The sequence below is a fragment of the Paenibacillus sp. FSL H3-0286 genome (assembly GCF_045040705.1).
Classification (GTDB): Bacteria; Bacillota; Bacilli; order Paenibacillales; family Paenibacillaceae; genus Paenibacillus_AQ; species Paenibacillus_AQ odorifer.
In genome coordinates this window covers 4,258,302-4,488,987 of record NZ_CP150285.1, presented here as the reverse complement: position 1 = coordinate 4,488,987, position 230,686 = coordinate 4,258,302, and the positions used below count along the sequence as shown (strand labels likewise).

The 230,686-nt window shown below is 43.4% G+C and carries 218 protein-coding genes, 1 pseudogene and 1 other annotated feature (1 of these 220 running past the window's edge); of the genes and pseudogenes, 185 read left to right on the top strand and 34 right to left on the bottom strand.

Annotated features, from left to right (window positions below; genetic code table 11):
- Positions 1-529: 529 nt before the first annotated feature.
- Positions 530-2,161 (top strand): alkaline phosphatase, encoded by a 1,632-nt coding sequence (locus MHB37_RS20185; protein ID WP_076306908.1) that lies wholly within the window; start codon positions 530-532, stop codon positions 2,159-2,161.
- Between the two features lie 131 nt (positions 2,162-2,292).
- Here the strand turns inward: MHB37_RS20185 and MHB37_RS20180 are convergent, their stop codons facing one another.
- On the bottom strand, positions 2,293-3,339 hold the full coding sequence (locus MHB37_RS20180; RefSeq protein WP_405168410.1) for a DUF418 domain-containing protein: 1,047 nt from the start codon (positions 3,337-3,339) through the stop codon (positions 2,293-2,295).
- A gap of 184 nt (positions 3,340-3,523) precedes the next feature.
- Here MHB37_RS20180 and MHB37_RS20175 point away from each other — a divergent pair, with 184 nt between their 5' ends.
- From MHB37_RS20175 to MHB37_RS20160, 4 genes are all read left to right on the top strand, one after another.
- Positions 3,524-4,672 (top strand): VanZ family protein, encoded by a 1,149-nt coding sequence (locus MHB37_RS20175; protein WP_405168409.1) that lies wholly within the window; start codon positions 3,524-3,526, stop codon positions 4,670-4,672.
- Positions 4,673-4,825: 153 nt separating this feature from the next.
- Complete coding sequence (locus MHB37_RS20170) at positions 4,826-5,593, top strand: ABC transporter ATP-binding protein (protein ID WP_405168408.1); 768 nt, start codon at positions 4,826-4,828, stop codon at positions 5,591-5,593.
- Positions 5,580-7,499 (top strand): FtsX-like permease family protein, encoded by a 1,920-nt coding sequence (locus MHB37_RS20165; RefSeq protein WP_405168407.1) that lies wholly within the window; start codon positions 5,580-5,582, stop codon positions 7,497-7,499. The genes MHB37_RS20170 and MHB37_RS20165 overlap by 14 nt, the downstream gene beginning before the upstream one ends.
- Before the next feature lie 5 nt (positions 7,500-7,504).
- A complete protein-coding gene (locus tag MHB37_RS20160) occupies positions 7,505-7,858 on the top strand; it encodes a YxeA family protein (RefSeq protein ID WP_036688737.1) in 354 nt (117 codons plus the stop codon).
- 82 nt (positions 7,859-7,940) lie between these two features.
- Here MHB37_RS20160 and MHB37_RS20155 read toward each other — a convergent pair whose 3' ends face one another.
- Positions 7,941-9,332, bottom strand: a complete 1,392-nt coding sequence (locus tag MHB37_RS20155) for a sensor histidine kinase (protein WP_405168406.1) — start codon at positions 9,330-9,332, stop codon at positions 7,941-7,943.
- Between the two features lie 6 nt (positions 9,333-9,338).
- A complete protein-coding gene (locus tag MHB37_RS20150; protein WP_076127196.1) occupies positions 9,339-10,040 on the bottom strand; it encodes a response regulator transcription factor in 702 nt (233 codons plus the stop codon).
- On the opposite strand from MHB37_RS20150, the gene MHB37_RS20145 reads away from it, so the two are divergent.
- From MHB37_RS20145 to MHB37_RS20085, 13 genes and pseudogenes are all read left to right on the top strand, one after another.
- Positions 10,012-10,437, top strand: a complete 426-nt coding sequence (locus MHB37_RS20145; RefSeq protein ID WP_081383224.1) for a hypothetical protein — start codon at positions 10,012-10,014, stop codon at positions 10,435-10,437. The two genes, MHB37_RS20150 and MHB37_RS20145, sit on opposite strands and share 29 nt — an antisense overlap.
- Positions 10,382-10,893, top strand: a pseudogene (locus tag MHB37_RS20140) (MMPL family transporter); the annotation flags it as partial. The gene MHB37_RS20145 and the pseudogene MHB37_RS20140, both read left to right, overlap by 56 nt.
- Positions 10,894-11,185: 292 nt before the next feature.
- Entirely contained in the window at positions 11,186-12,049 is an 864-nt protein-coding gene (locus tag MHB37_RS20135) for a MurR/RpiR family transcriptional regulator (RefSeq protein ID WP_042129113.1), read from the top strand.
- Between the two features lie 574 nt (positions 12,050-12,623).
- The gene (murQ, locus tag MHB37_RS20130) at positions 12,624-13,529 is read left to right on the top strand and encodes an N-acetylmuramic acid 6-phosphate etherase (RefSeq protein WP_076182833.1); all 906 of its coding nucleotides are present in this window, start codon (positions 12,624-12,626) and stop codon (positions 13,527-13,529) included.
- 57 nt (positions 13,530-13,586) lie between these two features.
- Positions 13,587-15,041 (top strand): ABC transporter substrate-binding protein, encoded by a 1,455-nt coding sequence (locus MHB37_RS20125; RefSeq protein WP_076190768.1) that lies wholly within the window; start codon positions 13,587-13,589, stop codon positions 15,039-15,041.
- Positions 15,042-15,145: 104 nt separating this feature from the next.
- On the top strand, positions 15,146-16,048 hold the full coding sequence (locus MHB37_RS20120; protein WP_060622964.1) for a carbohydrate ABC transporter permease: 903 nt from the start codon (positions 15,146-15,148) through the stop codon (positions 16,046-16,048).
- A gap of 18 nt (positions 16,049-16,066) precedes the next feature.
- A complete protein-coding gene (locus MHB37_RS20115; protein WP_076127188.1) occupies positions 16,067-16,927 on the top strand; it encodes a carbohydrate ABC transporter permease in 861 nt (286 codons plus the stop codon).
- Positions 16,927-18,147, top strand: coding sequence for an anhydro-N-acetylmuramic acid kinase (locus MHB37_RS20110; protein ID WP_339281154.1), 1,221 nt, complete (start codon positions 16,927-16,929; stop codon positions 18,145-18,147). Before MHB37_RS20115 ends, MHB37_RS20110 begins: the two co-directional genes overlap by 1 nt.
- Entirely contained in the window at positions 18,148-19,119 is a 972-nt protein-coding gene (locus MHB37_RS20105) for a GNAT family N-acetyltransferase (protein WP_405168405.1), read from the top strand.
- 2 nt (positions 19,120-19,121) lie between these two features.
- Positions 19,122-19,829: a PIG-L deacetylase family protein gene (locus tag MHB37_RS20100; protein WP_076106428.1), complete on the top strand. Its 708-nt coding sequence runs from the start codon at positions 19,122-19,124 to the stop codon at positions 19,827-19,829.
- Positions 19,830-19,927: 98 nt separating this feature from the next.
- Complete coding sequence (locus tag MHB37_RS20095) at positions 19,928-21,070, top strand: exo-beta-N-acetylmuramidase NamZ domain-containing protein (RefSeq protein WP_405168404.1); 1,143 nt, start codon at positions 19,928-19,930, stop codon at positions 21,068-21,070.
- 17 nt (positions 21,071-21,087) lie between these two features.
- Positions 21,088-22,650, top strand: a complete 1,563-nt coding sequence (locus tag MHB37_RS20090) for a glycoside hydrolase family 3 protein (RefSeq protein WP_076182817.1) — start codon at positions 21,088-21,090, stop codon at positions 22,648-22,650.
- A 128-nt stretch (positions 22,651-22,778) separates the two neighbouring features.
- Entirely contained in the window at positions 22,779-23,696 is a 918-nt protein-coding gene (locus tag MHB37_RS20085; protein ID WP_405168403.1) for an N-acetylglucosamine kinase, read from the top strand.
- Positions 23,697-23,792: 96 nt separating this feature from the next.
- On the opposite strand, the gene MHB37_RS20080 is transcribed toward MHB37_RS20085, so the two are convergent.
- Positions 23,793-25,001 carry a GNAT family N-acetyltransferase gene (locus tag MHB37_RS20080; RefSeq protein WP_405168402.1) on the bottom strand — a complete coding sequence of 403 codons (1,209 nt, stop codon included), beginning with the start codon at positions 24,999-25,001 and terminating at the stop codon, positions 23,793-23,795.
- A gap of 644 nt (positions 25,002-25,645) precedes the next feature.
- Between MHB37_RS20080 and MHB37_RS20075 the strand changes: the two genes are divergently transcribed.
- Positions 25,646-26,734 carry a DUF1648 domain-containing protein gene (locus tag MHB37_RS20075; protein ID WP_405168401.1) on the top strand — a complete coding sequence of 363 codons (1,089 nt, stop codon included), beginning with the start codon at positions 25,646-25,648 and terminating at the stop codon, positions 26,732-26,734.
- Positions 26,735-26,944: 210 nt separating this feature from the next.
- Positions 26,945-27,934: an aldo/keto reductase family protein gene (locus tag MHB37_RS20070; RefSeq protein ID WP_076127171.1), complete on the top strand. Its 990-nt coding sequence runs from the start codon at positions 26,945-26,947 to the stop codon at positions 27,932-27,934.
- 8 nt (positions 27,935-27,942) lie between these two features.
- Here MHB37_RS20070 and MHB37_RS20065 read toward each other — a convergent pair whose 3' ends face one another.
- Positions 27,943-28,842: a LysR family transcriptional regulator gene (locus MHB37_RS20065; RefSeq protein WP_076127169.1), complete on the bottom strand. Its 900-nt coding sequence runs from the start codon at positions 28,840-28,842 to the stop codon at positions 27,943-27,945.
- A gap of 205 nt (positions 28,843-29,047) precedes the next feature.
- Between MHB37_RS20065 and MHB37_RS20060 the strand changes: the two genes are divergently transcribed.
- The 3 genes from MHB37_RS20060 (at position 29,048) to MHB37_RS20050 (ending at position 34,313) form a co-directional block, all read left to right on the top strand.
- On the top strand, positions 29,048-30,055 hold the full coding sequence (locus MHB37_RS20060) for a zinc-binding alcohol dehydrogenase (RefSeq protein WP_076127168.1): 1,008 nt from the start codon (positions 29,048-29,050) through the stop codon (positions 30,053-30,055).
- A gap of 15 nt (positions 30,056-30,070) precedes the next feature.
- Positions 30,071-30,904, top strand: a complete 834-nt coding sequence (locus tag MHB37_RS20055) for a sugar phosphate isomerase/epimerase family protein (protein WP_405168400.1) — start codon at positions 30,071-30,073, stop codon at positions 30,902-30,904.
- A 292-nt stretch (positions 30,905-31,196) separates the two neighbouring features.
- Positions 31,197-34,313: an ATP-binding protein gene (locus tag MHB37_RS20050; protein ID WP_405168399.1), complete on the top strand. Its 3,117-nt coding sequence runs from the start codon at positions 31,197-31,199 to the stop codon at positions 34,311-34,313.
- Here the strand turns inward: MHB37_RS20050 and MHB37_RS20045 are convergent.
- The gene (locus MHB37_RS20045; protein WP_076127162.1) at positions 34,300-34,845 is read right to left on the bottom strand and encodes a CDP-alcohol phosphatidyltransferase family protein; all 546 of its coding nucleotides are present in this window, start codon (positions 34,843-34,845) and stop codon (positions 34,300-34,302) included. The two genes, MHB37_RS20050 and MHB37_RS20045, sit on opposite strands and share 14 nt — an antisense overlap.
- A 152-nt stretch (positions 34,846-34,997) precedes the next feature.
- Between MHB37_RS20045 and MHB37_RS20040 the strand changes: the two genes are divergently transcribed.
- Entirely contained in the window at positions 34,998-36,131 is a 1,134-nt protein-coding gene (locus tag MHB37_RS20040; RefSeq protein ID WP_405168398.1) for an SGNH/GDSL hydrolase family protein, read from the top strand.
- Between the two features lie 69 nt (positions 36,132-36,200).
- Here the strand turns inward: MHB37_RS20040 and MHB37_RS20035 are convergent, their stop codons facing one another.
- From MHB37_RS20035 to MHB37_RS20025, 3 genes are all read right to left on the bottom strand, one after another.
- The gene (locus tag MHB37_RS20035) at positions 36,201-37,886 is read right to left on the bottom strand and encodes an ABC transporter substrate-binding protein (protein ID WP_076190804.1); all 1,686 of its coding nucleotides are present in this window, start codon (positions 37,884-37,886) and stop codon (positions 36,201-36,203) included.
- A gap of 105 nt (positions 37,887-37,991) precedes the next feature.
- Entirely contained in the window at positions 37,992-39,602 is a 1,611-nt protein-coding gene (locus MHB37_RS20030; RefSeq protein WP_076278670.1) for a response regulator, read from the bottom strand.
- Positions 39,603-39,606: 4 nt separating this feature from the next.
- A complete protein-coding gene (locus MHB37_RS20025; protein WP_076278669.1) occupies positions 39,607-41,418 on the bottom strand; it encodes a sensor histidine kinase in 1,812 nt (603 codons plus the stop codon).
- Positions 41,419-41,562: 144 nt separating this feature from the next.
- Here MHB37_RS20025 and MHB37_RS20020 point away from each other — a divergent pair, with 144 nt between their 5' ends.
- The 18 genes from MHB37_RS20020 (at position 41,563) to MHB37_RS19935 (ending at position 62,579) form a co-directional block, all read left to right on the top strand.
- Positions 41,563-42,519, top strand: coding sequence for a sugar ABC transporter permease (locus MHB37_RS20020; protein ID WP_036688682.1), 957 nt, complete (start codon positions 41,563-41,565; stop codon positions 42,517-42,519).
- 15 nt (positions 42,520-42,534) lie between these two features.
- A complete protein-coding gene (locus tag MHB37_RS20015; protein WP_036688680.1) occupies positions 42,535-43,407 on the top strand; it encodes a carbohydrate ABC transporter permease in 873 nt (290 codons plus the stop codon).
- A 317-nt stretch (positions 43,408-43,724) separates the two neighbouring features.
- Positions 43,725-44,372, top strand: coding sequence for a FusB/FusC family EF-G-binding protein (locus tag MHB37_RS20010; RefSeq protein ID WP_076179940.1), 648 nt, complete (start codon positions 43,725-43,727; stop codon positions 44,370-44,372).
- A 250-nt stretch (positions 44,373-44,622) separates the two neighbouring features.
- Positions 44,623-45,975, top strand: coding sequence for a sodium-dependent transporter (locus MHB37_RS20005; RefSeq protein WP_076127152.1), 1,353 nt, complete (start codon positions 44,623-44,625; stop codon positions 45,973-45,975).
- Positions 45,976-46,236: 261 nt separating this feature from the next.
- Positions 46,237-46,908, top strand: coding sequence for a GntR family transcriptional regulator (locus MHB37_RS20000; RefSeq protein ID WP_052097124.1), 672 nt, complete (start codon positions 46,237-46,239; stop codon positions 46,906-46,908).
- Positions 46,909-46,928: 20 nt separating this feature from the next.
- Entirely contained in the window at positions 46,929-48,089 is a 1,161-nt protein-coding gene (locus tag MHB37_RS19995; protein WP_076278667.1) for an amidohydrolase, read from the top strand.
- 27 nt (positions 48,090-48,116) lie between these two features.
- Positions 48,117-49,160: a methionine ABC transporter ATP-binding protein gene (locus MHB37_RS19990; protein WP_036688670.1), complete on the top strand. Its 1,044-nt coding sequence runs from the start codon at positions 48,117-48,119 to the stop codon at positions 49,158-49,160.
- Positions 49,135-49,794, top strand: coding sequence for a methionine ABC transporter permease (locus MHB37_RS19985; protein WP_036688669.1), 660 nt, complete (start codon positions 49,135-49,137; stop codon positions 49,792-49,794). The genes MHB37_RS19990 and MHB37_RS19985 overlap by 26 nt, the downstream gene beginning before the upstream one ends.
- A 30-nt stretch (positions 49,795-49,824) precedes the next feature.
- Positions 49,825-50,844 carry a uroporphyrinogen decarboxylase family protein gene (locus tag MHB37_RS19980; RefSeq protein ID WP_076278666.1) on the top strand — a complete coding sequence of 340 codons (1,020 nt, stop codon included), beginning with the start codon at positions 49,825-49,827 and terminating at the stop codon, positions 50,842-50,844.
- 11 nt (positions 50,845-50,855) lie between these two features.
- On the top strand, positions 50,856-51,683 hold the full coding sequence (locus tag MHB37_RS19975) for a MetQ/NlpA family ABC transporter substrate-binding protein (protein ID WP_076141012.1): 828 nt from the start codon (positions 50,856-50,858) through the stop codon (positions 51,681-51,683).
- Positions 51,684-51,700: 17 nt separating this feature from the next.
- The gene (proC, locus tag MHB37_RS19970; RefSeq protein WP_076281585.1) at positions 51,701-52,507 is read left to right on the top strand and encodes a pyrroline-5-carboxylate reductase; all 807 of its coding nucleotides are present in this window, start codon (positions 51,701-51,703) and stop codon (positions 52,505-52,507) included.
- A gap of 2 nt (positions 52,508-52,509) precedes the next feature.
- Positions 52,510-53,274 (top strand): VOC family protein, encoded by a 765-nt coding sequence (locus MHB37_RS19965; RefSeq protein WP_076218733.1) that lies wholly within the window; start codon positions 52,510-52,512, stop codon positions 53,272-53,274.
- Between the two features lie 377 nt (positions 53,275-53,651).
- Positions 53,652-54,296, top strand: a complete 645-nt coding sequence (locus tag MHB37_RS19960; RefSeq protein ID WP_076309703.1) for a Type 1 glutamine amidotransferase-like domain-containing protein — start codon at positions 53,652-53,654, stop codon at positions 54,294-54,296.
- 310 nt (positions 54,297-54,606) lie between these two features.
- The gene (locus MHB37_RS19955; RefSeq protein WP_076309704.1) at positions 54,607-55,755 is read left to right on the top strand and encodes a DUF3626 domain-containing protein; all 1,149 of its coding nucleotides are present in this window, start codon (positions 54,607-54,609) and stop codon (positions 55,753-55,755) included.
- Positions 55,756-55,940: 185 nt separating this feature from the next.
- Complete coding sequence (locus tag MHB37_RS19950; protein ID WP_405168397.1) at positions 55,941-58,517, top strand: glycosyl hydrolase; 2,577 nt, start codon at positions 55,941-55,943, stop codon at positions 58,515-58,517.
- A 404-nt stretch (positions 58,518-58,921) separates the two neighbouring features.
- Positions 58,922-59,971, top strand: a complete 1,050-nt coding sequence (locus MHB37_RS19945) for an ABC transporter substrate-binding protein (protein ID WP_076309706.1) — start codon at positions 58,922-58,924, stop codon at positions 59,969-59,971.
- Position 59,972: 1 nt separating this feature from the next.
- A complete protein-coding gene (locus MHB37_RS19940) occupies positions 59,973-60,749 on the top strand; it encodes an IucA/IucC family C-terminal-domain containing protein (protein ID WP_076218242.1) in 777 nt (258 codons plus the stop codon).
- Positions 60,750-60,857: 108 nt separating this feature from the next.
- On the top strand, positions 60,858-62,579 hold the full coding sequence (locus MHB37_RS19935) for a helix-turn-helix domain-containing protein (RefSeq protein ID WP_076309707.1): 1,722 nt from the start codon (positions 60,858-60,860) through the stop codon (positions 62,577-62,579).
- A 93-nt stretch (positions 62,580-62,672) separates the two neighbouring features.
- Here the strand turns inward: MHB37_RS19935 and MHB37_RS19930 are convergent, their stop codons facing one another.
- Together MHB37_RS19930 and MHB37_RS19925 are read right to left on the bottom strand one after the other, a co-directional pair.
- Positions 62,673-62,894, bottom strand: a complete 222-nt coding sequence (locus MHB37_RS19930) for a helix-turn-helix domain-containing protein (RefSeq protein ID WP_076127127.1) — start codon at positions 62,892-62,894, stop codon at positions 62,673-62,675.
- A gap of 60 nt (positions 62,895-62,954) precedes the next feature.
- The gene (locus MHB37_RS19925; protein ID WP_076100339.1) at positions 62,955-63,173 is read right to left on the bottom strand and encodes a helix-turn-helix domain-containing protein; all 219 of its coding nucleotides are present in this window, start codon (positions 63,171-63,173) and stop codon (positions 62,955-62,957) included.
- A gap of 105 nt (positions 63,174-63,278) precedes the next feature.
- Here MHB37_RS19925 and MHB37_RS19920 point away from each other — a divergent pair, with 105 nt between their 5' ends.
- From MHB37_RS19920 to MHB37_RS19910, 3 genes are all read left to right on the top strand, one after another.
- Entirely contained in the window at positions 63,279-63,581 is a 303-nt protein-coding gene (locus tag MHB37_RS19920; RefSeq protein ID WP_076309708.1) for a DUF6809 family protein, read from the top strand.
- A gap of 1,010 nt (positions 63,582-64,591) precedes the next feature.
- The gene (locus MHB37_RS19915; RefSeq protein ID WP_339168474.1) at positions 64,592-65,584 is read left to right on the top strand and encodes a hypothetical protein; all 993 of its coding nucleotides are present in this window, start codon (positions 64,592-64,594) and stop codon (positions 65,582-65,584) included.
- A gap of 15 nt (positions 65,585-65,599) precedes the next feature.
- Entirely contained in the window at positions 65,600-65,860 is a 261-nt protein-coding gene (locus MHB37_RS19910) for a helix-turn-helix domain-containing protein (RefSeq protein WP_036688642.1), read from the top strand.
- Positions 65,861-65,884: 24 nt separating this feature from the next.
- Here MHB37_RS19910 and MHB37_RS19905 read toward each other — a convergent pair whose 3' ends face one another.
- Positions 65,885-66,718, bottom strand: coding sequence for a MurR/RpiR family transcriptional regulator (locus MHB37_RS19905; protein ID WP_405168396.1), 834 nt, complete (start codon positions 66,716-66,718; stop codon positions 65,885-65,887).
- Positions 66,719-66,899: 181 nt separating this feature from the next.
- Here MHB37_RS19905 and MHB37_RS19900 point away from each other — a divergent pair, with 181 nt between their 5' ends.
- From MHB37_RS19900 to MHB37_RS19885, 4 genes are read left to right on the top strand one after another with little or no spacing between them, the layout of a single operon-like run.
- Entirely contained in the window at positions 66,900-67,778 is an 879-nt protein-coding gene (locus MHB37_RS19900) for a cell division protein FtsQ (protein ID WP_076127114.1), read from the top strand.
- On the top strand, positions 67,771-69,513 hold the full coding sequence (locus tag MHB37_RS19895; protein ID WP_405168395.1) for an ABC transporter ATP-binding protein: 1,743 nt from the start codon (positions 67,771-67,773) through the stop codon (positions 69,511-69,513). The genes MHB37_RS19900 and MHB37_RS19895 overlap by 8 nt, the downstream gene beginning before the upstream one ends.
- The gene (locus tag MHB37_RS19890) at positions 69,500-70,333 is read left to right on the top strand and encodes an energy-coupling factor transporter transmembrane protein EcfT (RefSeq protein ID WP_076100351.1); all 834 of its coding nucleotides are present in this window, start codon (positions 69,500-69,502) and stop codon (positions 70,331-70,333) included. Before MHB37_RS19895 ends, MHB37_RS19890 begins: the two co-directional genes overlap by 14 nt.
- Before the next feature lie 34 nt (positions 70,334-70,367).
- Complete coding sequence (locus MHB37_RS19885; RefSeq protein WP_305953529.1) at positions 70,368-71,165, top strand: PHP domain-containing protein; 798 nt, start codon at positions 70,368-70,370, stop codon at positions 71,163-71,165.
- A gap of 308 nt (positions 71,166-71,473) precedes the next feature.
- Here the strand turns inward: MHB37_RS19885 and MHB37_RS19880 are convergent, their stop codons facing one another.
- Complete coding sequence (locus MHB37_RS19880) at positions 71,474-71,698, bottom strand: hypothetical protein (RefSeq protein ID WP_076190853.1); 225 nt, start codon at positions 71,696-71,698, stop codon at positions 71,474-71,476.
- Positions 71,699-71,868: 170 nt separating this feature from the next.
- On the opposite strand from MHB37_RS19880, the gene MHB37_RS19875 reads away from it, so the two are divergent.
- From MHB37_RS19875 to MHB37_RS19845, 7 genes are all read left to right on the top strand, one after another.
- Positions 71,869-72,708, top strand: a complete 840-nt coding sequence (locus tag MHB37_RS19875; protein ID WP_036688632.1) for a DegV family protein — start codon at positions 71,869-71,871, stop codon at positions 72,706-72,708.
- Positions 72,709-72,863: 155 nt separating this feature from the next.
- Positions 72,864-73,571: a response regulator transcription factor gene (locus tag MHB37_RS19870; protein ID WP_170914177.1), complete on the top strand. Its 708-nt coding sequence runs from the start codon at positions 72,864-72,866 to the stop codon at positions 73,569-73,571.
- A complete protein-coding gene (locus tag MHB37_RS19865; RefSeq protein ID WP_340033272.1) occupies positions 73,549-74,967 on the top strand; it encodes a HAMP domain-containing sensor histidine kinase in 1,419 nt (472 codons plus the stop codon). Before MHB37_RS19870 ends, MHB37_RS19865 begins: the two co-directional genes overlap by 23 nt.
- 41 nt (positions 74,968-75,008) lie before the next feature.
- The gene (locus MHB37_RS19860) at positions 75,009-76,115 is read left to right on the top strand and encodes an AI-2E family transporter (protein WP_076306638.1); all 1,107 of its coding nucleotides are present in this window, start codon (positions 75,009-75,011) and stop codon (positions 76,113-76,115) included.
- A gap of 28 nt (positions 76,116-76,143) precedes the next feature.
- The gene (locus MHB37_RS19855; RefSeq protein ID WP_076127105.1) at positions 76,144-76,494 is read left to right on the top strand and encodes an Asp23/Gls24 family envelope stress response protein; all 351 of its coding nucleotides are present in this window, start codon (positions 76,144-76,146) and stop codon (positions 76,492-76,494) included.
- Positions 76,495-76,574: 80 nt separating this feature from the next.
- Positions 76,575-76,952, top strand: a complete 378-nt coding sequence (locus MHB37_RS19850) for a hypothetical protein (RefSeq protein WP_036688624.1) — start codon at positions 76,575-76,577, stop codon at positions 76,950-76,952.
- 160 nt (positions 76,953-77,112) lie between these two features.
- The gene (locus tag MHB37_RS19845) at positions 77,113-78,129 is read left to right on the top strand and encodes a S66 peptidase family protein (RefSeq protein WP_405168394.1); all 1,017 of its coding nucleotides are present in this window, start codon (positions 77,113-77,115) and stop codon (positions 78,127-78,129) included.
- Between the two features lie 48 nt (positions 78,130-78,177).
- Here MHB37_RS19845 and MHB37_RS19840 read toward each other — a convergent pair whose 3' ends face one another.
- From MHB37_RS19840 to MHB37_RS19825, 4 genes are all read right to left on the bottom strand, one after another.
- Complete coding sequence (locus tag MHB37_RS19840; RefSeq protein WP_036689115.1) at positions 78,178-78,462, bottom strand: YxcD family protein; 285 nt, start codon at positions 78,460-78,462, stop codon at positions 78,178-78,180.
- An 8-nt stretch (positions 78,463-78,470) separates the two neighbouring features.
- A complete protein-coding gene (locus tag MHB37_RS19835) occupies positions 78,471-78,902 on the bottom strand; it encodes a hypothetical protein (RefSeq protein ID WP_081383222.1) in 432 nt (143 codons plus the stop codon).
- A gap of 174 nt (positions 78,903-79,076) precedes the next feature.
- Positions 79,077-79,637: a carbonic anhydrase gene (locus MHB37_RS19830; protein ID WP_036688619.1), complete on the bottom strand. Its 561-nt coding sequence runs from the start codon at positions 79,635-79,637 to the stop codon at positions 79,077-79,079.
- A 14-nt stretch (positions 79,638-79,651) separates the two neighbouring features.
- The gene (locus MHB37_RS19825) at positions 79,652-79,993 is read right to left on the bottom strand and encodes an iron-sulfur cluster biosynthesis family protein (protein WP_341143246.1); all 342 of its coding nucleotides are present in this window, start codon (positions 79,991-79,993) and stop codon (positions 79,652-79,654) included.
- A gap of 162 nt (positions 79,994-80,155) precedes the next feature.
- Here MHB37_RS19825 and MHB37_RS19820 point away from each other — a divergent pair, with 162 nt between their 5' ends.
- From MHB37_RS19820 to trmD, 8 genes are all read left to right on the top strand, one after another.
- The gene (locus MHB37_RS19820) at positions 80,156-81,673 is read left to right on the top strand and encodes a carboxypeptidase M32 (protein ID WP_036688614.1); all 1,518 of its coding nucleotides are present in this window, start codon (positions 80,156-80,158) and stop codon (positions 81,671-81,673) included.
- Positions 81,674-81,729: 56 nt separating this feature from the next.
- Positions 81,730-82,377, top strand: coding sequence for a hemolysin III family protein (locus tag MHB37_RS19815; protein ID WP_036688612.1), 648 nt, complete (start codon positions 81,730-81,732; stop codon positions 82,375-82,377).
- A 149-nt stretch (positions 82,378-82,526) separates the two neighbouring features.
- A complete protein-coding gene (gene ylxM, locus MHB37_RS19810; RefSeq protein ID WP_036688609.1) occupies positions 82,527-82,883 on the top strand; it encodes a YlxM family DNA-binding protein in 357 nt (118 codons plus the stop codon).
- Between the two features lie 21 nt (positions 82,884-82,904).
- Positions 82,905-84,293, top strand: coding sequence for a signal recognition particle protein (ffh, locus tag MHB37_RS19805; RefSeq protein WP_036688607.1), 1,389 nt, complete (start codon positions 82,905-82,907; stop codon positions 84,291-84,293).
- A 54-nt stretch (positions 84,294-84,347) separates the two neighbouring features.
- Complete coding sequence (gene rpsP, locus MHB37_RS19800) at positions 84,348-84,620, top strand: 30S ribosomal protein S16 (RefSeq protein WP_036688604.1); 273 nt, start codon at positions 84,348-84,350, stop codon at positions 84,618-84,620.
- A gap of 22 nt (positions 84,621-84,642) precedes the next feature.
- Positions 84,643-84,873, top strand: coding sequence for a KH domain-containing protein (locus MHB37_RS19795; RefSeq protein WP_036688600.1), 231 nt, complete (start codon positions 84,643-84,645; stop codon positions 84,871-84,873).
- 89 nt (positions 84,874-84,962) lie between these two features.
- A complete protein-coding gene (gene rimM, locus MHB37_RS19790) occupies positions 84,963-85,487 on the top strand; it encodes a ribosome maturation factor RimM (RefSeq protein ID WP_036688599.1) in 525 nt (174 codons plus the stop codon).
- The gene (trmD, locus tag MHB37_RS19785; protein WP_036689109.1) at positions 85,487-86,278 is read left to right on the top strand and encodes a tRNA (guanosine(37)-N1)-methyltransferase TrmD; all 792 of its coding nucleotides are present in this window, start codon (positions 85,487-85,489) and stop codon (positions 86,276-86,278) included. Before rimM ends, trmD begins: the two co-directional genes overlap by 1 nt.
- Positions 86,279-86,880: 602 nt before the next feature.
- On the opposite strand, the gene MHB37_RS19780 is transcribed toward trmD, so the two are convergent.
- Positions 86,881-87,057, bottom strand: coding sequence for a hypothetical protein (locus MHB37_RS19780; protein WP_155288145.1), 177 nt, complete (start codon positions 87,055-87,057; stop codon positions 86,881-86,883).
- Positions 87,058-87,262: 205 nt separating this feature from the next.
- Here MHB37_RS19780 and MHB37_RS19775 point away from each other — a divergent pair, with 205 nt between their 5' ends.
- A complete protein-coding gene (locus tag MHB37_RS19775) occupies positions 87,263-87,493 on the top strand; it encodes a hypothetical protein (protein ID WP_036688596.1) in 231 nt (76 codons plus the stop codon).
- A gap of 58 nt (positions 87,494-87,551) precedes the next feature.
- Here MHB37_RS19775 and MHB37_RS19770 read toward each other — a convergent pair whose 3' ends face one another.
- Positions 87,552-88,502 carry a hypothetical protein gene (locus MHB37_RS19770; RefSeq protein ID WP_036688593.1) on the bottom strand — a complete coding sequence of 317 codons (951 nt, stop codon included), beginning with the start codon at positions 88,500-88,502 and terminating at the stop codon, positions 87,552-87,554.
- A 412-nt stretch (positions 88,503-88,914) separates the two neighbouring features.
- On the opposite strand from MHB37_RS19770, the gene MHB37_RS19765 reads away from it, so the two are divergent.
- The 11 genes from MHB37_RS19765 to MHB37_RS19715 all read left to right on the top strand — a co-directional run bounded on the left by MHB37_RS19765 (position 88,915) and on the right by MHB37_RS19715 (position 98,414).
- A complete protein-coding gene (locus tag MHB37_RS19765; RefSeq protein ID WP_051491579.1) occupies positions 88,915-89,205 on the top strand; it encodes a hypothetical protein in 291 nt (96 codons plus the stop codon).
- Between the two features lie 147 nt (positions 89,206-89,352).
- The gene (gene rplS / locus MHB37_RS19760; protein ID WP_036688590.1) at positions 89,353-89,697 is read left to right on the top strand and encodes a 50S ribosomal protein L19; all 345 of its coding nucleotides are present in this window, start codon (positions 89,353-89,355) and stop codon (positions 89,695-89,697) included.
- A gap of 298 nt (positions 89,698-89,995) precedes the next feature.
- Positions 89,996-90,604, top strand: coding sequence for a signal peptidase I (gene lepB / locus MHB37_RS19755; protein WP_036688589.1), 609 nt, complete (start codon positions 89,996-89,998; stop codon positions 90,602-90,604).
- A 29-nt stretch (positions 90,605-90,633) separates the two neighbouring features.
- Entirely contained in the window at positions 90,634-91,494 is an 861-nt protein-coding gene (gene ylqF, locus MHB37_RS19750; RefSeq protein WP_036688587.1) for a ribosome biogenesis GTPase YlqF, read from the top strand.
- A gap of 176 nt (positions 91,495-91,670) precedes the next feature.
- Positions 91,671-92,282: a ribonuclease HII gene (locus tag MHB37_RS19745; RefSeq protein ID WP_076179938.1), complete on the top strand. Its 612-nt coding sequence runs from the start codon at positions 91,671-91,673 to the stop codon at positions 92,280-92,282.
- Between the two features lie 118 nt (positions 92,283-92,400).
- A complete protein-coding gene (locus tag MHB37_RS19740; RefSeq protein WP_405168393.1) occupies positions 92,401-94,590 on the top strand; it encodes a DNA ligase in 2,190 nt (729 codons plus the stop codon).
- A complete protein-coding gene (locus MHB37_RS19735) occupies positions 94,587-94,889 on the top strand; it encodes an EscU/YscU/HrcU family type III secretion system export apparatus switch protein (protein WP_038571992.1) in 303 nt (100 codons plus the stop codon). The genes MHB37_RS19740 and MHB37_RS19735 overlap by 4 nt, the downstream gene beginning before the upstream one ends.
- A complete protein-coding gene (locus MHB37_RS19730; RefSeq protein WP_076127091.1) occupies positions 94,886-95,272 on the top strand; it encodes a YraN family protein in 387 nt (128 codons plus the stop codon). Before MHB37_RS19735 ends, MHB37_RS19730 begins: the two co-directional genes overlap by 4 nt.
- A 154-nt stretch (positions 95,273-95,426) precedes the next feature.
- Complete coding sequence (locus MHB37_RS19725) at positions 95,427-95,843, top strand: hypothetical protein (RefSeq protein WP_051491578.1); 417 nt, start codon at positions 95,427-95,429, stop codon at positions 95,841-95,843.
- A gap of 174 nt (positions 95,844-96,017) precedes the next feature.
- Positions 96,018-96,527, top strand: a complete 510-nt coding sequence (locus tag MHB37_RS19720; RefSeq protein WP_076307719.1) for a metallophosphoesterase — start codon at positions 96,018-96,020, stop codon at positions 96,525-96,527.
- A gap of 207 nt (positions 96,528-96,734) precedes the next feature.
- On the top strand, positions 96,735-98,414 hold the full coding sequence (locus MHB37_RS19715) for a YifB family Mg chelatase-like AAA ATPase (RefSeq protein WP_405168392.1): 1,680 nt from the start codon (positions 96,735-96,737) through the stop codon (positions 98,412-98,414).
- A 369-nt stretch (positions 98,415-98,783) separates the two neighbouring features.
- Here MHB37_RS19715 and MHB37_RS19710 read toward each other — a convergent pair whose 3' ends face one another.
- Positions 98,784-99,212: an organic hydroperoxide resistance protein gene (locus MHB37_RS19710; protein ID WP_036688575.1), complete on the bottom strand. Its 429-nt coding sequence runs from the start codon at positions 99,210-99,212 to the stop codon at positions 98,784-98,786.
- 142 nt (positions 99,213-99,354) lie between these two features.
- Here MHB37_RS19710 and MHB37_RS19705 point away from each other — a divergent pair, with 142 nt between their 5' ends.
- The 77 genes from MHB37_RS19705 (at position 99,355) to MHB37_RS19325 (ending at position 179,287) form a co-directional block, all read left to right on the top strand.
- Entirely contained in the window at positions 99,355-99,843 is a 489-nt protein-coding gene (locus MHB37_RS19705; RefSeq protein ID WP_235219564.1) for a MarR family winged helix-turn-helix transcriptional regulator, read from the top strand.
- 352 nt (positions 99,844-100,195) lie between these two features.
- A complete protein-coding gene (sucC, locus tag MHB37_RS19700) occupies positions 100,196-101,356 on the top strand; it encodes an ADP-forming succinate--CoA ligase subunit beta (RefSeq protein ID WP_038571984.1) in 1,161 nt (386 codons plus the stop codon).
- 62 nt (positions 101,357-101,418) lie between these two features.
- Positions 101,419-102,348 carry a succinate--CoA ligase subunit alpha gene (gene sucD, locus MHB37_RS19695; RefSeq protein WP_036688571.1) on the top strand — a complete coding sequence of 310 codons (930 nt, stop codon included), beginning with the start codon at positions 101,419-101,421 and terminating at the stop codon, positions 102,346-102,348.
- Positions 102,349-102,573: 225 nt separating this feature from the next.
- Entirely contained in the window at positions 102,574-103,692 is a 1,119-nt protein-coding gene (gene dprA, locus MHB37_RS19690; protein ID WP_312148496.1) for a DNA-processing protein DprA, read from the top strand.
- 36 nt (positions 103,693-103,728) lie between these two features.
- Positions 103,729-105,828, top strand: a complete 2,100-nt coding sequence (gene topA / locus MHB37_RS19685) for a type I DNA topoisomerase (RefSeq protein WP_036688567.1) — start codon at positions 103,729-103,731, stop codon at positions 105,826-105,828.
- Between the two features lie 8 nt (positions 105,829-105,836).
- Positions 105,837-107,219: an FADH(2)-oxidizing methylenetetrahydrofolate--tRNA-(uracil(54)-C(5))-methyltransferase TrmFO gene (gene trmFO / locus MHB37_RS19680; RefSeq protein ID WP_076100371.1), complete on the top strand. Its 1,383-nt coding sequence runs from the start codon at positions 105,837-105,839 to the stop codon at positions 107,217-107,219.
- 17 nt (positions 107,220-107,236) lie between these two features.
- Positions 107,237-107,779 carry an ATP-dependent protease subunit HslV gene (gene hslV, locus MHB37_RS19675; RefSeq protein WP_036688562.1) on the top strand — a complete coding sequence of 181 codons (543 nt, stop codon included), beginning with the start codon at positions 107,237-107,239 and terminating at the stop codon, positions 107,777-107,779.
- Between the two features lie 33 nt (positions 107,780-107,812).
- On the top strand, positions 107,813-109,213 hold the full coding sequence (gene hslU / locus MHB37_RS19670; RefSeq protein ID WP_036688559.1) for an ATP-dependent protease ATPase subunit HslU: 1,401 nt from the start codon (positions 107,813-107,815) through the stop codon (positions 109,211-109,213).
- Between the two features lie 388 nt (positions 109,214-109,601).
- Complete coding sequence (gene flgB / locus MHB37_RS19665) at positions 109,602-110,009, top strand: flagellar basal body rod protein FlgB (RefSeq protein WP_036688558.1); 408 nt, start codon at positions 109,602-109,604, stop codon at positions 110,007-110,009.
- Between the two features lie 6 nt (positions 110,010-110,015).
- A complete protein-coding gene (flgC, locus tag MHB37_RS19660) occupies positions 110,016-110,462 on the top strand; it encodes a flagellar basal body rod protein FlgC (RefSeq protein ID WP_036688555.1) in 447 nt (148 codons plus the stop codon).
- A gap of 33 nt (positions 110,463-110,495) precedes the next feature.
- On the top strand, positions 110,496-110,807 hold the full coding sequence (fliE, locus tag MHB37_RS19655; RefSeq protein WP_036688553.1) for a flagellar hook-basal body complex protein FliE: 312 nt from the start codon (positions 110,496-110,498) through the stop codon (positions 110,805-110,807).
- A 34-nt stretch (positions 110,808-110,841) separates the two neighbouring features.
- Positions 110,842-112,428 carry a flagellar basal-body MS-ring/collar protein FliF gene (gene fliF, locus MHB37_RS19650; protein WP_405168391.1) on the top strand — a complete coding sequence of 529 codons (1,587 nt, stop codon included), beginning with the start codon at positions 110,842-110,844 and terminating at the stop codon, positions 112,426-112,428.
- A 4-nt stretch (positions 112,429-112,432) separates the two neighbouring features.
- The gene (fliG, locus tag MHB37_RS19645) at positions 112,433-113,449 is read left to right on the top strand and encodes a flagellar motor switch protein FliG (protein WP_036688550.1); all 1,017 of its coding nucleotides are present in this window, start codon (positions 112,433-112,435) and stop codon (positions 113,447-113,449) included.
- Positions 113,442-114,290: a FliH/SctL family protein gene (locus MHB37_RS19640; protein WP_036688548.1), complete on the top strand. Its 849-nt coding sequence runs from the start codon at positions 113,442-113,444 to the stop codon at positions 114,288-114,290. Before fliG ends, MHB37_RS19640 begins: the two co-directional genes overlap by 8 nt.
- Positions 114,283-115,596, top strand: a complete 1,314-nt coding sequence (gene fliI, locus MHB37_RS19635) for a flagellar protein export ATPase FliI (RefSeq protein WP_036688546.1) — start codon at positions 114,283-114,285, stop codon at positions 115,594-115,596. Before MHB37_RS19640 ends, fliI begins: the two co-directional genes overlap by 8 nt.
- A gap of 9 nt (positions 115,597-115,605) precedes the next feature.
- On the top strand, positions 115,606-116,049 hold the full coding sequence (gene fliJ, locus MHB37_RS19630) for a flagellar export protein FliJ (RefSeq protein ID WP_036688544.1): 444 nt from the start codon (positions 115,606-115,608) through the stop codon (positions 116,047-116,049).
- 39 nt (positions 116,050-116,088) lie between these two features.
- Positions 116,089-117,006, top strand: a complete 918-nt coding sequence (locus tag MHB37_RS19625; protein ID WP_076127908.1) for a MotE family protein — start codon at positions 116,089-116,091, stop codon at positions 117,004-117,006.
- A 24-nt stretch (positions 117,007-117,030) separates the two neighbouring features.
- Positions 117,031-118,512, top strand: a complete 1,482-nt coding sequence (locus tag MHB37_RS19620) for a flagellar hook-length control protein FliK (protein WP_076279612.1) — start codon at positions 117,031-117,033, stop codon at positions 118,510-118,512.
- 33 nt (positions 118,513-118,545) lie between these two features.
- Complete coding sequence (locus MHB37_RS19615) at positions 118,546-119,043, top strand: flagellar hook capping FlgD N-terminal domain-containing protein (protein WP_405168390.1); 498 nt, start codon at positions 118,546-118,548, stop codon at positions 119,041-119,043.
- Complete coding sequence (locus MHB37_RS19610; RefSeq protein WP_405168389.1) at positions 119,040-119,423, top strand: TIGR02530 family flagellar biosynthesis protein; 384 nt, start codon at positions 119,040-119,042, stop codon at positions 119,421-119,423. The genes MHB37_RS19615 and MHB37_RS19610 overlap by 4 nt, the downstream gene beginning before the upstream one ends.
- Before the next feature lie 104 nt (positions 119,424-119,527).
- Positions 119,528-120,346 carry a flagellar basal body rod protein FlgG gene (gene flgG, locus MHB37_RS19605; protein ID WP_076127808.1) on the top strand — a complete coding sequence of 273 codons (819 nt, stop codon included), beginning with the start codon at positions 119,528-119,530 and terminating at the stop codon, positions 120,344-120,346.
- 89 nt (positions 120,347-120,435) lie between these two features.
- Positions 120,436-120,660, top strand: coding sequence for a flagellar FlbD family protein (locus tag MHB37_RS19600; RefSeq protein ID WP_036688535.1), 225 nt, complete (start codon positions 120,436-120,438; stop codon positions 120,658-120,660).
- Positions 120,657-121,124 carry a flagellar basal body-associated FliL family protein gene (locus tag MHB37_RS19595; RefSeq protein WP_076100380.1) on the top strand — a complete coding sequence of 156 codons (468 nt, stop codon included), beginning with the start codon at positions 120,657-120,659 and terminating at the stop codon, positions 121,122-121,124. Before MHB37_RS19600 ends, MHB37_RS19595 begins: the two co-directional genes overlap by 4 nt.
- 39 nt (positions 121,125-121,163) lie before the next feature.
- Positions 121,164-122,162 carry a flagellar motor switch protein FliM gene (gene fliM / locus MHB37_RS19590; RefSeq protein WP_405168388.1) on the top strand — a complete coding sequence of 333 codons (999 nt, stop codon included), beginning with the start codon at positions 121,164-121,166 and terminating at the stop codon, positions 122,160-122,162.
- Entirely contained in the window at positions 122,152-123,456 is a 1,305-nt protein-coding gene (gene fliY, locus MHB37_RS19585) for a flagellar motor switch phosphatase FliY (protein ID WP_076182668.1), read from the top strand. The genes fliM and fliY overlap by 11 nt, the downstream gene beginning before the upstream one ends.
- 26 nt (positions 123,457-123,482) lie before the next feature.
- Complete coding sequence (locus MHB37_RS19580) at positions 123,483-123,848, top strand: response regulator (RefSeq protein WP_076127811.1); 366 nt, start codon at positions 123,483-123,485, stop codon at positions 123,846-123,848.
- Positions 123,849-123,857: 9 nt separating this feature from the next.
- Positions 123,858-124,382, top strand: coding sequence for a flagellar biosynthetic protein FliO (locus MHB37_RS19575; RefSeq protein ID WP_036688521.1), 525 nt, complete (start codon positions 123,858-123,860; stop codon positions 124,380-124,382).
- Positions 124,379-125,140 carry a flagellar type III secretion system pore protein FliP gene (gene fliP / locus MHB37_RS19570; RefSeq protein ID WP_076220247.1) on the top strand — a complete coding sequence of 254 codons (762 nt, stop codon included), beginning with the start codon at positions 124,379-124,381 and terminating at the stop codon, positions 125,138-125,140. The genes MHB37_RS19575 and fliP overlap by 4 nt, the downstream gene beginning before the upstream one ends.
- A 21-nt stretch (positions 125,141-125,161) precedes the next feature.
- Positions 125,162-125,431 carry a flagellar biosynthesis protein FliQ gene (gene fliQ, locus MHB37_RS19565; RefSeq protein WP_076220246.1) on the top strand — a complete coding sequence of 90 codons (270 nt, stop codon included), beginning with the start codon at positions 125,162-125,164 and terminating at the stop codon, positions 125,429-125,431.
- Positions 125,432-125,440: 9 nt separating this feature from the next.
- Positions 125,441-126,226 carry a flagellar biosynthetic protein FliR gene (gene fliR / locus MHB37_RS19560; RefSeq protein WP_076220245.1) on the top strand — a complete coding sequence of 262 codons (786 nt, stop codon included), beginning with the start codon at positions 125,441-125,443 and terminating at the stop codon, positions 126,224-126,226.
- A gap of 22 nt (positions 126,227-126,248) precedes the next feature.
- Entirely contained in the window at positions 126,249-127,343 is a 1,095-nt protein-coding gene (gene flhB, locus MHB37_RS19555; RefSeq protein ID WP_076281607.1) for a flagellar biosynthesis protein FlhB, read from the top strand.
- A 17-nt stretch (positions 127,344-127,360) separates the two neighbouring features.
- The gene (flhA, locus tag MHB37_RS19550; protein ID WP_036688509.1) at positions 127,361-129,394 is read left to right on the top strand and encodes a flagellar biosynthesis protein FlhA; all 2,034 of its coding nucleotides are present in this window, start codon (positions 127,361-127,363) and stop codon (positions 129,392-129,394) included.
- Positions 129,391-130,776 (top strand): flagellar biosynthesis protein FlhF, encoded by a 1,386-nt coding sequence (gene flhF / locus MHB37_RS19545; RefSeq protein ID WP_405168387.1) that lies wholly within the window; start codon positions 129,391-129,393, stop codon positions 130,774-130,776. The genes flhA and flhF overlap by 4 nt, the downstream gene beginning before the upstream one ends.
- Positions 130,773-131,654: a MinD/ParA family protein gene (locus MHB37_RS19540; RefSeq protein WP_076276206.1), complete on the top strand. Its 882-nt coding sequence runs from the start codon at positions 130,773-130,775 to the stop codon at positions 131,652-131,654. Before flhF ends, MHB37_RS19540 begins: the two co-directional genes overlap by 4 nt.
- A 33-nt stretch (positions 131,655-131,687) precedes the next feature.
- Complete coding sequence (locus MHB37_RS19535) at positions 131,688-133,019, top strand: chemotaxis response regulator protein-glutamate methylesterase (RefSeq protein WP_405168386.1); 1,332 nt, start codon at positions 131,688-131,690, stop codon at positions 133,017-133,019.
- A 34-nt stretch (positions 133,020-133,053) separates the two neighbouring features.
- Positions 133,054-135,126: a chemotaxis protein CheA gene (locus tag MHB37_RS19530; protein ID WP_076304473.1), complete on the top strand. Its 2,073-nt coding sequence runs from the start codon at positions 133,054-133,056 to the stop codon at positions 135,124-135,126.
- 27 nt (positions 135,127-135,153) lie between these two features.
- A complete protein-coding gene (locus tag MHB37_RS19525) occupies positions 135,154-135,615 on the top strand; it encodes a chemotaxis protein CheW (RefSeq protein ID WP_036688501.1) in 462 nt (153 codons plus the stop codon).
- Positions 135,616-135,651: 36 nt separating this feature from the next.
- Positions 135,652-136,245, top strand: a complete 594-nt coding sequence (locus tag MHB37_RS19520; RefSeq protein ID WP_370511156.1) for a chemotaxis protein CheC — start codon at positions 135,652-135,654, stop codon at positions 136,243-136,245.
- Entirely contained in the window at positions 136,238-136,735 is a 498-nt protein-coding gene (locus tag MHB37_RS19515; RefSeq protein WP_036688499.1) for a chemotaxis protein CheD, read from the top strand. Before MHB37_RS19520 ends, MHB37_RS19515 begins: the two co-directional genes overlap by 8 nt.
- Positions 136,736-136,737: 2 nt before the next feature.
- Complete coding sequence (locus tag MHB37_RS19510; protein ID WP_370510671.1) at positions 136,738-137,148, top strand: hypothetical protein; 411 nt, start codon at positions 136,738-136,740, stop codon at positions 137,146-137,148.
- 90 nt (positions 137,149-137,238) lie between these two features.
- On the top strand, positions 137,239-138,027 hold the full coding sequence (locus tag MHB37_RS19505; RefSeq protein WP_076127824.1) for a FliA/WhiG family RNA polymerase sigma factor: 789 nt from the start codon (positions 137,239-137,241) through the stop codon (positions 138,025-138,027).
- 29 nt (positions 138,028-138,056) lie between these two features.
- Positions 138,057-139,460 carry a DUF342 domain-containing protein gene (locus tag MHB37_RS19500; protein ID WP_036688497.1) on the top strand — a complete coding sequence of 468 codons (1,404 nt, stop codon included), beginning with the start codon at positions 138,057-138,059 and terminating at the stop codon, positions 139,458-139,460.
- 51 nt (positions 139,461-139,511) lie between these two features.
- Positions 139,512-139,826: a hypothetical protein gene (locus MHB37_RS19495; protein WP_076127826.1), complete on the top strand. Its 315-nt coding sequence runs from the start codon at positions 139,512-139,514 to the stop codon at positions 139,824-139,826.
- 49 nt (positions 139,827-139,875) lie between these two features.
- A complete protein-coding gene (locus MHB37_RS19490) occupies positions 139,876-140,454 on the top strand; it encodes a hypothetical protein (RefSeq protein ID WP_076279614.1) in 579 nt (192 codons plus the stop codon).
- Positions 140,451-141,107 carry an endolytic transglycosylase MltG gene (locus tag MHB37_RS19485; protein ID WP_405168385.1) on the top strand — a complete coding sequence of 219 codons (657 nt, stop codon included), beginning with the start codon at positions 140,451-140,453 and terminating at the stop codon, positions 141,105-141,107. Before MHB37_RS19490 ends, MHB37_RS19485 begins: the two co-directional genes overlap by 4 nt.
- A gap of 161 nt (positions 141,108-141,268) precedes the next feature.
- Complete coding sequence (gene rpsB, locus MHB37_RS19480; protein ID WP_036688493.1) at positions 141,269-141,970, top strand: 30S ribosomal protein S2; 702 nt, start codon at positions 141,269-141,271, stop codon at positions 141,968-141,970.
- Positions 141,971-142,102: 132 nt separating this feature from the next.
- Positions 142,103-142,753, top strand: a complete 651-nt coding sequence (gene tsf, locus MHB37_RS19475) for a translation elongation factor Ts (RefSeq protein ID WP_036688492.1) — start codon at positions 142,103-142,105, stop codon at positions 142,751-142,753.
- A 102-nt stretch (positions 142,754-142,855) separates the two neighbouring features.
- Positions 142,856-143,584, top strand: coding sequence for a UMP kinase (gene pyrH / locus MHB37_RS19470; protein ID WP_036688491.1), 729 nt, complete (start codon positions 142,856-142,858; stop codon positions 143,582-143,584).
- On the top strand, positions 143,584-144,138 hold the full coding sequence (gene frr / locus MHB37_RS19465; protein ID WP_076127832.1) for a ribosome recycling factor: 555 nt from the start codon (positions 143,584-143,586) through the stop codon (positions 144,136-144,138). Before pyrH ends, frr begins: the two co-directional genes overlap by 1 nt.
- A gap of 78 nt (positions 144,139-144,216) precedes the next feature.
- A complete protein-coding gene (locus tag MHB37_RS19460; protein WP_076127834.1) occupies positions 144,217-144,984 on the top strand; it encodes an isoprenyl transferase in 768 nt (255 codons plus the stop codon).
- Positions 144,985-145,004: 20 nt separating this feature from the next.
- Entirely contained in the window at positions 145,005-145,808 is an 804-nt protein-coding gene (locus tag MHB37_RS19455; protein WP_405168384.1) for a phosphatidate cytidylyltransferase, read from the top strand.
- A gap of 23 nt (positions 145,809-145,831) precedes the next feature.
- Positions 145,832-146,971 (top strand): 1-deoxy-D-xylulose-5-phosphate reductoisomerase, encoded by a 1,140-nt coding sequence (locus MHB37_RS19450; RefSeq protein ID WP_405168383.1) that lies wholly within the window; start codon positions 145,832-145,834, stop codon positions 146,969-146,971.
- A gap of 247 nt (positions 146,972-147,218) precedes the next feature.
- Positions 147,219-148,493, top strand: a complete 1,275-nt coding sequence (rseP, locus tag MHB37_RS19445; protein WP_076127839.1) for an RIP metalloprotease RseP — start codon at positions 147,219-147,221, stop codon at positions 148,491-148,493.
- A 25-nt stretch (positions 148,494-148,518) separates the two neighbouring features.
- Entirely contained in the window at positions 148,519-149,967 is a 1,449-nt protein-coding gene (gene proS, locus MHB37_RS19440) for a proline--tRNA ligase (RefSeq protein WP_076182631.1), read from the top strand.
- 266 nt (positions 149,968-150,233) lie between these two features.
- Entirely contained in the window at positions 150,234-154,562 is a 4,329-nt protein-coding gene (locus tag MHB37_RS19435) for a PolC-type DNA polymerase III (protein WP_405168382.1), read from the top strand.
- A 199-nt stretch (positions 154,563-154,761) separates the two neighbouring features.
- Positions 154,762-155,229, top strand: coding sequence for a ribosome maturation factor RimP (gene rimP, locus MHB37_RS19430; RefSeq protein WP_076127842.1), 468 nt, complete (start codon positions 154,762-154,764; stop codon positions 155,227-155,229).
- A gap of 26 nt (positions 155,230-155,255) precedes the next feature.
- Positions 155,256-156,353, top strand: coding sequence for a transcription termination factor NusA (gene nusA, locus MHB37_RS19425; protein ID WP_036688470.1), 1,098 nt, complete (start codon positions 155,256-155,258; stop codon positions 156,351-156,353).
- A gap of 28 nt (positions 156,354-156,381) precedes the next feature.
- The gene (gene rnpM, locus MHB37_RS19420) at positions 156,382-156,690 is read left to right on the top strand and encodes an RNase P modulator RnpM (protein WP_036688467.1); all 309 of its coding nucleotides are present in this window, start codon (positions 156,382-156,384) and stop codon (positions 156,688-156,690) included.
- The gene (locus tag MHB37_RS19415; RefSeq protein ID WP_036688466.1) at positions 156,683-157,006 is read left to right on the top strand and encodes a YlxQ family RNA-binding protein; all 324 of its coding nucleotides are present in this window, start codon (positions 156,683-156,685) and stop codon (positions 157,004-157,006) included. The genes rnpM and MHB37_RS19415 overlap by 8 nt, the downstream gene beginning before the upstream one ends.
- Positions 156,999-159,659, top strand: coding sequence for a translation initiation factor IF-2 (gene infB, locus MHB37_RS19410; protein WP_076127844.1), 2,661 nt, complete (start codon positions 156,999-157,001; stop codon positions 159,657-159,659). Before MHB37_RS19415 ends, infB begins: the two co-directional genes overlap by 8 nt.
- Positions 159,660-159,677: 18 nt before the next feature.
- Positions 159,678-160,025, top strand: coding sequence for a 30S ribosome-binding factor RbfA (gene rbfA, locus MHB37_RS19405; RefSeq protein ID WP_076127845.1), 348 nt, complete (start codon positions 159,678-159,680; stop codon positions 160,023-160,025).
- A 72-nt stretch (positions 160,026-160,097) separates the two neighbouring features.
- On the top strand, positions 160,098-161,075 hold the full coding sequence (locus MHB37_RS19400; RefSeq protein WP_405168381.1) for a bifunctional oligoribonuclease/PAP phosphatase NrnA: 978 nt from the start codon (positions 160,098-160,100) through the stop codon (positions 161,073-161,075).
- The gene (gene truB / locus MHB37_RS19395; RefSeq protein ID WP_076127847.1) at positions 161,072-161,986 is read left to right on the top strand and encodes a tRNA pseudouridine(55) synthase TruB; all 915 of its coding nucleotides are present in this window, start codon (positions 161,072-161,074) and stop codon (positions 161,984-161,986) included. Before MHB37_RS19400 ends, truB begins: the two co-directional genes overlap by 4 nt.
- A 37-nt stretch (positions 161,987-162,023) precedes the next feature.
- On the top strand, positions 162,024-162,971 hold the full coding sequence (locus MHB37_RS19390; RefSeq protein ID WP_076127848.1) for a bifunctional riboflavin kinase/FAD synthetase: 948 nt from the start codon (positions 162,024-162,026) through the stop codon (positions 162,969-162,971).
- A 148-nt stretch (positions 162,972-163,119) separates the two neighbouring features.
- Positions 163,120-163,389 carry a 30S ribosomal protein S15 gene (gene rpsO, locus MHB37_RS19385; RefSeq protein ID WP_036656390.1) on the top strand — a complete coding sequence of 90 codons (270 nt, stop codon included), beginning with the start codon at positions 163,120-163,122 and terminating at the stop codon, positions 163,387-163,389.
- 292 nt (positions 163,390-163,681) lie between these two features.
- Positions 163,682-165,784, top strand: a complete 2,103-nt coding sequence (pnp, locus tag MHB37_RS19380) for a polyribonucleotide nucleotidyltransferase (RefSeq protein ID WP_076127850.1) — start codon at positions 163,682-163,684, stop codon at positions 165,782-165,784.
- Between the two features lie 235 nt (positions 165,785-166,019).
- Positions 166,020-167,003 carry a polysaccharide deacetylase family protein gene (locus MHB37_RS19375; protein ID WP_076182607.1) on the top strand — a complete coding sequence of 328 codons (984 nt, stop codon included), beginning with the start codon at positions 166,020-166,022 and terminating at the stop codon, positions 167,001-167,003.
- Positions 167,004-167,081: 78 nt separating this feature from the next.
- A complete protein-coding gene (locus MHB37_RS19370; RefSeq protein ID WP_076190912.1) occupies positions 167,082-168,350 on the top strand; it encodes a pitrilysin family protein in 1,269 nt (422 codons plus the stop codon).
- Positions 168,325-168,771 carry a dUTP diphosphatase gene (dut, locus tag MHB37_RS19365; RefSeq protein WP_172628834.1) on the top strand — a complete coding sequence of 149 codons (447 nt, stop codon included), beginning with the start codon at positions 168,325-168,327 and terminating at the stop codon, positions 168,769-168,771. The genes MHB37_RS19370 and dut overlap by 26 nt, the downstream gene beginning before the upstream one ends.
- A 536-nt stretch (positions 168,772-169,307) precedes the next feature.
- Positions 169,308-170,204: a dipicolinate synthase subunit DpsA gene (gene dpsA, locus MHB37_RS19360; RefSeq protein WP_076127855.1), complete on the top strand. Its 897-nt coding sequence runs from the start codon at positions 169,308-169,310 to the stop codon at positions 170,202-170,204.
- 1 nt (position 170,205) lies between these two features.
- A complete protein-coding gene (locus tag MHB37_RS19355) occupies positions 170,206-170,802 on the top strand; it encodes a dipicolinate synthase subunit B (protein ID WP_036688443.1) in 597 nt (198 codons plus the stop codon).
- 260 nt (positions 170,803-171,062) lie between these two features.
- Complete coding sequence (gene dapG / locus MHB37_RS19350) at positions 171,063-172,286, top strand: aspartate kinase (RefSeq protein WP_036688442.1); 1,224 nt, start codon at positions 171,063-171,065, stop codon at positions 172,284-172,286.
- A gap of 16 nt (positions 172,287-172,302) precedes the next feature.
- A complete protein-coding gene (gene dapA / locus MHB37_RS19345) occupies positions 172,303-173,178 on the top strand; it encodes a 4-hydroxy-tetrahydrodipicolinate synthase (RefSeq protein WP_280753078.1) in 876 nt (291 codons plus the stop codon).
- Positions 173,179-173,688: 510 nt separating this feature from the next.
- Positions 173,689-175,368: a ribonuclease J gene (locus tag MHB37_RS19340; protein ID WP_076127859.1), complete on the top strand. Its 1,680-nt coding sequence runs from the start codon at positions 173,689-173,691 to the stop codon at positions 175,366-175,368.
- Positions 175,369-175,571: 203 nt separating this feature from the next.
- Entirely contained in the window at positions 175,572-176,339 is a 768-nt protein-coding gene (locus MHB37_RS19335; protein WP_076136428.1) for a ClpP family protease, read from the top strand.
- On the top strand, positions 176,336-176,548 hold the full coding sequence (locus MHB37_RS19330) for a YlzJ-like family protein (protein ID WP_076127863.1): 213 nt from the start codon (positions 176,336-176,338) through the stop codon (positions 176,546-176,548). Before MHB37_RS19335 ends, MHB37_RS19330 begins: the two co-directional genes overlap by 4 nt.
- Before the next feature lie 78 nt (positions 176,549-176,626).
- On the top strand, positions 176,627-179,287 hold the full coding sequence (locus MHB37_RS19325; RefSeq protein WP_076301620.1) for a DNA translocase FtsK: 2,661 nt from the start codon (positions 176,627-176,629) through the stop codon (positions 179,285-179,287).
- An 89-nt stretch (positions 179,288-179,376) separates the two neighbouring features.
- On the opposite strand, the gene MHB37_RS19320 is transcribed toward MHB37_RS19325, so the two are convergent.
- Positions 179,377-181,341, bottom strand: a complete 1,965-nt coding sequence (locus tag MHB37_RS19320; protein WP_405168380.1) for an ABC transporter substrate-binding protein — start codon at positions 181,339-181,341, stop codon at positions 179,377-179,379.
- A 172-nt stretch (positions 181,342-181,513) separates the two neighbouring features.
- Here MHB37_RS19320 and sleB point away from each other — a divergent pair, with 172 nt between their 5' ends.
- From sleB to MHB37_RS19220, 20 genes are all read left to right on the top strand, one after another.
- The gene (gene sleB / locus MHB37_RS19315) at positions 181,514-182,380 is read left to right on the top strand and encodes a spore cortex-lytic enzyme (RefSeq protein WP_076127869.1); all 867 of its coding nucleotides are present in this window, start codon (positions 181,514-181,516) and stop codon (positions 182,378-182,380) included.
- A 176-nt stretch (positions 182,381-182,556) separates the two neighbouring features.
- Positions 182,557-183,795 (top strand): EF-P 5-aminopentanol modification-associated protein YfmF, encoded by a 1,239-nt coding sequence (yfmF, locus tag MHB37_RS19310; RefSeq protein ID WP_254848801.1) that lies wholly within the window; start codon positions 182,557-182,559, stop codon positions 183,793-183,795.
- A gap of 2 nt (positions 183,796-183,797) precedes the next feature.
- Positions 183,798-185,078 carry an EF-P 5-aminopentanol modification-associated protein YfmH gene (gene yfmH, locus MHB37_RS19305; RefSeq protein WP_038571902.1) on the top strand — a complete coding sequence of 427 codons (1,281 nt, stop codon included), beginning with the start codon at positions 183,798-183,800 and terminating at the stop codon, positions 185,076-185,078.
- Positions 185,079-185,846 carry an elongation factor P 5-aminopentanone reductase gene (gene ymfI / locus MHB37_RS19300; RefSeq protein ID WP_036688412.1) on the top strand — a complete coding sequence of 256 codons (768 nt, stop codon included), beginning with the start codon at positions 185,079-185,081 and terminating at the stop codon, positions 185,844-185,846.
- Between the two features lie 137 nt (positions 185,847-185,983).
- Entirely contained in the window at positions 185,984-186,247 is a 264-nt protein-coding gene (locus MHB37_RS19295; protein WP_036688409.1) for a DUF3243 domain-containing protein, read from the top strand.
- 177 nt (positions 186,248-186,424) lie between these two features.
- On the top strand, positions 186,425-187,192 hold the full coding sequence (locus MHB37_RS19290; protein ID WP_036688406.1) for a DUF3388 domain-containing protein: 768 nt from the start codon (positions 186,425-186,427) through the stop codon (positions 187,190-187,192).
- Between the two features lie 93 nt (positions 187,193-187,285).
- Positions 187,286-188,218, top strand: a complete 933-nt coding sequence (locus MHB37_RS19285; protein WP_340392173.1) for a RodZ domain-containing protein — start codon at positions 187,286-187,288, stop codon at positions 188,216-188,218.
- A 79-nt stretch (positions 188,219-188,297) separates the two neighbouring features.
- Positions 188,298-188,459, top strand: a complete 162-nt coding sequence (locus MHB37_RS19280; RefSeq protein WP_169744781.1) for a hypothetical protein — start codon at positions 188,298-188,300, stop codon at positions 188,457-188,459.
- A 210-nt stretch (positions 188,460-188,669) separates the two neighbouring features.
- Positions 188,670-189,161, top strand: coding sequence for a YajQ family cyclic di-GMP-binding protein (locus tag MHB37_RS19275; protein WP_076127877.1), 492 nt, complete (start codon positions 188,670-188,672; stop codon positions 189,159-189,161).
- A 155-nt stretch (positions 189,162-189,316) separates the two neighbouring features.
- Complete coding sequence (gene pgsA, locus MHB37_RS19270; RefSeq protein WP_036688397.1) at positions 189,317-189,904, top strand: CDP-diacylglycerol--glycerol-3-phosphate 3-phosphatidyltransferase; 588 nt, start codon at positions 189,317-189,319, stop codon at positions 189,902-189,904.
- A 108-nt stretch (positions 189,905-190,012) separates the two neighbouring features.
- Positions 190,013-191,299 carry a competence/damage-inducible protein A gene (locus MHB37_RS19265; protein ID WP_036688393.1) on the top strand — a complete coding sequence of 429 codons (1,287 nt, stop codon included), beginning with the start codon at positions 190,013-190,015 and terminating at the stop codon, positions 191,297-191,299.
- 300 nt (positions 191,300-191,599) lie between these two features.
- Positions 191,600-192,664 carry a recombinase RecA gene (gene recA / locus MHB37_RS19260; RefSeq protein WP_076127879.1) on the top strand — a complete coding sequence of 355 codons (1,065 nt, stop codon included), beginning with the start codon at positions 191,600-191,602 and terminating at the stop codon, positions 192,662-192,664.
- A gap of 110 nt (positions 192,665-192,774) precedes the next feature.
- Positions 192,775-193,500: a regulatory protein RecX gene (locus MHB37_RS19255; RefSeq protein ID WP_248548830.1), complete on the top strand. Its 726-nt coding sequence runs from the start codon at positions 192,775-192,777 to the stop codon at positions 193,498-193,500.
- A gap of 316 nt (positions 193,501-193,816) precedes the next feature.
- Positions 193,817-195,361: a ribonuclease Y gene (gene rny / locus MHB37_RS19250; RefSeq protein WP_370510565.1), complete on the top strand. Its 1,545-nt coding sequence runs from the start codon at positions 193,817-193,819 to the stop codon at positions 195,359-195,361.
- Positions 195,362-195,572: 211 nt separating this feature from the next.
- Complete coding sequence (locus MHB37_RS19245) at positions 195,573-196,367, top strand: TIGR00282 family metallophosphoesterase (protein ID WP_076100408.1); 795 nt, start codon at positions 195,573-195,575, stop codon at positions 196,365-196,367.
- Between the two features lie 199 nt (positions 196,368-196,566).
- Positions 196,567-196,827 carry a stage V sporulation protein S gene (locus MHB37_RS19240; protein ID WP_019910496.1) on the top strand — a complete coding sequence of 87 codons (261 nt, stop codon included), beginning with the start codon at positions 196,567-196,569 and terminating at the stop codon, positions 196,825-196,827.
- Between the two features lie 121 nt (positions 196,828-196,948).
- Positions 196,949-197,914: a dipeptidase gene (locus tag MHB37_RS19235; protein WP_076182593.1), complete on the top strand. Its 966-nt coding sequence runs from the start codon at positions 196,949-196,951 to the stop codon at positions 197,912-197,914.
- Between the two features lie 138 nt (positions 197,915-198,052).
- Positions 198,053-198,625: a phosphate propanoyltransferase gene (gene pduL, locus MHB37_RS19230; RefSeq protein WP_076301617.1), complete on the top strand. Its 573-nt coding sequence runs from the start codon at positions 198,053-198,055 to the stop codon at positions 198,623-198,625.
- Between the two features lie 405 nt (positions 198,626-199,030).
- Complete coding sequence (locus MHB37_RS19225) at positions 199,031-199,201, top strand: hypothetical protein (RefSeq protein ID WP_405168379.1); 171 nt, start codon at positions 199,031-199,033, stop codon at positions 199,199-199,201.
- A 161-nt stretch (positions 199,202-199,362) separates the two neighbouring features.
- A complete protein-coding gene (locus MHB37_RS19220; RefSeq protein ID WP_081383205.1) occupies positions 199,363-200,751 on the top strand; it encodes a DEAD/DEAH box helicase in 1,389 nt (462 codons plus the stop codon).
- A gap of 149 nt (positions 200,752-200,900) precedes the next feature.
- On the opposite strand, the gene dapA (MHB37_RS19215) is transcribed toward MHB37_RS19220, so the two are convergent.
- The gene (dapA, locus tag MHB37_RS19215; protein WP_076179900.1) at positions 200,901-201,797 is read right to left on the bottom strand and encodes a 4-hydroxy-tetrahydrodipicolinate synthase; all 897 of its coding nucleotides are present in this window, start codon (positions 201,795-201,797) and stop codon (positions 200,901-200,903) included.
- A gap of 121 nt (positions 201,798-201,918) precedes the next feature.
- Here dapA (MHB37_RS19215) and MHB37_RS19210 point away from each other — a divergent pair, with 121 nt between their 5' ends.
- The gene (locus tag MHB37_RS19210) at positions 201,919-202,794 is read left to right on the top strand and encodes a LysR family transcriptional regulator (protein ID WP_076127886.1); all 876 of its coding nucleotides are present in this window, start codon (positions 201,919-201,921) and stop codon (positions 202,792-202,794) included.
- Here the strand turns inward: MHB37_RS19210 and MHB37_RS19205 are convergent.
- A complete protein-coding gene (locus tag MHB37_RS19205) occupies positions 202,765-203,187 on the bottom strand; it encodes a VOC family protein (RefSeq protein ID WP_076179899.1) in 423 nt (140 codons plus the stop codon). The two genes, MHB37_RS19210 and MHB37_RS19205, sit on opposite strands and share 30 nt — an antisense overlap.
- A 280-nt stretch (positions 203,188-203,467) precedes the next feature.
- Between MHB37_RS19205 and htpG the strand changes: the two genes are divergently transcribed.
- Entirely contained in the window at positions 203,468-205,348 is a 1,881-nt protein-coding gene (htpG, locus tag MHB37_RS19200) for a molecular chaperone HtpG (RefSeq protein ID WP_076190924.1), read from the top strand.
- 60 nt (positions 205,349-205,408) lie between these two features.
- On the opposite strand, the gene MHB37_RS19195 is transcribed toward htpG, so the two are convergent.
- The gene (locus tag MHB37_RS19195) at positions 205,409-205,873 is read right to left on the bottom strand and encodes a DUF4362 domain-containing protein (protein WP_076179897.1); all 465 of its coding nucleotides are present in this window, start codon (positions 205,871-205,873) and stop codon (positions 205,409-205,411) included.
- A gap of 125 nt (positions 205,874-205,998) precedes the next feature.
- Positions 205,999-206,260, top strand: a binding site (T-box leader).
- Between the two features lie 44 nt (positions 206,261-206,304).
- On the opposite strand from MHB37_RS19195, the gene metG reads away from it, so the two are divergent.
- A complete protein-coding gene (gene metG, locus MHB37_RS19190) occupies positions 206,305-207,951 on the top strand; it encodes a methionine--tRNA ligase (RefSeq protein ID WP_405168378.1) in 1,647 nt (548 codons plus the stop codon).
- A 9-nt stretch (positions 207,952-207,960) separates the two neighbouring features.
- Here the strand turns inward: metG and MHB37_RS19185 are convergent, their stop codons facing one another.
- The gene (locus MHB37_RS19185) at positions 207,961-208,830 is read right to left on the bottom strand and encodes a LysR family transcriptional regulator (RefSeq protein ID WP_405168377.1); all 870 of its coding nucleotides are present in this window, start codon (positions 208,828-208,830) and stop codon (positions 207,961-207,963) included.
- A gap of 150 nt (positions 208,831-208,980) precedes the next feature.
- Between MHB37_RS19185 and MHB37_RS19180 the strand changes: the two genes are divergently transcribed.
- From MHB37_RS19180 to MHB37_RS19165, 4 genes are all read left to right on the top strand, one after another.
- Complete coding sequence (locus MHB37_RS19180) at positions 208,981-210,717, top strand: ABC transporter ATP-binding protein (RefSeq protein ID WP_076183163.1); 1,737 nt, start codon at positions 208,981-208,983, stop codon at positions 210,715-210,717.
- On the top strand, positions 210,714-212,453 hold the full coding sequence (locus tag MHB37_RS19175) for an ABC transporter ATP-binding protein (RefSeq protein ID WP_405168376.1): 1,740 nt from the start codon (positions 210,714-210,716) through the stop codon (positions 212,451-212,453). Before MHB37_RS19180 ends, MHB37_RS19175 begins: the two co-directional genes overlap by 4 nt.
- A gap of 1,617 nt (positions 212,454-214,070) precedes the next feature.
- A complete protein-coding gene (locus tag MHB37_RS19170; protein ID WP_036688363.1) occupies positions 214,071-214,784 on the top strand; it encodes an ABC transporter ATP-binding protein in 714 nt (237 codons plus the stop codon).
- Positions 214,777-216,378, top strand: a complete 1,602-nt coding sequence (locus tag MHB37_RS19165; protein ID WP_076129810.1) for a hypothetical protein — start codon at positions 214,777-214,779, stop codon at positions 216,376-216,378. The genes MHB37_RS19170 and MHB37_RS19165 overlap by 8 nt, the downstream gene beginning before the upstream one ends.
- Before the next feature lie 85 nt (positions 216,379-216,463).
- Here the strand turns inward: MHB37_RS19165 and MHB37_RS19160 are convergent, their stop codons facing one another.
- Positions 216,464-217,168, bottom strand: a complete 705-nt coding sequence (locus MHB37_RS19160; RefSeq protein ID WP_076129811.1) for a TetR/AcrR family transcriptional regulator — start codon at positions 217,166-217,168, stop codon at positions 216,464-216,466.
- Between the two features lie 231 nt (positions 217,169-217,399).
- Between MHB37_RS19160 and MHB37_RS19155 the strand changes: the two genes are divergently transcribed.
- Together MHB37_RS19155 and MHB37_RS19150 are read left to right on the top strand one after the other, a co-directional pair.
- Entirely contained in the window at positions 217,400-218,833 is a 1,434-nt protein-coding gene (locus MHB37_RS19155; RefSeq protein WP_076129812.1) for an MDR family MFS transporter, read from the top strand.
- Between the two features lie 94 nt (positions 218,834-218,927).
- Positions 218,928-220,538 (top strand): S-layer homology domain-containing protein, encoded by a 1,611-nt coding sequence (locus MHB37_RS19150; RefSeq protein WP_081393685.1) that lies wholly within the window; start codon positions 218,928-218,930, stop codon positions 220,536-220,538.
- A gap of 100 nt (positions 220,539-220,638) precedes the next feature.
- Here MHB37_RS19150 and MHB37_RS19145 read toward each other — a convergent pair whose 3' ends face one another.
- The 5 genes from MHB37_RS19145 to MHB37_RS19125 all read right to left on the bottom strand — a co-directional run bounded on the left by MHB37_RS19145 (position 220,639) and on the right by MHB37_RS19125 (position 225,130).
- Positions 220,639-221,355 carry a glycosyltransferase family A protein gene (locus MHB37_RS19145; protein WP_076129813.1) on the bottom strand — a complete coding sequence of 239 codons (717 nt, stop codon included), beginning with the start codon at positions 221,353-221,355 and terminating at the stop codon, positions 220,639-220,641.
- A complete protein-coding gene (locus tag MHB37_RS19140; protein WP_076129814.1) occupies positions 221,352-222,089 on the bottom strand; it encodes a glycosyltransferase family 2 protein in 738 nt (245 codons plus the stop codon). Before MHB37_RS19140 ends, MHB37_RS19145 begins: the two co-directional genes overlap by 4 nt.
- A gap of 187 nt (positions 222,090-222,276) precedes the next feature.
- Entirely contained in the window at positions 222,277-223,263 is a 987-nt protein-coding gene (locus MHB37_RS19135; protein ID WP_340393917.1) for a phosphotransferase, read from the bottom strand.
- Between the two features lie 20 nt (positions 223,264-223,283).
- Positions 223,284-224,156, bottom strand: coding sequence for a glycoside hydrolase family 43 protein (locus MHB37_RS19130; protein WP_405168375.1), 873 nt, complete (start codon positions 224,154-224,156; stop codon positions 223,284-223,286).
- 68 nt (positions 224,157-224,224) lie between these two features.
- Positions 224,225-225,130 carry an AraC family transcriptional regulator gene (locus MHB37_RS19125; RefSeq protein ID WP_405168374.1) on the bottom strand — a complete coding sequence of 302 codons (906 nt, stop codon included), beginning with the start codon at positions 225,128-225,130 and terminating at the stop codon, positions 224,225-224,227.
- Positions 225,131-225,285: 155 nt separating this feature from the next.
- Here MHB37_RS19125 and MHB37_RS19120 point away from each other — a divergent pair, with 155 nt between their 5' ends.
- Positions 225,286-227,361: a beta-galactosidase gene (locus MHB37_RS19120; RefSeq protein ID WP_076277801.1), complete on the top strand. Its 2,076-nt coding sequence runs from the start codon at positions 225,286-225,288 to the stop codon at positions 227,359-227,361.
- 49 nt (positions 227,362-227,410) lie between these two features.
- Here the strand turns inward: MHB37_RS19120 and MHB37_RS19115 are convergent, their stop codons facing one another.
- Together MHB37_RS19115 and MHB37_RS19110 are read right to left on the bottom strand one after the other, a co-directional pair.
- On the bottom strand, positions 227,411-227,956 hold the full coding sequence (locus MHB37_RS19115; protein WP_076129818.1) for a GNAT family N-acetyltransferase: 546 nt from the start codon (positions 227,954-227,956) through the stop codon (positions 227,411-227,413).
- Entirely contained in the window at positions 227,953-228,603 is a 651-nt protein-coding gene (locus MHB37_RS19110; RefSeq protein ID WP_076301600.1) for an NUDIX domain-containing protein, read from the bottom strand. The genes MHB37_RS19115 and MHB37_RS19110 overlap by 4 nt, the downstream gene beginning before the upstream one ends.
- A gap of 142 nt (positions 228,604-228,745) precedes the next feature.
- Between MHB37_RS19110 and MHB37_RS19105 the strand changes: the two genes are divergently transcribed.
- Both MHB37_RS19105 and MHB37_RS19100 read left to right on the top strand, forming a co-directional pair.
- On the top strand, positions 228,746-229,270 hold the full coding sequence (locus MHB37_RS19105) for a hypothetical protein (RefSeq protein WP_076281630.1): 525 nt from the start codon (positions 228,746-228,748) through the stop codon (positions 229,268-229,270).
- Between the two features lie 2 nt (positions 229,271-229,272).
- Positions 229,273-229,713, top strand: coding sequence for a hypothetical protein (locus MHB37_RS19100; RefSeq protein WP_036688330.1), 441 nt, complete (start codon positions 229,273-229,275; stop codon positions 229,711-229,713).
- Between the two features lie 309 nt (positions 229,714-230,022).
- Here MHB37_RS19100 and kduD read toward each other — a convergent pair whose 3' ends face one another.
- Positions 230,023-230,686 carry the 3' portion of a 2-dehydro-3-deoxy-D-gluconate 5-dehydrogenase KduD gene (gene kduD / locus MHB37_RS19095; protein ID WP_036688326.1) on the bottom strand. The gene runs 92 nt beyond the window's last position, so 664 of the gene's 756 nt are visible here — the last part of the coding sequence; its start codon lies off the right edge, out of view; it ends in the stop codon at positions 230,023-230,025.

The following is a 230,686-nucleotide window of genomic DNA, read 5'->3' as shown; positions in this document are numbered from 1 at the left end:
CGTCTTACTCTTTGGTCGGGTACTAATTTTACCAATCGCCGGATTCGATTCAGACGTGGAGGAGTTGCGGTTCGTGATCTTGGAGCGTTTCAGTTTAACAACGTTCTCTCGAGTTTCCGTCTCAGAAATGTTGTGCAGAGCTCTCAAGTAACGCTTGTACTATTTTCGCGAATTAACTTTCAGGGATCGTTCCGTGTATTCCGTGGCAGCCAAAACGTAGCGAACTTGAATAATTTTAACTTTAACAATGTCACATCTTCGTTGATATTGGTAGACCGTATCCTTACAAGCTCCGAAATTTCCCAAATTCAAAGCACGGGTAGAGCGCCTCGAGATGTCCTCGTAATAAGACAATAATAATGCAAAGGGTGCCCCTAGGGCGCCCCTTTTTTACAAATATCAGTAGCACAGGTCAAGACAAAATATGCATAGAATTTAATATAAAATAAGAGAATAGGTGCTGCTCCCGCAAACAATCCTCCTTTAAACTAGTAACGTACTTAACAAAATCTGCTAGAGGAGGATTCAAATGCGCAAAAAGGTTATCGGGACAATTTGCAGTACAGTTATGGTTTGCAGTCTGCTTGCAGCAGGCAACGGAACATCCTACGCCAATAACTCTGATGCTCCTACCAACAAATCGGTCAAAAACGTAATCCTGTTTATTACGGATGGGATGAGCTTATCCGATGTGAACTTGGCCAGATGGTATCAGGGAGGTCAGGCGCTTGCGATGGATAAGTATTTCAGCGGGCTGGTGAGAACCTATTCTACGGATTCACTGACCACAGATTCCGCTGCGGGAGCTACGGCTTATGCCACAGGCCATAAGGTTAAGAGCGAGACGGTATCCATACTTCCAGACCGAATAACGATGCCTTTCGTAAGCGCAGTTAAACCAGAGGACATGAACAAACCTCTGCCTACCCTTATGGATGCAGCGAGAATGGCAGGGAAAAGTACAGGAACGGTATTCACTTGTGAATTAACGGATGCGACACCAGCTACATTTTTAAGTCATGCATACACGCGTGACAATGCGCAGTCTATTGCAGAACAGATGGTCTATAGTGGTGTAGATGTTCTACTTGGGGGCGGTTCCGGGTATTTGGTACCCGGCAAAGAAGACATTAACCGCAAGGACGGAGAAGATTTAACCAAAATCCTGAAATCAAATGGGTATGAATACGTAACGGATAAAGCAGGTTTAATGAATACTAAAACGAATAAAATCTGGGGACTATTCAACCCCGAAGCACTGGATGCTGATTTTGACCTGAACCCGCAAAAGCAACCGAGCCTTGCCGAAATGACCAATGTAGCGATAGAGAAGTTGTCACAGAACGAGAATGGTTTTATTCTGATGGTCGAAGCAAGCCAGATTGACTGGTATGGTCATGATAACGATCCAGTGGGGATTATGAGTGAGACCTTAGCGTTTGATAAAGCCTTCAAAGCCGCTGTTGATTTTGCAGAAAAAGACGGGAATACAGCAGTCTTATCGGTTTCGGATCATGCTACCGGCGGGCTCAATATGACGAACTATGATTCTACCAAAGACCTAATCTCCGTGCTGAAGAAAGCGAAGCACACCAGTTATTACATTGAAGGCAGTATTAATGAGAGCAATTTCAAAAAGGTCCTTGCGGATAATTATGGACTTAGTGATCTAACCAAAGAAGAAGCGGATCAAGTCAGATTGGGAATGCAGGACAACCTTTCGCCAGTCATCGGTAAAATTTTGGGGGATAAAATAGGAGTAACCTTCTCTACGGATGATCACACATCGGAAGAAGTTGGATTGTTCGCCTACCATCCGGCTAATTTTAAACCGACCGATTTCATGAACAGCGGTGTAATCCAGAATACGGATGTGAATAAGTATATTCAAGAAGTAACCGGACTCAATCTGGCGCAGCTTCAGGATACACTGTACGTATCCAGTGATAAATTCAAGGCCAAAGGAGCTACGATTACCCTAGATAAGACCGATAAGACTAATCCGGTGGTTGTAGTGAAAAAAGCAGGCCAAGTTCTCAAGCTGCCTATAGATAAAAATATCGCCATTCAGGATGGCAAAACAACGAAACTAAATGTGCTGACAGTAATGATTAAAGATAAAGTGTGGATTTCGCAGGATGCTTTGGACTTAATTCTCTAATTCTTAAAGTTCATGTTGTGATCTGTCGCCTAAAAGTTAAAGCGCTTAAACCCAAAAACCCCTTTTTAAAAGGGGTTTTTGGGTTTAGATAAGAAATTTCGACTTGAATTGAGGCGAGGAAAGCGAAGCTTTTATCGTTTTATTGCAGGCTTTGTTCCATAGGTCATCAAGCGCCAAACCTTTTCTAAAGGGCCCATGGAAAAAAACTTGAACCAAATGGTGCTAAAAATGATTTGAATCATATAAATCAGAACTGCGATGTAGAGAATATCTTTTGGTGAAACGACTTCGAGACCTATCATTGAAATGATTGCCGTCCCTATAATGCTTTGTGCTACATAATTTGTAAACGCCATTTGACCCACCCGTGATATGGGTTTCAGGAATTTCACCATTTGTTTATTTTCTAATAGTAGAAATAATGTTGTTAAGTAGAACAAAGTGGATGGGAGAGATCCTAAGCCCGTAACTGAATCTACATTGCTGTTCCCATTTTGAGAAGCGTTCCAAATCCATAGTGAAAAACCAATGAACAACAGAAATGATACCATTTGAATCCATCTAATGGGTCTTGTTAATTCTTGTATATGTGTCAGCCAACCTGACTTTGCGGTTAAAAAACCAGCTAAAAACATAATAAAGATTTGTATAGCGTCATTAGAAAAAATATCAAGAATAGATGAGATTGCCCCTTGAGAAGGCAGGAATATTTTTACCACTAAGGAAATGATGTAAATGGATGTCATACCCATAAGCCACTTTTTAAGTGTAGAAACCGTTGTGTGATAAAAAGGGATCAGAAACAATCCGATAATGGCATATGCGGGCAGAATGGTTCCCCAAAAGATAAATACATGAATGATTCCCAGCAGCAAAAGGATTAGTAAACGTCTAGCCATACGCCATCTGGGTTTATCTCCCCGGCTTTCGGCTCTTGAGGCGAAAATGTATAGACCTACACCAAATAGGAATGAAAAAATAGAAAAGAACTTTTTTTGTACGAAGATGATTATCAAGCTATGGATGATTCCATTAATGCCACTATAGTCTGGTAAGGGTTCTCCTTCCATAATAACTTTAAAGGCTCCAACATTTATAAGCAGAATGCCAAAAAGAGCAAGTCCGCGAATGATGTCGAGTGAAATGATTCTTTCTTTTTGCGAAATGGAGGGATTCATTAATAGTGCTCCTTTGAAAATATTTTTATTTGCCTAGGAGTCAGTATAAGTTGCGAACCTTACATTAAATTGATGCCAACATTACAGGATCCTTAAATTTGATAAAATGTTCCAACTCCAGTTGAATTAGAATCAGTTTTATGGTTAATATGAATACTAAATCATTTTGGGGTGTGAACTAGAAATGTCAGCATATACTCAACCGATCTTTGTGGCAGCGATCTTTTTTGTGGTTTTAGCATTTGCCTTATTTATCCCATGGCTCATTTATACCTATAGAAAATATAATTACCTTCCCTTTTCTACCACGTTAATTTCGTTTTCGTTTATCTTTTACTTTCTAGCAGCGTTATTTTTAGTATTGTTGCCGTTGCCGGAAATACGTAACACTTGTTCTCTTCAAAAACCGGGTACACAACATTATTCACTTATGCCATTTCAATTTATAGTGGGCACCTTTGGAAATAGTGGCATCGTGTTATCACAGCCTGCAACTTATAGGCTATTATTTAGCCAACCCTCATTCTATCAAGCGTTTTTTAATTTCTTACTATTATTACCTTTTGGTGTTTATCTGCGATACTTTTTTCAAGATAAGAAATATTGGAAGAAAGCTCTAGGCTTCACGTTCTTATTAACTTTATTTTATGAGATAACACAGGTAACCGGCATTTACGGGATTTATAATTGCCCTTATCGTATTTTTGATGTGGATGATTTATTGTTAAATACTACTGGCGGTGTACTGGGGTTCTTTATTGCTCCAGCTGTGTTGGCGTTATTCCCGTCAAAAAAGAAAATTAAGGAGAAAGCGGAAAGATTATTAGCGCTTGATGAAGTAAGAGGGATGTCTGTGTTACTGGCTGTTATTATTGATCTATTTATCAGCAACCTAGTAGTTAAAGTTGTGTTGAGTATGACCAACGTTAATATGGTTAGTGAATTTATTGCGAGCACCATTACACTTTCTGTAACCTTTTTTATTATTCCGATGATTTGGAATGGATCGACAATCGGTACGAAAATAATGCGTTATCGCTATGACAGTAAAATAAGTCGAGTGGAAACGAACAAGCGATTATTTAAACGCTTTGGTGCCATTTACGCGATGTACTTCATAACAGTCATTGCGAAAACGTTGAATAATGTGGAAATATCAATGGATTCTCCATTTTATAAGGCATCTATATTCTTAACCCTAGGTGCTGGATTGACCTCTCTCATTTTAACGATCGTATTGTTCGTTCATGTTATATTAGTCGTGTTTGGCGAACAAAAACGCCGCTTTTACTTTGATGAAGCTTCTGATTTATATACAACCAGAAAAAAATGAATGCTATTCAATAGCAAAGGGATACTCCGTAGTCTTAAATGGCTACAGGGTATCTTTTTTTTGTAGATTTAAGCTTGTTGTAAGGTTGGCATGAATTTGCTGTAAGGTTCGGTGCCTATAGTATAAGTATCAGCAAATTATGAGGTGAAATGAATGGAACCATTATTAAAAGTAGAAAACGTAAAAAAAGTGTACGGGAAGTTAAGTGCTGCTTACACAGCGTTGGAAAACGTGTCTTTTGACATTCATGAAGGTGAGTTTGTAGGGATTATGGGACCTTCCGGAGCGGGAAAATCAACCTTGCTAAATTTGTTAGCAACCATAGATTCTCCAACAGAAGGAAAGATATATATGAAGAACAAGAGTATTCATGATCTGAAGGAAGCAGCTTTGTCAGACTTCCGGCGTGAACATCTCGGGTTCATCTTTCAAGATTACAATTTACTCGATTCCTTGACGGTAAAGGAGAACATATTGCTTCCCCTGGCGATTGCTAAAATTCCAGCGAAGAAAATTAATCACCTTGTGACTCAGATCTCTAAAGTATTTGGGATTGAAGATTTACTGGGGAAATATCCTTACCAAATCTCTGGGGGTCAAAAGCAAAGAACCGCTGCGGCTAGAGCGCTCGTGACAGAGCCAGCACTGATTTTGGCTGATGAACCAACAGGTGCACTTGACTCTAAATCAGCAACAGATTTATTGGAAAGCTTAAGTACTTTAAATGAAAATAACAATTCGACCATTATGATGGTGACCCATGATGCCTTTGCCGCAAGCTTCTGCCGCCGGATCATTTTCATCAAGGATGGTTCATTTTCAACAGAAATCTATCGTCGTGATCAGACACGCAAAGCCTTCTTCCAAGAGATCTTAGAGGTTCATGCGGCCATTGGGGGTGAGGGAGATGACGTTATTTAGTCTAGCAAGAAAAAATATAGCCAGAAACTTCTCGCAATATTTTTTATACATCGCATCGATGGTGTTTAGTATCGTCATTTACTTTACATTTGTGACCTTAAAATATAGTGATACGATAGCAGAACAGACGGCTTCATCCCAAAAACTGGGTTCCCTAATGAGTGGAGCGGCAGTCATTCTTATCTTTTTCGTGTTCATATTTATAGCTTATTCCAATTCATTTTTTATGAAAAAACGTAAAAAAGAAGTCGCACTGTATGCGTTGCTGGGGGTACGTAATCGTCAAATCGGTTTTATGCTCTTTTTTGAAAATTTATTATTAGGATTATTCTCTTTAATAGTAGGGATTGTATTTGGCTTCCTTTGTTCAAAAGGATTTATGACGATTTTGATTCATTTAATGGGTTATGACGTTGTAGCACCCTTTACTTTTTCAATGGCGGCAGCGATGAACACGGCTATCGTATTTCTGGTTATTTTCTTAGTGACATCGTTTCAAGGCTACCGTTTGATCTATCAATTTAAGCTGATTGATTTATTTCATGCTTCCAAAAAGGGAGAAGTGGCGCCTAAACCATCTATGATAGTAGCTGTTCTTGGAGTGTTACTTATTGTCTTGGGCTATTGGCTTGCAATGCAGGACCTTTTCACTTCTAAGGTATGGGCAAAAATCGGATTTCTCATGACCGTATTAATTATTTTAACAACGGTAATTGTGGGTACATTTTTATTGTTCCACAGTGTGACTGGCTTTCTGTTAGCAATGATTAAGAAAAATGAAAAGTGGCTGTGGAAGGGCCTTCATGTAATAACCATTTCGCAGCTGCTCTATCGTATCCGTGGGAATGCACGTACATTAACTGTGATTGCTGTGTTGAGTGCTACAACAGTAACTGCCGGTGGAGCGGTCTATAGCCTGTATTACAATACGAACGACTCGGCAAAAACGGTTAATCCGAATACCTTTATGTATCAATTAACAGATGCAGAAATGGATAAACAAGTAAGTGCTGTACTGCCAGCTACAAAATACGATGAAAATATCGAAACGCTATCCATTACGTTTCATACGAAAGAATTAAACTCGCCATCCTCGTTCGATAGCTCTGATAAAAGAGGGTATACAGTTATCAATGAAAAAACATACAACAACTTAGCAAATGTACAGCATAAAGAAAAATTAAATGTAAAGGATGGCTACGCGGTTATTTTAGATATCGGATATAACAAAAGGTTCTCACCTATGTATACAGGAAAAACTATAACAACAGGCAACGGCCATCCACTCACATTCCAAAGCTTTAAAACACAAACCGTATTAAATGCAGGTACAGCAGGTATAACAGTTGTAGTCTCGGATGAACAGTATAAAGTATTACGGAATGATGGAGAAGTGCTACGCTATCGTGTTCTTGGGGTAGAGGATGCCTCTGTGGATTTATCTGCAAAAATTGCAAACCAATTACCTGAAGAAGCGCTATTTTCAAGCAGGCCTCAAGATTACCAAACAAGCTTGGAAAGTGTGGGTTCTCTACTTTTTATAGGAAGTTTCCTTGGACTCGTATTTCTGGCTGCAACAGGCAGTATCATTTACTTTAAAGTTTTAACTGAGGCAGAAGAAGATAAAGCACAGTACAATATGCTGCATAAAATGGGTGTCAGTGCAAAAGAAATGCGGAAATCCATTGCGTCACAGGTATTCGTTATCTTTGTTGTACCGCTTATAGTAGGGTTATTGCATAGTGTAGTGGCTTTAAAAGCATTCTCTAGTCTACTGATGATAGATTTAGCAAAGCCAGTGTTGCTCTGGATGATTGCTTATACCGTAATTTACGGGTTGTATTATTTCTTAACCGTAGCTTCATACAATCGTATTATCACACTAAATAATAGAACAGAAGGATGATTGAGATGAAAAAATTTCTAATTACAATGGGTATTTTGTTTGTTATTGGGGTTGTAGGTGTCTTTGCTCTAGCAAAGATTGATTTCAATCGCATGAATGCCGAAAATTATTATTTACAAATTACAGAGGATGGGGAACCCCATGAATATAAACTGAGTGATGGTACAGTGATGACTTCCTATTCCTATACACTAGAAGCTACAAATGCCAAAGGGAATACAATTCCACTGGAATTTAATGCACAAAAAAATCTTCGTAAAGGCGCCTACTTAAAAATGTATGTAAAAAAAGGTGATCAAGTCTCCTCATATGATGAAGTGAAGGTAGAGGATATTCCGCTAAAAGCAATAAAAAACTAATAAATTGAAGAAGGGCTGTCTCCAATAAAGGTAATGGAGCACAGCCCTTTTCTCTGCCTAATGAGTAAGTAAGGCATTTGTATTATAAAAGTATAGTAATGGTGGTTCCGGTATTCTCAATGCTCGTCATATCGAGTTTCCCCTCATGAGCCCAAATAATGTCTCTTGCGATGGCCATTCCTAAACCAGTACCATGCTTACTCGTTGTGTTTGTACCCAGATAGTAGCGTTCGAAAATCTGTTCCAGATCTTTAGCTGGAATTCCCTGGCCATTATCAGAAATTGTAATTTGGGTATGCGGACTAATGGTTTCCACTCGAATCTTCACCACAACATTTTCATCGTTATGCACCAGCGCGTTGTAGATAAAGTTAAGGATCGCTCGTTTTAGTAACTTCTTATCTACTTTATGCATTGCTTTAGCCATATTCGCCTCAAACTCTATCTGCCGTTCACCAAAGGTCGGGTCATTTAAAAGTTCAATCGTCATTTCTCGTAGAAACTGAACGAGATTCACCTCTTCAAATTGCAGGGATAGCTGGTGATTACGCAAACGTGTCGTTAAATTGAGGTCATCTAACAGATCTTTCATATACATCGATTTACTCTTGATAATTGACGTGTATTCCTGTAATTCTTGGGCTGTTAGATCTGTGGCACTGTCGTTAATAAATTCTGCATAACCTTGAATAGAAGCAAGTGGTGTCTTCATGTCATGTGAAACATTGCTAATCCATTCCTCACGCATTTGATCGAGACGTTTACGTTCCTCTTCATGTCGATCGAGCTTTTCAGATAGTTCATTCATATTACGAAAAACATCTTCATAAACACCTTTGGGAGTAGGCATCTTCTTAAAACGTCGTTCCCTGAGCTGTTGAATACCCTCTATTAATGTATGAAGGGGTGCAGTTAACTTTTTCCCAAATAGAAATCCAATGAGGATTACAATAAGCACATCAACGATTAAAAAAATGAAAAGAAAAACATTAACATCTTTGAAAATTTTAGCGTAGTCATAGGTCATTACGTAGCGGCCTATTTTAGGATTATTAATCCCTAAAAAGTAACTGAAATGTTGGGCTTCGCTGACAAAAACCGTCGTGCGTGCATCTAATTCTTTATATTTATACATTTGTACAATTTCAATAGGAGAATACTCTGTTTTCAATTCTTCAGGGGTATAAAAGGCGGCTGCTTGCTCCCCTTGGTCATTCAAGAATTGTACCCAGGCGCTCATTTCTTGCAGTTTTTTGAGACCTTCTTCGTTCACAACAGGTTTGCCAGCCTGTAATTCTACGTATTGTGAAAAGGTTCGGCTAAAGGTTTCTGCAGATGCTTCTTCAGTGCCAAAGTTATTATTATTTACCTTTATAACGAATAAGGAAAGGAACAAAATCGCGTTTACAATACCAACGATCACAACAATAGTCATAACCGATCTTAAAAAGCGGAGTGTCAATTTCCATTTCAACTAGTCTCACTCCTTGGTATTTAATTTATAACCTAACCCTTTAACCGTCAAAATAAAGGAAGGATTTGAAGGGTCTGCCTCAATTTTTTCGCGTAAGCGCCGAATATGTACCATCACTGTATTATCGGAACCAAAAAAGTCCTCACCCCACGCCTGTCCAAACAAGGTTTCTTTGCTTAGAATCTGATTGGGATGATGCATAAAACAGCTCATTAAACCGACTTCTTTGGCGGTTAGCACGAGGACCTCGCCATTCTTTTTTAATTCTGTCTCATTGGCACTAAGCTCAAAGGGGCCAGCTTGTAAGCTTTTCGGAGCTTTTTTTTCTTCTGTAAAGCCAGCTCTTCTCAGTTGTGCCTTTACCCGATAAGCGACTTCTTTCGGACTGAACGGTTTAGTAATATAATCATCGCCACCTATCGCCAGTCCTAACAGCTTATTAATTTCCTCGTCTTTTGCAGACATAAATAAGATGGGTGCATTTGATGTTTCCCGAATTTTTCTGCATAAGTCATATCCTTCTCCATCTGGGAGCATAATATCTAGCAATATAAGCTCAGGATTATACTCCTGGAACTTGTCCCAACCCTCTGCAACGGTCCCGGCAGTTACAACGTCTGGAACACCTTCTTTATGTAAAACAGCCTTCATCAGACGCGCTAAATCATCTTCATCGTCTATGATTAATACCCATTTACGACTTGCCATTTATTTCCCTCCAAATCCGTCTTTATGTACATTATTACATTATAAAGAACTCTTTATTTCTTGCGCAAAAAAATCGCAAAAGAAAGGCTTGCATGAAGATGGATATTACTTAGACGAACATAGCAAAGCAATATTCGGTCATTTATTAAAATTCATTCTAGATATAGTCAAATCAGGTAAGGAGGAGAAATTGTTACGCCCCCTGCCTTCCATGGCATTGATCTGCACTGTATATGGCCCTTTGAAGATGTTCGCTAAAATGATGGAAGAAGGTGAGTTACTGTATTCGCTTGAGCTCGAAGAAGAACTTGCAGACAGCTTTTGGAATGCCATTAGATTGCAGCGACTTGCAAGGAGTGCAAGCAGCCTTAACAGGAACAACTGCAACCAATGCTGATTTGCAGAATATTTCACAGGATGACTTTGTACGTACAGCCGTGATTATGCTGGTCGGAATCATAATTTTGCTAATAGTCATTACGCGCTCTGTTCATTATTGCTTCCTTGGTGCTAGTGTACTTACTTCTCTTGGAATCAGTGAAATCTTGAGCTGGATCGTTCCATTTTTCAGCTTCATTATGATTGCAGCCCTGGGCGTTGATTACAGCATATTCCTGATGATGCGGTATAACGAGCTTGAAGGGGATGTTGGATCACCTGCGCCGCGTTGATTCCTTCGGGCGTAATGACACTTATACAGGTAGCATTCGTATTAATCATTGCACTATTATTACTAAGTGTAGCGGCCATGCCGGTGTTCTTGACTGCATTAAAGCAGCTTGCTAGCAAATTAAATGGTTCAAGCAACGGTGCTACATCAAAGGATGTAGTTGACAAATTGAGTCATATTTAGACGGCAGTGAAAATTAAAAATACATGCGTATTACGTATGCTGAGAACAACAGAAAGAATCTTCGGGGACCTTTGTGGTCCCTTGTTTCACCATATCAGAAAGTATATAATTATCGACTATACCTTACAACTTTATTACGCTATAATCAACGTAAAGTCACCAGATGACCTAAGAGTAGGATGATTTTAATAGATTAATTAATATGCCGAAACGTATTTTGTTATTGAAATAGGTTGTTTATATTGTTTATGATATTATTAGAGGTGTTAATTAAATCTAGAGTAGGTAGATTATGAGTCTAAATGACAACGTATTAATTAAAATTCGTGATATGCGAGAGAGTTTTACACCAGTTGAACGATTGGTCGGAGATTACATTTTAGAAAATACGGAAGAGATCCCTCATTTGTCGATTAAGGAATTGGCTCAATCGAGTAAGACAAGCGATGCATCTGTCCTTCGTTTCTGTAAGACGATGGGTTACAGCGGATACCGCAATTTTATTGTGAGTATATCGGCATCTTTGGGTTCTCGTGATGAGGATTCAAAGGCTCAATATACAGATATTCAGCCAGGTGATGATCTCTCGACAATTATATCAAATATTTCATTGAATAATTGCAAGTCCATTGAGGATACGCTTAGTGTTATTGATCGAAAAGAAATTACAAGAGCTGTAGAATTACTATGTCATAGTAAGCGAATTGTTTTCTTTGGAATAGGTGCTTCGGGACTCGTTTGTATGGACGGGGAACAGAAGTTCTCGCGAATTAATAAGATGTGTCATGCCTATACAGATGGTCATAGTCAGCTCACGGCAGCAACTTTACTTGAGAAAGATGATGTTGCCATTTTCATTTCTAACTCTGGAGCAACTAGTGATATTATTGATGCACTGGAAATTGCCCAAAAGAATAGAGCGAAATGTATTGCGATTACGAAGTACAATAAAAGTGAGCTTGCGGAGCGGGCGGATATTGTACTGAGCATATCCACACCTGAAATAACAATCCGCAGTGGGGCTATGGGCTCACGTATTGCGATGCTTACGATCATCGACATATTATTTGCTGGTGTCGCAAGTGCAGAATATGAAGAAGTAAAAACCTACTTAACAAAAACGCATAATATATTAAAGAAAAAACTTAGAAATTAGGTTCTGATAGAATGAATGTGAAGGAAAGCATTGATCATGGATCAATGCTTTCCTTTTTTTTGTATTTCATTCGCTTATTCGTGTACTAAAATGTACTACTTATCAATCTATGTCAGATTATCTACATGATGAATACGTTGATCTAATGAATATAATAAGTAGTTTAATTCAATAATTAATAGCTTGGCACACAATAATGAGGAAGAAAATGAATGGAATCGAAGACGAAACATCATCCGGTTGAACGCGGATGATGTAACTTTATGTTTCGTTTGGAGCGATAATCAGCAAATAATGCATTTTTTAAAATCGCTTTAACCTTAGAGCCATAGCGATCAAAGCAATTGGTAAAAATTTAAATTGTATCTTGTAAGCGCTTTATAAATGTGGTATAACATAGTATGTAAGAAATGAAATAAAACATCAGAATTTAATTTCTTTATGAAATTATATTTCAAAATCTATTGACGAAGCGATGGTGTTGTATTAGTATAAGAGCATAATAATTGTAAGTTAATATAACACGTTTTGTTAACTAGGTGACAGATTGAGACTGGGAAGAAGGAGGATGGCTATGAATGACTACCTTGCGGGATTGACAACAGAGGCTGTGAATCCAGACACATTAATGATTGATGAATGTACTACGGAAGAAATGATCCAGTTAATGAATCAACAAGATGCACTGGTCCCCAGAGCTATAACTGAGGAGATTCCGCAGATTGCAAAGGCGGTAGATATTCTACATCATAGGTTGTCTAATGGTGGAAGAATGTTTTACATAGGAGCTGGCTCATCAGGAAGATTAGGTGTTCTGGATGCTTCCGAATGTCCTCCTACCTTTGGTACAGATCCTTCCTTGGTGCAGGGCTATATCGCTGGTGGTGATATTGCTTTGCGTACTGCGGTTGAAGGCTGTGAAGACGATATGGATGAAGGGATCGCATTAATCGAAAGCATTGGTGTAACAAACAAAGATGTACTAATTGGGATTTCGGCAAGCGGTAGTGCAAACTACGTTATTGCAGCTTTAGCGAAAGCAAAGGAACTTGGAGCAGCCACTATCGGTGTTTGTAACAACAGAGGCTCAAAGTTCGAACCCATTGTAGATGTTTGTATAACACCTGTTGTAGGACCTGAGGTCATTAGCGGTTCGACTCGATTAAAGGCAGGAACTGCTCAGAAGTTGGTGCTTAATATGCTGACAACATGCACAATGGTCAAGTTAGGAAAAACGTACAACAACTTGATGGTTGATCTGAAGGCTAGTAATTTTAAGCTCGTAGATCGCTCGATTCGTATCATCATGAACACGACTGGTGTAGATACATCAACCGCCGCAGAAACACTTGAAAAAGCATCTATGAACTGTAAGTTGGCAATTATGATGATTAAATCGGGTTTAGATGCAAAAGAAGCAGAACAAGTACTTAACGCAAACGGAGGACGCTTGAAACAGGCAATCGCATCATTGGTTTAGGTGTGAAAAGTGGAATAACAGGATGGATGCTATTAATAATTGAGGGGGCTGTTTTCGATGAAAAAAAGATCACGTGGATTAACTCTGTTTTTGTCAGGAATCATGATGGTATCACTCTTATCGGCTTGCGGAGGAAACGGAAATAACGCTACAACTTCTACAGATTCCGGTAATACAGGAACTAGTAACGGTGGTTCTGAGCCTAAAAAGGATACGATTACAGCACTTTTACCTCCGATATCAGCGAACTATCAAACACGTTTTGCTGATATGGAAAAAGAATTTAATACACTACATCCTAACTTGACTTTGAAAATCGAACCAGCGAGCTGGGAAGATATGACGCAAAAACTTGATACTCAAGTAAATGCAGGTTCTCCTCCAGATATTGCTTTTATCGGTGCTTCAGGAATTTCGAAATATGCAGCACTTAATGTACTAATCGACCTTAACGGTGCCCTTTCTGATGAAGCCAAGGCCGATTATGACGAAGTTCCATTGAAATATTTCCAACTAGGTGACGCTCAATACGGCCTACCAGCATATATGGAAATCCACACTATCGGTGGTAACAAACAATTCCTTGAAGAAGCCGGAATTGATTGGAAAAGCATTCAACAAAACGGTTGGACTTATGAAGAGTTCCGTAATGCAATTTCTAAAGGCGTAGTGAAAAATGATAAAGGTGAAACTACTCGTTATGGTTTCGTGTTCGCAACATCTGGTGTAGCATCTAAAGACTATCTAGCTATTCTTGCTAAAACTGCAGGTTTACCAGATTACTTCGATAAAGATCTTAAATATACGTATACAAGCAAAAACTTCTTGGGGCTACTTACATCTATTCGCGAAATGATCAACGATGGTTCTATGCCTAAAGAGCTAAGCTCTATCGATGCTGGCAAACGGTGGAACATGTTCCTAACGGGCCAAACGATGATCACAGGTAAAGGTTTATCTGCATTTGAAAACTCTGCTCGTCTAAACAATGAGAAGATTAAAGCGAACGATGGTTCAGCTGTTGCAGATTCTATTGAAGTTGATTATATTTCACTTCCAGTCCCAACATTCAACGGTGCCGATTATGTCCCTACTTCAATCGTTGATGGTTATATCGCACTTCGTGGTAAAAAAGCTCCATCTGAAGAGCACATCAAAAATATTGCCCTAGCAACGAATTTCTTGTCTTCTGGTTCAATTGCTGCTAACTACAGTAATGAGCTGTTCTTATCACCAATTACTGAATCTGCACGTAATGCAGAAGTACTTGAAAAATTCCCTCGTAACGAAGATAACGTTGCTGCAGGTAAAGCTATGATGGCCAAAGCGCTTCCGGCTCGTACAGATATTCCTACTGATCTGGCTGCTGAAGCATTAAAAATTGAAACAGAAGTTATTATTCCTAAACTACAAGCCTTACTTGCAAATGAGATTGCTCCACAAGAAATGTATGATGCAGTTAAAGCAGCTGCAATTAAATCTTTCGGTAAAGATGGTATTGTAGTTGACTAGTCTGTCGTAGGCTGACATGTGAAAGCTGTGCGTAGCTAGAACGTACAGCTTTCCTTCTAAATTAGCTAGAGCTTGTACTGTTTTTAGAAGAGAGGTGCGACCCAATGAATCAAACGTTGACTAAAAGAAAAAAATTGAAGCTCGAAAGTGACTCAGGTTGGGGATACGCGTTTATCGCAGTAGCACTTATTGCGTTTTCTTTATTTACCGCATATCCAGTCATCAATGCTTTTATTATCAGCTTACAAAAATATGGTCCATTAGGATCCACTTTTGTCGGCATGGATAACTTCGTTAACTCGTTTTCAGATGAACTTTTCTGGAAAGCGCTGAAAAACACGTTAGTATATACGCTATTAACTGTTCCGTTTAATATTCTTCTATCATTTTTAATTTCAATTTTGATTATTCCTTTCAAGAAAAAAACACAAACGATCTTTAAAGCACTATATTACTTGCCAGCCGTAGCATCTGGTGTAGCGCTTTCTGTTGTGTGGCTGTGGATCTTCGATCCTTTAAAATCAGGTATTGCCAATAAGCTCGTGAGTTTTTTAGGTATTGAAAATCAAAACTGGCTTGGTTCCAGTGCAACTGCAATGTTCTCACTTGTGTTAATGTCATGGTTATCAAGTCATGGTACAGCAATTATTATTTATATAGCCGCATTACTCGCTATTGATAACAGCTATTATGAAGCAGCTGAAATTGATGGCGCGTCTTTCCTGCAAAAGCTTTGGTTTATCGTTGTCCCTTTCCTTAAGCCAACAACGCTATTCCTACTTGTTACGGGTGTTATCGGTTCCTTCCAAGTATTCCAAAACGCTTATCTTATGACAGGCGGTGGACCAGACCATGCAACAACAATGGTAGGTTTGTTAATCTTTAACAATGCGTTCACATATTTTGAGTTTGGTGAGGCAGCGGCACAATCATTAGTTCTAGCAGCGATTATCGGATTTATCTCATTCCTTCAATTCAAGTTTATAGGTAAAGATGTAGAATACTAGGAAAAGGAGCAGAATACTATGGGTTTGTACAACAATAGCTTAAGAAGCAAAGGGTATCTGTTTATACGTAATGGTGCAAACATTACGTTCCTTATCCTATTCGCCGCAGCTACCATATTCCCGATATACTTTATGGTCATTTCCTCGTTCGGTGATCCGGTAGAAGCTGGTGCAATGAGCTATTCTATCCTACCAAAGAAGATTTCATTTGAATCTTATAAATTCTTTTTTAACTTTAGCCCACATACATGGGACTGGTTATTGAACTCTTTTATAGTGGCAGCGTGTATCACGGTATCTAACGTATTTTTTGCTACTCTTGCTGGATATGCTTTTGCAAAAATGAAATTTAAAGGGAAAAACATTTTGTTCGCTATTTTGCTGGGATCTATGATGATTCCTGTTCAAGTTACTCAGGTTCCACTATATATTTTGATCGTAAATATTTTTGAATTACAAAATACGTACACTGCGTTGATTATGCCGAGCATAGTAACGGTATACAATATCTTCTTGGTTAAGCAGTTCATGTCCTCCATTCCAGGTGAAATTATTGAATCTGCTAAAATCGAAGGTTGTTCCCAGCCTAAAATCTTCTGGTATATCATTATGCCTCTATCTAAAACAATTATGGCAGTACTAGCAATCCTAACGTTCATGGCGGCATGGAATGACTTTTTCTGGCCGTTCCTAGTAACGAATACGATGGATATGCAAACCATTCAGGTCGGCTTGAAAAACTTTCGCTTTGCGAATACAACTTACTTTGCACCGATGATGGCGGGGGCAACCATTTCAGCAGTTCCAATGTTTATTTTATTCTTCAGTTTACAAAAATACTTCCTTGAAGGGGTAACAGTTGGAGCGGTGAAAGGTTAATGGACAAACAATCAAAAGTGGATGCAACATACTTAGTTGGCTTGATGTCAGGTACATCAGTAGATGGTATTGATGCAGCAGTAGTTAAGCTTTTACCTTCAGCCGAAAAAGAGCATGGAGTAGAGATTGAATTACTGGCTTTTGAAAACACACCTTTTGAGGTGCAAGTTAGAAACTCCATATTTGAGCTTTTTGATCCCGCTAGCGCTACGATTGATAAGGTTGGCGCAATGAATATGTGGCTTGGCGAATTATACGCCCAAGCCACATTATCCGTTATAGGGAAATGCGGCCTTTCGCCTTCGCAAATATTCGCAGTAGGATCGCATGGTCAAACAATCTATCATGCTCCGGAAGAGAATGTTATGGGCGGCTATAATCTGCATTGTACCGTTCAGATTGGGGATGGTGCAGTTATCGCCAATCGCACAGGGATTCCTTGCGTATCAGACTTTCGAGTTGCTGACATGGCAATGGGTGGACAAGGAGCTCCGTTAGTACCATTTACCGAATACTTATTGTTTAACAATCCAGAGAAAACACTTCTGATGCAAAATATTGGCGGAATAGGCAATGTGACTGTTTTGCCTGTAAATGCCTCACCGGATGAGGTATTTGCTTTTGATACGGGTCCTGGAAATATGATTATCGATGGCCTTGTATCGCAATTATTTATACCAATGACAATGGATGTTAATGGCGAAATTGGTGCGGGCGGTCAAGTGATTGATGAGCTATTGAAATGGATGCAGCAGGATAAATATTATACGATGCCGTTACCAAAATCGACAGGCAGAGAACGGTTTGGCCAACAATACGTGGCACAAATTATTGAAATGATGAAGGTTAATCACTGGAAAGCAGAAGATGTTGTTACAACAGCTACGTACTTAACTGCCTGGAGCATCGTCGATAGCTATGAACGGTATATTGCACCGCAGCACCAGGCTGAGCAATTGTTAATTGGCGGCGGTGGAAGCTATAACAAGACGCTTTTGCGTGATTTGCAGCACTTATTTGCACCGCATAACGTGCAGGTGCTGACGCAGGAGGATATCGGTGGTAATAGTGATGCTAAGGAAGCAATTGCTTTTGCTCTGCTAGCGTATTACACGATGGAGCGCTTACCAAACAATATCCCGCTAGTAACTGGAGCTTCACAGCCAGTAGTAATGGGCAAAATTTCCTGGCCCTATATTGGACGTTCACAGGAGGCTTAAATGATGCAAATCAGACCCTTTTCAATTGAAGATCACTCTGCAGTTGTAGAGCTTTGGAATCGTGAGGCTACAAAATATGATTATAAGCCATTTACAGAGCGAGAGTTTCAAGATACATTCATCGACCATCCTTATTTTGACGCTGACTGTATATGGGTAGGCTGTAACGAAAAAGGGATTGTTGGTTTTGCAGCTGGCTGCTGCGGCTCTGATCTCCCTCTTGGAGATGTGGCCGGTTATATTACGAGTGTTATTATAGATACCCATGTGGCTTCTCTGGAGCTTTACGATGCTTTTCTATTGCGTTTAGAAAAAAGATTCCAAGAACTTGGGAAAAGACAAGCGGATGTATTGTTTTTCAACCCTGTTAAGCTGAAGTGGAGTATACCAAGTGCACCTCAGCATGAGCATAATAATGCCCCGGGCATCAGTAAGGATCAGCCATTATATGAAGCTTTAATGGCTAGAGGCTACGAAGATCGAGCGACGCAATGCGGCATGTATTTAAAACTCGGAAGCTTTATAGTTCCCGAAGATATTTTAGATAAGGAAACCAATGCAAATAGCAAGGACTATTACATTACGTCCTATGTCCCTGATTTACATACAGGGCTTGAAGCAACGCTTGCTGCCCTGCAAAATCCGCAGTGGAAGAAGGATGTTGTTACTTATGTGAAGGTTGACGCACCACTTGTAGTAGCTGTGTACGGAAACGAGGTTGTGGGCTTTGCAGGTCCAATTATTTCGCAGCCTGATGGAAGAGCATTTTTTTGCGGTATCGGAGTGCACCCAGAGCATGAGGGGCATGGCCTTGGCAGTGTATTGTTTTTCCGAATGGTTGAAGCTTTTCAAAATGTGGGCTGTCAATATATCTCTCTATTCACTGGAAATAATAATCCGGCTCTTCGAATCTATCAAAAAGCGGGCTTTACTATTGAAAAACAATTTTCTATATTGCGGAGGGAACTTTAAAGATGAGCGAAAAATTCACAGTATTAGCAATTGGAGCGCATGTTGGTGATGTGGAGCTAGCTTCTGGTGGTGTACTCGCTAGTCATAGTTTAAAGGGAGATCGCATTGTGACATTAGCGTTAACTGCGGGTGAACGAGGGGTCCCGGCAGGACAGGATATGAAGGAATATCGTCAGCAAAAAGTGAAAGAGGCACAGGTTTTTGCGGATATGCTAGGTGGTGAAGCCATTGTATTCGATGATTATTGTGACGGAGAGTTGCCTGACAATCAAGAAATTCGTATGGAGGTTTGTGATGTAATTCGTCGCGTGAAGCCTAACATTATTATTACACACTGGAAAAACAGTATGCATAAGGACCATGCGCTAACGCATCATATCGTAAATGATGCCCGTTTCTTCGCAAGTCTATCATCCTTTGAACGAGCGCTCCCCGCGCACTTTGCAGCAAGATTATATTACTCCGAAAACTGGGAGGATGCGGTTGATTATGTCCCTTACGTATATGTGGATTTCGATCAAGCGGCATTTGATCTATGGATAGATGCTTTAAGCAAGCATTGGTTTGTGACGAATAGCAAATCTTTCAAATACATGGATTACTATAAAGCACTAGCAGTTGTTCGCGGCTGTGAAGCAAGAAAGACATATGCAGAAGCATTTATGGTGCCTGCTGAAACGGTGAAGGTTAGGCAGTCTAGTCTTTGGTAACTATTCAACTAGCTAAGAGGGAGTGTTTCTATGTATTGCAGGAAACATTCCCTTGTTCTATCCATTTATGCGAAAAAGCAGCTAGGAGGCAGCTTCATATGGTGTTAAATGGGATTGATTCTATAACGAATTATCGTTATTTGTTCGAAGGTAAGCGCGTAGGATTGATTACAGCGCCGACAGGTCTTACGAAGGATTTTGCATCAACGATTACTATTTTACATGAAAATTTTAATCTTGCTGCGATGTTTTCACCTGAGCATGGCGTTCGCGGAGATTTGGATGCAGGGGCAGTAGTAGACACTTACATGGATCCTTTTACGAATGTTCCAGTCTATAGCTTGTACCGTAAAGACTCCAAGCGTTTAACAAAAGAAATGCTGAATGAAGTAGACATCATTGTATACGATATTCAAGATGTTGGTGTACGCTATTACACATTTATTTATACGATGCTGTATGCACTTGAAGATTGTGCAAATGCAGGTGTGGAATTTGTTGTTCTTGATCGTGTTAATCCGCTTAACGGGGTAACGGTAGAAGGGAATGTCTTGAAGCCTGGCTTCAAATCATTTGTTGGAAATTACGAGCTAGCCGTGCGATACGGCTTAACAGCAGGTGAGGTAGCAACGATGGCAAATGATCAAATGAATTGGAATGCATCGCTGCATGTCGTTCGTTTGGAAGGGTGGGAACGGAGCATGTCCTTCCCGGATACAGGATTAACTTGGGTTCATCCTTCACTTGGAATACCACGATATGAAACGGCGTTATTATATACAGGAACATGTTTATTTGAAGGCACAAACTGCTCCGAAGGACGTGGAACAACGTTCCCTTTTGAAATGATTGGTACTCCGTTCATTCAAGCGCAGCAATTGGCAGATGAGATGAATGCAAAAGGTATCCCGGGTGTGCTTTTTCGTCCAGTTCATTTCAAGCCAACGTCATCTAAACATTGTGGCGAGCTATGCGGCGGGGTACAAATTTACATTACAGATCTCCAAGTGCTGAGGCCTTTAGAAGTTGGGGTAACCTTATTATTTACGATAAGAGATTTGTACGAGCAATTTTCATTCCTGCCTCCTGTGAAGGAGGGCTCTCGTCCATTTATCGATTTGCTGGGGGGAGACAACATGTATCGTACGGACAATATTCAAGCCAAGCAGCTGCTTGAACAGTTTGCAGCGGAAAGCAAGCAATTTGCAGAAATAACACAGCAGTATCATTTATATCGCTAGAGGAAGGTGAATAATTGATGAGAACAATAGAACATATGAGCTTGCGCGAAAAGATTGGACAAATGTTCGTAACAGGCTTCCCTTCAACCGAGATCACTCCTGAGCTGAAGGAAGTTATTGAGCATTATAAAGTCGGCAATATTATTTTATTCTCACATAATATCGACAATAAATATCAATTAGGCGAGCTTGTTACTGAGCTGCAGCAATGGTACACGACACATACTGGTATCCCGGGCTTTATTACGATCGACCAAGAAGGCGGTCGAGTCACTCGTATGCCTAAAGACGCGACCAATGTTGCTGGAGCCATGGCAATTGCTTCTTCAGGACGACCTGAAAATGCGTATGCAGCAGGCAGAATGACTGCCAGAGAATTGAAAGCATTAGGTATTAATTTTAATCTAGCTCCAGTTATGGACGTTAACAATAATGCATTGAATCCAGTCATAAATGTTCGTTCCTATGGTGATTCTGTTGCAACAGTATCCCAGTATGGAATTCAAATGATGAAGGGATTGCTCGATGGAGGCGTCATGTCCTCACTTAAGCATTTTCCAGGTCATGGTGATACAAATGTCGATTCACATATTGGCTTGCCTACCATTGAAAAAACACTTGAGGAATTAGAGCAGCTTGAGCTGCTGCCGTTTAAGGCCGCAATTGAGCAAGGCGCTCAAGCGATTATGAGTGCACATATTTTATTTCCGAAAATTGAAAAATCCGGTGTGCCCGGAACTATGTCTCATACCATTATTACAGAGATATTAAAAGGAAAATTAGGATATAAAGGGTTAGTTGTATCAGATTGTTTAGAAATGGACGCGATCAAACGATACTATGGTACGGCAAAAGGAGCGTTAGGAGCTGTTAAAGCAGGTATTGATTTGGTATTCATTAGTCATACTCCTGAGACAGTGAAGGAAGCGATTCATTTGATCGAAGAAGCTGTAGCCACCGGTGATTTGGATGAAGCGCTGATTGATGCAGCTGTTACAAAAATTTTAGCTTATAAAGCACAATATGCGACGATTGAGGAGCTAGATTATGAACTAGTTGGCTGCGATGTACATCGCCGAGCAAATGAGCTAATGCGTACGGAAACGATCTGCCTCATGAAAGGTGAGCTCCAGCCCATTCATACCGGTGACGAGCAAGTGTTATTTATGGGTTCCTATTCATACCGCACCGATCTTGCGTCCAGCAGCTTGAATCAAGCTCTTAGCTTTCCGCAATATATGGGGGAGCATTTTAATACAGCTTATGAGATTATCGACATTGACCCGAGCGAGGAGCAAATCAACGCTGCGCTGCCAAAGGTACAAGGCTACAAGCATATTGTTATCGGCTTGTTCAATGCGCGTGAAAACAAAGGTCAGCTTGCGCTTGTTCAGAAGCTGCTGGCAGCAGGCTGCAAAGTAACGGCCATTACATTAGGTCGCCCGTATGATTTACCGTTAATCGAAGGCGAGTTCTGCGGAATTGCGGCATTTGAGTATACACTTGATGCATTCAAATCACTCCTTCCAATCCTAAATGGTGAGGTTGTACCCACCGCCAATATTACGATACAGATGTAGACAAGCATAAACGCCTTCGGCGTCCTTTCAAGGACGGCAAACGTTTGTGCGAGAAATATAAGGATAATATATCGCGTGAAACATATAAATTCTTATCTTTGAAAAAAGTACAACAAGGGGACATAGGTATGGCATTTATCGTTGGAATTGATGGGGGTGGCACGAAAACAGCTGTCACCATTACGCATGACCAGGAAGACTCTTTATTCACCTTTACTGTAGGGCCTATTAATTATAACGGTGGTGATGCTGATGCTATTGCCGCCTCCTTTGAGGAAATTTTTAGTCAAACGAAGCTCTACTGCGGTAATTTACAAGAAGTTGCTCATATATGTATAGGTGCGGCAGGAATAAGTAATCCGCTGGTCATCAATTTTTTGGAGCAGCATGTGAGAAATAACGGTTATATCGGGCCATTAACGATTACAGGCGATCAAGAAACTGCATTATACGGGGCACAAAATGCGATGCAAGGCATCATTCTCATTGCCGGTACAGGATCGATTTGCTTCGGGGTCAATGAAAAAGGAGAGCAGCATCGCACAGGAGGCTTTGGTCATCTGATTGATGACGAGGGAAGCGGTTATAGCATTGGGCGCGATCTATTATCTGTATTAGTTCAAGTGGAGGACGGAAGAATAACCGATACGGTCATCCCAGCGATGGTATATGATCAGCTTGGCTTAAGCACTGTGAAAGAGATTATTGGTTTTGTTTATGATAGAAATACGACGAAAAAAGATATTGCGCAGCTCGCACCGATTATGACGACCGCATGCGAGAAGGGCGATGCACATGCAATAGCGTTAGCGAAGAAATGTGCAGCCAATCTATATGAGCTTGTTGTGCCTGTTATTGAACGGCTTAAGCTATATGAAAGTCCGATTGCGATTGCAGGAAGTGTGCTGCAAAAGTCTCGCTTTGTGAAAGAAGCCTTGGAGCGAAAGCTCGCACAGAGCTACCCGCAAACAAAGCTGATTTTGCCGATTAAGGATGCAGCCTACGGTGCTGTCCTGTTAGGAAGATCAAAAATGAACAACGACTAGTTTTTATCGCTATGGAAAAATAAGGGTGTGTCATAAGTCCGAGCAGTTGGACTTGCGACACACCCTTATTTTAAAATTGTAGGAATCAAAAATGGCTTAAAATTTATCGGTCAAATAAAACACGGCTTGTTGTTTCGGAAATAGAGCTTGAAGGATGTTAGCGTCCTCCGTACTGTCCTTTGCTGCGCCTGCTTCATTATAGCCGAACATGATATAAGTCATTAGCTCGCGTTCATCTACTTCTATTGAAGTATAGGGATTGGTATGATTACTAGCATCCGAAACAGAAAGCTGCTTTTGCTTATAATCCAAGTAGATACAGTCCTCATTGCTGCGAAGTGCAATATGCAGCTCCTGGCCTGCAATTATGTTGCTACGGTTTAGGCGATCTTCTAATTCAGGCTGAAGCTTATGGAAAGTTGAACTGAGATTGATCATTTTCCACATCGCCGTATTGATTTGAATTGAATTTGCTTGATGCTGTTGGTAATAGGAATATAGCTTATGGTCCTCTGGGAGCATCGCTAATATTTGCTTTGCATTTTGGCGCAGCTGACATAAGGCATGAAACAAAGCTTCAACGCCGTTTTCGGCTTCGTTCAAATACAATAATTCATTAATAAATACTTGTTCAGTATCTTTCTTTTCAATGATGCCATAAGCGACGATTTTCCCATTTCTGCGAAGGAGCAAGCAGTCAACTTTCTTCCATTCCGGCCAGGTCAATAAATCATTCCAATACGTTTTACTTCGGATCACGGTGTAGGTACGATTCTTATTAAATTGTTCATAGATGAAACGGATATCATCGAGATAACAGGCTTCAAAAGGAATGATTTCATCACTGCTTTGCTGCTGCTCCAAACTTGCTGGTTTTTCAATTGCGAAAGCAGTCTCGGGAATAAGTCTCCAGCCAGCTTTTTCATAAAACGCATGCTTACTAGCCAAAAGCAAGCTTATATCATAATCGGTTTCTTTCATATAGTTGGTCTGCGCATGAAGAATTTTGTGTGCAAGCCCCAGCCCGCGGTAATTTAGATCTGTACCGACACTCCCCATTGCACCCGTTTTCAAGATCGCTTGACCGACTCTAATATGAAACGGAAAAATTTGTACATTAGATGCAATCTTATCGTCAACCATCGCAAACCATGTTGTATCTGGATCATATGTGGTGTCTAGGTCTAATCTTTCTTGGAAATAAGCTCGGCCTACGGAAAAGCATTCATCTAAAATATCGTAAATATTTTCAAGCTGCTCTCTAGTTGGATGGTTCATTACGATGATGTTTGGTGTCGTCGTCATCTTTCATTTCCTCCTGCGCCGTAATGTTGGGATAAATTTAATAAATGAAAAAAACGATTTTTTGGAATTTAATTTCTTATTTATAGTTTAATATTGAAAGAAAAATTCGTCAATAAAAGGAACGTGTGGAATCATAGAAGTGATACAAAATTTAGATTGCTCAATATAGTCAAATGAGTATTAGGAAAATAGCGACTTCGGCTGAGCAATTACAAGCACAAAGCGCACAAATGAAGGCGCAGCTTAAAAAGAAGAATGATAAACCGTTCAAGAACTTTTTGCGAAAAATCGGAAATATTTTCATACCAATGATTCCTGCATGGACGGACTTATTTATACTCTGACGCAGTGATCCGCACCATTGCAGATACGAGGCGAGTCCTTTACCTACTCAGAATTTCAAACAGATGTAATTTAATTGAGTTGTCAGAAGAGTAGCTTTACGCAGCAAAAAAACTGGATAAATTGTTAATTTCACCCCTATAGTCACTAAAATCGATTATAATAAAATTTATGTTCAAGTCGATCACCTATCTAAGTTAATAGGATCATCATACGCAAAAAGGCATAGCGCTGAATCGCCTATGCTATAAGGGTTATAGAGTTTTTAAATACACACTTATGTATAAGAGGAGGCGAATGATATGACGATAATGCCTGTTATAGTAATGATCTTTGTATTTGTACCTACCATTGTACTCATGGTAAGCATGCCTTATTTAACAAGAGAGACGATTAGTTTTGGGGTCACCGTCAGCCCTGTACAATTCCATAGTGAGCCTCTGCGCCAGATGCGGAAGTCATATGCTAGGATTAGTGCTACCGTGCATACCATCCTATTCATTGTTTGTATCCTCTGTCTAATATACGGTGATGAACATTCCAAGCAACAAAGTTGGATCATTGTCACTTATTCACTCGCCATGGTCGGAATCTCCCTAGTCATAAACATTAGCTATCATTTCAAAATGAAAAGTTTACTACCTATGCTGCCTATTGCTCTGGAACCATCGATCATGACAGTGGACACTGGATTTCGGAAAAGAAACATTGGCTTGTCTAATAATTGGTTCCTCATTCATGTTTTAATTACTGTTGTTAGTATTGTAACTGTGCTGCGCAACTACGATCTGATTCCTGATCAGATTCCGATCCATTACAACAGCAGTTGGAACGTAGACCGCTATGCAGCTAAATCTTTTAGTTCTGTGTTTATGCCTACGATCATGCAAGTTTTCATAACACTTTTGTTCATATTTGAGAATTGGAGTATTCGCAGAGTAAAGCAGCAGGTTCAACCCAATGATCCTAACCGTTCCATCAGACAAGACGCAGCTTACCGCCGTACTTGGTCATATTTTATGCTTACAGCAAGCTTCTTAATAGTTATCCTGTTTTCCGTCGTGCAACTAAACATGATATCTCTGCTTAACATGAGTTTCGCTATCCCTATTATCCTAATCATAATAGCCCTTGTCATCCTATACGCCTTGGCCTTAACGTTCTGGGCTGGTCAGGGCGAAAGCCGCTTGGAGCGATCTGCCGATTGCTCCAATGTCAGACCTGTCCATGACGATGATAAATGGCGATTAGGTATGATTTATTTCAATCGCAAAGATCCAAACCTAATCGTCAAGAAAAGGCTCGGAGTCGGCTGGGGATTAAATTTCGGTCACCCAGTAAGCTGGCTGTTTTGGCTCGGAATTATTGTACTGTTAGTTGTGGTGCGGTAACAAGGCTTGGAGGTTAATACTCACCGGAGTATAGGCGAAGTTAGAGTTTCGAAACAGAATATGTACCGAAAAAAACGCCTAAAGGGCGTTTTTTATTATCTTTAAGGATCTCAGTAATATCTTTTTTGAATTAAATCGCATCTTAAAGAGTATTTCTCGTATTAATATCTCTTTGTTACAATCAGATTGTTATCTAAAGGAGGGTATAAAATGAACTATCGTAAATTAGGAACGAGTGGCTTACATCTAAGTGAGATTGCTTATGGTAATTGGATTACACATGGTGCTCAAGTGGACAATGATACTGCCCATGCTTGTGTTCGCGCTGCATTGGATGTAGGGATCACAACATTTGATACTGCAGATGTATATTCCGATACGAAAGCTGAGATGGTGCTGGGCCAAGCATTAAAAGGAGTGCACAGAGCTGATATCGAATTGTGTACCAAGGTGTGCCATCCCACAGGGACGGGACGTAACGCAAGAGGTCTGTCCCGCAAGCATATTATGGAGGCGTGCCATGCTTCACTGAACAGATTACAGACCGATTATATTGATATCTATTATGCGCATCGCTTTGACGCATCAGTATCCCTTGAAGAGACCTTTTTGGCTTTTTCGGATTTGGTGCGTCAAGGTAAGGTTCTCTATGTCGGGATAAGTGAGTGGACGGCGGATCAGATAGCAGAAGGTGCTATTTTGGCGAGGGAATTGAAGGTGCCATTGGTGGCTAGTCAACCTCAATATTCGATGTTATGGCGTGTGATGGAGACGGAGGTAGTTCAAGCTTGTGAGCGGGAAGGGATTGGACAGGTGGTCTGGTCACCGCTTGCTCAAGGGATTCTTTCAGGCAAATATATGCCAGGTCAACCATTGCCAGAGGGTTCTCGTGCTTCAACAGCTGCGGGCTCACCATTTATGAATAAATTGGCGGGTCAGTGGCTTCGGACTGAGGTGCTTGAGGCGGTCTCGAATCTCTCTTCCATCGCCAGTGAAGTTGGGTTGACGCTTCCGCAGTTGGCTATAGCATGGGTGTTGCAAAATCCACAAGTCTCATCTGCAATTATTGGGGCATCCAAACCTGAGCAGGTTATAGAAAATGCCAAAGCTGCGGGAGTTCGTCTGGATAGGGAAGTGATGTTGGAAATCGATAGGGTGCTAGAAGGACTCGTTGAACGTGATCCTAGAAAAACGGGCTGAATATTATATCATTCACCATTAATAGCTTCTGAACTCATTTGTCCTATGATCTCTAGTAACGCGGATAAGGAGGCACGATCGCAATCGGTTCTCCAAGCGGCATAAAGGGGAATCGATGGTGTGCTTTCTTCAAAGGGACGAAATGCGACACCTTCACGCTGAAAAATAGCAACTGATGAGGGCACAATGGAAACTCCAAGATTAGCAGCTACCAAGTTTACAATGGTGTACATCTGAATGGCTTCCTGTACAACATTCGGATACATGTCGTGTTGGGCGCAGAAGCTCATAATGAGGTCATGAAAAGGAGCTCCTAAATGACGTGGGAACGATATAAATGGCTCTAAAGCTAAAGAGCGAATGGATAACACCGGTAAATGAGCTAGGTGATGCTGCTCTGGCAAAACGGCAATAAGCGATTCATTGACTAAGGGACGATGCTCGATATGTTTGCCCGACTCTGTATAACGTACAAATCCAATGTGAATCGTTCCTTCATGTAAAGCCTGCCACTGCTGAGCAGACGTCATCTCATGTAATGTGAGTTGGACTTGTGGATAACGTTCCCGAAACATTTTTAACATATCAACCAGTACTCCACCAGCTGCAGAATCTATAAATCCAATGTTCAAATGTCCGATAATTCCTTGATCGACTAATTGTGTTGTTTTAATAGAGCGTTCCAATTGAGATAGAATGGATTTAGCTTCCTCTAGAAATACCGCCCCTGCTGACGTGAGACGAACTTGTCTTTTGTTCCGTTCTAATAGTTTCACACCAATCTCATTCTCCAGAGCTTGAATTTGCTGGCTTAAGGGAGGCTGCGTCATATTTAGCTTCTCTGCTGCACGGTTAAAATGCAGTTCCTCTGCTACTGCGATAAAGTATTGTAATTTTTTTATGTCCATACTTTTCATTCTCCCTTGAAATGCTTCTCCAAGCAAGTATAAGGATCTTTGAAGAAAAATGAAAGGAATGACATGTCGTCTCCTCACTTAAACTCTACCTCCCATCTTACTTTTAGACAAAAAAACATTTTTGCAGTCAAAGACATGATGTGTAAAAACGCATACATTTAAATAGAAAGTTTGAGGATCATGGGAGGTAATGAGGATGAAAAATAGAAAGATAATGTTTATGAGCCCACACCATGTGGAAACGGTTGAAGAGGAGCTTGTACTTAAGGCTTTAGGTGACCATGAGGTACTCGTAAAATTGATTTATTCGCTGATTAGTCCGGGAACGGAGATGGCAATGTTATCTGGCAAAGAGGATTGGGCAAAACTCCCGCTGTGTCCAGGTTATGCAAGCGTCAGTCGTATCGTAGAATGTGGTAAAGGTGTTCAGGAATTTCAAGCGGGCGATGTGGTTTTTCATTACGGAACTCATTGCGAATATCAAGTGGTTGAAGCTAGGGATGTTTTCATTCGAGTGCCGGATGCGCTAGACTTGAAATGGGTACCGTTTACCCGGATGGCTACGGTAGCTTTTACATCGATACGTGTGTCGGATATCGAACTTGGAGACAAAGTGAGTGTGACAGGTCTTGGATTGGTAGGCAATCTTGCAGCTCAATTGGCGCGTTTGCAGGGGGCTACGGTAATTGGTATGGATTTGTCCAAAGAACGGCTGCGGACCGCGCGTCAATGCGGTGTGGATTACACCCTGGACAGTGGCGAAGGATTGGTAAAAGAGCAGATTATGACGTTAACTAAGGGCAAGGGTGTTTCCAGTCATATTGAGGCAACCGGTGTTTCCAAAGTTGGGGTTGATAGTCTTCAATACATCGGCTCACAGGGAGAAATCATCTTTTTGGGCAGCCCGCGTGGAGAATACAATACAGATATTACGGATGTGCTTAATTACTGTCATCTGTATAACCGGGGATGCATTACATTTAAAGGCGCTCACGAATGGCGTTATCCAACAGAGCCTAATTCGTTTGTGAAACATTCCTTGGTGCGTAATTCTGGCATTGTCTTCGAGCTTATGCAACAACAGAAGCTGCACATCGAACCTTTGATTAGCCATGTCATCAAGCCGGAGCAAGCTAGCGAAGCCTATGAGGGATTAAGAACCAACAAAGATCAGTACAATGGCGTACTGTTTGATTGGTCATAAAGGGGGAGAACGACGATGATAAGAGGATTAACAACAGCGGGTTTGGGAGAAATTGCTTCTAATGAAGAATATATCAGACTTGCGAGCCAATTCGGGTTTCAGGCCATAGACGTCAATCCATTAGAGTTGGTACAGCAGTATGGCAAGGATGGGGCTGTCCAATTACTGGAAAGTCATGGCATCATGCTAGGATCATTTGGTTTAGAGGTAGATTGGCGCACGACAGAGGAAAGCTTTAGGGAAAGTCTGAAATCGCTTACGCTGATGGCTAAGGCCGCTGCTGCATTAAATTGCACTACATGCTGTACCTATATTTTGCCTTCGACAGATCTTCCGGTCGCACCGTTCATGATTGCAGCCACTAGACGTTTAAGACTATGTGCAGAAATATTAGGCGCCTATGGTATTTCGCTAGCCTTAGAGTTCGTTGGTCCTCATCACTTACGTACACAATGGGCAAATCCGCTAATCTGGACGATGCAAGATACGTTGGACTGGATGGATTCAATTCAAGTGAGAAATATCGGTTTGTTACTGGATTCCTATCATTGGCATACGAATGGATTAACGAGGGAGGACCTGCTGAAATTACAACCGCATCAAATTGCGTATGTCCATATTAATGATGCTAAACCTCTGCCGATAGAGGAATTGCTAGATTCCGATCGATTGTATCCAGGGGAAGGATCCATTGATCTTACCGGATTCTTGGGAAGCTTGAAAAAGATCGGATACAAGGGCGTTATCGCTCAAGAAGTGCTAGCGCCAGCTTCATCACAAAGTTCATCTGAACTATTTTCTCGTTCCAAAGCAGGCTTCGATAAAGTATTCTCATCACTGGAAATCTAACCCCATCGAATCCCACATTGGAAGGAGCGTTAAGGATGAGTCTGTTCAGTCGGACGTTCAAAACAAATGTGGGAGTAATGCCTAGTAAGTTCGCCGCGATGCGATCTGCTTTAATCAATAAATCGCAATAAAAGAATCGACCATCTGCTCTATGGGATGGTTGATTTTTTTCCTCTGAACATAGGAATACATACGTCTATAGGCCTCTTAATATAGTATAATCATACTGTATTGCTCAAAGTTGGAGATAGGGATATAGCACTATTAAATACTATTGACGAATGAGGAGTCTATGAGAACTTCGGAGAATAAAATTAAGTTAAGTCATATGTTGTACATAGTAGTATTTATCTGCCTGCTGATTGCAATACGCTGGAGCTGGTACAATCATTTTAATCTGTCTAATCCTCCTGTAGTGGAGCAAGGTGTGCTCGATTTGCGGGGAGTAGACCTTGAATCACTAAGTTCTTTTCCATTGGATGGAGAATGGGAGTTTTATCCTCAACAATGGGTGAACGCTGCCAATATGGATAGTGTTTTAAAAGGCCAGATGCTTCAGGTGCCGGGTAACTGGAATTCTGTATTCAATTCTGCTGAGCAAAAGAAGGCGTATGGATACGGAACTTATCATTTGCGGATTCTGCTAGATCGTCCCTTGTCTGAGCCACTTAGCTTTTGGTTCCAATCCATCTATACTTCTTCTGAAGTGGAGATTAATGGAACAGTCCTCTCACGGTTTGGAGTGTTATCTGACGAGAAGGAAGAGCATGTTTATGTGACGAAAGCATTCTTAATCAGTTATACACCTACAGATCAGAAGCATCTGGATCTGTTTGTTCGGACGTCAAACTATGAGTCTCCACTAAAAGGGGGCATAATTCGGTCCGTGGAGTTTGGCATTCAACATGGGGTAGACACTATATATTGGAATTCCATTGGCTTGCAGCTAGTCGTAGGGGTCATGCTTCTTCTACATGGGTTGTATTTATTGATTATCTATCTGATGGATGTACGAAAAACAGAGCTGATTATTTTTTTCCTAATGATGGTCGCTGCGGCTGTATCCATTGGGGTTGAACATAATGGACTGTTGTTCAGGTTTCTTCATGTTGATTTTGCCTGGATGCTGAGGTTAAAGGTTCTTTCGTATATAGGGTTTTGTTTATTCCTTTTATTGATGGGAAGAGAACTATTGGGGAATCGACGGAAAGGCAAGGCGTTTTATAGTTACATCCTGTCAGTTCTCATTTTTACTTTATTTATTATTGTAGGTCCTGAAGAGGCAGTGTTATATATCATCGGAAAAGGGTATTACATGATCCTGTATTACGTTCCAGTGTGTTGGACGGTATATTATTTTTGGAAGATGGTAGCCTTACGAGCTGAAGGTGCTCTATTTTTATTGTTTTCAGTGTTAGCAGTACTAAATAATATGTTGTGGGGGGCTGTCTACTATGCCGGTAGCTCACAATTTATGTTTTATCCCGTAGATTTAATTGCTGCCCTTGCCGCATTTTCTGCCTATTGGTTTAGGAGATATTTTCATCAATCCCATCAAAATGTGTTACTGAACGCTCAATTGGCGGAATCCAATAAATTAAAGGACCGTTTTCTAGCCAATACGTCACATGAGCTGCGCACTCCACTGCATGGGATTATGAATATTGCCCAAAGTGTGTTAACAAGAAAAAAACATGTGCTGGATGAAGAGAGCCAACGTGACATGGAATTGCTAATTATGGTCAGTCGCCGGATGTCGCTTATGCTGAATGACTTGCTTGATGTTGTGCGATTGCAGGATAAGCGGATTGTGATGAATATAAAGGCGCTGCAAGTGAGGTCATTGGCTGAAGGTGTACTGGATATGTTACGTTTCTTAACCGGTGGGACGAAGGTGGAGCTTCGAATGTCTATAGATGAGAATCTGCCGCGTGTTTATGCTGATGAGGAGCGATTGGTGCAGATTCTGATTAATTTGGTTCATAACGCACTAAAGTACACCGAACAGGGAAGTGTTGAACTGGCCGCAGAACAAGTGGGTGGGGATGTATGGATACATGTTACGGATACAGGAGTAGGTATGGATGAAGCTTTGAAAAAGCGTGTTTTTATGCGCTATGAACAAGGGGCTTACGGTCAAGGCGGCATTGGGTTGGGGCTTAGTATCTGTAAGGAGCTGGTCGAACTGCATGGCAGTGAATTATTGCTGCAATCGCAGCCGGGTCAGGGAAGTAAGTTCAGCTTCAAATTACCTGTAGCTAAAGGGAGCCTGAAGTCATCTATTCCAGATGTTCATACAGAAAAAGATTCGGATCCATTGTCACCGTTCAGTACGTGGATAACTGCGGAGAAATCAGCTATGGTGGCTGCCACCTATAACACAAAGGAAGTAGAGGCACTCTCGAAGCTCGATACAGACTCTGACATCATACATGTGCTGGCGGTTGATGATGATTCGGTCAATTTAAAAGTTCTGCAAAATATTTTATCAGATGGAGCCTATCGGATTGATACAACGACTTCAGCCCGTGAGGCGCTGGATATGTTGCATCATGAGCTGTTCGATTTGGTTATCGCTGATGTGATGATGCCGGGCATGTCTGGATATGAATTGACAAGATTGATACGCGAGCGGTTCACGATGTATGAACTTCCTATTATTCTATTGACCGCTCGCAGTGAGCAGGAGGATGTCTATGCAGGTTTCTTGGCTGGCGCTAATGACTATGTAACCAAGCCAGTAGATGCCATGGAATTGAAGTATCGTGCTTCGTCGCTCACTTCTATGAAGCAAGCAGTCAATGATCGTTTGAGAATGGAGGCTGCTTATTTACAAGCGCAGATCCATCCACATTTTCTCTTTAATACATTAAATTCGATTATGTCCTTGAGTGATTTTGACACTGTCAAAATGAAAGATCTTTCAGATGCATTCACTACTTATTTGCGGATCAGCTTTGACTTCTTAAATGCAGGCAAACTTGTTTCGCTGTCGCAAGAGCTGGAGCTGGTCGAGAATTATGTATATATCCAGCAGCAGCGTTTTGAGGAGAGGCTGCAGGTTGAATGGGAGGTAGACGCGAATCTACAGCTTCTAATTCCTCCGCTGACCATTCAGCCACTGGTCGAGAACGCCGTCCGGCATGGGATTTTAAGTCGGGCAAAAGGTGGAACCTTGCGTATTCACATCGAGACACATGTGGAGGCTGTTCATTTTATCATTGCTGATACGGGGATTGGAATGGATGAAGCTCAAGTCAGTAAGTTATTGCAACCAAAAAGTCTTAAGGATCAAGGAATTGGGCTCCTTAATACAGATCGGAGATTAACACAATTATATGGACAAGGCTTGAAGATTCAAAGTATTCCTGGGGTGGGAACTACGGTGTCTTTCATTATTCCTGATTAGGAGGGTTGTAAAACCATCCTTTTCTGTCCAGCTGTAATTGAGTGGATGTGATTTGAATCATCAATTCTTCCACGGCGGATAAGGTTGCAACTATACAGACAATGGTTGTCCAAATGGTGGGGTTACTATGGGAAAGCCATATAGGAGTTACAAATAAGAGAAGCCCGGTGAGTTTATTGCCGTAGGTATGGATACTTGCGTAAGTTTTGAATCTGCGGAGGGCAATCCCTGTCGATGTTATGCGGATGGCCGCGATCAAGAAGATCCATAGGATGAATTCGAGGGTAAGACCCAGATACGGATACAAAGTAAATAAGCAGATCCCGATTAGTATCGTGTCGGCAGCAGAATCCAGCTTTGCTCCGAGATGACTTGTTGTGCCTGATTTTCGGGCAATTGGACCATCTATCAGATCGGTGACTCCGCAAAGGATATAAATTGCAAGAAAGGCCGAACTTAGCGGCTCGAAGAATAACAGCATTATTGCCAAAATAATTCTGCCAAGTGTAATACAGTTAGGTATAACTTTCAACTTCAATCCCACCTTTGTTCATGACCTCATTTAATTCTATTGTACCAGAGGAAGAGTATATGCTATTTGGAAAAGGATTATAAGATAGTATTGAAGAAGTAGTGAAGTAGAAGTATAGATTAGGATTCTAGCGGTAAATTAGGAGGGATTTTATGAAGCAGAATACAAACTTAAAGGTACATACATTAGCTGATATCGAACATCTGAAAATTCACGGCAGAACAACAGGGTCACTTTCTCCACTAACATTATTTTGGACAGGCAGTGCGCTCGAATTAAATGTTAAAAGTTCTGAGCTATGGCTTGAAGTAGAAGCAGATTATGATGTTTATGAACCCTGGATTAGCATCCTGATCAATTCCGTTCCTGTTAGCAGACAAATGTTAGTAGCAGGCAGGTATTGGATTTGTGTATTTAGAGGCATGAATGATCGTGTTGTCAACAATATTCGTATTGTAAAAGATGTGCAGGCAATGAGTGGAGACCCTGGCTGCTCTTTGCAGATACATGCGGTGAAGATGGATGGAAAATTCCTGCCGGTTGCGGACAAACCCCACAAGATAGAGTTCATAGGTGACAGCATCACATCCGGAGAAGGAAGTATAGGTGCCAAGGCTGAAGAAGATTGGATTCCAATGTGGTTTAGCGCCATCAACAACTATACCAGAATGACAGCAGATGCTTTAAATGCAGAATATAGAGTTATTTCTCAAAGTGGCTGGGGCGTCCTTACTAGCTGGGATAATAATCCGCACGGTAATATCCCTGATTGTTATGAGCAGGTTTGTGGTCTTCTAACTGGAGCAAAAAACGAAGCTTTAGGAGCTTTTCAAGAACATTCTTTTGAAACCTGGCAGCCAGATGTTGTGGTAGTTAATCTAGGAACAAATGATGGGGGCGCTTTTCAATCGCCAGAATGGAAAGATGAGGTAACAGGGGAGAGCCATAAACAACGTTTAAATGAAGACGGGACCTATCATGAGGATGATATACAAGCTTTTGTCGATGCCGCCGAGAAATTTCTGCTGAAGCTTAGAAAAAATAATCAACATGCACATCTCGTATGGGCATATGGGATGCTTGGTATCCCGATGATGCCAGCGATCTACCGGGCGGTCGATGTTTATAGCAAGAAAACAGGGGACAAGCAGGTTTCTGTATTGCAGCTTCCAAATATGACGGATGAGACCATAGGGGCAAGAAGTCATCCGGGAGCATTAGCTCATGAACAAGCGGCAAAAGAGTTGACGGGGTATTTGAAAGGGATTCTAGCGAGCGAAAATTAATGAGGAATTCATAAAAAAACAAGCCGGAGCGAAAGGATCACGCTCTGGCTTGTTTTTATTTACTTTAGTCTATTTGGTGGATACAGACTTGAACCATTCGTTAACTTCTTTGGTGATTTGATCACCACCATTTGCTTTCCAGTTGGAAACAAAGGAGTCAAAGGCATCTACAGGAAGCTTACCGTAAATGATTTTGTTGAAGGTTTCCATTTCGGATTGACGAAGCAGATTCCATTTGGATACCATCGTTGGTGTCGCAGCGCCAGTGAAATAGTTCTGTCTACGAATGTCTATTTGTGACATAACAACTTTTGCAGCGGCCCAGTTTTCCGGTTTACGGAACTCAGCCATTTGTTTTTCATAAGGAGTTACAGGGGTTTCACCATCAGCAAGTTTAACCAATGTTTTCATGAACAGATCAGGAATACGAGCCGGTCCAGTTAAGAAAGGAAACTCATTGGAGAAGTCTTTAATCTTCTCTTTATCACTAGTAGGTTTTCCATCAATCATGTCCCAATCGTAGCCTTTAGCAAAGCCGTATTCAAATTCACTACCAGCTGCTGGATTAGCTAGGTTATCAAGCAAGTAGTTGTAGTATAAGAAAATTGCTTCAGGGTGCTTAGCATCTTTGTTAATCATGATACTAGCGTTTACCCCAGAGTTCTGCCATTTGGTACCGATGAGTCCGTCTGGACCTGCTGGAACCGGATAAGCTTTGATCTTCGCTCCAGGTACATTTTTCATAAGATCGGGAGCCGGCCAGTCTGGAACCCAGTTTGCCCCTGGTAGAATACCTGCGGCGCCTTTTGTCCAGCTTTCAGCAGATTTACCTTCATCCCAAAGTGCAGAGTCTGTGTGAATATAACCTTTGTCCATCCACTCACTAAGCTTAGCAAGGGCTTGTTTAGCACCAGGGTTAATGGAACCGTATTCCAGATTGCCTTCGGCATCTTTATTCCATTGTTCCTCAATCGTACCGTAAGCACCGAATAACCAGTCGAGTTGACCCATCCAGGTGTTTGTATTATTTTTCAAAGAAATCGCAAGTGGGAAAACATCTTTAGGTGCTAGACCATCAGGGTTTTCGTTCTTAAATTTGTCCATGATATTCTCAAGATCGGCGATTGTTTTTGGAGCCTGAAGGTTCAGCTTTTCCATCCAATCTTCACGTAACCAGAGAAGAGTATCGTCATTATCAGTATATTCAAGGATCGGCATATTGTATTTCTTACCGTCTTTTGTGAATGGATACCAAAGTTCTGGGTGTGCTGCAGCATGATCTTTTAGAATTTTATTAGCATATTTGTCGAACAACTCATCGATAGCAATGAACTGACCGGAATCAATCAGTTGATTGGTCAATACTGCATTGGTTGGTACAGAAACGAAGTCAGGCAGCTTTTCGCCAGAAGCAATGGCAAGCTGAAGCTTTTGTCTGTATTGATCGTCATTGGCAGGATACCAAGTATCTTTATGCTTCATGCCCAGTGTTTCCAGCATCCAGCGATCGTGAACATTATTTTCTTTGGTATCACCTTGAACATATTTCTTCGGCATCAATACCGAACTGAACTCGATGGGTGGATCGTATTTACCTTTTTCAAAAGCAGCATCTGCTTCAGATAAACTAGTCTCAGACGATGTGGTATTGTTTTGTTTGGCGTTTTCATTATTTCCGCCGCCACTGCCACAGGCTGTGAGTGTGATAAGTGCTGTGACCGTTAACAACGACCACATTTTTTTGAACTTGATCATTCTTTAATTCCCCCTACTGTGTATGATCTTTACAAGTGTAACTTTAACAACTAGTCGGGGATGGCATCTATATGAGATTTTTAGTTTCGATAGGACTCTATCATGCTATTTATTATTGTCTCGATATTCCTGCGGCGTTACTCCGAACTGTCGTTTGAACACTTTTATAAAATAAGCAGGGTCCATATAGCCAATCTCCATGCTGATTTCATAGACTTTTTTAGAGGTAGTCTTCAGCTTATGGCAGGCGCGATCCATGCGCAGGCGCGAGATATAATCGCTTATTCCTTCACCCGTTTCAATCTTATAAATTTTTGATAAATGAGTCGGATGGAGGTTTACATGATCAGCCAGAACCCGTAATGAAACATCTAAATGCAGGTTTTTGTCTGTGAAATCTTGAATCTTTTTCACATATTCAGACCTGATGTCTTTAATTTCGTTAGACGTTCCTTCTTTCAATTTGCTCAGAATGCTGAGGGACCATTTTCTAAGTTTACCGATGGTCGAGAACGCTTCACCGCTTTGCAACCAACCGAGATCGTCTCCCGCTAAGTTAGCTAGAGTATGCCCATTTCGGTGTGCGAGATTCGTGAAGGATGCAGTGATTAAAAAACCGGCCTCCATGCAATGCTCCCACGATTCAGACCATTTCTCATCCAGCTCCGCGCAGACAGCGAGTAGTTTCTCTTCCGCAGCATCCCAATGCCCACTTTCAAGCAGGTGAATTAGTGTCGGCGGGGTGTAAAGGGCATCCAAAGGTCCTTGGGTAGTGGAAGGTTCAAATTCGCTGACCCGCATTACGAATTCGCGCTCGTCTCCCACGATCTGCCGGAAATAAGCTGTGGCCTGACGGAAACGGCTCGACACCTTCTCGGGAAACTGGAACCACTCGGTGATTACTATGGACAGGGAACCTTTCAGAAATTGCTTAACCTTATACTGAAGCTGTAAAGAAAGCTTTTCTAGGATGGTTTCTTTGCCGATGTCGGATCCTTTCTCTTTAAGCTGAAGCAGAAACACAAGATATCCATGTTCCTCTTTAACGCCCCAGACCTGCATAAACTCACCCATAATCTCTTCAGCCATATTGATGATGGCATATTCAATTAAGGTTTGATCATTATTGTTATAATGGCTAAATTCTTCTTCCATGCGTACAAGCATCAAAGCGCAATCGCCAGAATGGAAGGGCAAATCATAAGTTACGAGCTTCCGTTCCCATTCGCCAGCTTGAAATTGATGACCTTGCAAGGCATCAAGCAGCAGTTGACCACGTAAAAGCGGCAGATTCTCACGAAGGGTAAACTGGGTTCGTTTAAGCGAACTGATAAGTTCCCATTCTGTGTTCAATTGCTCGATGGCAGTTTTGACTGCACCGATAATTTCATCATCGGTAGGTGGCTTAAGCAAGTAATCGACGGCATTATGCTGAAGTGCTTTTTTGGCGAAATCGAACTCCGAATGGCCTGATAAAATAATACATTTGATCTTTTTATCACGTTTTCTTATCCGCTCTATTAATTCAATTCCCGTCATTTCGGGCATTTGGATATCCGAGATCACAATATCAATAGGGTTTGTATCGATAATTTGTAGCGCTTCACGTGCTGAATACGCTTTATGCACCTGTTCAATGCCTAGCGTATGCCAGGGTTTAGTCATGGCAAGATTATCTACCCAGTGTGCTTCATCGTCTACTATAATCATTTGCATGTTGTTATTCTCCTTGATGATTCTTAAATTTAGAATATTCATCCTCCGTAGGGATTTCCCAGATAATCTCTGTTCGGAAACCTCCAAGAGGGGATGGTTTAAAGGTTAGGCAGGATTGATTACCGAACAGGTGCATGATCCGCTGATTCGTATTCCAGAGCCCGCAGCCCATTTCTTCCTGCAATGGCTCCTGCATTTTACGATTCAAAGCTTCCAGCTGCTCCGGATTCAAGCCAGGTCCGTCGTCATCAATGTAGATCTTGCAGAAGCCGTTCGAAATCTCACCACTAATGCTGATCTCACCCGAAGAATACGATTTTGCCACTCCGTGAATGACTGAATTTTCCACAATAGGTTGTAGCATTAGACGTGGCACAGACTGGCTTAACATGTTCTCAGGGATTTCGATATGATAATCAATTCTGGCATTGCGCAGCTTTTGAATATCCAAATAGTTGACGAGCAGCTTGATTTCATCATCCAGTGACGCAGTTTCCCGTTCCATTCGGGTAGTATAACGGTAGTAAGCACTTAAATTATAAGCCATGGAGACGACAGCGTCCTCATCCTTCATTTGGGCCATATTGATAATATAACCAAGGCAGTTATAGAGAAAATGCGGATTGATTTGCGCCTGCAGTTGCTTAAGTGTAGCTTCGCGGGCACGGATTTTCTCATTGAACACATTCTCTATCAGGTCTTGAATTTGATGTGACATATCATTAAAGCGATGGAATAGAAACGAAAACTCGTTCCGGCCTTCATTATGAAGACGTACAGAATAATCTCCACGCTGCACGCGCCGTAAGCCTTTAATTAGCTTTTTGATAGGATATTGAACATTTCTATATAGTAATATGGAAGCGGAAATTCCCATAACAAACAGCAAAATCATCGAGATATAGAACAAATCCTGACTGAGCGAAATGGGTTTTAGGATTTGATATAGAGGGACAACATCTATTAAATTCCAATCCAAATAGGAGGACTTCACAGAGCTGACCAGGTAGTTCTTGCCATTGAGTTTGACTACATCCTGGGTAGTATTCTCAGGTGAGTGTTTATCCAGGTAACGAATGAGTTCTTCAGATAGCTGCTTGTCCGCACTGCGATTCAGAATTGGCGAGTTCCCTTTATGATAGAGAAAAGGATCACCTTGTCCACCTTCCTTGTACGTATCCAGCATGTTCTGAATATTCTCATAACTGAAGCTGGCCTCAATCACCAAGTTGCTTCCCGTCAACATCCCCGGCTGAGCTAAGGAATCTGTATAGAACCAGTAGAAGGATTTTAACTCGTCTTTAGATTCCAAGCTGTGATCGCCATACGTCCATTTTCCACTCATATTTCTTTTTAAGTAATCCTCATCATACCCAAATGCTCGATTGTAGTTGGAGATGACATCTTTATTTTGCTGTGAATGTACGGCATATCTGGCAGGCCAAATATCTGCAACCCCAGATTGAAGCACCATCTTTTCCTGAATGACATACCGGGTCTGCATCTGATCATATCGATCAGCCCAAATGTTTAATCCGTTGAAGGCTCTGACATTGGGATCTCTAGAAAGGATAAGGGTGAAGTCCATCATCTGATTAATACGCGAATCAATTTGACTGGACAGAAAAGTGAGCTGCTTCGTATTGGACACCTGCAGCTCTTTGCTTACAACATCGTATGTGACGTTATTTGAAAAGGTATACATGATAATGATGGGGATGAACAAGAGTATGATCAGGCAGTTTATTTTGGCAAACAAACTAAACCGGGATTGTGTTAATTCTCTCAGGGATGTAAAGCGCTTCCAAATATTCATAAATGTACCCTCCAGATGATGTCCTAATAAAACCATATCAAGCCTAACAATGTTATATAGTCAAACCTGAGAAACGCCTGATACTATTTATAGCAGAGATCCCCATCACACACAAAATATTTTTTTTGGGAACAGGAGAGAGCTATGGAGGCTAATTCAATACAGCAGGTAGGCCTGGAAAATAAACCAAGTATAAAAAGAAAAAGAAAAAAAGGCTATAAACAACCATGGGTGCTCCACTTCATGGTATTACCGGCGGCAATTATGGTTTTTATTTTTTCTTATATCCCCATGTCAGGAATACTCATGGCATTTCAGGATTATAAGCCTGCATTAGGATTTTTTGATTCCGAATGGGTCGGACTTAAGCATTTTAGGTACATGTGGGAGAACGATTATTTCCTGCAAATTACCTGGAACACACTGTTTTTTGCTTGCTCCAAAATTGTTTTGAACCTGATTATTCCTTTTATATTCGCCTTGTTGCTTAATGAGGTAAGGAATATGGGCCTTAAAAGATCGATTCAAACACTCGTCTATCTACCGCATTTCTTGTCATGGGTTACCCTTTCAGGAATTCTGATCGATATCCTAGCTCAAACAGGGATTGTGAATCAGTTTATTTCGTCCGTTTTCGGCATAAAACCGATATTTTTTCTAGGGGACGGCAACTGGTTCCGATTTACCATCATAGCCAGTGATGTTTGGAAAGAATTTGGTTTCAACACGATCATTTTCCTAGCTGCGCTATCCGGCATTAATCCATCACTTTATGAAGCTGCTGAAGTGGATGGGGCAGGTCGCTGGAAGCAAACGATGTATATTACCATACCAGCACTTATTCCAATTGCTATTGTAATTGCGACCTTGGCACTGGGCAATGTATTGAACGCCAACTTTGACCAGGTATTTAACCTATATAGTCCTTTGATCTATCAACAAGGGGATATCATTGATACCTTTGTGTATAGAGAAGGTCTTCTCAGCGGACAATTCAGCTTTGCGACCGCAGTTAATCTTTTTAAATCAGCAATTAGTTTAATTCTAATCGTTATTTCATACCGACTTGCCTATAGATTTGCAGGGTACAGAATTTTCTAGAAAGGATGACAACAAATGTACCATAAAACCCTTCCATATCGAATATTTAGCATATTCAATAATGTGCTCCTAACTATCCTTTCGGTGCTCTGCTTGCTGCCATTGTATCACTTACTCATGGTATCTCTTAGTGCGTCCGCCCCAGCCAATGCTGGGTTGGTCACCTTTTGGCCAATTGGCTTCACTTTGGAGGCCTATGCAAAAACTTTTAACAATACTAATTTTCTTACATCCCTGTGGGTGTCGGTAGAGCGGACAATACTAGGAACAGCACTTGCACTGGTAGTAAATACGGTTGCAGCCTATGCTCTTTCTAAGGAAACTAGAGTTTTCCGGGCGCGTAATATCTATCTTTGGTATTTTGTCGTAACCATGCTGTTCAGTGGGGGTCTGATTCCGGGATATATCCTGATTCTAAAGCTCGGGCTGATGAATTCTTTGATGGCACTTATCTTACCTGGATTGGTAGCCGTATTTAACATCATTTTGCTGCTGAACTTCTTCCGTGGTGTACCTAAGGACCTTGAGGAAGCAGCCTTTATTGATGGAGCAGGACATTTTAAGACCTTTTTGAAAATATATTTACCAGTCTCCTTACCAGTCATTGCAACGGTTTCCCTATTCATGATGGTGGGTCATTGGAACTCTTACTTTGACGGTATAATCTATATCAGAGATTCGGATAAGCTGCCGCTGGCGACGTTTATGCAGACCATTATCGTTCAGGCAGATATGTCCAAGCTTGATCCGTCAGCTGTAGCTAACTTGTCTCAACGAACCATACGGGCTTCACAGATTTTCATAAGTGCGCTACCGATACTGTTAGTTTATCCATTCCTGCAACGTTATTTTGTGACAGGGATCGTAGTCGGCGCTGTAAAAGAATAGTCAAAAAAGAGGGAGTTACTGGACTAGTCCATGTAGCTCCCTTTTTTTGTAGGTATGGCATGCAAATAAGCATTCCCAGATGAATTGCGCCTTCTAAAATACGGTGCTATACTTTTGGCATGAAATATGCTCGGAGGTGGTACAGTGCTAATGTTGAAATGCCCATTAGCTAGAAGTTCCTCACGCAAAGCCTAATATAGGGCGATACTTTGCGTGAGGTGCGATGGATGGATATATCGCCCAACTTAATTTTATCGTTTCTATAAATGGGCTTTGCACCTTATGAACTTTTAATATAAATAAGGGGCTGAAAAGCGATGTGTACACCATTTATTAGAAACCATCAATATAACTTAATTAAGAAACAAACGAAATTTGTTCTGCATACCCTGCGAACCGTTGCGGATCGTAGAGTCTTGGAGACTGTAAGATATAGTGCTGCTACGAACATTATTGAGGCATTTCCTTCTCTTACGGAGAATCACAAGCAGATGCTGGAACAAATATCGACCTTCGAAACTGCAGAAGATTTCCAGAGATATCTTAGTGAATTAGAACCATACCTAGAGTCATATCCGACGATTACGCTGAAGCAGATTCAGAAGCTATTCCCTAAGAATAAGAAACTGAAAGTACCTGATCTACAACTCATCGACTATCGCAACATAACGTATTTGAGTTGGATAGATATTGCCAGTAATAAATTATTCATTATCTATCCGTACGAAGGACAGTTCATTGGTATTGAGGGTAGAATCACACCAACGCACAAAAAGGGGTACTGCATGTTCTGCAATCGGCATCAAGAGCTTGCATTCTTTTATGTTAAGACCAAGAATGTGAACGTTTCGCCGGATAATATTTCTGCTGTGGGTCAATACGTATGTCTGGATAATCTGGAATGTAATCGGAGCATAACCGATACAGCTAAGCTTGAGAGGTTCATTCTCTCTGTCCGCAAATAATGTTTAGAAAAGGCTCCCTTAGTGGGAGCCTTTTTCGTTAAAAATATTGTCAGGATATAGACAATTCGTTTCATTGAAGCAATGGGGCACGACATTAGTGGATATAATGAGATTCAAGGGCCGAATGAATAATATAAGCGTTTACAAACAGAAAATTCGAGTGGTTATAAAAATAGTCAGAAAATTTCCATATGACGTGCTTTGTTACTTAAGCTATAATGAGGTCTAAAAAAGAAAACGGGGCGTTATAATGAATCAAATGAAGGGTAACAAAAATCTTCTCTCGGAGAAGGAGGAACGCTTCTCTTCCGCGGGCTTTATTTTTGCCGCCATCGGCAGCTCGGTTGGGCTAGGGAATATGTGGAAGTTTCCTTATATTACAGGAGAAAATGGGGGGGCAGCTTTTTTCCTGCTTTTCATCGTCTGTTTAGTGCTGATAGGGTTACCGGTGCTGTTGGCAGAACTGGCTATCGGACGCAGCGGGCGTGGTAGCGCGGCGACCTCTTTTATGCGGGCTGGAGGCGGGAAGAGTTGGTTTGCAGCTGGAATGTTGCAGGTACTTGCGCCGTTTCTAATTCTCTCCTTTTATATTATTGTTGCTGGCTGGACGCTGAACTATTCGATGATTGCTTTTAATGGACAACTATTCAGCACTACTGATTATGCAGGTGAATTCAATTCGTTTGTCTCCGGATATATGCCGATCGTTTGGCAGGGGATAGCCATTCTGATTACGGCAGGTGTAGTCATCCTTGGCGTATCAGGCGGGATTGAGAAATTTAACAAAGTATTAATTCCTGGTATGGTCGTACTCCTTGTAGTGTTAATGATTCGCGCAGTAACCTTACCGGGTGCATCCGCAGGGGTATCTTTTTTCCTAAAACCGGACTTTTCAGTGTTGACAGCGGAATCTGCGCTAGTTGCATTGGGACATGCTTTCTTTTCATTATCGCTCGGGATGGGGATTCTCCTGACTTACGGATCTTATGTTGATAAAAAACAATCGCTGGGTACCGCTGCAATCGCAATCGGTGCAGGAGATTTGTTATACGCGTTTATCGCAGGCTTGATTATTTTTCCGACGACCTTCTCATTTGGTATTGCTCCTGATCAGGGGCCTTCGCTGATTTTTATCGCTTTGCCAGCCGCTTTCTCGGCTATGCCTTTTGGTGCGCTCTTCGGCGGTTTGTTCTTTATCTTGCTGGCGATTGCTGCTCTAACTTCAGCTGTATCGCTGCTTGAAGTGCCTGTATCCTTCACAATGGAGCGCTGGAATTGGAGCCGGAAACGTTCGGTTTGGATTTTGACGCTGATCTGTTTCCTTCTTAGTATTCCTTTAGCGATGTCACTGGGGATGTTCCCGGAGCTAACGATTGGTGGCAAATCTCTATTTGATGGGCTGGATTTTATCACCTCTAACATTATGCTGCCGCTTGGAGGTCTGCTGATTACCATCTTCGCCGGTTATTTCTGGAAAGGTGCAGCGGAAGCCGCTGGACTACAGGCGCGCTGGTTCCGTGTTTGGCTGTTTATGCTCCGTTATGTGGCGCCGATCCTAGTGTTCCTAGTGTTACTCCATACCTCGGGGATTATTTCCTTCTAATTCTGAAATTTATTTATCCAAAAAAAACTCTACAACCCCTGAGGGTTGTAGAGTTTTTTTGTGTTGAAAAGAGGGGATTAAATTGATTTTTAATTCCTACTTGACTAGGTGGAATAATTGGAATATAGTATAAAAAAGCTTGAACGGTATGGAAGGGAATGTAACTAACCAATCCATTCTTAACTAATAATTGTATACAATTATACAAATATATTATTGGGATTCGGACCCCACAGATTATCGATGAGGAGCAGTATAGAAATGGCGATACGATCACGAAGGTTATCAAAGGATAATACCTACTATGAATTAAAACAAAAAATTATTGATAGCGAGTTTGAACCGAATCAACCTGTAAATGAAGAAAATTTGGCGGCCTTGCTCGGGGTCAGCCGCACACCTCTAAGAGAGGCGATACAGAGACTGGAGAACGAGGATTTTCTGGTTCGACAGCCAAATGGAAGACTGCGGGTAGCTTCAGTAACCCTTAAAGAGGTTGAAGAAATATTTCTTATTCGCAGCATGCTTGAAGGCTATATTGCAAGAAGTGCAGCTAAGCATGCCACAGAGAAAGATATTGTGAATTTAACGACGATGATTACAAAAATGAAACACTCGTTCCAGCTTGGTGATAATCAGAATTTTGTTACATATGGATTTGAGTTCCATGATTATTTGTCAGAAATCAGCGAACTAAAAACCTTCGAGAAGGTTCTGAATCAATTAAGAGATCATTCGCTTCGTTATTGTCGATTCGTCTCTATGCATGGGGATTGGAACACACAAGCGGATGAAGAACATGATCTTATTTTACAAATGATCGCTGCTAAAAATGAAGATGGTGCTGAAAAAGCCATGCAAGATCATATTTTAAGCAGTCTATCGACTGCGCTTGATCGCATCAAAGGGATTGAAGAAAAGCTGGAAGCATAACGAAAGGGGAGACATCACCTATGAAACCACTAAATGAGGTTGAGCAAGCTTTAGCTAATCAATTAATAGAGGTTCGCAGAAACCTGCATCGTGAGCCTGAATTAGCGTATGAAGAGTTTAAAACCACAACAAAATTACGGGAATGGCTGACCCAAGCCAATATTCACATCCTTGACTTACCTTTACAAACCGGACTCATCGCAGAGATCGGGCAGGGTCACGGACCCATAGTGGCCATTCGTTGTGATATTGATGCACTTCCCATAGAGGAACAAACTGAATTGTCCTTTGCCTCAGAGATCCCAGGAAAGATGCATGCCTGTGGTCACGATTTTCACACGGCTACTATTTTAGGTGCTGCATTATTATTAAAGGCTCGTGAAAATGAACTACCTGGAAAGGTTAGAGTATTGTTTCAACCCGCGGAAGAAACAGGGCATGGGGCGGAAAGTGTCTTAGCCTCGGGAGGACTCCAGGATGTGGCGGCTATATTTGGTCTCCATAATTCACCTGACTTGCCAACGGGAGCTTTTGGAACAAGAACAGGAGCTTTAACAGCCGGTGTTGACCGGTTTGAAATTACAATAAAAGGTGTCGGCGCTCATGCTGCTTATCCTGAAAAAGGTGTGGATACGATTGTAACTGCGGCTCAGATCATTACCGCACTACAAACCATCGTAAGTCGCCAAAACAGCACCACGGAACCAGTAGTGTTAAGTGTTACCCGAATTAATGGAGGCTTCACATGGAATGTATTGCCGGAAAAAGTCGAATTAGAAGGTACAGTAAGAACTTACAATGAAGAGATTCGCCGCAATATTCCAATACAAATGACTCGTCTTATCGAAGGGATTGCTGCGGGAGCTGGGGCAGAGGCCCAGTTACACTGGTATCCAGGTCCACCCGCAACGATAAATCATGGGGAATGGGCGGACTTTACCAAAGAGATCGCCTCAGATTTTGGCTATGAAGTACATGATATTCCTCCACAGATGGGTGGAGAAGATTTCTCTTTTTATTTACAACAGATACCGGGTGCTTTTGTGAATATAGGATCGGGTCCAGCCTATCCCTTACATCACCCTCGTTTCGATGTTGATGAAGCTGCGATATTGCCAGCTGCTAAGTACTTCGCTTTATTGGCAGAACAAGCGCTGGTGAAGCTGCAAGAGGAAGCTTAATCCTAAAGATGATTGAGGGGAATGGAAATGATTGAATTAAAGAATGTTTACAAATCGTTCACTCGGAAAGGGACCACTATTGATGCTCTTAAGGGGATCGATTTAAAGGTCGAAAAAGGCGATATATTTGGGGTTATCGGCTATAGCGGTGCTGGGAAAAGCACATTAATTCGTTTAGTCAATTATTTGGAAAGACCCACCAAAGGACAAGTTATGGTCGCTGGACGTGATTTGGGAACATACAACGATAAAGAGTTGCGTACCGCTAAGAAAAATATCGGAATGATTTTTCAACATTTTAATCTACTAGAATCTAAAAAAGTATTTGATAATGTGGCGATCCCTCTAGTTCTCCTAAAAAAGAATAAAAATGAAATCCGCCAGCGGGTAATGGAGCTGCTAGAGTTTGTTGGATTAAGTGACAAAGCGGGGAGTTACCCGAGTGAGCTATCAGGTGGTCAGAAGCAACGTGTCGGGATTGCCAGAGCGCTTGCCTCGAATCCGTCTATCCTTTTATGTGACGAAGCGACCTCTGCCTTAGATCCACAGACCACACATTCTATCTTACAGCTATTAAAAAAAATCAATGCTGAATACAACATTACCGTGATGATCATTACACATGAAATGTCCGTGATTCAAGAGATTTGTAACAAGGTAGCGGTCATGGAAGAAGGCCGGATTATTGAGCAAGGAAGTGTTCTGGATGTATTCGGAAGTCCAAAACATCTGACCACGCAAAATTTCGTGAAGACGGTTATTCAAAATAGCATGACCTCTAGCGTGCGGAAATCTATCAAAACAGAACCCGGAAGTCAGCTGTACAAGCTTAATTTTGTGGGAGCAAGTGCCTCTGAGCCTATCCTGTTTGAAATGATTCGCTCCTGCGATATAAAGGTCAATATTTTATTTGCGAATACGACGGAGATTCAAGAAACAACACTGGGAACAGTGATCATTCAATTCGATGGTGAGGCAGCAGAGATTAACAATGCATTATCTTTCTTAACAAGAAATGGAGTCGGTGTAGAGGAGGTAGAATCTAATGTTTTCGACCACAGTAACAGGTGATCAATTTCTGCAGGCGATTATAGAAACAATTCAAATGGTAGGGTTCTCCTTGTTTGTTGGTTCCCTGATTGGGATCCCATTTGGGATATTGCTTGTCATCACTCGTCCGGGTGGGGTTTTGGAGAACAAAGCGCTTTACGCCGTACTAAATCCAATTATCAACATCATTCGCTCATTGCCTTTTATTATTTTACTGGTTGCGATTGTGCCTTTCACACGATTGATTGTTCATACTTCAATTGGGACAAGCGCAGCGATCGTACCCTTGATTATCTATATCGCACCTTATATCGGGCGGTTGGTAGAGAACTCACTGCTTGAAGTGAATCCGGGAATCCTTGAAGCCGCTGAGGCGATGGGAGCCACTCCTTTTCAAGTCATTTGGTACTTTTTATTGCCAGAGGCGGTTGGATCCTTAATCCTGTCTCTTACTACAGCGACGATTGGTCTGATAGGTGCAACTGCAATGGCTGGAACGGTAGGGGGAGGCGGCGTGGGAGACTTGGCGATTGTATATGGATACCAACGCTTTGACACTGTTGTCGTAGTAGCCACCGTGATTATCCTGATTATTTTAGTGCAAGGTATTCAATCTTTAGGCAACACGCTAGCAAGAAAAATTCGCCGTTACTAGTTACTACATATTCTGGGAGGGACTCGACAGATGAGTGAATGGAGTAAGCAAGATCGTTTTAACGCATTATTATCTGGAGAACGGGCGGATCGTCCAATCGGAAGTGGTTGGCGCCATTTTATCGACAAAGAACAAACTGCAGATGATTTAGCAGAAACTACGATTTCTTTTACGAAAAAATATGATTGGGATTGGGTCAAGATTAATCCAAGAGCGACTTATCTGGCGGAAGCTTGGGGGAATCAATACGATTTTACGGATTATCAGACCGTATTTCCGAGACAGCAAACGACGGCTATTCCAACAGCGGCTAGTCTGTGGGATATCGACGTCAAAAAGGCAGTCCAGTCAGCCCCTTTGGCAGAGCATTTAGATGCGGTTAGAAAAATTCGTCAAGGGTTACCAGACACCCCGCTAATCCAAACTGTATTTTCACCATTAACAGTGTTGCTATTTATTGTAGGGCGTTCTGCTTACGTTACTAAAACGGTGTTTGGTATTGAGCACCCGGTAACTTTGGAATCCTTGTTTAAAGAACATCGAGCGGCAGCACATCATGCGCTACATGCGATTTCCTTAACCTTAGCCGATTATGTACAAGAGTTACAGCAAGCGGGTTCTGACGGTTTGTTCTACGCAGTGACGGGCACAGCTCACCCAGGATTATTTGATGAAGCAAGTTTTGATGAGTTCTCCAGACCTTATGATTCTATTGTGTTAGAAGCAGCAAGCTATGGAAAAAACATTCTTCATACTTGTGGAGCCTACGCCCAGCCTGAGAAGTTCAACGATTATCGGATTGACGGGATCAGTTGGGATACGATAGCCGAGGGGAATCCAGGGTTAGAGGCAAATCTCAAAGCTACTAAAGTGGGTGGAGTCGATCATGGGTTGTTTGCGGTAAACGATATTGCCCAAATCAAGCAGCAGGCTGAAGATGCATTAAAGTTAATGAAAGACCAGCCGTTTATTCTATCTCCAAATTGCGCAATCCCACTCAATGTGACGGATGAGGCGTTGGCACAATTTAAAAAATCTATATTGGAATAGGGGAAGTAAGTATGAAAAAGTTAATGTTAGTGATGATGATAGGTGTTCTTGCAGTGTTGACGGCTTGTGGCAATAAAGAGGCGGGGGATTCTGGAGATAAGAAAAAGCTTACCGTTGGATTTGGTGTTGGAACCTATGAGGAACAATTCCGCCAATCGATTCTACCGATTCTAGAGAAACAAGGGTATTCCGTTGACATTAAAACCTTCTCGCAAAACATGCAGGTCAATCCAGCAATGAAGGAAGGTTCCATTGACGCAAGCATATTCCAAAGTACAGCTTATATGGAGGCCATTAACGAAGAAATCAATGCAGATATGGTCGGAATTGCTTATGTTCCAGGTGCTCCACAAGGTCTTTATTCTGTAAATCATACCACGCTAGACGATGTTAAAGACGGTACAACCGTAGCTGTTCCGAACGATCCGGTAAACCAAGAGCGTGCACTGCGTATTCTGGAAGAATTGGGTTGGGTCAAAATTAAAGAAGGGGCAGGCGTAGCGGATTTTAATATTAATAGTATGGAACCGGATAAATATAATATTGATATTAAAATATTGGACCCCGCTCAAATCCTTGTCTCCCTTCAAGATGTTGATTATGGCGTTGTAAATGGTAATTATATTGCTAATTCGGACAGAAAGATTACGGATGCTTTGAAAATAGAAAACACACCTATGGAACACAGAATTATCGTATCGGTTAATAAAAAGGATGAAAATTCTCAGTGGGCTAAAGATTTGAAAGCTGCTTATGAATCCAAAGAGTTTGAAGAATATATTCTTGGATTAGAAAAATATGATGGTTTCATTCTACCTGAAGCTTGGGACAACAATTAATTAAGGAAGTGAACGGAGTGACCAAAGAAAAGATTCATTTTATTGGTGGCGGACAGATGGCGGAAGCGATCATCCGCGCATGTATAGCGAATAACACCTTGTCTGTAAATCAAATTAGTGTATCGGATATTAATGAAACGCGTCTGCAGTTTTTGAATACCAAATACGGTGTAGATACGGAGAGTTCGCAAGAGCATAACCTGTCTACAGCAGATGTGATTGTAGTGGCAGTTCGCCCACAGGATGATTTAACTACCCTTGGTCAAAACGTACAACAATTCGCTACAGCTTCTGCCGCAATCGTATCGATTGTGGCGGGTGTGACAAATGATCAGTTAGCTGGGTATTTTGGAGTTGAACGGTCCATTATCCGGGTTATCCCCAATACTTTAACCGATACAGGATATGGCTATAGTGGTGTAGCATTAAATGCTTATGCTACTCGTGATCAAGTGGAGCATTTCCTACTCGGCTTTGGAAAAGTACAATATCTGGATGAGGCGTTAATGGATGTTTTCACTGGATTTGGTGTGGCGGGTCCTAACTATATCTATTATTTCATTGAATCTCTCGTGGATGCAGGTGTACTTGCCGGACTGCCGCGTGAGCAAGCCTGGAAGGTTGCACTGGAGAATATGATGGGCTCGGTAGCAATGCTGCAACAGACAGGGCTGCATCCACGACAGCTGCTGGATATTAATAATTCACCTGGCGGTGTCGGCATGCATGGCTTGTACGAATTAAACAACAGTGATTTCGCAGCGGGTCTGCAAAGAAGTGTTCTGGCAGCCGTAAAACGTACTACTGAGCTGGGAGTGAAGTAATCATGGCAACGATGAAATGGGATCATTTAGTTCACTATGTCAATGATTTGGCCAAACCGGTTGAGATCTTTGGAGCTCATGGATTGGTTGCTTTTAAGGGAGGCTCTCATAAAGATTGGGGAACCTATAATGCCTTAAGTTACTTTGGGCTAACCTATCTCGAGTTTCTGGGCATTGAGAATCTTGAGCTTGCAAAGGCAACTGAACATAATTTAGTGGTGAAAGATGCAGTAAAACTTCTACCAGAACATGAAGTTCTAAGTAGAGTAGTCATCCGGACGGATGATATTGAAGAAGTAGCGGCTTCCCTGAAAGCAGCAGGCTTATCATTATCTCCAATTATCGATGGTAAGCGTCTAGATAACGAGGGCAGATTAATAGAGTGGCGGATGATGACCATTGCTGGTGACTTTGGGGGACTGGTCTATCCGTTCATCATTCAATGGAGCGGAACGGATACAGAGCGAGTGGAAAGATTAACATCATCTGGAGTCATTAAACCTCATCCTGCGGGAGAAGTAGAAATCGTGCGTGCTGTATTCCATGTCTCCGATCCTGAAGCTGCAGCCAACCACTGGGGAACGATATTCGGACTGCCTGTTACGAAGTCAGAGGATGATACCTTCAGCCTTAAGATTGGCGATAGATCATTTGCTTTCGTGCAAGAAGACGAGAACCAATTCAAGCAGGTGGTTTTTGAAACGGATTCGTTAGAGCTGAAAGGGAAGACGATTCGGATTGGTGATGGGGAGTATGTTTTCGTTTAAGGGACTAGTAACGTTATAACTTTAGAAATAAAGACTTACTTGAAGGGATCGATACCTCGAGTAAGTCTTTTTGCTATTCACCGAAGGTACTAATGATGCTGGCATTTTTTTGTTTTAATCAATTTGTAAATTTTATTGAATTCCATTATATGGTACGATGTCCATGATATAAAAGGAGGTGAAGATAATCGGTGCAGAACAAAAATACGTGGCCCATTTCCTCGCCGGATAAGCTTAATGTGGATCTAGCGCAGATAAAAAACTTTGATTATGCCTCTAAATTTATATTACTATAGACATTTTTCTCTTGCCTGGCGCTATGAATTTTGATAAACATAATGGATAAATTTAAATATTACATATGGAGGTAATTACGGATGAAAACTCACTATTACTTAGATTGGTTTTATGATAAGGGTTTTTCTGAGAAGCTAGTCAATGTGTTGCATGAGGATATAACAGACAGAAAATCGCTGGTTATGATTAGCGCTGAATCGTCTGATTTTAGTGATGAACAAGTTAATATTGATAGTGTTTTTGAAAGGACATGGTTTAATCAGGCTAACATTTTTTTTGATGAATATCATTTCATTGATGACCGCACGCAGAAGGAAGATGCCCAGCGATTAATTCAAAACGCCTCTGTCGTTTTTTTATGTGGTGGAACCGCTCGGGACCAAAAGCACCTTTTGACGGAATATGAATTATCGGATTTGATTAAAAAAAGCAATGCTGTTGTAATGGGAACAAGTGCTGGTGGGATGAACATGTCTGATGAATATGTGGATGAATGCACTGTTTGTGAAGGTATGGCTCTTAATCACTTTTCTTTTGAAGCTCATTTTGATCATGATAACACCGCAATGATTGAGGAGCGTTTCCCTTTATCAAATAAAATGGATATTTATGTGGCGGCAGACAAAGATGGTGCTGTACGTGTGAAGGGCAGCAAAATCGACATTATAGGCAATGTATATTTAATTTCCCACTCAAAGATTCAGAAATTGGCTGAGACGCTCTAATTATGGTTGAGTGGTTGTGACACTGACGATTAACTGAATGGTATTTGTTTTGAGTCCCTATTTGACAGCACCTTACGAGCAAATCGAGTTGATTACTCCTGCGAAAAAGGAAGATTACGCATAACGCGCATACGATGTTCAAGCCAGCAACATTCGATCTTGAATTTATATCATTCGAGATCCATGTAAAGTTATCGGAATCTGCGATGGTAAGGATATGAAGTTTTAAGTGAAGAAGCGTTTGATACAGTGAGAGGAGAAATCAAGTCTCTTTTCTTATGTACTGGGTCTAGAAAGGAGTGAATAAGCAATGGAGTGGAAAGGCGATGCAAATGCCAATAAACAAAGAGAGTCTCAGTTCACTGAGGAACTATCGGAGTCACAATTATCGGCTTTAGAATATGTTACGAATTACGCGCGAACTCGAAAAAGTGAAGCAGTTCAGACCATCCATGAAATTCTTCAAATGTCTAATGTGGATCGGGAAGAGTTTGAAGATGCTGTGGTCAAAATAAAGTCACATGCGAAGATTGCTCTACATTTCCATCCAGATCGACTAGATCCGGTAAAGAAAAGTGTTGCAGAGGCGCTATTGGAGCAAGGCGTGTACAAGAGCCAATTTGAGACCTTGTTATCCAGTGGTAGTGTATCAGCCTATTCTGGCGGTCCACGTGATTTGTGGGAGGAAAGACTATTTGGAGGGGCATACCAACAAGAGGGTGCTTCGAATAGCGAACGCCCTAAATATGGCGCTCTTGATTTGATGCGTCATTCGGATGGGCCAGCTCCGCGCTTTGGCTCCTGCTATTTCCTCCTATCCCCTGAGGTTTCTTATCGCAGTACATACACCTATATGGATTCGCATCAAAACCCTGTACAGAAAGGGACATATGCAGAATTTGATGATATGATGGCGGCATTACTAGAGGAGATTTTCTTAAGAGATTCCGCTCTAGGGGAAAAAGATCTTCAATCACAAAAATTAGTCGACCATCTTCGGGTCAACCTCACAATGCCGTTTACAGATCCTTCAAAGGGTGAAGCTAAACGTAATCTTAACCACTATATTGAAGCGCAAGTTCATGGAAACATCCGTCTAAAGGAAGATGTGGAAATCTTAGTAGCCGATCCTTCATTCAAGGGCACTCCAACAGGGCAAGACCTGGAGCAAATATGTTTACAGAATGCCATCCAACTCTATTGGCACATGGGATTCGCGATGTGGGTAGACGAAGTGCCTTCAGATTTTAGAGGGCCTACGATGCCTTCCTTGGCTAAGCGTATTGCTCATCACGGTTATATTGATGCGAGCATGATTGGATCTGCTGCTATGCACTTAAAGCATGATCCTGCAGCTTGGCGGGAGCGAGGAACCGAAAAAGAAGTACTTCAAGAATTAAAACTCTTATGGCATGTTTTGGTGCGGTACGGAAAGCCGCTCCGAAACTTTAAGTTGTAAGAAGCCAATGTTATTTAACTCCTCCTAATAAATATTGGTGGGAGTTTTTTTGCCTGTGGAAATTTTCTCGATTTGATAGATTTACAAAATATGGAATATATGCTATCTTATCTATGAAAGCGAATCCAAGAGATGGTATATTGAACTTTTATTTACCATATTTAACATAGGGAGGAAAGGTGGAAATGAAAAATTTGCTCAAGAAGGCAATCACAATGATGCTGGCATTTACTCTGCTACTTGGATTGATGACAGCGCCGCCCGTTCATGCAGACAACGCACTTTTCACAATTGAAAGCGAAAATGCTCAGCTCACCTCCGATCTTCAAGTGACAACCCAAATTTACGGACAGCCCAAACCCGGATACTCCGGAAGCGGATTTGTCTGGATGCAGAATTCCGGTACAATTACCTTCACAGTGACAGTTCCGGAAACCGGCATGTATACGATCTCCACACGTTATATGCAGGAGCTCAGTGCTGACGGCAGGCTTCAATCTTTGGCCGTTAACGGCGTTACGAAGGGGTCGTATATGCTGCCCTATACGACCACGTGGTCGAATTTCGATTTTGGCTATCACAAGCTGAATCAAGGCAGCAACACTATTCAACTGAAGGCTGGCTGGGGTTTCGCTTATTTTGATACCTTCACGGTGGATTATGCCGATCTTGATCCCCTGGATGTGCAACCTGTCCTCAGCGATACTCAAGCCACTCCGGAAACTCAGCTTCTGATGAATTATTTAACGGAGGTTTACGGCAATCATATGATCTCCGGCCAGCAGGAGATTTACGGAGGCGGAAATGACGGCAATTCCGAGCTGGAGTTTGATTGGATTCACAATTTAACGGGAAAGTATCCGGCGATCCGCGGATTTGATCTGATGAATTACAATCCGCTTTACGGCTGGGAGGATGGTACGACCGCCCGGATGATCGATTGGGTGAATAACCGGGGCGGGATCGCGACAAACAGCTGGCATATCACTGTGCCCCGAGATTTCACCGCCTATCAGCTCGGGGAATTTGTAGATTGGAAGAAAGCCACCTATAAGCCGACAGAAACCAATTTTAATACAGCCAATGCGGTAGTTCCAGGTACGAAAGAATACCAATATGTTCAACTGGCCATTGGGGATTTGGCGGAGCAACTGCAGATTCTGCAAAATAACAATGTGCCGGTAATCTTCAGACCCTTCCATGAGGCGGAGGGCAACGGTGGATTGAATGGAGAAGGTGCATGGTTCTGGTGGGCTTCGGCAGGCTCGGAGGTGTACAAGCAGTTGTGGGACCTGCTCTATACTGAACTTACAGAAACGTACGGTCTGCACAATTTGATCTGGACCTACAACAGCTATGTGTACAGCACTTCTCCCGCATGGTATCCCGGCGATGATCAGGTGGATATTGTAGGCTATGATAAATACAACACGATCTATAACCGCTATGACGGTTTGTCTGGTGTGCCCAATGAGGACGCGATTACCTCGATTTTCTATCAGCTTGTTGATTTAACCGGCGGTACGAAAATGGTAGCCATGACGGAGAACGACACCGTTCCAAGCGTTCAGAATCTGACAGAGGAAAAATCGGGCTGGCTCTATTTCTTACCGTGGTATGGTGAGCATCTCATGAGTTCCGCCTTTAATTATCCGGCCACCTTAACAACGCTGTACCAAAGCAATTATGTAATCACGCTCGATGAGCTGCCTGATTTGAAGGTTAACAATCCAATTCCAAGTGCGTCTATCACACCTGCAAACGTCGAATTTGATAAAAATGCCTCCAATCAGAATGACAAAGCCATCACCGTGAATCCAAACGGCAATACGTTAATCGCTCTCCGGGCAGGCGCCAATGCATTGACAGCGACTCAGGATTATACCTTGAGTGGAAATACGCTGCTGCTCAAAAAAGCATTTCTGGCGACACTGGCGGTTGGCGAGCATTCGATCATCTTTGATTTTAATAAAGGACAAGATCCTGTATTAAAAGTGAAAATTGTCGATTCCACGCCAAGCGCATCCATTGCGCCCGTGAGCGCTGCATTTGATAAAGCGGCGAATCTAGCCCAGGATATTTCCGTAGCCCTTACCTTAAATGGACACCAGCTTGCAAGTATCACAAATGGAAATTCCACACTTTTAGCGAGTCAGGATTATACGGCATCAAGCGCTGCTGTTGTTCTGAAAAAATCCTATCTTTCCACGCTGCCGCTGGGACAGAATACCCTAACCTTTCATTTTAATGGAGGAAATAATGCTGTTCTTACAGTGAACGTAGCGGATAGTAGTGTTCCAGTACCCACTGGAGATTTGACGGTCCAAGCTTTTAATGGCAACACAAGTGCCTCCACCAACGGGATTTCACCCAAAATCAAAGTAGTCAATACCGGTGATTCAGCGATTCAACTAAGTGATGTGAAGGTCCGGTATTACTATACGATTGATGGCGAGAAAGATCAGAGTTTCTGGATCGACTGGGCCAGCATCGGAAATGCGAATGTAACCGGCAATTTCGTTAAGCTGGCGACTCCTGTTGCCAGTGCAGATTATGTTTTGGAAATTGGTTTCACGAGTTCGGCTGGAACACTTAATCCAGGTCAGAGCGCAGAAATTCAAACCCGTTTCTCCAAAACCGACTGGTCCAATTTCAACCAGGCTAATGATTATTCGTTCAAGGCATCCAGTAGTCAGTTCATCAATAATGAACAGGTCACCGGGTATATGAATGGTCAGCTTGTGTGGGGGATTGAGCCGTAAGCTTTTAATGAAAAAAGGTATCTTTGTGTAATACAAAGATACCTTTTTTCATTTTGGGAAGAAGCAGGGAGTGCAATGGGAGAACCATTTCTGAAGTAGCCAGATTGCTCGATGATCAGTTTCTGGAGAAGGAAAAGCTTGAATTGAGCGAGATTACCATCGACTGTGTTGGCTATTTTCAGAACAGGAGCAAAGAAGTTTTTGTTGAAATTAGGGATTTAGGTGCTTCTGTGGAATTTTTGTAGTCAGTCGCGATTCTCCTGAGTCGTTCCTATGGTGTGCAATGTCGCATTAATCCGGCTGCAATGTCGCAAAAGTACATGGAAATAGAGTATGAAGATAGATTATACTCGCTTTATTGATCTGATAATGAAAATCATTATCATACATAAGGGGGAGTCAGCATGAAAAGAACAAAGAAGAGGCAAGCAACCGGTAGAAAGGTAGATGCTGCCCAAAAAGCAGGACTATTAATGATATGGATGATGGCACTGGTACTTGTGCTAACGGCTTGCGGTACTGGAGGTGGAGCAAATGCGGGCACTGCCGCACTGCCATCTGCTTCAGCCGAGCCGTCACCTACATCTGAGACACAGGCTCAGACTACAGCCTTCCCGGTTACCATCTCGCATATGAAGGGTGAATATACGCTGACTGAGAAGCCGAAGGTCATCGCCGCGCTTGATGTGAAATTCGTCGATCAATTGTTAGCGATAGGCGAGCATCCGGCAGGCAGCGTTGTGGCTGGAGCGAAAGATGCAAAGTTTCCAGAATATTTAAGTGAACAATTGGGTGATGTGAAGGTCCTGGGCACACGCGATGAGCCCAATCTTGAAGCTATTGTAGCGATGAATCCGGATCTTATATTGATGACCGACTTTCAGGAGCAGGTGTATGACAGCGTCAGTAAAATAGCGCCCACAATAGTACTCGACTTCTATGAAGATTGGCGGGATACATCGGCTACCATCGGTATGATAACGGGAAAGCAGGCGGAGGCGAAGGTAGTGCGTCAAGCCTACGAGGACAAAATCGTCGGACTGCGGGAGCAGCTGTCGGCGAAGCTGGGCGACGAAACGGTAGCTCTGATTCGCCCAAGACCGGAAGGTATTCGCGTACACGGTCCCGAACATCGGACCGGAAGCATTCTTTATGAGGATTTGGGATTGAATATCCCTACATTCGTTCAGGAGATCAAAGATGATACCTCCGTTGAAATTTCGATGGAGACCATCGCTGATATCGGAGCAGATCACTATTTCCTGTTATCGGATGAATTGTTTGCCAAAGAGGCAGAGGCAATGGCGAACAGTCCGGTCTGGAAATCTCATGATGCCGTTAAAAATAACCGCGTATACAATGTGAATTCAACGCTATGGATCGCTTATTATGGGCCAATTGCCCTCAACATTATTGTAGATCAAACCGCGGAAGCGCTGTTGGGATCGCATTAAAATGGACAACTATCTGTCGTCTGTCACCTGGAAGCAAATGGCGGAGGAATACCGTCTGTGGGTAGGTGAACCGCCTGAAGGCAACGTTCGGACAATTGCCCTTAGCCAGTTGCACGAAGAAGCTGCATGCCGCGAGTATGTAAGCTGGCTTAAGGGTTATATCGGTGCGCCTGATATGCAGGTTGCCGCTTCCATGCTGGCCAAGCGGATCGGTTATCTGTGGATCGCGCCGATGCTGACCGCTATGACCCTTCATAACCGGGAAGTCTCCATCCCGCTGGAGAACTGCTTCCTCTATCATCCTGCTTCCCCAGCTTTTAAAGGGGATACGCGTTTTCCTTTCCTTGCGCTGAACGGGCTTCGAGCGACGGCGGCACCGGAAGACAGGGAAGCGTGGCGAGAAGAGATCGTAGAGGAAATTTTCGCGGTACGTCTTGCGCCGCTGCTGCATACGCTTGCTGCAATTGGTCCCGTCTCCATGGCAGTACTTTGGGAGAATATTATGGTACGTATTGCTCCGCTGTATTCTCCTGGAACAGGTGAATTAGGGCAAGAAAGGCAACGAATACAAGCAGATTTTGCCTTCCTGACCCGGATAGCTCCCGGACAATTGTTCGGCGCAAGACGCAATCCATTTACCCGGTTCACAGAGAACAATGACCTAGCTCCGGTTGCAAAAAAGAAACGTATCACCTGCTGTTTTTATTACAGGATGTCGGCGGAATATTGCGGGAAATGTCCGAAAATTGACAATGAGAATGAATCTCAATTAAAATGACAACAGCAACGCACTCACTTATGTTGCGGACGCGCTTTCACTAAAGCATGTAATCCTATTCGAGTGCGCCCGTTTAACAGAGGATGCTATTGTCAGGAGATGAGAGAAATGCCGCTGAAAGAACAGGCAAGTTTATGGAGTGATACAACGATCAAGATGCTTGATGTGCGCAGCGGTACTTTGCCACCCGGCGGCGTTATGAGCGAAACCGGATTAACAGTCAATGTGTTGCTGCTGGCAGGCGGCGGGGAAGGTAGGCTTGTGATGAATGGCGAAATTTGCCATATCCAGGCCTATTTCGCTTGTCACGCAGTCAAGGGATCAGCATTTACTTTGACTGCTGGATCAGAAACCATTCATTATACCGTTATTATGTACAAGGCTTTTCCAATGTTGGGGGCTGCCCATGTTCTGTTTCCGCAGCGCAATCACCCGTTACGCACTTCATTTGTTCACCGTCCTGTGCTCCTGGCTGAACTGCATCAGACTGCGGAACAAATCGAAGCCAAATGGAGCCGGGGCGAAGGGCTGGAGCGTTTCCATGCGAATGCGCTACTGCAAGGAATGCTTTACGAGCTTATTATGGAGTATGAATGTGGTCAGAAAGGCACAGAGGCGGATATGGTGGATGTTGTCGCTGCCTATATAGCGGGGCATTATCGTCAGGAGCTGGAGCTTAAGGAGTTGGCAGCGCTTGCCGGATGCAGTACAAGACAGTTACAGCGGCGATTCAAACAGGAGAAGTTACTAGGACCGATGGAATATGTAATCCAGCTGCGGATGGAGAGTGCCGAGCGGATGTTGCGTCATACGGATGCTCCCATCGGCGAAATCGCAGAAAAAACGGGCTATCGCGACATGTATTACTTTAGCAGGGCATTTAAGAAATATCACGGAGTTCCCCCGCAGATCTACAGGCGCACTGCTGCTTCAGGGATCGGTGCTCTCTCAGCATATTCTGGGCTGCCGGATCGCCTGGCTTCATCGTACCAGTCGCTGCAAGGCCCGGTAATTTGTCATATGCGAGGCGAATATTGCGTCACCGCTTCTCCGAGGCGTATCGCCGTACTCGACGTTCAATATGCAGACCATTTGCTTGCGCTTGGGATATCTCCGGCAGGGAGTGTAGGAACGGGTAGTGCAGCGTTAAAATTCCCCCAATATATCAGGGAAAGGCTTAAGACAACGGAAATGCTCGGAACTTATGAGTACCCGGACCTGCAAGCTGTTGAACGGCTGCGGCCGGATTTGATTGTCTGTACTGAGGTGCATGCTCAGCATTATGAACGGTTAAGCCGGATTGCGCCAACCCTAATGTTTCAACGGAATGAGAGCTGGCAGACGATTCTGGGCCTGTTCGGTGAATTGACGGACAAGCGGACAGAGGTGGAGCGTATTATTGCGGATTACCTGCGCCGAACAGCATTGCTGTCTGAGCAGCTTGCAACGGCGCTGGCGGGTCAGAGCGTGGCCTTGATCCGTCCGCGTGAGTCGCTGGTACGGGTGCATACTGCCTCCCATCGCACAGGTGCCGTGCTGTACCGGGATCTTGGTCTGCCAGCTCCTCTATTTGTCGCAGACACTTCCGACACGGCTTATCATATTACAGTTGATAAACTGCCGGCTGTGCATGCCAGCCATTATTTTTTACTTAGTAACGAGATGATGCAGGAGGGGGTATCTGCGACAGAGCAAAGCGTCCGAGGGATGTTGGATTCCGATGAGCGGCCGTATATATACCCGGTAGATGCCGCTACATGGATCGGCTGCTACGGACCGACAGGTATCAATTACATTGTGGATCAGGTAGCCCGTACCTTGCTGGCCTGAGCGTATCTAAGAGCATCCCCTAATTTCAGGCTATTTTTAGCCTAAACGTGAACAGCTCCTGTGATTATCACAGGAGCTTGTTTGTGCTTCGGATTATTTTTTGTTGGGATAGCATTTAGAATTATCTGTCTGACCTAAAATATAGTCGATGCTTACTTTATAGAAATTAGCTAGCGTAATTAAAACGGCGCTCGGAACATCCAAATTTCCATTTTCATAGCGGGAGTAGGTGGCTTGTGTAATATGTAAAAGCTCCTCTATTTGTTGCTGTGTCAGATCTTTGTCTTCGCGTAAATCACGGATTCCTGTGTACAATGCTCATCAGCATAAGAATGAAATCCTTTGAAAACTGCGATATCTACTCATTCTTTAAATTTAACTTTTAGAGTAAGGAGTTTTTTGGTTCGTTCTGTTTAGTAAATAGTCAGTACTCGTCTTATGATAATCTGCTAGCTTAATCAGAATGGCCGTGGGAATATCAACATCACCGCGTTCATAATTACTATAAATCCTCTGGCTGCATTGCAAATACTCTGCCATTTGGGTTTGAGTTAAATCTTTATCTTCACGCAAATCTCGGATACGTTGATACATACTAAACACCTCCAAGGCAAGCATATCTTAGCGAATTATTCGCTATTGATTTTTAGCGATAAATTCGCTAAGATGATTGAAGAGATGATTTGGGAGGGATGACTGGTGAGTCTTTTGGAGGATTTATATTACGGGAAAATCTGTCCAAGTGAACTTTTGTGTTTACGTGATCTCGAGTATATACAGAACTCCAAGCTAATCTCAGAGTTTATGGACATCCTAAAAGCAAAGTTATCTATAGAAGACTTTACTATGATTGAACAAGCCTTGGATCTGAGTGGCATGCAGAACTCTATCTCATCCGCTTCCGCCTATACTCTCGGATTCAGAATGGGGGCTGCTATGATAATAGAAGTATTAGAACATAAGGATGAACTTATACACTCTAAGGGAGAAGCTATGTCTTGAAAAAATAAAGATAGAGCTATTAGAGGGTAGAAATCGAGAAGAGGAGAACAAAAATTGAACAATATTCCAAACCGCATATGTTGATAGACGAACTTCTTCAGGCAGAAAGTTGGGGCATTATTCAAGCGAAGTTGGTTCCTGCTATTAAGGAAGCTATCGCTATGGGAGAGGTTGAAAAACTCTCTAAACTTAGGACTAAGATTCCATATTCTTTCGAAAATTCATTAAAGCATTTGAAAAAAGCGGAGCGGGAATTCATTCGAAACGGATGACGGAAGTGGGGGAACCTCTTAACATGCGCTGGTTATATGAAAAAGATAATTTGACGATCAGTTTTACCGTAGTGAGAAACTAAGCCAGTCGGAGGCGTAGTTGATATACCGATTAGCTCTCTTTCTTCGCTTAGGACGGATAAAAATATCGGTATCAGAAGCAGTGAAAAGGATATCATTGCGGCTATCCCTGAGGCATCCCGCAGCGAAAAGAAAGTAGATGGTGTTGTTAACTATTGGGTGAACGTTACCAAGCTTGACGAAGGATTCTATCATCCTTCCCTTGCCTTTGTCGTCAAAGAAGACAAGGTTGAAAATCTAGAGTTAACCAAATTACTTATTGATCTGAGTGAATAAAGAAGGCAGGCTCACATGGCCAGCCTTCTTTATTTAGCTTTACAAGGCGACTTCTTTTTTGTGACCAGCCGGATGCTCCAATTGCTTCATTGGCTACATAAATTCCCGTTAGAACTGATCCTCCTATTTCTAAGATACCCTGGTTGATTACCGGAAGCAGCTTATAACCTAGGGTCTTTTTTTTTGGTGCCTGTAAAATCGGAGCTTGACCATTAAGGGCAGGGCCTTCTTTACGTTATTCCAGACCATTGACAATTATTGTAAAGATGGTGTATTGTAAGTGATAAGTAGTAAGTAGTAAGTAGTAAGTAAATCAAACGCTCACCATACGGAATAAATATCATCCTGTAAATAGGAATTAATAGATAGGGGTGGATGGTTATGATGGATCTTAAATTAGCACCAAGTTTTTCATTGATCGCGCTTAATGCACAGAGAAGTCTTCAGATGACTACTGTTAAGAAAGTGTCTTTGCGCTGCATGGCAGCAGCGGTTATATTGGAGCTTTACTTAGAGGGATGTTTTACACAATCTGAGAACAAGTTAACTTTGCACAAGGAAGCACTTGATCAATCTCATTCAACACTCTATAGAGAAACTGTTCTACAACCCTTACTTCAAAATAGTGCTGAGGTAACGGGTGACCTAAATTGGTGGTTAAAGAAGGCTTCGAGGAAGTCTAACCATCAATTAAAAAAGTTCGAAACCGCGATTTCAGATTATCTTCAAGCAATGAATTTGCTTGAAGATATACCAAGCCTGATAGGGAGCGACATGTATTTTGATTCTGCTGAAGTTGAAATTAGAGCCTATCGCAGTAATATGGAGGCGTACACGAGCATTACAGAGAATATGCGGGCAGAGATTTTGGAAGAGGGCCCAGTAACAGATCAGGTCATTTGTATGCTATGGCTACTTCGTGAATGTGGATGTATGCATGATTTCTTCTCGCTGAACGAATTAGAAGAGGTGAATATCAAATTACATGATCTATACCAAAGTAACTTATGGGCAAAGGCGCTGTTTCCTATACAAATTCGCCAGGGAGTTGAGTTAGGTATCAAACGTTTTTTAGCATTGAAGACAAAGTTTGCGAAGACCTTTATCGGCAGCAGTCTCAATCTTATCTTCCCTGCCCTAGAGCGATCACGAGCTGTCTTTATAGAAACAGAGTCCTGGTTTGATAATTCTAATCAAAGGTTAGACGCAGTTATTACAAGATTAATGTCCTATGGACATGAAGTTAAGGTGCTGGAGAGAGGATCGATTGCGACTCTTAAAATTGATAATTTGCTCTACGATGCGATCCCACATTTTGTAATGATGAAAGTGCCAATTCAAGGTGTGCGTCTTATTCCGAAGCGCCCGCTGTAAAGGAGTTGGTTATCAATGTCTAGACAACGATCCATGGAGAATATTATGGCGTCAGAATATGTATCGATAGGGGAATTAGTAAGAATCACAAATGCTCGTTATAGTACACTCAAACATTATACAGAAGAAGGCATGCTGCCCTTTGAACAGGCAGAGGAGAATTTAACACGCAGATATAAAAGAGAAGAAACCGTCGCGCGCATTCTTTGGATCAAAGAAATGAAAGCAAACGGTTTATCTATCCCACAAATTAAAGAAGCTTTAGGAATGAATTAAATTCCCCTTATCCTTGCAGTCAACCTAACTCCGTGGGAGCTTCCCCCCATACTGCGCGCGCAATTGCTGCAATTTATCCAGCTTGCTTAGACTACTGTCCCTGTTCGCTAATCCCACTCCAAGGATCAGATTCTCAATAATATAGGTGGGGCCAACCATGGAATGGAACTCCCAAACCTCACCTCTCCCCGCATAAAGCACGATATCTGCATCTTGGGATCGCGGGTAGACAAGTCTATCTGTGATCAGGATGACCTGGTAATTTGCTTCACGTGCATGGTTCAGTATGACTTCAATCTCAGGCAGTATTTGCACAAATCCAAAGACAAGCAAGACATCTTGTTTGTCAGCATGCATTAAGGTCTCTAGCAGCTCATGGCCGCTGGGGGCCATTTTTTTCATTTGAAGACCAAAACGCGCCATTCGATAGATCATTAGCTCTGCTAATCCGGCGCAAGGTCCAGGGCTGTATACATAAATAATCCGAGCAGTAGATATTACATCTACTGCACGCTTTAGTACATCGTCGCTTAAATAGCGGCGTGTTTCTTGCAAATGATGTGAACAATTGTCCAGCAGCAGTTGAGGGAGTGAGGTATCGTCTGATCGCTGCATGGCATCACGCATTTTTACAGAAGGTGTGGATTCAAAGCGGAAACGGAGCCGGTTTTTAAAATCTTTGGCATGTTTGTATCCCGCAGCTTTCCAGAACCGTGAAACGGAGGCGATGCTCAAATGCAGCTCGTCTGCCATTTCTTGTTCGGTCATGTAGACCACACGTTGCTCATTTTTTTGAATAAAGTCGGCAATTATCCGTTGATTAGGCGAAAAAGCGCGGTGGTTCCAATCTTTATACAATCTCTCAATCCTCCTATGATGATGCGATAGATAGAATATAACGTGTGAATATGTTGTAAATATTTTTACAACGTTAAAAATATTGAAAAAAATATTACTCTCATTTAACAAATGAAAAAAGCTGTGATGACATGGCCTTCTTATAATGAAGATAAATTCTTATTGGGAGGCCAAATATTTCATGAGCACGATAAAAACGCGTTACACACTGACTCAGTCACAAAAAATGATGATTTTTGTACTGTCGATGTCGCTTTACGGGTTGTCCAATATGTTTACCGAGCTAGTGCCTGGGATCAAACTGGGCCCGATTGAATTATCCATTGAATATTTCGCCTTCATTCCTTTGACATTATGTATGTTGTTTCACCCCTTATATGCGGCGGTCGGAGCAGCTGTTGGTGAGGTAATCTTCGGGGAATTGATGTTAGGCCAATTTGGAGGTTTAGGGGAGCTGGAGAAATTCATTACCTTCTCACTGGCGATGTATACCGCAGGCCGTATGGTGTCTGATCCGAAAAATCGAAGACAAGTTGGAGTGGCTGCGATTACCGGCGTGGCGATTCACCAGTTTTTTAGCTCCGTTATAGATATTGTGAAGGTATGGGTAGGGGTAGAAGAGCTAGAGGCTGTTAAAGGGCTGGCAGAAAGTATCGTTGTAATTGAGGGAGTAGGGTTCCTGAATGATGTCCTTTTCTCCGGCATTTTGTTCGCGCTGATTCCTACCATGTATCTGGTTCCGCGTTTATATGGAAAAATTGAACCATTGCTCGGCATGAAGCCACGTGAGCGGAATATGAAATATGCAACAGGAGCGTGGCTATCTCCTAAGCTGGTCATTGCCGGAACCTTTCTAGTGATGGTAGCGGTGGGTTCGGAATTGTTATCTGAATCGGGCTGGAACTTCGGTGATTTTGAGCTTGCAGGGGCGGAATCGAATGAAAAGACCTTGATTTGGCTCAGTATGTTGGTGGCGGCTGTAGTGGCGGCAACGGCGATTATTGCACTGCTTCGGCGTTCGGCACGAAAAAGACAGGAAGCGGGTCAAGCAGATGCGTAATACAATTCTTGAATTGAACAAAATTAACTTTACGTATCCGGGAGCTGAACAACCAGTACTGCAAGACGTAGACTTACGACTGGGAGAAGGGGATTTTATTGCGATCATCGGCAGTAATGGCTCCGGGAAATCTACTCTCTGCAAATGCTTTAACGGCTTAATTCCTCATTATTACACTGGTGATTTCAGTGGAGAGGTGACAGTTTGCGGCCAATCTGCGGATGGAAAAAGTGTAGCAGAGCTGTCCAAACGTATCGGTTATGTTTATCAGGATTTCGAGAATCAATTGGTACGACCGACTGTGCTTGATGATGTGTCTTTTACACCTCTGAATTATGGATTTACGGATTACAAGGAACGGGGAGAGCGTGCGCTGGCGTTAACCGGACTTAGTGACTTGAGGCACGAATTTATTTGGCAGTTAAGTGGTGGGCAAAAACATCTGCTCGCTCTGGCCGGAGCCCTAGCTATGGATCCGGAAATTCTGGTGATCGACGAACCCGTAGCCCAGCTGGATCCGGAGCATGCCCGTCATATCTATGATATTTTGCAGCGTTTGAATGAGGAGCATGGAAAGACCATTGTAGTGATTGAGCATCATGCGGAATTTATTGCGGATTATTGCAAAAATGTTGTCCTGATGGATCAGGGTAAAATGTGCTGGCAGAAGCCTGTGCGTGAAGCTTTGTCATCTGTACAAGAATTGCTAGAGCTGGGCATATACCCACCGGATGTGACCCGGGCGGCTTGGCTGCTACAGCCTGATGATCAGAAGTCAAAGCTGCTTCCCTTAAATGCTGAGGAAGGCAGTACCCGCATGACGCTTCGTCAGGATGCCAAGGAGACACTTCCAATCGGACGTATGCAAGAGCAGCTCCCCATAGCTGCAAAAGAAGGAAATTCTATCGTTCAGCTGGAGAATGTTCACCTCTCTTACCGTACGATTCATAAGGTGCTGCATCCTGTACTGAATGGAATTCAGCTAGAACTGCGGCAGGGAGAGTCCATTGCTCTTATTGGCAACAACGGAGCAGGTAAGTCTTCATTAATGAAGCTGATTGCAGGTATTGTCAGACCTACAGCTGGAACCGTAAAGGTTAAAGATATGACGGTGAACGGGCTGCCGCCTGAACGTCTCTCCGGTACGGTAGCTTACGTATTCCAGAATCCGGAGGAAATGTTTATCGAGGATTCTGTGCGTAAGGAAATTGCTTATTATCTGAAGGCGCGGAAACTACCAGATACGGATGGAAGAGTGGATGAGATGCTAAAGGTATTTCGCTTAAGCGAGCTGGCTGAACGGGATGCCCGACTGCTAAGTGGAGGGCAGCAGCGCCGGGTATCCTTGGCGATTGGTGCCGCGGTTAGGCCTGCTATCATGTTGCTTGATGAACCGACAGCTAATCTGGACATTTCGACCAAACAAGAAATGGTACATGTGCTGGAGACGCTTCGTAATCATGTGAAGACGGTCGTCATCGCAACTCATGATATGCAGCTTGTCTCTGAATGGGCCAGCAGAATAATTGTAATGCATCAAGGGCGGATAATTGCGGATGGGACGAAGGATGAAATTTTCGCTGACGGCCTTCTTTTACGGCGTGCGGGTCTGGCCCAGACTCAATTGATGGAGCTAAGTCGTATGCTCGGTCTCCCTAGAATTTGCAGTAGCTTAGAAGAGTTTGTGAGTTTAGTGGAAAAGAAGGAGGTAGCTGCAATCCATGGAAGCCGTTAAACGGGCACTTGACCGTATATCTGTAGAACAAATCAAATTGGAGTTACTCGGGACCGCATATAACAGCAGCAGCACTTTTCTGGGCAGGCTGGACCCGCGAACCCTGCTGCTCTGGTATCTCTTTTTTGCCATCGTGCCTTGGTTTGTACATAACCGGACAATCCTGTTAGGGATGTTCGTGCTTATGGTTTTAACAACCGTCCTCTCCCGGGTCAGCCCCTATATTATTTTTATATTATGTCTCGGCTTAATCAGCCAGATTGGCTGGATGTTTATATTGTCGCTTTTTTTCGGCGGGGGGATTGAATCCTTGCTGCCTATGCTGACACTGACGCTTAAGCTTTCGGTGATTTCGCTGGCGAGTATTACGGTTTTCTCTAGTCTTGATCCGGAACGACTTAGTGACGGCTTACTGTCCTTAGGAATCCCTGATACTTTTGCATTCAGCTTATCTTATGGCTATCGTATTTTGCCTACTTTACTGGAGGAATTCCATCAGATCCTACTTTCCTTTAGATTGAGAGGGCAACGACCGCTTCAACATGGAATTTTCTATTGGCGAACAATAACGTATTATTTGCGAATCGTCATTCTGGCATTTTACCCGCTCATGTTGAACACAGCTAAACGTTCTCGAACTACGATTGAAGCACTTGAGACTCGGGGATTTAGCTACGGGCTTAATAATAAGAAAGTGAAGAAGATCAAGTTATCTTATTTGAAAATGAAGCGGTCCGACTGGTACTTTTTATCCGGATCCACTGCTTATGTCATCTTGATATTCTGTATTGGTTATCTCTACCCTGAACTGGTGTATTAACATAACTTACAAGCTCAAAGGAGACGAATTAGACATGATGAATATTGATCTGCATACCCATGGTAAATTATCTAAGAAATCTACGTTTTCCCCCGAATATTTTGCGGAGATGATGTTCGAAGCCAAGGCAAATGGATTACAGGCTGTAGCATTGACCGAGCATTTTAATACTTCTAATTTCTTTGCGATGTATGATGCGCTGGATCAGACTTATCCCTATAACGGGCATTATTACGATGTGAACGGACTTAAACTGTTTCCAGGCATGGAAGTGGATATCGCGGAGACAGGTCATATCCTATTGATCGGACTGAAGGAGAATGTTCTAGCTGTCCGCGCTTTACTAGATGAGCATACGCAGGAGGGGAATTTCATACCGTTTAAGCAGTTGCTTGATATGGCCGATGAACATAATCTTTGGAAAATCGGAGCCCACCCCTTCCGAACTTCTACGCCTTTACATCAACTGGATCCGGCATTGCTTCAGCGATTAGACGCTTTTGATTTCAACGCTAAGGATATTTACATGCAGGGGGTGGAGACTTATAAGAACCTGATCACGCCCTTTGCTGAGAAGCTGGGTGTGCCTGTGATTGCTGGCAGTGACAGTCATCAGTGTTTGCAGTATGGCAGTGTTGTGAATCGTCTGCAAGACTCCTGCTCAACTGTGGAAGAATTGAAGGAAGCTATCAAACAAGGGAACTATGAAATAGAGGTTTCTCCGTGTCTTCATACCAAAGTAAAGGCTTCGGTAATGATGAAAAAACTATTGAAGCAGTTAATTGGCGAAGCCCCCTCCAGAGATGAAGCGGAGTTAGGATATATGGCGTAGAAAATAGAAGAGGGTTGTTCCATAAGCCATGAAATGATGAAATGGCTACTGGGACAACCCTTTTTGTTGTTCGCTGGATTTCATTACTTTTGCATGTACAAAGATAACTATCGGACACAGATGACCTTAAACGCAGTTTTACTCCGCATTTGGGATGCTAACGGACTCCATAGCCACTATTGGCACGGAAAACACCATATATGAACCTCATTCTACGGAATAACGGCTCTGGAGTCCGAAACTCTGCTCAAAAGGCTGGAAATTTGCCAATAACGTCATCTGGGTCCTCAAATCTTAGAATGTATGAATTATCGTTTGTCTTTCGAATCTTTATTGCTGACACGGGTGGGTCTGGTCACCCAATTCGTGCGATTCATCGGTTTTACGGTATCAATTCTTGAATTGGAAGGTTCATTCGAAGGTTCTGTGGATTCAGTTTCAGTAGAAGCTGCACCCTCTTGATCTACGGTTTTTTTCCTCGATAGTCCTGTACCATCATGTTTGCCTCTGTTCCATACTCTACCCTTACTCATACATACACTCCATTTCTATACGCTTATTCATAAACCATATCATATAAGGACAAGTTAAGGAAGAAAGACATAACACAGATCGAAGAATTTTTCAAGTTATAAAGGTTACTGGAGATTTCATTTTATGGTGGCTATAATAGTACTGATATTGAAAGGAGAGTACTTATATTATGGCAATCAAGATCATAACAGACAGCGGTTCAGACCTACCCCTTGACTACATGGAGAAGTATAATGTTTCCGTGATCCACCTACCGGTTCATTTTGGGCATGAGTTAATGCCGGCAGATACGGACACGAAAAGCTTTTATGCTCAAATGCGCGAATCCAAGGAGCTGCCTACCACAGCTAGTCCAAGTCCCAACGAATTCCTTGAGAAGTTCAAGCAAGTGGAGGAGGGAACTGACATTATGGTCATTTGTATGTCCTCTAATATTAGTAGCACTTATCAGACGGCTATGATTGCTATGGAAATGTATAAGGATGAAGGACATACCAATGCAATAGAGGTTATAGATTCCAAAAACTTCTCAGGCGGGCTGTCATTGATTGTCGGCCTGGCGGCGCAGTGGTCCTTAACTTGTTCAAGCTTGCAAGAGCTCAAGGAAAAGGTACTTCAGCAGATAGAGGAAGTTAACGCTTATTTTACGCTGGACACTCTGGAGAATGTAATGAAAGGCGGACGTCTAAGTCGGCTCTCGGGAGCCGTAGCGTCTGTACTCAATATAAAGTTGCTGCTCAAAATCAGCGAAGAAGGCACTGTCGAAGTAGTGGAGAAGACCCGGGGTCTTCCAAAAGCACTGAATCGTCTGCTAGCGCATTTGGATGAGAAGCAGCATGATTACGAGAAAGCGGTTATCGCTATTGTACACAGTAATTGTGAGAAGCTGGCACTCGAGATTAAAGAACGCATTTTACTAAAGCATCCCTTCAAAGAAGTCTTACTCTCAAGCATGGGGCCGGTTATGGGAACCTATGCTGGGGAAGGCGGAATTGGCGTAGCTTTTTAAAGTAGTGATCCTCACAATCCAGACAAATTACGATCGTACATGGGACGGTTTCCCGTGTGCGATTTTTATTTTATTACTATGTGATAATTTAGCTATTCTTTAGATTGTGTTTAGGCTCTGTTTATAATCACAGAATATAGTTAGATGGGGGGATTATCATGTATACAATATTGATCGCTGATGATGAAGCAGAAATTGTGGAATTGCTAAGATTATATTTAGAGAAAGAGTACAACATTTTGGAAGCAAACAGTGGTACTGAAGCCTTAACGCAGGTACAGAACCATAAAGTTGATTTGGCAATTCTGGATATTATGATGCCGGGTCTGGATGGACTGCAATTATTGAAAAAGATCCGCGAGGTGCATCATTTTCCAGTGTTATTTTTATCCGCCAAAAGCGAACATCATGACAAAATTCTGGGTCTTGAACTAGGAGCCGACGATTATATTTCCAAACCGTTTAATCCATTAGAAATAGTAGCCCGTGTTGGAGCACTGCTGCGGCGTGTACATCATTTCGATGCGCAAGTCGTTGAGGAAAAAGAAGCTGAACAGATTGTATTAGGTGAATTAATGCTGGATCAAAGCCAGTGTCTGCTTTATCGTTCAGGTGAACCTGTGGTGCTTACTTCTACCGAGTATAAAATTTTGGAACTAATGATGAAGCAGCCTGGACGAGTCTTCACACGCAAAAAAATATATGAGGCCGTGTGGGAAGATTTCTATGTGTACGAAGATAATAGTATCATGGTACATATCAGCAATATCCGGGAAAAAATTGAGGAAGACTCCAAAAAGCCAGTATATTTAAAGACTATTAGAGGGCTGGGATACAAAATTGAAGCGCCTATGGAGCAATAGAGATCAACGACCTTTACAATCATCGCTGACGCTGGATTTTTTGTTGTTTATCTGTATTTTGTTTTTTCTCGTGATTGTATATTATTTGTTTATTAATCTTGATGTGACCCATATTTTTGAAAAAAATAAAATCGCTGATCCTGATTTGAAGGTGGAAGCTAGTGCTTATCGAGATAATCTGGAGCATGGGATAGAAACCAAACGTCTTCTGCGTAGCGGGGGATGGATCGAGGTCTTGGATCAAGACATGAAGGTCACCAAGGTTGTTGGAGAAAAAAAAGACGGTGTAACCCAATATACCAGTAACCAGCTTTTAAAAAGTTTGGAAAATGGAGAAGAACAAGCTTACTTTTACTCGTTGACCACGCTAAATGCTCAGAGCGAATCGGAGTGGCTGCTGCTGAAGCTGCCGCGGGAAGCTATCACCATCACCATTAATAGTGATCCCTTCGTGGCCTACTTTAATCATTCGCTTTCATACTACGTCTTTTTGGGTGTGGGAATGATTCTTTTGCTAATTATCGTGTACAGCTATTGGGTGGCGCGGCGAATCAGGAAACCACTGCGTATCATCACGCTTGGATTGAAGCAGATGATTCAGGGGAATTATGATACTCGAATCGCTTTATATGCAGAGAAGGAATTTTCGCAAATTGGAGAGACTTTTAATTATATGGCAGACGTAATTGAAAAGACGACCAAAGAAAAACGCCAGGCAGAGGAAAGTAAGAAACGGATGATGGTTGATCTGTCCCACGATCTGAAGACGCCGATAACGAGTATACAGGGCTTTGCCCAGGCGCTTGTAGAGGGTAGAGGCGAGGATGAAGAACGCCAAAAAAGATATTTAAGCTATATTTATAATAAATCCTCACAAGTTACTAAGCTGATTCAGAACATGCTGGAGCTGTTAAAAATAGATTCACCGGATTTCTTGCTACGAATGGAGCATCAAGAACTGGGCGAATTTATTCGTGAAATCATTGCAGATACCTACGGAGAGATTGAACAAAAGAATTTTGTTTTGCATCTAAATGTTCCCGAAGAGGATGTGTTCTTGAACTTTGATGCGGAGCTGCTCTCGAGTGTGGTTCATAATTTGATCTCCAATGCACTGATCTATAATCCTCCAGGTACACATTTGCGTGTGGAGGTGATTCCTTTGGAGAAAGAAGTCACGATTGAAATCGCTGATACTGGAGTGGGTATTCCAGAAGAGCTGTGGTCCACAATGTTTGATCCGTTTGTTCGGGGAGATAAAGCGCGGACAGCTTCGGGAGGGACAGGGCTAGGTCTCTCGATAGCTATGAAAAATACAGAGAAAATGGGGGGGACGCTTCATCTCAGTCGCCGAAAGAAGGAACCTACGGTATTCACCATCCGGATTCCGAAATAACGAGCTGGAAGACATCCAAATCAGAAGACGGGAGAGAAAGTATGGCTAAACTGAACAATTTCATCAAAGTTTGTCTAGCGATTCTTTTAGTGTTAGGCATTGTATTTTTAGGCTCACGCGTAGATTTTTTATTCACACCGATCCTGTCTTTGTTCAGTGTCATTATAGTGCCTTTAATGCTGGCGGGTTTCTTTTATTACTTGCTGCGGCCACTGATCGATACCTTGGAGAAATATAAGCTGAATCGTTCTTTGGCGATTATCATCGTATATGTAGTTATTTTAGTGCTTCTGTTTGCTTTTATTATCGGCGTTTGGCCTTCACTTCGCACACAATTAGTTAATTTCGTCGATAATATGCCGAATCTCATTGCCTCCTTGAATCAACAGCTATTGAAACTAGAAGATAATGAATTTCTGTCTGCGTTGATCCCTGCTGATGCGAATCCAGCCTCCACATTGACGGATTATTTGAATAAAGGGTTTACGCTGTTAACGAATTACGTATCAGGATTGTTCTCTTTTGTTTCGAATTTCGCGATCATTTTATTCACCTTTCCGATTATGTTATTCTACATGCTTAAGGAAGGTGGGAAATTCGGACGTAAGATTGTAAGTTTCTTTCCAAAGAAGTATCGTGAAGAAGGAACTACAATGATGACTGAAATCGACAGTGCGCTTAGTGGCTTTATCGTGGGCCGGGTGCTTGTTAATTTAGCCTTAGGCGTTCTGATGTATATTGGTTTCCTTATTATCGGCCTGCAATATGCATTGCTGTTGACTGTAATCGCAGTTGTGATGAACTTCGTGCCTTTTATTGGTGCGATACTGTCTAGTATCCCTATTTTCATCATCGGATTCATTCAATCGCCGTCTATAGCCGTCTGGTCCATCATCATTGTTCTGGTAGCGCAGCAGATACAGGATAATTTAATCGCTCCCTACATCTTTGGGAAAAAGCTCGATATTCATCCACTGACAACGATTATCCTGGTATTAGTTGGCGGTGATTTAGGCGGGATCATTGCGATATTGCTGATTATTCCGCTGTATATGATTGTTAAAATCGTCTTGACCAAGGCCTATTATTTGTTTGTCAAGCAACGCCGGGTAGAGATAGAGGTAGAGGAGAGTCCTGATATCTCTTAAGTTAATAAAACATTATGGAGGGATTTCTATGAATGAAGGAACGGAGCAAGGACTAATTCATATTTCAGATGATGTGGTGACTTCGATCGTCGGGCAAGTGGTTCTGGACACACCGGGTATTGCCGGCATGTCAGGAAGCAGTATCTCGGACAACTGGGCTAAACGTCTAAGCGGTAAAAATGTAAAAAAAGGAATGTCCGTTGAAGTAAAAGAAGTGGATGTTGCTATCGATCTTCAGGTCATAGTTAATTACGGATGTGTGATTCAAGAGGTCTGCTATATACTGCAGCAAAATGTAAGAAATGCTGTTGAGAATATGATGGGACTGTCTCTAGTTTCCGTAAATGTTAAGGTTGAGAAGGTCGCTCTGCCATTCTAAGAATAGCCCATTTAATAGGCACCGTAATCTAGGCTTCTGCATAGAATGGAGCAAATCCATTTACGGAGGTCAGAACATCCATGTCGACATTTAACACTGGGCAGCAACAGAATGTGATTTATCAGGCCGATCCTGCTGTGATCCGGCACCTGCACGGTGTCCGCGATTCCCTACATCAATCTTGCAAGCCATACCTTAACCATAAGGTGAACGTACAGACAATAGATGGCTTTGTACATGAAGGCGTTATAGCCGGAGTAGATAATAAACACTTGTATCTGAACGTTGCAGCTAATGGGCAAATGCCCCGCGGGTTTTACAACCCTCATCAGCCGTATCATCCTCATCCGGGCCCGGGACCGGGCCCATATCCAGGACCTTATCCAGGTCCCCCATACAATAATAATGTGATTTTACCGCTTGTGTTGTTTGAACTGCTTGCTATCTCTTTAATCTAGTGTTTGGGTTTAATTGAAGAAGGACATGTGCAGGATTTGCGGTCATACGTTGACGCATCCCGCCAGGTCCTTTTTTTGTAGGCGTAAAGTATGTGTTAGAAGAAGGTGTTCTCATTATCACTTTAGGGATATAATGGGTACAAACTCTGGGAGGTGGCATATGATTAGATACCCTTTTTTGAAAAAGAATGCGACGATAGGCGTTACAGCACCTTCATCTGGAGTAGGCATTCAAAATGCAGAACTACTAACACTGGCCTCCAGCCGGTTGAAGTCGCAAGGATTTAATGTCATTATCGGCGAAACGGCATGGAAGCAAGATAAGGCTAAATCAGCACCAGCCAATGTTCGTGGTCATGAGTTTAATGAGATGATCAAAGATGATGGAATCGATGTCCTTATTCCGCCTTGGGGCGGGGAATTGTTAATTGAAGCTCTGGAATTTATTGATTTTGATGCTTTGCAGGACAAATGGATCGTGGGATATTCAGATATAAGCGTCTTGCTGCTTGCGGTCACGCTGACAACCGGGTTGGCTACTGCCCACGGAGCGAATCTCATTGATTTACGGGGAGAGTATTCGGATGATACTACAACCCTCTGGCAGGCGGTTCTAGAGACACCAGTGGGTGGGTCCATTGTGCAGCATTCATCTCTTAAATATCAGCGGGAATGGCAACATGATGTGCCTTCGCCATGCGTTTTTCATTTGACAGAGGAGACTTATTGGAAGTCTCTAACTACAGATGCTGTAACGATGAAAGGACGTCTGTTGGGTGGTTGTATAGATGTAATTAGGCATTTGATCGGCACACCTTATGGAAAGCTCCAGCATTTTCAGCAAGAAATGATTCATGACGAACCTATTGTTTGGTATTTGGAAAATTGTGAATTGAACACAGCGGATTTACGCAGATCTTTAGTGCAGATGAAGCTGGCAGGGTGGTTTGAGAATTGTTCGGGGATTATGTTTGGCAGAAGTCCAGCTAATCGGCCTGTGGATAACTATACTGCCGAGGATATCTATGCTGAACTATTTGAAGAGCTTAAGGTACCGATCGTTTATGATATCGATTGTGGTCATGTCCCGCCGCAGGTTACTTTTATTAATGGAGCTTATGCAGAAATTGAAGTGGCAGACGGAGTAGGGACGGTAAAGCAATATTTCTATGAATAGCGTTATATCAAAAAAGGACAACCCCTCGGGTTGTCCCTTTTACTATCATTAGTTCCCTGTATTTACAATCGCTGTGATTTCCTCATCCAGGTCCAGTCTTACATCTTCACGATAGGCGCGAACACCATATTCGCTGAGCATGTAACGCAAGATCGCTTCAATCATATTGGACTCCACTAGAAATTGACTGCGGCCCTGTACCCAAACCTCTGCAGAGTAACCGGTATCTTCTTCCCAGCTCAGTTCTACCTGAACATCCTCTGGACGAACAGCCTTTCGTTCCGCCATGTGCAGACAGAGGGCATTGATGATCTCATCCATGCTTAGAACAATTGTAGACATTAGTAACGACCATCCTGTTCTTCTAAGCGGCGACGTTCTTTTCTACGACGGAAGAAGGACATCACGAGCATAACCAATACATAGATAGCTAGCATATTAACGGCAAAGCCTAGGAAGTCACCAAAAGCTCCCATTCCACCAAACATTCCACCGAATAATAATCCGGCCAAACCACCGATCATCATGCCTTTCATTAAGCTGCCGCCGCTGAAGAAGCCACGTTTTGTATTTGCAGCAGATCCTGCTGTGGAACTTTTAGTGCTGTCACTTTTTTTGATGTTATTTGTTGTTGTTGATTTTTTTGGAGTTGTTGAATAGCTGCGAGTGCCGGATTTGAATCCGCCGCCACCTCGACGTGCATCGGCAAAGTCTGGAGCAACCACTGCAAAAAACAGAGTGAAGGCCATTAGAATCATCATTACGCGTTTCATTGGTTTCATTTAGTACGAAAACCCTCCTGTGAGCATGAATTTTTGTGTATGGTCGGTAATACGCAGACATGCCCCACAAGGTTTCAATTTTATTTATCATAATTTATACTTTTATACACAAAAAAAGCGTGGATCCAGGATCCACGCAAACAGCAGTTAGAGAGTCGTCATTCGTTACTTATACCCATCAGCGACAAGCTCAAGCGCTCCGGTTGCCGGATCGATGATCATGCCATGGATAGGTACATTAGGGGGAAGCAGTGGATGACGTTTAATCAGGTCCACAGTCTGAATTACCCCTTCTTCGACATTGTCAAACCCACGCAGCCATTTTGTAAGTTTGATTCCGGAATTCTCCAGTGTAGACAGCACTTCTTCAGATACTCCACGTTCTTTAATGGAATTGATCATATGGTCCGCATTGAGGGAGGCCATACCGCATTCATAGTGTCCAACCACGATTACTTCTTCAGCATCTAGTTCGTATAGAGCTACCATTACACTACGCATAACACTACCAAAAGGCTGAGAAATAACCGCACCAGCATTTTTGATGATTTTGACATCACCATTTTTGAAATTCATGGCTTTCGGCAATAATTCAACGAGTCTAGTGTCCATACAGGTGATGATCAGCATTTTTTTGTCAGGATAACGACTGGTTAAATAAGCTTCATAGTCCTTATTCTCTACAAAACTTTTATTAAAGTTAATAATTTCTGATACGTGGCTCATATTAGCTTCCTCCCTTAAATTCCTTGAATTGTACTTACGTTGCGCATATCTCTTACCATGATATTGTTGCCATAAATCTGAGAATCACTGACCAGCTTATAGGAAGAGAAACGTTCCTCTGCATCGAGTCGCAGCTTGTCTTCATAAAAGATTTCCTGTTGCCGGCTTACGATAAAGGGAAGAGAATTCGTCTCTATCCTAGAATCGCCTTGCTCCACTTCTGAAACAATCAGTAACACATTAATTCCGTCACACCCGCAGCCTACCGTATCATAAAAGAGCTTGAAAAATCCTGGCTGATCTCCAAGCCTTTCCTTCAACTTCCTTTCTGCGAGAGGTGTAACTTGAATCATCATAGCCCTGTTCACGCTCCTTGATTTTTGTTCGAAGCATGCTCTGCTTCTTATGTAACTCATTAAATATTTAAAATTAGAGATGTATCTCTGAAGTTGATTATACTCATTCAAAAAAGTATCATCAAGAGGAGTCTGTAAAACAGAGAAAGCAGGTGGAGTAGAATGGAACAACAAGTAAAGGAACGATGGGAACAATTCAGCGAGTTATTAGCAAAAATTAGTGGATATTCAGAGGCCATAGAATTAATGCACTGGGATTTGCGCACAGGTGCACCACGTAAGGGAGTAGAAGTTCGTTCCGGTACGATTGGGATGCTGAGTGGAGAATTGTTCAGACTTGAGATTTCACAGGAGATGGGTGACTTTACAGCATTTTTCAGCCGTCCAGAAGTGTTGAGCCAGCTTACAGCTAATCAACAAAAGATCGTCAACGATTGCCGCAAAGAGTATGAGCGCAGTAAGAGTATTCCTTCCAAAAGATTTGAAGAGTACGCTGTCCTGTCTGCTCATTCCCAAACGATCTGGGAAGAAGCTAAGGAGAACAATGACTTTGCTACATTTGAACCTTATTTGAGTAAAATCGTAGCTCTGAAACAAGAGTTCATCGATTATTGGGGTGTAAATGGCACACGTTACGATACGCTACTAGATATGTATGAGCCTGATCTCACGGTAGAAAAGGTGGATGAAGTGTTCAGTCGCCTCCGCAGCCGCTTGGTTCCGTTAGTGGAAGCTATCGCTGCTTCACCTAATAAACCAGATACCAGCTTCTTGCAGCAGATTTTCCCTAAAGAGCAGCAACAAAAGTTTGGTAACTTTATTCTGAAGCAAATGGGCTATGACTTCGACGCAGGCCGCTTGGATGAGAGTGTGCATCCTTTTGCTACAGGGCTGAATCCAGGTGACGTTCGTATTACGACCGCTTATTTACTTGATAACGTGACTAGCGCCGTCTTCAGCTCACTGCATGAAGGTGGACATGCGCTTTACGAACAAAATATCAGCCAAGATTTAGTGGGAACACCACTGGCTCAAGGCGCTTCGATGGGGATTCATGAATCTCAGTCGAGACTATGGGAGAATATGATCGGCCGCAGCCGTGCGTTCTGGCAACGTTATTACGGTGATCTGCAGCAGCATTTCCCAGAGCAGCTTGCTAATGTAGATGTAGAGGATTTCTACCGGGCTATTAACAGTGTGGAAAATTCATTCATCCGAATTGAAGCAGATGAGCTTACATACAATCTGCACATTATTGTGCGTTACGAGATCGAAAAGCTTATTTTTAATGAAGGACTATCTGTCAAAGATCTGCCTCAGGTATGGAATGCTAAATATCAAGAATATTTAGGTATTACACCGCCTAATGATGCGCTTGGTGTATTGCAGGACGTGCACTGGTCCGGTGGAGACTTCGGATATTTTGCATCCTACTCTCTGGGAAATATGTATGCTGCCCAAATCTTGAATACACTCCGCAAGGAGCTGCCGAACTACGATGAATTGATTGCTGCGGGAAATCTTTTGCCAATTAAAGAATGGTTAACAGAAAAAATCTACCGTTTCGGAAAAAGCCTGACCCCTTCGCAAATTATCGAACAAGTAACAGGTGAGCCGCTCAGTCCAGATTATCTGGCTGATTATTTGGAGGAGAAATACACGGAGATTTACAAACTGTAATCCAGTGAGGTCCGCGTGGTATAATAGAAAGAAAGCTTAGACGGAAGGATATGGATATGGCAAATACTCACACCTACACTCGGAGAGAAGAAGTCGCGAATGCGATTACGCACGGGATCGGAGCTGTATTAAGCGTCGCTGCACTTGTCCTGCTTGTTGTTTTTGCAAGTCTGAAAGGAACGGCATGGCATGTAGTCAGCTTCTCCATTTATGGAACGACAATGCTGCTTCTGTATCTCAATTCAACACTTGTGCATAGTCTCAAAGAGGGCAAGGCGAAGGATTTGTTCGAATTTTTCGATCACTCCTCTATTTATCTGTTTATCGCAGGCACGTATACACCCTTTTTGCTAGTAGCTATTCGGGGAACACTTGGCTGGAGTTTATTTGGTGTTATATGGGGAATCGCAGTATTTGGCGTTTTCTTCAAAGCGTTTTTTGTTAAAAAGTTCTTGTTCATGTCTACGGTGTTCTACATTGCTATGGGTTGGCTGATTGTTATCGCCTGGAATCCTCTTTCAGCAGTGGTAGCGGATGGTGGCATGATTCTGTTGATGGCTGGAGGAGTGCTTTATACTCTAGGTACAGTTTTTTATGTATGGAGAGGGTTTCCGTTCCATCACGCGATCTGGCATGTTTTTGTTCTTGCGGGCAGTGTCACACATTTCTTCGCCATATTGATTTATGTACTGCCAATCCAATAATTTCAAGCGGATTTATCGCGGAAAATATGGATTTTTAATAAAGAAAGAGATGACAAGCAAAAGTGCTTGACATCTCTCTTTCTTTTAGGTATCATAAGGGACGTTGTGAAGGTGTAAAGTGTTTTTCCTTGACGAAGGGGTTGTCCTTAATGAGTCAGGAGAATAGGCTCGAGAAAACGAATCGTATCAATTTGCTTTTTGCCTTCTATGAACGACTGCTTACAGATAAGCAGCAAACGTTTCTTAAATATTATTTTCACGATGATTTTTCCTTGGGAGAGATTGCCGCTGAATTTGAAATCAGCCGCCAAGCTGTTTATGAGCATATTAAGCGCGCTGAGCAAGTCCTTGAGAATTATGAAGAAAAACTTGGACTATTAGTAAAACATGAGAGTCGTACTAAATATTTAGAAGAGCTGCGCAGACTGCCGGAGAATGGGATGCTGCCTGAGCAATATAAACTTCGGTTCGCGGAGATCGTGGATCGCTTGCAGAGGTTAGAGTAGCATGAAGGGAGAAATCTGCATATGGCGTTTGAAGGTTTAACCGGAAGATTGCAGAATGTGTTCAGCAAGCTACGCGGTAAAGGTAAAGTATCCGAAGAAGACGTAAACGAAGCTATGCGTGAAGTGCGGTTAGCCCTTCTGGAAGCCGATGTTAACTTCAAGGTAGTTAAAGAATTCGTGGCTAAGGTGAAAGAAAAGTCCATCGGCAAGGAAGTCATGGACAGCTTTACGCCTGGCATGGTAATTATCGACATCGTCAACAAGGAACTAACCGAGCTGATGGGCGGAAGCCAAGCGAAGCTGGCCAAGTCGAACAAGCCACCGACCGTCATTATGATGGCGGGTCTACAAGGGGCTGGTAAGACAACCACTTCGGGTAAGCTAGCTAAGCTGTTACAGAAGGGCAATCATCGTCCGCTCCTGGTTGCGGGAGATATTTACCGGCCTGCTGCTATCAAGCAGCTGCAAGTGCTGGGAGAACAGATTAAGGTTCCTGTATTCTCGCTTGGTGATCAGACTAGTCCGGTAGAAATTGCCAGACAAGCTGTACAACATGCGAAGGATAACGGACTTGATTATGTTATTATCGATACTGCAGGCCGCCTGCATATTGATGAAGAACTAATGGAAGAACTCAAGCAGATTCACAATGTTGTAAATCCTGATGAAGTACTTCTTGTAGTAGATGCTATGACGGGTCAAGACGCCGTGAATGTAGCCGAGAGCTTTAATAAGCAGCTTGAGCTTACAGGGGTCGTATTGACGAAACTCGACGGCGACAGCCGTGGTGGTGCTGCACTGTCAGTAAAAGCTGTTACCGGTTGCCCGATCAAATTCGCCGCTTTAGGGGAGAAGATCGACGCGCTGGAGCCGTTCCATCCGGAACGTATGGCTTCGCGGATTCTGGGTATGGGCGACATGCTGTCGCTGATTGAGAAAGCCCAGGCGAACATTGATACTGACAAGGCTAAAGAAATGGAACGTAAGATGCGTAATGCAGAGTTTACGTTCGATGATTTCCTTGAGCAAATGGATCAGGTGAAGAAGCTAGGCCCTATCGATCAAATTCTTGATATGCTTCCGGGTATGAACAAAGCCAAGGGCATTAAAGATTTAAAGGTCGACGATAAGCAAATGGGACGCGTTGAAGCCATAGTTCATTCTATGACTAAGGCGGAGAAGCAACAGCCTGAGATCATTAACCATAACCGCCGCAAGCGTATTGCAACCGGCAGCGGAACCTCAGTCGCTGAGGTCAACCGCCTCATCAAACAATTTGATGAGATGCGTAAGATGATGAAGCAATTCTCCGGCATGATGGGCGGAGGCGGCAAAGCCTCCAAGAAAAATGCCATGAAGCAGCTTAAAGGTCTTGGTGGTGGAAAAGGGCTGAAATTCCCTTTTAAATGATCTTGAATGTCTGACCAACTAATGTTGGAAACTATTATAAGGAGGTGATTTTTCGTGGCAGTACGTATTCGTCTAAAAAGAATGGGAGCGCATAAAGCGCCTTTCTATCGTGTAGTGGTTTCCGATTCCCGGTCCCCTCGTGACGGTCGTTTTATCGAGGAAATCGGTTATTATAATCCGATTGAACAACCGGCAGTAGTTAAGATCGATGAGGAAAAAGCTCTTAAATGGCTTCAAACAGGTGCGCAAGCATCTGATACCGTCCGCAACTTGCTTTCCAAAGCAGGCGTGATGAAGAAGTTTCATGAGCTTAAGCAACAGAAATAATGACTGATTGCGAGGGTCCTCTATGGAAGAATTAGTTGGAGTAATTGCTAAGGCTTTAGTGGATCATCCAGAAGATGTGACGGTACGGGCTGTGGAGAAAGAGCATTTGATTGTCTATGAGCTGTCCGTACATCCAGATGATGTAGGAAAGGTCATCGGCAAGCAAGGCAGGATCGCCAAGGCGCTCCGTACAGTAGTCACATCTGCAGCAGTCAAGAGCGATAAACGCGTAACTGTAGATATTTTATCTTAAATAATGCGTACAATGAGGGGCTAGGGATAGTATATCCCGGCTCCTTTTTGTTCAAATATATAGATGAAGCTTGTAGAGGAGAGGGTTATATGACGGAAGAATTAACCGTAGGCCGGCTTGTGAATACACATGGAATTCGCGGGGAGATTAAAGTATTATCCCATACCGATTTTCCTGAGGTTCGTTTCGCTAAAGACAAGAAGCTGTTCGTCATTCCTGCGGATGGCAGTGCAAAATTCGAAGTGACTGTAGAATCCGCTCGAGAGCATAAGGGTATGTTTATCGTTAAGCTTAAGGGATATACCAATATTAACGAAGTGGAAAAGTATAAGGGAAGTTTGCTTAAGGTGCCAAGTAATGATCTGGTTGATCTGCCAGAGAATGAATATTACTTCCACCAAATCGTTGGCTGTGAAGTTTATACGGATGATGCTGGAAGTGAACCGCTTGGCACAATTACGGAAATTTTACAGCCAGGTGCAAATGACGTGTGGGTTGTTAAGCCTGCTAAAGGTCAAGACATCCTTATCCCTGTAATTAACGATGTAGTGCTGAACGTGGACATTGAGGCCAAACGAATTACGGTTCACTTAATGGAAGGACTATTGCCATGATCAGAATTGATGTGCTAACGCTCTTTCCGGAGATGTGCGAAGGCGTATTTAGCACAAGTATTCTTGGTAAGGCACGCGAAAAAGGGATTGTATCTTTGAATGCTGTGAACTTTCGTGATTTCTCAGGAAATAAGCACAACAGTGTGGATGATACACCGTATGGCGGGGGCGGGGGTATGGTACTAAAGCCTGACCCGATCTTTGCAGCGGTAGAACATGTATTGGGGATCGAGGCTAGTCCTTTGGAGAATGGTTCTGAATCTGCAGTCCCGTCGCCTTCCTCTGTGAAGCCACGCATCATTCTTATGTGCCCACAAGGAAAGACCTATAATCAGAAGATTGCTGAGGAACTGGCACAAGAGCAGCATCTAATCTTTATATGTGGTCATTATGAGGGCTACGATGAGCGGATACGGGAGCATCTGGTTACAGATGAACTGTCGATTGGCGATTATGTGCTAACGGGTGGAGAACTACCAGCACTGACGGTTATTGATTCAGTAGTTCGGCTACAGCCAGGGGCGCTTGGAAATGAAACCTCTGCGATCACGGATTCGTTCAGTACAGGGCTGTTGGAATATCCTCACTACACTCGACCCGCTGAATTTCGCGGCTGGAAGGTACCAGATATGTTGTTGAGTGGCCATCACGCCAACATCGAAGTATGGCGGAGAGAGCAAGCGTTACAGCGTACACTTGAACGTAGACCTGATTTGCTCGAAAGTGCAGAACTAACATTGAAAGACAAGAAAACACTGGAACGTCTGAAAAATGAAATCAAGCCGGAGTAAAATTTTAATAAAACAGGCATATTTTACGTCTTTTTAACGTATCTTACGTTAAGGAGGCGTTTTTGTTATGTTTACTTAAGTATAAGAAGGGCTATAATCTCGTATTTTTTTGCGTAATTTCCAAAACAAATGAGCATAGGTGCGTTGAACTCTTCTATTTGGGGTAATAGATAGAGGTGGCGTAATACTATATGCAGCTTACGATGCAGCAAGCTTAACTATTGAAAGGAATGAACTGAAGTGACTACGAAGACGCGTGAAGAATTCAAGCCTAGCGTGGACACGATCCACAAAGATGCGGAGCCGCTCCGCACCGTGAATGATATTATCGATTATTATACAAATCGCAAATCGTAATTCCCATTCGCCCTTTAAAGCTTGAACATATAAGATTAATAATTAAGTATGAATAAGCAAGTCCAATAAAACCATTAGAGTATAGCGAACGAAAGTTCACTACATCTAATGGTTTTATTGTGCTCTACAAAGAGGTCAAACCCTGTGATTCTGGTCAGAATGTAAACGCCCCCTCTTCAAGGAGAATTAAAAACTCTTTGGAAAGGGGGCGTTTGGTTAACTATAAAAATTCGTGGAGGCGCATTCTACTCTTTGCGAAAGAGGCGATATACTCCTGTAAGTAGAGCGTAAAGCGCAAAACATACGAGAACAGTAACTGCCCATGCATAGTTGCGAACGGTATAGGTAAGCGATGATAAAATAATAAAGATGGTAATACGCAGTACGCCTTCCTTAATAAACTGTTTACGTGCTACATTCATTCGATTGGCCTCCTTGAATGGATAGGATGGTACGGATAACAAGCCGAGAATATGTCTTTCCTTATATATAACCTTTGGGAATACAAAAAATGCAGAGAACGGAAAGTAAATATCGATCCAAACAAATGACCTATGTAACTTAGCCGTTACCGACCTGTACTCCTCACCATAGAGTATATCATTACGAATGAGGAGGAGTACACTAGTGGAGGCTTATTATAATTGCTTACGTTGTAAGAATAGAAGGGTACGTATCCTGACTACTGATGGCAGACAGCATGAAGGTGTGATTACAGATGTGGACAGATATAATGTTTACTTAAGAACAGGATCCAATGGACCTGTGCAGACTTCTGCATTTTTTGGTTACCCTTATGCTGCTGACAATATTTTAACTCTCAGCTTGTTCACGCTGTTGGCTATTGCATTAATCTGATATGATGATGCAAAAACAGACCGTCCGCTAATCCGGACGGTCTGTTTTTAGTGGTTGGTTACTCTACTGTAATTGCACCTATATCAGAGCTTAAGGACAACAAAGGACCTCCTCCGTTAACATCACGTTTGCCACCCTCAACCCCGGTGATCTGGCCTAGATCACTTTTAGCCACCAAGCTACATTTCACGCCATCGGCTAGAACAGCATTGAGGCTACCTACATTTGTTGTCGCTTTAAGACGGCTATCACTCTTCATTCCGGCTATATCCATGCGTATGCTTCCTGTATTAGACTCTAGAGTGGACTTACCGGTGATGTTAGCTCCTTCGATATCAATAGCTCCAACGTTGCTGACGACGCGGTAATTTCCGTCCAGATTGCGGAGACGAATTTGCCCGACATTATTGGTGATTTGATATTCATCCATACGGGTGGGGATCTCAATGGTATAGTTAATGCTAAAATCTGAATAACCGTATTTGTCTTGAGCCCAAGTCCATAAGTCCTTCTTCGGATTTGATTTGGAATTTGTAGATACCTTCAGAGTATCGCCACTAACGTCTATTGAAATCTCAGCGTCATCCAAGATTTTCTGGCGGTCAGCTTTATGAGCGGAGCCGTTATGGGCTAAGATTGTCGCACTCACATTAATTTGATCACCCGTAGTTGATGTAACTTCTATTTCTCCCACTGCATTGTTCATGCTAAGCACTGAAGCAGAGCCGATCTCTTTAGATAAGGATAGTTCTTTGCTAATGCTGTTTGCTTTAACTTCGTCGACCACCTTGGTAGCTGTATCCTGAACGGCCTGTTCCACGCTTGCAGCGGCTTTACCTAGCTCTTGCTTCACAGCCTCACCAATATTTTGCTGCACATCTTCAGTAATATTCTTTCCTAGTTCATTATTAGCGGATTGCCTACCCGGTAACTCTGTGCATCCTGCCAGAAGTACGACGGACAAGACGGCTACAGCTGCCATTACGCTAGTTGTATTACTCTTTTTCATTGAATAAAATCCTCCTTATTTTTGGGTATATGTGTTCTTCCCTAAGCGCTACGTTATGTACGTACTTCTGTAAGTATAGCCTATGGGGATTTATTGTAAAAACGGCTGTAGGCGGGTTAATATACTGGACCAAAGACTAGGTATTTAAAAAGTGTTCACTACACTTCAAATTTCAATTGTGCTAAAATGAAATATAGATCTTACGCTCACATTAAAATGGGTAAGAGTACATATAAAAAGAGCGAAGATGCTCTCATATATAATCTTCAGCAGCTACTGAAAAGCGCTTTTTATAGTGAGATGTGCTAAGGCTAGTTTGCGAATACGATATAGACCGTTGCCTTACTTGCATCACAGGGCGGTCTTTTTATTTTCTTACCTCAAGTAAATCATGAAGAGCGGAGGGAGCCAGATGAAATATGTAGTTATTTTGCTTGTCTTGCTAGCGCTGGGTGTTGGGTATTATATCGTTCAGAAAAAGAAAACAAGCAGCTCAAGCGATCCTTTGCGCACGACTAGCAGTAATGTGATCTCAATGGATAGTCATCGCAAAGCCAAACAGAGTCCAGGGGAGCAACCTTGCTCTTCTTGCAAGAAGAAGAATGGGAAGTTGATCTTCTATGCTCAAGACAATGGAACCGTGGTCGGCTTGTGTAAAGACTGCCAGTCTAAGGCAAAAAAAAGAGATATGTTACCGTTATAAAATAGAAAAATAAGTTGTATTAGCCCGTCCTTTATGATATTATTAACTCTGTTGTGTGGAATACGGTGGTCCGCTGCGGATAATGAGGGAGAGCTCAGATCTCTCCGGAAGAGGCAAGAACACCTGTACGGAAGGAGGAAGTCCTTAATGAATATCCTACAAGCTATTACGCAAGAGCAACTTCGTAAAGATATCCCTAGTTTTCGTCCGGGTGACACTTTGAAGGTGCATGTAAAAGTTATCGAGGGAACTCGTGAGCGTATCCAGTTGTTCGAAGGCGTTGTAATCAAACGTCGTGGCGGTGGAATCAGTGAGACTTTTACGGTTCGTAAAATTTCTTACGGTGTTGGTGTGGAAAGAACATTCCCAATCAACTCGCCTAAACTCGAAAAAATCGAAGTGGCTCGTCGTGGTAAAGTGCGTCGTGCTAAGCTTTATTACCTTCGTGAACTACGTGGTAAAGCAGCGAGAATTAAAGAAATTCGTCGCTAGAATAGTGACAGAGGAGAGGGGCTTGAGTTCAAGCCCCTTTCGCTTTATTTTTTTTTGAAAATATAAGAAAAGCATAAGTTTTACGTTATACAGTATTCTTATATTTCTCGCATAAACGCATACCGTCCTTAAAAGGACGCTGAGGGCGTTTTAGCTTGGTATACAATGCGTGTGACATATACGCTTGGGGATAAGCTTCTCCGAAAAGGCCTCCTGAAGGAGTATCTGTGGAGGGGTTTTTGGCAGGAGTTTTTTTGTGTTGTATAGTAAGAGTAGTATTAAGAGAGGACGGTGAACTATGCAGCAGGAACAAAGCGAAACTTTGGAATCAAGCGAGCAGAACCCACGTAAACAGAAAAATGAAGTGCTGGAATGGGTCAAGGCCATTGCGATTGCTTTAGTTCTGGTTATACTGATTCGCTGGCTTTTATTCAAGCCTTTTATTGTAGATGGACCTTCCATGCAGCCTAATTTCCATACGGGAGAACGTGTTATCGTTAATGAAATTTTATACGATATAAGATCTCCGCAGCGGGGTGAGGTTATTGTATTCCACGTGCCATCTGAAGGCAGAGATTTTATTAAACGTGTAATTGGTGTGGCTGGAGATACTGTGAAAGTAGAAGGAGATGTAGTTACAGTTAACGGTGAGGTTGTTAACGAGACTTACATCCAAGGCGCTATTGATGCTGCGCATAGTAACAACGCTCTGTATAATAATAAAGATTTCCCAAATGAAAAATTCACGGATGGTACTGTACCAGAAGGACATATTTTCGTTATGGGGGATAATCGCTCGGATAGTACAGACAGCCGGATGATTGGCTATGTGCCGCTGGGTGATATTGTGGGTCGTGCAGATTTAATCTTCTGGCCGATAAAAGATATTACACTGATTAACCATTAAGTTGACAGAAGTCAAAGGAGGTGACGGCAATGGCCATTCATTGGTTTCCTGGTCATATGACGAAGGCTAGGCGGCAAATCGAGGATAAGCTGAAGCTGATTGATGTTGTTATAGAGTTGCTCGATTCCCGTCTGCCGCTTTCCAGCCGCAATCCGATGATTGACGATATTTTGCGGGACAAGCCGAGATTAATTATTTTGAACAAAGCGGATCTGGCGGATCCGGAAATTACTCGGAAGTGGCTGGCGTACTTTAAGGAACAAGGGCATGTTGCCCATCCTGTGGACGCATCTACTGGAACAGGCGTTAAGGAGATTCCGGAGCAGGTCAAGTTGCTGTTGAAGGAAAAGATTGATCGGCAGATCGCAAGGGGAATGAACCCACGGGCTATGCGCGCATTGATCGTCGGTATTCCTAACGTCGGTAAATCAACGCTGATTAATCGAATGGCTGGTAAGAGTATCGCTGCTACGGGTGATCGCCCGGGGGTTACTAAGGGCCAGCAGTGGATTAAAACAGGAGGTAATCTGGAGCTTCTGGATACTCCTGGTATCTTATGGCCGAAGTTTGAGGATCAAGACGTGGGTTACCGCTTGGCCGTGACGGGTGCGATCAAAGAAGAAATCCTGAACATTGAGGACATTGCTTTTTATGCAGTGAAGTATTTGGTCAAGGATTATGGTTCCAGATTTCAAGAGCGTTTTGGTATTGAGAAGCTTCCTGAGGATCTTGAGAACCCTGATGAGATCGTTGCAGTTATGGAAGCCGTGGGTCGCAAACGCGGTTGTCTGATTAGCGGTGGACGTGTTGATCTGGAAAAAGCTTCACGTGCTTTGCTGCATGAGCTGCGGGCAGGTAAGCTTGGTCGTTTTACGCTGGAAACACCTTAAAGGCGTTTAAATGAATGGGTATGGAAGAGCCATCCGGAAATTTTCGGGGGCTCTTTTTTTGCTGATTTGGATGGTTATTTGTACATGACCATGTGGGCTTTACTATGGTAAGCTGACTTATGTAGTTTATAGAATAATTTATAATTGGCGGTGACAGATTCGTGAGTACGATAGATATGTTGAGTTATGAAAAAGAGGGCTGGGAACAGTCTTATCGCCGTATAGCCGGCGTAGATGAAGTAGGCAGAGGTTGTTTGTTTGGGGATGTTGTTGCAGCAGCGGTGATTTTGCCGGAAGGGCTTATTATTGATGGCGTCAACGACTCTAAAAAGCTTACAGCGAAAAAAAGAGATGCCTTATTCGAGATTATTATGGAGCAGGCGATAGCTATTGGTGTAGGTTATGTGGATTCCCACATGATTGATGAAATTAATATTAAACAGGCTTCTCGTCTGGCGATGAAAAAAGCGGTAGAAGGTCTTAGTCATACTCCGGACTATATGTTAATCGATGCTGAAAAAGTTGATCTTCCGTTGCCGCAGCAGGCGATCATAAAAGGGGATGCTAACAGCCAGTCTATTGCGGCAGCTTCGATTATAGCTAAAGTAACAAGAGATAGACTGTGTGAAGGGGTGTGGGAGGAATTATACCCTGATTATGGGATTGCGATACATAAAGGTTATGCGACCAAGCTTCACAGGGAACAAATTACGGCGTTAGGTCCGACACCTATGCATCGGCGCAGCTTTATTGGGAAGATTCTTGCTGAACAGCAAACCCTTTTTTAGAAATATCAGAATATAAAAGACGCCAAAGGCGTTTAAGCTTGGATAAATTCACCGCTCAAAAAAGTCGGATTAATACCGATATAGTAAGAAGAGAGTAAATGGAGGGAGGAGAAACGGTATGAATATCGGAACATTGATCCGTGGATTGCTCGGGGATAATAAACCGGGAGCAGCCAAGTCTTTGGAATTGAAGGAAGGGCAGGTTGTACGTGGTGTTGTATTGTCTGTATCGGATTCGGGAAAAGAAGCCGTTGTGCAGATTCAAGGTACACCTGTTCGTGCGGAGTTGGAAACACCACTACTGCCAGGAGAGACCCTGAACTTACAGGTTGGAGCACCCGGAGAAGGCGGATTGCCCGTATTGAAGCCGGTCTCCCTCGGCGAAACGGTATTAGCCACCCCGCAAAACATGGGCGAGGCATTGGAATCGCTTGGGCTTACTGACTCCAAAGCGGGTCGGGAAATTGTGTTGGCGATGCAGTCGGGTGGTATTCCGCTTACCAAAGAGACAGCGGCGATTCTGGATGCTGTAATGAGTGCGAAACCTGCGGGCGTGCCGACCTCAGAATGGCTTGATGCAGCTGTCATTTCTGTAAAGCGGGGCTTGCCGGTTACCCCTGAAAGTGTGAAAGGATTGCAGCAGGCGGTTTTTGGTCCGCAGCTTCATCAGCTTTTGTCAGCGCTCGAAGAACAGATTACGATTTGGGCAGGTCAAGTCGCCGGTGAAGAAACAACAACAGCCGAAGCTAAACCTGGAATGGGTACCCCGACCGGAAAGCTGAATGCTCCTGTAACGACAGGTACGGGCGCTGTGATTAACGGGGAAGTGGTATCAGCAGGTGATGCTGATGCGGAAATGGACCAGGTATCGATTAAAGGAACTGGACAACCTGTAAGTAAACCTGCTGAAGGTAGTGCTGGTGTTACTACTACAAGCGGAAGTGCTGCTGCAACAGGAGGGGCAACGGGAGCCGGAGTTATTTCTGATGAACCAATAATTCCTTTGAATTTAGTGAAATCAGAAATATCAGGAAGTGCAGCTGCAAGTACAGCTGAAACTCCTGAGAATGAAACCGGTATTGTAACTGCCAAGCCAGTGGTCCCCGAAGAGGCTGGTGAGGTAGTTCAGCTCTCGAAGAGTGGAAATACTGGTGAACCTTTGACTGGGAAAATAACTTCTACGCTTGCTTCAGGAACTCAGAGTAGTGCTGCTAACACGCAAGGGGACGGAATTGTAAGCAATCAAAATAGTTCTAATCAGAGCGAAACTCATGGCAATGAAATGAGTCTAAATAAAGATAGAGCGCAGGGTAGTATCAGTGGCGCGAATACAAGCGCCACTGGATCAGCTGGTGCAGATAGCCAAGCTGCTGCGGGAAGCCAAGCTGGTGCAGCAAGCCAAGCTGCTGCGCCTAGCGGGGCTGCCCTGCTCGCGAAGCTGCAGGGCGTGCTCACCGAGTTGCGCGGCAGCATGCCGCAGCTCGCGAACGTCCCGCCCGCTGACGCGGCGGGACAAGATCCTGCCCCCGCGCCGGCAGCGCCGCGCGGGGAGACCACGGCTGCTGCGGCTTCGCCGGTGCAGCCAGACACCGCCCCACCCGCGGATGCGGAGTCGTGGGTGGGGCGGGTGTTGAAGCTGCTCGGTGCGGAGCACGAGCAGCAGGCCGTGCGCGGCGGCGCTTTGCCGGCCGCGGAGACGGCGCGAGCGGCAGCGGGGACAGCTGCAGCCGCGCTAGGCAGTGTCGGCGGGGAGCAAGCTGCCGACACGTTGAAGGGCGTGCTGCTGCAGCTTATGAGCAGCAGCGAGGTGCCGCCCGCGGTAAAAGATGCCGCGAGCGGGCTAGTGCAGCAGCTGACAGGCCAACAGCTGCTGCTGAATACAGATCGGACTGCTCCCTTCGCGCAGGTTACATTGTTCTTGCCGCTGCAAGGTCCAGATGGGCAGGAAACTGCATCGGTTCATATCCAGTCCAGGCGGGGCCGCAAAGGGGAGTTGGATGCAGCTAACTGTCGATTATGGTTCGATTTGGACATGAAGCAGCTAGGGCAGACATTGGTAGATGTGCAGGTTGTCGATCGAATCGTTAGTCTTAAGCTTCATAATGATCATCCGTGGGTGCTTGAGCTGCTGGAGACGCGGCGTGAAGAAATAAAAACTGCAGTAGAATCCATCGGTTATCAATTATCAGGTTTAAGAACCGAACCCTTGCCAGAATTGAATTTGCCTAAAGAGCTTGCTGGCTCCAATACTAATAAGTTTGTTGATTATGTTCCTGAGGCTTACAAAGGAGTGGATTACCGTATATGAATGAGCCTGTACAGCCAATTTCACAAGGGCTCAAAAAAGCGGTCGCTCTCAAATATAGTCCCGGACAAAACGAGGCTCCTGTCGTAGTAGCCAAGGGACAAGGCGCGATAGCAGACCTTATTCTGCAAAAGGCTAAGGAGAGCGGGGTTGCTGTTCAGGAAGATGCAGCCCTCGTGGAGGTTCTTTCAAAGCTTGATCTGGACCAACAGATTCCGTCTGAGCTCTATCAGCTGGTGGCGGAAATCCTCAGCTTTGTGTATCAGAGCGATCGTTCCGCTGGTGAACGGGGACAAGAATGAAAGAGCCCTATGTAAGAAAGCACTATAACCGCAAAGAGAAAGGAACTGCTGCAGAGAACGGAGCTGTGCAGTACCTATCTTCTAGCGGGTATATGATATTGGAACGGAATTGGCGTTGTCGTACTGGAGAGCTTGATATCATTGCGGAGCGTGAAGACTGTATTGTTGTTGTCGAAGTTCGTAGCCGCAGTGGAGAGCTGCTTCAGGGAACTCCAGAAGAATCGGTGAATGCTCGCAAAATAAACCAGGTTCGGAGTACAACACAGGTTTATTTGCATATGAAGGGTTATGAGGAACGGCGGGTTTCTTTTGATGTAATTAGCGTCTTGTTAAATGACGATCTTAGCCTAGCTTCACTTAGTCATATTCGCGAGGCGTTTTAAGAGTAACTCTATTTTCTCATGCGATTCTTTATGAATTTGCTGCTGTTCTGATAAAAAAGTCTTTACATACCTTCCGCACTGTGGGTCATTTCTCAAAAGAAATGGGTAAACATTAGGAGTAACTTTTTAATGTCATCATGAGGAGGGCTGTCTAGTGAAGAATAAACCTTCTGAAATGCAGGTTAGTTTTACATGCCAATATTGCCAGCAGAAGATTGAAGTGAAATTTAAAGCAGAGCCAATATCTGTCGTCTGTTGCGATAATTGCAATAAGACCTTCACGGTAATGCGGCCCACTATAGCGGAGGAAATATTAATAGATTGGGAAAATGAAGCGTTATTTCAAAAAATCCGGGCTGAAAAGTCGCAAAACAGCAATAGCAGTCTCTTAGCGCTTGTAATTAGAGTTATTGAACTGCTTACATGGCGTGACAAAGGCAATGGACAGGTGGAAGCGATCAAGGAGATGCGTGGCTGGCTCATTGACAATGAGGAGGCGCCTCCTTTAGCTGAACTGATTCAGAGTGATGTTAATAAACGTTCGAGTAAGCGGCGCGACTGGGAAAAGTAACATTAACAATAAAGAGGTATTCCGTCATCGCCTCATGACATAGAATGATACGTATAATTTCGTGAGAAATTAGGCGGAAAAGTCCTCGGGGCTCCGAATTTCCTAGGGTTTATGGGTAGTCGGAGCTTTTTTCATACATACTGTCATTAGAATAGGAACAAAAGGAGGGTGCACATGGCTAAGGTTTTTTTCACATCAGATCATCATTTTGGGCATAAGTTGATCATTGATTTTGAATCCAGACCCTTCAACGATGTAGAGCAAATGAATGAAGTTATGATTGAAAGTTGGAATTCGGTAGTGAATCCGGAAGACAAAGTATTTCATTTGGGAGACTTTTCTTTTCTGAATAAGGAGGCAACTCGTGCGATTGTGGCCAGGCTACATGGATACAAAATCCTGATTCTTGGCAATCATGATCGCGGCCGCAGCCAAAGTTGGTGGCTTGATGCAGGTTTTGATGAGGTTAGTGAATATCCTTTGATTTATAAGGATTTCTTTTTCCTCTCACATGAGCCTATGTACATGAATAAACATATGCCTTACGTAAATGTGCACGGCCATATTCATGGGCAAAAATATGAGGGAAACAATCATTTTAACATTTGTGTAGAGCATTGGAACTATAAACCGTTGACTTTTGAGCAGATTAGGGACTCGGTCGTAGTTAAAGAAGGAGATTGATGTAGGTCTTTAGAGATGTGCTTTCGCTTTTATGTAAAACTTGAATTTCTTATTCTAAAGATAAATTGCTCACAGATTGCGTTAGGACACAACTTCTATAATGTACTTAACAGCTAATATATATTTGGAAAATAAGGAAGCACCTTTTTTCTTGAAGCTATGACACCCCAAATTAGGGTGTAATTCAGGAGATGAGGTGTTTTTATTATGTATGGGAAAATGTTTAGCGCGTGTCTGTATGGGATTGAAGGGGTAATGATTGGTGTGGAAATCGATCTTGCAAATGGACTGCCGCAGACGAATATCATTGGCTTACCAGATTCAGCGATTCGCGAGGCTGTTGAACGAGTTAGGGCTGCCGTTAAAAATTGCGGTTACCGCTATCCACAGCAGCGTATTACGATCAATCTTGCTCCAGCTGACCTGCGTAAAGAAGGTTCCGCTTTTGATCTAGCGATTGCTTTAGGGATACTGATAACTAGTGGCCAGTTGATTATGCCTTCAGCTCAAGAGATGCTTTTGATTGGAGAGCTTGCGCTCGACGGCAGTCTGCGTCCGGTTTCGGGTGTGTTGCCGATGGTTGAAGCAGCGCGTAAAAGCGGGTTTAAAGCCGTTCTGCTCCCGCAAGGCAATGCGGCAGAAGCCGCTTTAATCAGTGGCATAAATGTTTATACCATCGACCATTTGCAAGCGTTAGCGAATGCTGCTGAATCTGTGGCTAGCTTTGGTCCGATTATAGATAAGCTAGTTCCTCTAGAAGAATCTGAAGGATCACTACTTCCTTTTCCTGTATCCGTGAGTATGGGGACGGGGGCAAAAGAACAACCTCCGGTGCTTGTTCTTTCTGTAGAGCATCTCAAATATAACCCTAAATATTCTGATTCTGAGGCTGCTTCTTCCGAAGCGAATGAAATAATGGATGATTACAGTGATGTGCTTGGACAGCAACATGTGAAAAGAGCACTAACTATCGCGGCTGCAGGGATGCATAATATTATGCTCATCGGTCCACCTGGCACAGGCAAAACGATGCTGATCAAACGCCTTCCCAGTATCCTTCCGCAATTGTCGGACAGTGAGGCACTTGAGGTAACCAAAATTTTTAGTGCGGCTGGAAATTTGAAGGATGCACACAACGGTTTGCTGCGAAGTCGTCCATTTCGTTCTCCACACCACACGATATCTTCTGCCGGATTAATTGGAGGGGGCGGTATTCCCAAGCCAGGTGAGGTAAGTCTTGCGCATCGAGGTATTCTGTTTCTGGATGAATTGCCTGAATTCTCCCGGAATGTGCTTGAAGTGTTGCGACAGCCCCTCGAAGATGGGGTGGTTACTATAAGTCGTGCCCGGGCTTCCTTTACTTTTCCTGCCAAATTCATGCTCGCTGCATCGATGAATCCGTGCAGCTGCGGCTTTTTTGGAAGCGGTATCTCCCAGCAAAATTGTACCTGTAGTCCATCAAGGATTGCCCAATATCGAGCCAAAATATCCGGTCCATTATTGGATCGGATCGACTTACAGGTTGATGTTCCCCGCCCGAAGGAATGGAATCGGCAGGGGCATGTTTTATCGTCAGCAGATATGCGTGCGGAGGTGTTGGCTGCTCAGGCCATCCAAGCTAAACGTTACAAACGACTGGCGATTTCATGGAACAGTGAACTTTCCGGTGCTTCCCTTCGGAAATATGCAAGCCTAAACCGAGAGAGTGCTCAAATGCTGTATGATATTTTGGAGAATTTAGGTCTAAGCATGCGAGCGCATGATCGGATTATTAAGCTATCCCGTACCATAGCTGATCTGGAGGGTGCACAGGATATTTCTTCTGCACATCTCGCGGAAGCTGTGCAATACCGTAATCTGGATCGACAGGTATTAGCGGAGGAATAAAGATAAAAGAGCAGCGATTCCCGTTAATGAGAATCGCTGCTCTATACTATGGACCGGTAGTGACGAGCATCGCCGAACCATTATTATGCTCTGATGCTTACGGAACGGACCTTGAGGACGTTGTTTGCAAGTTTTTAGCCCTTGGAGCGTAGATTCGGACTCTGGAGACGCTATTCCTTCGGAAGAAGGTTATATTGAGTGGTTTTCATTCCAATAGCTGCTATGAGGTCCGATAGCATCCCAAATATGGGATTAAGTTGCGTTTAAGATCAACTGTGTCCGTTAGCGACTTCGAATGTGAAATGCCACGTATTCAAACGAAGGTTAGATCGTTTAGCAAATTTCACATACATTTTTCTCTATAATTTCTTACAGTACATTCAGTTCTACTTCGATATTGCCACGAGTGGCACGGGAGTAAGGACATGCGCCATGGGCAGCTTCTACCAAAGATGCTGCGGTTTCTCTGTCAACGCCTTTAACCAGCACGTCAAGCTTAACCGCAATGCCGAATCCGCCATCTTCAACTTTACCAAAGCTTACAGTAGCCGTAACTTCACTGCCTTCAATCTTCACTTTTCCAAGACGAGCAACCATGTTCAGAGCACTGTCAAAACAAGCGGAGTAGCCAGCTGCGAATAATTGTTCAGGATTAGTGCCTTCACCACCGGCACCACCCATTTCGCGTGGTGTACTGATCGTAAGGTTGAGTTTAGGGCTTTCTGATTCTATATAACCGTTTCTTCCCCCAACGGCTTTAACTGTGGTTTCATACATCTTTTGTTGAATTGTCATCATAATAAATCTCTCCTATTCACTAATTAGTTTGTGTACAATCTAATTTATCACAATTAATATAAAAGTCAAATTAATTTTTTGCTATTATTATGATATATGAGGGAATTATGATAAAATAAAGAGATAAGGCGGGTGAATAAATATGAAAATGAGTGAAGAAGATATGCAGAAAATGACTACAACCCCAGAGCTGCTGATCGAGAATCAGCTCTGTTTTACCATTTATGCTTGCTCGCGTGAGATTACAAAGCTGTACCAACCGTATTTGGATAAGATCGGTTTAACTTACTCCCAATACTTAGTAATGCTTGTGTTATGGGAACGGCAGCAATGTACAGTGAAAGAGATTGGTGAGGCGTTATTTTTGGATTCAGGAACGCTGACTCCGTTATTGAAACGCTTGCAAGCTGCAGGCCTAATTATACGTGAACGCTCGATGCAGGATGAGCGAAAAGTATTAATCTCACTAACGAAACAAGGCTGGGCACTCCAAAGTGATGCCGTGTGTATTCCCGGCAAAATGATGGAAGAAACGACACTGACAAATAATGAATCCATAGAGCTACTTGATCAGTTTAAAGACTTACTGAATCGTGTTCACGAAGCTAATATCCAAGATAGTAAAAAGTAAGCGTAGTAAGGAGTCAATGCGATCGTTCGCATTCCGGCATGAAATCAAGCGAAAAAATGTGTACAAATCATGAATATATTTAAGGTAAGCGTTTTAAAAACATGTTACACTATTCTGGGTTCCTTTGTATGGCATATAGGTAAATATAAGCTTAGTCTTATAGATTTACACAATGTCTCTTGCAGAAATAATGCCATTCTTTTTACGAGTGGTAGATCAGTTTCTGCTGGTTCCGGAATAGTGCTGCATGTATAACATCAGCCTATCCCTAACCCCGCGGCAATCAAAACGGAAAGCGAGATGACAACAGGCTGCCTGTTTAGTCACCACGCTACTTTAGGAGGCTACCGCTATGAATATCCACGAGTATCAGGGAAAAGAAGTGCTTAAGAAGTACGGTGTAGCCGTACCGAATGGAAAAGTAGCTTATACAGTGGAGGAAGCGGTAGAAGCCGCAGAGTCACTGAGCACACCAGTTGTTGTAGTTAAAGCTCAGATTCACGCAGGTGGACGCGGTAAAGCTGGAGGAGTAAAGGTTGCTAAGAATATCGATGAGGTGCGTAGTTACGCAACTGAGATTCTGGGCAAGACTCTAGTAACTCACCAGACTGGACCGGAGGGTAAGGTAGTAAAAAGACTGCTCATTGAAGAGGGTTGTCAAATTGTTAAGGAGTATTACATTGGTATCGTAGTTGACAGAGGTACTGGCCGAGTGGTCATGATGGCTTCTGAAGAAGGCGGTACTGAGATTGAAGAAGTAGCTGCAACACATCCGGAGAAAATTTTTAAAGAGATCATTGATCCGGCAGTGGGTTTGCAGACTTTCCAGGCGCGTAAGCTGGCTTATAGTATCTCTATTCCTAATGAGCTGGTAGGCAAAACTGTGAAATTCATGCAAGCGCTATATTTAGCTTTCGTGGATAAAGATTGCTCTATTGCCGAAATTAACCCATTGGTAGTGACTGCGGATGGGAATGTGATGGCACTGGATGCCAAACTGAATTTTGATTCCAACGCCTTGTTCCGTCATAAAGATATTCTAGAGCTGCGGGATTTGGATGAAGAGGATTTAAAGGAAATCGAAGCCTCGAAGTATGACCTTAGTTACATTGCACTTGATGGCAATATTGGGTGCATGGTAAACGGCGCAGGTCTCGCGATGGCCACTATGGATATTATTAAGTATTATGGAGGCGAACCCGCCAACTTCCTGGATGTAGGGGGCGGTGCAACGACCGAGAAAGTAACAGAAGCCTTTAAAATCATTTTATCCGATGAAAAAGTGAACGGAATTTTTGTTAACATTTTCGGTGGTATTATGCGCTGTGATGTTATCGCTAACGGTGTTGTAGAAGCGGCTAGTCAACTGGGTTTGACCAAACCGCTGGTTGTGCGTCTTGAGGGAACAAATGTTGGATTGGGCAAGCAGATTTTGGCCGGATCGGGACTGAATATTGTTGCTGCTGATTCTATGGCGGACGGTGCCCGTAAGATTGTGTCTCTTGTGCAATAATGGCCTGATTTAGGAAGCCAGTTATCGTATTTGACAATATAAGTAGGGATGTGACTTAAGGCATGAGCATTCTTGTAGATAAAAATACGAAAGTTATCACGCAGGGAATTACAGGATCAACGGGTTTGTTCCATACTAAAGGTGCGCTGGATTATGGAACACAGATGGTTGGAGGGGTAACACCGGGTAAAGGTGGAACATCTGTCAACATCACGCTTGAAAATGGCAGTGAGGTTAGCCTTCCGGTATTCGATACTGTTGTAGCTGCTAAGGCGGCTACAGGCGCAACCGCTAGTGTAATCTATGTACCGCCAGCATTTGCAGCAGACTCCATAATGGAAGCCGTGGACGCAGAACTCGACCTGGTGATTTGTATTACCGAAGGGATTCCAGTACTTGATATGGTAAAAGTGTCCCGTTATATGGAGGGGCGCTCTACTGTATTGATCGGACCTAACTGTCCGGGAGTTATCACTCCTGGTGAGTGCAAAATAGGAATTATGCCGGGTTATATTCATATGCCAGGGTACGTAGGTGTTGTCTCGCGCAGCGGAACTCTAACCTATGAGGCTGTTCATCAGCTGACCACGCGTGGAATCGGGCAATCTTCAGCTGTAGGTATTGGCGGAGACCCTGTTAAAGGCTCAGAGTTTATTGATATTCTGAAGCTTTTTAATGAGGATCCGGGTACAAAGGCAGTCATCATGATTGGTGAAATTGGCGGAACCGCAGAGGAAGAAGCAGCAGAGTGGATTCGTGAGCATATGACTAAGCCGGTAGTAGGGTTTATTGGCGGCGCTACTGCACCTCCTGGCAAACGTATGGGGCATGCGGGTGCTATTATTTCCGGAGGCAAAGGCACAGCGAGTGAGAAAATTGCCGTACTTGAATCGTGCGGAATCAAGGTTGCTCCTACACCTGCCGAAATGGGCTCAACGCTAGTAAGTGTGCTTGAAGAACGCGGTATTCTTAGCGCTTTTACAACGCATTAATTATTTTATTTACTTGAAGGAATTCACTCTACGCGAGTGGGCTTCTTTCGTGTATAATTATTTCAGAGGTAAGCAACCTTTTGTTCCTATCCAAGGGATAAAAGGTTGCTTTTTTTGTTTTTTTAACATAGAAAAATATTGAATTACAAGAAAATATTGCATTCCTCTAATTCATGTTACAAAATAGGGAAGGCTAACCCTTCCATTAAAGGAGAGTAAGCTTATATGGAAGAAAAAGATCTGCTGTTTGGTTTTAATGAAGTGGAGGGGATTGGCTGGAAGAGTATCGATAAGATTCGCAGAGCCGGCTTAATGTCAGAACGAGCATTTTCCTGTAGTGCAAAAGATTGGGAAACGATCGGATTGAACGGAAAGCTGTCGAATTATCTTGCTTCCATATATACATTAGAATGGATCACCAAAAGGCGCTTATTAATGGAAGAATGTGCAGTGAAGATGGTCACTGTGTTTGATGCGGCTTATCCTGTTTTGTTGAAGGAGACGTCACAGCCACCGTGGATCCTTTATTATCGAGGGCGTTTGGAACTGTTATCAACTCCTAGTGTGGCGATGGTTGGCACTCGTGTGCCAACAGCTTATGGACGAAAGGTAGGGGAGATTCTCGCGGAGGAGCTTAGTGCAGCAGGTCTAACGGTGGTTAGCGGACTTGCGAGGGGGATCGATAGCATTTGTCATGAAGCGGCGCTAAGAAGCGGTGGAGGGACCATAGCGGTAGTGGCAACAGGGTTGGACAAAGTCTATCCAACTGAGAATATTGAACTGGAGCGGCGTATCTCTCAGGATGGGCTTGTCATTACAGAGTATCCTCTTGGAACTAAAAGTCATCCTGGATTATTTCCACAGCGTAATCGGATCATAGCAGGTTTATCACGGGGGACAGTGGTAGTGGAGGCTGACAGTCGCAGTGGATCACTTATTACAGCCGATGCTGCCTTGGAAGCTGGAAGGGATGTCTTCGCAGTTCCCGGACCTATTACATCACCTAAGAGCAGAGGGGCGTTAGAGCTTATCAAACAGGGGGCAAAGCTGGTAACCAGTGGATTAGATATTATAGAAGAATACACTTCTTATTTGCCGACAAACGTAATAAAAACAGGGAATAATAGCACTACCGAACAGACAGCAGACGACTTTATGATTGAAAAGAAATTGACAAATGAGGAGTCTCACCTATACCATATACTGCATCAAGGCCCTTTTATATTGGACGATCTGCTTGTAAGAACAGGATGGGATTTTGGACATTTGCATTCAGTTCTGTTATCTTTAATCATAAAAAAAGCGGTAACACAATTACCAGGAGCTATTTATAAGGTAATTTAATATAGAGGTGCGAGTGTTAACGAGGAGGAAGAGTCTATGGCAGATGCATTAGTTATTGTCGAGTCGCCTGCAAAAGCGAAGACAATTGGCAAATATCTAGGTAGTAAATATATTGTAAAGGCATCAATGGGACATATTAGAGATCTACCGAAGAGTCAAATTGGTGTTGAGGTGGAGAATGATTTCAGTCCCAAATATATTACTATCCGCGGTAAGGGATCTATATTGAAGGAATTGAAAGACGCTAGTAAAAAAGTTAAAAAAGTTTATCTCGCAGCTGACCCCGACCGCGAAGGGGAAGCAATTGCTTGGCATTTGGCGCATGCGCTGGATTTAGATAATACACAAGAATGCAGAGTTGTTTTTAATGAGATCACCAAACAAGCGGTAAAAGATGCTTTTAAGACACCGCGTAAGATTAATATGGATCTCGTGAATGCACAGCAGGCTAGACGTATTCTGGATCGACTGGTAGGGTACAAGATTAGCCCTCTATTATGGAAGAAAGTCAAAAAAGGTTTATCTGCTGGACGTGTACAATCCGTTGCCGTGAAGATCATTATGGATCGTGAGAATGAAATCTCCGCTTTTGTACCCACCGAATATTGGAGCATAACAGCGAAGCTTGGAATCCGGGATTCCGTCTTTGAAGCTAAGTTTCATAAGCTGAATGGTGTGAAAAAAGAACTGAACCAGGAAAGTGATGTTCAGGAAGTTCTTGAAGCCATTAAGAACGCATCTTTTAAGGTGAGTGATGTGAAGGAGAAGGAAAGACAACGTCATCCTTCGGCTCCTTTTACCACCAGCTCCCTACAACAGGAAGCAGCCCGTAAGCTTGGATTCCGTGCCGCTAAGACAATGTCTGTTGCACAGCAGCTATACGAAGGTGTGGAACTCGGTAAAGAAGGTACCGTAGGTTTGATCACTTATATGCGTACTGACTCCACGCGTCTCTCTGTCACCGCTCAGGATGAAGCTAAAGAGCTTATAACAGCTAAGTATGGTGAGAAGTTCTTGCCAGAATCCCCACGGCAGTATTCTAAAAAGGCAGCTGGAGCACAGGAAGCGCATGAAGCGATTCGTCCTACTTCGGCATTACGCGAACCTGAAATGGTCAAAGAGTTCTTGAGTCGTGATCAATTCCGTCTCTACAAGCTAGTGTGGGAGCGATTCGTATCAAGTCAGATGTCTTCTGCCCTGCTGGATACGCTTTCGGTCGATATTGCTGCAGGTACTGCTACATTCAGAGCTGTTGGTTCGAAGGTTTCATTCCCCGGGTTCATGAAGGTTTACGTAGAAGGCAACGATGACGGAACTACAGATGAAGACAAGTATTTGCCGCCGCTTCAAGCGGGAGATGCTTTAAATAAGCAGGAGATCGAGCCTAAGCAGCACTTTACACAACCGCCTCCACGATATACGGAAGCAAGACTTGTAAAGACGCTTGAGGAGCTGGGTATAGGCCGTCCAAGTACATATGCCCCAACGCTGGAAACCATCCAGAAGCGTGGTTATGTGGCTATTGAAGAGAAAAAATTCATGCCAACCGAACTTGGCGAGCTTGTAATAGAGCAGATGGAGCAATTTTTCCCCGAAATCCTAAACGTTGAATTCACCGCGAACATGGAAGGGGATCTTGACCATGTGGAAGAGGGATCAGAAGACTGGGTAAAGGTTCTTGCAGAGTTTTACGAATCGTTTGAGAAGCGTTTGGTGTTTGCGGAAGAAGAGATGAAAGAAATTGAGATTGAAGATGAAGTCTCTGATGAGATCTGTGAGAAATGCGGCAAACCTCTCGTGTATAAGCTGGGTCGCTTTGGGAAATTCCTAGCATGCTCTGGCTTTCCGGATTGCCGAAACACGAAACCGATTATCAAGGATATTGGCGTAACTTGCCCTAAATGTCATGAAGGTAAGGTTGTGGAGCGACGCAGCAAAAAAGGGCGAGTTTTCTATGGCTGCGATCAGTACCCTGGTTGTGATTTCGTTTCATGGGATAGACCTTCTATAAAACCATGTCCATCATGTGGATCTTGGATGATTGAGAAACGTAATAAGCAAGGAACCAAGCTACAATGTACATCTTGTGATCATACAGAGGCGGTTCTAGACAACGAAGAAGAATTAGCAGATTAATAGTCTCTATGGGAGGAAAAAAGACAGTGTCAGATACAGCAAAAGTAACAGTAATTGGAGCGGGTCTCGCAGGAAGCGAAGCCGCTTGGCAAATAGCATCACTAGGAGTACCGGTAAGATTATATGAGATGAGACCCGTAGTAAAGACACCAGCCCATCACACGAATCAATTTGCTGAACTGGTATGCAGCAACTCCTTGCGTGCGAATGGATTAGGAAATGCTGTAGGTGTATTGAAGGAAGAAATGCGGCGTTTGAACTCTCTTGTATTAGGTGCTGCTGACCGACACGCGGTACCCGCAGGAGGAGCACTTGCCGTAGATCGGGACGGATTCTCAGGTGAGATCACCCATACTTTGCATAATCATCCGCTCGTTGAAGTCATAAATGAAGAACTTACGCATATACCGGAGGAAGGGATTGTTGTTATTGCAACGGGCCCACTAACTTCACCGGCATTATCTGCTGAAATAAAAGGGCTCCTGGGTGAAGAGTATTTCTACTTCTATGATGCAGCAGCACCGATTGTTGAGAAAGACACCATTGATATGAACAAGGTGTATTTGGCTTCCCGTTATGATAAGGGAGAAGCGGCTTATCTGAATTGTCCGATGACAGAAGAGGAGTTCGACGTGTTTTATGATGCGTTGATTTCTGCTGAGACAGCAGCACTCAAGGATTTTGAGAAAGAGATATACTTTGAGGGCTGTATGCCTATTGAAATCATGATGAAACGCGGCAAGCAAACAGCGTTATTTGGCCCAATGAAGCCAGTAGGACTTATCAATCCGCATACAGGTAAACTTCCTTACGCGGTTGTGCAACTCCGTCAGGATAACGCTGCTGGCACACTTTACAATCTTGTTGGTTTTCAGACCCATTTGAAATGGGGCGAGCAGAAGCGTGTATTCTCGCTGATCCCTGGTCTTGAGAATGCTGAATATGTTCGTTATGGTGTGATGCACAGAAATACATTTATTAATTCTCCTAAGCTTCTGCACCCAACCTATCAGATGAAAGGCAAGGAAAGACTCTTTTTTGCTGGACAGATGACAGGTGTAGAAGGTTATGTGGAATCAGCTGCTTCCGGGCTCATTGCTGGCATTAATGCTGCACGGGCAGCACTCGGACAGGAAGGACTGATCTTCCCGCAGGATACTGTTCTAGGCAGCATGCCAGCTTATATTACTTCTGCCGATCCAGAGCATTTTCAGCCTATGAATGCCAATTTCGGTTTGTTGCCGAAGGTAGAGAAGAAGATCCGCAATAAGAAGGAAAAGAATGAAATGTTAGCTCATCGCGCTCTGGACAGTCTTGCCGAGTATGCCAACCGTACAGGACTCGCTTATTCGGAGCCGGAGGTTGTCGATAGCGAACAAAGCCCATCTTAAGGAGGTAACTTACAATCATGGTACCCAGCTTTCATGCGACTACAATTTGTGCTGTAAGACATAACGGACAGGCAGCTATAGCAGGTGATGGACAGGTTACATTCGGAGAGAGTGTTATTATGAAGACGACGGCCAGAAAAGTCCGTCGCCTGTACAGAGGACAAGTAATAGCAGGCTTTGCGGGGTCCGTTGCGGATGCTATTACCCTATTCGAAAAATTCGAGGGCAAGCTGGAGGAGCATCATGGGAACCTGCAGCGGGCTGCAGTTGAATTAGCGAAGGATTGGCGTCAAGATCGTATTCTTCGGAAGCTTGAAGCTTTGATGATTGTTATGGATAAGGAAGGAATGCTCCTGATCTCCGGAAATGGTGAAATTATCGAACCGGATGATGACGTTCTTGCGATTGGTTCCGGTGGTAATTTTGCGCTGGCTTCAGGTCGAGCACTCAAACGTCATGCACCCAATCTCTCCGCTGCGGATATTGCTAGAGAATCGCTTCAGGTAGCATCTGAAATTTGTGTGTACACTAATTCCAACATTATTGTTGAACAATTATAGACTCAGTGCCATAGAGACAAGGAGGAATTCACGATGGTGAATCAATCGCTTACACCCCGTCAAATTGTAGCCGAATTGGATAAATATATCGTAGGTCAGAAGCAAGCCAAGAAATCGGTAGCCGTTGCGCTTCGTAACCGGTATCGGCGCAGTCTGCTAGCAGAGGAACTGCGTGATGAAGTCGTTCCTAAGAACATCTTGATGATCGGACCTACAGGTGTGGGAAAGACAGAAATCGCCCGGCGTCTAGCAAAGCTTGTTAATGCACCGTTCATCAAAGTGGAGGCCACTAAATTTACTGAAGTCGGTTATGTAGGTCGAGATGTGGAATCTATGGTTCGTGATCTGGTAGAGACTTCTATTCGTATGGTGAAGCTTGAGCGTACGGAGAAGGTTAAGGATCGTGCGGAAGAACTGGCTAATGAGCGGATTGTTTCTATATTGGTCCCTTCCTCTTCCAAAAATAAATCACAAAAGAATCCTTTCGAGATGATTTTTGGAGGGAATTCTGCCCAAGAGGACTCTAAAGAAGACGCTGAGCAGGATGGAAGCCTAAGTGAACGCCGCCGTGGGGTTAGATTTAAGCTGTTAGCTGGTCAGCTGGAAGATGACATCATTGAAATTGATGTTGAGGATACAGCGCCAACTATGATGGATATGTTTGCAGGTCAAGGAAATGACCAGATGGGTATGAATATGCAAGAGATGTTCGGCAGTTTGCTGCCTAAGCGGACGAAGAAACGTAAGCTTCCTATTCGCGAAGCGCGCAAGGTACTCATTCAGGATGAGGCGGCCAAGCTGATAGATATGGATGATGTGATCCAGGAATCCGTGACTCGGGCTGAACAATCAGGCATTATTTTTATTGATGAAATCGATAAAGTAGCAAGTCAGGGAAAAGGGTCTGGACCGGATGTGTCGCGTGAAGGCGTGCAACGGGATATTTTGCCGATTGTAGAGGGCTCGACCATTATGACGAAATACGGTCCTGTGAAGACTGACTATGTACTCTTTATGGCTGCCGGAGCTTTCCATATTGCTAAGCCTTCAGATTTGATTCCAGAACTTCAAGGTCGTTTTCCGATTCGCGTAGAGCTGAGTAGTCTAACGTTAGAGGATTTCGTTTCTATTTTGACGGAACCAGAGAATGCTTTAACTAAACAATATGTGAATCTGCTTAAAACAGAAAATTTAGAAGTGGAATTCCAGAAGGATGCTATACATGAGATCGCCAAAATAGCGGCTTCAGTGAATCAAAATATGGAGAATATAGGTGCACGGCGTCTTCATACTATTTTGGAGAAGCTGTTAGAGGATCTTTCTTTTGAAGCACCTGAGCTGACTTTAGAAAAAATGGTTATTACCCCGGAGTATGTGCGCGAGAAATTGGCAAGTATAGCTCAGGATCGTGATTTAAGTCAGTATATTCTTTAAAGCGACAAAAAAACAAAAAATCTATGTATTTTGAATTTGGGCATAACGGATTAGATAAATTACAAATTGGTGTCGTGAAAACGTAAAATTATGTCAAAACATGCAATTAAAAAGAAAAAAATGAGTTGAAAATGTAAATAAATAGTAATAAAGTGCTAAAAGCCCTGTCTTTTCTAAAAAGATAGGGCTTATTTCTTATTGTAATAATATACAAATTAAATGAAAATCAATGTATGTGAAAATGCTAAGTGTTATTCATTGCGACAGCGTTCGACGGAATACCGTAAATTTAGAGTATTTTTTTCTTTATTTGTCGAAAGCAAGCAGGTTTTTTGATGGAAGTTGTGGAATTCTTTTCATTATGATAGCTTTGAAAGGAGGAATTGTCTTGGGATTGCTGAATAGTGTCAGTTTTCAACGATTGCAGGGAGGCATTGATGCTGCCTATAAACGACAAAATGCTCTAGCAAATAATGTGGCTAATCAAGATACGCCCAATTTCAAACGTTCTGATGTTTCATTCGAAAGTATCCTGCAACAACAGGAAAGTGGAATCCAATCTACACTTAGAGCGAAAGTTTCGGATACCCGGCATTATCAATTTGGCAGCAACACAATTGTTCCCGCTGCTGTTGAAAATACTGATGAAACTACCTCTATGAACAATAACGACAACAATGTGGATGTAGATCGCGAAATGGCGTTAAGCGCAGAGAATCAGCTTAGGTATAGTTCTTATGTTGAACAGATTAACAGTCAGATTTCGATGATGCGAGCCGTAATTCAAGGAGGATAAGAGAGTATGAACTTTGGAAGTAGTTTTGGGATCAGCGCATCTGCATTAACGGCTCAACGGTTGCGGATGGATGTAATTTCTTCCAACGTAGCCAATGCTGAAACTACAAGAGCATCCGTGGTGGATGGCAAGGCTGTTCCTTACCGACGTAAGTTGGTTGTTTTGGAAACGAACGAAAGTAATAAATTCTCGAATATACTAAATTCGAAAATGAATAATAGCAATGAAGGGGTTAAGGTGCAGTCGATCATAGAAGACACTTCACCATTGAAGCCGGTATACAATCCGAGCCATCCCGATGCGGATGCTGAAGGATATGTCTATATGCCAAACGTAGACATTACCAAAGAAATGGTTGATATGTTATCTGCATCTCGCTCTTATGATGCCAATGTTACGATGCTTAATGCATCCAAAGCTATGGTAAGCAAGGCACTCGAAATTGGTAGATAAATGAATGTTAATTAACTTAAGGGGGGGAAACAGTTGATACAGAATATATCTAATGGGGTTCAGGCTGTACAGCAGCTTGCAATGAAACCGACATCTTCCGAAGTTTCATCCACTCCTGCTAATTCGATGGAGAGCTTTGGCTCTTATCTTGAGGATGCGCTCAATAAAGTGGCTGATCAGGAACAACAAGCTAAGGATATGAGTAATAAATTTGTATTGGGAGAAGTGAACATTGACGAAGTGATGATTTCTTCCCAACAGGCTCTACTGAGTTTACAGTTGACTACACAAGTCCGGAACAAAGTGATTGAAGCCTATCAAGAAATTATGAGAACTCAAATATAATAAATCCTAGCTTAGTTTCGGATGGGGTGACACTGTGAATGAAAGATTTGCCCAATATCGGGAGAAGGTTCTCTTGTATTGGAACAGATTTAGTGGTAAACAGAAGAGTTTATTCTTTTCAACATTGTTTATCATTCTAATAATAATCGTAGTTATGACCATGCAGCTTTCAAAAACAGAATATGAAGTAGCATTTCAAGATTTGGACAGTACGGATTCGGCTGGAGTAATGAAAGCCTTAGATTCAGCAGGTGTTTCATACCGATTAAGTCAAGATGGAAAGAGTATTTCTGTACCAAGTACAGAAGCAGCTCGGGTCAAGGTGGATATCGGTTCTCAGGGGATTGTTCAAGGTGGCTCTATCGGATATAAAGTCTTTGACGAAAATTCGTCAATGATAGGTACAACAGATAGCGAGTTTAACGTGAAGTACAATAATGCATTAAACGGTGAAGTTGAACAGTTAATGAGACGTATGCAAGGGATTAAAGATGCAAAAGTGCTGATTAATTTGCCTAAAGAGACAGTTTTTGCCTCACAGGCTGATCAGGAGCAGGCGTCTGCATCCGTTGTGCTTTCATTTGATCCAGGATTTAGACCTACCCAAGACAATATTGACGGGTATTTCAATCTTGTGAAAACTGCTGTGCCTAATTTACCAATTGACAACATTACTATTGCAAATAATGAAATTGAATTAATGCCAACAGCTAAAGGTGGACAGGCTGGTGTCACAAACCAAGTTGAAGAAAACTTCGCTCTTCAGAAGAAATTCGAAGAAGAAGTAAAGAAAAATGTGAAACAATTCCTTAGCACTCTTACCGGTCCTGATAAAGTGGATGTTCTTGTGTTCTCAAAGTTGAACTTTGACAAGGAAAACCGGAAGGAAGATCTTGTTACCCCTGTGGATACAGAGAACATGAAGGGGATTGAGATCAGTTCACAAATAATTAGTAATTCGTATTCGGGTCAAGGTAACACGACTGGCGGAGTGGCTGGCACTGGTTCTCAAGATGTTACGGGCTATCCTTCTAATGCGGGTGCGGATACTTCTACCTCGGAGGAATCTTCGGAAACGAGGAACTTCGAAGTTAACCGAATTACTAAAGATGTTATTGCTAGTCCGTATACTGTTAAAGACTTAACCATAAATGTTGCAGTTGAACCACCTTCAGGAGAAAAAAGTTTAGATGATGCAACATCAGCTGCAATTCAAAATATTTTGGTGAATATTGTTCGCGCTTCTCTTGCAGATTCAGGTACTACATATACAGACGCTGATTTGACCAAAAAGGTTTCGGTCTACTCGCAACAATTTGGTGGCACCGATGCCAACACCGTTAAAGGTGGTCTCGCTTCTTGGATGATATGGGCTATCGGAGCAGCAGCATTGCTGGTTGGAGCAGGTGGAGGATATCTAATCTACCGGAGTCGTAAACAGACTGTGGAAGAGGAAGATGAAGACATTCCATTGCAGGTTCCTACTGAATTTCCTTCTATTAACTTGGAGAGCGTGACGAATGAAAGTCAAGTTCGTAAGCAATTGGAAAGTTTGGCCAAGAAGAAGCCAGACGAATTCGTAAATCTGCTGCGTACATGGCTTGCAGACGAACAGAGGTGAACTAATGGCAAAGGCTAGCCAGCAGGGACTTAGTGGCCGTCAAAAAGCTGCGATCCTGCTTATCACACTAGGGCCCGAGGTATCGGCGCAAATTTTCAAACATTTAAGAGACGAGGAGATTGAACAGCTGACTCTTGAAATTGCTAATGTTCGCAAAGTGGACAGCGGTGAAAAAGAGTCGATCATGTCTGAATTCCATCAGATATGCCTCGCCCAGGAATATATATCACAAGGCGGTATTAACTACGCTAAAGAAATTCTGGAGAAAGCGCTTGGGTCAACAAAAGCAATGGAGGTCATTAATCGTCTGACTGCAACATTGCAAGTAAGACCTTTTGATTTTGCACGAAAAGCGGATCCTAATCAGATTCTCAACTTTATCCAGAATGAAAATGTACAGACTATTGCACTTGTATTGTCTTATCTGCAATTTGAACAAGCTGCTGCAATCCTTTCCTCACTTCCTCAAGAGAAGCAGGCAGAGGTGGCGAGAAGAATTGCTGTGATGGACAGTACCTCTCCAGAGGTAATTACGCAAATTGAACGTGTGCTGGAGCAGAAGCTTTCCGCTACAGTAACCCAGGATTATACAAATGCTGGTGGTATCGAATCAATTGTACAAATCTTGAATGGGGTTGACCGGGGGACAGAACGTACGATTCTGGATTCTCTCGAAATTCAAGATCCAGAGCTTGCCGAAGAGATCAAAAAACGGATGTTCGTATTCGAAGATATTGTTAATGTGGACAATCGTTCAATACAGCGCATTGTTCGTGATATCGATAATGCGGATTTACAGCTTGCACTCAAGGTTGCCAGCGAAGAAGTACGGGATGTTATTTTCAGAAATATGTCCAAGCGTATGGCAGAAACGTTCCGAGAAGAAATGGAATACATGGGTCCTGTGCGGCTGCGTGATGTTGAAGAAGCACAGACTCGTATTGTAGGCACGATCCGCAGACTCGAAGAGTCTGGTGAAATTATCATCGCTCGTGGCGGAGGAGATGACATCATTGTCTAAGCTGATCAAACACTCCCAGTATGTTCCGGTTGATGTCTTTAAGAGACTGGAACAGGCCCGGCAATATGCGGGCCTAACTGAGGAGCCCGTTCCCGAGGAGACTTTAAGCGAGACTGACTATCATGATCCCGCACGTGAAGAGGCAGAAGAGACGCGTAAGCAAATGCTTAAGGACGCTCAGGATTTTGCTGAAGAGCAGGTTCGGAATGCATCTCTTGAAGCGGAACAGATTGTAGAGTCCTCGAAAGCGGAGGCTGAAGAGTGGTGGAAACAACGGCGTGAGCAGGATGAACATCTGATCGAAGCTATCAAAGCTGAAGCTCATCAGCAAGGTTATGAGGAAGGTGTTTCTCAGGCTGAGGAAGAGATGAAGCATAAGATTGCAGAGATGATGGAAGAAGCGCGTGCTGTTTTGACTGAGGCGTATAAAGCAAGAGAAGTGATTATTCAGGAAGCGGAGCCTTTTTTAGTAGAGTTAAGCTGTGATATTGCAGAGAAAATTGTGGACAAGCAGTTAACGGTAGAACCACAATTCGCAATGGACTTAATTCGCAAAAATCTGGCTCGTAAGCGAGAACAGGGTTTGATCTCACTTTGTGTATCCCCAGCGCAATTCGCTTTTGTGAATGCTGCTCGGGAAGAATTATCACTAGCTGTTGATTCACAGGCTGAACTGCAAATCTTGCCCGACTCAACGGTAAAAGACCAAGGATGTGTTATCCGCTCTTCCTTTGGCAGCATTGATGCTCGAATCGACACTCAGCTCGCAGAGATCAAGAAAGAGCTGGTAAGAATTGCGCTGGACACCGATGAGCAGAGAAATGGGGAAGACGATGCTTAATAGCAACCGTTATAAGGAGCAACTTCGTAATCTCGATCCGGTGAGGATCAATGGGAAAGTGACGCAGGTAATCGGTCTAATGGTTGAATCGGAAGGTCCTGACGCAAGTATAGGTGATGTATGCTACATCTACCCTTCTAAAGGAAACAAACCGCTGCAAGCTGAGGTCGTTGGTTTCCGTGATAACAAGGTACTATTGATGCCACTTGGTGAACTGCAGGCGATTGGACCTGGTTGTGATGTAGTGGGCACTGGTAAGCCGCTTAGCGTGCAAGTAGGTTCTGAATTGTTAGGAAAAGTACTGGATGGTCTGGGGCAGCCGCTTGATGGCTCTCTCATTCCAGCACGAATGCCACATAGCTCTACCTTTAATATTCCTTCCAATCCACTTAATAGACCGCGGGTGCAGGAACCCATCAGTATTGGTGTGAGAGCGATTGACGGTTTGCTAACGATTGGCAAGGGACAGCGGGTCGGTATTTTTGCTGGCTCGGGGGTCGGCAAGAGTACTTTGATGGGGATGATTGCCCGGAATACATCGGCCGACGTAAATGTTATTGCTCTGATTGGTGAGCGTGGCAGAGAAGTATTGGATTTCATCGAACGTGATTTAGGACCAGAGGGCTTGCAGCGATCCGTAGTAATTGTTGCTACCTCTGACCAACCTGCATTGATTCGCATAAAAGGTGCGCTTATCGCTACAACGATTGCCGAGTATTTCCGCGATCGTGGACTTAATGTAATGCTGATGATGGATTCGGTCACCCGTTATGCCATGGCCCAACGTGAAGTTGGACTTGCAGTTGGAGAGCCGCCAGCCATGCGGGGATATACACCTTCGGTGTTTGCCAGCTTACCCAAACTGCTGGAACGTGCCGGTACAGGTCCTACAGGCTCTATAACAGCCTTCTATACGGTACTGGTTGATGGTGATGACATGAACGAGCCGATCGCAGATGCAGTAAGAGGAATACTTGACGGACATATTGTACTCAATCGAAATATTGCTAACAAAGGACACTTTCCAGCAATAGATGTTCTTTCCAGCATAAGTCGAGTAATGAAGGATATTGCTCCAGAAGAACAGATTGCAGCAGCGGAGAATGTGAAACGCCTTATGGCCGTTTATAAGGATTCAGAGGATTTGATTAATATTGGAGCTTATCAAAGAGGCTCTAATGCTCAAATTGACGAGTCGATGGAATTTATCGACAGTATTTGGGATTTCACCAAACAAAAGGTGAATGAAAAAGTTACGCTGGCTGAAGTTCAACAGTCTTTAATTTCACAGTTCTCAAGGAGTTGATTCGGTATTATGAGGTTTCATTATACTTTTCAAAAAGTCGTTGACTTGAAGGGCAATGAGAAGACACAGGCAGAATGGATGCTCTCAAGCGCGCTTGGAGAATTGCAGGCACAGGAAAGAAGCCTGGATGAACTCATCTTTCAGCGGAGTGCTATCATGCTATCCTTACAAAATGCCGCAGAGCAAAAGACACCTATGATTAAGATTCGTGAAATGCAGGAGTATGTGGAATATCTGGATAAATGCATTGCCCGTAAGCATACGGACATTAGCCGTGCACATCAAGAAGTCCAGAAGAAACAAGATCAGTTAAGCACTAAGGTTTTAGATGAAAAAGTATGGTTGAAGGCAAAAGACAAGGCTGAGACACTGTTTCAGCAAAGTATGATTTTACGGGAACAAAACGAACTGGATGAGATGGCAACCGTCCGCTTCGCGATGAAATCCCTCTAACCCGGGAGGTTTCCGCTAGTGGCTAATATTGATAATGATATGGAACTTGAAAATGAAGGGTCAGCGGGGAAATTTGAGCGGTTCTTATTCTTAATGATACCGATTATCTTCACGCTAGTACTGCTTGGAGTACTGTTGACGCTTTTTAATATGGACATTCGTAATAATGTGCTTGAAGTTGCGAATAAAATTCCTATCCTGGAAAAATGGGTTCCTGATCCGCCTGCAGATCCTTCTAAACCGAAGGAAGAAAGCAAAAAGCAGGAAGTGAGCTCAGCGACAACGATTAAGGAGCTTAAAGCTCAGCTCGCCCAGCAGGAAGAAAACCTGAAGAAGGTTACAGATGAAAAAACAGCCCAGGATACCAAGGTTCAGGCGCTAGAGTCACAGATTGAAGGTATGAAGAAGGAAGCTGAAACCGCAGAGGCAAGCACAGAAGAAACTGAAGATCCTTATCAGAAACAGGTTTCTGATTTGGCTAAGCTGTATGCGGGCATGAAAGCTTCGAAGGCTGCACCGATCATGGAGAATTTAACTACAGAAGAAATGGTACAGATCTTCAGTGTCATGAATAAAGCGAGTAAAACTGCAATTTTGGAAAAAATGGATCCGCAAAAGGCTGCAGATGTAACGATTAAGTTAAAAGAAACCACATCTTCGAGTGACATGGCGATCGCAGCCCTTCAATCTAGATTGAAGAAAGATGCCGGCACAACAGCAACAGCAACAACCAGTAAAAATTTGGATAAGGAAAAGTTGAATCAGACCTTCAGCTCAATGACTCCTGCTAATGCAGCATCGTTACTAGGAGAAATGTACAAGATTAGCCCTGATAAAGTCGTGACGATTATGAATACCGTAAGTGATAGTGTTCGTTCATCTATTTTGGGAGAAATGACTAAAAATGATAGCGCGCAAACTGCGAAAATTGTTAATCGTCTGATGGGTGCTAAATAGATAGGGAAAGGAGGTGAAAAATAAATGAGTTTAGTCGTTCAATCGCTTGTGAGTGCAAACGCAACTGCAGTAAATGGGAGTTCATCGACTACAACGGGCACAACAACGACGAGTGCACCATTTGCTCAAACCCTGGTACAAACCATGGGAGGCAATGCCAACACCCCGTCGACTCCAGCTGAACCCCTATTGGGAAATCTAGCTTCTTTGCTGCAAGGCCTGTTAAAGGAAGTGCAGCCGACTGGAGAAGAGCAAGCAGGGCAAGACGCTCAGAAGGGTGAGCTCCTTGAAAAACTTGCTGCTGATGTTGAGAAGCTGGATGAAAGTATCAGTAGTGATCCAGCTCTGTTGGTAGCCTTGCAAGCTTGGATTCTTCAGGTATCTGCACTTCTATCTGGAAGCCATGCTGCAGAGAATGGTACTACTACAACGGAAGCAGAAGTGGCTGGAAGCTTGTCACCATTGGCACAGAATGCTGATACATTAAGATTTGCAGTTCAAGATGACTTGCAGAGTTTAGTTTCTATGATTCAAGAAGCTGCAGTAAGTGGCAATGAGGAAGTTGCAACTAAGGGAATCAGTTTATTGAATAATTTCACAGCGCTTTTAGAAGAGTCCTCCTCTAACACTAATAAGGGGAAGGGAAAGACCAGCAATGTGAGTATTAATTCTGATTCTTCTTTACAACAGCCCGTTATTACTGAAAGCAAAAATAACCCAACGGATAAAACAATTCAGAATGTGAGCAGTCGTTCCGGAGAAGCTGTTGTAGTGAAAAATGATACGGTTGTAAGCTCGCCTGTGATATCAGGAACTGTGCAAGAAGCTGAAGCAGAGACTGCGAACACGCCGTTAATCAAGACAGGCGTAACCGGGGAAACGAAGACAACAGAATCTGCTCAAGATTCCACGCTAGGAATTACAGCTAACGAAGGGGATCATGAGGTTGTTACTGCGGGGCAGTTATCTCTGCGCGGAGGAATTACAGCACCGCTGAAGGCTGAAGTGCCAGCAGCACCTGTTCCGGTTCAGCAATTTGCTCAGGAAATGACAGGTTTCATTACAGGCAAATTAGAGATTGTGCAAAAAGGTGGGATCGCTGAAGCGACTATATCCCTTTTTCCAGAAAATCTCGGACAAGTTGATGTTAAGATCACCATGCAAAATGGTCATTTAGTTGCCCAGTTCATGACTGAACATACCGGCGCTAAAGATATGCTGGAACAACAAATGAACCAGCTTCGCGCTGCATTGCAATCTCAAGGTCTTCAAGTGGAGAAGCTGGAAGTTACGCAAAATAATACCCCACTCAATTCGCAATGGGGGCAGGAAGGACGCCAACCTAATTCCGGAAGTGGACAGCAGGGTAGACGTTCCAAAGAAAGCAGAGAGGAAGCCAGTGATGCTGTTCTAGCCGCAGAGCTGAATGGTGAATGGAAGGACTGGGTTTCAAATGCGGGACAAGAAGATCAGTCCCAAGGTGGATCTTTTTCTGCTAAGGCTTAACTTTAATAACAAAGGAAAGAGAGGTGAGTGGTTATGGCGACAACAGTTCCGGTCTCTACTAAAGATCAGTGGAATTATACAACTCCCGACTCTAGTGCACGGACAACGGGTAATTCTACTTTAGGTAAGGATCAGTTTTTGAAGATTTTGATTACTCAGCTGCAAAATCAAGATCCGATGCAACCGATGGAAGATAAAGAATTTATTGCGCAAATGGCCCAGTTTACATCCGTGGAGCAATTGATGAATATCTCTACTCAGCTTAATGCTATGAATCAGTCCCTTGGATCTGTATCCGGGTTGATTGGTAAAGATATTACTTGGACAGACTCCGCCACAAAGCTGCCTAAGACAGGTAATGTTGAATCTATCGTTGTTAGCAATGGTATTCAATATGCGGTTGTGGGAAAAGACAGAATTGCTTTAACCGATATTACACAAATTCAGAATGCCGCAGCAACAGCAGAAAGCGGTTCTGGTACAGATAGTAATACTCCGGAGAATAGCGGAGGAAGCGGGGCGAGCATATGAGTGACAGGCTTACTATAGGCCAACTGTATCCTACGTCCCTGCATTCTACAACGTTACAACGATCTTCGCTGCCTAAGCAGTCTGTGGCGGGGGAAGCTTCTTTTGAGAGTTTACTGCAACAGAAACTATTAAAATTCAGCAATCATGCTGCTAAGCGCCTAGAACAAAGAGGGATAGAGCTTGGAAGCGGTCAGCTGGATCAAATTTCATCTGCTGTGGACAAAGCTGCTGCTAAGGGAAGTAAAGAATCCTTGATATTAATGAAGGATTTGGCGTTTATCGTTAGCGTTCCTAATCGCACAGTAGTTACTGCTATGGATGGTAACTCGATCAAAGATAATGTATTTACACAAATCGATAGTGCAATAGTGATTTCATAATAGGCTGGTCCTAACGGAAAGCCGAGGCGGCCGCTGACCGACTGACGCGGTCCCAATTCACTTGGAAAGTTATTAGGACTCTATAATCTGGGAGGACATTAAACATGTTAAGATCAATGTATTCAGGGGTTTCAGGAATGAGAGGCTTTCAAACTAAGCTTGATGTAATCGGTAATAATATTGCTAATGTAAACACTATCGGATTTAAATCCGGACGTGTTATGTTCAAGGATATTATGAGCCAAACCGTTTCTGGTGTTACTGCACCGGGTGAGGATGGTCAAGGTGGGGTAAATGCGAAACAAGTTGGACTAGGTGTTAGTATTGCTTCTATAGATACCCTACATTTGGCTGGCAGTGCTCAAACCACCAACAACCCAACAGATTTACGTATCGATGGAGATGGTTTTTTCCTGGTTAAGCTTACTGAGGATCAAGAAACTGCGTTTTTGACCCGCGCCGGAGATTTCCACATTGACGCTGCACGTAATCTTGTTACTGCTGACGGACTTCATGTTTTAGATTCCGACGGCGGGCTCATTCAATTAGGTGACGATGTAACGGCGTTTTCTATCTCTAATGATGGAACAATTGTACAGACCATGGCGGATGGAACGACTGAAGCTGGGGTAAAGATTGGTGTAGCCAAGGTTACTAACCCATCTGGTCTGGAGAAAATCGGAGGCAATCTGTATCGTATGACACTTAATGCGAATGCAGAAGGCGAACTAGTTCCGACTACAGCGAACAATACAGAAGATGGCACCGGGGCAATCATCTCTGGACAGCTGGAAATGTCCAATGTGGATCTTACCAATGAATTTACAGAAATGATCGTATCACAGCGTGGATTCCAGGCGAATTCCCGTATCATCACAACTTCTGATGAAGTGCTGCAGGAAGTAGTAAACCTGAAGCGTTAATTTAATCAATAAATTCTATATTTTCTTAAATGGTTCATGCGGAGTCGTGGGGGAGTTACTCCTCCCCCTATTTTGTTAGGAGGCCTGTTATGATATCGGTAACAAGATTAAATGGAACACCGATGTGGATCAATGCCCTACTGGTCGAAATGGTAGAAGAAAGCCCGGATACATATATTACGCTCGTAACCGGAAAAAGACTGATCGTTCTCGAAAAAGCCGATGAGGTTATTACGAAGATCCGGGATTATAACAGGGACATAGGCACATATGCTGCCACCATTAAAATCCAGTCAATGGAGGAGCTAACATGAAAAAGATGATGCCGTGGCTCATCACGATATTACTAGCGATTACTCTGATAGTGGTCGCCGCATTTTTACTAATGGACAGGATCTTTCCGAAAGATACGAACGAGGTAAGTGCTGCTGTTCAAAATGTGGAAACAAAACATTTAACTGCAGATGAAATCGTCGAATTGACGGCAGAGATCATTGATATCAAAACAAATCTTGCTGATCCCGATTTTATCCTTCAAGTAGATTTCGCCTTCCAACTGAGTTCTGCGAAATCAAAGGAAGAATTCGAAAAAATAAAAGAGATCAAAATCAAACCAATAATTATCAAGACGCTTGCAGATACCAAACCTGAGGACCTTAATGGAGCGAATGGAAAAGATCAGCTTAGCAGTAAGCTTATTAATCTGATCAATAAGACATTGACTGAGGGCCAAATTACTCAGATCGAAATCACCAAATTCCTTTTGGCTTCTGTGTAGCTTTATTCCTGATAATTCTTTGATGGGGGGGTGATTGAATTGGTTGATGTACTATCACAAAACGAAATTGATGCTCTACTTGCTGCACTTTCTTCAGGTGAGATGGACGCCGATGAACTTAAAAAGGAAGAAACTCAGAAGAAAATCCGCTCTTATGACTTTAAACGGGCTGTCCGCTTTTCCAAAGATCATATCCGCAGTCTTACACGGATACATGACAATTTCGCCCGTTATCTTACAACGTATTTTTCAGCCCAATTGCGCACCTTCGTTCAGATTAATGTCGTTCAAGTAGAGCAGCTCCCTTATGATGAATTTATTCGCTCCATACCGAAAATGACGATATTGAACATTTTTGAAGCAGAACCTTTAGAGGGCCGCATGGTAATGGAAGTTCATCCTAACATTGCTTTTGCTATGCTGGACAGGTTGCTTGGAGGCTTTGGAACTGCACCTTCTAAGATTAATGCTCTTACTGAGATCGAAACAACAATTATGGAGCGCATCTTTAGTAGATGTTTTGAGAGTCTGCAGGAGGCTTGGAAAACGGTGCTGGATATTCATCCGCGGATGGAAGCTCTTGAGACGAACCCGCAGTTCATGCAGATTGTATCGCCCAATGAGACCATTGCATTAATCTCTCTAAGTACCAAAATTGGAGACACAACAGGCATGATCAATCTTTGTATACCGCATGTCGTTCTAGAGCCTATCATGTCCAGACTTTCTGTTCACCAATGGTTTGTGACAGAGAAGAAGACGCGGGATGAAGATGAGCTTCTGGCCATTAGAGCTAGAGTTCATAAAGCGAAGCTGCCGATTGTTGCTGAACTTGGAGAATCGAGCTTATCCATATCTGAATTCCTAGGGCTTAGCGTCGGTGACGTGATTTCTCTCAATAAAAACGTAGATTCTGGACTGTCGATTAAGGTAGGGGAGAAGCTTAAGTTCATCGGAAGTCCCGGAATGGTTAAAGATCGGGTAGCCGTGCAAATAGACGAAATTGTCAATGAAGGAGTTGAAGAATTTGACGAGTAAAGATTATTTATCCCAAGAAGAAATCGACGCCCTTCTGAGACAATCTGCGGAGGGCTCATTAGCTCCTACGGAGAAAACGGTAGATGACTATCTAACACCGTTTGAACAGGATGCTTTGGGCGAAATTGGTAATATAACGTTTGGCAGTGCAGCAACAGCACTTTCCACTTTACTAGGGAAAAAAGTAGATATTACAACCCCTCAAGTTTCGATCATTACACGCGGGGAGTTTGAAATTGCTTTTCCTAAACCGCATGTAGCTGTTCACGTTCAATATGTGGATGGGTTTCAAGGGATTAACTCACTTGTTATTAAGATTAGGGATGCGCAGGTTATTGCCGATCTGATGCTTGGCGGTGCTGGCGAACCTAAGGATGAAGAGTTGAATGAAATTCATATTAGCGCTGTGCAAGAAGCTATGAATCAAATGATGGGTTCTTCTGCTACATCAATGTCTACGATTTTTAATCGTTTTGTTAATATCTCGCCTCCGGGTATCGACATTTTGAATATGTCCAGCGGAGAAGGAGTAGGCAGTCTGCCAGACGATGAGACCCTAATTCGTATTTCGTTCCGGCTTAAAATTGGTGATTTGATAGATTCTACTATTATGCAGCTCTTGCCTGTTCAGTTCGCAAAAGATATGGTATCCATGCTTCTTGGTGATGTTAGTCCTGCAGAGGAGGAGGCAGCGGTCACAATGGCTGAAACACCTGCCGTGACTAATTCTGCTGAGACACCACCTCCAGCACCTCCGGTGCAACAGGCGCCCTCACAGCCCGCAGGAGGAACGCAACCACCATATCCACCGCAGGGTATGCCACCGTATCCAGGGATGCCAGAAGGCGGGTATTATTATCCTCCAGCGGGTATGCCAGCATACGGAATGCCTGGGATGCCACCATACGGTATGCCACCGCAAGGGATGCCATATGGACAGACACCACCGCTTAATTCTGAGGCAAATCGCAATGTAAATGTACAGCCTGTGCAATTTGCAAATCTGAATGGTGGGGCCTTTGGTCATATTGATGAAAATAATTTAAATTTATTGATGGACATACCGCTTAGAGTAACCGTAGAATTAGGAAGGACCCAGAAGCAGATCAAAGATATTTTAGAAATGTCACAAGGCTCAATTATTGAGCTGGACAAGCTCGCAGGTGAGCCTGTAGATATTTTGGTTAACAACAAGCTTATTGCCAAAGGTGAAGTCGTTGTTATCGACGAAAACTTTGGCGTACGCGTTACGGATATCGTCAGCCAGTGGGACCGAATTCAGAAATTACAATAAGCATACTTAGGGAGGATTTTGTAAAAATGGCTAACCGAATTCTAATCGTGGACGATGCAGCATTTATGAGAATGATGATCCGTGACATTTTGTCGAAAAACGGATTTGAAGTAGTGGGCGAAGCTCAGGACGGTTCTCAAGCGATAGAAAAATTCAAGGAACTGCGTCCGGACCTCATCACGATGGATATTACTATGCCTGAGATGGACGGAATCGCCGCCCTGAAAGAAATCAAAAAAGTAGATCCGGCTGCAAAGGTTATTATGTGTTCAGCCATGGGCCAGCAGGCTATGGTTATCGATGCAATCCAAGCAGGAGCTAAAGACTTTATCGTGAAGCCTTTCCAAGCTGACCGGGTTATCGAAGCTATTAACAAAACGTTGGGCGCGTAGGATAAAGTCATGTTATATTCCGAAACGCTCGGAAGCAGTAACACCCTGCTGAATTTGTTTAAAGTTATTATTGTCCTGGCGATAATCATTGTACTTATAGTGGTACTAATTCGTTTTCTTGGACGACGTAATCAGACCTTTATGAGCAACCGTTCCATAAGAACGCTTGGTGCAATAGGGCTTGGACCTAATAAGTCGATGCAGGTTATCGAACTGGGAAGCAGTCTTTACTTAATCGGGATTGGTGAGAATATATCCATTTTGGATAAAGTCACCGATCCGGATGAGGTAGCATTGATCATTGCGGCATTTGAGGATCAGTCCTCTAACCAGAATAATTTCCTCGCACCGCTTATTGCCAAGGTAAAGGTAAAGCTGCGTGGGGAGGTTCCATCTCAGGAAATTGAACTTAGTGAAACATCATCTTTTTACGAGACTTTGCAATCCAAGCTTCGTTCTGCACCAGAGCGTAAAGAGAAAATGGAAGAGCTGCTTCGGGATGATGTTACTAAGGATGAGTCGAGGAATATATGAAAAAGAAGCTAATTCTTGCTATTCTGCTGTTCGGTATTATCAGTGTGGTTATGATGACGCCGATACATGCTGATCCTATACCTAATGTTAATATTCAGGTCGGTAATGAAGGTTCAAGCAGTGGTACCAGTTCCATATCAATTCTTCTTCTTGTTACGGTTCTGAGTATTGCTCCGGCGTTTCTGGTTCTTATGACTAGCTTTACTAGAATTGTAATCGTATTAGGTTTTGTGAGAACCTCGCTGGGTACTCAGAATATGCCTCCGAACCAGGTGCTGGTAGGACTTGCTCTGTTTCTGACCCTGTTCATTATGTCACCAACGCTGGCCACAGTGAATGAAAACGCGTTGCAGCCGTATATGAAGGGGACAATTACCCAGACCGAGGCTTTCGATAAAGCTGCTGATCCGATGAAAGAATTTATGTTCAAACAGACGAACACCAAAGATCTTCTGTTATTTATGAAATACACCGGTTATACCGGATCTACTAAGCCAGCTACATACAGTGATATTCCACTGACGGTGATGGTGCCAGCTTTCGCAATTGGTGAATTGAAAAAAGCTTTTACAATGGGCTTCTTAATTTTCATACCATTCCTGATTATTGATATTGTTGTGGCGAGCACACTGATGGCCATGGGGATGATGATGCTTCCCCCGGTTATGATTTCATTACCTTTTAAAATAATGCTCTTTGTACTGGTAGACGGCTGGTACTTAGTCATTAAATCACTACTTCTTAGTTTTAACACCTGACCTAAAGAGGAGGCATGAGGGATGAGTACGGAGTTTATAATCGGGCTAGCAAGCCAAGCCGTATATTTAGTGCTGGAAGTCAGCGCACCCATGCTGATTCTTGGTCTGGTGGTAGGACTAATAATCAGTATTTTTCAGGCTACGACACAGATTCAGGAACAGACGCTAGCGTTTGTTCCCAAAATCGTCGCAGTGCTACTGGCTTTATTGCTATTTGGTCCGTGGATCGTCACGAAGCTGATTGACTTTACAAGCCAAATTTTAGGTAATCTCTACATGTATATTGGTTAAACAATGAACATGGAGACCATACTGCAAAGTTTACCCGTCTTTTTGCTTATTTTTTGTCGAATAACCGCTTTTTTTGTTGTCGTTCCTGTATTTTCTTCACAAGGGGTCCCGACAACCTTTAAGATTGGCATTTCTTTTTTTGTAGCATTGGTTGTCTTTAGTGCTAACGGAACAGGACTTACAATCCCGCAGGATTTCAGTTATATTTTGCTGATTGCCAGAGAGGTATTAATAGGTTTATTGCTAGGTTTCATTGGATATTTGATGTTTATGGCGATTCAGACAGCAGGTTCGTTTATAGATATTCAGATTGGCTTCGGTATTGCTAATGTCATTGATCCTATGACTGGAACGTCTGCACCTGTTATCGGTAATTTCAAATATATGATTGCCCTGCTAATGTTTCTGAGCATGAATGGTCATCACCATCTGCTAGATGCTATTGTGTACAGTTATAAATGGGTTCCTATGAATAATGATTTATTTCTAGGCATGATTGACGGTAGTTTATCAGAGTTTCTGGTTCGAACATTTGTGCAGTCCTTTGTACTCGCTTTTCAAATGTCGGCTCCTTTAGTAACTGCGCTGTTTCTGACTGATGTTGGCCTTGCTTTCTTGGCGAGAACGGCTCCACAATATAATGTATTTGTTATTGGGGTTCCGCTCAAAATCATTATAGGTCTTGCACTGCTTTTAGTGCTCATGCCTGGTCTGGCTGTGCTGTTTCAGAATCTCTTCGATATCATGTTCGAATCCATGGAGAATTTATTGAGTCTCATGGGGAAGAGTCCGTAGGTGACCGTAAGGGGAGCGTATTATGCCTAAGACGAAGCGGTATAGACTGGATCTTCAACAATTCGCCGGTGAAAAGACGGAAAAAGCAACCCCGAAGAAACGGCAAGATGCTCGTAAGAAGGGTCAAGTAGCCAAAAGTGCTGAGCTATCCGGTGCAGTTGTATTGTTATCCGCAATAGTTAGCTTGATGATGTTTGGTGGTTTTATGAAAGAGCGTTTCATGAAGCTATATATGGACGTATTTCAGAATCAAATGACACTGGAGGTTACTCCTGAGAATATAACGCTGCTATTTAATCAATATGGACTACAAATACTGATTTTGCTAGCTCCATTACTTGGAATAGTTTTTGTTATGGCGCTGGTAAGCAATTTGGCGCAGGTGGGATTTATGACCACAGGAGAGGGGATCACCCCTAAATTCAGCAAGATTAATCCGATAAAAGGGTTCAAAAATATTTTCTCCATGCGTTCGTTTGTCGAGTTCCTGAAATCCATATTTAAGCTTCTAATTATCGCTTATCTGGTATATAGCACTTTATGGGGAGAAAAGAAGAACTTTGCATCCCTGTCGCATATCAGTGCGGAGGGGATTTTTAAATTTGCGGCCAAGCTGACGATGAGTCTTGGTTTGAAAATCGGGGCTGCCCTATTGGTTATGGCTTTTCTGGACTACATGTATCAGAAATACGAGCATGAAAAAAGCCTAAAAATGTCCAAGCAGGATATCAAGGATGAATACAAAAAAATGGAGGGTGACCCTCTAATCAAAGGTAAGATCAGGGAACGCCAACGTAGAATGGCCATGCAGCGTATGATGCAGGAAGTTCCAAATGCGGATGTAATCATTACGAATCCTACGCACTTTGCTGTTGCGCTTAAATATGACGGTACCAAGATGGAAGCACCGCAGATTATAGCAAAAGGGCAGGATTATGTAGCACTTCGCATCCGGGAGCTGGCTAAAGAGCACGGCGTCGTGACTATGGAAAACAAACCGCTGGCACGGGCATTATTCCAAAGGGCAGAGATTGGAGATGTCGTTCCAAATGATCTGTTCCAGGCTGTGGCTGAAGTGCTGGCATATGTATATAAGCTTAAAGGTAAGAGGAGATAAGGCGGGGGGTTAGGACATTGAAAGCTAAAGATTTAACAGTTTTGCTAGGCATCATCGGGATCGTGCTTATGATGATTCTGCCTATCCCGTCCTGGCTATTGGACGTTTTGCTTGTTATTAACATCTCAATCGCATTAATTATCATTCTGGTTGCTATGAATACGAAAAATGCACTCGAATTTTCAATTTTCCCTTCATTGCTCCTAGTAACCACACTGTTTCGTCTGTCACTTAACATCTCGACTACAAAACTGATCCTGACTTACGGAGATGCCGGTTCAGTGGTATCTACTTTCGGTAGCTGGATCGCTGGCGGACAAATTGCTGTTGGGTTTATCGTGTTTCTGATCCTGGTAGTAGTTCAGTTTATTGTTATCACCAAAGGTTCAGAGCGCGTAGCTGAGGTAGGCGCTAGATTTACCTTGGATGCGATGCCCGGTAAGCAAATGAGTATTGATGCCGATCTTAACGCAGGCATGATTAACGAAACCCAGGCACGTGAGCGTCGTCGTAACGTAGAACGCGAAGCGGATTTTTTCGGAGCCATGGACGGTGCGAGTAAATTCGTTAAAGGAGACGCGATTGCGAGTATTATCATCTTGCTGATCAACCTCATCGGTGGATTTATCATCGGTATGATGGTTCACGGGATGGACTTTGCTACTGCGTTATCCACTTATTCTGTATTAACCATCGGGGACGGTCTCGTCAGTCAAATTCCAGCTTTGCTGATTTCGACAGCAGCCGGCTTGATTGTTACTAGAGCTTCTTCGGAAGGTAATCTTGCAGAAGAGCTGACAGGACAGTTGTTGTCCTATCCGAAATTGTTGTATATTGTCGCAGTTACGGTAGCTTTTCTTGGACTCTTTACACCCATACATATGATTACAACGCTCCCATTGGCCGGATTGCTGGCTTTTGCAGCCTACCGTATGGGACAAAATTTAAATAAGAAACAGATTGCCGAAGAGCAACTTGTTGAAGAGAAGCAGATTGAAGAGGTACGAAGTCCGGAAAGTGTCATTAATTTGCTGTCAGTTGATCCCATTGAATTCGAGTTTGGTTATGGTCTTATTCCTTTGGCGGATACAGGTCAGGGAGGCGATCTGTTAGATCGTATCATCATGATTCGACGGCAATGTGCCCTAGAAATGGGTCTTGTAGTACCTGTTATTCGCATTCGCGACAATATTCAACTAAAACCGAATGAATATGTCATAAAAATTAAAGGAAATACAGTCGGCGGTGGTGAATTATTACTTAATCATTACCTTGCAATGAGTCCAGGATATGATGATGAATCTATAAACGGTATTGAGACCATCGAACCATCCTTTGGGCTTCCAGCATTATGGATTGATGAATCGGTTAAAGAGCGGGCTGAATTGTCCGGCTATACTGTAGTAGACCCTCCATCTGTTGTCGCAACACATCTGACGGAGTTAATCAAACGTCATGGACATGAGCTGATAGGAAGACAAGAAACTAAGATGCTGGTGGACAACCTTAGGGATAATTATCCAGTGCTCGTCGACGATCTTATTCCTTCCGTATTGGCGATTGGGGATGTGCAGAAGGTTCTTGCTAAGCTGCTTCGTGAAAAGATATCGATCAGAGATTTGGTTACGATTTTTGAGACATTGGCGGATTATGGGACATACACCAAGGATCCGGATATTCTCACTGAATATGTTCGTCAGTCCTTGTCCAGACAGATTACTCAGCAATTCTCACAAGTAGGAGAGACACTGAAAGTCATCACAGTTGGACCTAATCTTGAAAAGAAAATTTCCGAGAGTGTGCAGCAATCTGAACAGGGAAGTTATTTGGCCCTTGATCCAACTTCGACACAAACGATCTATCAGCGGTTAAGTGAACAGATCAATCGATTGCTGCAGACAGGGCAACAGCCAATAGTGCTCACATCACCAACCATTCGTATGTATTTGCGGCAGGTGATTGAACGAACGATGCAGGACATTCCTGTACTGTCTTATAGCGAGCTAGAGCCTAACATTGAAATACAAAGCGTCGGAGTGGTGAATTTATGAGAGTGAAGCGTTACGTGGTCGATTCGATGCCTGACGCCATGCTTTCCATTCGCAACGAGCTTGGGAGCGAGGCCGTCATTTTAAGTACAAAGGAAATCAAAATCGGCGGATTTTTAGGGTTATTTAAGAAGAAAAAAATAGAAGTTGTAGCTGCAGTAGAAAAGGCAGAGAAGAATAATGTTCCAAAAAAGCCGGCTGCGCCAGCGATGAACATTCCACGGAGTGCAGTACCACAGGCTTATCAAAAAGCGTCATCTGCTTCAACTACATCTTCTATACCTTCCGTACCTTCTGTTTCATTAGAAAAGCCAGAAGAGTCACGGACGTTTGCTGAGATTGCCGCAGCCTTATCGGAAGCTATCAATGTACAAGAATCGATAGCCAAGCATCCGGAGCCAGTACCTGAGCAAAAACTTCCTGAATTAAATCTGGAAGATGCACCTTCTGTATCAGCGTTGTATGAATCATTAGGATTAGAACAATCGCCAGAGGTTGCCACTGCTCTCGAAAATGATGTTCTACGTGAGATTAGAGATATGAAGCTCTGGATGGAGCGAATTGCCAGACAATCCTCAGGTGGAAGAGAACTGCCAGACAGTCTGCAGGAGCTACGGGATTTTTTATTAGAGCAAGAAATGGATGCTGTGCTTGTTGAGGAATGGATCAGTAACATCTCGGAACGTTGGGTAGATGAAGGGCGTACTTGGGGACCAGAGAAATTTATGGGATCTCTTAAAGAACAGATTGATGGTTTCCTGACGGGACGAATTGCTGATGGAATTGCCCGGGATACTCAAATTGTATATATTGCCGGACCCACTGGAGTTGGAAAGACCACAACCATAGCTAAGCTTGCGGCAGAACAGCTATTTAAGCACGGACGCAAGGTAGGATTTATCACCTCCGATACGTATAGAATCTCAGCTGTTGAACAGTTGCGAACCTATGCTGCTATCCTCAATGTCCCACTGGAGGTTGTCCAATCGCCAGGAGATTTGCAAAGAGCACTCTTTCGCTTGGAGAGTTGTGATCTAGTATTAATGGATACAGCTGGCCGAAATTATCGCAATGATATGCTAGTAGCAGAACTGCAAAGCTTGCTTGCGAAGGAATTGAGAAGTGAAACCTATCTTGTGCTTAGCCTAACCTCCAAAAGCCGAGATATGAAACTTATTGCAGAGCATTTCGGCAGATATAGACTGGACAAGGTTATTTTCACAAAGCTGGATGAGACGGGGAGTTACGGCCCGCTCTTTAATGTCCTGAATGACTTCCCACTTACCTTGTCTTATATGACCGATGGTCAAAATGTACCTGATGATCTGCTTATGGCTACCAAAGGACAGCTTAGTGAGTTGCTTCTTGGAACAGGTGAAACATGATGGATCAGGCACAATCCTTAAGACAGCTTGTATCCAGTCAGGATTCTAAAGTAGCTGTAAGAGGGGGATCATCCGCCAGGATCATTACGGTGTGTAGTGGTAAAGGGGGCGTTGGTAAGTCGAATTTTACACTTAACTTCGCTCTAACTTTAAAAGCTATGGGCAAACGGGTTTTGCTGTTCGATGCAGATATCGGCATGGCTAATATAGATGTGTTGATGGGCGTATCGGCGAGATATAATCTTTATCATTTGTTAAAAAGAGAAGCGGATATCGAGCAGATTATTCAATACGGTCCGAATTCGCTCCCTTTTATAGCAGGTGGCTCTGGAATGGATGAGCTATTTACTCTTTCAGAGTCTGATCTTGATTATTTCACAAATCAGATAGCACTTATCGCGGACAGCATGGATTATATTTTGTTCGATACAGGTGCTGGATTATCTAAGGAAACGATGAAGTTTATAACTTCTGCCGACGATTGCTTAGTCGTTACTACACCAGAACCAACAGCTATCACAGATGCATACGCATTAATGAAGGTTGTGAATCGTTCCTATCCTGAGACTTCCTTTAAATTGATTGTGAACCAGGCAGGTGATGAAAGGGAAGCCATAGCGACAAGCGACAAGATCCGAATGGCCGCCAGTCGTTTTTTGCAATTAGATATTTCTTATCTTGGTCATATAAGCTCAGATGCCCATGTAGTGCAGGCTGTCAAAAGGCAAACGCCATTCACATTGGCTTTTCCAAACAGTATTGCTGCAAAGGATATACATCGGCTTGCCCTAAGTTATTTGACCATTGATTCTAAAAAGACCACAAAAGTCCAAGGGATTAAAGGCTTTATCCATAAATGGTTAAAGCGAAGTAAATAGTTGTTCTGAATTTGGGACAGAGGTGGAAATGATATGAAGCCATATAAAGTATTGGTTGTTGATGATTCGGCATTTATGCGCAAGATCATTTCCGATTTAATTGAAAATGACGCTGACTTTCAGGTGACGGCAACAGCAAAAAACGGTCGTGAGGCTATCGAAAAAATCAATGAGCTTCGTCCAGATCTGGTTACTATGGATGTAGAAATGCCAGAAATGAACGGCCTGGAAGCGCTGAAAATAATAATGGCCTCAGACCCTCTGCCAGTGATTATGCTGTCAGGGATCAATGAAGAGGGCATGAAGGAAACCATTCTTGCACTGGAATGGGGCGCTTTTGACTTTATTCGTAAACCTTCGATTACCAACTCTCAGGATATCATGGGAGTAGGAGAATCCTTAAGGGAACAAATGAAAGAGGCTATGATGGCCCGGGAGCAGCGCGAAGCACGTGCTTCTGCATTTAAGTTGCCAGACATACCGCCAGTAGAAGTCGCACCGCCAACTGTACCGAGAGTGATGCCCGGCAAACCCAAGGTAGAACCTAAAGCTTCACTCAAAAATGAAGTGACCAAAAAACCGCGGGTGAAGCAGCCGTTAGATCATACTGTTCCTAAAAGAGCAGCAAAACCATTAATCTCTACTCCACCACCTTTATCAGAAAAGAGTAATGCAAGGTCAAGAGTAGAGAATAACGCTACCCCACCAAAACCGTTGCTTAAACCTAAAGTGGAAGTGTCTTCTGACGCTCCTGCAAATCCTCAGGTCCGGAAGTATGGGAGTAATGATCTGCAAAAGTTGGTTGCCGTGGGGTGCTCTACAGGTGGACCACGTGCTCTAAAGGTATTTCTGGAGAAGATTCCTGCGGATTTTCCAGCGCCTATTGTTATTGTGCAGCATATGCCGCCTAACTTTACCAAATCACTAGCCCAGCGACTGAATACCTTCAGCCCGCTAGAAGTGATTGAAGCTGAGCAGGGGATGATATTGCAAAAAGGAACTGCTTATATAGCACCTGGAGGCTATCATTTACAAGTTGTCCCATCCTCTAGAGGGCAATATGCGGTTGTACTCACAAAGGAGGAGGCACGTAATGGCCATCGACCTTCTGTGGATGTTTTATTTGAATCATTGCTGCCGCTCACATCGTTAGAACGTCATTTGTTACTAATGACAGGGATGGGTAGTGATGGGGCAAGAATGATGAAATCCTTATACGACTCTGGGGTAACCTCAACCTTTGCTGAAAGCGAAGAAACTTGTGTCGTATATGGAATGCCGCGATCTGCGGTGGAATTACAGTGCGTCCAGCACGTACTGCCTTTGCAAGAAATTGCTCCAAGGCTGGTGCAAGCTGTTAAATAACAGAAAAGCGAACTCAAAGGGGAGGTGCTCACTGATGGACATGAACCAATATTTATCCATGTTTATTGATGAGTCGAACGATCATCTGCAGTCATTGAACGAGAGCATGATGGGGCTGGAAGCGAATCCTGAGGACATTAGTATTGTACAGGTAATATTCCGCTCTGCGCATACCTTAAAAGGTATGGCAGCAACTATGGGCTTTGAAGATTTGGCTTCACTCACACACCAAATGGAAAATGTTCTTGATTTGGTACGCAACAACAAACTGCGCATGCAGGATTTCATTTTTGATACGTTGTTCAAAAGTTTGGATGCCTTGGAGTCTATGGTTGAGGATATTACGGGAGGAGGCGAGGGTAAAGCGGATGTTTCGTCTATCGTCTCCTCCTTACAGGCTATAGTCCGGGGAGAGATTCCTGTTGCGGGTGGTGAGGCAGCTTCTGTCTCAGGACCTGCTGCACAAGCGGTTGAAACCCCGATTCATTTAGATGAGTTTCAATTTTCTGTTCTAGAACAGTCGATTCAAGAAGGACATCAAGTATTATATGTGGACGTAACCATTCGCAAGGATTGTCAGCTTAAGGCAGTACGTGCATATATGGTGTTTGATCTTTTGGAGCGTTCAGGTGAAGTGGTTAAATCCTTCCCATCCGTTCAGGATATTGAACAAGAGAAATTTGATCAAAGCTTCTCTCTCTATTACATAACTCAAAAAAGTGCTGATCAAATTCAGGCTATGATACTAAATCTGTCTGAGATTGATAAGGTATCGGCAGTAGCATTGGATCAAGACTCTCTGCAACAGCTGGGTCAAGAAACAGCAGCAGCCTCTGAAGTGGCTGCCACGACTACTGAGGCTCCAGCAGCAGCTACACCTGCCGCTTCTGCCGCTAAACCCCTGCCAACCAAAGAAGAAGGAAACAAACCGGCAGCTCACAAAACAGGTGGGGCACCATCACGTACCATTCGTGTAGATATTGAACGTTTGGACGTGTTGATGAATTTATTCAGTGAACTTCTTATCGACCGTGTCCGATTGGAACAGCTGGCTTCTGAGGTTCAAAATGGTGATCTTACAGAAACGGTTGAGCATATGGGCCGGGTAAGCGGAGATCTCCAGAATATTGTAATGAAGCTGCGGATGGTTCCAGTAGATACAGTATTTAACCGATTCCCACGTATGATTCGTGATCTAGCCAAGTCACTAGACAAAAAAGTAGATCTTATCATCACGGGAGCAGAAACTGAGCTGGACCGAACGGTCATTGACGAAATCGGGGATCCGCTGGTGCATTTATTGCGTAATGCAGTTGACCATGGTATCGAATCCATTGCGGATCGTGTTGCTGCTGGTAAACCTGAGACCGGAACGGTCTATTTGCGGGCTTTCCACAGTGGTAATCACGTCTTCATTGAGATCGAAGAAGATGGAACAGGGATTTATCCAGAGAAGGTTCTGAAATCTGCTGTGAAGAAGGGTGTTATAACACAAGAGCAGGCAGCCAGTATGTCGGACGATGAAGCTTTTCAGTTGTTATTTGCCCCAGGCTTCAGTACAGCAGAGGTCATTTCTGATGTTTCAGGCCGCGGGGTAGGGCTGGATGTAGTGAAATCTAAGATTTCTTCTTTAGGCGGCAATGTAACGATTTATTCTGCTCCAGGTAAAGGAACAAATTTCTCAGTGCAGCTGCCTTTAACTCTATCAATCATTGCTGCAATGCTTATCCGATTAGGTTCCGAGAAGTATGCCATTCCTTTGACCTCTATAGTGGAAACCGGAATCGTGAAGCAATCTCAGATCCGTACAATCCATGGCAATAAAATGGTAGAATTCCGTGATTCGCATATTCCTCTGGTTTCGCTAAGTCGTCTCTTTTCAGTACCAGATTATGATGAGAGTACCGAAGAAGAAACAGAAATCGTAGTGGTGCGCAAGGGAGAAAGATTAGTTGCCTTAGCAGTACAGGATTTTATTGGCCAGAACGAGGTTGTGATTAAGAATCTGGGTAAATATTTGCCTGATGTACAAGGAATATCTGGCGCAACCATTCTTGGTGATGGTCAAGTAGCACTTATTATTGATCCGAACGCTTTTATTAAATAACTAGGATAGAACAGGGAGGTTCATTCCATGGCTGAAGATATTAAAGTGATAGTGTTTAAATTAGGCGTAGAGGAATATGGAATTGAAGTTGAAAAGGTACAAACTATTGAGCGCATGATGCCCATTACTCGTGTACCTAAGACCTATTCATTTATCAAAGGTGTAATTAATTTACGTGGGGTTGTTATTCCTGTAATTGATCTACGGGGCCGTTTCGGCATCGAAGAGGCTGAACACACCGATCAGACAAGAATCATCATCGTGTCTGTTAATGAAATGGAAGTAGGCTTCATTGTAGACTCTGCAAATGATGTTATAGATTTGAACAGAGATTCTATTGATACACCTCCTGATGTTGTTGGCGGCATCAAGGCAAAGTATTTGGATGGGGTGGCCAAGATTGGAGACGAGCGCTTACTGATTATGCTTAACTTGTCAGAAGTGCTTAACAAAAGCGAAATCGTTCAATTAGAAAGCCTAGAGGGCTAACCTGTGGAACTATTTAAGCACTATAAGGATTTCAAAATGGATGTGCTTAAGGAAGTTGGGAACATTGGAGCTGGAAATGCAGCCACCGCATTATCACAGCTCTTGAATAAGCCGATAGATATGGCTGTTCCTAAGGTACAGCTCCTTAACTTTGAAGAAATAACAGATAAAGTTGGCGGAGCCGAAGAACTTGTATATGCGGTGTTTCTACGTGTGGAGGGTGAAGCTCCAGGTAACCTGTTTTTCATTCTGTCACCAGAAGCGGCTATGAACTTGCTTAGTCGTATTGCGGGCATTGAGCTATCGAGTGATGAAGAGCTTGGAGAAATGGAGCTCTCTGCACTAAGCGAAATTGGCAATATTTTGGCAGGATCGTATCTTTCTTCTCTAGCAGATTTCACCGCACTTTCTATGTATCCAACGGTGCCGGCCCTTGCTATGGACATGGCTGGCGCTATCCTTAGCTACGGTCTGCTGCAATTCGGGCAGATGGGGGACGATGCATTGTTGATCGACACTACCTTCTTCGAAGGGAAAAACGAAATTGAAGGGCAATTTTTCCTTATTCCCGATCCGGAATCATTCCCGAAAATCTTCAAATCGCTAGGAGTTCCTTTTGAAAATGATTGAAGAACAAAGCATTATTAAAGTAGGGATGGCGGATCTTAACGTGGGTAGCCAAGACAGTTTAATTCGTACCACAGGTCTTGGCTCCTGCGTGGGATTAACATTGTTTGACCCTGGAAAAAAGCTCGCAGGGATGGCGCATGTAATGCTCCCATCATCTGAGATTGCTAGGGAAGGGCAGTTAAACATCGCTAAGTTTGCAGATACTGCAGTGCCGGAGCTCTTATCCCGTCTGCTAGAGCTTGGGGCGGTTCGGAGCCGGATCGTAGCCAAGATGGCCGGAGGTTCACAAATGTTTGCCTTTGCCGGGGGGAGCGACACCATGAGGATCGGGCCTCGTAATGTTGAATCTTGTAAACTAGCACTTGAAAATTTAAAAATTCCGTTAATCGCAGAAGACACAGGCGGCAATTATGGCCGTACGATAGAAATAGCCTGCAACACTGGTATATTGTTTATTCGCAGTGTGCAAAAAGGCGCTAAGGAACTATAATTATGAATATGATTGGAAACATTTTGATAAACTTGGTGTCGGGTTTGGTAGGTTTCATATTTACCTTTTTTGTAACCTACAGTAACAATGTATTGGGTACTAGTTTATTAAGAAGCCTAATTGCATTTATCATCTGGTTTCTGCTTGCTTTCCTCGTAAGATGGGTATTGGGTTTTATTATGATTCAAACATCGCCTCCGGATGAAGTGGATACTGGTGGTGAAGAACTTGGGGCGAAGCTGGATATCAGCACGCCTAATGAGGATGAAGAATTAATCAATCTACTAAAACCGAAGCCAGGACAAGGAAACGAAAATAGCGAGGGATTTAAGCCTCTTACACCTCCTAAGCTAGTTTCGATGAAGGATCCTGAAGAATTGGCCAAGGCCGTTCGTCACCTGAAAGAAGAATAAGTGAGGGCTGAGGCGGAATCGGTGATCTTATTGGAAGGTACATTTCGCCGCGAATGCTCGCTGACTAAACTTTGGGAAGGGTGAAAGCTATTGAACGAGCGTAAAGCTTCTCAATTGGAAACTGACGAGCTATGGGAACAGTGGAAAGAACACAGAGACCCTGATGCCAAAAAGAAGCTGATAGAGAGTTATCTCCATATTGTTGATTATGTATCCAGTCGTTTGGCTGTGGGATTACCCAAAAATGTATCCAAAGATGATTTAGCCAGTAATGGGGTTATGGGACTAATTGATGCGATTGAGAAATTCGACTACAAACGAGGATTGCAATTTCAGACCTATGCGTCCTGGCGTGTGCGTGGTGCGATATTAGATTCATTACGCCAAAGTGATTGGGTACCTAGATCCGTTAGGGAAAAAGCTAAAAAAATTGAGGACGCTTATCAGCAGCTGGAGCAGAAGCACTTAAGGTCAGTTAGTGACGAGGAAATGAGCCAATACCTTAATATTAGTGAACTGGAATTTCAAAATATGTTGCAGGATGTGGCTGTGATGTCACTTTGTTCACTGGAAGACCCGATTCGTGAAGAGGAATCAGAGACCCGAATGTCCATACTGGTGGACGATAAAGCTAAGAATCCGGATAGCAAGGTAAATGAATTCTACTTGCGCGAAGCGCTCACCAAAGGTATTGAGAAATTAACGGTGAAAGAAAGGACCGTTGTGTCCCTTTTATATTATGAAGATTTATCTTTAAGTGAGATTGCTGAGGTCATGTCGTTATCTCCTTCAAGAATTTCGCAGTTGCATTCCAAAGCTATTTTGCGGCTGAGGGGAACGCTCGAGAAGAACCGTGATCTCCTTATGCAGAACGATTAACCGTTAGCGGTGACAAGGGGGAGCAAAATTTGATCGGTCAATATGCTTTGAATCAGTACTTGAGTATAACTTTTTCGGAGGACAAAGGAATCGCGTATTTGCAGTTCTCCAAAAAGGATGAGAATTTTTCCTGCTCATCTACAGAACTGGAAGCCTTCCTGCACAGTCACAATATTCGCTACGGTATCAAGAGTGATGTTGTCGAACGTATTAGTAGTCATCCTGAGGAGTTTTTTTGGAGTAAAGTTCCGATTGCTGCAGGTTATCCTGCTGTGCATGGCACGGATGGACGAGTTATGCTTACAGTTGATCTGGAAGAGGACCGCAAACCGCTTGAGAAAGCGGATGGTAAGGTCGACTACAAGGACTTGGTCCGGCTTCGTAATGTGCTTAAAGGAAAGTTAATAGCTAAAATTATCCCTGCCCAGCCTGGAAAGTTAGGGATGACTGTAACTGGTGATGAGCTTGCTTTCAAGGCTGGAAAGGAAGCTCATTTTAAAATCGGGAAAAATGTACTCATTGATAACGATGGCACTTCGATGTACGCAGCGATTGATGGACTGGTCACGTTAACTGATAACGGGAAAATCAATGTGTTTCCTGTATATGAAGTGAATGGTGATGTCGATTACGGCACTGGAAATATTGATTTTGTAGGTACAGTCGTCATACGTGGGAATGTCCTTTCAGGCTTCACTGTAAAGTCTGCCGGTGATATTCGGGTTGTAGGCGGCGTTGAAGGTGCAGAGTTAATCTCTGGGGGCTCCATTGAAATTACTGGTGGAATTATCGGATATAACAAAGGCCAAGTTACCGCTGGAAAAAGTGTGAAGGTTTCTTTCATTCAAGATGGAAACGTAACCGCTGGGGAAGATGTAATTGTTTCTCAGAGTATTATGCACTCCAATATACGTGCTGGTAGAGATGTTATCTGTAACGGCTCTAAAGGTTTGATTGTGGGTGGAATCGTTCAGTCTGGAGAAAGAGTTGTAGCAAGAACTATAGGTAACACCATGTCCACTGCGACTGTGATTGAGGTAGGCGTGGTTCCAGAGCTTAGAAATGAGATAAATGAACTTCGTCAAGAGCTGCGGCAGCTGCTGGAGAACGAGGATAAAACCTCTAAAGCTTTGTATCTATTAAATCAATTGGCTACTAACGGTCAGCTCCCTGCGGATAAAGTGGCGCTTCGCGTCAAATTAAATGCTACAAAACAATCCCATCAACGTGAAGAAAAAAGAATTAAAGAGCGGGTGCTAGAGATAGAAAGAATGTTAGAAGATACAGGTAGAGCGAGAGTTGAGGTTATCAAAACCATTTATGGCGGTTCAAAGATCATGATCGGCAGATATACCCGATTTGTTAAGGATGCTACGGAACGGGTTGTGTTTATTTACAGTGATGGGGATATATCTTTAACGCCGTACAATTAATCAGGCGGGCAGCATTTGCGGCCGGCCATTACTTGTGAGAGAAGGGTTAAGATGAGCCTTAAACCGGTGGAACTGCAAATTGCTTTGCCTCGCACCACGGAGGCGGGCAAGCTTCAGAATGAATCTCAGCAACGTCCTGCTATCGACCAACATCAATTGGCTGGGCAAAATGTAAAACAAAGTCAGGAATTGGCTATGCGGAGCACTGAAGTGGATGAGTCTTCTGAATCAGCTTTACGGGATGGCGGTGGAAAAGGCAATCAGCATTCAGGTGGCAATTCTTCGTCAGATAAACATTCGAACCCGCCTGCAACCCGTGATGCTGAGCATCCTTACAAAGGCCAACGCATTGATCTAAGTCTTTAATAAGAATCTACACGAATCTACATCTGATATGTAAAAGGAGATAAGGCACTTGCAACCATGGGTTTATATTGTGCTAGTAGGTGTCGCCGCTATTCTTTATGCCCTTTTACTTCCCGCACGTGTAAAGGAAGGAAAAGCTAATCAGCAAAGCCTCAAAGAAACAGAGGCTGCGCTTGAGCTATATATGGCAGACATAGAGCGCGAGAATGAGGAACTGGTACAATTAGTTAGTAGTATTAAACAACAATCGCAAACTAATCATAATGTACTGCAGGGACAGGTTAATGAATTACAGAGTCAAGTGGTAGAGTTGCAGAACAGCTCTTTAAAGCTAGAAGCACGAGTGGCCGAGGAAGAGAAGAGTTTGAAAGAACTTGCAGTGTCGGTTGAACAAGGTTCGAAGGTTAAAGTTGGTGTAAACGAAGATCCGTCTCTCCCAGCAGAGATGAGTTCAGTGTCGCCAGATGTGAAAGCGAAACCTATTAGTTCGATAAAATTACGTTACCCAAGATTGTTTGAACTGCATGAGCAGGGCAAATCGATAGACTCCATTGCCAAGACAGCTGGACTTCAGCGAGGGGAAGTGCAACTGATTCTGCAACTTGCCAAACAGGAGGAATCGGTATGATTAAGAACCGTTCATTCTTGTTCGGGCTAGGCACAGGACTAATTACTGGCGCTTTATTACTTCAACTAATGATCTCCGGTGGAGCGGCTCCACTTACCAAAGAACAAGTTCTACAGGGTGCGGAGAAATTGAATATGAAAGTCATCGATGAAGCTGCAGCACCTTCCTCGGGGGAAGCTGAGAATGATAATAAAGAGGAAGTCACAGAGACCGGGGGGGCGACAGCAGAAAGCAAGGAGAACGTCAGCCCCTCTGCGCCGGCTGCTGCAGCCTCCCCCACTCCGGCAGTGTCACCTACAACGCCTGAGAGCTCTGATAAAGCCATTGCGCCGAACAAGCCATCTACGCCTACTAACGGCAAGGTTGAGCAGCCAAAGGTCACTCCAAAGGCCAGTGCCGCTCCAACCGCTGTAGCTCCTGTAACGCCTAAAGTCACAGCAAATGCTAGTGTTTCTGTTCGAATTCCATCTGGCAGCACATTGACCGCAACAACAGATATTTTAGCGAAGGCTGGCGTCATTAAAGATAAGTCTACTTTTCTAGAGGCTGCAAACAAACGTAAGATTAATACCAAAATTCAATCCGGTTCTTATAGCTTTAATAAGGGAGAAAGTATTGACTCGATAATAGAGAAATTAATAACTTTAAAGTGATCGTTGCATACACTGAGATAATATGGTATAGTAATTGACGGTGTTAAAACACACGCCGGTTGATTTCGACAAGGGGTGCTTTCTTCTGAAGAAAGTCTTGCTGAAAGATGACGCATGGCGGAGGAGACACACAATAAACCAAACTTAGGAGGTGTGTGAAGATGGCAGTAATCTCCATGAAACAGCTTCTAGAAGCTGGGGTACACTTCGGTCACCAGACTCGTCGTTGGAACCCAAAGATGGATCGTTATATCTTCACTGAAAGAAACGGAATTTACATTATTGACTTGCAAAAAACAGTCAAAAAGGTAGAGGAAGCTTACAACTTTGTAAAAAGCGTCGCTGGTGACAACGGCACAATCCTATTCGTAGGAACAAAGAAACAAGCTCAAGATTCCGTAAAAGAAGAAGCAGAACGTTCCGGTATGTTCTTCATTAACCAACGTTGGTTGGGCGGAACTCTTACTAACTTCCAAACTATCCAAAAGCGTATTGATCGCTTGAAGAAATTGGAATCTTGGGAAGAAGACGGTACTTTTGAAGTACTACCTAAGAAAGAAGTTATCCTTCTTCGCAAAGAGAAAGATCGTCTTGAAAAATTCTTGGGCGGTATCAAGAACATGAAAGGTCTTCCAAGCGCGCTGTTCATCATTGACCCGCGTAAAGAGCGTATTGCAGTTGCAGAAGCTCGCAAATTGGGTATTCCAATCGTAGCTATCGTTGATACTAACTGTGATCCAGACGAAATCGACTACGTAATTCCAGGTAACGACGACGCTATCCGCGCTGTTAAATTGTTGACTGGTAAAATGGCAGACGCTGTTGTTGAAGCTCACCAAGGCGAAGACACAACTACTGCTTAAGTAGCGACTAACACATACAAGAACTTAAATGAAAAGGGTGGTTGGCAGGTGGATAACCTCTCACTGCCCTTTTTTTAGGATAAAGGCCTTGAATAATGTAAGAAAACGACAATTACCTGGAGGGAATAAACAATGGCAGTTGATGCAAAAGCAGTAAAAGAACTTCGTGAAAGAACAGGCGCTGGTATGCTTGATTGTAAAAAAGCGCTTGAAGAAGCTAATAACGATATCACTAAAGCAGCAGAATTGCTTCGTGAAAAAGGTCTGTCCGCAGCAGCGAACAAAGCAGGACGTATTGCTACTGAAGGCGTTGTAGAATCTTACATCCACGCTGGCGGCCGTATTGGTGTACTTGTAGAAATCAACTGCGAAACTGACTTTGTTGGTAAAACAGATTCCTTCAAGGAATTTGCTCGCGATATCGCTATGCAAATCGCTGCAGCAAACCCGCGTTATGTTCGTCGTGAAGAAGTTCCACAAGAAGATGTTGAGAAAGAAAAAGAAATCCTGAAAGCTCAAGCTTTGAACGAAGGTAAGCCTGAGAAAATCATTGAAAAAATGGTTGAAGGACGTATTGGTAAATATTACGAAGAATATTGCTTGCTTGAGCAAACTTTCGTTAAAGACCCTGACAAAACAATCTCCCAATTGTTGAATGAAAAAATCAGCACCATCGGAGAAAACATCTCGATCCGTCGTTTTGCTCGTTTTGAACTAGGCGAAGGTTTGGAAAAGAAAGTGGATAACTTTGTTGAAGAAGTTATGGCACAAGTTAATCAATAATAGTTTCATCATAAATGTGAAGAATTGAATAAAGGCAAGTATCAGAAGAGCGGAACACGTACACGTAGTGTTCCGTCTTTTGCAGAAAGTGAGGGTATACATTTGGAACAGCCGGTATTTAAGAGAGTAGTCCTTAAGGTAAGTGGAGAGTCTTTGGCAGGACAAAACGGATATGGTATTGATGCCGACATGATTATTTCCATCGCTGAACAGATCAAGGAAGTTGTAGAACTTGGCGTTCAGGTTGCGATTGTTTGTGGCGGGGGGAACATTTGGCGCGGGATCGCGGGCAGCGCAAGCGGCATAGATCGCGCTACTGCAGATTATATGGGCATGCTGGCAACAGTAATGAACTCACTTGCACTGCAGGATGCATTGGAGCAAATCGATGTGCCAACAAGAGTACAGACTTCAATCTCGATGCAGCAAATTGCTGAACCATACATTCGTCGTCGTGCGATTCGCCACTTGGAGAAGGGCCGTGTTGTTATTTTTGCAGCAGGCACAGGTAACCCATTCTTCTCAACAGATACTACTGCAGCACTTAGAGCGGCAGAGATCGAAGCAGAAGTTATTCTGATGGCGAAAAATAAGGTTGATGGAGTATATTCTGCTGATCCGTTCAAAGATAGTACCGCTGAGAAATTCGAACAGCTTACTTATATGGATGTTCTGAACAAAAACCTCGGTGTTATGGATTCAACAGCTTCATCTTTATGCATGGATAACAATATACCGCTCATTGTATTTGCCATTACAGAACAAGGCAATATCAAACGTGTCGTTCTCGGTGAGAAGATCGGAACGATTGTTAAAGGGAGTGTAGATTAATGCCACAATCGGTCAAAAAAAATGCTGAAGAGCGTATGGAAAAAGCGATTTCATCGCTGAAACGTGACTTGGCGACATTACGTGCAGGACGTGCAACAACATCGCTTCTCGATCGTATTCAAGTTGAATATTACGGGGCACCTACTCCAATTAATCAGCTGGCCAACATTAGTACTCCGGATTCCCGGACACTGTTGATTCAGCCGTGGGACAAAACATCGATGTCTGATATTGAACGGGCGATCATGAAATCCGATATCGGATTGACACCTGCCAATGACGGCACCATTATTCGTCTTTCTATCCCTCCGCTGACTGAAGAGCGTCGGACGGACTTGGTTAAGCTGACTAAAAAGTTTGGTGAAGAAGCGAAAGTTGCGATCCGCAACATTCGCCGTGATGCCAACGATGATATTAAAAAGATGGAGAAAAACGGTATCTCTGAAGATGAGTCCCGTGGCCATCAGGAAGACATTCAAAAAACAACGGATAAGTTCATAGCCGAAGTTGACAAAGTGCTTGTTTCCAAAGAAAAAGAGATTATGGAAGTTTAATGATATTCAAGAGACTTAAGGCCCCTCCGTTAATGGTGGGGTTTGTCTCTTTCTGATAAGAGCTTGGAGGAAACGGAAATGATCAAACGGATTCAAGCGTGGCTGAGCCGTAAAGACAGGCAACAGTCAGTCGAGATTTCACCGGATAACATTCCCCGGCATGTGGCTGTGATAATGGATGGTAATGGACGCTGGGCTAAACGGCGCGGCTTACCGCGCGTTATGGGTCATCAGAACGGCATGAAGGCTGTCAAACGTGCTACGATCGCTGCAGACGAATTAGGTATTAAATACTTAACGATGTATGCGTTCTCGACAGAAAACTGGATACGCCCGAAAGAAGAAGTCGATTACTTGATGCGTTTGCCTGGGGAGTTTCTGGCGATTGAGCTTGATGAGCTAATCGAGAAGAATGTTCAAGTACGCATGATGGGTGACGCTGACGCTTTACCTTCATATACCCGTAAGGCTATGGAAGAGGCGGTAGCTCGAACAAAAGAGAATACTGGATTGATCTTAAATTTTGCTCTTAACTATGGTGGACGCAATGAAATAGAAGGCTGTATGCGCAGTTTAGGGAAAGATATCCAAGCTGGTATATTGTCGCCAGAAGAAATTACATCAGAGTTGATTAACAACAGACTATTAACTGCTGGTTTACCCGATCCTGATTTGCTGATACGTACAAGCGGAGAAATTCGGCTTAGCAATTTTATGTTATGGCAGGTTGCCTATAGTGAACTGTGGTTTACTGATGTGTACTGGCCTGAGTTCGACAAAGAGCATTTGCATCAGGCCGTTGCTGAATATCAACGACGAACACGCCGTTATGGTGGACTGAAGTAGCTTGTTAGGAGATGGAACCTTTGAAGCAGCGATTGATTACCGGAATTGTTGCCGGAGTATTATTTTTAGGGTTATGTGTACTGGGAAACTGGCCGTATCAGGTTCTGCTTATTGCTATGGCTCTTATAGGTTTTTATGAATTTGTCAAAATGATAGGTATTCCTACGCTTTCCGGTACTACTGTTCTGGGTTACGCAGCTATTCTAAGCTTCATGATCCCATGGAATTTGCTTGGTGTTAATGAGCCGTTGTCCTGGGAGCAAGGGATTTGGATTCTGCTGTTATTGTTTCTTCTGGTCACCGTTTTTACTAAAAATAAATTAGATATTCGAGTAACAGCCTTGCTGTTTACTGGTATTGTATACATTGGAATGGGCTTCTCTTATATGGCCGTGGCTCGTGCATCGGATGACGGACATGGTTTGTACTGGACTTTTTTGCTCCTGTTCTGCATTTGGGGCAGTGATGCGGGGGCATATTTTGTAGGCAGAAGCTTTGGCAAGAACAAGCTCTGGCCGGCCATCAGTCCTAACAAAACGGTGGAAGGTGCTGTTGGCGGGGTACTGATCTCGATGCTTATTTCTATCGTGTTTGCGCTGCTTGCTCCTGAACACTTGACGATAGGACGAGCATTGCTTATTGGGCTTTCTTGTGCGATATTAGGGCAGCTTGGAGATCTTGTGCAGTCAGCTTATAAACGTGCGTATGGCATTAAAGACTCAGGTACACTTTTGCCAGGGCATGGCGGTATTCTTGATCGATGTGACAGCTGGATTATCGTATTTCCATTCGTACATATTGTAATGCTTATGCCTTACTATTAAACGAAGGGAGAGAGAGTATAACTATGAAAAAAATAAGTGTTCTAGGTTCGACGGGTTCGATCGGCACTCAGACTCTAGATGTCATCGCAATGCACCCAGACTCTTTTGAAGTAGATGGCTTGGCGGCCGGAACAAATACAGCATTATTACTGGAGCAAGTTCGTCGTTTTAACCCGCGTAGAGTCTCTGTGGCAACGAAAGAGCTGGCAGATGAGATTAGATCCAGCCTACCTTCTGGTATAGAGCTTTACAGCGGGAATGAAGGGCTTGTTGAAGTGGCGGCTGGCGGCGATGCCGAAATGGTTGTAACGGCTGTTATGGGAAGCGTAGGGCTTCAATCAACACTAGCGGCAATTGAAGCTGGCAAACATATTGGACTCGCCAATAAGGAGACATTAGTAACGGCCGGACATTTGGTCACTGATCTCGCTAATCGTAAGGGAGTTAAGCTGTTGCCGATTGATAGTGAGCATTCAGCTATTTATCAATGTCTCAATGGCGAGAACATCTCAGATATTGCCTACATTACTTTAACAGCATCCGGCGGCTCATTCCGTGACTTTACGCGTGATCAGCTTAAGGATGTGACGGTAGAAGATGCACTTCGTCATCCGAATTGGAGCATGGGCGCGAAAATAACGATAGATTCTGCTACAATGGTGAACAAGGGCCTAGAGGTTATTGAAGCGCATTGGTTATTCGGTCTTCCGTATGAACAAGTGAATGTGCTGCTGCACCCGGAGAGCATCATTCACTCTTATGTTGAATTCCGTGACAGCAGTATTATTGCCCAGCTTGGCAATCCCGATATGCGTGTCCCGATTCAATATGCACTTACTTATCCAGCTCGTTGGGAATCTCCAGCACAGCGGTTGTCGTTAGCTGAGATAGGACGTTTGACCTTCCGTGAAATGGACTTTGAACGTTACCCTGCACTGAAGCTAGCGATAGATTGTGGAAAAGTTGGTGGAACGGCGACTACAGCTTTTAATGCTGCGAACGAAATAGCTGTTGCTCGATTCTTGAGTCATGAGATCTCGTTCCTGCGTATTGAGGAGATTATCGGAGAAGTGCTAGATCGTCATAATAACGAGCATAATCCGAATCTGGAACAAATTGAATCCTGTGATAGACGTGTTCGAGAACTGGCAGCTACGCTGTAGAACGTAGAAAGATATCCTTTTCAAAATATAAGAAAGTATAAGTTTCACTTTATACATTATCCTTATATTTCTCGCGTAAACGCGTACCGTCTCCTTAAGGGACACCGATGGCGTTATTGCTTGAATGGAAATACTTACTTTGCCCTAAAAATAGGTTGGGACAGTTGATTCTCTTGTGCCTGATCGGAGAATAATGATAAATTAAGAGGACATACTTCGGTCTTACACCTAAAGGGGGATGATACGTTTGGAAATGGTTCAGGTCGTTTTTTTAACGGTGCTCATGTTTTTTGTACTTGTGACTGTACACGAATGGGGTCACTATTATTTTGCCAAACGCGCCGGTATTCTCGTGAGGGAATTTGCTATCGGTTTCGGTCCGAAACTGTTTTCTTATAAACGGAATGAGACTCAGTTCACTCTTCGCTTACTGCCTTTTGGCGGTTATGCCCGTATGGCTGGTGAAGATCCTGAGATTGTCGAGATTGGTTCTGGACAGACCATTGCGGTAAGGCTCGGACAAGACAATAAAGTTAAAAACATTTATCTGGATGCACTAGACACCCGTAGAAATGTTATCCGTGGTGAGGCGCTGAATACCGATCTCGAGGATAAATTGCAGATTACCTTAGATGTGGACGGAGAAGTTACTACTTATGATGTTCATCCGCAAGCAATGATGATTAAAGGGACGCAACAGACACAAATTGCACCTAAAGATCGTCAATTCGGCAGCAAGACCGTGGGTCAGCGTGCGTTGGCTATTGTTGCGGGTCCTGTGATGAACTTTCTGTTAGCTTTTGTACTCTTCGCCATCCATTTGCAAATGGTCGGTATTCAAGTTGAAAATCCTACTTTTGTTAAGATTGGCGACGTCTCCGAAGGAATGCCTGCGCAAGAAGCAGGACTCCAAAAGGGCGACATCATTGTCTCCATCAATGGTGAGAAAATCGGTGCTGATTACCAAAAAATGATTAGCTTGACCTCGGAGTCCAAAGGGAAAGAAATGAACTGGACGCTGCAGCGGGGAGAGGAAACCCTTAACGTTACGCTAGTTCCTCGTAGTATGGAAGGGCAAGAAGGCGGTAAAATAGGCATCACTCCTGAGCTGCCTACTCGTAAAGCTGGTTTTGGCGAGACGATAACGGGTTCAGGAAAAGCTATGGTCGATACGACAGAAGCTATCTTTTTGGGCTTTAAACAATTGATCAATAAATTCAATATGGATGATATTGGAGGTCCGGTTCGTACGTTTGAGGTAACCGGTCAAATTGCTCAACAAGGTATTCAGTATCTTACATACTGGGCCGCTATTTTGAGTCTATATCTGGGGATATTTAACCTCTTGCCGATTCCGGCACTCGATGGAAGCCGTCTGGCATTCCTAGGTGTAGAGGCACTGCGTGGCAAACCTGTGGATCCGGGTCATGAAGGCATGGTTCACTTTGTAGGTTTTGCACTGCTATTTTTATTAATGATTGCTGTTACGTATAATGATATTTTACGTTTGATCAGCGGCTAATTTTCTTCGGGAGGCATTCCATTACATGGCAAAAGATAAACAATTCGTTACGGAAATCACGCCGCAAAGCGAGGATTTCTCACGCTGGTATATTGATGTTATTAAAAAAGGAGACTTGATGGATTACTCTCCTGTTCGTGGCTGTATTGTATTTAAGCCAGAAGGCTATGAAATATGGGAGCATATTCAGGAGGAAATGAACCGTCGACTCAAGGAAACTGGGCATCGAAACGCTTATTTTCCAGTGTTCATTCCAGAGAGTTTCTTTCAGAAGGAAAAGGATCACATTGAAGGCTTTAATCCAGAGCTGCCATGGGTAACAGAAGCGGGTGGTGACGTACTTGAGGAACGTCTCGCAGTTCGTCCTACTTCAGAGACCATGTTCGGCCACATGTACTCCAAATGGATTCAATCTTATCGTGACCTTCCTGTACTTATCAATCAATGGGCGAACGTGGTTCGTTGGGAGAAACGTACATTGCCATTTATCCGCACTACTGAGTTTCTTTGGCAAGAAGGGCATACCGCGCATGAGAATGAAGCGGAAGCTCGTGAAGAAACTATGCGGATGCTGGATAACTACCGTGATTTTGTCGAGACCTATCTTGCCATTCCGGTTATTACCGGACAAAAGACACCTTCCGAGCGTTTTGCCGGTGCGGTAGATACGTATTCTATTGAAGCGATGATGAAGGATGGACGCGCTGTTCAGGCTGCTACTTCACATTACCTTGGCACCAAGTTTGCCACAGCTTTTGAGATTCAATATTTAAGCCGTGACAATAATTTGGAGTATGTACACACTACTTCATGGGGCTCAACCACTCGCTTGATTGGCTCCCTGATTATGGTGCATGGAGATGACCGCGGTCTTGTTCTGCCGCCTAAGGTAGCTCCAACGCAAGTTATTATGATTCCTATCGGACCTCCTAAGACCCGCGAAGCTGTGATTGGGCGGACGGACGAGCTGTTCAAGGAATTGAAGAATGCTGGCGTTCGTGTACGTGTGGATGATCGTTCAGATGTTACCCCAGGCTGGAAGTTTAATGAATATGAAATGCGTGGAGTGCCAGTACGTTTGGAGCTTGGACCACGTGACATGGAGAATGGCGTCTGCGTTCTCGTCTCACGTGTCACCGGTGAGAAGAAGGTTATTCAACAGGAGAACCTCGTAGAAGAGGTTCAAACAATGCTTGAACAGGTTCACAAGGAAATGTTCGAACGTGCGCTGAAATTCCGTGAGGACCACTTCTATTCTGTGGATTCCTTGGAGGAAATGAAAGCTTCGATGGACGAAAAACGTGGATTTGCTCTAGCGGGATGGTGTGGTTCCGAAGAATGCGAGTCCAAAGTTAAGGAAGAGACAGGTGCGGGTAGCCGCAATATTCCTTTTGATCCAGCGGAGACTAAGCAAGTCTGCATATGCTGTGGCCAACCAGCCAAGCATACTGTGGTTTTTGCAAAGGCGTATTAATCATTAGGCACCGATCAACAGTCTTGTAGTATTTTAATTTAGCTTCTGGCGAGAGGAGTCGGCGGGCCGTAAGAACCCAATGCTTTTTGAACCCAGAAGCTTTTTAAAATATAAGAATTTATAGGTTTTCGCTATAAATTCTTATATTTTTACGAGAAACAGTTGTCGTCTTTAAAAGTCGACTACATCGTTTCTTCTTATCATATTGTACTTTCACTGTATATCATGGATAGTTTTAACTGGGTTATTAAAGGTGGGAGGAAAGCATGGAACAAAACCAGGAGAGAAGAAAAAGGTTCGAGCTCTTGATGAAGCAGGGTGAAATTCCGCCTGCAATCATGGACCCCTACTTTTTGGATGGGTATATAGAACGTGTTGAGATCAGTCGCGGTAATCGGGACTGGCAAATCATTATTGCGAAAGAAAGTCTGGTTCCAGCACAGGTATATCGGACATTTTGCCTTAGAATGCGTGAGAAGCTACAGCATATAGCTAAAGTAAGCTTTTTGTTCCTATATGATGAGAAGGTTAGCAGAGCGGAGCTTGTCCAGGAATATTGGGGACTGTTTCTGGAGTGGGTACATCGGGAGATCCCATCGGTAAACGGCTGGCTGACCCGCTCCTCACAGGAGCTTAAAGAGGATACTTTAATGTTAACGATGAGTGATTCCACTTCGATGGAGTTGGCTCGCAAAAAAGGCATCGATGGAGCAATTATTAAATTTTATGATAAGTATTTCGGTCTCTCCTTAAAAGTTAAATTACTAATGGCGGAGAACGAAAATAATAATGTTGAAGCATTCGAAGAATTTCAGCAAAAGCTTCAGCAAGAACAACGCGAGATCGTTGAGCAGATGATGACTGCTGTGGAAACAGAAGCTCCTGCTGATGATAGCGATCCTAATGAAGTAATTAAGCTTCAAGTGGGGTATGAAATTAAGGAACAGGCCGTGCCGATTCTTGAAATTCAAGATGAAGAGAAGAAAATTACAATTCAGGGTACCATTTTTGGTCTGGATCGTAAGGAGCTTCGCAATGGCAGTACCTTGTTCACTTTCAGTCTGACCGATTTTACGGATTCTCTACAAATGAAGATGTTCGCGAAGACTAAAGATGATCTGAAGGTTATGAGTCAGCTAGCTAATGGCAAATGGGTAAGAGCACGCGGGAAAGTAGAATATGACCGTTTTATGCAGATTCCTGAGCTCGTGATGATCCCTTCAGATTTAACGGAAGTTAAGGCACCGCCTGCGCGTAAAGATACAGCTCCTAAGAAACGGGTGGAATTCCACCTTCACACTACGATGAGTACGATGGATGCGGTCACTCCGATCACTACCTATGTCAAAACAGCTGCCCAGTGGGGTCATCCTGCGATTGCTATTTCTGATCATGGTGGCGTTCAGGCTTTTCCTGATGCAAACCATGCAGCTCATAAGCATAAGATAAAAATGATTTATGGTGTGGAAGCTAATGTTGTGAATGACTCTGTGAATATTGTCGAGAACGCTCAGCCTTTGGACTTGAAGACAGCTACCTATGTAGTGTTTGATATAGAAACCACGGGTTTATCGATTACCCGCAATAATATTACGGAGCTGGCGGCCATTAAAATGTGCGAAGGCAAAGAAGTAGACCGTTATTCTACTTTTGTTAATCCGCATGAGAAAATCCCTTATCATATTCAGCAATTGACCAATATTACGGATGAAATGGTTAAGGATGCTCCTGATCTTGAACCAGTGCTGCGTAAGTTTGTTGAATTTGTGGGTGACAGTATCCTTGTAGCTCATAACGCCAGATTTGATATGGGTTTTATTCAGGCCTCGTTACGTAAAATAGGTGAACCTGTGCTTCCGAATCCATCTCTTGATACGCTTGAGCTCGCTCGGTTACTATATCCAAGCATGAAGAATCACAGGCTGAACACATTAGCCGATAAATATAAAGTTCTTCTGGAAAGCCATCACCGTGCGATTGATGATACCATAGCACTTGGCGGTATATTAACAGGATTGCTCGCAGATGCTGAAAAGATGAAGGGCATGACCCGCCTTGATCGACTAAACGATTATGTGGGTAATGATCTTTCGAACACAAGACCGTTCCACTGTAATATTTATGCACTTAATCAAATAGGCAAAAAAAATCTCTATAAGCTCATTTCCATGTCACATACGGAATATTTCAAACGTGTACCTTGTATTCCAAAATCCAAGCTGGAAGAGCATAGAGATGGACTGCTAGTGATTTCCGGTTGTGAACGTGGAGAGTTTTTTGAAGCAGTACTCAACAAAACGACTGAGGAAGCCATGGAGGTTGCTCATTTTTATGATGTGCTGGAGATTCAGCCATTGACCATGTACATGCACTTGGTGGACAAGGGCTTTGTAGCAGGCCCTGATGAGCTTCGCGATGTAGTCCGGAAGGTTTGCGAAATAGGGGAACAGTTGAATAAACCTGTTATCGCAACGGGGAATGTACATTATCTTGAACCCCGGGACAAGCTGTATCGTGATATTACGATTAATGGGATTACGGGCTTTAGTCCGCTTAAAGACCAACGCAAACCGGATGCACACTTCCGCACAACAGATGAAATGCTGTCTGAATTCGAATTTCTTGGTGCTGAAAAAGCGATGGAAGTCGTTGTCACAAATACAGTTGAGCTGGCGGAGCGTTTTGAAGAACTGGAGCTATTTCCAGATAAGCTATTTACACCAATTATTGACGGGGCGGACGAAGAAATTCGCGAGACCTGCTACAATACTGCCAAATCCATTTACGGTGAAGAGCTGCCTGAGGTAGTTATTGCCCGTTTGGAGAAAGAGCTTGCACCGATTATTAAATACGGGTTCTCTGCCAACTATTTGATTTCTGAACGTCTCGTTAAAAAGTCAAATCAGGATGGGTATCTCGTAGGCTCGCGGGGTTCCGTAGGTTCATCTGTAGTAGCTACATTTCTAGGAATTTCAGAAGTTAATCCTTTGCCTGCGCATTATATTTGCCTAAACCCCGAGTGTCGCCATAATGAATGGTTCCTGGACGGTAGTGTGCGGAGCGGATTCGATTTACCAGATAAAGTCTGCCCGGATTGCGGTCTGAAGCTCAAAGGTGAAGGCCAGGATATTCCGTTCGAGACCTTCCTTGGATTTAAGGGGGATAAAGTCCCCGATATCGACTTGAATTTCTCAGGGGAATATCAACCGAATGCACATAACTTTACCAAAGAAATGTTTGGTGAGAAAAATGTATTCCGTGCCGGAACGATTGGTACCGTAGCTGAGAAGACAGCCTTCGGATTTGCAAAAAAATACGAAGAACTTCACCAGAAACGTTGGCGTGGAGCTGAAGTTGGCCGTCTGGCGGCTGGCTGTACAGGCGTTAAACGTAGTACGGGACAGCATCCGGGTGGTATAGTCGTTGTTCCAGACTATATGGAGGTAGAAGATATTACGCCAGTACAATTCCCGGCGGATGATGTCAATGCTGAATGGAAGACCACACACTTTGATTATCACGCTTTTGACGCGAATTTGCTGAAGCTTGATATTCTGGGTCATGATGATCCGACGATGATGCGGATGCTTCAGGATTTGACAGGTGTTGATCCAACTTCTATCCCGATGAATGATCCGAAAGTAATGAGCATGTTTAACTCTACAGATGCACTTGGAGTAAGACCTGACGAAATCAGATCACCGGTTGCGACCTATGGTGTGCCCGAAATGGGTACCAAGTTCGTACGTCAAATGCTTATTGAGTCGAAGCCGTCCAGCTTTGCTGACTTACTGCAAATATCAGGTTTGTCTCATGGTACTGGTGTTTGGCTTGGTAACGCTCAAGAGCTTATAAAGAATAACACTTGTAACATTAAGACCGTTATCGGTTGTCGTGATGACATCATGCTCTTCTTAATTTATAAAGCGGGAATGGATGCGAGCTTGGCCTTTAAAATTACCGAGAGTGTTCGTAAAGGTAAAGGTTTGTCTGACGAATGGATCGAGGAAATGAAAAAGTGCAAGGTCCCACAATGGTATATTGATTCTTGTCTAAAGATTCAATACATGTTCCCGAAGGCGCATGCAGCTGCATACGTAATTTCTGCAGTACGTACCGCCTACTTCAAGCTGTATCATCCTATTGAATATTATGCGACTTATTTCTCTGTACGTGCAGCAGATTTTGATATTGAATTGTGCTGTAAGGGGTATGAAGCCATCAGCCGTCAGATCGTAGAAATTGAGCAAAAAGGATTTCAAGCTTTGCCTAAGGAAAAGGCTATGTTGCCTGTCCTTGAGATGGCTTTGGAGATGACGGCACGTGGGTTTACATTCAAAAACATTGATCTTTACCGCTCAGAAGCGAATAAGTTTATTGTTGATGACAAGAGTTTGATTCCTCCGTTTTCTGCTTTAGCGGGAATTGGTGAGAATGCTGCTATCAACATAGCTGCTGCGAAAGATGCTGGCGAGTTCCTGTCTATTGAAGATTTCCAGCAGAAATCAAAGGCAAGTAAGACGGTTATAGAGCTGCTGACCGGCATGGGCTGCTTCCGCGGCTTACCGGAAAGCAATCAACTTTCCCTATTTTAAAGGCTTTAACAACACTTATTTCATGGCTAGAAAAGAGTGCTCCAAAGGGGGAGTCAAGGGCTAGCACTTGTCAGTCCAGTTTCCCTATGGTATAATTTCTTTGGTAATAATGAGATAAGTCCGTTGTGTAAAGAGTGGGGAAACCCACTCTTTATCTTTGGTATATAGCAAAAGACAAGTTCGTGGAGGTAATTTTCTTTTGAGCACACCCAAATCTAAAATTAAACAAACGGTAGAGCAGATGCTCGGGCCCTATCTCGACGACAATGGTTTCGAACTGGTGGACGTTGAATACGTGAAGGAAGGCTCCAATTGGTTTCTGCGTATATTCGTAGATAAAGAAGGCGGCATTGATATTGATGACTGCGGGATCATTAGCGAATATTTCAGTCAGAAGTTAGATGAGAATGATCCTATTCCTGAGGCATATTTCCTTGAGGTTTCCTCGCCGGGAGCAGAGCGTCCTCTCAAAAAAGCTGCGGATGTAGCTAAAGCGGTAGGTAAGGACGTGTATGTGACTGTTTATGAGCCGATTCAAGGACTCAAAGAATTTGAAGGTCGTTTGCTCTCGTTCGAGAACGAGGAACTGCTCATCTCCGCGGGCAAAAAAGAACATGTAGTACCGTACGCCAAGGTCGCAAGTGCGAGATTGGCCATTATTTTTTAACGTCTTGAAAGGGGGGCCGGAAATTCATGAGTATGGAGTTTATTGAAGCAATGAATGAGCTGGAGAGGGAGAGAGGCATCAGTAAAGATGTGCTGTTTGAAGCGATTGAAGCGGCGCTGATCTCTAGTTATAAACGTAATTTCAATGCAGCACAGAACGTGCGTGTTGACATGAATCGCAATACAGGTGTCATTAAAGTGTTTGCCCGCAAGTTAATTGTTGAGGAGGTCCTGGATACAAGGACTGAAATCTCATTGCCGGCAGCCAGAGAAATTAACCCGCATTTCCAGCTGGAAGATATCGCTGAGCTTGAAGTGACACCGCGTGATTTTGGACGTATTGCCGCACAGACTGCTAAGCAGGTTGTAACTCAACGAATTCGCGAGGCAGAGCGTGGACTTATCTATAATGCTTTTATCGACAAAGAAGATGATATCGTTACTGGACTAGTTCAACGTCAAGATATGCGGAACATTTACATTGATCTTGGTAAAATCGAAGCGGTTCTTCCGCTTAGCGAATTGATGCCAGGTGAAAAGTTCAAACAAAGCGAACGCATCAAGGCTTATATCACAAAAGTTGAGAATACAACAAAAGGTCCGCAGATTATGCTCTCCCGCAGTCATCCTGGATTACTGAAGCGTCTGTTCGAGCTTGAAGTTCCTGAAATATTTGATGGTGTAGTTGAGATTCGTTCTGTAGCCCGTGAAGCTGGCTTCCGCTCGAAGATTGCTGTGTATTCCCGCAATCCAGAAGTAGATCCCGTTGGTTCTTGCGTAGGTCCAAGAGGCACACGCGTTCAGACCATCGTTACTGAGCTTCGCGGTGAGAAGATCGATATCGTCCGTTATTCTGATCTGGTGCAGGAATATGTTGCGAATGCACTTAGCCCTTCAAAGGTTCTTGAAGTTCAAGTCTTTGAAGCGGAGAAGATGGCGAGAGTTATCGTTCCTGATTATCAATTGTCACTGGCTATCGGTATTAAAGGGCAAAATGCACGTCTTGCCGCTAAACTTACCGGCTGGAAGATTGATATCAAGAGTGAAACTCAAGCGGAGCAGGAATACGGCAGACCGAAATCTTCTATTGATGAAATGCATCAGGATTCCGTCTCCATAGATTAATTAACCTGCTTGACGGGAGGCGTTTGTTATGAAACAAAAAAAGGTGCCGCTGCGTAAATGCGTTGCTACCCAAGAGATGATGCCTAAAAAAGAGCTGATTCGTGTGGTAAGAACGCCTGAAGGTGAAGTGCTGATTGATCTGACGGGCAAGAAGTCAGGCCGTGGTGCTTACATATGCGGCAAGCTTGAATGCTTTCAGCTGGCACAAAAGAACAAAGCACTTGACCGTGCATTGAAATGTCAAGTGAGTCCTGAAATCTACGCCCAGCTAGCCCGGGAGTTTACTTCCGTGGAAGAGCAGTTTCTAGCAGCAAAGGATAGTGAGGATAATGAGTAAGGCGCTTTCTTATTTAGGGCTTGCCATGAGAGCAGGCAAGATAGTCACCGGTGACGAGGCTGTACTCAAAGCTGTACGGTCTTCAGAGGCGAAGCTGGTCGTTCTGGCAGGTGACGCTTCAGATAATACCCAAAAAAAGTTCCGTGATAAATGCGGAACTTACGATATTCCACTAGTAATCGCATTTCACCGGGATGAACTCGGTGCAAGTATTGGTAAAGACCAGCGTGTAGTACTGGCCATTACGGATAAAGGATTCGCGGAAATGATCTCCAAGCAACTCGGAGATACTGTCGGAGGTGGATTTATTGACTAAAGAAGAGAACAAAGATAAATTGCGCGTGTACGAATACGCCAAGTCACTAAACATGAGCAGTAAAGAAATTATTACTATTCTGAAGCGTTTGAATGTCCCTGTGAATAATCATATGAGTGTCATGGAGAATGGATCCGTGAACAAAGTTGAACAGTTCTTTAAGGATATCAAATCAAACGCTGCAGCCAAGCGGGATACCGGCACCAGCAGCCGGCCGGTAACAACCGGTGCGGTAACAGCCGAACCTCAAAGTGCTCAGAATGCCAACAAAAATCAACAGGAAAAGCAGGTAGGTATGAACAGTAACCAAAACAACAACCAATCGACGACGTCCCCAAGGCCCCAAAGCGGACAAGATTCCCGCAGAACACAAACAGGTTCAACGCAGAATGCACGTCCGCAACAAAGCGGTGCTCCACGTACTAACAGTACTAGCAGTACTAGCAGCAGCCGCCCGCAAGGCAGCACTACTGGCGGCAATCGCCCACAAGGTAGCAATACCGGTGGCAGCCGTCCGCAAAGCAGTAATACTGGCGGCAACCGTCCACAAGGTAGCAATACCGGTGGCAGCCGTCCGCAAGGCAGCAATACTGGTGGTAGCCGCCCACAAGGCAGCAACACTGGTGGAAGCCGTCCACAAGGCAGCAACACAAGTGGCAGCCGTCCGCAAGGACAAAGCAGTGCACCACGCACTGACAGCCGTCCACAAGGTCAATCTGGCACAGGCGGAGGTTTCACACGCGGTGATGACAGAGGTCCTAAAAAGAACACAACTGGTGGCAGACCGAATAATAATCAAAGACGTTTCGATGATGGTAAAGGTGGTAACTACCGCGGTCGTGGTGGTAAGAATGGCCGTGGCAAGAACCAGCCAATGGTACACCGCGAGAAGATCGATAACACACCTAAGAAAATCATCGTTCGTGGCAGCATGACCGTTGGTGAAACAGCGAAATTGCTTCACAAGGATGCTTCTGAAGTAATCAAAAAGCTGATTTCGATGGGTGTTATGGCTACCATCAACCAAGAACTTGATATCGACACCATTTTGCTACTCGCTGCTGAATTTGGCGTAGAAGTAGAAGTGAAGATTCCTGTTGACGAGGACAGCTTCGAAACAGTGGAAGAGAATGACAATGAAGAGGATCTTCAGACTCGTCCTCCAGTAGTTACTATTATGGGTCACGTTGACCATGGTAAAACTACACTACTTGATGCTATTCGTTCGACCAATGTGACGCTAGGCGAAGCCGGCGGAATCACTCAGCACATCGGTGCTTATCAAGTCGAAATCAACCAAAAGAAAATCACGTTCCTTGATACACCTGGTCACGAAGCATTTACTGCTATGCGTGCTCGTGGTGCACAGGTTACGGATATGACAATTATCGTAGTAGCTGCTGATGACGGTGTTATGCCTCAGACCGTTGAAGCTATTGCACACGCTAAGGCTGCTGGACTTCCGATTATTGTCGCTGTTAATAAAATCGACAAACCGGGTGCAGATCCTGATAAGGTGAAGCAAGAGCTTACAAGTTATGAACTTGTTCCTGAAGAGTGGGGCGGAGATACCATCTTCGTTAACCTCTCTGCGAAACAACGTATTAACTTGGAAGAACTGCTGGAAATGATCCTGCTCGTAGCTGAAGTTAATGAGTACAAAGCGAACCCTGACAAACGGGCACGCGGTACTGTTATAGAAGCTGAGCTTGATAAATCCCGTGGACCAGTTGCTCGTATACTCGTTCAGAACGGTACGTTGAAAGTCGGCGATGCCTTTGTAGCAGGTAACTGCTTCGGACGTGTACGTGCGATGGTCAATGATAAAGGTCGTAAGATCAAAGAAGCTGGACCATCTACTCCAGTAGAAATTACTGGTTTGACTGAGGTGCCACAAGCTGGCGATCCGTTTATGGCTTTTGAAGACGAGCGTAAAGCGCGTGCGATTGCTGATAGACGTTCTACTTCCCAACGTCAATCTGAGCTGAATACGAACACCCGTGTAACTTTGGATGATCTGTTCCAGCACATTAAAGATGGCGAGATCAAAGACCTTAACGTGATTATCAAAGCTGACGTACAAGGTTCAGTCGAGGCGCTTAAAGGATCTTTGGCTAAGATCGAAGTGGAAGGCGTGCGCGTGAAGATCATTCACAGCGGTGCTGGTGCGATTACTGAATCCGATATTACGCTTGCAGCAGCATCGAATGCTATCGTTATCGGCTTTAACGTTCGTCCAGACGCACAGACCAAAGCAGCTGCTGAGCAAGAAAAAGTAGATGTTCGTCTGCACAACATTATCTACAATGTAATTGAAGAAATCGAAAGTGCCATGAAAGGTATGCTCGATCCTATCTATAAAGAGAATGTTATCGGTCACGCCGAAGTTCGCAGCGTGTTCAAAATCAGCAAAGTGGGTACCATTGCAGGATGTATGGTTACTTCCGGTAAAATTACCCGTAATGCTGAAATGCGCTTGATCCGTAGCGGAATCGTAGTGTTCACAGGTAAGGTTGATACTTTGAAACGTTTCAAAGATGATGCCAAAGAAGTGGCGCAAGGTTATGAATGTGGCATAACTTTGGAACGCTATAATGACGTCCAAGAGGGCGACATTATCGAAGCGTTTCTTATGGAAACTGTAGAGCGCTAAGCGAAGAGGTGAATATAGATGTCTAAAATTAGAGCAGGACGAGTGGGCGAGCAGATCAAGAAAGAGCTTAGTCAACTTATCCAAAGCGGTCTGAAAGACCCTCGAATCGGTTTTGTAACTGTAACTGGCGTAGACGTGACTAACGATCTATCGCAAGCCAAGGTATACCTAAGCGTGTTCGGGGATGAAGAGCAGAAGTCAGACTCGCTTAAAGCGATTGAGAAAGCCAATGGTTTTCTTCGCTCAGAGCTTGGCAAGGCCATTCGCCTTCGGCATACACCGGAGCTGATCTTCAAGTTCGACGAATCTGTCGCTTATGGCAGTCATATTGAGAAGCTTCTTGGAGAGCTTCATAAGAACGATTAGAAATAAGTGATTAAAGTGGGGTTCAAAATAGCGTTATGCTATTTTGAACAACCTTTAAAAAGGAGACGGCGAATGCAGAGCTATGAACAAAGTCTCCAGCAGACCCGTGAGTTTCTGCTGGAACACGACGATTACCTTGTAGTGTCGCATGTTCAGCCGGACGGAGATGCAGTCAGCTCCACCCTTGCGGTGGGCTGGCTTCTCTCATGTCTGGGCAAAAAATACACTATGCTGAATGAAGGACCAATCCCGAAGCGAATGGAATACCTATGGCATTCGGATGAAATCATCAATATGGCCTCTAGTGAACCGCCCCGTCAATACAGCAACGTCATCTGTGTGGATTGTGCGGATTTTCAGCGAGTAGGGCTGACAAATCGCTATTTTGCGAATGAGGCTCTTATCCTGAATATTGATCACCATCCAACAAATAACGGTTATGGATTCGTTAATTTAATCAAACCGGATTCAGCTGCGACAGCGGAAATTTTGTTCGACCTGCTGAAGACATTCGAGATCGAATGGGATATTGATATCGCCACAGCTATATATACGGGTCTGTTAACAGATACCGGTGGTTTTCGTTATACCAACACATCACCAAAAGTAATGGCAGCTGTATCTGAGCTATTATCCCTTGGGGTTAACGGTCCTGAACTCGCTGAGACATTGCTTGAAGAAATGACGCTGCCACAGGTTAAAATATTAAATAAAGCCTTAAATACGCTGGAATTATCTCCTGAAGGAGATATTGCCTGGCTATATGTTACACCCGAGCATATGATCGAATGTGCTGCTGCTAATGAAGATTTGGAAGGAATCGTAAACTACCCTCGTAATATTCGGGGCGTGGAAGTAGGCATTCTTTTTAAAGTTATTCACGAACATGCGGTCAAGGTTAGCCTGCGTTCTGCCGGTAAAGTTGACGTGGCTGCATTGGCGCAAACGTTTGGAGGCGGCGGTCATACCCGTGCTGCAGGTGCGCGTATAGAAGCTACGCTTGAAGAGGCAATAGCTCAGGTGCTTGAGGAGGTAAGACGTCATTTATGAGTGAATTAGAAGGTGTTCTGGCGGTTTATAAACCGGCAGGCTTCACTTCACATGATGTTGTAGCCAAGGCACGTCGGATTCTCGGCATGAAACGAATTGGTCATACGGGGACACTAGATCCCCAAGTGACTGGTGTATTGCCGCTTTGTCTGGGACGTGCGACTCGCGTTGTGGAGTATATTCAGGAGCTGCCCAAAGAATATGTGGCAACACTGAGACTGGGGATGTCCAGTGATACTGAAGACTTAACTGGAACCATTACGGAAACTGTTGATGAGGTTCATGTAACTGAGGAAGAGATTCTTGCAGTGCTTGCCTCTTTCAAAGGCGTAATTTCTCAGGTTCCTCCCATGTACTCTGCGGTGAAAGTCGACGGCAAACGTCTTTATGAATTGGCTAGAGAAGGCAAAACCGTTGAACGGAAAAGTCGCGAAGTAGAGATTTATGAAATCGAAATGACGGATATGACTTGGGAAGGTAATCATCCCGACATCACTTTCCGGGTATTATGCTCCAAAGGCACGTATATTCGTACACTTTGTGTAGATATCGGTCGTGCGCTTGGACTGCCGGGTGTAATGGTGAAGCTGGAGAGAACAATGTCGGCAGGAATTTCTGCCAGCCATTGTTTATCCCTTGAGGATATTGCCGCGCACAAGGAAGCCGGAACATTGGAAGATCATTTAATCGCTGCTGATGAGGCAATTTCGCATTTGCCTAAGCATACCGTTATGGATGAGAAGAAGAAGGCAGCACTGCAAGGGCAACGTTTGTCTTCGCGGTTCATTGCTCCAGAAGTGAAGACAACAGGTCAAATTCGGCTATACGATCTTCAGGGATTGTTTCTTGGCATTTATGAGTTGGAAGAGACAGGTGCTATTGCCCCAGTAAAGGTGTTTGCACAAGCTTAAATCAATTTTACCAAGTGAATTGTAGGTGAGAAACAGCGTGAGAACCGTAACGTTAACCTATCCGATGTCGCCGGAGACTGCTGCCGAATGGGCACAACCTCAAGTGGCTGCTCTAGGGCAGTTTGACGGCCTGCATCGTGGACATGCCAGCGTCATTACATCCGCTGTAGCCTTAGCCCGTAAACAAGGTGTGCCGGCTGCAGTCCTTACATTTCATCCTCATCCCAAAGATGTTATGGGTAAGGGAGATTATGAAGGGTACTTGACGCCACCCTTTGAAAAGCAAGAGATTCTTGCCAGCATGGGTGTCGATATCCTGTATGTTGTTGAATTTAATGAGCAGCTTTCCCGGGTTAGTCCACAGAATTTTGTCTCTGTTATGCTTTTGCCGCTACATATTGTTACTGCAGTTGTTGGCTTTGACTTTCGCTTTGGCTACCAAGGTGAAGGCGATGTTGAGATGCTTCGCAAACTGGGTGAAGGTGTTATGAATGTGGAAGTTGCTCCTCCTTTTCTGCTTGAAGGTGAAAAGGTTAGCAGCTCCGGCATTCGTAAAAGTCTCCAAAATGGAGATCTGGGGCTGGCAAACTCCTGGTTCGGACGTTGCTATCATCTGCGTGGTGAAGTGGGGCATGGTGAGAAGAGAGGCCGCACAATTGGTTTTCCAACTGCCAATTTGAAGCTCAGTGATCATTTTGTCATTCCGACCAAAGGTGTATATGCGGTCCGAGTCTTTTATAAGGATAAAGTTCTGTACGGGGTTATGAATGTGGGTGTTAAACCAACCTTTCATGAGGGTGTGTTAACTCCGAGCTTTGAGGTTCATCTTTTTGACTTCGAGGGTGACCTGTATGATCAAGAGCTTAAGGTAGAATTGGTAGCTTACATTCGTCCAGAACGGAAGTTTGACTCCATTGGAGCATTGATTACTCAGATTGGCGAGGATGCAGAAACCGCGAAGAAGATTCTGGAGTATAATTTATAGTCATCCCGGACAAGCCGTTTACTTTTGTTAATGGAGATGCTATACTAAGTAACGTTGCTGGCTTACAGCATCATAACCTTAGCTTGGTTGCACGTTCTCACCGACGGTGACGAGGCTAGTGGCGATTATATTGAAGGAGGTGAACAGGATGGCATTAACTCAAGAACGTAAACATCAATTGATCGACGAGCACAAAACTCACGAATCCGATACTGGATCCCCTGAGGTGCAAGTTGCTATCCTAACGGAGAACATCGTTAATTTGACTGACCACTTGCGTACGCACAAGAAAGATCATCACTCCCGTCGTGGATTGTTGAAAATGGTTGGACAACGTCGTAAACTTCTGGCGTATTTGAAAAACAAAGACATCAGACGTTACAGCGCCCTGATCGAAAGACTGGGATTGCGTCGTTAATTTTCCATAAGATTACTCTTAAAGCAGCCTGGTTGTATACCGTATGTCCTTCTCGGAGCGACAGCGGGACAGCTGGGTTGCTTTTTGAAAATTTAGGGAAAACTTAATATTAGGATCGATGAGATTATTCGCAAAAACGGCGACTTTACTTTTCAGTAAGGCCCAGCCGTTTCTTCTTATATGCATACAGAATAGGCAGCCTCCTTTGGGACAAGCCTTTCCAATTCATTTAGATCGATATGTGAACCTGCTATTTTAGACTGCGGGTCTACTACTATTCAAGGAGGTATTTATGGAAAAACGTGTAGAAATGCAGCTGGGTGGAAGACGCCTTGTGCTGGAAACGGGCCGCCTGGCTAAACAAGCAAACGCAGCCGTTATGGTGCGTTACGGGGATACTTCGGTATTATGTACCGTTACGGCTTCAAAAGAGCCTAAGGATCTGGATTTTTTCCCGCTTACAGTTAACTATGAGGAAAGATTATATGCGGTAGGTAAAATTCCTGGCGGATTTATTAAACGGGAAGGTAGACCGAGTGAGAAAGCGATTCTGTCAAGCCGTTTGACAGACCGTCCAATCAGACCACTATTCCCTGAAGGATTCCGTAACGATGTTCAGGTATTGAACATGGTAATGAGTGTGGATCAGGACTGCGCACCAGATATTGCTGCTATGATCGGTACTTCAGCTGCACTTAGTATTTCCGATGTGCCTTTTGATGGACCCATCGGCGGCGTTGCTGTAGGTCGGATTAATGGAGAGTTTGTGATCAATCCGGATATGTCTCAGCAAGCAATCAGTGATGTTTATGTGGTGGTTGCTGGAACGAAGGATGCAATCATGATGGTTGAAGCAGAAGCGAACGAAGTGACGGAAGATGTGATGCTCGAAGCGATTATGTTCGGTCATGATGAAATCCGCAAGATCGTTGCAACCATTGAAGAACTGGTTAAAGTGGCTGGTAAAGAAAAAATGGCTGTGAAGCTGCATACAGTGAATGCTGACGTGAATACTGAGGTCCGTGCATTTGCTGAGGCTCGTCTGGTGGAAGCCGTTAAAATAGCTGAAAAACATGCGCGTCAGGAAGCGATTGATGTCGTTAATGATGAAGCGGTTGCGTATTTCGTAGAGAAGTACATAGAAGCACCGGAGCTTCTGAAAGATGTTAAAGAAGTCCTACATGATATCGTGAAGGATGAAGTAAGACGTCTAATCACACATGATAAGGTTCGTCCAGATGGACGTAAACTTGATGAAATCCGTCCGATTGAATGTGATACAAGTCTGTTACCTCGTACACATGGTTCCGGTCTGTTTACACGTGGACAAACACAAATCCTTAGCGTTTGTACTCTTGGAGCACTAGGTGATGTGCAAATTCTTGACGGAATCGATCCTACTGAAACGAAACGTTTCATGCACCATTACAACTTCCCGCCGTTCAGCGTAGGGGAAGCTCGTCCGCTTAGAGCACCAGGACGCCGTGAAATCGGTCATGGAGCACTTGGAGAACGTGCATTATCCAAGGTTATTCCTAGTGAAACTGAATTCCCGTACACGATTCGTCTAGTATCAGAAGCGATTGAATCTAACGGTTCTACTTCCCAGGCAAGTATCTGTGCCAGCATTCTGGCTATGATGGACGCTGGTGTGCCAATCAAAGCACCTGTAGCCGGAGTAGCAATGGGTCTGATCAAAGACGGAGAGCATGTCTCCATCCTGACGGATATTCAAGGTATGGAAGATCATCTCGGAGATATGGACTTCAAGGTAGCTGGTACAGCAGAAGGTGTTACAGCTATTCAAATGGACATTAAGATTGCCGGTATCGATCGCAAAATTCTTCAGGATGCACTTCAGCAGGCTAAAGAAGGCCGTCTGTTCATCTTGGACAAAATGAATGAAGCGATCTCTGCGCCAAGACCTAATCTGTCCAAATATGCTCCAAAAATCATTATTATCAACATCAATCCGGACAAAATCCGTGATGTTATCGGTGCTGGCGGTAAGATTATCAATAAAATTATTGAAGAAACCGGCGTAAAAATCGACATCGAACAAGATGGCCGTGTCTTTATCGGTTCTTCAGATGAAGAAATGATCCAAAAGGCGCGTTCGATTATCGAAGGACTTGTGCGTGAAGTACAAGTTGGAGAAATCTATGTGGGTACAGTTAGACGTATTGAGAAATTTGGAGCATTTGTTGAACTAATTCCGGGTAAAGACGGATTGGTACACATTTCCCAATTGTCTACTGAGCGCGTAGCTAAGGTTGAAGATGTTGTAGCTGTCGGGGATACAATTACCGTTAAAGTTACCGAAATCGACCAACAAGGCCGGGTTAACCTGTCGCGTAAAGCGGTATTGACTTCGGAAACTGGAGCTAAAGCTTAAGTTTCGATTGTAGAGGTACCTTTTCTAAAGTACCTAATAGCATAATAAAAGGAGACAGAAGCGATTGCGTTCTGGCTCTTTTTTTATATGAAATAAAGTAATGTGCATCACTATCACGCCTCTGGCCTCTGTTCTTATGACATAAATTCCTCTCTTGTCTCATAGATTGGGACAAAGTGTCTTTGTATTCGTGTGGAACGGACTACAAGTCGTTTCTACCGGGGAGGAAGTCGTCATGAAGACGGAAAAAGTGGCTTTAGTGGTTGCTTGTATTGCGATCGTGATAGGAATTGGCAGCACTCAGGGACCGGTAAAGGACATGCTTGCGCAATTGAAGCCGCAGGATGACCTAGCTGTGTGGAAGGATATTTCTAAGGCGGAGAACAATGATCTTCGGGCACGGATTGAGACCGCCGCAGCCAAGCTTAATGCCCCTCCAGTGAATGCTGTGGTTGATCGGGTATGGAAGGCGATTCCGGGTTATAACGGGCTTGAAATTGATGTAGAGAGTACATATCGGAATGCTCTTTTGGCACCAAAAGAACCTATAAAATTTGTGTATCGGCAGATCGAACCACAGATATCCCTGAATCAACTGGGGGCTGAACCCATATATCGTGGGAATCCGGCTAAGCCGATGGTATCGCTGATGATTAATGTGGCGTGGGGAAATGAGTACATTGTGCCAATGTTGGATGTTTTGGATGAAGAAAACGTTAAAGTTACGTTTTTTCTGGATGGGAGCTGGCTGAGTAAAAACCCGGAACTGGCTAAAGAAATGCTAAAACGCGGTCATGAGATGGAGAATCACGCTTATACCCACCCTAATATGAGTACTTTAAGTCGTGCACGAGCTACTGTAGAAATTGAGAAGACACAAAAGCTGTTAAAGGAATCGCTTGGAGTCACTAATAAATGGTTCGCCCCCCCTTCTGGTGATTTCGATCAGGAGACGGTAGAAATTGCAGGCAGCTTAGGGCTCAAAACCGTACTATGGACCGTAGATACCGTAGATTGGCGAAATCCGTCTCCTGAATCTGTGGTTGCCAAAATCACAAGCAAAGCGGAACCCGGCACTCTAGTCCTAATGCATCCCACAGCCGCATCCTCCAAAGCTCTGAAGGCCATGATACGTGGAATCAAAGCAAAAGGGTTACAGCTAGGCACAGTTAGTCAAACACTCTCAGCAGAGCGGCTAATCCCCTCTAATGTTGAGTGAGAGATGTATTTCTGGTAGGATTATAGGCACGTGTAATTAAATTAGATAGAACATGGCTATTAGCCAGGAGGACTTGAAGTGGAAAAAATAGTGTTATCCAATGGTTTACGAGTGGTAATGGAGAAAATCCCGACCGGCCGGTCCGTTTCTTTCGGAATCTGGGTAAAGACAGGCTCTCGGAATGAACATCCTGGAAACAACGGGATATCCCATTTTGTAGAACATATGCTTTTTAAAGGTACGGATCGGTACAGCGCCAAGGATATTGCTGAGCAGTTTGACGCCATCGGCGGCAATGTAAATGCGTTTACCTCAAAGGAATATACATGTTATTATGCTAAAGTATTGGATGAGCATCTGCCTATCGCTATAGATGTGTTAGCGGATATGTTCTTCCGTTCACGGATGGACGCTGAAGAGCTGGAGAAAGAAAAGAATGTCATCCTTGAGGAAATTTCCATGTGCGAGGACACGCCGGATGATCTTGTGCATGATTTGATGTGTGCTGCTGCCTACAAGGACCATCCGCTTGCGTATTCCATCCTCGGCTTGAAGGAACGGCTAATGGAGATGAAGCCGGATGATCTTCGGGCGTATATGAAGGAACAATACACGATTGAGAATACGGTTATAAGCGTTGCCGGCAACATCAGTGATGGATTGATTGAACTGCTGGAACAGCATTTTGGTTCTTTTGATAATCATGGTACAAGTGCGCCGCTGACTCCACCAGATTACTATGGAGAGCTCTTATTTCACCGCAAGAAAACAGAGCAGAATCACATCTGTCTTTCCTTACCAGGTGTCCGTTCTGGCGATCCCCTGCAGTATGCTATGGTGCTGATTAATAATGCCGTAGGCGGAGGGATGAGCTCCCGCATGTTCCAGGAAATTCGTGAAAAGCGCGGATTAGCTTATTCGGTGTATTCCTATCACAGCTCCCAGGCAGATTCTGGTCTGTTTACGGTCTATGCTGGAACAGCGCCCAAGCAAACAAAGGATGTCATGGAGTTAATCAAGGAAATGATGTACGAACTTGCTACCAACGGCCTCAGTGAAGATGAGCTGAGAAAAGGTAAGGAGCAGCTTAAAGGCAGCCTCATCCTTAGTCTCGAAAGCACTAGCAGCCGAATGAACCGTATCGGAAAAAATGAACTTATGCTCGGAAGACATAATACATTGGACGATATGATCGCCAAAATTCAGCTAGTGACGATGGACAATATCAACAGTGTGCTGGACCATATGTTCGCGGAGCCGCTTTCTTTAGCGATGGTAGGCTCATCAGATAAAGCTATTGCAAATGTTAGGAGAGATGATCTTGTCTTATTACGTACAAATCAATAAACTTGCTGGAAACGAGGATGTAAATCTTCCTTGTAAAATGTCGGAGCAAGCTTCCGGTTATGATCTTTATGCTGCCGTTGCGGGTGAAATTGTACTTGCACCAGGAGAGCGGGCATTAATTCCAACAGGGATTTCACTGGCTATGCCAGAGGGGCTTGAAGCGCAGATCCGTCCGCGTAGTGGACTGGCCTTGAAGCACGGGATTACCTGCTTGAATACACCTGGAACTATAGACGCTGATTACCGCGGAGAGATCAAAGTGCTCTTGATCAATCTGGGGCAGGAGCCTTTTGCTATCGCTCGCAATGAGCGGATTGCCCAAATGGTATTTCAAGCCGTTCCAGTGGTTAATTTGGTGGAAGTGGAAGAGTTGTCCGAAACTCAACGCGGAGCCGGAGGCTTTGGCCATACTGGCAAGTAAGATTGTTGTTACAATTCATTTAAAAAGCTTACGAATTCATGCCCAAGGTATGATTCGTGAGCTTTTTTTGATATGCAGAGTTAATTATCCAAAGTTTTAATTCTTCGATTGTTATACAACTAACCCCGACTTCCCCATCGAATAAACTCAGCATTTTCATTGGCGCTCTGCCACTACTCTAACCCTACCGTCAAATTAAAGACGAAGCCCCTATCGGACCCCAGTGCTCTTATTTATAACAATTCTGCTTAATTCGGCTGTTTTCGGACCCCAGTGTCACTATTTGATCAAAAACACCTGATATCGAGCCTGTTTACATCGAATAAGAGCTCTCCAGTCCGAAACTCCTCCTAAAAGGCAAAAAATACACAAATAGTTGCATCTAGGTCCTTAACTCATCAGCCGTAACCCGTAACCCATTAGTTCATCATCAGCCATGCGTGCCGGGGATTTCATTTCCGCTCTTCACCCATTAACTATGCCCAGCATAAGATGCTTTATAGTCGATAGTGTATGTTGAAAGGAGCGTCATCCCTATGCTTACTGGCGTCAGGATCGTGTTCCTGGGCGGGGACGCGAGACAGCTTGAAGTGATTCGGAAATGTGTGGAATTGGATGCGACGGTAAGCGCTGCCGGGTTCGATAAGTGGGAGACCCCTAGCCCAGGGGTGAGCCTGGAACAATTGACGGTAGAGCTGCTGAGTAATGCAGATGTATTAGTGTTGCCTACGGTAGGCTGTGATGATGAAGGAAATATTAGTGCTCTATTTTCTTCTGAGCGTTTAACGATTCTGGAGGAGCATTTCACTGCGCTGCCATCCGATTGTTTAGTGTATACCGGTATGGCTAAAAGTTACTTGCGCGGGATGTGTACCAAGCACTCACTGAAGTTAATCGAACTGCTTAATCGTGATGATGTGGCTATTTACAACTCTATCCCGACAGCGGAGGGAGCGCTGGTAATGGCCATTCAGAACACGGATTTTACAATTCACAGCTCGAAGTCAATGGTGCTGGGTTTAGGTAGAACTGGATTTACAATGGCTCGAAGTCTACAGGGACTGGGGGCCAGTGTAAAGGTTGGTGTCAGAAAACAAGAACATTATGCACGTGCTGAGGAAATGGGCTGGAAGCCTTTTATGACCAATGAGCTGCTGCTTCACGTACCGGATGTGGATCTTATATTTAACACGATACCAAGTATGATCATCACCGCGCAGGTGCTCTCGCGGCTTGCGCCGCATTGCGTAATTATTGATCTGGCATCTGCACCAGGCGGCTGTGACTTTCGTTATGCTGAGAAACGTGGGATTAAGGCGATGCTGGCTCCAGGACTCCCTGGCATTGTAGCTCCAAAAAGCGCTGGGATTATTATGGCAAATGCGCTGGTACAGTCGATTTCGGACGAGGCTTTAATCAAGGGGGACGAATAAAATGGATTGGCACGGAAAAACAGTAGGGTATGCGATCACTGGATCTCATTGCACTTTTGCTGAGGTAATGCCACAAATTCAGCGCTTCGTAGACGGGGGAGCAAACGTAGTACCTATAGTTTCTGCCTCTGTACTAGGAACAGACACCCGCTTTGGGACATCGCAAAATTGGTTAAAACAGTTGAAAGATATAACAGGGAATGATATCATTTCTACAATTGTTGAAGCGGAGCCGCTGGGTCCTTCCAAGCTGCTGGATGTGCTGACAATAGCACCTTGCACAGGAAATACAACGAGTAAACTGGCTAATGCCATGACGGATAGTCCCGTGCTAATGGCAGCTAAATCACAGATGCGCAACGGACGTCCACTAGTTCTAGCGATATCTACAAATGATGGATTGGGCCTAAATGCCGCAAATATTGCTAAGCTTCTGGTGGCTAAACATATTTATTTTGTACCATTCGGTCAAGATAACCCTGAGGGTAAACCTAACTCGCTCGTGGCACGCATGGATCTTATCCCGGAAGCTTGCTATGCCGCTTTGCAAGGTAAACAACTACAGCCGATGATCATCGAACGGTTTCATTCAGCATAGAAAATTGACAGAGCTCGGCTGATTTTGTTGTGGACAATAAAAGGGGAGATGCACCAAATGAGCAATGAGAAGTGCCAAGATAACGTAGTGGAACCAGCTAAGTTCATTGCTATCAAAAAAATATAAGCAGTATTGCTACCGTCCTCAGGTTCGAGGGCGGTACAGCCATTTAACAACTTACTTAACGAATAAGCTCACGTACCGTAATCTTTTCACGAATGATTAGTGTGTTTGCTTTGATAATAATGGGGGAATTATACATGGGTATTCTGGTACAAAAATTCGGAGGAACATCGCTATCCACACCGCAAGCTAGAGAACACGTAATCCGCAATGTCAAAAGGGAGCTGGCAAGTGGCTATAGTCTTGTAATTGTTGTATCGGCTATGGGCCGTCGCGGAGAACCTTACGCAACTGACACTTTGCTGGATTGGGCCGTGCAGAACGGAGATGCACTTCCAGACCGGGAAAAAGATCTCTTGATGTGCTGTGGCGAAATTATTTCAGCTACTACTCTATGTGGGCTGCTGGAGAATGAAGGCATCGCTTCTACAGTATTAACGGGAGCTCAGGCAGGATTTCTGACAGACAGCAACTACGGTAATGCCAGAATTCTGGATGTACGTCCGGAACGCATTCTCCGTGAGCTGCGTGAGGATAAGGTAGTTATTGTTACCGGGTTCCAGGGCCAGACTGAAGCGGGTGATTTGACAACTTTAGGCCGTGGCGGCAGTGATACCTCTGCTACAGCACTGGGTGCTGCTCTTCATGCTGATATGGTGGATATTTATACGGATGTGAACGGAATTCTTACAGCAGATCCACGGATCGTTGAAGATGCTAAGCCATTAACTTACGTTAGTTATACTGAAATTTGCAATATGGCTCATCAGGGAGCAAAAGTCATTCATCCACGTGCGGTTGAGATTGCTATGCAGGCACAGATCCCAGTTCGTGTTCGTTCAACCTTTTCAGAAGCTGAAGGTACGTTGGTTACGAATCCAGAAGGATTTAACGATATCCAAGCAGGGGGAATTGTGGATCGATTCGTTACAGGGATTGCTTATGTCAGCAATGTTACACAGATTTCTGTGGAATGCCCGGACGGTAACGGAACCGGAGTGCAGCTGCAAATCTTTAAGAGTATGGCAGATAACGGGATAAGCGTTGATTTTATTAATGTAACACCTACGGAAGCTCTTTATACGGTTTTTGATGACAAATCAGAGAAGGCTATTTCTGCTCTACAGCAGCTGGGTTTGCGACCTAAGAGTTTGTCGGGTTGTGCCAAAGTTTCTGTTATCGGGGGCGGAATTAATGGTGTGCCTGGTATTATGGCGCGCATTGTTGAGGCACTTAGCTCGCAAAACATTCAAATACTACAATCCGCGGATTCGAATACAACGATATGGGTGCTTGTGAAAAAAGAAGATATGGTGCAGTCCCTGCGTTCGCTGCATGCTATGTTTGAATTGCACCGCTGACAAGGAGGAATTCAAAGTGGATTTCGGAAGATTAATAACAGCCATGGTAACCCCTTTTGATGGGGATGGAGAAATCAACTGGGATGTAACTTCACAGCTTGTCGATTATTTAATTGAGGTACAGAAATCAGAGGCTTTGGTTGTCTGCGGAACGACAGGGGAATCGCCTACGTTAAGCGATGAGGAAAAGCTGCAGCTGTTTTCTTTTGTGCTGGAAAAGGCGAATGGACGTTGTAAAGTTATTGCTGGAACTGGCAGCAATAACACGAAACATTCCATTCAGCTGACGAAGGAAGCGGAGAAAATAGGCGTAGATGGAGTGCTTTTGGTCGTTCCTTATTATAATAAACCGAATCAAGAAGGTCTGTATCAGCATTTTTCCACGATTGCTTCAGAGACTTCATTACCAGTGATTTTATATAATGTTCCAGGTCGAACAGGTGTAAGTATGAGCGTGGCCACTACCCTGCGGCTTGCTGAGATTCCGAACATCGTTGCTACGAAAGAATGCGCGTCTGTAAATCAGGTAACACTTATTGCCTCTGATTGTTCAGATGATTTCCGTGTATATACGGGTGATGATGCCTCAGGTCTTGCCAGTCTGGCTGTCGGTGGATACGGAATTATAAGTGTATCTAGCCATGTGGTTGGTGCGCAGATGTCAGAAATGATTTACGCTTATACCTCCGGCAATGTTCAGCTTGCTGGAGAGATTCATCGCCAGCTGTTCCCGATTTTTAAAGGAATGTTTGAATGCCCACAACCGCTGCCCAATCCTTCAGCTGTAAAATATGCTTTAGGACTCAAGGGGATCCCTGTGGGCGGAGTCAGATTGCCGCTTATTTCGCCAACGGAAGCGGAAGCGGCTTTTATTGAAGCACTTTTTCACTAAGAATTAATCATTGCTGATGTACGTTCTAAACCGGCTACTCTATTGAGGGAGCCGGTTTTTGCATTTATATTTTTTTTCTGAAATATTGAGGCGAATTTAAGGAAAGAATTTGGATACGAGGCGGATGACTTGTCTTTTGCCAAAAAAATCATGTATAATGATCTTAAGTGACTGGGTGCGGTTAAAATTAAATATGCGGTAATCTTCCGTCAATGTAATACATTGTGAGACAGGATAGGTCCCAAGATGAGTCTGTTTAAATAAATGACATGTCTTCGCGCGAGGGGCGCGACGGTGAATTTTGACGGCGTTTGTCCGCTTCAATATGAACTTTACTGCCCGGAATCGGGAGCTTTCGCATTGCGCATTTTACAGATTTCAGGAATTTCCTCGTCGATTGGAAGTTATTGGCTGTTTGAAAGAAATGTGTTCAGCGCCGCTGAAATAATCGAAGTTCGATATTTACCAATAAAAGTATGACGTCCAACATCATAGGAGGGTTAGATTCATTTGTCCAAAAAAAACAACAACGATAAATTGACGATTTTCGCATTGGGCGGAGTCGGAGAAATCGGGAAAAACATGTATGTTATTCAATACGGAGCTGACATTGTAGTCGTGGATTCGGGACTCAAGTTTCCGGAAGAGGATATGCTCGGTATTGACATCGTAATTCCTGATATCTCGTATTTGACAGAGAACCGTGACAAGGTAAGAGGTATTGTGCTTACTCACGGACACGAGGATCACATCGGTGGTCTGCCTTATGTCCTGAAGAATTTGAATGTTCCAGTCTATGGAACAAGATTGACTTTAGGTCTTGTAGAGAACAAATTGAAGGAAGCGAACCTGCTGGGTGACACCAAACGGATTCTGATCAACGAAGATTCAGAAATTCAATTGGGGAACTCACTTAAGGTAACTTTCTTTAGAACCAACCACAGTATTCCTGATTCCGTGGGTGTATGCATTGAGACTCCGGAAGGAAATGTTGTTCATACGGGCGATTTCAAATTTGACCACACCCCAGTCAACGGTCAATTTGCAAATCTGCATCGGATGGCAGAGATTGGCCAAAAGGGCGTACTTGCTCTTTTGTCGGATAGTACGAATGCTGAGAAACCAGGCTTTACCCCATCTGAGAAGAATGTCGGTATTGTGCTGGAAGATATTTTCCGCAAGGCTGAGCAACGTGTCGTTGTAGCAACTTTTGCTTCCAATGTGCACCGTATTCAACAAGTGGTTAATGCAGCAGAATCTACGGGTCGTAAGATTACGGTAATTGGCCGCAGTATGGTCAACGTTGTATCCATCGCTTCAGAGCTTGGATATTTGAACGTACCTGACGGAATGCTGATCGAACCGGAAGAAATGAATAGAATGGCAGCAAATCGTGTAGTTGTTCTTTGCACAGGCAGCCAAGGCGAGCCAATGTCTGCATTGACACGTATGGCACGTTCTAGTCATCGTAAAGTAGATATCCTGCCAGGCGATACCGTTATTATTGCGGCAACACCTGTGCCAGGTAATGAGAAGTATGTAGGCCGTACTATCGATGAATTGTTCCGTCTTGGTGCTAATGTGATTTACAGCGGTTCCAACTCCGGCGTTCACGTATCCGGTCACGGTAGTCAAGAAGAACTTAAGCTTATGCTTAACCTGATGAAACCGAAATTCTTCATTCCGATCCACGGTGAATACCGCATGCAGCGCAAACATGCTTTACTGGCAGAATCGGTTGGCGTAGAGCCACAGAACATTTTCATCACTGAAATCGGTGAAATTGTTGAAATCCAGGGCGGTGCCGCTCGTAAGGCTGGTAAAGTAACAGCTGGTAACGTATTGATTGACGGACTAGGTGTAGGCGATGTTGGTAACATTGTATTGCGTGACCGTAAGTTGCTGTCTCAAGATGGTATCTTGGTTGTCGTGGTTACACTTAGCAAGCAGAATGGTGCAATTGTTTCTGGACCTGACATCATTTCACGTGGTTTTGTTTATGTTCGGGAGTCCGAAGGGCTGCTCGACGAAGCTAACCGAATTGTATCCAGTACATTGCAACGCCTGATGAGTGAAAAAGTAAATGAGTGGGCTTCCCTTAAAACAAGCGTAAAAGATTCGCTGGGCCGTTTCTTATATGAACAAACGCGCCGCAGACCGATGATTTTGCCAATTATCATGGAAGTGTAAGGAGAGTTTCTCCTTCAATGAATATATAGCTAGGGCTGAGCCCCTTTTCCCCGGAAATATTGGACGGTTTCCACGGGAGAAGGGGTTTTTGTATGTTCATAAGCTGAAAATTGCATAATGCAGCACCCTGAAACGTCATACTAAGGATTGTTAGTAAGGCAACAGCAGACTAGAGCTGCATATAACAAGGGAGAGCTGCGAAGATGAACTACATCGAAGGATCAAATGGAGCAAAAAATGAGGAAGTTGTCCCAGGAGAAACTAATCCGAATCCTAATGAAAATATGCCGCCCACTACAATGGGAGCGATTAAGGAGCTTGGACAAACAGTAGTCCCAAGTGGAGAGCCTGATATTTTTTGCTTAACGATTATTGGTCAGATTGAAGGACATATTGTTATGCCTCCACAGAACAAAACAACAAAGTATGAGCATATCATTCCGCAGCTGGTGGCAGCTGAGCAGAATAAAAACATCAAAGGCCTGCTTATCATTTTAAACACGGTAGGTGGAGATGTAGAAGCGGGATTAGCAATTGCGGAAATGATTGCATCCCTCTCCAAGCCAACGGTAACCGTAGTCATTGGAGGCGGGCACAGCATCGGGGTGCCGATTGCAGTTTCCTCCACTTATTCGATTATTGCTGAAAGTGCAACGATGACGATTCATCCGATTCGAATGAATGGTTTAGTGATCGGAGTGCCGCAAACTTTCGAGTATATGGAGAAAATGCAGGAACGTGTCGTTAAATTTGTGACTTCCCATTCGCGCATTTCTGAAGAACAGTTCCGTGATCTCATGTTTAAGACAGGTGAGCTCAATCGTGATATCGGGACGGCTGTGGGGGGCTTGGATGCCGTTAAATATGGTCTGATGGATGAGGTCGGCGGGATCGGAGCGGCACTTGCGCATCTTAACCGAATGATCGGCGGGGATTTCTCAGCATCGACTCCAGGAGGGATTACGCAATGACACTGTACACAGTAGTTGCAATGGAACAGGTGTGGGAGGGGGCATTTAACAATTATGCCGCAACCCGAGAAGTTAGTGTGCAGGGCATGCTGATGCAGGTTGAACCGATGGAGGAAGGACGTGCGCGGATTGTGAGATTATTGGATTGTCCGCTGAACCGTTATCTAGATCCGGCGTTCTCTCCAGGTTCGATAATTACATTAACATAAAGATTCATTTTCTGACAAAAGAGAACATAGGTACGCCACGCCATTATATGGTATAATGTTGTTCCGGGGGTGGCTGGCGTGGCTAAACGAAAAAAGAAGAAGAAAAAAGCGCTGCTCGGCAGCGTTTTAAAATATGAAATATATGGAATTTTATTAATAACTATTTCCGTCATTGCACTGTCTGGTGAAGCAGCCGTAGGGCGCTCACTTTCAAGTATGGCGGGTTACTTATTAGGGAGATTTTATTTTGTGTTGCCGCTTATCGGCATTTTTTATGGACTTATGGTGATGATCCATCGAAGATGGCCTTCCTCGTGGAACAGCAGGCATACTGGCGTGCTTCTGCTTCTATTGTCTATGTGCCTTATGAGCACAATATCTGCAATGGAGCAGAAGCTTGGCCCGTTGTCTTTGTTACATCCTGGCAATGTAATGACACAAATACATAATGATCTTTCGGGATCACTTTCACCTGGCTCGAACGAAAGCAATGTCTATATGCTGGGTAAGGATATAAGCGGAGGGTACATTGGCGGGTTGGAGTATGCAGCGCTGTTATGGCTTTTTGGTAGTCTGGGCGCTAAGCTGCTTATGATCGTCATGCTGGCGATCAGCTTTATGCTAATTACCAACTTGTCCTATGTGGAGATTTTTACGCTTTTGCGAGTGCGCTTGGTTAAGTTTGTGGAGGGGATTCGTCTCCATGCTGCAAACCGTCCGAAGGCGGTTCCCGTAGCGGCCAGACCTTCTAGAGCCGCTGCTCCAGCTAAAGCTCGGCAGGTGAAGCAGCCTGTCTATGATGACGAGGAGGAAGAAGACGAAGACGATCGGTATTTGCCTAATCGCAAACAACCTGTCCTTTTGAAAAAAATATCTGGCTGGTTCTCAGGCTCCACGCGTTCACAGGTGGAAGCAGATTCTGAGGATGACGATCAGGGTCCAATTGTGACAAGTGCTTCAACCGGTCCGATTATTTCGGGATTAACTCCAGATAGTCATGTAATTCCATTAGACGATATCGATCATGATTTTGATGATGCGGATCTGGATATTGAACCTGTGACGCCTATTATTCGTGACTTCTTTGAACATATCCGTTCAGAAGGGTTAAACGAAGAAGACCGGGAAGAGTGGAGTGAATTCTCACCCGCAGCTCGTGGTGAAGCAGCTAAACCTGCTGTAGCCGGACCTAATGCCGTTAAGCAGCAGCCTACGGATGAGTCTGAGGAGAATGTAAGCATAGACTTGGAAGGCCTGCTAGGTGCTTCTCCAGATGGAGAGATTATTCCTGCTCCTCCAGCACCACCTCCACCGAAGCCATATAAGCTGCCATCGTTCCGTCTTCTAGCCAAACCTAACAATGGTGGCAAAGCTGGAGATCAGAATGATTATATGCAGACAGCCCGTAAGTTAGAAGCAACACTTGAAAGCTTTGGGGTACGGGCTAAGGTGCTGGAGGTAGTAAGAGGCCCAGCGGTTACGAGGTATGAGATACAACCGGATATTGGGGTTAAGGTTAGCCGTATTGTAAATCTGACGGATGACATTGCCCTTGCACTTGCAGCCAAAGACATTCGGATGGAAGCGCCGATTCCGGGTAAATCTGCAATTGGGATAGAAGTTCCGAACTCTGAGGTGTCTATTGTTACCATGCGCGAAGTTATGGAAACACAGATTTTTCAGGAGGCTGAATCCAGATTATCGATTGCTTTTGGCCGTGATATTTCCGGCCAGACCATTATTGGCAATCTGGCTAAGATGCCCCATTTATTGGTGGCCGGTGCAACAGGCTCCGGTAAATCAGTCTGCATCAACGGGATTATAACAAGCATCTTATACAAAGCTAAACCTGATGAAGTCAAATTCCTCATGGTCGATCCTAAGATGGTAGAGCTGAATGTGTATAACGGAATTCCCCATCTTCTGGCTCCGGTTGTCACAGATCCCAAGCGGGCAAGTCTTGCTTTGAAGAAGATTGTTGTGGAAATGGAGAAGCGTTACGAGCTATTCTCCAAATCGGGAACACGGAATATGGAAGGTTATAATAAGCTAATGGCTGAGAATCCAGCGGCAATTCTCCCGTATATCGTTGTTATTGTGGACGAGCTTGCGGATTTGATGATGGTTGCAGCCAATGATGTCGAGGATGCAATTTGCCGACTTGCACAAATGGCGCGGGCGGCTGGAATTCATTTAATTATCGCTACACAACGCCCTTCAGTAGATGTAATCACAGGTTTAATTAAAGCTAATATTCCATCCCGGATCGCTTTTGGCGTATCGTCCAATGTGGATTCACGTACCATTTTGGATATGCCCGGTGCAGAGAAGTTGTTAGGCCGAGGTGATATGTTGTTCTTGCCAATGGGCGCATCTAAACCTATTCGTGTACAGGGAGCTTTTATGAGCGACCAAGAAGTAGAGACTATTGTTCAATATGTCAGCAGTCAAGGTGAAGCCGAATACGATGAGTCCATCGTTCCTGAAGTGGATGATACAATCACTGAGGATCAGGAGCCGCAGGATGAATTATACGAGCAGGCCGTACAAATTGTGCTGGAGGCTAAGCAGGCTTCAGTGTCGCTGCTACAGCGTCGTATGCGTGTCGGTTATACCCGTGCAGCCCGGTTGATTGACTCTATGGAGGCTCGTGGAGTCATCGGTCCTTACGAGGGCAGCAAGCCGCGTGAGGTGCTGGTGTCACTTGAGCAATATCAGCATAACAAGATCAGCTCCTAAGCTGGACAAGCCCGTCGAAACCTTCAATAGACAGTAAAAGAGATGGCCACTTTATGAAGTGGACCATCTCTTTTTTGTATCCTGAGTACTTATTTGACTCTTGGTGCAGCAAGCAAAGCTTCAACAATATAATCCAGTTGCACATTTAGAGAATAGATATCACTGTAATAACCTAATCCAAAATCAATTTCCATCAAACGGCCTTCTTTCACGGCAGGGATATTGTTCCAAATTGGGTTTTGGGTCAGATCAGCCATACCATCATAAGAGGAGCGGAAGATATAGTCACCGCTGTATTTGCCAAGGACTTCAAAGGATACGGATTCGCCATCCGCACCAGTCGCCGTATCTATTTTCTGTTGAATGATTTCCGGCGCCTTCATGCCTAAATATTCATAAATGATTTGCGAACCACGTCCGAATTGTTTGCTTGCCACAACAGCCATACTGTTGTCTTTTCCACCTTCCATGATGGATATTGTGTGATCCAGAATACCAGCTTCTTGCAGCTTTTGTTTGCTGTCTTCAACTTTTTTATGGAAATCAGTAAATAATTCTTTTGCTTGATCTTCTTTGCCTACGACTTGTCCAATAAAGGACACCCGTTCTTCTGTTGACATTTTTTCATACGGAACTAACACTGTTGGTGCAATTTGGTGGAGGGCTTCATAAGTTTCCTCTGACGGCACGATGATTAGATCGGGATTTAGAGCAAGGATTGCTTCAGGGCTAGCCTCAAACCAGGTGCCAAGCTTTTGCACATCTTTTAGCTCATCTTCAAATGCAGCACCCTCGGATACATCGGATACACCTATAGGTTTAATGCCTAGAGCCAGTACATCACCGAGCAAATAAAGAACTACGACTCTTTGTGGACTAGTGGGAACGGCAATGTCTCCTTTAACTGTGGAAATTATCCGGGTTTGTGCTTCGACAGCAGCTTTGTCTGTATTTGCTCCTGTACTTGTTTCTGCTGAGGGGGGTGGTGTCCCATTGCTTGACGCATTTGAATTTGTGGTTCCCGTGGAACAAGCGCTTAACACTATGGTAAAGCATAATAACAGGGTGAGCAGTAATGATGGTTTGGCATTTCTAAACATTGGTAATTCCCCTTCTCCGTTATATTGATAATGATTATCATAATCAATATAACGGAGAGGTTGTGTTCGGGCAATGTCAATTTGTGCACCTTGGGATGGCATATCACGCCAACTGGGTTGGGTGATCAATTTATTTTTGTATCGGACAGGGGAGGTTCCGTAATATTTTTTGAACATTTTTCCTAGATAATAGCCATCAGGATAACCTACTGCAATTGCGATGTCATGCAAGCTCGCCTCAGTGTTCAGGAGCAGTATTTTCGATTTTTCCATGCGGATGCTGATTAAGTACTGAGCAGGGCTAGTCTGCAGCCGTGTTCTGAATAATCTGGATAATGTTCTAGGGCTGCTGTTTACCGCTTTAGCTAATTTTTCAAGAGAGAAGGTTTCCTTATAATAAGTCTGCATATAGCGAATTGCTTGATCTAGCGGATCAGGTTGTATTAACTGTGTTTCCAGCGTATGCAGCTGCCTAAGCAGCTCATAAATCCATTGATAAAACAGTGTTTTAACATGCAGCCGATCCAAAAGACCTGTTTTGCCCCAATCAGTAAACATGTTCTCCATCTTATCAAATAAGGGCAGTGGACTAGTAGGCGTAAATCCATATTGAAGATTAAAGGGATTATTGTGTTCCATAATTGCTTTTAGATTGTTGCGTGAGGCGAGTGAAAGGTTTGCTTTATATAAAATTAAGTAATACTCCAGTAGTTCCTCCGTGCGTAAAAATTGAATGTTCATTCCTTTTCCACCATGAAGGATATGAAAGTTGCCGATCTCATGCGGGATCTCGTTAATCAGTATTTCGGCTTTGCCGTTTATGATCAACAAGAATGCGCTTGAGGGCAGCTGATAATGTGAATTCAGATCACTTGATCGTTGAAAAGTATGGCGTATATCAATAATTTCTATTAATGCGTGGTTCCACAATAAAATGTGGTCCTTTAAATTCATGATTAATATCAACTCCAACGTTTTCTTATTTCGATTATAGTTGATAATTATTCTCAATTACAATGAAACGCTATTACTTCTTTTTTAGTAATGCATAGGATGTCCTGACAGTCGTCATAATAACTTTAGCCATCCATGCAGAACTCACAAAAGAAAGGTAGAGCGAACCCCTATGAAGAAACATAAGTTGTGGATCTTTGCTTCTTTAACCCTTGCACTTGCTGCCGCGCCGTTTGCAGGAATGCTGCTCCAGGGTAATGGCATACTACAGACCAAGCAAAGTGCTGCTGCGTCATTTGTCCATGAACTAAATCATCCTGAAGAAGAGGCCTTGCCTGCCTTCAGCACGACTCCGATTAAACTCGGTTCTTCTGGTCAGGATGTTTATGAGTTGCAAGGACGTTTAAAACATCTGGGCTTTTATGAAGGGAAAATAGACAGTCAGTTTGGTCCGAAAACGAAAAATTCAGTAACGTGGTTTCAATGGAAGTTTGGAATGAAGTCTGATGGCATCGTAGGCGCTAAGACTAAGCTGAAATTGTATAACGCAACTAAGAACTGGAAGCCGACAGAGTCGGCTTCAGCAACCGGAAATAATACAGCAAACAACAACACCGGTAACAAAACAAATACAACCAATAATTCGGATTCAGCGTCTCTGTCTTCAGGGAATACGATGGGATTATCAGAAAATGATCTCAAAATTATGGCTAATGCCGTCTATGGTGAGTCAAGAGGTGAACCTTTCGAAGGACAAGTTGCTGTTGCTGCAGTAATCTTGAACAGGGTAAAATCTCCGAGCTTTCCAAATACGCCGTCTGGCGTTATTTTTCAGCCGGGAGCTTTTACAGCTGTAGCTGACGGGCAGATTTATTTGGAGCCAAATGAGCAGGCACGAAAAGCAGTGCAGCAAGCGCTGAATGGCTGGGATCCTTCGGGTGGGTGTTTGTATTATTTCAACCCTAAAACGGCGACCTCCAAATGGATTTGGACTCGTCCACAGGTCAAGACTATCGGCCAGCATATTTTCTGTATGTAGATAAGTAAAGAAGTAAATCCAGAGAGCAACCGGGAAGAGGCATCCGGTTGCTTCCTTACTTTGGAATGGTTTAGAATGGTTATTAATTCATAAACATGTTAATGAGCAACTATCCACGCGGTAAAGGAGTTTTGGACTTGACTAATAATGTATTTCAGCATGGCAACGTTGCAGGTATGCGTATTCACGTGATGCCTACCAAGGCGTTCAAGACCTACGCCATCTCACTTTATGCCGGCGTCCCACTTAATGAGGATACGGTAACCCCTACAGCACTTGCCCCATTTGTGCTCCGCAGAGGTACCGCTTCTTATCCAGAGACTACTCAATTCCGCGAGCGTTTGGAGGAGCTGTATGGCGCTGGATTTGGTTTTGATATTTATAAAAGAGGCGATTATCAGATTGTTCAGTTTCGCATGGACACCATTAATGACTCCTTCGTGCAGAGTCAGGAGAGCTTGCTTGAACAATCCTTTGCTTTCCTAGGAGAAGTCCTGACCCGTCCGTTGGTGGAGGATGGAAGCTTCCGTTCTTCCTATGTTGCAACAGAGCGTGAAACAGTGCGCAAGAAGCTGGAATCTATCGTAAATGATAAGATTCGTTATGCTGCGGAACGCTGTATCGAAGAAATGTGCCGTAACGAGCCCTATCGCCTTCATCCACTTGGTCAAAGAGCGGATTTGGATCGGATTACTCCAAAAAGTTTGTACGAATCCTATAACTCATGGCTGGATGGAGCTATTTTGGATCTCTATGTAGTGGGAGATACGACTACTGAGGAAGTTGAAAAGCTTGTGCAGCATCACTTCGGACGCATTCAGTCGGAGGTGGGCTTATATAGCTCCAAGTTTGTCCCAGTATCCGTCAGCGAGGTACGGACGGTAGAGGAGAAGCTGGATGTCAGTCAGGGCAAGTTGAACATGGGTCTGCGCACATCAATTACGTATAAGGACGATACATATGCGTCCGCACTTATGTATAACGGAATATTAGGAGGGTATCCACACTCCAAACTCTTCGTCAATGTACGGGAAAAGGCCAGTCTTGCATACTATGCTTCTTCACGCTATGACGGTCACAAGGGGATTGGAACGATACAATCAGGTATTGAAACGCAAAATTACAACAAAGCTGTTGAAATTATAGAGAAACAACTGGAAGAGATGAAAGCTGGCAATATCAGTGATCTGGAGTTAAGCCAGACCAAAGCCATGATCCGCAATCAGCTTTCCGAGATTCCGGATTCTGCTTTTGAGATGATCTCTTACGACTTCAACCGCCAGTTGTCAGGAAAAGAACGGACAGCGGATCAGCTGCTAGAAGAGGTGGAACAAATCGGTGCAGGGGAAGTAAAAGCTGCAGCGGAGACCTTTCAGCTGGATACGATTTATTTCTTGACAGGGAAGGAGGAATAGAGATGGAACAGATTCAATACGACAGACTTCAAGAGACCCTTTATCATGAGGTGATGGATAATGGGCTTCAGGTTTATGTATTGCCAAAACCAACATTCAAAAAAACTTACGCCACATTTGCAACTAAATATGGTTCTGTAGATAACCATTTTCATGTCGCAGGTGGAGAAGAGACCACTGTTCCTGATGGTATAGCTCACTTTTTGGAGCACAAAATGTTTGAAGAGCCAGAAGGCGATATTTTTGCCACTTTTGCCTCAAATGGAGCTTCAGCTAACGCTTTTACAAGTTTTGATCAGACGGTTTATCTTTTCTCGGCAACAGAGAACATAGAGACCAACCTTAGTACACTCGTTGATTTTGTGCAACGACCTTATTTTACGGATGAGAATGTAGAAAAGGAAAAAGGGATCATTGGTCAAGAAATCAATATGTATGCAGATAATCCAGACTGGCGCGTGTACTTTGGCCTTATTGAGGCCATGTATTCGAAACATCCGGTTCGGATTGATATTGCCGGAACAATAGAGTCGATTAGTACGATTACGAAAGAAACACTGTACACTTGTTACAACTCTTTTTATCATCCCAGCAATATGCTGTTGTTCGTAGTGGGTGGTGTGGATCCGGAGAAGGTATTCTCCTTGATTCGCAGCAATCAGCAGGGGAAATCTTATGGTAAACAAGGTGAGATTAAGCGTATTTTTGAAGAGGAGCCGGAACAAGTCGCTACGAAGCGCTTAGAAAGCAAACTCGCTGTTTCGATGCCTAAGATTATGTTTGGATTTAAGGAAAAAGTTGATGGTCTTACAGGCGAAGCTGCGCTTAAGCGTGATCTCGCCACAAAGCTTATGCTTGATTTGCTGGTTGGCAGCAGCACAGCGTTGTACCAAAAGCTCTATGATGAAGAACTGATCTCAGACAGCTTTGGCCATGAATTTAATAGTTCAGAACAATATGCTTTTTCAGCTATGGGTGGAGATACCAAGGACCCGGATTTGCTGCTAAAACGAATTAAAGAAGAAGTGGATCAGATCTTAAAGTCTGGCTTTGCTGAGAAGGACTTCGAGCGGGCACGGAAAAAGAAAATAGGCGGATATTTGCGCATGCTGAACTCCCCTGAAAGTATCGCACATGAATTTACACGTTACCAATTCCGTGGTGGTGACCTGTTTGAAGTTCTGCCTATTTACGAATCGATTACTTTAGCTGAAGTGAATGAGCGTTTACATGCCCATGTAAATTGGGAGCAGCTCGCTGTTTCACTAGTGGTGAGTCCTTAAATGGCGCTTTTGGGAGAGAGCAACAAACCATTAGGAGAAATGACAGTTCTGGTGACAGGGGGCAGCGGGGGAATCGGTGGCGCCATTGCAGAACGGTTTGCCTCTGTAGGCATGAATATTGTTATTCACTACAAGCACTCACATGAAGCTGCTAATGATGTCGCTCGGCGTTGTATGGCCCTTGGAGCAAAGGTAATGACTGTAAATGCGGATATGAAGGATCGCAGTCAGATTGTACGAATGGCGGAGAAGCTTGAAAGTAATGGAATGCAGCCGGATATTCTTGTCAACAATGCCGGTAAATCTCATTATGGGATGCTGGCTGATGTGAGTGAAGAGGAATGGGACGATATTATGGCCATTAACTTGAAAGGTACCTTTATGTGCAGCCAGATTTTTATGCCGTACATGGTATCCCAGCGTTATGGTCGAATCATCAACGTTTCTTCCGTGTGGGGAATATCGGGAGCCTCTTGCGAGGTCGCTTATTCAGCCAGTAAAGGCGGAGTAAATGCTTTTACTAAGGCGTTAGCCAAGGAACTAGCACCTTCTGGCGTAACTGTGAACGCGGTAGCTCCAGGAGCGGTTAATACGAATATGTTGTCTAACCTACAGGAGGATGAGGTCCGGATGCTGGAGGATGAGATTCCGGCGGGACGTTTGGCTACACCGAACGAGATCTCCTCACTGATTTACTTTTTAGCATTGCCTGAATCCGGGTATATTACTGGGCAGATCATTAGCCCTAACGGTGGCTGGATTACTTAATGCTTAACTTGGAGAAAAGCTCCAGCATAAGAATCTATCGTCTGAGACATATTATAAGTGTTGTTTTTTAATCTCTCGTAAGGCGGCTTACAGCCTGTATGCAGGTGTTTGACCGTAAACATGAAGGAGGATTTAAGATGACACAAGACGATAGCGTAATCAAAAATTTTGACACCTGGAAGAAATTCCTAGGTAAACGGGTTGTACAGGCTGAGAAACTTGGGATGAGTCAAGATACAATCTCAAAGCTGGCTTTTGAAATCGGGGAATTCCTTGATGAAAAAGTGGATCCAGCAAACACTCAAAACCGTGCGATCAAAGAGCTATGGGATGTCGGCAACGATGAAGAAAAGCAAACGATTGCTAAACTCATGGTCAAGTTGGCGAAAGACAACGCCTAAGCTTGCGGAAAAGCTCCCCCTGTGGGAGCTTTTCTGCAATTATTACAGGACTGACCTTGCCTTTCATTTTTATTTTATATATCATTAACATGACCCGTGTAAAAGACCGCTTTGCCGGGGCAGCTTTTTTTGCTGTATTGGCAAAGGGTAGGGAAAAGGAATCTATGAGGTGTACAAGTGGAATATAAACAGTGGTATATGGAATACAAGATTCACAAGAACAGACCCGGTCTGCTTGGTGATATCGCTTCAATGTTAGGGATGCTGGAAGTTAACATTCTGACGATTAATGGAGTTGAAGGAAAAACTCGCGGAATGTTGCTGGAGACCAATGATGATGAGAAAATTATGCTGATGGGCGAAATGCTCAAAAAAGTTGATAATATTACAGTTTCAGCTCTGCGGTCTCCAAGGCTCGTGGACAAGCTGGCTGTGCGCCATGGGCGATATATTGAACGGGATTCAGATGATCGGAAGACGTTTCGTTTCACCCGCGATGAGCTAGGTCTATTGGTTGATTTTCTCGGTGAGCTGTTTAAAAAAGATGGGAATCAGGTTATAGGACTTCGTGGTATGCCCCGTGTAGGAAAGACGGAATCCATTATAGCTGGCAGTGTCTGTGCTATGAAACGCTGGACATTTGTCTCCTCCACATTATTGCGGCAGACGGTGCGCAGTCAATTGGCTGAAGATGAGATGAACCCACATAATGTATTTATAATTGATGGTATAGTTAGTACGATCCGCTCTAATGAGAAACATTATAATTTATTGCAAAATGTTATGAGCATGCCAAGCACAAAGGTTATTGAGCATCCAGATATTTTCGTACGCGAATCTGAGTATAGTTATGATGACTTTGATATTATTATTGAGCTGCGGAATAATCCAACGGAAGAAATCTTGTACGAGTCATTTACGACGAGCTACAGTGATGATTTATAGAACACAAACGATGAAGAATACACTTCCGAGCATGTTTTTTTATAAAGCTGGTTAAGGAAGTTTACATTCATAGAACTTACAGGAGGTGATGGTATGTCGGAACTGGGCCGGCAATTGAAAGAGGCACGTCTGCAAAAAGGGATGAGTCTTGACGATGTCCAGGAAGTAACAAAAATTCGCAAAAAGTATTTGGAAGCCATCGAGTCTGGAGACTACAAGGTGCTTCCAGGAAGTTTTTATGTGAGGGCGTTTATCAAAACGTATGCAGAAGCAGTAGGCATGAGTCCTGACGAACTGCTCGAGGAGCATGGGAACGTACCTGCACCACCCGCAGACACGACCATGGAGACGGTGATTCAAAAGCGCAGCCGTAGACCCGAAACCGAACGGAATGCAAAATGGCTGCCAACGGTGCTGATGTGGACATTCCCTATATTGATTATTGTAGTGATTTACATTTATGCTTCTAGTTTAAACAAAGCAGACCCTGATCAAGTTGATCAAACAAATATCACCAATAATGTGCAGGATCCTAATACAGCACAAACATCTCCACCCGCATCAGGAGGCGGTGTAGTAGCGCCTACTTCCTCGGCAGGTGCAGAAGCAACTACTGAGCCAACTACGGAGCCTACGCCAACACCGACACCAACGCCGTCTCCTCAATCTATCACGGTTACACCAGATGGGAAGTCAGGCAAAACAACGAAATTTAAGGTTTCAGCTCCTGCCGGAAGCGAAGTTAAGGTTGAGATTGTTGCATCCGGAGTAAGCTGGCTTGAAGTTTACAAAGGCGAGAACTCCAAAGGTGAAAAACTCTCCTTCGGAAATACAGCAGCAGGAGAAACTATGAGCTTCGTTCTGGGCAGTGAAGGCATGTATATTAAGTCTGGGTATTCCCCAGCAACTGAGATTACCGTAAATGGTCAAGTAATCACGGATGAGAAGACGTCCTCACGTCTCCTGCTTAATCTTGACGACGGTTCTGGAAGTGAAGGTACCCAAAGTGAAGGGACAGGCGAATAACAAATAGGATGTATAGACTTTGGCTTTAGGGAGAACATAAGAATGTTTTCAGTTTTAGCCAAAGTGAGGTGTACATCTTATGACAGTTAGCTGGATTGTAGCTGGCCTTGGGGTTGTTGTCAGTCTCATCGGATACTATTTGACACCAGGTGCTTGGGGATACGGAATTCTCGGATTCGGTATTGCACATATTGTGCTAGGAATTCTGGATATGTTTCGTAATCCGGTCCGAAGCAGATAGAAGCTGTAGAAATGAACGTCTCCAACGGCGTACTTCCGGTGGAGACGTGTTTCTACCCTTTGAACCAAACTCACTCGAAGGAAAAGCTCCACTTAGTGGGGCTGTTTTCTATGTCGGGTGAGCTACATAATGATTTATCCAAAATTAGACTTAATAGTACCATTCTCTTATAATAGTAGCAGACTAATTGTATAAAGGACGTGGAGTTTAATGAGTTCAGAATGTTCATTTGATATTGTATCCAAAATGGATATGCAGGAGTTAACGAATGCTATTCACCAAACAGAGAAAGAGATCGACAACCGCTTTGATTTTAAGAACAGCAAAAGCAGTCTGAAGCTGGAGAAAGACGCACTTATAATCGCCTCTGAAGACGAATATAAGCTCAACGCTGTTATTGATATTTTACAATCAAAGATGGTGAAAAGAGGCATTACCCTAAAAAATCTGGATTTCGGTAAAGTAGAACCGGCCTCCCTGGGATCTGTACGTCAACGTTTAGGGCTTAAGCAAGGCATTGATCAGGAGAATGCGAAAAAGATTAATATTCTGATCCGTGATTCAAAATTAAAGGTGAAGAGCCAGATCCAAGGGGATCAAATTCGTGTGACCGGTAAGAGCCGCGACGATTTGCAGCAGATTATTCAGATCTTGCGTAAAGCTGATTTGCCGCTGGATCTACAATTCATGAACATGAAATAGAATTTTGTGCCCCGCAGTGCTTATTAGCACTAACAACGCGGGGTGCTTTCTGTTTTTTTGACACCTATTTATTGCTATAATATACTTGCTTAAGTAGAAATGGATTAGCCTGATTTAGGCAATTTGTATGAACGATTTAGGGGAGGAAAACTTCAGTGAATTTGCCCAACCGCATCACGCTAGCTCGTATTTGCCTGATCCCGATTATGATGTTTTTTTTACTGGTGGATTTCAGTTTTTATCCAGAACCGATACATTGGGGCTCGTTTCAGCTATCTGTTAATCATTTGGTAGCAGCTGTAATCTTTTTGCTTGCGGCCAGCACGGATGGAATAGACGGCTACATTGCTAGGAAATATAATATGGTCACCAATCTCGGTAAACTCCTTGATCCACTTGCGGACAAACTGCTGGTATCTGCAGTTCTGATTTCACTTGTGGAGCTGGGCAGATGCGATTCATGGATTGCTATTGTAATCATCAGTCGTGAGTTTGCAGTCACCGGACTTCGCCAGATTGCATTGCTAGAGGGAAAAGTGGTTGCCGCCAGCAAATGGGGCAAGATAAAGACGGTTGTACAAATTGTTGCGATCTCACTGCTGTTGTTGAATAATTTCCCATTTCAATTTGTCAGTATTCCTGTAGACGATATTGCTATTTGGGCCGCAGCGCTGATCACTATTTATTCTGGAATTGATTATTTTGTGAAGAATAAGGATCTGCTACAGCTGCATAATGCGTAAGCATGTAAGCTGGATATACAAGGAAAGGTAATAGGTGAAGCACCTATTACCTTTTTTGAAATCCAAAAGCAGTGTACCTACATTATAACGAGGAGGCGAAAGCCAGGTATGAAAGCGGAGATTATTGCAGTAGGGACAGAGCTTTTGCTCGGTCAAATCGTGAATAGTAATGCCCAGTTTTTGTCTATCGAGCTAGCTGCCATCGGGATCGATGTATACTTTCAAACCGTTGTCGGTGATAACAGCAGCCGCCTACAGCAAGCCATCGAGATCGCTCAGAGTCGGGCTGACGTTATTATCTTTACGGGCGGAATTGGCCCCACTGAGGATGATCTGACTAAAGACGCACTGGCTGCATCGCTAGGTAGAACGCTCCATATTGATCGTTTGGCGATGGATCATGTACAACGTTTCTTTGATGATCGTAAGATCGTTATGACCGAAAATAACCGCAAACAGGCACTTATAATTGAAGGAACTACACCGTTGCCGAATGAAATCGGTCTTGCGGTTGGGATTGCTTTTGAGCATGAGAAGAAATATTATATTGTGCTTCCAGGTCCACCTCGTGAGATGAAACCGATGTTCGTTGATAAAGCAGTACCGTGGCTACAGCAGCACGCCTTGACGAACGAAACACCGCTTTATTCAAAAATGCTCAAATTTGCCGGCATCGGAGAATCACTGCTGGAGGACAAGCTCATCGAACTGATTCGCAGTCAGACTGATCCAACGATTGCTCCGTATGCCAAAGAGGGAGAGGTAACTGTTCGTATTTCGACAAAGGCCCCTTCTGAGCATGAAGCTACAAAAAAGCTGGAGATACTGGAACAACAAATCAAGGAGATTTTGCCGGAACATTTGTATGCGAACATTGATGTGCCGCTGGAGCAATTGATTGTGGATTGGATGGCGGATGCCGGCCTGACCTTAAGTGCGGCAGAGAGCTGCACCGGAGGTTTGCTGATGGAGAGCATAACAAATATTCCAGGCAGTGCATCGATGTTTGCCGGCGGAATCGTCTGCTATTCGAATGACCTAAAGAAAAAGCTACTGAATGTGCCAAGTGCTTATTTGGAGGGACCCAATGCTCCTGGAGCCGTAAGTCGAGAAGTTGCCGAGGTGTTGGCTGACCAAGTGAGAATGATTGCAGACAGCGATTTCGGCTTATCTGTTACGGGTGTGGCTGGACCGGGTTATTCTGAGCGCAAGCCTGTTGGACTTGTATTTATCGGCTTGGCTGAACGGGGACGTAAGACAGAGGTCTATGAGCTTAATCTTAAAGGTACACGGGAAAATATCCGGTTGCGTACTGTAAAGGCTCTGCTGTATCGTCTGTGGCGGAGACTTGAGGAACGCAAGGTGGAGACACCTCTTGAGGGTTCAGACTTGTAATGGGAGATTAGCCCAGTTATAATAAACACATACGGAAGAACCGTGGCACTGAGATTTCTTTGCTGCGGTTTTTTGTATATTTGCAGAGATTTTGATCACGATGACTACTCATGATCATAAGTCGTTGATGTCCGGTGAAGTGGGGAATTTAATTAACTTCTATCTCCGGAGGGAGGCTTACAATAAAAGGGATAAATAACGCCCAAGACAAAAAAAACGAATGTATGTTCGAAAAAAAGCTTGGCAAGACCTTAAAAACACGTTATTATATTACTATAAACAGTGAAGGAAGTGGTCTGATTGTCAGATCGTCGTGCAGCGCTTGATATGGCGCTTCGTCAAATAGAAAAACAATTTGGTAAAGGTTCGGTAATGAAACTGGGAGAATCCACGCATATGCAAGTGGAAGTTGTACCTAGCGGATCTTTGGCACTTGATATTGCGTTAGGTATAGGCGGACTTCCAAAGGGACGTATTATTGAAGTATATGGACCGGAATCTTCAGGTAAAACAACAGTTGCTCTTCATGCTATTGCAGAAGTGCAAAGACAAGGCGGACAAGCTGCATTTATCGATGCCGAGCATGCGCTTGATCCGAAATATGCACGTAACTTGGGCGTAAATATCGATGAGTTGCTGCTTTCTCAGCCAGACACGGGTGAACAAGCGCTGGAAATCGCCGAAGCACTCGTTCGTAGTGGAGCCGTTGATATTATTGTCGTTGACTCCGTTGCTGCTTTGGTACCTAAGGCTGAAATTGAAGGCGATATGGGTGATTCCCACGTCGGATTGCAGGCTCGCTTGATGTCTCAAGCACTTCGTAAGCTTTCTGGTGCCATTAGCAAATCCAATACGATCGCTATCTTTATCAACCAGCTTCGTGAGAAGATCGGTGTTATGTTCGGTAACCCTGAGACAACTCCGGGTGGTCGTGCATTGAAATTCTACTCTTCTGTACGTTTAGATGTACGTCGCGTAGAGAGCATCAAGATGGGGAACGATGTGGTTGGTAACCGTACTAAGATCAAGATTGTGAAGAATAAAGTAGCCCCTCCTTTTAAACAGGCTGATGTTGATATTATGTACGGTGAAGGGATTTCCAAAGAGGGAAGTCTTGTAGATATCGGTACTGAAATGGATATCGTGAATAAGAGTGGTGCATGGTATTCCTACGAAGGCGAGCGTCTCGGTCAAGGACGTGAGAATGCTAAACAGTTTTTGAAGGAACATCAGGATATTGCCCTTATTATTGAGAATAAGATCCGTGAAGCAAGTAATTTATCCACTATTGTTGCTGCGCCGAAGAATGAAGATATTATTGCAGAGCAAGAAGAAGAAGAGAAATTGCTTCTCGAAATCGAATAGTATATTAAGCAATAGGACGCCCTGTGATTGATTGTTGCAGGGTGTCTTTTCTTAACAAGTAACGAAAGTAAGACGATAACCGATCTATTGCTACGAGGTGACAAACAACTATGGTAATACAACTGGATTTTGAAGCAGAAGAACAAGATGAGCAGGTGTTATCTGATTTTCCTGAAGGAGAACTCTTAGAGATCACTAAAGTAGAACGTCAAAAGAAATCTGACCACCGTTATATCATACATTTCGGAGCATATAACATGACTGTGCACGAGGACGTCATGATTAAATATCGAATGATTACTGGTAATTCTTTTATGAAGGCTGATTTGGTGGAAATTGTTGTAGCTGATGAGCGTCAACGAGCTTATGTAGAAGGCCTCCGTTATCTAGAACGTAAACCACGCACCGCTATGGAAATGACTCGCCGTTTACGCCAGAAGGAAATAGGAGAGACTATTATTGCGGAAGTGGTGCAGCGGCTGCAGGAGGAAAGACTTCTTGATGACCCTTTATATGCTAAGCAATGGGCAGAGCAACGAATAGCGAACCAGCGGAAAGGGAAGATGTGGATTCGACAAGAGCTACGTGAGAAAGGGATAGACAAAACCCTTATATCGGAAGCTTTGGAGAATATTACTCCTGAACAAGAGCTGGAGAGCGCACTCGAAACTGGGCGCAAGAAATGGAATCTCATCCGTGGAGAAGCTTCAGATAAGCGAAGAAAGACTGGAGCCTTCCTTATGCGCCGTGGATTTTCGGGCGATATGGTTCGCCAAGTGATCAATACTTTACTTGCGGAAGACAATTATGAAGGTGAAGATGAGGATTTTTACTAGAATCACTGATTCTCTTGACATTAATGCGTATATCGACTCTCTTGACAATGTCTTTTTATAAATAATAAAATATAACATGAATCGGCATAAAATTAGAATCCTTTTTCCTTCCCAAAAAGGAGACTGTTTTAAACGGTTCACGTACAACTCATATGAAATGTAATCGCCGGATAAGGCGGGCAGTGTGCATGTGCAGCATGTGCAGTATGGCAATCGGTTGTTTACCGGTTTTTTGTATGGTGATGAACGGATAGTTAAACAACTGCACAATTCCCAGGGATATACCTTGGAGAGGAACCAACGAGGAGGTGAACAGATGCTGGAATCATGGATCTGGGTCATTATCGTTCTCGTTGTAGCTGCAATATTCTTTGGGTTCGGTTATTTTATTCGTAAATCCCTTGCAGAAGCTAAAATCCAAAGCGCAGAAAGAGAAGCCGTTGTCATCGTTGAGAATGCGAAGAAGGACGCTGAGGCGCTGAAGAAAGAAACAGTATTGGAAGCTAAGGACGAAGTCCATAGAATCCGTACTGAAGCTGAGAAAGAAACTCGTGAACGTCGGAATGAAATCCAACGGCAAGAGAGACGTTTGCTGCAAAAGGAAGAATCTCTGGATAAAAAAATGGAATCGCTTGAAAGAAAAGAAGAACAAGTAGCTAACAAAGAGAAACGAATTGATGAAACCCAACAGCAAATTGATGTTATTTACAAAAACCAAGTCACTGAATTGGAACGTATCTCCAATTTAAGCATCGAAGATGCAAGAAGTATCATTCTTAGCAATGTTGAGCAAGAAGTTCGCCATGAAACGGCACAAATGATCAAAGAAATTGAACAGCAGGCGAAAGAAGAAGCGGATAAGAAATCCCGTGAAATCATCACACTCGCTATCCAACGCTGTGCAGCTGATCACGTAGCGGAAACAACGGTTTCAGTTGTTACGTTGCCGAATGAAGAGATGAAAGGTCGGATTATCGGTCGTGAAGGCCGTAATATTCGTGCTTTGGAAACTCTTACAGGTATCGACCTCATTATTGATGATACGCCGGAAGCAGTTATTTTGTCAGGATTTGATCCAATCCGCCGTGAAGTGGCCCGTACGGCACTTGAGAAATTGGTGGCTGATGGACGTATTCACCCCGCTCGTATTGAAGAGATGGTGGAGAAATCCCGCAAAGAAGTGGACGAACGGATTCGGGAATATGGTGAACAAGCTACTTTCGAAGTGGGCGTTCACGGTTTGCATCCAGATTTGATCAAGATTCTGGGGCGTCTGAAATTCCGTACAAGCTATGGTCAAAATGTATTGAAGCACTCCATGGAGGTTGCTTATTTAACAGGACTGATGGCCGGTGAGCTTGGGGAAGACATCGTGCTTGCAAAACGTGCAGGATTACTCCATGATATCGGCAAAGCGCTGGATCATGAAGTGGAAGGTTCGCATGTTGAGATCGGCGTTGAACTAGCGAAGAAATATAAAGAACATCCGGTTGTTATCAACAGTATCGCATCTCATCATGGAGACTGCGAAGCTACCTCGGTTATTGCTATGTTGGTTGGTGCCGCTGACGCATTGTCGGCTGCTAGACCTGGTGCTCGCCGTGAAACACTGGAAACGTATATTAAACGTCTAGAGAAACTGGAAGAAATCTCAGAGTCATTCGAAGGCGTTGAGAAATCATTTGCTATTCAAGCGGGCCGTGAGGTGCGCGTGATGGTACAGCCAGAGAAGATTGACGATGCAGAGGCATTCCGTCTTGCTCGCGATATTACGAAGATGATTGAAAGTGAACTGGATTATCCAGGACATATCAAGGTTACCGTTATTCGTGAGACACGGGCTGTTGAATACGCTAAATAGGCAATAAGTAGATAACATACGCTTCGGAAATAACGATATTTATGATCGTTTCCTTGTACATGTTTCTGCTAGGAATATAAGGTTAAAGGATAAGATATAACTTATACTTTCTTATATTTGATGAAAATTGGCCCCTAAGCGGGGCCTTTTTTCTTTTAAATATGAAGACTTATCCGTTAGATGCAGAGGTTAAGATTAGGAGGAGAAAAACATTAAAGTACTATTCATTGGAGATATCGTAGGTAGTGTAGGTAGGAAGGCACTTCGGGAGATGTTGCCCTCATTAAAAAGCAAATATCAACCACATATAATCATAGTTAACGGTGAGAATTCTGCTGCCGGTAGAGGTATTACTAAAGCGATCGCAAATGAATTTTTTAACTGGGGCGTTCACGGAATCACCATGGGTAATCACACATGGGACAACAAGGACATCTTCGAGTTTATCGACGATGAGGCCCGGATTATCCGTCCTGCTAATTTTCCTCCAGGAACACCGGGAAGAGGATATACAGTTGTTAAAGGTAACGGCAAAGAGCTAGCTATAGTTAACCTGCAAGGCCGTACATTTTTGCCTGCGATTGATTGTCCTTTCCGTGTGGGTGAAGAAATTGTGGAAGAGCTACGTAGAGATCATAAATGCATTCTCGTTGATTTCCATGCAGAGGTTACCTCTGAGAAAATCGCCATGGGCTATTTCATGGATGGTCGCGCATCAATTGTAGTAGGGACCCATACTCACGTTCAGACGAATGATGATGTGATTTTGCCGGGTGGAACGGCTTACTTGACCGATGCGGGCATGGTTGGTTCAAGCGAAGGGATTCTGGGTATGGAAAGAGATGCAGTACTTTATAAGTTCACTACACAGCTTCCAGCACGATTTGTTGTTGATGAAGGCAAATGGCAGCTTCACGGTTTATTTGCAGAGTTAGACGAGAATACTGGCGCGGCTACCCGTCTGGAGAAAATACGGCTACGTGAAGATGAATGGGTAATGAGCTAGTAGTAGGATAAGATAAGTGATTTTCCGGGTAATTTCGCCGAATAAGGGTAAAGTGTGATATTTATTATATCGAAAAAGAGTATCTATTGTACCATTTTCTCCAGAGTAGTCCGCAAAAAGAAGGAATTATTTCTTCTCTCGCGAATAACATCTAAAGTAGTGGAAGAACACCATTATTTTCCCAGGGGAGGTACTTACTATGGATGTATTAAAAGTATCAGCTAAATCCAATCCAAATTCCGTCGCCGGCGCTTTAGCAGGTGTTCTTCGTGAACGTGGATCGGCCGAATTACAAGCTATTGGAGCTGGAGCACTGAATCAAGCAGTCAAAGCAGTTGCCATTGCCCGGGGATTTGTTGCACCAAGCGGAGTAGATTTGATCTGCATTCCGGCATTTACAGACATTGTGATTGATGGAGAGGATCGAACCGCGATTAAATTGATTGTAGAACCCAGATAATAGAAGCATAGAACGGATGAACCTGTTTACTTATGTAAACAGGTTTTTTGCTTTTCGTATATAGTCTGGCGTTTTTAAGCATAGAATCTGGAATAGGGCTGCATGAAAGCGAGGGCTTGGGATGAGAACCGATAAGCTACAGGTTGCGGATTTTCATTGTGATGTGCTGAGTAAAATGCAAGCATCACCAGATATGGATTTTAAGAATGATCCTCGGCTGGATGTTACCGGAGAGCGGCTGGTAGCGGGCGGTGTGGAATTGCAGATTTTTGCAATATACCTTTCGGCAAGTAGAGGAAGACCTAGCTTTGAGAATGTTTTAGGACAAATTGATTTGTTCCGGCAAAAAATAATAGGCGCAGAGAGCCTTCAGTGGCTGCGTTGGAAGGAGGAGGTAGGAAAACGAACAGCTGGAGCATCCCCATGGGGAATGCTCTCTCTGGAGGGTGTAGACGGTCTAGAAGGGAACTTGTTTTATGCACAGCTCTGCTTTGAGCTTGGCGTGCGGTTTTTGGGAATCACTTGGAATTATGCCAATTGGGCAGCGGACGGTGTTCTGGAGCAGCGCAACGGCGGATTTACGGAAAAAGGGCGAATGCTGATCGAATGGTGCAACGACAGTGGAATGCTGCTTGATGTGTCGCATTTGTCTCAGGCAGGTTTTTGGGAGCTAGCCGACTTAAGCACACGTCCGTTTATAGCTTCCCATTCGAACGCAGCAGCAATCTGTGGGCATGTTAGAAATTTAAATGATGAACAGATTAAAGCTTTGATTGCAATGGACGGAAGAATGGGCCTGACCTTTTATCCGTGGTTTGTATGTGATGATGGAAAAGCTCGTATGGATGATTTATTAAAGCATATTGATCATGTATGTAGTCTAGGTGGCGAGAAACATATGATGTTTGGTTCGGATTTTGACGGCATTGACACTTGGGTAGAGAACATGGAGCATCCGGGAAAATACCCTGAGCTCGCGGAGCACCTGCTTCGTTACTATCCAGAAGCTTCCGTAAAAGGTTGGTTATATGAGAATGCGGTCTCCTACCTGCGCACAAACTTACCTTCTCAGGTGTCTAAATCATGACAATCCTGCTCTAAAAGTATGAATTGTCGAAAAAAAGGCCCTCGTTATGATGTGGGGCTTTTTATTTTTGGTTAAGAAGATGTATAATGGTTAATGGCTTGTACAGATACTAGAGAAAATACAAGGAGTGACTTTACTATGAGTAAGACTGTACCCGTAGGTGTGTCGGCTAGACATATTCACCTTACGCAAGAGCATGTGGAGGCTTTGTTTGGCCCAGGATATCAACTAACGGAGTTCAAACCCCTCTCTCAACCAGGACAGTTTGCAGCAAATGAGCAAGTAGCAGTTATCGGCAGCAAAGGTAAATTTGACAAAGTAAGAATTTTGGGACCTGCTCGTCCGGCTTCCCAATTAGAAATTTCCCGTACTGACTCCTTCGCACTTGGCGTGAAAGCTCCAGTTCGCGAATCTGGAAATATTGATGGAACACCTGGCATTACGCTTAAAGGACCTGCTGGCGAAGTAGAATTGGAACAAGGCGTTATCATCGCCGCTCGTCACATTCATTTCCATACTTCTGAAGCTGAAGCTTGGGGCATTGCTGATAAGCAATTGCTTAAAGTTCGCCTCGGAGGCGAACGTGGTCTCGTATTGGAGAACGTAATTGCACGCGTATCAGACAGCTTTAAACTGGATATGCATATTGACACTGACGAAGCTAACGCTGCAGGTGCCAACAACGGCGATACTGCTGAAATCGTAGAATAGTCATCATAGTTATAGCAAAGATAAGAAGCGGGGGAGAAATCCTCCGCTTTTTTTGCGTGTCTGATCTGCGTGCTGTAAAGATTGCGTGTCTGATCTGCGTGCTGTAGGGATTGCGTGTCTGATCGGCGTGCTGTAAGGATTGTGTGTCTGATCTGTGTGCTATAAGGAATGTGTGTCTGATCGGCGTGCTGTAAGGATTGCGTGGTTTAACCGGCGGCTTGTACTTATCGGACTGTATTGCAGCTATTTCAGCATTTTGATCTATTTTGCCAAGGTTTCGGACTGCATAGCTCTTATTGCCTTATATTTGTACTGAATTGGGCTTCGAAGGTGTGAATAACTGCATCTGAGTCCGATAGCATGTCCAAAATCCACGAATTTTCAAAATAAGGGCGTCTGAGTCCGATGGCTCAGCAGTCTCCAGGCTCAACAGGCTCAGCAGACTCAGCAGACTCAGCAGACTCAGCAGGCTCAGCAGGTTCAGCAGTCTCAGCAGGATCAACAGGATCTTCAAAAGATACGCCGCAGGATAAATTGAGAAGGAGTATTTTACGGTTAGTAAAAATATTTTTGTAAGAGCAGAACGGATAGTATCCTGAAATGGATTATTAATGAAAATTGGTGTGATGATAAAGAAAATCTATTATTATGTAACTTATTGTGTTATGATTATGGTTTATGACGTGACAAAAGGATTTATTGTTAAGAATATATGTATTAGAAATTAAGGAGACCCAATGACATTTAATGAACTGAATATTGTGCCTGCAATTTTGAAGGCTTTAAGCAAAGAAAACTATACATCACCTACACCAATACAGGAGCAGTCGATTCCAGCTGTATTAGCGGGTAGAGATTTACTTGGATGCGCGCAAACGGGAACAGGAAAAACAGCTGCATTTTCCGTGCCTATTATTCAATTGCTAAGCGAACAATCGAGCCCAAACAAATCCAATAATGTGCGACGCATTCGCTCGTTGATTTTAACACCGACAAGAGAACTAGCGATTCAAATTGCTGATAACATAAAAGCGTATAGCCAATATACAGATATCCGCTCAGCTGCCATTGTTGGCGGTGTGTCACAGAAAGTGCAAGAGCGCGCACTGAATCAAGGTGCCGATATTCTTATTGCTACCCCTGGTAGACTTATCGACCTGATCAATCAGAAACGTGTAGATCTGCAATATGTACAAATTTTAGTTCTGGATGAAGCTGACCGGATGCTGGATATGGGCTTTATTCATGATGTGAAACGAATCATCGCCAAAATGCCTACGAAGAAGCAGACTCTGTTTTTCTCGGCAACGATGCCAACTGAGATTTCTAAATTGATCAAAACATTGCTTGTGAATCCAGTGAAGGTAGAAATCACACCCGTGTCATCTACTGCGGATAGAATCAATCAATCGATCTATTTATTAGAGAACGGAAATAAGCAAAACCAATTGAACCTGCTGTTACAGGATAAATCCATCGTCTCAGCTTTGGTGTTTACTCGTACCAAACGTGGTGCAGACCGTGTTACCCGCGATCTGGCTAAAGTGAACATTGCTGCTCAAGCCATACACGGCAATAAATCTCAAAATGATCGCCAAAACGCCTTGCGGAATTTTAAAAGCGGTGCGACTCGTGTTCTCGTAGCTACGGATATAGCTGCCCGGGGAATTGATATTGATGAGCTGTCTCACGTAATCAACTTCAACTTACCGAACATTCCGGAAACCTATGTGCACCGGATCGGTCGTACAGGCAGAGCGGGATTGAGCGGAACGGCAATTTCTTTTTGCGAAGCTGAAGAGCTTCCTTTCCTTAAAGATATTGAAAAATTGATTGGAAAATCGATTCCGGAAGTTAAGGACCATCCTTATCCGATGTCTCGTAAAACGCAAATGAAGACAGATCGTTCGGCGAAACCGTCAGGTTCGAAAGCAGCAGCTTCGAGACCATCGTCTTCCAGACCGTCGAATTCCAAACCAGCAACTGCTAAACCTGCGGCAACAAAACCGGCAGCAACAAAATCAGCGGCATCTAAACCAGCTAAAGCAAAACCTAAGTCTAACCCTCCATTGAAGCCAAAGTCCGAGTGGTTCACAAAAGGAAGACAAAAAACGAGCAGCAGATAAGTTAGTTTGAATGCGTATCGTTTCTATAGCAAAATAAAAAAACCGTCAGAGTAAATCTGATGGTTTTTTATGTTTTATGTCCTGATAATTTACAACAAAAAACAGCCGCTAAACAGTTCCTCACTGTACAACGGCTGTTGTTATTTCATTTATGCGGTTGCTTCAATTGTATTGTCCTGAACATAGGGGCTCAGTTCTTGCTGAAGTCCTGCGCTGATGGAAGTCATAGGGAGGCGAAGCGTATCCGAGGACAGTAGGCCGTTTTGGCTAAGCATCCATTTAATTGGAGCGGGATTCGATTCCTTGAACAATAGGCGGATGATCGGCAGTAGTTGTTCAAAGCTTTCTTTAGCAAAGTCCACTTGACCAGATGTAAAGGCTTCAAAGATACGAAGGCATTCTGCCGGGAAAACGTTGGCAGTAGCAAGCATCCCCCCAGCTGCTCCGCAGCTAAGCATTTCATAAAAGAGGGAATCATCGCCGCCAAGCACAGGTTTAGCACCTGTACGGACTAACTCTGTAACCATTTTTGTACTGCCTGAGCAGTCTTTTAAACCGACAACATTATTCATTTCTAGGATTGTACGTGCAGTATCTACCGTCATGGCCGTACCTGTACGACTTGGAATATCATAAGCCATGATTGGTATGCCTACTTCTGCTGCTTTGCGGAAATGGGCAATGATACCCTCTTGTGAAGGACGACTATAATAAGGTACGACTACTAGTGCACAATCAGCACCAAGGTTTGCAGCAATTTCCGTGCGTGCAACCGTAGAGGCTGTATCATTGGTACCTGTACCAACTACTAAGGGGATTGATGTGGATTGTAGAAGCTCACGGGAAGTGTTTACTAGAAGCTGCATTTCATTTACGGTTACAGTGGGCGATTCTCCGGTGGTTCCATTAACGACCAGACCTTGTATGCTGTTGTTAATAATGTTCTTTACATAACGCTGATACGAATCCAAATCAACTTCACCAGCAGCATTGAACGGGGTGACCACGGGGACATAAACTCCATAAATCTGTTGTTCTGTAAGCATAAATTATCGGCCTCCAAAATATTTTAATTCCTCTACATACACTTTACCATGGAAAGTAGCATCGTCGTTAGCTATAATAAATGATATGGATCATCAAAAATATTGATGTTAGGGTGAGGTAATGGATTTAACCTATTTACGAACCTTCCGCGAGGTGGCTAAACGTCAGAGCTTTACGCGAGCTGCTGAAGAATTGGGATATGCACAATCAAGTGTGACGATGCAGATACAGAAGATAGAGAAGGAATATGGAGTACCTTTAATAGAGAGGCATGGCCGTCAGCTGCGGCTTACCCCGCCAGGAGAAGAGTTATTGAAGCTGTTCGTGGAGATTTTGGATTTATATGATCGTTCAAAAGAAACCATCGCCCAGCAAATCGGAGGTACGTTAACTATTGGGACGATAGATTCTTTAGCGGCCTTTTATTTACCTCCTTACCTGCAGCAGCTAAGGACTAAATTTCCGAAGCTGGATATTCATCTGCAAACGATGCAGGAAGCTAATCTTCTTGCCAAAATAAAAGATGGCGAAGTAGATCTAGGCTTAATGTTGGATCGCACCACTGCGGATTCCATCCTTGAGCGTACGATCGTCAGAGATGAGCCGCTTGTTTTGATAGCTCCCATTCATCATCCGCTTGCCCAGATGGATACGGTAACCCTACAGGATCTGAATAACTGTGAGCTAATAGTCTCGGAGGAAAGCTGTATTTACCGGAGTTTGTTCGAGAATTTGTTAAAAGAGCACGGGATCATATTCCGCATAGGTTTTGAGCTTTCGAATCTGGAGGCCATTAAACGTTGTGTAATGAATGGTCTTGGAATTGCTTTGTTACCCAAAATCGTGGCAGAGGAAGAAATTGAACGGGGAAGCTTGGCTGAGCTGTCCTTTGTTCATCCCGAAATTCATTTTGATCTGCAGCTTCTCATGCACCCTAAGAAGTGGAAATCACAACCACTGCAATTTTTAATCCAAATGCTGTTTGCAAATCATTAGTTTATTCCCATCAGGGTCTTTTACTACAAACCATTTTTGATCTTGAATTTCGGTTACTATATTTACACCGAGCTCCTTTATATAGTTGAAAGAGGCTTGCAGATCATCGGTTATAAGCATAAGAGCAGGTGTTGTAATTGGAGGAGCCCCTTCAGGCTCTAAACCTCCCCACATGGGCATGGTGTCCAGAATGATCCCAGTGCTTCCTTGCATAGTTAACGGACATAAATGACCGTTTATAATCGAATGATCTGCTTCTTGGAGTCCTAGGACTTGGCAATACCAGTTACGGGCTTTTTCAATATCGTGTACGGGGATAAATACACTGCCAATCAAATTCTTAATGGGACTTGTTGCTGAAGAATTTACAATGGACTGTGCTTGTTCATGCATTTGAATCCCTCCAGAGAAGATGCTAGACCTTTATTTGTAATTTATGTATCTAATCTATTTAAAACATAGAATCATCCTATGTGCAAGTTGAATGTTATTTATCGATCAAATCCTAAATTTGTATGCAAAATACAGCTTTATTTAATGAAAGTCGCTGTAAATATTGACATTGAAAATGAGTTTATGTTATATAAAAAGAAGAATTAGCACTCATCTAAGAAGAGTGCTAATCACGATGTGCTGGATAAGAAGGTTATTTTGAAAGGAGATTTATTTATTCATGGCCAAAAAAGAGTTTAAAGCCGAATCGAAAAGATTGCTGGAAATGATGATTAACTCCATTTATACACAACGGGAAATATTCCTGCGTGAGCTGATTTCCAATGCAAGTGATGCGATTGATAAGATCTATTACAAAGCATTAGCTGATGAAGGCCTGGTCTTCAATAAAGAGGATTATTATATTAAAGTGACCGCCGATAAGGCGAACAGAACCTTGACGATTTCCGATACAGGTATCGGGATGACACAAGAGGAGCTGGAGAATAACTTAGGTACAATCGCGAAGAGTGGATCTCTTGCTTTTAAGAAAGAGAACGAAGCTAAAGATGGCCACAACATCATCGGGCAGTTCGGGGTGGGCTTCTACGCTGCGTTTATGGTGGCTGATGACGTTATAGTGATCAGTAAGGCATTAGGCAGTGACGAGGCCTTTAAATGGGAGTCTAAGGGCGCTGACGGCTATACCATCGAGACTGTCGAGAAGGATTCTGTCGGCACTGATGTGATTTTGAAGATTAAAGAGAATACGGAAGAAGATCAATATGATGAATATTTGGAAGAATACCGCCTGAAATCTATCATTAAAAAATACTCCGACTTCATCCGTTTCCCAATTAAAATGGACGTGAAGGAGCAAAAGCCAAAAGAAGACACGGAGAACGAGTTCGAAGAAGTTATTCAAGAACAAACCGTAAACAGCATGGTGCCTATCTGGCGCAAGAACAAAAGCGAGCTGACTACAGAAGATTATGATAACTTCTATGCAGAGAAACGTTACGGCTTCGATAAGCCGCTTAAACATATTCATATCAGTGCTGATGGTGCTGTAGTGTACAATGCAATCCTGTTCATCCCAGAAAATACGCCGTTTGACTATTACACAAAGGAATATGAAAAAGGTCTTGAGCTCTATTCCAACGGTGTGCTGATCATGAACAAATGTGCGGATCTGCTGCCTGATTACTTCAGCTTTGTAAAAGGTATGGTGGACTCAGAGGATCTGTCCTTGAACATTTCCAGAGAGATGCTCCAGCATGACCGTCAGCTGACTCTGATCGCTAAGAACATTAAGAACAAGGTGAAAAGCCAACTGCAAAGCCTGCTGAAGGATGAAAGAGAGAAATATGAGCAGTTCTATAATGCTTTTGGCAGACAGCTTAAGTTTGGTGTCTATAACGATTATGGGATGCACAAAGACACCCTTCAAGATTTGTTGATGTTCTATTCCTCTAAGGAGAAGAAGCTGGTTACGCTGGACGAATACGTCTCAAGAATGCCAGAAGATCAGAAGTATATCTACTATGCTTCCGGAGAGTCGATCGACAGAATCGAGAAGCTCCCGCAAACCGAGCTTGTATCGGATAAAGGGTATGAAATTCTCTACTTCACTGATGATATTGATGAATTTGCGATCAAGATGATTCAGTCTTATAAGGAAAAAGAATTTAAATCCGTATCCAGCGGAGATCTGGGGATCGAAGCCGACGAAGCGGACAAGCCAACGGAAGCGGAAGAGAACGAAAACAAGGAGCTTTTTGAAGCGATGAAGGACATCCTGTCCGGCAAAGTGAAAAATGTTAAAGCTTCCAAACGTTTAAAGACTCATCCGGTATGTCTCTCTGCCGAAGGTGAACTGACAATCGAGATGGAGAAAATCCTGAAATCGATGCCGAATGGCCAAGAGGTGCAAGCGGATAAGGTACTCGAAATCAACATCCATCACGAAGTGTTCCAGTCCTTGAAGGCGGCAGCAGAGAACGACAAAGAAAAGCTCGGTTTATATACGAACCTGCTGTACAACCAAGCCCTGTTGATCGAAGGTCTACAGGTTAGTGATCCTGTTCAATTCACCAATGATATTTGCAAAATCATGAAATAATATGAAGTACAGAGACCATCCAATTGTATTATGATTGGGTGGTCTTTTTATTTCAGCATTTCATTTTGTTGTGCGAAAAAGGTAGTAATCAATACCAGAGTCATTATTTGTGCAACCGCTGATCGAATAGATAATTTCATCTTGTGTGCTTTTTTTACTTGTGACTTCGGAGCAGGTATCGGTTCTGATTCCTGTGTTGCTTCCACCGAATGCATCATTAGAGGTATCGTAGCTATAATTAATCACGTTACCGTCAAACTTCAAATCCTTAAATATGGGATCGCCTTCATCTGTGTAACTTGTAACGCGTATATTGTCTGCTTTTTTGCTGGAGAGATTAGTTATAAATTTCTCGAATTTATCGAGGTTGTACACTTTTTCAAAAGAAACAATATCCCCTCTACTGATGGCTTCTTTGGAAGTATAGGGTTCACTTTTGGGAACAGAATTAACTTTATGATCGGAACAACCCCATACTCCTGCTAGTAAAAGAACAGAGAGTGTAAGCAAATTTACTTTTTTCACTGAGGGACCTCCTTGTAACGTATTTATATAAAAGACGGAGATTAACTGGAAAAGTTACAGAGAGCTTGATGTTTCACATTGACAATAAACAACAAATTGAGTATTATTTTCTCTAACTTGAATATGTAAAAGCAAAGAAGAGAAAGAGTACCACGGCAATTCTTTCAACAGAGAGCTCCGGTCGCTGAAAAGGAGTAAAGAAAACCCTTGGGAATATGGTCTCAGAGCTGCGCATCGAAACCTTATGGGTTGTAGGCTGCGCCGGAACCTGCATCCGTTACAGTGCTAGGGTATAAACGTTAATTAACGTCGTACCTGAAGAGGTAAATGTCATGAGGCATTTATAAAATTAGGTGGTAACACGTGAGTAGAACTCTCGTCCTTTGTGGATGGGAGTTTTTTTGTTGTCTAAAAAAAGGAGGAGAAGGTTAATGAGTAATGTGTTTATAGGTGGCGCTTGGCCGTATGCGAATGGATCTTTACATCTGGGGAGATTATCAAGTGTGTTGCCTGGGGATGTGCTGGCACGATATTTTCGCTCCAAAGGGGATAACGTATTATATGTATCAGGCAGTGATTGCCATGGCACACCCGTAGCAGTTCAGGCTGCGAATGAAGGGATTACGCCGGGAGCTTTTGCAAGCAGATATCATGAAGAGTTTCTGAAGTGTTTTGAACAGCTGGGATTTAGTTATGATCTATATACTCGAACGGATCAACAGCAGCATCATAAGGTTGTGCAAGCGTTGTTTACAAAGCTGCTAGAGAATGGTCATTTATATAAAAAAACCATTGCTCAATGCTACTGCGAGGTGGATCAGCGCTTTTTGCCAGACAGATATGTGGAAGGGACTTGTCCGGTATGTGATGAGCGGGCGCGAGGGGATCAATGTGATTATTGTTCTACGATTCTAGATCCTGCCGATTTGTTAGACAGAGTCTGCAAATTATGTGGGAATACACCAACAGAACGGCCGACAGAACATTATTATCTCAGCTTATCTAATTTTCAGTCTGAATTAACGGAATATGTAGAGGAAGCACAATTTTGGAGAGAAAACGCTATAAAACTGACCAAACGCTATTTACAAGAAGAGCTGCAGGACCGCGCGGTAACAAGAGACTTGTCTTGGGGTGTAGATGTTCCTGTGGCTGGATTTGAAGATAAAAAAATTTATGTTTGGATTGAGGCGGTAAGTGGTTATTTATCAGCCAGTAAGCAGTGGGCTGCACAGTCCGGAGGAAGCTGGGAGGATTTTTGGTTAGAGGAAAAAGGGGCGATTACCGCTTATTATGTGCATGGTAAAGACAATATTCCTTTTCACACTTTAATATGGCCGGCTGTGTTATTAGGAGCAGGAGGTCTGCATTTACCGGACAGGATTATATCTAGCGAATATTTAACCCTTGAAGGGCAGAAATTCTCCACTAGCCGAAATTGGGCGGTCTGGGTACCTGATATTTTAGAGCGGTATCAGCCAGATTCTATTCGTTATTTCTTAATTGCCAATGGACCTGAGAAGCGGGACACGGATTTTTCCTGGAGAGAGTTTATTTATAGCCATAATGGAGAGCTGCTTGGAGCATTTGGTAACTTAGTGAACCGTTCATTGGCTTTTGTAGAAAAGTTTTATGAAGGGAAAGTGCCAAATGGGCAATTAGATAAGGGGTGGAAAGACAATATCGACCTCTTGTATCTGGAATCAGGACGACTTATTGAGGCTGGGAATCTAAAAGATGCGCTGGAGTTTATTTTTTCTTATGTGCGCAAGGCAAACCAGTATTTCGATCTGCAAAAACCATGGATACAGATAAAAGAGGATCAGGTTTCTTGTGATTCTGCAATATACACATGTGTGCAAATTATTGCGAACTTAGCGAATTTGTTGCATCCGTTTCTGCCGTTCTCTTGTGACAAGATCAGGGGGTTCCTGTCGTTAGAACTACCGAATTGGCAGCCTTGTTTGGTGCCCCCTTACCAACAGGTTACTGATTTACAATTATTGTTTGAACGAATTGATATTAGCCGTATTAAAGAAGAAGAGGATAGGCTAGATCAGCAGCAAGTGAATAAATAGAGCTGGTATTTATCCATTCTTGAAGCTTTCAATAAACTTGGAAGCCAATGATGACAAGTATTTATCCTTAATCCAGACGGCGGCGACCCGCGTGCGTAGTGATTCACTACTGATTTCTTTATAGATCAAATTACGGTTACTCGTTAATTCGAAAGCGGATTTGGGGATGATTCCGATGCCAAGACCAGCGTTTGCCCAGAGCAGTGTTGTTCTAGCATCATCATTCATACAGAAAATCAGCGGATCAAAGCCGTTCTCAAGACATGTTTCCCGGATAAGCTGCTCAAAACGGCGGTAGATAATAAGCGGCCTATCCTTTAACTCACCGATCTCAATAAAGTTTTCATCCGTTTTCCAGTCATACTCAGGTGTCATTACGGCAATCATAGGTTCAGCTTGTGTGTAAAGACATTCTAAATTTGTACCATTAAAGGGTGTCCTAACAATCCCGACTTCGACAATACCTTTATTCAAGAGGTCAATGATTCTAAAGGTATTTCCTTCATGAATCTCAAACTTCACACCTTTATACGTTTTGTGAAACTCACATAGCCGATCTTGAAGCAACGTAGCTCCAGAGGAGGAAACTGTACCAATGGCTAGGGTTCCTTTTAAACCTTTGACAAAATCATTGAGCTCACGGGCAGTGGAATCTGCCAGCTCCAGAATTTGTTGGGCACGGTCCCGCAATATGGCTCCAGCTTCAGTGAGCTGCACGCTGCGTGGACCCCGTTCCACTAGCTTTACACCGAGTTCTTCCTCTAGGAGCTTTAGCTGCTGGCTCAGCGGAGGCTGGGCCATTTGCAGTTTTTTGGCTGCAGATGTAATCTGTCCTTCCTCAGCTATCGCCATAAAATATTTAAGTTGTCTAATATCCATATAAAAATCCTCCGAACTTGAGATATGCTAATCGTATGGGAACGATACGAATCCAATATTATTAATATGTGAGTAGATATGCCATAATCATAACTGTTCTTATACATATTTCAAGTGGTTAAATACTTCTTATGTTGGGTGTGGATGAATTTGTTCAAAATTGCAGTATATTTAAAGCCGTACAAAAAAGAAGCGATCATTGGACCGATCTTCAAACTGATGGAAGCGATTCTGGAGCTGATTTTGCCTACCATTGTCGCATTGATCATCAACAACGGGGTTGGCAATCATGACAGCGCCTATGTTTACCGCATGGGTGGCCTAATGGTGCTGATGTCACTGCTTGGCTTCGGCTGCTCCATGGTATGCCAATACTATGCAGCCCGGGCTTCACAGGGATTCGGTACGACACTACGCAATAAGATGTTTAGACATATCACATCTTTGTCGTATGCTGAGCTGGATACCTTAGGTACACCTACACTGATTAATCGGATTACCAATGACGTAAACCAGCTGCAAATTGCTGTGGCTATGCTAATTCGTCTAGTTATTCGTGCGCCGTTTATCTGCATCGGGGCTATCCTAATGTCCATGATTTTGGATTTTAGATTATCGCTGATTCTAATTGCGGCAACACCGGTTTTTGGCATTATTTTATATTTTATTATCACCCGTAGTGCTCCTTTGTACCGAAAATACCAGCAGAAGCTGGATGCCCTTGCGCTCGTACTGAGTGAGAATTTGTCGGGGATTCGAGTGATTCGTGCTTTTGCCAAAAGACGTACAGAAAAAGAACGTTTTGATGCTTCGTCCGATGATTTGACTACTACAGCGATCCGGGTTTCGCGGATTTCTGCTTTGCTTGGGCCGATGACTACACTTGTAGTAAATGCGGCGATCATTGCTATTTTGTGGGTAGGCGGAATTCATATCGATGGGGGCCGATTGTCTCAAGGGGAGATCATTGCCTTCATCAATTACATCACTCAAATCTTGCTGGCGCTGATAGTGGTCTCCAACTTGGTTATTATTTTTACAAAAGCCTCATCCTCAGCTAATCGTGTAAATGAAGTGCTGGGTGTTAAGGTCTCCGTGTCTGAGGAAGGAAATGCAGTGATTGCTGCCCCTGCCCCTGCTGCCCCTGCTATACAATTCGATCACGTATCCTTTGGGTATAATACGACAGGTGAATCGGCATTAGAGGATATATCTCTAGTAATTAATCGCGGAGAGACCGTGGGCCTGATTGGCAGTACGGGTTCAGGTAAGTCTACTTTTGTGAATTTGATCCCTCGTTTTTATGATGCGGTTCAAGGTGAAGTGAAAGTGGATGGTGTGAATGTCCGAGATTATAAGCTGCATCAGCTTCGTGAGAAGATCGGGATTGTACCGCAGAAAGCTGTGCTGTTTACAGGAACGATCGCTGAGAATATACGTTGGGGCAAGGAAGATGCAACTGAGGAAGAAATCATGCAGGCAGCCTCTATTGCTCAAGCGGAGGAGTTTATACGTAAATTACCCGAAGGGTTGAATACGCAAGTATCTCGTGGGGGATTAAATTTATCCGGTGGACAAAAGCAGCGCTTAACCATAGCTCGTGCAGTAGTAGGAAAGCCATCGATTCTTATTTTGGATGACTCCTCCAGTGCGCTGGATTTCTCCACAGATGCGGCACTTCGAAAGGCTCTCAAAGAGAGCAGCCAGGAAATGACCGTACTCCTTGTCTCGCAGAGGGTAAGCACTGTAAGGCAAGCGGATAAAATAATGGTATTTGAGGAAGGGCGGATCGCCGGTGTCGGAACCCATGAGGAGCTGATGCGTGGTTGTGAAGAGTATAAAGAAATCTGCCTGTCCCAGCTATCAAGTGAGGAGTCGGGCCAATGAACAAAAATAACATTTGGAAAAGACTTATTGTATACACAGGGCATTATAAAAAAATAGCTATAGGTGCAGTAATCTGCGCAATACTCAGTGTGATTGCCAGTCTAATTGGCCCGCTGCTCATCGGCAGCGCCATCGATTTTATGATCGGGCCGGGAGAGGTTGATTTTGACGCCGTACTTAGACTGCTTTTGATTCTGGCAGGGGTGTATATTGTCGGCAGCTTTTTCGGATGGCTTCTTACCTACCTGACTAATCGAATTGCCTATCGGACTGTATATGACTTACGGCGGGAGCTTTTTGATAAATTAAATGTTTTGCCGTTAAAATTTCACGATAACCACCCGCAAGGGGACAGCATCAGCCGGTTTGTTAATGACATGGATGCGGTCTCTGATGGACTGCTGCAAGGCTTCTCAACACTGCTCACGGGGATCACCACTATCGTGGGGGCAATTGTACTTATGTTGTACATTAGTCCTTTAATGACCCTAGTTGTTCTTCTGTCAGCACCCGTTACATTTTTTGTGGCAAGATTCATTACGATGCGCTCCCAGAAGATGTTTAAGGAGCAGGCTAAAATTCTGGGCGGTCTCAACGGATACGTGGAGGAAATGATTGGCGGACAAAAAGTGGTCACAGCTTATCATTATGAAGACCGTGCACTGACCCAGTTTGAAGAACGAAACGAGACTTTGTACCAGACTGGCGTGAAATCACAATTTTACGGTTCCTTGTCCAATCCGACAACACGGTTAGTAAATAATATTACCTTCTCTGTTATCGCGATGATCGGTAGTGTTATGGTGATTCGCGGGCTTGTGACGGTAGGGGATTTGTCCAGCTTTTTGATCTTCTCCAACTTGTTCGCTAAGCCGTTTAATGAAATTACAGGTGTGATTACGCAGCTTCAATCGGCAACGGCATCAGCGCAGCGGATCTTCGCCATTCTAGACCTCTCGCCTGAACCAGCGGATGCAACAGACGCCAAAATTATGAATACAAGCCAAGGGACGATTACCTTTGAAAAAGTATCCTTTGCTTATAATCCTGAACGTCCTCTGATTAATGATTTCAGTCTGGAAGTGAAACCAGGTACCCGGGTTGCAATTGTAGGGCAGACGGGAGCGGGGAAGACCACACTGGTTAATCTGCTTATGCGTTTTTATGATGTGGATAAGGGTTCCATCAAGATTGACGGTGTGGATATCAAGACGATTACCCGTGACAGTCTGCGGCGTAATTTCGGGATGGTGTTGCAGGACACCTGGCTGTTTGGCGGCACGATTAGAGAAAATATTGCCTACGGCAAACCTGAGGCTACCGAAGAAGAGGTCATCGCTGCTGCTAAGGCTGCAAATGCTCATAGCTTCATTAAACGCCTGCCTGAGGGATATGATACAAAGATCAGTGGCTCAGGAGATAATTTGTCGCAAGGACAAAAGCAGCTGCTTACCATAGCACGAGTGATGCTCGTAGATCCGCCTATGCTCATTTTGGATGAAGCCACCAGCAGTATTGATACGCTGACTGAGGTACGGATTCAGAAGGCTTTTCTAAAAATGATCGCTGGTCGGACCAGCTTTGTAATTGCTCACCGTTTGTCAACGATTCGAGAATCGGATCTCATTCTTTTTATGAAGGACGGAGACATTGTCGAAAGTGGCACGCATGACCAACTCCTAGCCAGCGGTGGATATTACGCCAGATTATATAACAGTCAGTTCGCATCAGCGTAGACTTTGCATTAAGAAAAAGAGCATTCAATCCCTAAATTGGGGGTGAATGCTTTTTTTGGTTGAGTTAGTTTTGTTTGGTTTGGGTGTAGCCCGCCGTCACCAAAGTAGTTTGCTTAACGTTCCAAAGTAGCTATCACATCGTCACCAAAGTAATTTGCTTACCGTTCCAAAATAGCTATCACATCGTCACCAAAGTAATTTGCTTATCATTCCAAAGTATTTGTTTACCGTTACGGACCGTATTGCAGCTAAATGGTGTTTTTGGTGCCTTTTTTCAAAGTAACGGACTGCATAGCACTTATTCGTCTGATTTTGCAGCAAAAAGGAGCGGATATGGCACAATAGCTGCATCTGAGTCCGAACGATGTGGAAAAGGGCATGAATTTTGAAATAAGGGCGCCTCGGTCCGATACATAGTAATGGCAGCCACCACCAAAGGTAGATTGCTTCTGATCCGGAGTAGATTGCTTAGAAAGTCGTTTGCTCAGTGTTCCAATTTAGTTGGCTCATCGTCAGTTTGCTCAGCGTTCCAATGTAGCTGGCTCATCGTCAGTTTGTTTAGCGTTCCAAAGTAGCTAACTCACCGTCAACAAAGTAGTTTGTTTAGCGTTCCAAAGTTAGCAATCTCATCGTCACCAAAGATTTGCTTAGCGTTCGAAAGTAGTTAGCTCCTCGTCACCAAAGTCAGTCTGCTTAATGTTCCAAAGTAGCTATCTCATCGTCACTAAAGTAATTTGTTTACCGTTCCAAAGTAATTGTTTACCCTTACGGACCGTATTGCAGCTAAATTGTGTTTTTGGCGCCTTTTTTCGAGGTAACGGACTGCATAGCACTTATCTAGCTGAAATTGCAGGAAAAAGGAGCGGATATGGCACAATAGCTGCATCTGAGTCCGAACGGAGTGGAAAAAGGCATGATTTTGCGAAATAAGGGCGCCTCGGTCCGATACGTAGCAATGGCAGCCACGACCAAAGGTAGATTGCTACTGTTCCGGAGTAGAATGCTTAGAAAGTAGTTTGTTTAGCGTTCCAAAGTAGTTAGCTCATCGTCACTAAAGTAATTTGTTTACCGTTCCAAAGTAGTTTGTTTGCCCTTACGGACCGTATTGCAGCTAAATGGTGTTTTTGGCGCCTTTTCCCAAAGTAACGGACTGCATAGCACTTATTCGCCTGATTTTGCAGCAGAAAGGAGCGGATGTGGCACAATAGCTGCATCTGAGTCCGAACGGGGTGGAAAAGAGCGTGAATTTGCGAAATAAGGGCGCCTCGGTCCGATACGTAGCAATGGCTGCCACGACCAAAGGTAGAATGCTTCTGATCCGGAGTAGAATGATTAGAAAGTAGTTAGTTCAGTGTTCCAAAGTCAGCTATCTCATCGTCACCCAAGTAGTTATCTCAACGTCCCCAAAGTAGTTTGTTTGTCCTTACGGACCGTGTTGCACTTAATCGTAATTTTATCCCACCCGTTAGAGGTGAAAATCTCAAAATAAAATATTTGCAAACGAATGAACTATCTGGACGGGCTAAACGTATTATAAGAAACGTATATTGAAGACGACGAAGCTACAGTAAATATGGCATATTGAGAGTGTTATGAGATTGGAAGGGGAGTGGCAAGATGTTGACAATCAAACATTTTACCAAAAGCTATAAGGGTGGCAAGAAGGCAGTAAATGATCTGAATTTGGTGGTCGAAAAAGGTGACATCTACGGCTTTATCGGTCATAACGGTGCAGGGAAAACAACGACTATCCGAGCAGTGGTCGGAGTTTTAGATTTTGAGGAGGGGGATATCGAGATTGGTGGGTACTCCATTAAAAAAGATCCCTTAGCCTGCAAAGCGATTACTGCGTATATTCCAGATAATCCGGATTTATACGATCATCTGACGGGCATTCAGTACTTGAATTTTATTGGTGATCTTTTTAGCGTATCGAAAGCGGATCGGGAGTTACTGATAAAGAAATATAGCGATGAATTTGAGATTACCTCTAATCTGGGGGATTTGATCTCCGCGTATTCTCATGGTATGAAACAGAAACTCGCGATTATCTCTGCGCTTATTCATAAACCGAAGCTGCTAGTTCTGGATGAACCCTTTGTGGGACTTGATCCAAAAGCGGCACACACGCTCAAGAGAATTATGGCGGAGATTTGCAGCCAGGGCAGTGCGATCTTTTTTTCGACGCATGTACTGGACGTGGCCGAGAAGCTCTGCAATAAGATCGCCATTATCAAAGCGGGTGAATTGATCACTCATGGGAAAACAGAAGAGGTGAAGGGTGACAGCAGCCTTGAAGATGTGTTTTTGGAGTTGATAAAACATGATTAATATCTGGAGATTGACGAAAATTCAGCTAATCTCATCCTTTGGGTTAAATAAAGCTTTGCATACACGAGATATGAAAGAAAGACGAAAAATGCTTTTGCTGAGCATCGGTATCTTAATAGGGATAGTCATGATGGCAGTGGTTTCGTTTGGATATAGCTTCATGATAGCAGAGACCCTTGAACAGATAGGCCGTCCAGAGCTGCTGCTTGCGATTATGATGGCTGTTACATGCTTGATTGGATTTTTTACAACGATCTATAAGGCGAGTGGGGTATTATTTGGCTCCAAAGATTACGATCTCGTAATGTCGCTGCCTATCAAAACGAGCCATATCGTAGCAAGCCGTGTAGTTCAGCTCTACGTGCTGAATATACTGTTCTCATTGATGGTGATGGTGCCAGCAGGTGTAGTTTATGCTATAAAGGTAAATCCGGCAGTAGTGTATTATTTATTTTTCATGATAACGCTGCTATTTATCCCATTAGTGCCGATCATTGCTGCAACGATTATTGGGGCATTGATTAGTTGGATCTCCTCACGGTTTAAAGGAAGTCGTTTAATAAGTCTCATTCTGACTTTTGCCGTAATCATTGTTATTATTTTGGGTTCAAGCCAAATGAATGGGAATGACCCGCAGTTAATTGCAGATATGAGCACACAAATTGCCGATCAAATCTTTAACTTATATCCTTTGACGGTCATGTATGTAGATGCTGTCTGCTCGTATCAGGTAGCTCCTTTACTATTATTTATAGGAATTTCATTACTTTCTTTTATGCTGTTTACCCTTATTCTTGGCAGCAAATATAAAGCAATACACACAGGCCTTACGACGTCTTACTCAAAGAATAAGTATCAAATGAGGTCACTTGCAGTCTCTTCACCGCTTTACACATTGTATAAAAAAGAGCTGCGCCGCTATTTCAGTTCTTCTATATATGTGCTAAATACAAGTATTGGTATGGTAATGCTACTTGTCATGGCGATCACCTTACTGTTTGTTAGCTCAGAGCAATTAGGAAAGATTATTGAGATACCAGAACTCTCTAATTATCTAAGCAGATTGGCGCCACTATTTGTTTCCTTCTTTGTAGCATTAAGCTGTACGACCTCGAGTTCGATTTCGCTTGAAGGTAACCATATTTGGATTTTAAAAAGCGCTCCCGTTCCGACAAAAACTATATTATTAAGTAAAATCGCAGTGAATCTCACCATTACTGTGCCGATTGTGATTGTTAGTAGTGTGCTTCTTATGATTTCTCTGGGCACTGGCTGGATGGAGAGCTTGTTATTGCTAATAATCCCCGTCCTATACGCTTGTCTTACCGCAATGGTAGGTGTGATCGTAAACTTGAAGCTTCCTAAACTGGAGTGGACCAATGAAGTCTCTGTAATTAAACAAAGTGCTTCGGTCCTTGTAGCGATGATTATAGGATTTATCAGCTTGCTGATTCCATTTGGTTTGAGTTTTCTTTTATCTGATCTAAATGGTGATCTCGTTATGTTAGGTATTGGTGTGGTGATATTAGTGGCGTGTGGAGTGATGTATAGATACATCCAGTCCACAGGAGAATTTTTATTTCGGGCTCTTTAAAAAAAGGGCATTCCAAAAGCCGAAATTGGCTGCTGGGATGCCCTTTTTTTGTGCAAGATTTATTTTCGTGAAAAATCCCTAAGTTCTACCGTCGCTCTTGTTGTTCTTGTTGTTCTTGTCGCTCATTAGCTAACTGTTCAATTCCGCCCACCATTATTTTTAGACCTGTATAGAACATCTTATCGGAGCCAATTTCATTAAAAATATTGTTTTCGTACATTCGTTTTATAACATTAGGTCCATCCCCGGATAAGTGCTCAAGCGATTGTTTAAAAACCACTCTAGCATCTCCATTAGGTTCATTTTTCATGGCTAAGTCTATTCGATCCTGCTCATATTTGTCCAATTCGAATGAGATTACATAGTTTAACACGCATGCAATCAAGGAGAATTTATCACTATCGCTTAAAGGAAGATGATCCACGATCTGAAGCAAAGTATTCAGTAAAGATAGATAATTAGGTTCAGAAGGCAAGGTTCTCATCATCAGCTGAGCCGAGCAAGGATACTTATGTAAAACCCCACGAATTCGGTCTACAAAATTAAATAACTGTTCTTGCCAAGCACCTTCGAGATTCGCAGTTTCGAGGGCTTCTTTGGCGACCTCATTAGCAAGAGTCTGGAAAATGCTCTGTTTACTCTTAAAATGCCAATACAGAGAGGCGGCTTGTATTTTTAGTAGTTCTGCTAATTTACGCATACTAAATGCCTCTATGCCGATATCATCCAACAGCACCCAAGAAGCTTTTATTATATCTTGTTCAGTGATTTGCAGATTTTTGATTCTCATCGAAACGACCTCCTGTTACTGTCTTTCTTTATCATAAGCGAAGATGAATGGCTGGTCTACCATCGTTAGATTACTGCTTTATCTTACAGTGTTAGATATTTTTATTTACAAGCAAATAAACGGGTGCTATATTAATCTTACACCGTTAGTTTAAAGGTGCGATTTTTTTAAAAAAGGAGGAAGCAGTTAGCAATTTTATTAGTAAAAATTAAAAAGGATGTGTATAGACCCATGAGTAATCTTCAAGTGGAACAATCCCAACCAGTCACCAAAGAATTTTCTATAAAAGCAATACTTCCCGTAATACTGGCACTTATAACAGGAATGCTGCTGGTTATGCTCGACAGTACAATTATGAATGTAGCGATCCCGCAGCTTGAAAAAACCTTTGATGCCAGCCTAAAAACAATACAGTGGGCCATTACGGGTTATACGCTGGCTTTATCCGTAATTATCCCATTGGCCGGTTGGTTCTCGGATAAGTTCACTGCCAAACGTGTTTTTTTAGCTTCGATCGTATTGTTTACCATAGGTTCTTTATTATGCTCTATGGCACAATCCACAACAGAGCTGATAATCTTTCGTATTTTGCAGGGATTAGGCGGAGGGATGATTGCTCCAATTGGTATGGCTATGTCATTCAAAATCGCACCTCCCGATAAAAGAGGTTCAATCATGGGATTGCTTGGACTACCGATGTTAATTGCGCCTGTTCTTGGTCCTGTACTGTCAGGATGGCTGTTGGAATATGCCAGCTGGCACTGGATTTTTCTGATTAATGTTCCCATTGGCATTATTGCAATGATTGTTGGAGTGAAATTTCTTCCGGTAATAGAGAAGGGGAATAAAGCTAAATTGGATATTTGGGGTGTGATTTTATCACCGCTCGCCTTCTCCAGCTTGGTATTTGGGGTGCATAGAGGGGGAGTAGATGGCTGGGGGGATCGTATAACGATTATATCTCTTGCGTTCAGCTTCATTGCTTTAGCCTTGTTTATTTTCGTGGAATTGCGCCAAAAAGAACCGTTATTGGAACTTCGCTCTTTTCGATCTCTAGAATTTAGTAAAGGTATGATTTTGACCTGGATTAATCAGTTCGCCTTATTTGGTTCGATTCTGTTAATTCCAATTTTTTTGCAGCAGGTCAGAGGTTTTTCTTCCTTTGAATCGGGGCTTTTAGTTATTCCCCAAGCATTAATATCCTTTGCTGGCATGATTATTGGAGGAAAGTTATTTGATAAGTATGGAGCTCGGCCCGTTGTGTTCTCTGGACTTGTGCTGCTGTCCACCGGACTCTTTCTCTTGTCACGTTTACAAAATGATACAAGTGTATACGTTATGATCAGTTATTTTGCCATTATGGGACTTGGCCAAGGATTAACTACTATGCAGCTCGGTACACATGTGCTTAAGGCCGCTCCGAAGGATCTGATCAGCCGTGTTACCCCACTTACTGCCTCTGCGCAACAAATTGTGGGTTCCTTTGCTGTCGCTATAATGTCGGGCTTATTGACTTCCAATATAGCTACACATATGAGTCAAGGGAATCAGAAACTACCCTCAGCGGCTATGGTTGCAGGATTCCACGACACGTTCCTAGTTTCATTGGGCTTGGCGCTGTGTGGTGTGGTTCTTAGTCTCTTTTTGCGTAATCCGAAGAGCTGATCCTATCGTACTCTACCAATATTTTAGCGATGTTTATTGATTGTATCCTTGGTATAATTCAAAGATTGATAACCAAGGGGGAATCTCTTAACCCGTGAAAAATATATTTGCTAGATTTACTATAATAACCCTCGCTGTCGTGCTAGCCGCCGGAGTATTTATTCAGCATATATCGGCCGATAACGGGGTTCCTTTTGAGGATATAAACACTAGTTATGCAAAAAAAGAAATCATAGATTTATATAACCGGAATATATTAACTGGCACCTCGAATACTAAATTTTCACCTACTCAATCGATTACTAGAGCTGAATTTATAACAGTTCTTGATCGACTGTTGAAGCTTGATCCAGCGTTGAGTCCGGTATCTCCTTATACCGACGTAGCCAAAAGCGCTTGGTATTACGGCTGGATTCAGGCTGCGGTTCAGCTTGAACTGGCGAACGGCACTTCGGCAACTACTTTTGCACCCGCAAAAGCAGTCACTCGGCAGGAAGCGGCTGTGTGGATAGCCAAAGCTCTAAAGCAAACAAACACTGCAACTGCCGCACAAACTAATTTTAAGGATCGGCAACAAATTGCTAGCTGGGCAAGTGCTGCTGTAGCTAAGGTTAATGATCGCGGATTAATGAAGGGCGATAATAGCGGAAATTTTCGGCCCACGGACCCGATAACAAGGCAAGAGACGGCAGTGCTGATGGATCGGGTGCTGCAACATACAAGCTGGGCGGCAGAGCTGGAAAGTAATCCGGACAAACGTATTGTTATAGGCTGGCAGTATGGTCTCACGACGGCACAATTTGAGAATCATGTTCTGCAATCGAACGTCAACACATTATCACCACGTTGGTATTATGTTGGGAAAACAGGGGCAGTAACGGATTCGACAGACGCCTCACTGGTAACTTGGGCAAAAAAGAATAAAAAGCAAGTTTGGGCGATGGTTGGCAATCGATCGGATCAAGAAGCGACGCATCAGATGCTGTTGAGTACAACCGCAAGGAATACGGCAGTCAATCAGTTAGCTGCTTTAGTGAGTAAATATGGATTAGATGGACTAAATATAGATTTTGAAAATGTAGCGGCCGAAGATCGTGTGTATTTGACTTCGTTTATTACTTTATTAGCCGAGAAAATGCGTTCGCTAGATGTTATCCTGTCGATGGATGTATCTCCTGATCTTGGAACGGATTGGACAGAAGCTTTTGACTATGCTGCCCTAGGCAAGCAAGTGAATTATATGGTGATGATGGGTTATGATGAGCATTATGACGGGAGTCAAGTTCCGGGGTCCAATGCCTCGCTTTCTTATGATCAAAAGGCTGTGAATACAATCCTAAAAGTTGTACCTAGTCAAAAAGTTATATTGGCATTGCCCTTATATAATCGGGATTGGACATTGAACCAGAAGGGGACGGTTTTATCCTCTCAATATATTACGCTTCCGGAGCAAAATCAGATTATCAGCAGCTATGCATCGAGACCCGTGTGGAATCCTTCGCTGGGACAATATGTCGCGGGCTACTCGAAACAAGCTATAAAACATACGATCTGGATTGAGGATGGGCGTTCATTAATAACAAAATATAACTTAGCGGTTACTAAAAAACTAGCTGGAGTAGCTTATTGGTATATAGGCGGAGAAAGCTCTGATGTATGGTCCAGCTTAAGGAATGCAGAGAAATTTTACGATTATACTTTTTAAAAATATGAAAGACTGGATGTGAATAGCCGCTTAGCTATATTGCTGTCCAGTCTTTTTATTGGGTTACTAAGGCATAGCTGGTAGGATTAGATTGATTAAATCAGCCTCGCGTTACGTATTTTTTGAAGTTTTTCACGTTTAGAACTTTAACATTTTGAGCTAGAAGTTTCTTGTCGCTAACGACCCAAGTGTGATCTTTGGAGTTTTTTCTACGAATCGCAGCGAAGTTATACTTATTTCCTGCATAGATCTTAAAGCCCTGTGCAGCACAATCAGCACAAAACTTAACGCATTCACCTTTATTCCAATCTGGAAAGGAAATCTGCTGGAAGACATTTCGTTTTACGAGTAGGGTCGCACCCTGAACATTGGTTACCTGTTTATTTTCCATATGAAGATAACGAAGCAAAAGTAGCTTCTTATCAGTTAAATACATATAGTGAGCTCGTTTTCCAACGATATCAGCTTTAGTTTTATGGAGGGTGTTCATACTATCCGTTAAATAGTTGGCAGAGTAATAATCGTCGTCATCAAATTTAGCGATACAGCTATAATTCGCTAAGTGCACACCAAAATTCAGACAAAACCCCAGTGAACGATATTCAGGTAGTTTATAGATCCGTACATTTTTATGTTTTTTTGCAGCATGTATATAGTCTTCTATTTTCAAGCTATCATTATTAATGATCACGATAAGCTCTTTAGATTTGAAATTCTGTCGTTGATAGTTATCAAATATTGTTTTAATACAATCCATTCGTTTTGTACAAGTTAGAATAGACACGGCAGATGAAGTAGATTCAGCAGTTAATTTCATAACGAAATCTTTGGACGGCGTCCAACAAAATTCCTATAGTTTTTAATATTCCGGATGATCTTATGGTTAGCTATTAGTGTACTATCACTGATGATCCATGTATGTTTTGAAGAGTTTTTTCTACGTATGGCAACGAAGTTATTTTTACTTGCAGAATAAACCTTATAACCTTTCTTTTTGCTTCTGCTGCAAAAGAGATCATCCTCACCTACGTTTTTATTAGGAAATTTCACATGATCGAATACTTTTCGTTTGAAGACGAGCGTAGCGCCAGGGAGATGGGTAACCATTCGGTGTTCATCATTTGCGAAACGAAGAATCAAAGTCTTTGAACCTAGTAAATACATATAGTGAGCCCGTTTTCCAAGGATATCAGCGTTAGTTCTTTTTAAGGTCAGAATACTTTCCGTCAAATAATGAGGGGCATAATAATCGTCGTCATCAAATTTGGCGATGGTATGATATTTGCATTTTGTTACGGCATAGTTTAAGCATGAACCGAGAGATTGCTGTTCAGGTTTACGATATATCTTAATATTTTTGTATTTTTTAGCTAAGGTTTGGTAGGGGGATAGTGGAATTTTATTATTATTGATAATAATGATAAGTTCTTTATTTGCATATCTTTGTCTGCTGAAATTTTGGAGTAGGTTGTTTAAATAATTATGGCGATTGGTACAGGTAATAATGGAAACACCTTGTTGCTTCGCTTTGTTGTGAGGTACAGCACTCATTTAACCAACCCCTCATATGCATTTTTGGGAAAAGTCTCATAATACGATATGTCCAAGTTAGGATAGAGTAACGGCATATCAACCTCTTAAAAGCAAAAATGGACTTGTTTAAAAAACACAAAACCCACAGTGATAGCTGTGGGTTTTGTAAGAGAGACACATCATATGAAACACTTTGGATGTTTGTTCAGAAATAAGATTCAATGATGGATACGCCATTCTCGATTCTCGCCTTACTCTGCGTTAAATAATCCTTGGTCCAATCATCTAGGTTAGACATATCAAAACTCCGGTACATCCCCGTATAAACAATAATCTCTCTTAATCGAAGAAAAAGAGGAATTAACTTCAGCTCATTTTCTGAAATCCTGTTCTCTTTAACGTAGCCTTTCAGAAAATGCTCCATAAAACGCTGACATTGAAGCTGCCTGTCCTCCATACTATCATCCCCGTAAACGTAGACTAGATAATACAGTTGAATGGCGATATCTTCTACAAACCAGCTGTACTGAGCTTCATCAAAATCAAACAAAGTCAGCTTACCATTGTCGACCAAAAAGTTGCCTACATTGATATCCCCATGGATGAGACCATAGGTATTTATTTCAGCGTCGAGATGCTTTAGCCGATTCATAAGCGCCTTACAGCTTTCCAAAACGCCACTTTGGGATGGAGGAATAAACCTGGTTACATTCTGCAGGTAGTAGTTCTGATGCCACGCATGTCTTTTGGACTGTGGTTTATAAGATTTTGCTAATCTGTGCATTTGTCCAGTGATCATGCCACACTGCTCATAGAGGTCTAGATCCTTCAGGCAGTCTGGGTAACCTATTCGTTTCCCTTGTGCTTTTTCAAAGGAAGATACCATAAAGCATGAATCACCAATCTCTATTTGCTCAACTAGATTACCCAGAAGAGAACCTACGGGTCTTGATACGGAAACGCCATGATCTGCCAGGTATAGAATCCATTCAAGTTCAGCCGTTAACAATTCCATACTGCGCAGCGAGCTATGAGTAAATCTTAGAATATATTGATGATTGCTAAGTTGATATTCATAAACAAAATTTTGAAATCCGCCAATGAAGCTTAGCTCATCTATGGGGATACCGTATTTCGTGCAGGCAGCACTTACAATCTGGTCATTAAATAAGGACTTAATCTTTTGTTCCAAGGGTTCTACTCCGTTCTACACTACAATGATTTTATCGAAATCGTTCTGGAGCTTTCCTGGACCTCAATAAGCAGCGGCCGTTCTTGTGGGTTGAGATTTGGGGCATGAATAGCCAGCATAAGTCTGCCCGTCAAATCACGAAACAACATTCCATGTCCGCCATCTTTGGCATAAAGAGGCTCAGGATCATGTTGCCAAGGTCCACTAATGTCACCGCTGACGGATCGGGTTATACCCATGGCATAACCACTAGCTCCACTGCTAGACCACAACATAAGCAGCTCACCACTGCTAGTCTGATGCATAAAAGGACCGTCAGTTACGTATTGCCCTTCTTTGCCGCCTACCGTCCAAGGAGCTTGTGAAGCCTGGAAAAGCAGCATAGGTTCGCCAATAGTAGCACTTAAATCCTCCTTCAGCCGAACGGCATACATTTCTCCATCCGTCACTTCAATCCATTCACGGCAAAAGATCATCCAAGGTTTGTCTTCTTTATCTACATATAACGTTCCGTCAAGGCACTCCCAAGAAGCAGGGGTAATCGGATGATTGCTGATAGGGAGATAAGGACCCTCAGGTGTTTCCGCGCTTAATATTTGTGTCCCCCGTGGAACGCCATGTCTTTTAAAAGAAGCGAACATATAATATTTTCCGTTGTAGCGGTGAACCTCTGGTGCCCAGAAATGATGATCAGCCCAAAAATCAGTATCTGGACGAAAAGCAGCAATGGGCCCGGACCATTCCTGAAGATCTGAGCTGATATATACATCGAAGCCGTGAGGTGCGCCACTCCAAGCTGTTAGGCCATCTGTGCCAAATAAATAGTATTGTTCAAGTTCAGGCACAGATAGGATATAGGGATCTCTAAAGTTAATATCAGATAATGTTTTCATTAAGGTGCCCCCAATTTACAAGCTATCATCTGCTTAATTTTACAATATCTTCTTTAGGCTTGGAAGCGTTACTTCATTTGCTCGTCTTGTAGCAAACGTATTTTCATTACTCCGGGTGTACAGCCGTAGTTTTTTCGGAAGACACGTATAAAATAATTAGTCTCCATGCCCAGCTGAAGCGCTATATCTTGAACGGGAATCTCCACATCCTCCGTCATTAATTGCAGCGCCCGCTCCAGCCGCAGATTCTGCAAATACTTATGCGGAGTGACCCCATATTCCTGCACAAATAAACGCTGGAAATGCTGCACAGAGTACCCGACTGCTGCTGCAAGATTGGAGATCAGAAGCGGTTCTGTGTAATGTTCGTTGATCAGCCCGACGGCTGTAGTTAGGGCTTCATTTCGGACCGACTCGAAGGCTAGACGATTACCGGAGACTTCTGAACTCTTGGCAGGGCGCAGCATCAAGAGCAGTCTATAGAGTGTGATAGACAACTCTTGCATCCACATCTCGTCCTGCCGATTGGGGGCAGGAGAATTCACCGTATGCCAGATTTGGCCGATTTCTTCCCAGCATTGTTCAAAACGATCCGTTCGATAAGGAACAGAAGGGAGCAGTTCAAGCGCTTCCAGCAATCCATGAGCTTGACTGCCTTGAAAGCCGATAAAGCCAACATGCCACGGTTCATGAGAGGTAGGATAATATTCATGACCACGATCGGGCGGGAAGGCAAAAGCCATCCCCGGTTCCAGTATGATTTCTGTGCCACTTTCCAGATCACGAAATAACCCGGTTCCGGTCCGGATTAAAAAGATTTGATACACAGGAAATCCTGCTGGGCGCACATGATGGAATTGGATATGGCGACCTACAGAGTAGGGGGATAGGGGCAACGTTCCAGAGTCGCGCGGTAATTCAATCAGAGAAAAAGGCAGCAGGTTCATCACCTCATCTTCATTTTGTGCTATCACTTCGAGACTATATTCCTACTGATTGAAATGACTTTTCTTATATTATAAATAGTATAAATGATGATTCCTGAATAAGATAGCTTACGCTTCTAGCCTATCATCAGAGAATAGTCCCATTCTATAAATGGGCAGAATTGAGAGGATGATCGTACACAATGAATAAAAAACATTCCCCGATAAGCAGTAAAGCTGGTGTCATGCTGCACGGTGCTGATTATAATCCTGAACAATGGCTGAAATATCCGGAAGTATTGCGTGAGGATATCCGATTAATGAAGCTGGCGGGCTGCAATGTCATGTCCGTAGGCATTTTTTCGTGGGTATCTCTTGAACCTGAAGAGGGTGTGTTCACTTTCGAATGGTTGGATGGTGTACTTGATTCTTTTGCAGAGAATGGGATTTACGCTATCTTGGCAACGCCAAGTGGTGCCCGCCCAGCATGGATGTCGCAAAAATATCCAGAAGTCTTAAGAGTGGAGCGTAACCGTGTTCACAATTTGCATGGCTTCCGTCACAACCATTGCTTTACCTCACCAGTGTACCGTGAGAAAACTGCAATTCTGAATGCAAAGTTAGCGGAACGGTACAGCCAGCATCCAGCCATTATCGGTTGGCATATTTCGAATGAGTTCGGTGGGGAGTGTCACTGCGAGCTCTGCCAGGATGCTTTTAGAGAATGGCTGAAAGTGAAATATAATAACAGTTTGGATGAGGTGAATCATGCTTGGTGGGCTACTTTTTGGAGCCATACCTACACTTCATGGTCACAGATTGAATCCCCAGCTCCACATGGTGAGACACAAGTACACGGCTTGAATCTTGACTGGCGGCGTTTTGTTAGTGAACGGACGATTGATTTCTGCCAGCACGAGATCAATACCGTTCGTCCTTATAATCCAGAGCTGCCAATCACGACGAATATGCATATGATCGATGGCATTGATTACCGCGAGCTGGCCAAAATCCTGGATGTGGTCTCATGGGACGCTTATCCAGACTGGCATTATACCGAAGACGGTGACGATACTAGATTGGCAGCATGGACGGCGATGCACTACGACTTAATGCGCTCTTTTAAAAAGAAACCGTTCCTGCTGATGGAAAGCACGCCATCCCTTACGAACTGGCAATCGGTCAGTAAGCTGAAACGTCCCGGAATGCACAAGCTGTCTTCCTTGCAAGCGGTAGCGCATGGTTCGGATTCTGTGCAGTATTTCCAATGGCGCAAAAGCCGCGGATCAAGTGAGAAGTTCCACGGTGCAGTTGTAGACCACAGTGGCCACTCCGAGACTCGAGTATTCCAAGATGTAGCGGAAGTAGGAAAGACGCTGGCGGGAATGACGGAAGTAGTGGGTACGTCCACTCCGGCGCAGACGGCGATTATTTTCGATTGGGACAACCGCTGGGCGATAAAGGATGCGCAAGGCATCCGTAATTCCGGATTACGTTATGAGGAGACGGTGCTACAGCATTATCGTGCACTTTGGGAGCTGGGCATTCCAGTTGATATTATAGGCTCTGGAGATGATCTGTCTGCCTACAAGCTGGTTGTTGCCCCTATGTTATATCTGATTAGTGAAGAGAATGGAAAGCGCATTGAGAAATATGTGGAGCAAGGCGGCACTTTCCTCGCAACCTATTGGTCAGGAGTAGTTAACGAAACGGATTTATGTCATCTGGGAGGATTCCCTGGTCCACTGCGCAGAACACTGGGGATTTGGGCAGAGGAGACAGAAGGGCTGCACAGCCGTGATCTGAACGGGTTAGTAATGGAGGTAGGTAATAAACTTAAGCTAAGCGGTGACTACGATGCGCATGAGATAGCCGAGCTGATTCATTTGGAAGGTGCAGAGGCTTTGGGGCATTATCGCAACGATTTCTATGCGGGCCGTCCAGCGCTTACAGTCAATCGTTTTGGTGAAGGAAATGCGTACCATCTTGCTACCCGTGTGAAAGACACTTCGTTCTATGTTGAGCTATACGCAGCGATCACATCTAAGGCAGGAATTACCCGTGCGATGGATAGTGAGCTTCCAGCAGGTGTGACTGCACAACTTCGCACAGATGGCGAAAGTGATTATGTTTTTGTGCAAAATTTCAGCGGCAGTCCGCAAACGGTAGAGCTGGATGGAGCGGAATACACAGACTTGGAAACAGGTCTTTCAGCTCCGGCCCTATTGAATCTAGCGGTGAATGGACTTGCGATGTTGAAGCGTAAAGCATTAGTATAATAAAAAGGCAGGACCTGAGTTTCAGGTTCTGCCTTTTTTTTGAATAGAATCAGTTCTTAACTCTTCCCATCATAATGGTGTTATACAATTTGCCGTCCGATAGAAGTTTATCTTTCTTTAAAATCCCTTCAATTTCAAAGCCAAGCTTTTGATATAGCTTAATAGCGTTGGTGTTCGTTTCCAGCACATTTAGGGTGATCTTTTGAATACCATTAGTGTCAGCCCAGGCAATCGATTCGGCGAGAAGATTTTTTCCAATACCATATCCCCAATAATCCTGCAGCACACATACTCCAAATTCTACTTTATGAGCAAATCTTTTTAAGGGATAACCTTCGCATCTGGAGAACGCAACGATTTGATTATCAACTACTGCGACTAGAAAAAGGTTATTATTTTTCTCAGAATCGGCTTGAATAAGCTGTTCAAACCCTTTTTCGTCAATAAAGGCTTCGCCTGGTTCCCGATCTAAATTCTCGGTTTCTCCATCGATCCGCACCCTTAATTCAGATAACACTTTAGCATCATGAGAGGCCGCAGATCTAATGCTGTATTGGATTCCATTCACTGTAAATGTTTGAGGATTAATGATCATATGTCCTCCGTGACGATGGGTGATGTTAGAATTATTGCTTCGATGCCCTCAATGATCCGAGTGAAATAAGCTGCTTCATGAGGCACAAAATGAGTCCGATCCACACTTTGTTGAATGTTGATTTTTTGTCCGTTTGAATCCACTTTGAAACCATTGATTTGTAGACTATGTATTTCTCCCAGCCAAAAGCTTCGGAAGTCGGCAAACTTTGTGATAACTATTCCTGCGACCTCTTCTTCTTGCAGCTTAAAATCGTCCAGAGGATAAGGATTGTTATAAACAAAAACATGCGCTCGTTCTTTATCGATAAGATTTTCTTTGATCATACTGTAAGGAATCGTACCTAAGGGAATCAGTTCATCAAAAGCTAGCTCCAAACCGAGTTCTTCTTGAACCTCGCGAATCCCGTCCTCTACCGTTTCGTGTGTCAGCAAATGTCCAGCGGCCGTGATGTCCAGCAATCCTGCATAATCTTGTTTCTGCTCACTACGAAGCTGTAAATAAATATAGGGGATTTCTTGGGTTTTGCTTATAAACCAGCAGTGGAAGGTCTCGTGCCAATGTCCTAACCGATGTACTTCTGCCCGTGGAGCTGTACCGATTCGGTGACCCGCTTCATCAAATATAGTAAGTATCTCATTATGCATAGAAAAGCTCCTTTGTGAAAATATCTACTGCTTAAAGCCTATCATAAAAACGATCGAATTGCTTAATGTCCCCAAGTGATTTTTATTGACATCGTTAAGAAATATATGTATATTTTTGGATGTTAATCAAAGGAGGAGTTAAATGAATTTAGTAGCCATGAAGCGGGAAGACTTGGACACTTTAAGTGATGAAAGGTTAGGATGGGCCTGTATGGAGCCTACCTTTCAGCTGATTCGCGGAAAATCGCCATCGACCAAATCAGAAGTGATCTCGAAGCTCACAGAGGGGCAACAAGCCTTATGCATGTTCAGAGTGCTATATGGTCACAGCTGTAATTCCGAAGGGGAATATTATGCTTGGATTTCCTACATGCAAGACCTGCCAGGGTATTGGACAGGGGTGATAGGAGGCATACGATTTTTTGACGATTCACCCATGATTCTTTTGCTTCAGGAAACAAAGACATTTCTCGAGGAAAGAAATCATCGACTGGGTAAAGAGTGGGCGGATGCGGCCATCACGGATTTGGATCGAGACCCTGAACTGTTAGAAGTAATTAGTGGGTTATTCGAACGATATAAGAACCTGACACCAAATACGCATAGAATTATCGGCGATTATATTCGCACTCATCCAGAGGAGTTTGTAGAAATAGGGTGTTCATAATTATGAATATGAAGAAACGTTATGTATTTCTCGTACTCATTTTTTTATTAATCGAAATCCCTGTAATCATTAATCTCTACCATAGTTATAATTCATTTGAGAATTTAGTGTTGGATCAAATCGATGAAACTGAAATCACCTCAATCGAGATTGAGAAATCTTTAGTGGATGAAAAGGTAGTGATTGAAGATCCGAAGGAAATTGAAAAGATCATTTATGCTTTTTCAGATGTAAAATTGAGAAGAAGTAGTGCTTTGGACAAATCTACGGAGACCTACTGGATAAGTATTATTGTAAATAACAGCTTGAGGTTTGGCATGAATCTTACGGATACTAACTTCCTGTATGTGACAGATCTTGATAAGAAGGACAAATACAGTTCGGGAAACTTTAGAATGACTAGTGATTTTGATGTGAATTCCATTGCAAGCTTATTTAAATGATGTAGAACGATCCACAACCACTGATACTGAGATTTTCGGACCCAGATGCCCCTATTTGCGAATTTATCGTCTTTTGAGCAGGTTTTCGGACTCCAGCGTCGCTATTGCTCATGAAAGAGCTTATAATTGGTGTTTTTTGCACCAATAGCGGCTATGAGGTCCGATAGCTATCCAAATAGCGGATAAAACGGTGTATAAGGTCAGCTGAGTCCTTTAGCTACTGCGTGTGCAGATTGTTCAGTTGAGTCCGATAGTGCTTCATATCCACACAAAAAATGGGTGCCCCTATGGGACACCCATTTTTTTGGATTATCTAGCCATCCATCCGCCATCCACATTAAGAACGTGACCGTTCAAGTAGTCAGATGCTGCGGAAGCCAAGAATACAGCAGGGCCTTTAACGTCATCAGGCGTTCCCCAACGTGCTGCAGGGATACGGTCTAAGATAGAGTCCGAACGACTTTGGTCGGCACGGATTGGAGCGGTATTTTCAGTAGCCATATAGCCTGGTGCAATTGCATTGATGTTCAGACCGGAGCCTGCCCATTCATTGGCAAAAGCTTTAGTAAGACCCGCAACCCCGTGTTTACTCGCAGTGTAACCAGGGACATTGATTCCGCCTTGATAGGAGAGCATGGAGGCGATGTTAATGATTTTGCCGGATCCTCTTTCCAGGAAGTGGCGGCCTGCGATTTGCGACAGAAGGAAAACTGTGTTCAGGTTCAAATTGATGACATCAAACCAGTCTTTTTCACTATGATCTTTTGCCGGTGCACGGCGGATCATTCCTGCGCAGTTTACGAGAATGTCAACATGTCCGGTCAGCTCTAGCGCTTGGTCAAAAGTGCTTTGCAGCTTGCTGTGATCACTTAAGTCAGATTCGATACTAACTGCTTTTACTCCAAAAGCTTTTGCTGCATTTACAGTTTCTTCACTCGAATTAAGGGAGACAGATGCAACGTCTGCACCGGCT

Coding starts and splice junctions, on each gene's coding strand:
- pduL (WP_076301617.1), top strand. CDS start 198,053: ATGAGTAAGACTGTACCCGTAGGTGTGTCGGCTAGACATATTCACCTT.
- MHB37_RS20095 (WP_405168404.1), top strand. CDS start 19,928: ATGGTGTTAAATGGGATTGATTCTATAACGAATTATCGTTATTTGTTC.
- MHB37_RS19460 (WP_076127834.1), top strand. CDS start 144,217: ATGATCAAACGGATTCAAGCGTGGCTGAGCCGTAAAGACAGGCAACAG.
- truB (WP_076127847.1), top strand. CDS start 161,072: ATGAGTGAATTAGAAGGTGTTCTGGCGGTTTATAAACCGGCAGGCTTC.
- MHB37_RS19845 (WP_405168394.1), top strand. CDS start 77,113: ATGATTAGATACCCTTTTTTGAAAAAGAATGCGACGATAGGCGTTACA.
- MHB37_RS19975 (WP_076141012.1), top strand. CDS start 50,856: ATGAAAAAGTTAATGTTAGTGATGATGATAGGTGTTCTTGCAGTGTTG.
- MHB37_RS20040 (WP_405168398.1), top strand. CDS start 34,998: ATGAAGCAGAATACAAACTTAAAGGTACATACATTAGCTGATATCGAA.
- MHB37_RS19210 (WP_076127886.1), top strand. CDS start 201,919: ATGGATTTAACCTATTTACGAACCTTCCGCGAGGTGGCTAAACGTCAG.
- MHB37_RS20145 (WP_081383224.1), top strand. CDS start 10,012: ATGATTAATACCCATTTACGACTTGCCATTTATTTCCCTCCAAATCCG.
- rplS (WP_036688590.1), top strand. CDS start 89,353: ATGAATATCCTACAAGCTATTACGCAAGAGCAACTTCGTAAAGATATC.
- ylqF (WP_036688587.1), top strand. CDS start 90,634: ATGGCCATTCATTGGTTTCCTGGTCATATGACGAAGGCTAGGCGGCAA.
- MHB37_RS19710 (WP_036688575.1), bottom strand. CDS start 99,212: ATGATGACAATTCAACAAAAGATGTATGAAACCACAGTTAAAGCCGTT.
- rbfA (WP_076127845.1), top strand. CDS start 159,678: ATGTCTAAAATTAGAGCAGGACGAGTGGGCGAGCAGATCAAGAAAGAG.
- MHB37_RS20055 (WP_405168400.1), top strand. CDS start 30,071: ATGATAAGAGGATTAACAACAGCGGGTTTGGGAGAAATTGCTTCTAAT.
- pnp (WP_076127850.1), top strand. CDS start 163,682: ATGGAAAAACGTGTAGAAATGCAGCTGGGTGGAAGACGCCTTGTGCTG.
- MHB37_RS20005 (WP_076127152.1), top strand. CDS start 44,623: ATGAATCAAATGAAGGGTAACAAAAATCTTCTCTCGGAGAAGGAGGAA.
- MHB37_RS19155 (WP_076129812.1), top strand. CDS start 217,400: ATGAGTAATCTTCAAGTGGAACAATCCCAACCAGTCACCAAAGAATTT.
- MHB37_RS19510 (WP_370510671.1), top strand. CDS start 136,738: ATGAATATGATTGGAAACATTTTGATAAACTTGGTGTCGGGTTTGGTA.
- MHB37_RS19485 (WP_405168385.1), top strand. CDS start 140,451: ATGATTAAGAACCGTTCATTCTTGTTCGGGCTAGGCACAGGACTAATT.
- MHB37_RS19435 (WP_405168382.1), top strand. CDS start 150,234: ATGGAACAAAACCAGGAGAGAAGAAAAAGGTTCGAGCTCTTGATGAAG.
- fliI (WP_036688546.1), top strand. CDS start 114,283: ATGCTTAATAGCAACCGTTATAAGGAGCAACTTCGTAATCTCGATCCG.
- MHB37_RS19140 (WP_076129814.1), bottom strand. CDS start 222,089: ATGAGTGCTGTACCTCACAACAAAGCGAAGCAACAAGGTGTTTCCATT.
- MHB37_RS20125 (WP_076190768.1), top strand. CDS start 13,587: ATGAAAAAAAGATCACGTGGATTAACTCTGTTTTTGTCAGGAATCATG.
- murQ (WP_076182833.1), top strand. CDS start 12,624: ATGAATGACTACCTTGCGGGATTGACAACAGAGGCTGTGAATCCAGAC.
- MHB37_RS19965 (WP_076218733.1), top strand. CDS start 52,510: ATGGCAACGATGAAATGGGATCATTTAGTTCACTATGTCAATGATTTG.
- MHB37_RS19990 (WP_036688670.1), top strand. CDS start 48,117: ATGATTGAATTAAAGAATGTTTACAAATCGTTCACTCGGAAAGGGACC.
- MHB37_RS19715 (WP_405168392.1), top strand. CDS start 96,735: ATGTATGGGAAAATGTTTAGCGCGTGTCTGTATGGGATTGAAGGGGTA.
- sucD (WP_036688571.1), top strand. CDS start 101,419: ATGAGCATTCTTGTAGATAAAAATACGAAAGTTATCACGCAGGGAATT.
- MHB37_RS19985 (WP_036688669.1), top strand. CDS start 49,135: ATGTTTTCGACCACAGTAACAGGTGATCAATTTCTGCAGGCGATTATA.
- MHB37_RS20010 (WP_076179940.1), top strand. CDS start 43,725: ATGTGTACACCATTTATTAGAAACCATCAATATAACTTAATTAAGAAA.
- MHB37_RS19900 (WP_076127114.1), top strand. CDS start 66,900: ATGAGCACGATAAAAACGCGTTACACACTGACTCAGTCACAAAAAATG.
- MHB37_RS19835 (WP_081383222.1), bottom strand. CDS start 78,902: ATGAAACGCGTAATGATGATTCTAATGGCCTTCACTCTGTTTTTTGCA.
- MHB37_RS19950 (WP_405168397.1), top strand. CDS start 55,941: ATGAAAAATTTGCTCAAGAAGGCAATCACAATGATGCTGGCATTTACT.
- dprA (WP_312148496.1), top strand. CDS start 102,574: ATGGAAGAAAAAGATCTGCTGTTTGGTTTTAATGAAGTGGAGGGGATT.
- MHB37_RS19735 (WP_038571992.1), top strand. CDS start 94,587: ATGAATGAGCCTGTACAGCCAATTTCACAAGGGCTCAAAAAAGCGGTC.
- ylxM (WP_036688609.1), top strand. CDS start 82,527: ATGAGTCAGGAGAATAGGCTCGAGAAAACGAATCGTATCAATTTGCTT.
- MHB37_RS19740 (WP_405168393.1), top strand. CDS start 92,401: ATGAATATCGGAACATTGATCCGTGGATTGCTCGGGGATAATAAACCG.
- metG (WP_405168378.1), top strand. CDS start 206,305: ATGAGTAATGTGTTTATAGGTGGCGCTTGGCCGTATGCGAATGGATCT.
- MHB37_RS19875 (WP_036688632.1), top strand. CDS start 71,869: ATGGCAATCAAGATCATAACAGACAGCGGTTCAGACCTACCCCTTGAC.
- MHB37_RS20020 (WP_036688682.1), top strand. CDS start 41,563: ATGGAGGCTAATTCAATACAGCAGGTAGGCCTGGAAAATAAACCAAGT.
- MHB37_RS19955 (WP_076309704.1), top strand. CDS start 54,607: ATGGAGTGGAAAGGCGATGCAAATGCCAATAAACAAAGAGAGTCTCAG.
- ymfI (WP_036688412.1), top strand. CDS start 185,079: ATGGCGCTTTTGGGAGAGAGCAACAAACCATTAGGAGAAATGACAGTT.
- nusA (WP_036688470.1), top strand. CDS start 155,256: ATGAGTATGGAGTTTATTGAAGCAATGAATGAGCTGGAGAGGGAGAGA.
- MHB37_RS19610 (WP_405168389.1), top strand. CDS start 119,040: ATGAGTGACAGGCTTACTATAGGCCAACTGTATCCTACGTCCCTGCAT.
- rny (WP_370510565.1), top strand. CDS start 193,817: ATGCTGGAATCATGGATCTGGGTCATTATCGTTCTCGTTGTAGCTGCA.
- trmFO (WP_076100371.1), top strand. CDS start 105,837: ATGGGAGGAAAAAAGACAGTGTCAGATACAGCAAAAGTAACAGTAATT.
- MHB37_RS20065 (WP_076127169.1), bottom strand. CDS start 28,842: ATGGACATAAAAAAATTACAATACTTTATCGCAGTAGCAGAGGAACTG.
- MHB37_RS19530 (WP_076304473.1), top strand. CDS start 133,054: ATGGACATGAACCAATATTTATCCATGTTTATTGATGAGTCGAACGAT.
- fliQ (WP_076220246.1), top strand. CDS start 125,162: ATGAGTACGGAGTTTATAATCGGGCTAGCAAGCCAAGCCGTATATTTA.
- MHB37_RS20115 (WP_076127188.1), top strand. CDS start 16,067: ATGGGTTTGTACAACAATAGCTTAAGAAGCAAAGGGTATCTGTTTATA.
- MHB37_RS20160 (WP_036688737.1), top strand. CDS start 7,505: ATGAAAAAATTTCTAATTACAATGGGTATTTTGTTTGTTATTGGGGTT.
- MHB37_RS19170 (WP_036688363.1), top strand. CDS start 214,071: ATGTTGACAATCAAACATTTTACCAAAAGCTATAAGGGTGGCAAGAAG.
- rpsO (WP_036656390.1), top strand. CDS start 163,120: ATGGCATTAACTCAAGAACGTAAACATCAATTGATCGACGAGCACAAA.
- MHB37_RS19175 (WP_405168376.1), top strand. CDS start 210,714: ATGAACAAAAATAACATTTGGAAAAGACTTATTGTATACACAGGGCAT.
- MHB37_RS19600 (WP_036688535.1), top strand. CDS start 120,436: ATGATATCGGTAACAAGATTAAATGGAACACCGATGTGGATCAATGCC.
- MHB37_RS19130 (WP_405168375.1), bottom strand. CDS start 224,156: ATGAAAACATTATCTGATATTAACTTTAGAGATCCCTATATCCTATCT.
- MHB37_RS19890 (WP_076100351.1), top strand. CDS start 69,500: ATGGAAGCCGTTAAACGGGCACTTGACCGTATATCTGTAGAACAAATC.
- proS (WP_076182631.1), top strand. CDS start 148,519: ATGGCAAAAGATAAACAATTCGTTACGGAAATCACGCCGCAAAGCGAG.
- MHB37_RS20050 (WP_405168399.1), top strand. CDS start 31,197: ATGAGAACTTCGGAGAATAAAATTAAGTTAAGTCATATGTTGTACATA.
- MHB37_RS20180 (WP_405168410.1), bottom strand. CDS start 3,339: ATGAATCCCTCCATTTCGCAAAAAGAAAGAATCATTTCACTCGACATC.
- MHB37_RS19615 (WP_405168390.1), top strand. CDS start 118,546: ATGGCGACAACAGTTCCGGTCTCTACTAAAGATCAGTGGAATTATACA.
- MHB37_RS19280 (WP_169744781.1), top strand. CDS start 188,298: ATGACAGTTAGCTGGATTGTAGCTGGCCTTGGGGTTGTTGTCAGTCTC.
- MHB37_RS19820 (WP_036688614.1), top strand. CDS start 80,156: ATGGAACAACAAGTAAAGGAACGATGGGAACAATTCAGCGAGTTATTA.
- MHB37_RS19720 (WP_076307719.1), top strand. CDS start 96,018: ATGGCTAAGGTTTTTTTCACATCAGATCATCATTTTGGGCATAAGTTG.
- lepB (WP_036688589.1), top strand. CDS start 89,996: ATGCAGCAGGAACAAAGCGAAACTTTGGAATCAAGCGAGCAGAACCCA.
- MHB37_RS19525 (WP_036688501.1), top strand. CDS start 135,154: ATGGCTGAAGATATTAAAGTGATAGTGTTTAAATTAGGCGTAGAGGAA.
- MHB37_RS19855 (WP_076127105.1), top strand. CDS start 76,144: ATGAATGAAGGAACGGAGCAAGGACTAATTCATATTTCAGATGATGTG.
- MHB37_RS20015 (WP_036688680.1), top strand. CDS start 42,535: ATGTACCATAAAACCCTTCCATATCGAATATTTAGCATATTCAATAAT.
- MHB37_RS19765 (WP_051491579.1), top strand. CDS start 88,915: ATGAAATATGTAGTTATTTTGCTTGTCTTGCTAGCGCTGGGTGTTGGG.
- MHB37_RS19235 (WP_076182593.1), top strand. CDS start 196,949: ATGAGAACCGATAAGCTACAGGTTGCGGATTTTCATTGTGATGTGCTG.
- MHB37_RS19105 (WP_076281630.1), top strand. CDS start 228,746: ATGAATTTAGTAGCCATGAAGCGGGAAGACTTGGACACTTTAAGTGAT.
- MHB37_RS19160 (WP_076129811.1), bottom strand. CDS start 217,168: ATGAGAATCAAAAATCTGCAAATCACTGAACAAGATATAATAAAAGCT.
- rnpM (WP_036688467.1), top strand. CDS start 156,382: ATGAAACAAAAAAAGGTGCCGCTGCGTAAATGCGTTGCTACCCAAGAG.
- MHB37_RS19745 (WP_076179938.1), top strand. CDS start 91,671: ATGTTGAGTTATGAAAAAGAGGGCTGGGAACAGTCTTATCGCCGTATA.
- MHB37_RS20000 (WP_052097124.1), top strand. CDS start 46,237: ATGGCGATACGATCACGAAGGTTATCAAAGGATAATACCTACTATGAA.
- tsf (WP_036688492.1), top strand. CDS start 142,103: ATGGCAGTTGATGCAAAAGCAGTAAAAGAACTTCGTGAAAGAACAGGC.
- flgC (WP_036688555.1), top strand. CDS start 110,016: ATGAACTTTGGAAGTAGTTTTGGGATCAGCGCATCTGCATTAACGGCT.
- yfmF (WP_254848801.1), top strand. CDS start 182,557: ATGCGTATTCACGTGATGCCTACCAAGGCGTTCAAGACCTACGCCATC.
- dapA (WP_076179900.1), bottom strand. CDS start 201,797: ATGCTTACAGAACAACAGATTTATGGAGTTTATGTCCCCGTGGTCACC.
- MHB37_RS19275 (WP_076127877.1), top strand. CDS start 188,670: ATGAGTTCAGAATGTTCATTTGATATTGTATCCAAAATGGATATGCAG.
- MHB37_RS19795 (WP_036688600.1), top strand. CDS start 84,643: ATGGAAGAATTAGTTGGAGTAATTGCTAAGGCTTTAGTGGATCATCCA.
- MHB37_RS19535 (WP_405168386.1), top strand. CDS start 131,688: ATGAAGCCATATAAAGTATTGGTTGTTGATGATTCGGCATTTATGCGC.
- MHB37_RS19255 (WP_248548830.1), top strand. CDS start 192,775: ATGGTAATACAACTGGATTTTGAAGCAGAAGAACAAGATGAGCAGGTG.
- MHB37_RS19265 (WP_036688393.1), top strand. CDS start 190,013: ATGAAAGCGGAGATTATTGCAGTAGGGACAGAGCTTTTGCTCGGTCAA.
- fliP (WP_076220247.1), top strand. CDS start 124,379: ATGAAAAAGAAGCTAATTCTTGCTATTCTGCTGTTCGGTATTATCAGT.
- MHB37_RS20110 (WP_339281154.1), top strand. CDS start 16,927: ATGGACAAACAATCAAAAGTGGATGCAACATACTTAGTTGGCTTGATG.
- MHB37_RS19225 (WP_405168379.1), top strand. CDS start 199,031: ATGGCTCAGCAGTCTCCAGGCTCAACAGGCTCAGCAGACTCAGCAGAC.
- MHB37_RS19625 (WP_076127908.1), top strand. CDS start 116,089: ATGGAACTTGAAAATGAAGGGTCAGCGGGGAAATTTGAGCGGTTCTTA.
- MHB37_RS19780 (WP_155288145.1), bottom strand. CDS start 87,057: ATGAATGTAGCACGTAAACAGTTTATTAAGGAAGGCGTACTGCGTATT.
- MHB37_RS19185 (WP_405168377.1), bottom strand. CDS start 208,830: ATGGATATTAGACAACTTAAATATTTTATGGCGATAGCTGAGGAAGGA.
- MHB37_RS19495 (WP_076127826.1), top strand. CDS start 139,512: ATGAGCCTTAAACCGGTGGAACTGCAAATTGCTTTGCCTCGCACCACG.
- MHB37_RS19815 (WP_036688612.1), top strand. CDS start 81,730: ATGGCAAATACTCACACCTACACTCGGAGAGAAGAAGTCGCGAATGCG.
- MHB37_RS19335 (WP_076136428.1), top strand. CDS start 175,572: ATGAACTACATCGAAGGATCAAATGGAGCAAAAAATGAGGAAGTTGTC.
- flhF (WP_405168387.1), top strand. CDS start 129,391: ATGAGAGTGAAGCGTTACGTGGTCGATTCGATGCCTGACGCCATGCTT.
- MHB37_RS20120 (WP_060622964.1), top strand. CDS start 15,146: ATGAATCAAACGTTGACTAAAAGAAAAAAATTGAAGCTCGAAAGTGAC.
- MHB37_RS19895 (WP_405168395.1), top strand. CDS start 67,771: ATGCGTAATACAATTCTTGAATTGAACAAAATTAACTTTACGTATCCG.
- sucC (WP_038571984.1), top strand. CDS start 100,196: ATGAATATCCACGAGTATCAGGGAAAAGAAGTGCTTAAGAAGTACGGT.
- MHB37_RS19520 (WP_370511156.1), top strand. CDS start 135,652: ATGGATGTGCTTAAGGAAGTTGGGAACATTGGAGCTGGAAATGCAGCC.
- MHB37_RS19400 (WP_405168381.1), top strand. CDS start 160,098: ATGCAGAGCTATGAACAAAGTCTCCAGCAGACCCGTGAGTTTCTGCTG.
- MHB37_RS19285 (WP_340392173.1), top strand. CDS start 187,286: ATGTCGGAACTGGGCCGGCAATTGAAAGAGGCACGTCTGCAAAAAGGG.
- sleB (WP_076127869.1), top strand. CDS start 181,514: ATGAAGAAACATAAGTTGTGGATCTTTGCTTCTTTAACCCTTGCACTT.
- MHB37_RS19915 (WP_339168474.1), top strand. CDS start 64,592: ATGATGGATCTTAAATTAGCACCAAGTTTTTCATTGATCGCGCTTAAT.
- hslU (WP_036688559.1), top strand. CDS start 107,813: ATGGTGAATCAATCGCTTACACCCCGTCAAATTGTAGCCGAATTGGAT.
- MHB37_RS19415 (WP_036688466.1), top strand. CDS start 156,683: ATGAGTAAGGCGCTTTCTTATTTAGGGCTTGCCATGAGAGCAGGCAAG.
- MHB37_RS19120 (WP_076277801.1), top strand. CDS start 225,286: ATGAATAAAAAACATTCCCCGATAAGCAGTAAAGCTGGTGTCATGCTG.
- ffh (WP_036688607.1), top strand. CDS start 82,905: ATGGCGTTTGAAGGTTTAACCGGAAGATTGCAGAATGTGTTCAGCAAG.
- MHB37_RS19860 (WP_076306638.1), top strand. CDS start 75,009: ATGGCTAAACTGAACAATTTCATCAAAGTTTGTCTAGCGATTCTTTTA.
- MHB37_RS19330 (WP_076127863.1), top strand. CDS start 176,336: ATGACACTGTACACAGTAGTTGCAATGGAACAGGTGTGGGAGGGGGCA.
- MHB37_RS20060 (WP_076127168.1), top strand. CDS start 29,048: ATGAAAAATAGAAAGATAATGTTTATGAGCCCACACCATGTGGAAACG.
- topA (WP_036688567.1), top strand. CDS start 103,729: ATGGCAGATGCATTAGTTATTGTCGAGTCGCCTGCAAAAGCGAAGACA.
- MHB37_RS19705 (WP_235219564.1), top strand. CDS start 99,355: ATGAAAATGAGTGAAGAAGATATGCAGAAAATGACTACAACCCCAGAG.
- hslV (WP_036688562.1), top strand. CDS start 107,237: ATGGTACCCAGCTTTCATGCGACTACAATTTGTGCTGTAAGACATAAC.
- MHB37_RS19540 (WP_076276206.1), top strand. CDS start 130,773: ATGATGGATCAGGCACAATCCTTAAGACAGCTTGTATCCAGTCAGGAT.
- MHB37_RS19940 (WP_076218242.1), top strand. CDS start 59,973: ATGGACAACTATCTGTCGTCTGTCACCTGGAAGCAAATGGCGGAGGAA.
- MHB37_RS19885 (WP_305953529.1), top strand. CDS start 70,368: ATGATGAATATTGATCTGCATACCCATGGTAAATTATCTAAGAAATCT.
- fliJ (WP_036688544.1), top strand. CDS start 115,606: ATGAGGTTTCATTATACTTTTCAAAAAGTCGTTGACTTGAAGGGCAAT.
- MHB37_RS19575 (WP_036688521.1), top strand. CDS start 123,858: ATGTTATATTCCGAAACGCTCGGAAGCAGTAACACCCTGCTGAATTTG.
- fliR (WP_076220245.1), top strand. CDS start 125,441: ATGGAGACCATACTGCAAAGTTTACCCGTCTTTTTGCTTATTTTTTGT.
- MHB37_RS20105 (WP_405168405.1), top strand. CDS start 18,148: ATGATGCAAATCAGACCCTTTTCAATTGAAGATCACTCTGCAGTTGTA.
- yfmH (WP_038571902.1), top strand. CDS start 183,798: ATGGAACAGATTCAATACGACAGACTTCAAGAGACCCTTTATCATGAG.
- MHB37_RS19945 (WP_076309706.1), top strand. CDS start 58,922: ATGAAAAGAACAAAGAAGAGGCAAGCAACCGGTAGAAAGGTAGATGCT.
- MHB37_RS19375 (WP_076182607.1), top strand. CDS start 166,020: ATGAAGACGGAAAAAGTGGCTTTAGTGGTTGCTTGTATTGCGATCGTG.
- MHB37_RS19240 (WP_019910496.1), top strand. CDS start 196,567: ATGGATGTATTAAAAGTATCAGCTAAATCCAATCCAAATTCCGTCGCC.
- MHB37_RS19830 (WP_036688619.1), bottom strand. CDS start 79,637: ATGAGCCACGTATCAGAAATTATTAACTTTAATAAAAGTTTTGTAGAG.
- MHB37_RS20070 (WP_076127171.1), top strand. CDS start 26,945: ATGAACTATCGTAAATTAGGAACGAGTGGCTTACATCTAAGTGAGATT.
- frr (WP_076127832.1), top strand. CDS start 143,584: ATGCCACAATCGGTCAAAAAAAATGCTGAAGAGCGTATGGAAAAAGCG.
- MHB37_RS19925 (WP_076100339.1), bottom strand. CDS start 63,173: ATGTATCAACGTATCCGAGATTTGCGTGAAGATAAAGATTTAACTCAA.
- MHB37_RS20100 (WP_076106428.1), top strand. CDS start 19,122: ATGAGCGAAAAATTCACAGTATTAGCAATTGGAGCGCATGTTGGTGAT.
- MHB37_RS19595 (WP_076100380.1), top strand. CDS start 120,657: ATGAAAAAGATGATGCCGTGGCTCATCACGATATTACTAGCGATTACT.
- MHB37_RS20170 (WP_405168408.1), top strand. CDS start 4,826: ATGGAACCATTATTAAAAGTAGAAAACGTAAAAAAAGTGTACGGGAAG.
- MHB37_RS19580 (WP_076127811.1), top strand. CDS start 123,483: ATGGCTAACCGAATTCTAATCGTGGACGATGCAGCATTTATGAGAATG.
- MHB37_RS20030 (WP_076278670.1), bottom strand. CDS start 39,602: ATGCAAATGATTATAGTAGACGATGAAGCACACTGGGTAGATAATCTT.
- MHB37_RS20080 (WP_405168402.1), bottom strand. CDS start 25,001: ATGACGACGACACCAAACATCATCGTAATGAACCATCCAACTAGAGAG.
- MHB37_RS19165 (WP_076129810.1), top strand. CDS start 214,777: ATGATTAATATCTGGAGATTGACGAAAATTCAGCTAATCTCATCCTTT.
- MHB37_RS19450 (WP_405168383.1), top strand. CDS start 145,832: ATGAAAAAAATAAGTGTTCTAGGTTCGACGGGTTCGATCGGCACTCAG.
- MHB37_RS19205 (WP_076179899.1), bottom strand. CDS start 203,187: ATGCATGAACAAGCACAGTCCATTGTAAATTCTTCAGCAACAAGTCCC.
- MHB37_RS19355 (WP_036688443.1), top strand. CDS start 170,206: ATGGATTGGCACGGAAAAACAGTAGGGTATGCGATCACTGGATCTCAT.
- MHB37_RS20085 (WP_405168403.1), top strand. CDS start 22,779: ATGGCATTTATCGTTGGAATTGATGGGGGTGGCACGAAAACAGCTGTC.
- fliG (WP_036688550.1), top strand. CDS start 112,433: ATGGCAAAGGCTAGCCAGCAGGGACTTAGTGGCCGTCAAAAAGCTGCG.
- MHB37_RS19910 (WP_036688642.1), top strand. CDS start 65,600: ATGTCTAGACAACGATCCATGGAGAATATTATGGCGTCAGAATATGTA.
- MHB37_RS19110 (WP_076301600.1), bottom strand. CDS start 228,603: ATGCATAATGAGATACTTACTATATTTGATGAAGCGGGTCACCGAATC.
- MHB37_RS19145 (WP_076129813.1), bottom strand. CDS start 221,355: ATGAAATTAACTGCTGAATCTACTTCATCTGCCGTGTCTATTCTAACT.
- MHB37_RS20185 (WP_076306908.1), top strand. CDS start 530: ATGCGCAAAAAGGTTATCGGGACAATTTGCAGTACAGTTATGGTTTGC.
- MHB37_RS20150 (WP_076127196.1), bottom strand. CDS start 10,040: ATGGCAAGTCGTAAATGGGTATTAATCATAGACGATGAAGATGATTTA.
- MHB37_RS19515 (WP_036688499.1), top strand. CDS start 136,238: ATGATTGAAGAACAAAGCATTATTAAAGTAGGGATGGCGGATCTTAAC.
- MHB37_RS19880 (WP_076190853.1), bottom strand. CDS start 71,698: ATGAGTAAGGGTAGAGTATGGAACAGAGGCAAACATGATGGTACAGGA.
- MHB37_RS19620 (WP_076279612.1), top strand. CDS start 117,031: ATGAGTTTAGTCGTTCAATCGCTTGTGAGTGCAAACGCAACTGCAGTA.
- MHB37_RS19770 (WP_036688593.1), bottom strand. CDS start 88,502: ATGAAAAAGAGTAATACAACTAGCGTAATGGCAGCTGTAGCCGTCTTG.
- MHB37_RS20165 (WP_405168407.1), top strand. CDS start 5,580: ATGACGTTATTTAGTCTAGCAAGAAAAAATATAGCCAGAAACTTCTCG.
- MHB37_RS20090 (WP_076182817.1), top strand. CDS start 21,088: ATGAGAACAATAGAACATATGAGCTTGCGCGAAAAGATTGGACAAATG.
- MHB37_RS20025 (WP_076278669.1), bottom strand. CDS start 41,418: ATGAATATTTGGAAGCGCTTTACATCCCTGAGAGAATTAACACAATCC.
- MHB37_RS19850 (WP_036688624.1), top strand. CDS start 76,575: ATGTCGACATTTAACACTGGGCAGCAACAGAATGTGATTTATCAGGCC.
- flhB (WP_076281607.1), top strand. CDS start 126,249: ATGCCTAAGACGAAGCGGTATAGACTGGATCTTCAACAATTCGCCGGT.
- htpG (WP_076190924.1), top strand. CDS start 203,468: ATGGCCAAAAAAGAGTTTAAAGCCGAATCGAAAAGATTGCTGGAAATG.
- MHB37_RS19825 (WP_341143246.1), bottom strand. CDS start 79,993: ATGATGATTCAAGTTACACCTCTCGCAGAAAGGAAGTTGAAGGAAAGG.
- MHB37_RS20075 (WP_405168401.1), top strand. CDS start 25,646: ATGACGATAATGCCTGTTATAGTAATGATCTTTGTATTTGTACCTACC.
- MHB37_RS20135 (WP_042129113.1), top strand. CDS start 11,186: ATGAGTCTAAATGACAACGTATTAATTAAAATTCGTGATATGCGAGAG.
- MHB37_RS19100 (WP_036688330.1), top strand. CDS start 229,273: ATGAATATGAAGAAACGTTATGTATTTCTCGTACTCATTTTTTTATTA.
- flgG (WP_076127808.1), top strand. CDS start 119,528: ATGTTAAGATCAATGTATTCAGGGGTTTCAGGAATGAGAGGCTTTCAA.
- dapG (WP_036688442.1), top strand. CDS start 171,063: ATGGGTATTCTGGTACAAAAATTCGGAGGAACATCGCTATCCACACCG.
- MHB37_RS19320 (WP_405168380.1), bottom strand. CDS start 181,341: ATGAATTTAAAGGACCACATTTTATTGTGGAACCACGCATTAATAGAA.
- MHB37_RS19980 (WP_076278666.1), top strand. CDS start 49,825: ATGAGTGAATGGAGTAAGCAAGATCGTTTTAACGCATTATTATCTGGA.
- rimM (WP_036688599.1), top strand. CDS start 84,963: ATGACGGAAGAATTAACCGTAGGCCGGCTTGTGAATACACATGGAATT.
- MHB37_RS19960 (WP_076309703.1), top strand. CDS start 53,652: ATGAAAACTCACTATTACTTAGATTGGTTTTATGATAAGGGTTTTTCT.
- rpsB (WP_036688493.1), top strand. CDS start 141,269: ATGGCAGTAATCTCCATGAAACAGCTTCTAGAAGCTGGGGTACACTTC.
- MHB37_RS19115 (WP_076129818.1), bottom strand. CDS start 227,956: ATGATCATTAATCCTCAAACATTTACAGTGAATGGAATCCAATACAGC.
- dpsA (WP_076127855.1), top strand. CDS start 169,308: ATGCTTACTGGCGTCAGGATCGTGTTCCTGGGCGGGGACGCGAGACAG.
- MHB37_RS19220 (WP_081383205.1), top strand. CDS start 199,363: ATGACATTTAATGAACTGAATATTGTGCCTGCAATTTTGAAGGCTTTA.
- MHB37_RS19295 (WP_036688409.1), top strand. CDS start 185,984: ATGACACAAGACGATAGCGTAATCAAAAATTTTGACACCTGGAAGAAA.
- MHB37_RS19730 (WP_076127091.1), top strand. CDS start 94,886: ATGAAAGAGCCCTATGTAAGAAAGCACTATAACCGCAAAGAGAAAGGA.
- MHB37_RS20175 (WP_405168409.1), top strand. CDS start 3,524: ATGTCAGCATATACTCAACCGATCTTTGTGGCAGCGATCTTTTTTGTG.
- MHB37_RS20035 (WP_076190804.1), bottom strand. CDS start 37,886: ATGATCAAGTTCAAAAAAATGTGGTCGTTGTTAACGGTCACAGCACTT.
- MHB37_RS19935 (WP_076309707.1), top strand. CDS start 60,858: ATGCCGCTGAAAGAACAGGCAAGTTTATGGAGTGATACAACGATCAAG.
- MHB37_RS19995 (WP_076278667.1), top strand. CDS start 46,929: ATGAAACCACTAAATGAGGTTGAGCAAGCTTTAGCTAATCAATTAATA.